Raw genomic sequence first — 228113 nt, 5'->3', positions numbered from 1 at the left:
CAGTGCGACGACCACTGGGGCCGCGCCAAGCAGCCGCAGAACACGGCCCAGGTCAGCGAGATGATCGCCCTGAATCCCGCCGCCGAGCGGGCGCTGTGGAACTACGTCTGCTCTATCGACTGGGTCACCACACTGCGCTCCGGACATCGCGCTCCGGACGACCTGTTGCCCCGACTGCTGCCCGACCCCCGGGCGGCCAAGGTCCACACCCACGCGGACTTCCTGTGGCTGCGGGTCCTCGATGTCGTACGGGCCCTAGAGGCGCGCACCTACGACGTATCGGCGACTCTGGTGCTGGAGATCCACGACGGGCTCGGTCTGGCGTCGGGGCGCTACCGGTTGGAGGTGTCCGAACAGGGCGCGCACTGTACGAGGACGACGGACTCCGCGGATCTGACTCTCGACGTACGGGAGTTGGGTGCGCTGTACCTCGGCGATGAATCGGCGCTGCGGCTGGTCGAGTTGGGGACGTTGGAGGAGCACCGGGAAGGCGCGGCGCGGGTGGCCGAGCGGGTGTTCCGCACACCGAAGCGGCCCTGGTGCCCGGACGTGTTCTAGGTACTCCAGTGAGCAGGGCGCTTCGGTGAGCAGGGCGTTTGAGTGAGCAGGGCGTATTGCTGAGCGGGGGCACTCCGGTGAGATGTGCCCGTCGTTCACACGGGCGCCCCGGGTGGATGGGGCGGCGGTCGGGTCCCGCCGCCCGCTCGGGGTGGATCAGCCGCCTGAGGAGATCAGCGGGGCCATCAGCAGCAGTCCGCCGATACCTGCGCAGGTGGCGTTCTCGGACTTCACGCCGACCGTGAGCAGGGCGAGCCCCAGGGCGGCCATGAAGCCGAACCGCACTTGTACGTACTGCTCGATCAAAAGGGTGATCACGGGCATGGCGTCCCTCCTCATGGTCGTCTGGCCGTGTGCGCCTGGCCGGCCAGCGCGGGTGCGCGGAGCCAGCGGTGCCGTGGGGGGTGTGGTTGGTGATGCGGTACGAGCCGCACAGCACCCCGTACGCCATCGGACGGGAAGCCGGGATGCGCCGAAGAGCGCATCAACTTGGCCAACTGTCGGCCAACTTCAATAAAGTTGTCCCCACTTGGTCGCGATCGATAAACAACTTGCAGCTCTCTCCCCTTAGATGGTCGGGAGTTGTAGCGTTCTGCTGTGAACTCCGAGCACGCGCAGCACATGGCAGATGGCCGTCACAAGCCCTCGCCGGCCGAGATGGCCGAGATCCTGACCGGGCGCATCCGCTCGGGCCTCCTCCAGCACGGGCAGCGCATGCCGACCCAGGAACAACTGGCCGACGAGTTCGGTGTGGAGCGCCGGGCGATTCGGCAGGCTCTGGACCTCCTGCGAAGGGCCGGCCTGCTGAGTGCGGCGGTCAAGGGCGCCCCCGCACGCATCACCCGCCCCAACGCCTCGGACGTGTCGGCCCAACGCCCCGAACAGACCGATGCCGGGCTCGGCCCCCGGCTTATGGCGGCCTTCCAGGAACCCCACGTCCGCATCGATGCCGTATCCCTGACCGCGGAGTCGCTCAACCTCGCCCTCGCCGAACCGCTGCGGCTGATGCGGACGGGCCAACTCAGCCCCGCGACCGTACGGGTCCGGCTGATGGTGCCCTCCCGGGACCTGGAACTCGCCTTCCCCCGGCCAGCCGGAGACATCGGCAAGGTGCGCCTGGTGCACGAGCGCTGGCTCGCGCTGCGCAACAGCCACGGCCAGGTGCTCCGCTCCAGCCTGCGCGCCCTGCGCACCACCAGGGACCTCGATGTGGAGGTGACCTTGCGGGCACTGCCCTTCACCCCGCCGGTGAAGCTCTACCTGCTGAACGGGGAGACGGCCCTGTTCGCCTTCTACACCGTCACCAAGCGCAAGGAGCAGATCGACGGAACGTCCACGGAGATCTACGACGCCCTGGGGAGCGAGTCGGTGCTCTTTCCCTTCGAGGGTGTGGGGCAGCCGCGCGACGAGGTGTTCGTGGCCCAGTCGCAGGCGTGGTTCGACGGTCTGTGGGGCACGCTGGCCAAGGAGATCACCCTCGGTTGACGACGTTGCCGCACCCCCGGGGCGGTGCCCGCCGCATCAGGCGCTTCGCCCGCCCACGACCCCGGCGGGCAGTATGGAGGCGACGGCGCCGGCCGAACGGTGCCACCCGCCTGGTCCCACGGACGGAGCGATGTGACCGACTCGCCCCCGGCTGCGATAGCCGCCCTCTTCTCCGCTGCCGGATGTGTGCTCTTCGACTTCGACGGCCCGGTCTGCCGTCTCTTCGGCCGTCATCCGGCCGCCTCCGTAGCCGCCGGGCTCAGGGAGTGGACCGAGCGGCGCATCCCGGGCGGGGTGTCGGTGGAACCCGGGGCCGAAGACGATCCGCTGGCGTTGCTCAGAGCGGTGGCCGACTCCCATCCGGGGGACCCCGTCGTGCAGGAGTTGGAGCGCCGGCTCACGGGGGAGGAGGTACGGGCTGCACGGAAGGCGGAACCCACCCCGGGCGCGGGGGCGTTGATCCGCGGACTGCACCGGGCCGGCTACCGGTTGGCCGTCACGACCAACAACTCCCCGGACGCGGCGCACCAGTACCTCGCCCGCGTCGGGCTGTCGGACTTCTTCGCCGGGCACGTCCACGGCCGGGCGCCGGAGGAGCCCAAGCTGATGAAGCCCGATCCGCACTGCTTGCGCAGGGCGCTCGACACCACGGGCTCGACTCCCGACGAGTCGCTGATGATCGGCGACTCCGTCGCCGACGGCGAGGCCGCGGCCCGGCTGGGCGTGCCCTTCCTCGGGTACGCGCGGGACGGCGCCAAGCGTTCCCTGCTTCTGGAGTCGGGAGCGGTGCACGTGGTCTCCTCGATGGTCGAACTGCTGCCGGTGCTCGACGGCGCGGACCGGGAGCGCCCCCGGGGGGATCGGCCAAGTGGGTCCAAACTGATCTGAGTTGCCCATGCGGTGGTCGTCGGGCGTCCCCTTTGCGTGAGACGGTGGGGCCCGAAGGGATTCCTCCCGAAAGTGCGGTCTGCCGCGGAGCGCATCCAGGGAAACCGCCACCGGATGGGGACCGGAGGAGTAGCTTCCTTACATCGCTTTCCGGTCACTCCTTCCTCCAGAACATCAGGAGTATCAGGAGCACCAGGGCCACCGAGTGTCAGAGATCCATGGACAACATGGAAGAGATGGAAGACGGGGAAGGCGGCAGTCGTACGGGTGGTGAACCACGGCGACGGCAGGGCGCGAGCCCGACGGGACCACCGGCACGGACACCCCACCCGCAGGCAAGAGCACCAAAGGCACCAGCGATGACAGACGAGACGGCTTCAGCAGCTCATCGACAGGCCGTCGAGCTGAGCAACGGCGATGGCGAGGTCTTCGGACCGCTCAAGGGCTACCACCACGAGACCTACGCGTTCTCGCTGCCCGAAGGCAATCCCCTGGGCAGACGCTTCCAGCGGGGAAAGCTACGAGCGCCCCGCCCCGGAGTGTTCTGGTACGACCGACGGTGCTTCGCATCCGAGGACCGGCTGCTCACCGCGCTGAAGGGCCGGGTCTCTCGCATTCCGGACACCGTGGAGGTGGCCGAGAACATCTTCCTCCAGGGATTCATCGAAGGGGCGCCGCCGAACGCCGGAGCGCTGCCAGGCCGTCCGTTGACCGCCCGGCACGAGCACCAACTTCTGCAACTCTTCCGCGAGTTGGTGGCGGTGAAGACCAGTGAGCTGGACGGTGTACCGCGCAGCTGTGAGCCCGATGGGCCCGGCGTCGACAGCGAGGACTCGCTCGGCTTCCTGCACCGGCTGATCTCCTTCACCGAGAACCGGGTGTACCGCGACGGGCTCGACGTCTACGGCGAGATCTTCGAGCGGTTGGGTGTGCGCGGCAGCGCCCTGGAAGCCCTCAAGGCCCCGCGGCGCCCCTTCACCGAACGCCCCTTCGCGCTCGTCCACGGCGATCTGCACCGACGGAACTTCATCGTCGACACCACGGGTGACCTCTGGACCATCGACTGGGAACTCGCCATGATCGGCGACCCGCTCTATGAACTGGCCACCCATCTCCATCTGATGCGCTACGCACGACGTGATGCCCAACGCATCGGTGCCATGTGGGCACAGGCGGTGGAGGGCGTGCTGCCGGGGAGTTCTCGCGGCTGGGAACGCGATCTGCCGCACCTCCTGACGTTCAAGCGCACCCAGTCGGTCTTCACCGACGTCATGCGTACGGCCAGGATGTTGAGCGACGGCACCGATCCGCACTGGCGCGGGCTGCCCGCAGCGGCCTGGAAGGTCCGACGGGCGCTGGTCGCGGCACAACGGCCGCTGGAGCTGCGGGGCGTACCGAACCTTCCCCAGGTGATGACGGTGTACACGGAGTGGTGGCGGGCGCAGGCCGGCTGATCGGACACCAGGGCGTCCCGCCGTGGCCGGTCCGACGCCGATGGCCGAGGACTCCCGGCCGTACTCGTCCAGGAAATTGGGGTCGGTGGGTCCTGCACACCGGCACGGCGCCGGCGGAGGACCCACCGATGACTCAGGGGGCAGGGCCGGCGATGCACGCGGCCCGGAGGCCCGGGTCCCATTCACCGGGGCCGCCCGACGAACTTCCTCCCGAGGAGAAGGCGATCGCCGGGACGACTGCCGTGGTGGGGGGTGTGCGCAGCGGCGCACGTGCGGTGTTCATCGTGTCCTCATTCCAAAGAGTGCGCCCGACAGGGCGACGGCGACGGTCAGGATGCCCGCGCACCAGGCGAGTGCCGTCCAGGGCGCGGTTCCCACGGGTTCGTTGAGCAGCAGACCGCGCAGTGACTCGATCAGCGAGGTCACCGGCTGGTGCCGGGCGAAGTCGTGCAGCCAGGTCGGCATGGAGTCGATGCGGACGAAGGCACTGCTGGGGTAGGGCAGGAAAGTCATCAGGAAGGTGAAGCCTCCGGCGGTCTCGGGGGTGCGGGCCAGCAGTCCGAAGGCCGCCGAGAGCCAGGAGATCGCCACCAGGAAGGCGACCAGCAGTCCGGTCGCCGCCAGTGCACCGGCGATCGTCGGTGTCGGTTCGAAGCCGATCAGCAGGGCAACTGCGAGCACTAGCACCGTGGAGGCGAGGTTGCGCACGGTGCTGGCTGCGACATGGCCGGCCAGGATCGCCGTGCCGCCGACGTCCAGCGAGCGGAACCGGTCGATGATCCCGCCCTTCATGTCCTCGCTGACCCCGACCGCGGTGGTGGCTCCGCCGAACGACGCACAGAGGATCAGGATGCCGGGAACGACGTAGGTCACATAGGCGGTGCCCGTGTCGATCGCCCCGCCGAACAGGTAGACGAAGACGAGCATCAACATCACCGGGAGCACTAGTGAAGTGATGAAGGCATCGGTGTTGCGCCCGCTGATGCGGATGCTGCGGCCGGCCATGGTCGTGGCGCGGCCCATGCCCCCCAGTACGTCAGACATGCTGGTGCTCCTTTCCGGTCAGTGCGAGGAAGACGTCGTCGAGCGTCGCTTGGTGGACCGAGAAGCGCAGAATGTCGCGGCGGTCCGGGTCCGCTTCGTCCAACAACGCGCGGACGCCGGCTGCCGATCCATCCGTGGGTAGGCCGATGGTGAGAGTCTCCGGGATGTGGTGCAGTCGGCGCGATTGCTTTTCCGTGCGCTCCACGATGCGCAGATACGCCGGAGGGTCGGCCGCGATCACATCGAGTCGATGGCCGGCGACCTGCGATTTCAACTCGTCCGCCGTGCCTTCGGCGACCAGTCGTCCACCGTCGACGAGGGCGATGCGGTCCGCGAGCCGATCGGCCTCTTCCAGATATTGCGTCGTCAGGAAGACGGTGGTGCCGCCGCGGCGCAACTCCCGTACAAGTTGCCACAACTCCTTTCTGCTGCGCGGGTCGAGACCGGTGGTCGGCTCGTCGAGGAAGACGATCTCGGGGTCGCCCAGCAGCCCCGCTGCGAGGTCGAGCCGGCGGCGCATCCCCCCGGAGTACGTTTCGATGCGGCGGTGCGCGGCGGCGGTGAGGTCGAAGCGCTCCAGCAGTTCGGCGGTGCGTTGGCGGGCTGCCGGACGCGACAGTCCCCGGAGCCTGCCCATCATGCGTAGGTTCTCCGCGCCGGACTGCTTGTCGTCGAGTGCGACGAACTGGCCGGTCAGGCTGATGGCACGGCGTACTCGCGAACGTTCGGCGAGCACGTCGTGCCCGGCGACGCGGGCGGTGCCGGCTGAGGGGCGGGTGAGTGTGGCCAGGAGTCGGACGGTGGTGGTCTTGCCCGCTCCGTTGGGCCCGAGCAGCGCGAACACGGCACCGCGTTCGACGCGTAGGTCGAGCCCGTCGAGGACGGTCGACTCCCCGTACTTCTTGGTGAGGCCGACGGTCTCGACGGGGGGAGTGTGCTGGATAGTCATCACGCCTCCTATTACTGCGTATGGGTTACGCTTTATTGCGTAAGGCTTACGCATTACTAGGATGGGAGTCAAGAGGGGCCGGACCGACGACGTGAGGCGACATCGATGACGCACAGCGGGGACGACAGCGATACGGGCCTGCCCGCGAGCCTCGCGGCGGCCTGGGGTCTGCGTGAGCGTCCTACGAAGGGCCCGAGGCCCGGCCTCACCCTGGAGCGGATCGTCGACGCGGCCGTCGCGCTCGCCGTACGGGAGGGGTTGGCCGCGGTCTCGATGGGGCGGGTCGCCAAGGAGTTGGGCGTGGCGACGATGTCCCTCTACCGGTACGTGGCGGCCAAGGACGAGCTCTACGTCCTGATGTTGGACGCCGCGGTCGGTCCTCCCGGACCGCCCCCGCCCGCGGACGCCGGCTGGCGCGAGGCACTGACCGCATGGGCCGAGGCGTACCGACAGGCGCTCCAGCGCAACCGCTGGTCCCTGCGCATCCCCGTCTCAGGTCCGCCCGTCACCCCCCACTCCTTCGCCTGGTGGGAGCGCGGCCTCACCGCCTTGGAGGCGACCGCGTTGGACGAGGGGGAGAAGCTCGCGATGATCGTGGTGATCACCGGCTTCGTCCGCAACGAGGTCCAGATGATGACGGAGATCGAGGAGGCCGTGGCCTCCAGCGGTGCGAGCCCGGAGGACGCCATGCGCCGCCATGAGCGCGTCCTTAGGCAACTGGCCGACCCGGCGCGGTATCCGGCTCTGGCCCGACTCCTGGACACGGGGGTGTTCACCGGGGCGAGCGACCCCGACGAGGACTTTGCCTTCGGCTTGGACACGGTCCTGGACGGTGTGGCCGTCCTGGTCGCGCGCAAGGAGGAGGAGCACGCGGTGGTTGCGGAGGCGGCGGCCCGGGAGCTCGTGGAGCGTCCGGCTGTCCGAACGCCCCACGGGCTGTGAGCAGGGTCAGGCGGGAGCGACCAACTGGGCCGTCGGGACCACGGCCTCGATGTTCGTGGCGCCGGCGCTCTCGGGAACCAGATCCCACCACCACGTGATGACGGGGATGTCGAGCGGCTCCTCACTGCTGTCGGTGGGGACGTCGCTGAAGGTGGTGGGGAGGTCGGCGGGGTCGTCGGGCGTGGTGTAGCGGTGGGAGCTGATGCCCCAGTCCTGCGCACCGCGGATGAAGTGGGTGATGCTGGCGAGGTACCGGTGCAACTGCGGACTCGCGCGAGGCGTCAGATCGCGCAGCAGACGCAAGTAGAGGCACATCACCCGGTCGCGCTGGGCCACCGCCACCGCCAGTGCCTCGTCCGGGTCGAGTTGGTGGTGGTGTTCCAGTACGCGCAGGACGTTGAGCCAGTAGCCGGGCGAACGACTCTCCTTGTGGTGGGAGAGGATGTCGTTGTCCCAGGTGATGATGAAGGACGCCATCTCGGCCGCGGCGCGGGTGGCGGGGTGGTCCCGTTCGTGCGGCTGGAGTTCATAGCCGTGCGCGATCTCCAGCAGGGGCAGCACGACCGTGGTCGCGCCGTCGTAGAGCCGCATCAACGTGTAGTCGTTGAGGTCGGGGACGGTCCCGGACTGACGGTGGTTCGCCTCCCAGATGACGGAGAAGAAGTACTCGCGCAGCGCGTCTATCCAGCGTGCCGCCTGTCCATGTGTGCCGTGGTGCGAGATCCGGGCCCGCAGGTCGCGCAGTCCGGTGGCGATCGGGTCGGATTCCAGCAGTGGGGTGTCGGGGTTCTGGGCGACACGCAACAGGCGGTGGAGTACGGCGGCCAGATCTCCCGGACGGTGGCCGAGATCGCTCTCTTCGCAGTAGCCGTCATCGACACCGAAGAGCCAGAGGACGAAGTCCGCCAGGATGCTGACGACCTCTTCCCGGCCTTCGGGGAGGATCATGGCGGAGAACGTACCAATGTCATGGCGGACGAGCCGGGCCCGAAGCTCCGGATTGCCGATGCTGAACGCCTCCGCCCATGCGGCCGTTCGGGCGTCGATGGCTGCATGGCGCGGATGGATGGCTGGGGGTATCGGCGAGAAGATCGGCGGAACGGTCAGTTCTGGCCCCACCTTCGGCCACCTCTCTGCACATGGTGTGTGGGTCGCCCGTTGCTGGTGCGTCGGGTGACGCCACGCGACTGATCAACTACGGCGCATAGTACTCACTGGTCAGGGGGCATCCAATGGAGCCTTCACGCCACCATGGAGAGCGTGTATGCGCCCGTTCTTCGCTCCGGCGCGCTTTAGTGGCGCAAAAAGGAGCCCCTTTTGCGCTCCCGGGTCGGTGCGCTTCGTGCCCGAGATCCCCTGATGACAGGGGGCTGTTGGCGATGGCTCGAATGCGACACGCCCAAGCGGCTATCGCGCCGTCGGTGCGGAGTTCGGGCGGGCGGAAGCGCGCGGAAGAGATCTGCGCCACATGTTCTATGGGCATTCAAGAAATGGTATAAAAATCGCAAAACGCAATATAAATAGCGCAGTTGCCCGGGGTGGTTGGCCCCAGGGCTCAGCGTGTCGGCCTCTTCGCCCGGGTTCGCGGGCCTTCAATCTGGCTGGAACGATACGCCCAATTGCCCTGTACTCGTGGTATTGCGGGACTCTGCACTGGTGGGACTACAGCAGATCAATCAAGCCAGATCAGCATCCCGTCGCCCGCTTGAGCCGCTGCCTGGAAGAACGGGACGAGCACCGCGAAGTACCCACGGACGTAGTCCAGGGATTCGCCCCGCTCCCAGATGATCCGGGGGTAGACGTCCGCACCGGCCAACTCCTGCGGGGAGACGTCCGCGACGAGTTCATCGGCGGTGAGTCCACCAAGCGCGTCGGCCGCGATCTGCACCCGGGCGGGCGTGAGATAGCGGGGCGGTCCGTACCCCCAGTCGTCGGCCCCGGGGATCGGCGCTTCGCCGTGGATGATGTCGACAGGGAAGTCCCGGCGGCGCAGGAGGAAGTCCAGGGCATCCCATGCCTTGTCCACGTCGAGGGAGCGAGCCCCCAAGGCGCGGGCCGCATCGGGGGTGGTGCTCGATGGATCCTCCTCGGGGGCCGCACCCCCTTCCCAGTCGGCCTCGATCAGTTCGTCGATGAGGTCCGACGCCCATTCGGGGTCCTTGATCGCCTGGTCGAGCTGCGCCGCCGTCACCCGCACGTACTCACCGATCATGCTCATGCCCAGATGGTAGAGCGGACCAGGGGCGCCGGGGCGGGGAGTGGGCGAAAGACCCCGCATTCCCCAACCGACTCACGCGTACGGATCGATACCGCCACCGTCGGCACCGCTGCGGTCCATGGCGCTGCGGGTGGGTTGACTCCCCGCGCCTCGGGGGCAGTCGGTGCGCCAGGGGTGGCGCACTGCTGTGCGGTCAGTCTCCTCGCGGCACGTCCAGAGCCGTCCCGTACAGACGCGTCACTCCGATACGTACGACCACGCGACGCTCCCTCACCAACTGCTGGAGGAAGGCGGCTTCCTCGCCGGTATCGGTGAATCCGGGCGTCATGGAGAGCAGTTCGCGCCCCACGGCATCACCGACTTCGGTGGACGGCTCCGACACCACCGCATCGCCCTCCACAACGGCGAACGACCACACGTCCGGACCGCTGACATGGAGGGCCGTGTGTGGATCGCGCCGCAACTGACGTGCCTTGAGGCGATCGACCGTGGTCGACACGCGCACGATGCGTTCCCGAGGGCTCCAGTGGAAGAGCACGGTGGTCAGATGGGGATGTCCGCTGCGCTTCACGCTCGCCAGCACTCCGAACTGCTGGGATCGAAGGAGCGCGTCCAACTCCTCTTCGCTCAGGGCGCGGGGGGCGGGACCGCCGCCGGGCGGGTCGTCGGTCATTCCGGGGCCAGTGGCAGAAGTGGACGGTGTGGGCACGGCAGTTCTCCTCTTCCGGGGAGCTTCCAGGGAGCAGTAAGATCGACCGTAGCAGATAGTTTTGTTGCAGACTATCTATCTCGGATGGTCTCTGCTGTGGAGTGCCGTTGTCGCCTTGGGGGGCTGGTGCCGTTCACTGCTCCCGCTGGCGCGCCCGCCGTGCGGGCCGTGGGCTTTCGCTGGGAGTGGCCAAATGTCCTGCGGCCAGTTGGTTCAGTGCCTGGAGCAGTGCCTGTCGATCGCCCTCGTCCAGTGTGTCGAGTGCACGCGCGTGGACGCGGTCGGCGATCCGCTGACTCTCCGCGGCGACCCTCGCGCCCTCGTCGGTGACGGTGATGATCCGGGCGCGACGGTCGTGCGGGGACGGGATGCGCTCGGCAAGGCCGGCCTTCTCCAGCGCGTCCACGGTCACGACCATTGTGGTCTTGTCCATGTCCCCGAGTTCGGCGAGCTGCGCTTGGGTGCGCTCCTGCTCCAGGGCGTGCACCAGGACGCAGTGCATCCGCGCGGTCAACCCGAGCTCGCCGAGGGCGGCGGCCATCTGGGTTCGCAGTACATGGCTGGTGTGATCCAGCAGGAACGAGAGATCGGGCTGGGTCCGGATGGGTGCCTGGGCGGTCATGTCCGCGAGGGTAGCAATTGGGACTGTGGCAGATTATCCGGAAGGGGACTTTCTCGTCTCCGTGCGTGTATGGACGGGGGGCTTGGCGCTGCCCTGCCCAGGAAGGCTGCCCGGCAGAGGCGTCGCGGCGTCGCGCTAGGCGCAACGACTGCCCATCGCGCTCAGGGTGCTGCCCGTCGGTCGCAGTCTCGGCGCCCCGCTCGATCTTGCCCCTCGGGTGCCTCCGGTGGGGCGGGGTGCAAGGGTCGGGGCGCGAGCTGTGACTTGCAGCGATAACTGTCACCGAGCGGGGGATCTGACCTGGTCGTCTCGGTCGAGTTCGCAGCGATAGTTGTCACCAGTTGCTCGGGCTAGTTGTCACAAGGTTCGTGTTCGCAGTCGGGTTGTCACCGATTTCGAAGTGTGATGGTGCTGGGCGCCGTGGTGGGCGTCTGCTTGAAGGCATGGCCGATGAGTACGGACTGCTGCCTGCGGCGGCACCCGAGGCGGGGGCGGTGTGGTCGCACCGCTGCCGCTGGGACGACCTGCTCGTACGTGCGTCGGTTGTCTCTGGACGTCAGGATCTGGATCTCTCGGATGGCTGGACTCGTTGCTGGGCGGTCACCTTGAACCTCGGAGGCGGCGAACTGATCGTGCCGGTCAGGGACCTTGCCCAGGTTCCGCTTCCCGGGGTCGGGCCGGTTCGCTGGTTCTCGTGGCATCGGCGGCAGCGCCACAGGCCCGGGCTTCAGTACATGCGAGGTGCTTAGTCCGTCGGCTGCGCCGGCTCGGCCACCTCGTCAGTCGATCCGGCCTGCTCGCCACCGAACACCTCATCGACGAGCCTCTCCATCGCCTTCAGAAACGCCCCGGCCAGGGACATTGCGGCGTCGTCCACATAGTTGAGCGAGGCAATAAGGGTCTTGCTGCCGTCGGGCGTGCTGTACATCAGCGCCGCGTGGCCCGCAGCGCCGCCGTTGTGGAAGAGGAGGGTGCCGCCGCTGGGGCCCGCGTCCTGCACACGCAGCCCCAGGCCGAAGCCGCTCTTGGGATGCGGCGTGCGCATCTCGGCCAGCAGCCCGGCCGGCAGGAGCTTGCCGCCCGCCAGCGCGGAGATGAATGTGTGGAGGTCCTGGGTGGTGGAGATCATGTCTCCGCCGGCGGAGATCCAGGAAGGGTTCTGGCGGGTGATGTCGACCGTCTTCTGCTGGCCGGCTTCCTCGTACCGGTAGTAGGCGTGGGCGTGCGGCTCGGGAATCTCCGGCGAGGTGTACGGCGTCACGGTGTCCGACATTCCGAGCGGACCCAGGATCCGCTCCTGCGTCTCCTCGGCGCACGAGCGGCCGGTGACCTTCTCGACTAGCAGCCTGGCCAGCACGTAGTTGGTGTTGGAGTAGCTCCAGTCCGTCCCCGGCTCGAACCGCGCCGGCTTGGACAACGCCAGCCGTACCAGCTCCTCCGGCGGGTAGGTCTTGAACCGGTTGTCCACCCACTCCTGGCCCGAGATGGTGCAGGGGATCCCCGCTACGACCGTCCCGTCCTCGAAGAGCTCGCCGGTGAAGTTGAACACCCCGCTGGTGTGCTGCAACAGCATCCGCACCGTTATCCGCCGGTCAAGGCCGAACTCGGGCAGGTAGTCGGCCGCCGGGGTGTCCAGTTCGATCTTGCCTTCGGCCACCAGTTGCAGCACCAGGGTCGCGGTGAAGGTCTTGGTGTTGCTGCCGATCCGGACGTACCCGTTGACCGGCGGCTTGGCGGCCTCGCCCAGCTCGGCCACCCCGGCGCTGCCGACCCACTCGCCCCGCTCATCGTTCACGCGCAGTGACACCCCGGCGAGACCGGAGTCGACGATCTCCTGGATGGCCTTCTGCAGCTCCGGGCGATCCTGTCCGGAAGTGGAGTTCTCTGTGGTGTGGAGGGACTCGCTCATGGTCAGTCCTCAATCTCGCGACAGTTGGCCCTGGCGGCTACCGGCCCCTTCGAGGCGGCCTTGCGATGAGCGTGCACCCTGACCCAAGGTCAAGGTCAACCTCCATCGCGACCATGGGCTGACCGGCACCGATCCTTGCGCGCTACCCTCGCCCCTGTGATCGCCCGCAACCCGCACCTCGCGACTGCGGCCGCCCACGATCTGGAGGTGTGCTGAGCCGATGGCGAACGGGCTCACGATCGGTCAGGCGGCGGCGTTCGTCGGCGTCACGATCAAGACGGTGCGGCACTATCACCGGCTCGGCCTGGTCGCCGAGCCGGAACGTGACGGTTCCGGCTACCGGCGGTACGGATCGGCCGACCTGCTTCGGCTGATCCAGGTCAGGACCCTGGCCGGGGCCGGCGTGCCGCTGGCCGAGATCGGCGACCTGCTCGACGCCGATCCCGAGCGGTTCGCCGCCGCCCTGGACGACGTCCATCGCCGCCTCACCGAACGGATCGAGGACCTGACCGCACGCCGCGACACGCTGCACCGGCTCGATCACAGCGACCGGGCCCTGCTGCCCGACCGGGCCTGCGCGATCTTGGACCGACTCACCGAGCTCGGCTTCAGCCCCGACTACGTGGCCGTGCAACGCGAGGGTCTGGTGCTGGCCCGGGCACTGATTCCGGAGATCTTCGACGGCTTCCTGACCCAGCTCGAACACTCGCTCGCCGACCCCGAGTTCATCGCGCTGACCAAACGCAGCTGGGACGCCAGATCCTGGGATCCCGACGACCCGCGGATCGACGGGCTCGCGTCCGCGGTGGCCGCCAATCTGCTGACCAACCGTGCGCTGCAGGCGGTGCCGACCGGGTTTCAGAACCAGTCAGACGCCGCCGCCCGGTACGGACTGGTCAACCACCACCGGGAAGACCAGGGACCCTCCATCGCCCGGTTGAACGCCCTGATCGAAGCGAACCTGCGCGCGGCCGGCATCCACATCCCGCATCAGTAACGCCCTCCCAGGAGAAGGCCGGGGCCGCAGACTGGACGTGGGCATCCGATGCTGTCGTGCAACGAGGATATTGGCGGGTCCCCGAAGACTGATCAACTCGCCGAACCCTTGCCTTACTTGTCTGCACCATGAGCAGGCCACTGACCAGCGAATGAGCTTGACAACCCTAGATAACCAGCGCCGTCGGCGGTGCCCGCACGGCTTCGGCGCCTACGGCGGCGCTATGTGCTGACCTCTCCCTTGTGGCGCCCGGCTGCAGGTCAGGTGTCCCATGACTGGGGAGATCCATCGAGCAGGCATGGGGTGACTCCCGATCGGCGGTGGCCGCTTTCGAAGAGCGCCATCACCGGTTCCAGCAAGCGTGACCAGGTTCCAGCTAGCCCGTCACCGCTCGACGGCTACGGACGGCTGGTGACAGAAACTCCTGCGAAGTGACAGCTAGCGCCGCGAGTCACACGAGTGTTCGCACTGTTGTTCGTAACACTATTGCAAGCACTTGCTTGCAATAGTTAGCAGACCTGTTGCACCATCGGTTCATGGCATCACTCAACGTCGGCAATCTTGGTGAGTACCTCCGCGAGCAGCGGCGAAACGCCCAGCTCTCGCTGAGGCAGCTCGCGGATGCCGCCGGGGTGTCCAATCCCTATCTGAGCCAGATCGAGCGCGGACTGCGCAAGCCGAGCGCGGAGGTGCTCCAGCAGGTCGCCAAGGCCCTGCGGATCTCCGCCGAGACGCTCTATGTGCGGGCCGGCATCCTCGACGAGCGGGACCGGGACGAGTTGGAGACGCGAGCAGTCATCATCGCGGACCCCTCCATAACCGAGCGGCAGAAGGCCGTACTGCTCCAGATCTACGAGTCCTTCCGCAAGGAGAACGGATTCGAGACCGCCGCTGGCTCGGACGATCCGGAAGCGGCGTATGCCGTCGAAGACGCCGATGCCGTGATCCCAGCCGGCGAGGGCACCCGTATGGACATAGCCCCGGACACCACTGCCGAAGGCCCGAGTGCGGGCGACGGCGGTGGACCCGACCGACCCTCACACTGAACCTGCGTCCAGGAGGACCACCCATGGCCATCACCGATGACCTGCGCAAGACCCTGTCCGACCCCAAGCCCCTCTACTTCTTCGCCGGCACCGCCGACCTCGCCGTTCAGGAGGCCCGGAAGGTGCCCGCGATCCTTGAGCAGCTCGCGGCCGAGGCGCCCGGGCGGATCGACGCCGTGCGCAACGCCGACCCCAAGGCCGTGCAGGAGAAGGTGACCGTCCAGGCCAAGGAGGCCCAGGTCACCGTGCAGACCAAGGTCAACGAGGTGCTCGGCGGCTTCGACGCCGACTTCAAGAAGCTCAGCGAGAGCGCCCAGGACCTGGCCCTGCGCAGTGTCGGGCTCGCCGCGGAGTACGCCGTCAGGGCGCGGGAGACCTACGAGCGGGTCGCCGAGCACGGTGAGCAGGCCGTGCGGACCTGGCGTGGCGAGGCGGCCGAGGAGATCACGGAGATCGCCGTGGCCGTCGAGCCCGAGCCGGCGAAGCCGCAGCCCGCGAAGGCCCAGCCGCCCAAGCCCCGGCAGGCCAGGACCGCCCAGCCGAAGACCTCGCCCGCCGCCAAGGCGGAGGCCAAGAGCGAGCCGAAGTCCGAGGCCAAGACCCAGCAGCCCAAGGTCGCCGCACGCCAGAGCACTGCGGCGTCTCGCAAGACGACCCCGGCCCGCAAGCCCGCTGCGAAGAAGACGCCCCCGCCCGCCGAGTAGGCATATGCGTACGGGCAGAATGGGCCGGGCACCTTTGGAGTGTCCGGCCCGTTCTCCAGGTACCTTTGCGGCGAGGTGCCCTCAGCAGACAAGGCGGTGCTCAACATGCTTCGCGCGAACTTCGACGCGACCCTCTCGCTCCTGCTCTTCCTGGTCTTTGCCGTGACATCCGTGACCGCGCTGGTCATGGCTGCCATGGCGCGGGGGGACGCCTACCGCGCCGCCGACAAGCAGACCAAGAACTTCTGGTTGATCATCCTCGGCATCACCGTCGTGGTGAACCTGCTCCTGAACATCCTGTTCCTGTCCATCGCAGGTCTGATCGCCACGATCGTCTTCTTCGTCGATGTGCGGCCCGCGCTGAAGGCGGTCACCGGTGGTGGGGGCGGCAAGCGTGGCGGCTCCAGCAGCGACGGCCCCTACGGCCCGTACAACGGCGGTAGGTGACCTGCACCACGGCGGTAGGTGCCCACACCCGCCCCGCACCATCCCGTTCGAACCGTGCTGAGCAGGGGTTCAGCCCCTGCTCAGCAGCAGTACCGCCACATCGTCGGTGAGCTCCCCGCCGTTGAGCTCCCGAACCTCGGTCACCGCGGCGTCCAGCAGTTCTTCGCCCTGTAGCCCGGCCGCGAGCTGCCGATTGATCATCTGGACCATGCCCTCGTCACCCAGGCGCTGAGTGGCGCCAGGCCCCGAGCGGCCCTCGATCAGCCCGTCGGTGTACATCATCAGGCTCCACGCTCCACCGAGCTCCACCTGGAGCCGCGGCCAACGCGCCCTGGGCAGCAGCCCGAGCGCCGGCCCTCCGCTCTCGTACGGGAGCATCTGCGCGGCCCGGCCGGCCCGGGTGATCAGTGGTGAGGGGTGGCCGGCCAGACAGAGCCCGGCGCGCCGTCCATCCGGTGCGATGTCCACGGTGCAGAGCGTCGCGAAGATCTCCTCGCTCTCCCGCTCGTGTTCCAGAACCTGTTGCATGGTCGAGAGCAGTTCGTCTCCGCACAGGCCCGCGAAGGTCAGGGCCCGCCAGGCGATCCGCAGTTCCACCCCGAGTGCGGCCTCGTCGGGGCCGTGTCCGCAGACATCGCCGATCATGGCGTGGACGGTTCCGTCGGGGGTGCGGACGGTGTCGTAGAAGTCCCCGCCGAGGAGGGCGCGGGAGCGGCCGGGACGGTAGCGCGCGGCGAACCTCAGGTTCGAGCCTTCGAGGAGCGGGGTTGGCAGGAGTCCGCGCTCCAGCCGTGCGTTCTCCTGGGCGCGTAGCCGGGACTCGGCCAGTTTGATCTGGGTGGTGTCGGCGCGCTTGCGCTCCACGGCGTACCGAACGGTCCGGCTCAGCAGCCGCCCGTCCAGCTCGTCCCGGAACACATGGTCCTGCGCTCCGACCCGTACCGCCTCCGTGGCCCGCTCCGTGTCGTCGGAGGTGGTCAGGGCGAGCACGGCATGTCGCGGCGCGATGCGCAGTACGTGCCTGAGCGCGGCGAGTCCGTCGTCACCCGGCACCGGCAGGGCGAGGTCCACCAGGACGCAATGGACGTCGTCGGTGAGGAGGCGCTCGGCCTCGGTGAGGTTGCGTGCACTGCGGATGCGTACCCGGGTGGCCGCGGTGGTGGGCAGTTCGGGTACCGAGAAGGGGCCCGTCGGGTCGTCCTCGATCACCAGCAGGGTGAGATCAGTGAGGTTGGTGCCACCGGTGGCGTCATGGGTGCCGGGGCCGGCGCCGTTGAGCTCCCGCGCAGCGGTGGCTTCGGTGTCGGGAGCTCCGCCACGGGGTGCGTCCACGGCTGTGGCGCCCTGTGCGGCCTCCGCGACGGGGACTCTCCGCTGTCGCGGTACAGGTGCTGGCATTGATCCGGATTCCTTCCCTCCCCCGAGGGCACGGCGGGACGACGATCGACAACCCGCCAGACGGGGACCATAGCGGTAGCCCCGCCGATAGTGGAATGGCGTCCGAGGAGCGGGTGGCGTCATCTCTACGCGGTCCACGGGCGGTTGGCGAGGCCCTCATGACGAACATCACGCCGTTGAACACGCCCGGTTACCGGGTGGCGACGGAGCCGGTTGGGCTGGTGATGGCGGTGCGGGAGTGGCGGTGGGGTTCTGTGGGGACGGGGCTCGGGATAGGGCGCCCGCGGAAGGCTCCGAAGCGCTCTTGCGGCAGGTCGCGCGGGCCGTTCGAGCGGCGTGAGCGCCCTTCGATGGCATTCTCCCCGGCGTTCGGGGTAGGCGTGTGGCCCCTGCGCTAGCCGGGGGCATCAAGCTCCCATAGATGCCATGAAGCATCACCAGCCACACTGGCCCCAATGTTCTTGTGGATATGGCGGGGTGAGTGTTGCGCATGTCTCATTTCTTACTCCCGACTAGGCGTGTTTTCGACGCTATAGCGGGGCATCGGTGGGCGGCTCCTGTCACCCCGGGTTCAGGTGCACCTCGGGTTCGGGTGCACTCCTAGTTCAGGTGCACTCCGGGTTCGGGACATGTGCTGGCGCCCATGGATAGGCCGGGGAGCCTCGGTGCGGCCGTGGGCCAACTCGTACTCCGGGCTCGCGCACACGCCGCACACGCACCCGGGCCGGAGCACACCTGAGGCCCGACCGAACCCAGTCCGGATTGACCCCAGTCCGGGACCTGAGCGCGACCGACGGGCACGTACGCCCGGAACTCGTACCCCAAGGGCGACCGGCAGGCACCTACGCCCGGACTTACGCGCAACCAAGGCCCGCCCACGGGCCTCAGGGGCGTACGACGCCGAGGATCCTCATCGAACCAGCGCCCGCGAGCGTCACATGCCGACCGGGCCGAGGCGAGTGAACGATCGTCCCGTCACCCACGTACATCCCCACATGGCTGGCATCCGCGTGATAGATGATCAGGTCGCCGGGCTGCAAGTCCGCCACCGCCACCTTGGGCAGTTGGCGCCACTGTTCCTGCGAGGTCCGGGGGATGGGGCGCCCGGCCGACGCCCACGCCTGCGAGGTCAGTCCCGAGCAGTCGTACGAACCGGGGCCCTCCGCCCCCCACACATACGGTTTGCCGATCTGTCCGGTCGCGAACTGCACCGCCGCAGCCCCCCGCGTGGTGGCCTTCGCGCCGCGCTTGAGCGGGGACGACCTCAGCCACTCCGACTGGGCCTTGTCCGCTGCGCGCCGCTCCAGGACCAGCATGCGCTTGAGCTCCTCCTTGTGCAGCCGCCCCTCCAGCGCCTCGGCCGCCGCGATCTTCGCGTCGATCTCCTTCTTCGCCTTGGCCTGCCGGACGCGATTGGCCTCCAACTTGCGCCACTGCGTGTTCGCGTCCAGGGAGTAGGACTCCAGATCGGCTTGCGTCTGTTCCAACTCTCGCAACAGGTCCCGGGTCGCCTTCATCCCGTCCTTCACCCTGCTGGCTCCGTCGAGGAAGAGTTGGGGGTCGTCGGTGAGGATGAGTTGGGCCTCGGGCGGTAGACCACCGCTTTGGTACTGGGCGCGGGCCGCCGCGCCCGCACGAAGCTTGAGATCGTCGATGCGGGTCTGGCCCTTGACGATCCGCTGGGCCAGTTCGGTGATCTCCTTGGACTGCTGTTTGGCCTGTTCCTCGGCGAGGTTATAGGTGTCCGTGGCGGACACGGCCTGGTGGTAGAGGCCCTCTATCTCCAAGCGGATCTCGTCGAGTGACTTCTCGGGCGCGGCCGGCGTACCGGCCGTGCCGCTCCGTGGAGGTGGTTCGGGGGCGTTGGGCAAAAGAGGGGTGCCGGGAGCCACGGCGGGCCTGGGTGAGACGGGGGAGGCGAAGGCGGTGCCCGGTACTGCCAAGGCGGTCAGTGCGCAGACCAGCGTGACCGCCGCGGTGGCGCAGTGGCGTCGAAGCACGGCTCCCCTCCCCAACCCAGCTGATTTACCGTCAGTAACGTGTGGGCGTTTCGGCGATGCTGCCACGGTGCGGCGCAAAGCGACAGGGTCCCTGAGCCATGTCGGCCGTGCGACCCTCCCCGAAGTCACAAGACGAACGACGTACCCGTGTCGTTCCCCATGGAGCGATTTCGTCCGGGCGTCCCTGCAGGTCGGCCGGATGCCCGCGGTTGGCCGTCGCCTCGCTCAGACGGATCGGGGCGCGAGCGCCGACCACTCCACGGTCACCTCGCCCTGCCGCCATCGCCTGTGGTCGTCCCGCAGCGGCCAGTCGGCGCCCAGGTCCCTGACCGCCCTGATCCAGCGCTGTCGGGCACTGAGCGCTGCGTACGGTGCGGCCGTCGCCCAGGCGCGGTCGAAGTCCCGTAGGAACGCATGGACCGGTTCGCCCGGGACATTGCGGTGGATCAGCGCCTTTGGTAGCCGTTCCGCCAGGTCGGAAGGCCGGTCGAGCGAACCCAACCTGGCCGCGAACGTCACGGTCCGCGGCCCTTCCGGGCCGATCGCCACCCATACGTGCCGTCGTCCGACCTCATCGCAGGTGCCCTCGACCAGCAGCCCTCCGGGGGCGAGCCGCGACCGCAGTCGGGCCCAGACGGCGTCGACTGCGCCTTCGTCGTACTGCCGCAGCACATTGGCCGCGCGGATGAGACTGACGGCGGGCTGCACGGGGATCTCGAAGCCGCCGTGTCGAAAACTCAGCCCCTCGCGCACGTAGGGTTCGGCAGCCGTGACGCGTGCCGGGTCGATCTCGATGCCGATCACTTCGCAGCGCGGGTCGGCGGTACGCAGTCGGCGCAGCAGTTCGAGCGTGGTCCAGGGTGCCGCGCCGTAGCCGAGGTCGACGGCCAGCGGGCGTTCGCTCCGGCGCAGTGCCGGGCCGTGGACGGCGGCGATCCAGCGGTCCATGCGACGCAGTCGATTGGGGTTGGTGGTCCCGCGGGTGGCGGTGCCTACGGGGCGTGTCATATGAGCGAGCGTATGTGGTGCCCGGTGTGCCCGGCCCTGGCGGCGACACTCTCCCAGAGCATTCGGAATGTGCAATTCCGAGGGAGTGTGGAGGCGTCCGGTCAACCGTGTCGGTTGCTGCCGACGACTTGCTGCCCGGCATTCCCCTGGCCGCCTCCGGCGTCGGAGAGTGGTTGGCAATAATTTGGTAAAGCGGACACACTCGGGAAATGGAAGGCGGCGGTCCGCTGTTGTGCGCGGGTGGAGGGCTGCTGGTGGCCGCAGCTTGCCGTGCCCCGAGCGAGGAGGACCTTCGACGTGAGCCAGTACGTCTCCCGCCTCTCCGGCAGCTTCTTGGCTCCCCGTATCAGATTTCCGGGCGGCCACCGCAAACCGCGCCGAATCGCGATGCTCAGCGTCCACACCTCCCCCCTCCACCAGCCGGGGACGGGCGACGCGGGCGGGATGAACGTCTACATCGTCGAACTCGCGAAGCGTCTCGCCGCCATCAACATCGAGGTGGAGATCTTCACCCGGGCCACCGCCGGCGGCCTCGCCCCCGTGGTCGAACTGGCCCCGGGAGTCCTCGTACGCCATGTGGACGCCGGCCCCTACGAGGGGCTGGCCAAGGAGGAGCTGCCCGGTCAGCTCTGTGCCTTTACCCACGGTGTGATGCAGGCGTGGGCCGGACACCGCCCCGGGCACTACGACCTCGTCCACTCCCACTACTGGCTCTCCGGCCATGTCGGCTGGCTCGCCGCGGAACGCTGGGGCGTCCCCCTGGTGCACGCCATGCACACCATGGCCAAGGTCAAGAACGCGGCGCTCGCCGACGGCGACACCCCCGAGCCCGCCTCGCGCGTCATCGGCGAGACCCAGATCGTCCACGCCGCCGACCGGTTGATCGCCAACACCGCCGAAGAGGCCGACGAGTTGGTCCGCTTCTACGACGCGGAGCCCGCGAAGGTGGCCGTCGTCCACCCCGGTGTGAACCTCGACCGCTTCCGTCCAGCCGACGGGCGGGCCGCCGCCCGAGCCCGCCTCGGGGTGCCTCAGGGTGCCTTCGTCCCTCTCTTCGCGGGACGCATCCAGCCGCTGAAGGCCCCCGACATCCTCCTGCGAGCCGTCGCGCAACTGCTGGTGCGGGAACCGGGGCTGCGTTCACGGATGTACGTCCCCGTAGTCGGCGGGCCCAGCGGCAGTGGGCTGGCCAGGCCCGAAGGGCTCCAGAAGCTGGCGGCGCGCCTCGGTATCGCTGACATCGTCCACTTCCATCCGCCGGTGGGGCAGGACGTGCTGGCGGACTGGTTCCGGGCCGCATCCACGCTGGTGATGCCCTCGTACAGCGAGTCCTTCGGGCTGGTCGCCATCGAGGCCCAGGCCGCGGGCACGCCGGTGGTCGCCGCAGCCGTGGGCGGACTGCCGGTCGCGGTGTCCGACGGTCATACGGGGATCCTCGTCGACGGCCATGACCCCGCCGACTACGCCACGGCGCTGCACCGACTGCTGCTCGATCCCGCTCTCGCCACCCGGATGGGCGTGGACGCGGCGCAGCACGCGGAACGCTTCGGCTGGGACACCGCAGCCGCCGCCACCGCGGACGTCTACACGGCAGCGATGTGGGAGCGGCGCCGCCGGGTACGCTCGCACCATGTCTGACGCACGGCAGCCGGCGCTGATCATCGAGAGCGCCCTGGAGGACGCCGGCCTGGAGTGGGAGAGCCCGGCCAGCGGTTCCTACGTGGTCACCCTCCCCGGCACCCGCAAGCTCTCCACGACCTGCTCGCTTCGCATCGGCAGGCACTCGCTGTCGGTGAACGCCTTCGTCATCCGTCACCCCGATGAGAACGACGCGGCCGTCCACCGCTGGCTACTGGAGCGCAACCTCAAGCTGTACGGGATCAGCTATGCGGTGGACCAACTGGGCGATGTTTACGTCACCGCGCGGCTGCCGCTCTCGGTGATCAACGCGGCTGAGCTCGACCGTCTGCTCGGGTCGGTGCTCGAAGCCTCCGACGGCGCGTTCAACACCCTGCTGGAGTTGGGGTTCGCGACCGCGATCCGCAAGGAGTACGCCTGGCGGGTGGCTCGCGGCGAGTCCACGAAGAACCTGGATGCGTTCACCGGACTGACCAGGGGCTCGACCGACTGACCAGGGATTAGCCGGTTGGCTGATTCGCCGGGGGATCAGGCACCGGTCCTGTGTCCTGCCCGGAGCGCGCACGCGCGGATGCCCGCCCCCGCGCCGGGGGCGTCAGGACACCACGCGGAACTGGTCCAGCGTGGCATGGGCTTCTGCCCGGTCCTCGGCGGAGAAGCAACGGCGGTTCTGTTTGATGAGATAGGCGTGGGTGCGCACGGTCTGGAGCCACGCGGTGCGTTCTGTCTCCACCGATTGCAGCGACTCGGCCTTGCGCTTCTTCTTTTTCGCCAGGTCGCGCAGTTCGCCGCAGTCGCCCTTCGACTTGTGGTGACCGTCCGACGGGAACGCCTGCCCGGTGAGGAAGCCGCCGAGCGCGAGCACGGTGGCCGCCAGCACGACGCTGGCGATCATCCAGGGATTCCGTCTTCGGCCCGGAGCCGGTTCGGGTGTGGGTGTGTGTGGTGCGAAATTCTCCATGATTCCCCCTTTGGTGATGATGGCGGTGGGATCATACAGCCGGTTTCCGGAACCTTTCTGCACAGCGAATCCCTGCTGACGGCCAGGATCGGGCTCCGCCGATCGCTCGTCCCTTGGTGCGGCCGTGAGAGCCGCGCGGCAGAATCTGCGCATGAGTGAAATGTCCGGAGAGTCGGGAATGGGGAGGTCGTCGCGCGGCCCCTCCGCACCCCGGGAGCCCGTCCCCAACGAGCGGCTCGCCCTCGCCGCCATGATGTTCGCCGTGGCGATGACCTTCATCGACCAGACGATCGTCGCCATCGCAGCCCCGGACATCACCCATGAACTGGGTCTCTCCTCGGCGGGAATGCGCTGGGTGGTCAATGCCTATCTGCTCTCACTCGCCGCGTTTTTCGCACTCGGCGGGCGCCTCGCTGACGTCTACGGCCACCGCAGGATCATGCTCATCGGGACCCTGGTCTTCGTCGTCTCGTCCATCCTGTGCGGTTGCGTACCGACCGGCGAAGTCGCACAGGCGTGGATGATCGTCTTCCGGGCGACTCAGGGGCTGGGGGCGGCGCTGATGTTCCCGGCCGCCCTCGCCGTGGTCGTCGCGGTCTTCCCGGTGGAACGCCGCGGTCGGGCACTGGCCCTCTTCTTCGGGGTCTCGGGCGGTCTCACCGCCCTGGGGCCCCTGCTCGGGGGCTGGCTCACCACCTGGACCTGGCGGGCGATCTTCTGGGTCAACGTCCCGGTCGCGGTGATCGCGATCGTCCTGACCGTGCTCGCCCGCATTCCCAACGTCGAACGCGAGGAACGGATCGACGTACCGGGTGCGGTCCTGGTCGCCCTGGGCATGGGGCTGAGCGTGCTGGGGCTGCAACAGGCATCCGAGTGGGGCTGGGACTCGGCGGCCACCTGGGTCTGCATCGTCGGCGGCCTCCTGGTCCTGGCGGCGTTCTGTCGCTATGAACTCCGTCTGTCGGAACACCCGCTGATCCAACTCAGGGTGTTCCGGGACCGGGCCTTCGCCGTCGACAACGCGGTTCTCTTCTTCGCGATGCTGGCCTTCGTCCCGCTGTTCTTCTTCGCCTCCGTGTACGCACAGGTCTCCCTCAGCGCCTCGCCCAACGAGGCCGCGCTCTATCTCCTCTACTTCTTCATCGGTTTCGCGATCACCTCCCAGATCGGCGGACGCATCCTGGACAAGCGCGGCGCCAGACCGGCCATGCTGCTGGGTACGGCGCTGGGCGCCGTCGGATTCGCCCTGTGGGCCGGAAAGCTCACCGACCTCTCCTTCAGCGCGCAATGGCCCTATGTGGTCCTGGCCGGAGCGGGCATCGGATTCCTGCTGGCGCCCGCGTCCACCGACGCGGTCAACCGCGCCATCGGCGCCTCCTACGGCGAGGTCACCGGCATCACCCAGACCATCCGCAACTACGCCGCAGCGGTGGGTCTCGCGGTGTACGGAACCGTCCTCGCCCACATCACGACCGAGCGGGTGGCCGGAACCCTGGAAGAGCGCGGGGTGCCGGCCGCACTGGCACGGCAGGCGGCACAGAAGGTGACCCAACAGGTCACCGGCCATGCGCAGGAGCGGGGGCCCGCGGGGGAAGGAGGGGTCGCGGTGTTGGTGAAGGAGGCGACACAACATCTGCGGATGGACTTCGCCGAGGCCAACCAGTGGGTGTTCTACGGCATGGCGATCGCGCTGGGCGTGGCCTTCCTCTGCGCCCTGGCCCACCCGGGCACCCGGGTGACGGACGACGGCTCCATCCGCGGCTGAGGGGTACGGCGCGCCACCCTCGCCCCTCCCGGACCGTCGCGCGATCGCCCCGAAGTGATGTGCGACACAGGGGTGTTGGCGCTGGTCAGTCCGGTTAGGAAGCGCGCTGTGGGAGCCGCACAGGCCACCCGCCCCCTTGCCGCCGATGGGACGCTTCCTCATCCGGGTGCCGTGCGCGTGAGCGTCGCCTCGCACCCTGTATGTCGTCGTTCGGCTTCGTTAAGTTGCCGGTCATCAAGTACGACGATCGGACTGGAACGGTGTCACCGCACCTCAGCGCAGACTCCCGTGCCGCACGGCACCCCCGACAATGGAAAAGGAGGGCCACGTGCCCCAGATCAGACGCCTCCTCCTGCCCCCGCTCCTTGCCGCACTCCTCGTGTCAGGCGCCGGTGCATTAGCCACCGCGAACTCCGGCCCGCCGTCGGGCGCTGCTGCCCCTCGCGCCGGATCGTTCGCGGGTGTGCCCGAATCCGGCGTGCTCGGTGATCACCATGCGCCGGCACCGCCCCGCCGGCCCTAGCTCTCCGGATCTTGCCGGGTGGGCGGGGCGACACCGCGACGGCGGCCGAGCCGTGACACGAGGTGGATCGCCCGCCCGGGAGGCGGTCAGTCGGACGGGGAGTCGGCGGCGATGGGCGACCTCGCCGCGCCGTCCGCCTTCGGCACGGTGACGGGTGCCGCATCCGCGATCTCGGAACCCGTGAGGGCCGGCGGGAGATTGCGCATCAGACCCCAGTAGCCCACCCCGGCCACCGTCCCCAGCGCCGCGCACGTGCCCCACAGCCAAGCGGCACCCAACCCGTCCATGATCGTGCCGGCGAGCACCGGCGCGACCAGCGAGGCAGCGGCCCAGGACAGGGTGTACATCCCCTGGTAGCGGCCCCGCCCGTGTACCGGCGAGAGCCTGACCACCAACCCCGTCTGGGTCGGTGCGTTCACCATTTCCGCCAGGGTCCAGATACAGACGGTCAGTGCGTACACGGCGATCGACCCGGCGAAGGCCGTCAGCCCGAACCCGTACCCCGCCAGCAGTGACGAGACGATCAGCAGTCGACGTGGATCGCGGTGCTCGATGTAGCGGGTGAGGGGGATCTGAAGGGCCACGATGAGCCCGCCGTTGAGGGCCATCACCAGGCCGAAGTCCGCGGCCGAGAAGCCGGCGGCGCCCATCGCCAGGGGCAGCCCGACGAATCCCTCCATAAAGATGAGCGAGATCAGGAACGACAGCCCGACCATGCCCATGAACCGGCCGTCGCGCAGCACCGTGCCCAGACTGACCCGTTCCTGCTCCTCCTGCGCCGAAGCGTCCGCAGTGCCTGGCCCGCCCTGCTCGGGCCGTGACTCCGGCAGCTTCACATAGATGAAGATCGCGCAGGCCAGCGTCATCACGGCCTCCCCGATGAAGCCCGCCAGATAGCTGTACTCGGCGATGAATCCCGCCGCTGCGGCGGATATGGCGAAGCCGAGGTTGATCGCCCAGTAGTTCAGCGAGAACGCCCGCACCCGGTCCTTCGGCGGCACGATGTCGGCCATCATCGCCTGTACCGCGGGCCGCGAGGCGTTGGTCGCCGCACCGACGACCGTCGCGACGACGGCGATGGCCACCGGGTGCTGTACGAAACCCAGTACGGCCACCGACACGGCCGACGAACTCTGGGCGATCAGCAGGGTGGGCCGACGTCCCAGCCGATCAGTCATGACTCCCGCACCGATGGACGAGATCACTCCGCCAAGTCCGTAGAGCGAGGCGACCAGCCCCGCATAGGAGGCCGAGTAGCCGCGATCCAGGGTGAGGTAGAGGGTCATGAAGGTTGCGACGAACGCCCCGAGGCGATTGACGAGGGTGCTGGTCCACAGCCACCAGAACTCGCGGGGCAGCCCGGACACGCTCTCCTTGAGCGCGCGTCGCGCACGGGCGATGGGCATAGGTCCCCCCAGCAGCCTCGATCAGGCCATGTAATAGCTCTTTCGGTATTGCGCACATTACATAGGTGGTCATCCGGCCGCCAGTGACTTGACGCCGGCCGCAGGCGAGGCGGCGAAGGCCGTCCACTAGGCTCGGAGGCATGGCCGACGCACCGTACAAGCTGATCCTCCTCCGCCACGGCGAGAGCGAGTGGAACGCGAAGAACCTGTTCACTGGCTGGGTGGACGTCAATCTCACCGAGAAGGGCGAGAAGGAGGCGGTCCGCGGCGGTGAGCTGCTGAAGGACGCCGGTCTGCTCCCCGACGTGCTGCACACCTCCCTCCAGAGGCGTGCCATCCGCACCGCCCAGCTCGCCCTGGAATCCGCCGACCGGCACTGGATTCCCGTGCACCGCTCCTGGCGCCTCAACGAACGCCACTACGGCGCGCTTCAGGGCAAGGACAAGGCGCAGACCCTCGCCGAGTTCGGCGAGGAGCAGTTCATGCTCTGGCGCCGTTCCTACGACACTCCGCCGCCCGCCCTTGAGGACGGCACCGAGTTCTCGCAGAGCGGCGACCCGCGCTACGCCACCATCCCGCCGGAGCTGCGCCCGCGCACCGAGTGCCTCAAGGACGTCGTCGTCCGGATGCTCCCGTACTGGTACGACGGCATCGTCCCGGACCTGCTGACCGGACGGACCGTCCTGGTCGCCGCGCACGGGAACTCGCTGCGCGCGCTGGTCAAGCACCTCGACGGCGTCTCCGACGAGGCCATCGCCGGGCTGAACATCCCGACGGGCATCCCGCTGGCCTATGAGCTGGACGCCGACTTCAAGCCCCTCAAGCCGGGCGGCACGTACCTCGACCCGGACGCGGCTGCGGCGGCGATCGAGGCGGTCAAGAACCAGGGCAAGAAGAAGTAAGCAGCAGCAGGCAGCAGTACCGTTCGAGCCCCCTGTCCACAGTCTTCCCGCAGACAGGGGGCTCGTTGCCGTTCCCGTGGCGCCGGCTGGTCGGAGCCTTTGGTGTTGCTCGGGTTGCCTCAGTGCTTCTCAGCGGTTCTCGGTGGTTCTCAGTGGGTCTCGGTGGTTCTCAGTGGGTCTCAGTGGGTCTTGGCTTCAGAAGGAGCCTTCGGCCGCTCCACCCGGCACCGTCAGCGGCTCGTGATGGTGCCAGATCAAATACCGGTCCTCGCGGCTGAGTTCCGCGGATCCCCATTCGAGCCTGATGACCCCTCGGCTCATGGAGCACGCGTACGCCACCAGGACCAGCCCCACGTCCGGCGGCAACTGGGCCAGGTCGGGGTGGACTTCGCCGTCCGTCCCTTCGTCGAGCCCCAGATCCAGTTCGCCCTGCCTGGGGTCGGGTCCGTGTTGGCGGATGAGGTCGGCGCGCAGTCCGGACGCCCTGCGCAGCCGGGCCGCGGTCACGGGCACGTCTGTCTTGGCATAGCGGATCGGGTAGATCACCTGACCCGAGACGATCATCACGGTACGGGCCTGGAGGCGTACGGCCGTTGCGCCCGGCAGGTGTTCGAGGCCGGCGGCCAGTTCTTCGTACTGCACCGCGTGCAACCCGTGCCCATAAGCCTCCAGGGTCTGGGTGTGGACGCCTTGGTGGCCGCTGCGCGCCCTGTCGTGAGCCCTGGCGAGACAGAGCGGAACGGCCAGAGCCAGTGGTCCGGCCAGATCACCGAAGGTCTTGCGGGCCCATGGTGTCGATGAGGTCATGTCTGTCGCCCTCCCCGTCAGCACAGTTGACCTCTTCGACCGTGACTCCTGACGGTGCATCACACAAGTGCGCATGGTCGGTGCCGGTGGCGTCCTGTGTGAGGGATTCGGAGGCCAACTCCCGAGCGATGTAGAGGTCGCGCCAGCGAATCTGATGCGGAAATTCCGCATCAGATTCGGATGAGGCATGTCAGTATGAGGGAATGCTCGGCGTGCAAGGCGTCGGCGTCTAGTGACGGAGGACCATGAGCGAGACGGCCACGGCAGTGCCGGAGTGGACGTTGGAGCCCGGGCAGCAGATCGAGCGCAAGTTGCTGCACAGCACCTACGGCGGGCGGACGCAGGGCGGCATCGGCCCCTCGGCCAAGAGCCCCAACGTCTTCGTCTTCACCGACCCGGTCGCCGGTGAGAAGCACGGCTACTACGACGACTGGATGCCCGACGGCCTCTTCCACTACAGCGGAGAAGGCCAGTACGGCGATCAGCGGATGCTCTCCGGCAACGCCAGCATCCTCAACCACCGGGCAGAGGGACGCGCCCTACGCGTCTTCGGCGGAGCCCGCGGCACCGTCACCTATCGCGGCGAGTTCGTCGTGGACCAGGAGTCACCCTGGTACGAGACCGATGCGCCGGAGACCGGCGACGGGCCGCTGCGCAAGGTCATCGTCTTCCGGCTCAAGCCGGTGGACACCGCGCCCCAGCCGCCGACCACGAGGCTGGGACGGCTGCTGGACCGCCGCCCTCACGAGGTCGACGAACTGCCCCTGGAGCGCAGCGAGACCGAGCGGACGTACGTCAATCCCAACCGCGAGGCGTACGAGGCCGAGCGCAGGGAGGTCCAGTTGGTCCTGGCGTTCGCCGACTACCTCACCGTGAAGGGGCACCAGTCGCACCGCCACCGGCTGTTGCCGCCGGGCGAGAGTCGTCCCCTGTTCACCGACCTCTACGCCCCGGGGCTCGGGCTGCTCGTCGAGGCCAAGGGCAGTGTGACCCGGGAGAACCTGCGGATGGCGATCGGTCAACTCGCGGACTACAGCAGGTTCGTCTCCCACCGTCACCGCGCGATCCTGCTCCCGTCCAAGCCGCGGGAAGACCTGCTGGCCCTCGCCGAGAGTCAGCGGTGCGTTGTCATCTGGCAGGAGGGCAAGGGCTATGCCAGCACCGATCCGAGCGCACTGCCGTAGGCGGTAGCGGCCACCACGATCCGACCCGATGCCGAAGGGCCCTTACACCCTTCGACGAACATGCCCCGCCCGATGACACCGGGCGGGGCATGTCCTTGTTGCCGTGTGGGTCAGCGGTCGGTCAGCCGCAGCCGCCGCCGCACTGGCAGGAGCCGCCCGACTGGCAGCCGCAACTGCATCCTGCGCCGCAACTGCATGCGCGGAGCAGTGCGAACCGCACCACCTCCGCCGCGATCTCCTGCGGAGTCGCTATCGCTGATTTAGGGGAATCGGTCATGAGTTCCTCCTGATGGCGTACGAGCCGTACAAGACGTACGAGATGGGTCGCCTCTCGCCATTCCATGCCCGCCGGGGCAGGCGCATCAACAGCGCGTTGAGGCATGGGCGCATGGCCCGACGTCGTCCCGCGATCCGGCGCAAACCGCGAAGTGCCGGCGGACGGCGGGTCTCCGCCGGGGGTGGCGGGCGGAGGCGTCGGTGAGCGCCCGACGGGCCAGGAGAGTCGCAGCGTGCCCGGGACGCATCGAACAGCCGCCCGGGCCCCTGCGAAGGCCCTACCCCGGCTCCCGGGCTGTGGTTCCCCGAGAGCCGGCGCGGGAGTGGGACGGGAAGGACGGAAGGGTGCAGCCCTCAGGTCCCGTCCACCGGGGTGAGTGGCTGGATCTCGTCGGCGTGCTCGCCCGTGACCAGATAGACGACCCGCTTGGCCACCGACACCGCATGGTCGGCGAAGCGCTCGTAGTAACGCCCGAGAAGCGTTACGTCCACTGCCGTCTCGATCCCGTGCTTCCAGCGGTCGTCCATCAGATGCTGGAAGAGGGTGCGGTGCAAAAGATCCATCTCGTCGTCGTCCGTCTCCAGCTGAAGTGCCAGATCGACGTCCTTGGTGATGATCACCTCGGCGGCCTTCGCCATCAGCCGCTGGGCGAGCTGGCCCATCTCCAGGATGGTCGCCTGGAGGTCCTGGGGCACCGCCGAATCGGGGAAACGCAGCCGGGCGAGCTTCGCCACGTGCTGTGCCAGATCCCCGGAACGCTCCAGGTCAGCGCTCATCCGCAGCGAAGTGACCACGATCCGAAGATCCGTGGCGACCGGCTGCTGCCGGGCCAGTAGGGCAATCGCCCGCGCCTCCAGGTCGTGCTGGAGGTCATCGACCTTCTGATCCGCGGCGATCACGGTTTCGGCCAGTTTCAGATCGGCGTCGAGCATGGCCGTGGTGGCGCGTCCAATCGCCGACCCCACCAGTCGGGCCATCTCGACAAGACCCTCGCCGATGGAATCCAGTTCCTCGTGGTACGCGTCCCGCATCGGGTTCCCTTTCTGCTGATGAACAGAGGTCCGGGTGGGGCACTCGGACCTCCACGCTCCCACGGTGCACGGATAACCCGTCCAGATCCTCCCGGCCAAATGAACCGGTCCCATCCCCTTGGTGAACTCTGGGCGACGAGTGTTCCCGCTGCCACCCGATTGGCTGTGAGCATGTCCGTGACCACGCATAACCTGGATGCATGGACGTGAACGCGGCAGTCGCCGCAGCAGCGGCGATCGCCGGTCTCCTGACCGGTGTGATCGCGATGCTGGCGTTCCGCTGGAGCGAGCGGGAACAGCGCAGACCCACCCGTAGCTCGTTGCACACGGATGCCGTGCTGCCACCCGGCGTCGACACGGTCCTGTCCGTGCTGCGCTCATCCGCCGTCGTCCTCGACGAGGGCGACTCCGTCGTCAAGGCCAGCTCCGCCGCGTACGCCCTCGGGCTGGTTCGTGGCGGAAAACTCACTGTTGACGCCATGCTTCAGATGGCCAGGGATACACGTCGAGACGGTGAGATACGCCAGGTGGAGCTGGATCTCCCGCGGCGCGGCACCGGTCGGGGCGAGGCCCTCGCCGTCTCCGCCCGGGTCGCGCCGCTCGGCTCCCGCCTGGTCCTCCTGCTGGTCGAGGACCTCACCGAGGCACGCAGGATAGACGCGGTGCGCAGGGACTTCGTCGCCAACGTCAGCCATGAGCTCAAAACCCCCGTCGGCGCGCTCTCGCTGCTCTCCGAAGCCGTCATGGACGCATCCGACGACCCCGAGGCGGTGACCCGGTTCGCCGGGCGGATGCAGATCGAGGCGACCCGGCTCACCAACCTCGTACAAGAACTCATCGACCTCTCCCGCGTCCAGAACGACGACCCGTTGGACGACGCCGAACCCGTACGGGTGGAGGAGCTGGTCGCCGAGGCCATCGACCGCTCCCGCCACCCCGCCTCCACCAAACAGATCACCATGGCTGCCGCTGGCGCCGAAGACCTGCGAATCTGGGGCAATCGCGGCCAGCTCGCCGCGGCACTGGGCAATCTCGTCGAGAACGCCGTCAACTACTCACCCGCCCGCACCCGCGTCGGCATCTCCGCACGCCGGATCTCCGACATGGGCACCGACCTGATCGAGATCGCCGTCACCGACCAGGGCATCGGCATCCCCGAGAAGGACCGCGAGCGGATCTTCGAACGCTTCTACCGCGTCGATCCGGCCCGCTCCCGCGCCACCGGGGGCACCGGGCTCGGACTGGCGATCGTCAAGCACGTGGCCGCCTCGCACGGCGGGGAGGTCAGCGTCTGGAGTACCGAGGGACAGGGCTCCACCTTCACCCTGCGACTGCCCGAAGCGGGCGCCGCCAGGGACCGCTCAGTCAACGGCCAGGGCCCGGCCAGCAGCCAGGCCCCCGCCACCCGTACGGACGCACCCGAAGGCGTCACCACGCCCGACGGCCGCCCCGCCACCGGCACGGATCGCCCCGCTGAGGACGACAACCGGCCCCACGACACCGATCCGAACACCGACACCCCTGCCCCGGAGGTCCTTCCGTGACCCGAGTGCTCGTCGTCGAGGATGAGGAATCCTTCAGCGACGCCCTGTCCTACATGCTCCGCAAGGAAGGCTTCGAAGTCGCCGTGGCGACCACGGGCCCCGAAGGACTCGACGAATTCGAGCGCAACGGCGCCGACCTCGTCCTCCTCGATCTGATGCTCCCCGGCCTACCCGGCACCGAAGTCTGCCGCCAACTGCGCGGTCGGTCCAATGTCCCGGTCATCATGGTGACCGCGAAGGACAGCGAGATCGACAAGGTTGTCGGGTTGGAAATAGGGGCGGACGACTACGTCACCAAGCCCTTCTCGTCCCGGGAACTGGTGGCGCGCATCCGCGCGGTACTGCGCCGCCGCGGCGAGCCGGAGGAGGTCACCCCCGCCGCCCTGGAGGCCGGCCCGGTCCGGATGGACGTGGACCGCCACGTCGTCACCGTCGGCGGCGGCAAGGTCGACCTGCCGCTCAAGGAGTTCGACCTCCTGGAGATGCTGCTCCGCAACGCGGGCCGCGTCCTCACCCGGATGCAACTCATCGACCGGGTGTGGGGAGCCGACTACGTGGGCGACACCAAGACCCTGGACGTCCATGTGAAGCGGCTGCGCGCCAAGATCGAACCGGACCCGGGTGCGCCGCGCTACCTGGTCACGGTCCGCGGTCTCGGCTACAAGTTCGAGCCCTAGCCGGTCCCGGTCCCTCGGGGCCGATAGGTGCCCGCTGACGAAGAGAACGCCCCACCGAAACCGGTGGGGCGTTCTCTTCGTGCTGTGGAGGCCGTCCGATCCAGAGCCCGGGCCTTCCGGCACCGGTGCTTCGGCGTTCAGACGGCCAGATGTTCAGACGGCCAGCCAGAAGTCTCAGACGTCAGCTGTGGGCGGAGTCGGAGGAATCGCCCTCGTGGTCGCCCTGGCCCTGCTCGCCGTCCTGGCCCTGCTCGCTCTGAGCCTGCTCATTCGCCTGGTCGCTCTGCTCGCCCTCGGCGCCCGGCTGGCCTTCCGTGCCCTGCTCGGTCGAGTTCTCCCCGTTGCCGGGGTTCTCAGCGTTGGCACCGTCGTCGGGGTTCGCAGCATTCTCTGCGTTCTCAGGGTTTCCCGAGGGGTCGCTGCCCGGCTCGCCCGCCGGCTCCGACGGCTTGGGCTTCGCGGGAGCGGGCTTCGGCGGCGCGGTGGGCCCGAAGTCCTTGAAGTCGCCCGTCGACGCCATCACGAACGCCTTCAGCTTCACATCACCGGTGTCGCTGAAGCGGAAGACCGTCTCCTGCACACCGCCGATGTTCTTCGTCAGATCCCGGCCGTTCTCGATGAACGCGGAGGCATTGCCCTTGCCGCCGATGATCACCGAACCCTCGGCGGGCACCGTGATGGGACCGGATCCCTTCGCGGGCTTCAACTGCACCCGACCCGCACCCGGCAGGGTGATCGAGTCGATCGTCTGGGCCTTGCGGCCGTTGTTGAAGACCGTCGCAGAGACGGCGGCCGGGCCCTCCGCGTCAGCCTTCGGCTGCGTGATGACGTTGGCGTTCTGAACGCTGATGGTGTCGACCGTCACTGCTGCCGTGTCCGGCTTGACGCCGAGGGACTGGGCGTTGTTGCCCGCGCCGCAGGCGGTGAGAGCGGCGGTCGACAGCACGGCAGCGGTCACGGCGAGGGCACCGCGTCGAAGGCTGCGGGTGCGGCCTCCCGACGGAGTGTGGTGGAGGCTCACGACGGCGGCATCTCCTTGGACGTACGGACTGCGGACTGGTCGGGCTGCCGCCTGCCGAACGACGGTGGGCGGGCCGGTTGAACCGGCGTAATACCGGCCGGGACCGCGACAGTTCGCGATACCGGCCGAGACCACTTCAGTTCGTCGACAGATTACAGAGCCGTCGCTTCCGTCCTGCACCCGACCCGCCCCTTCGCGTTGTGGCACCGCCTGGTAGCGAACGGCACGACGAACTACACAACCGACCTGGCGACGAACCGGACCCACAACAGCCGATCTTCCAGCTGACTTCCGACCACGACCACGGAAGCAGGATTCCCTTGGTGTTCCCCTTGGCGTTCGCAGGCGTTCGCATATCACCGGTGATCAATTCCCCGGGCTGCTCCGCATTCCTTCCGAATACCGTGCAGGTGAAAGCTTCGACACACGTCGACACACCTCAGATGATCAATTGCGGATTCCCCCGCCCATCAGGCCGAACGGGTGAACGACGGCCGAACGGAGTACGGGAAGTTCACCGTGAAGAACCCGGCATATCGGGACGTTCAGCCATGTCTAAGGGGTCGGTACGGGGGGTAACGTACGAGTTTCACTCGGCCCGTGCAGCCGCTCCGACCTGCGAATACCGTCTTCCGGAAGCCGTTCGCAGCACGTTCCTGTTGCTGTTGTCAAGCCCCGAGATATGCCCTGACCTGCGAAAACGCCATTCAGAAGAAGCTGTATCCGTGTTACCCTGGATAGCCACGGAAGGGGTACCTGTCACATGACGTTCAAGGTTGGCGACACCGTGGTCTATCCCCATCACGGGGCCGCGCTGATCGAGGCCATCGAAACTCGCCAGATCAAAGGCGTGGACAAGACCTACTTGGTGCTCAAGGTCGCTCAGGGTGACCTGACTGTTCGCGTGCCAGCGGACAATGCGGAGTTCGTCGGCGTACGCGATGTGGTCGGTCAGGACGGGCTCGACCGGGTCTTCGAGGTGCTCCGCGCACCGTATGCCGAAGAGCCGACTAACTGGTCCCGTCGGTACAAGGCAAATCTGGAGAAGCTTGCCTCCGGTGATGTCATCAAGGTCGCTGAAGTAGTGCGTGACCTGTGGCGTCGTGAGCGTGAGCGTGGACTTTCCGCAGGTGAGAAGCGCATGCTCGCCAAGGCTCGCCAGATCCTGGTGAGCGAGCTTGCCCTCGCGGAGAACACCAACGAAGACAAGGCCGAGGCTCTGCTCGACGAGGTCCTCGCGTCCTGACGCGTGACGCACCAATGCCGCGGTGCCCGATGACATGACATGATCACCATTGATCACGGTCCTGTCGCCGGGCGCTGCGGCATGTTTCGTGGTCCCGCCCGTATTGGTCGTGCTGGTACTGCTTCGGTGCCAACCGCAGGGACCGCACCACTGATCCCTGTGGTGTGCCGGGCCCGGGCGGCTGGCGCAGACCAGTAGTCACGGAAGGGTCCGTTAAGGCGTCGCGCCCGGCACGCTTGAGGCCATACCCATGTCGGCCGAGGAAACAAACCTGCCGGAGTGCAACCGATGTCAGACGTATCGCATCCGCCCCGCACCGCAGCGGTGATTCCGGCTGCCGGACGGGGGGTGAGGCTCGGACCCGGTGCCCCCAAGGCGCTGCGTACGCTCAACGGCACACCGATGCTCATCCACGCCGTACGCGCCATGGCCGCCTCTCGTGCGGTCACCCTCGTCGTGGTCGTCGCCCCTGCTGACGAGACGCAGGGGGTGAAGGCCCTCCTTGCGGACCTCGCGCTGCCGGACCGCACCGACATCGCCGTCGTCCCCGGCGGCGACACCCGTCAGGAGTCGGTACGCCTCGGTCTGGAAGCCATTCCCGAGGGGATCGACATCGTCCTGGTCCATGACGCTGCCCGCCCGCTCGTACCCGTCGACACGGTCGATTCCGTCATCGAGGCGGTACGGGACGGTGCCGTGGCCGTCGTGCCGGCCCTACCGCTCGCGGACACCGTCAAGGAGGTCGAGCCGGCACCCTCGGGAGGCCCCGAGCCCGTGGTCGCCACTCCCGAGCGGGCCCGACTGCGGGCCGTACAGACACCGCAGGGCTTCGACCGCGCCACGCTCGTCAACGCCCACGCCACCATGGCCGTCGCCGGTGGCGACGGTGCGACCGACTGCGCCGGCATGGTGGAGCGGCTGGGCGCCCCTGTGGTCGTGGTTCCCGGCCACGAGGAGGCGTTCAAGGTGACGCGCCCCCTCGATCTCGTCCTCGCCGAAGCAGTGCTCGCCCGCAGGAGGGCCAATGACGGCTTCTAACCTCCCCCTGGTCGGCATCGGCACCGATGTCCACGCCTTCGAGGCCGGCCGTGAGCTGTGGTGTGCCGGCCTGTTCTGGGAGGGCGAGACGGGTCTCGCCGGTCACTCCGACGCCGATGTCGCGGCGCACGCCGCGTGTGACGCGCTCTTCTCGGCCGCGGGCATCGGCGATCTCGGAGCCCACTTCGGCACCGACCGCCCCGAGTGGTCCGGCGCCTCAGGCGTCACCCTGCTCGCCGAGGCCGCCCGGCTGGTCCGTGCCGAGGGCATGGAGATCGGAAATGTCGCCATTCAGGTGATCGGGGTGCGCCCGAAGATCGGTAAGCGTCGCGCCGAGGCGCAGAAGGCGTTGGGCGCCGCGGTCGGGGCCCCGGTGTCCGTTTCGGGCACGACGACGGACGGCCTCGGCCTGACCGGTCGTGCCGAGGGCATCGCCGCCATCGCCACGGCACTGGTGTTCCGTACGGGTGAGTAGTTCGTCAGGCTGAAACGTTGGAAGGGTGTGACGGGCCGCCCGAGGCGGGTACTCGTACCAGGACTCGTCTCCATCGGACCGATGGAATCCGATACCGAGCCGGCTCCGGCGGGTTTCAGGTATCCACCGGGGGTGAACAGGTAGCGGGTTCACTGCGTCCCGTCAGCCCTGTTCCCCAGTCCGTCGTCCAGCCTTCACCCACCCGAAAGGCCGCGTACATGACCGCCGAACTCTCGGACCACTTGAGGGCGCTCCTCGACTCCCCCGTCTTCGTGAACATTGCGACGATCCAGCCCGACGGCAGCCCTCAGGTGTCCCCGGTGTGGGTGAAGCGGGACGGCGACGACGTCCTCATCTCGACGACCGTCGGCCGCCGCAAGGAGCAGAACCTGCGTCACGACCCCCGGGTGACGGTCCTGCTCCAGCCCTTCGACGCCCCGTACACCTACGCCGAGATCCGGGGAACCGCCTCGATCACCACCGAGGGCGGACAGGAGCTCATCGACGAGCTCTCCGTGAAGTACACCGGCAAGAAGTACGCGGAGTTCAATCCGACCTCCGCCCAGGACGCTCCCCGGGTGGTTGTCCGAATCACCCCGCGGAAGGTCGTCGGGCGTATCTGAACCCCACAAGACAGAGGTCACACAGGCCACGCGAGCAAAGTTTCGCCCCGCGTCCCCCACTGGGTCGCGGGGCACTGCCGTGCGCCCACTACCCTTGTTGCGTGACTATTCGCCTGTACGACACCAGCGCCCGGCAGATCCGTGACTTCAACCCGCTCAAGCCGGGCTGTGTCTCGATCTACCTCTGTGGCGCCACGGTGCAGGCCGCCCCTCACATCGGTCACATCCGCTCGGGACTGAACTTCGACATCATGCGCCGCTGGTTCGAGTACCGCGGTTACGACGTGACGTTCATCCGGAACGTGACTGACATCGATGACAAGATCATCCAGAAGTCGGCGGAACAGAACCGCCCCTGGTGGTCGATCGGCTACGAGAACGAGCGGGCCTTCAACGACGGTTACACCGCACTCGGCTGCCTCCCGCCCACCTACGAGCCCCGCGCCACCGGCCACATCACCGAGATGGTCGAGATGATGCGCGGGCTCATCGAGCGCGGGCACGCCTACGAGGCCGATGGCAACGTTTACTTCGACGTGCGCTCCTTCCCCGGCTACCTCCAGCTCTCCAACCAGGACATCGACGATCTGCGCCAGCCCTCCGGCGAGGGTGAGACCGGCAAGCGCGATCCGCGCGACTTCGCCATGTGGAAGGCCGTCAAGCCCGGCGAACCCAACTGGGAGACGCCCTGGGGGCGCGGCCGGCCGGGCTGGCACCTGGAGTGCTCGGCCATGGTGCACAAGTACCTGGGCACCAGCTTCGACATCCACGGCGGCGGGATCGACCTGGTCTTCCCGCACCACGAGAACGAGATCGCGCAGGCCAAGGCGTTCGGCGACGACTTCGCCCAGTACTGGGTGCACAACGCCTGGGTCACCATGAGCGGCGAGAAGATGTCCAAGTCGCTCGGCAACTCGGTGCTCGTCTCCGAGATGGTCAAGCACTGGAAGCCCATCGTCCTGCGCTACTACCTGGGAACTCCTCACTACCGGTCGATGATCGAGTACAGCGAGGAGGCCCTGCGCGAGGCGGAATCGGCCTTCGCCCGGATCGTCGGCTTCATGCAGCGCGTCTGCGAGAAGGCCGGCGACACTGTCGAGCCCGCCGCCGAGGTCCCCCTGGCCTTCGCCGAGGCGATGGACGACGACCTTGGGGTCCCGCAGGCCCTCGCCGTCATCCACACCACTGTCCGACAGGGGAACTCGGCCCTCGCCGCGGACGACAAGGAGAGCGCGGTAGCCCGTCTGGCCGAGGTTCGTGCCATGCTCGGGGTACTGGGTCTCGACCCGCTCGACCCGCACTGGGCGGGTGAGACCGAGAGCGGCGAGGACCTCCACGGCGCGGTCGACACCCTCGTACGGCTGGTGCTCCAGCAGCGCGAGGCCGCCCGCAGCCGCAAGGACTGGGCCACCGCCGACGCCATCCGCGACCAGCTCCAGCAGTCCGGTCTGGTCATCGAGGACAGCCCGGACGGACCGCGCTGGACGCTCGGACCGCGCTGACGCCCATCCGCGATGTGCCGCCCGGCTCTCCGGGCGGCACACTTTCATACATACGTACGTACGCCTTCGAGCTTTCAGGAAACAGGTAGTAGCCATGGCCGGGAACAGCCAGCGCAGGAACCGCCGCACGTCCAACAAGAAGGGCGCGCAGGTCGGCAGCGGTGGCAATCGGCGCCGCTCGCTTGAGGGCAAGGGCCCGACCCCACCCGCCTCCGCCCGCAAGGGGCACGTGAAGAACCGCGTCGCCAACGCCAAGGCGAAGCAGACCGCGCGCCGCCCCGTCGCCCGCCGCGGCGGCAAGGGCAGCTCCGAGATGGTCGTCGGCCGCAACCCCGTCTTCGAGGCGCTGCGCGACGGGGTGCCCGCGAGCACGCTCTACGTGCAGCAGTTCATCGACAACGACGAGCGCGTCCGCGAGGCCCTCCAGCTGGCGGCCCGGCGGGGCAACATCCATCTGATGGAGGCCCCCCGCCCCGAGCTGGACCGGATGACCGGTGGCCTCAACCACCAGGGCATGGTGCTCCAGGTCCCGCCGTACGAGTACGCGCACCCGGAGGACCTGGCCGCTGCCGCCTTCGACGAGGGCGAGGACCCGCTGATCGTCGCGCTCGACGGGGTGACCGACCCGCGCAACCTGGGCGCCGTGGTGCGTTCGGTCTCCGCCTTCGGCGGGCACGGCGTCGTGGTGCCCGAGCGCCGCGCGGCCGGTATGACCGCGGGCGCCTGGAAGACGTCCGCCGGCACCGCTGCCCGTACACCGGTGGCCCGGGCCACCAATCTGACCCGTGCCCTGGAGGGGTACCAGAAGGCGGGTCTGACCGTGGTCGGTCTCGCCGCCGACGGTGAGCACGAGGTCGGTGACCTCGCAGCCCTCGGCGGACCGCTGGTCATCGTCGTCGGCAGCGAGGGCAAGGGCCTGTCCAGGCTGGTCGGCGAGACATGTGACTTCCTCGTCCGCATTCCGATGCCGGGTGGCGCCGAGTCACTCAACGCCGGTGTCGCCGCGGGCGTCGTGCTGTACGAGGCGGCGAAGCGGCGCGCCTGACCCCAGCGTGGCGGGTTGACGTCGGCCCGCCACGCCCTTTGCGGGCCGCTCACCAGCCTTGACGGGTCTCGGACAGATAGGGCCGGTCGTGGCAGTGTCCTAACTCGTTGTCACTCGGTTAGATGAGTGTGGACACCAGAACGCCCCGGCCCGGGTTCGATGATCAGCCTGCGCTGAGCATGGTCAAGGTTGACTGCGACCCCGCGCAGGTCATCGTGAACCACGCCAGCTTCCGGGTGCGGCTCGCTCCGAGCTCGCGCCCCTCACGAGCCATGGCGGACACCACGCGCGTCCCCCTTACGGGTGCGGTGACCCGGCGGCGGGCTCCCGTCGTGTGGAGCGGTCGGTCCGCGCCCGGCGACGTGGGAGCGACCGGACTGCTCCAGGCCGTCCGCAACAACGCCACCACGGGGTACCAGGACGGACACGACCAGCGCTACGACGGCGGTTCGACCCAGGTGATCCCGCGGGTCGGTGTGGCAGGCGTCGAGGGGGAGCCGACCGAGCCGCACCCCGTGTATCCCGCAGTGCCCCACAGCCGCTCGGAGAGCCCGCTCCTGCCGCCGATGCGCCAGGCCGTCGGCGCCTACGACTCTCCCGACGGCTACGACGGCTATGACACCTCGGGCTCGTACGCCTCCTATGAACAGGAGCCCTACGACGACGAGTTGGACGACGTCGTGGGCGACACCGCCGGCCACCGGGCGGGTCAGGACGCGGTTCGGCACGGTTACTACCCCGGGCGCCGGATGAACCTCGGCGTGGTGCTGCTGCCGATGCGCGTCTTCCTCGGCTTCATCTCCATCTACGCCGGCATGGGCAAGCTCAGCGATCCCGTCTACTTCGACGGCGGCGAGCGCGGGTCCATGGTCAAGTGGCTGAACTCGCTGCACCCGTGGGCGCTGGCCGAACCCCTGCGTGACTTCGCCCTCTCCCACCCGGTGGGTGCCGGTCTCACGGTCGCCTTCCTCCAGATCGTCGTCGGCGTCCTGACCGTGCTGGGGCTGTGGCAGCGGGTCGCCGCCATCGTGGGCGCGCTGCTGTCGGCCGCGTTGATCCTCACGGTCAGCTGGCGGACCGTGCCTGTGTACGACGCTCCCGACATCATCTATCTCGCCGCCTGGTCCCCGCTGATCATCGCGGGCGCACCGGTCTACTCGGTGGACGGTCGGTTGGCGAGCGAGGCGTGGCGCAAACTCGGGCCGCGTTCCGAGCTCTGGCAGCTGCGCCAGCGGGTGCTGAGGCGGGGAGCGGTCGTGGCCACCGTGGTGGTGGGTCTCACCCTGCTGCTCGGCTCGATGCTGGGCGGGGCGGTGCGCTCCACGGACATGGTCACCGTGCCCGGGCCCAATCAGGATCCGACGAACCATCTGCCCGGGTCCGCACTACCGCAGGACGAACCGACGGGCGAGCGCAGTTCGTCCGGCCCCACCGGAGAGAAGTCCGAGCGGCCCAAGCCTTCGGTGAGCCGGGTGGACACGCCGAAGAAGGAACAGACGACGCCGTCCGGGGAGAAGGCCCGTGAGCCGGCCCGGGAGGCCCAGGAGAGGGCCAGCGAGCCGCGGGGTACGGGCGGTGGCGCCCAGGAGCCTCCGACCCGCTCGGAGCCCGCCCAGCAGGCACCGTCGGGCACTTCGGGGCCGTCGTCGTCCGGGGGTGGCAGCGGTGGCACCGGCGCCACGGACAGCAGTGCCGAGGACCCGGGGTCCACGAGCAGTTCCGGCTCGGGTTCCGGCGGCGGTTCGGGAAGCGGTGGCAGCGGCCGGGTGATCGGCGGTCTGCTGGGCTGAGCCCCCGCCCGCGAACAGCACGAAGGCGGCCATCGGAAGGCTCCGATGGCCGCCTTTCGCATGCCTGAGGGCGAGGGCTCAGGGTGCCTTCGTCGAGGTCCACCCGGGCATACGGGGGGCACGGAGCCATGGGGGACGGGTCAGCCACCAGGGCGTACCGAAGTGCTGGCGCGAGGCCGGTGCGGCAGGGGAGGCGAACGTACGAGTACGCGTTACGAGGACGGCCGCTGAGCGGCCAGTTCCTTCGCGGCCTCGGTCAGGTCCTTCGCCGTGTCGATCGCCCGCCAGTAGGCGCCCTGAGGCAGCGGGAAGCCGGCCAGCAGGCGCTCTCGGGCGAGTCCGGGGAACGTCGTACGCTCATGGTCGCCGCGATCCGGCAGCAGCTCGGTGAAGGTGGCGGAGAAGACGTACACGCCTGCGTTGATCAGGAAGGGCGACGGCGGGGATTCGATGAAGTCCGTGATGTGCCCGAACGCATCGGTTTCCACGGCTCCCCAGGGAATGCGGGGGCGGGCGAGGGCAAGGGTCGCCACGGCGTCCCGCTCGGCGTGGAAGGCGGCCATGTCACGCAGGGGGAACCGGGTCCAGATGTCGCCGTTGGTGGCGTACCAGGGCAGGTCGGGACGGGGCAGGCGGGCGGCGGCGTATTTGAGTCCACCGCCGCGGCCTAGCGGCTCGGGTTCGACGACCGTGGTGACCCGCAGCGGCAATTCGGTGTTCTCCAGCCAGTCCTGGAGCACTTCGGCGAGGTGGCCGCAGGAGACGACCGCGTCGGTCACGCCTTCGGCAGCGAGCCAGGAAAGCTGATGGCCGATGATCGGGGTCCCGGTTCCCGGGATCTCGACCATCGGCTTGGGGCGGTCGTCGGTGTACGGGCGCAGCCGTGACCCCTGGCCGCCCGCCAGGACCACGGCCTGCGTCGGATGCGTAGGCGTACTCATGCCGTGAACCATATGCGGCGCGGGCCGGGAGGCCCCGGCGGCTCAGCTGCCCTGGGTCTGAGCGGCGACACCGGTGGCGAAGGAGGTGTCGCAGACGGGCTTGGAGTAGGACTGGGCGCGAGTGGGGCCGAGGCGCTCGACGGCGGCGCGACCGAGGGCGCGTGCGATGGACATGCAGTGCTGCGCGAGTGAGGGACGGGCTTCCACCTCGCGCTGGAGGTGGGTGAGCGCGGTGCCCGGGTCCTTCTCCTGGAGTTCGGCTAGGAGGCGGTCGCGCAGGACGTCCTGGGGGGCCCGTGGCTTCGCGCGTACGGAGACGTCCTGGGAGGAGGCGGTGAGCATCTGGGACTGGCTCGGCTGGCCTGCCCACGGGACGCTGGTGACCGCGAGGGTTCCGGAGAGCACCAGGACGACGGGCAGAACGAGGGCGAGAGTGCGGCCGATTCGGCGTGCTGAGTGGGTCACGCGAGCGAGCGTAGCGGTCAGTGATGATTTGGCGACATTTAGTCACTCGCGCGGGGGACGGTTCGACGAGCCCTTTCGAATCCGGTGTTGACGGCGGGGACCGAAATGCCCGGAGCGGTGGGGCTTTTGGCGGGAAACGCGAAACGGCCCCGCAGGAACTGCGGGGCCGTCACTCTGTGTTGAGCCGTTCAGCTGACTCAGTTGGTGAGGCGCTCACCGGTCGAGGTCGCGAAGACGTGCAGCTCGTCCGGGCGCGGAACGACGTGCAGCTCAGCACCCTTGTCGGGCACGGAACGACCGCCGACGCGGACGACCAGGTCCTTGTACTCTCCGCCGACCTCGGCGGAGCCGTACACGAAACCGTCGGCGCCGAGCTCCTCGACGACGTTGACGGAGATCGCGAGACCGGCCGGCGCGTCCTGGGAGTCCTTGGAGAGCGAGCGGGCGGCGGCGCCGTTGTGCTCGACGACGTCGAAGTGCTCAGGACGGACGCCCACGGTGACCGTGGTGTCGCCGCGGTCGGCGGCGGCGCTCAGGGCTTCGCGGGAGACCGGCACCACGCTGTTGCCGAACTTCACGCCGCCGTCGGTGATCGGCACCTCGACCAGGTTCATGGCGGGGGAGCCGATGAAGCCGGCGACGAAGAGGTTGGCCGGGCGGTCGTACATGTTGCGCGGGGAGTCGACCTGCTGGAGCAGACCGTCCTTGAGGACCGCGACCCGGTCGCCCATGGTGAGGGCCTCGACCTGGTCGTGGGTGACGTACACGGTGGTGATGCCCAGGCGCCGCTGGAGCGAGGCGATCTGGGTACGGGTGGAGACGCGGAGCTTGGCGTCGAGGTTCGACAGCGGCTCGTCCATGAGGAAGACCTGCGGCTCACGGACGATGGCGCGGCCCATGGCCACACGCTGGCGCTGACCGCCGGAGAGCGCCTTCGGCTTGCGGTCGAGGTACGGGCTGAGGTCGAGGATCTTGGCAGCCTCTTCGACCTTCTTGCGGATCTCGCTCTTGTTGACGCCGGCGATCTTGAGCGCGAAGCCCATGTTGTCGGCGACGGACATGTGCGGGTAGAGCGCGTAGTTCTGGAACACCATGGCGATGTCCCGGTCCTTGGGCGGCAGATGCGTGACATCGCGGTCGCCGATGCGGATCGCTCCGCCGTTGACGTCCTCAAGTCCGGCGAGCATCCGGAGGGAAGTGGACTTGCCACAACCGGAAGGGCCGACGAGGACGAGGAACTCGCCGTCTTCGATCTCGATCTGGAGCTGGTCGACCGCAGGCTTGTCCCCGCCGGGGTAGATGCGGGTCGCCTTGTCGAACGTGACGCTGGCCATGCTGATGGTTCCCTTCACCGGCAGGAACGTGCCGGACGATCCGAGTAAAGGATTGGTGTAGTCCACCTGTGCGGACGTGGGGTGACGCTACCTGCCCTTTTCTGATCTGTCAGCTGCCGTAGGCAACCAGATTCCCGGTCGACCAGGGCGCACGGTTGGTTACACTGCTACGGCTGCCTCCTTAGCTCAGCTGGCCAGAGCAACGCACTTGTAATGCGTAGGTCGTCGGTTCGAATCCGACAGGGGGCTCTGGAAGTCTTCAGATGTGTCCCGGATCACTCTGACCCGGGACATATTTCTGTCCGAAGCGGGCTCTGGCATCAGGCGCCCCGGCTGTTTCTTCGGCCTCGTACTCCCGGCACGTCCGTAGGTGCCCCACTGCTCCCTGTGCGTTCCGCCGTGGTCCGTTGTCCGTCCGCTTGGGTCAGGGTGATGCCGGGCTCAGCTCGACCGTGATCGTGTTCGGGCCGCCCAGAGTGAGGACCGGGTGGGAGCGGGTGCTGACCAGGTCGTGCACGGCCACAAGGCCCGAGCCGTCCACATCGGCGTGCACCCGGACCGTGTAGCGGCGGGTGGGATTCGGCTCTGCCACCTCCAGCGACAACTGCCGGGGTTCGTTCAGCAGTACTCCACGGACGACCTCGCGAGCCACCACGCGTGCCGGAGCGTCCGCAGGACCCACTTCTTCCACCTGGGCGCGCAAGGTGATCGCCGCGCCGGGGGCGCTCGCTCCCGGCGCGAGGCGCACCGTGATTTCTACGGTCGGCATACGCTCGCGCACCCCCTTGTCGGCCCCCGCTGGCACTGATATTCCACAGTACGTTCCGCAAATCGATTTTGCGGTGTGCGCGGACAAGAAGCCGAATGGCAGGGGGAAATCATGTCCAACGCGGAAACCAGTGTTGCTGGAGAGGGCCACGGTGAATTCCGTTCCTCGGGGGAGGTTAAAACCGCACTGATCGACGGAGCAAGTTTTCAGGCCAAGCCCGTTCGTTACGTCGAAATCGACGGGCAGGCGATCTTCGAAGGAGACATCGTCCTGGGCGCGGCCGAGGCCGTCGAACGGCGTACGGCGCAACTGAAGGCGCAGGGCGATGCGAAGCCGCAGTCCGCGGTCAGCATCTCAGGGCGGGAATTTCGCTGGCCGGGCGCGCTGGTGCCGTTCGAGATCGATGCGGCGCTGCCCAATCAGCAGCGGGTCACCGACGCGATCGCCCACTGGCAGGGGCGCACCTCCATCCGGTTCGTTCGGAGAACCACGTCGAACGCGGCCCGCTTCCCGGACTTCGTGCGCTTCGTCCCGGGCGGTGGCTGCTCCTCCTTCGTCGGACGCCAGCGCGGCGGTCAGAACATCACGCTCGGCGCCGGCTGTACGACCGGGAACACGATCCACGAGATCGGCCATGCGGTGGGGCTCTGGCATGAGCAGAGCCGTGAGGACCGCGACCAGTTCGTCTCGATCGTCTGGGCCAACATCAGCCCGGGCTTCGAGCACAACTTCGACCAGCACATCGCCGACGGGGACGACGTGGGCCCGTACGACTACGGCTCGATCATGCACTACCCGCGCACGGCCTTCTCCCGCAATGGGCAGGACACCGTCGTGCCCACGCAGGCGGGGGCGGTCATCGGTCAGCGGACCGGGCTGAGCACCGATGACATCGCCGCCGTGCGGGCGCTGTATGGACCCTCGCCCTCTTCGGGGCCGGTCGTCTCCTGGGAGTCGGCCCGGCTCGACGCCTTCGGTATCGGCACCGACTCCGCCCTCTTCCACAAGTGGTGGGACGGGAACGCCTGGGGCCCCTCGGTGCCGGGCTGGGAATCGCTCGGTGGAATCTGCACCAGCCGCCCCACCGCGCTCTCCTGGGGCCACGATCGACTCGACGTCTTTGTGATCGGTACGGATTCGGCGTTGCATCACAAGTGGTGGGACGGGAGTGCGTGGGGTCCGTCCGTGCAGGGCTGGGAGTCGCTCGGTGGAATCTGTATGAGTCCGCCCGAGGCGATCTCCTGGGCGCCCGACCGGCTCGATCTCTTTGTGCGTGGCACGGATTCCGCGATCTTCCACAAGTGGTGGGACGGAAATGCGTGGGGCCCTTCGGTACAGGGTTGGGAATCGCTCGGCGGTATTTCCATGAGTGATCCCGTCGCGGTTTCCTGGGGCGCGGACCGGCTCGATCTCTTCAGTGTCGGAACCGACTCGGCGCTTTACCACAAGTGGTGGGACGGGAGTGCCTGGGGACCGTCGCCGACCGGCTGGGAATCATTGGGCGGAATCTGTATGGGAGCACCCGCCGCGGTCTCCTGGGGACCGAATCGGCTCGACCTCTTCGTCGTCGGTACGGATTCGGCGTTGCATCACAAGTGGTGGGACGGGAGTGCGTGGGGTCCGTCCGTGCAGGGTTGGGAGTCGCTGGGCGGGATCTGCAACGGCACGCCCGCTGCGGTCTCCTGGGGTCGCGACCGGCTTGATGTCTTTGTGATCGGTACGGATTCGGCGTTGCATCACAAGTGGTGGGACGGGAGTGCGTGGGGTCCGTCCGTGCAGGGCTGGGAGTCGCTGGGCGGGATCTGCACCAGCTCGCCCGAAGCGGTGGCCTGGGAGCCGGGCAGACTGGATCTGTTCGTGCGCGGTACGGATTCGGCGTTGCACCACAAGTGGTGGGACGGGAGTGCGTGGGGTCCGTCCGTGCAGGGTTGGGAACCCCTCGGCGGGATCCTGACCCGGTTCACCGACTGACCCGCCTCACCGGTCGATGCGTTGCCTCGCTGAGCTGCGTCACCGGTTGATGCGATCCATCGGCTGATCCGTGTTCCCGTGGGGCGCTTCCTGTGGGGGAGGACGTGACTCCCCACGGGAAGCACCGCATGGAAAGCACCCCACGGACGTTCAGTGACGGCCCGATACGCGGTCCGCGATCTGTGCCACCCGGTCCGTTCGTGCGCTGCGGGCCTGCGACTCGCGCCGGTCGGCGCCCCGGTAGGCCGCGTACATCGTCTGTACGCCCAGCCAGCGCAGCGGCTCCGGCTCCCACTTGCGGACCCGGTGGCCGACCCACGGCAGGGCGGTGAGGTCCGTCGCGCCCGCCTGTCCCGAGTCCTGTTGGATCAGATCGCGCAGGGTGCGGCCGGCGAGATTGGCGGTGGCGACGCCGGAGCCCACATAGCCGCCGGCCCAGCCGAGTCCCGTGGAGCGGTCCAGGGTGACCGTGGCGCACCAGTCGCGCGGCACTCCGAGCACGCCCGACCAGGCGTGGGCGATCCGTACACCTGCGGTGGTGGGGAAGAGGCGCACCAGCATCTCGCGCAGCGCCTCAACCGTCACCGACTGCGTACGGCCGTCGTGGTCGGTGCGGGAACCGAAGCGGTAGGGCACGCCCCGGCCGCCAAGTGCGATCCGGTCGTCGGCGGTGCGTTGGGCGTAGACGTAGGCGTGTGCCATGTCGCCGAGTGTTTCGCGTCCCTCCCAGCCGATGGTCGCCCACACCTCCGGCGGCAACGGCTCGGTGGCGATCATGGAGGAGTTCATGGGGAGCCAGGCCCGCCGCTGTCCCTTAAGTGCGGCGGTGAACCCCTCGGTGCAGCGCAGGATGTACGGGGCGCGGACCGTTCCGTAGGGGGTGACCGCGTGCCGGGGGCGGATCTCGGTCACGGGGGTGGACTCATGGATCGTCACGCCCAGCGCTTCCACCGCCGCGGCCAGCCCCTTGACCAGTTTCACTGGCTGCACGCGGGCGCCGTGCGGGGTCCACGAGGAGGCGATCGCGCCGTTGACCCGGATGCGTTCGGCGGTCTCCCGCGCGCCGAGCAGGACGCGTTCCTTCTCGCCGAAGGCGACTTCGGCCGCGTGGTACGCCCGTAGCCGGGCTGCCTGGGCCGGGGTGTGGGCGACCTCCAGCACTCCGCCGCGGTGGACGTCGGCGTCGATGCCCTCCTCGGCCGCTACCCGGATGACCTCGTCGACGGTGTCGTTCATGGCCCGCTGGAGCCGGACCGCCGAGTCCTGGCCGTGCAGCCGTGCGTAGCGATCACGCCCCGCGATGCCGTTGTAGAGCCAGCCGCCGTTGCGTCCCGAAGCCCCGTAGCCGCAGAACTTGCCTTCGAGGACCACGATGTTCAGGAAGGGGGCGGCCTTCTTGAGGTAGTAGGCCGTCCAGAGACCGGTGTATCCACCGCCGACGATGCACACATCGGCCGAGGCGTCCCCGGGCAGCGGTTCACGGGGAGTGGGCAGACCGTCCCGGGCGTACCAGAACGAGATTCCGCCGTTCGCGGTGGTGCTGGTCATGGTGTCCCTGCCGCTCTAACTCGCGCTGCGGTGATCCGATGGCCGTGAAGGTGCTGCTCGGGCCCGTTGTCTGCGGGCGACTGTACGCAACACAACGGCCGAGCGCCCTGGTGCGGGTGCCGGAAAATGGGGCGAGCGGGTCGGCACTGTGTCCATACGATCGCCTGCATGATCGAGGTACCGGAAGCACTGGCCAATTCACAGCGCAAGTACGGAGGGGAAGCGGGGCGTGCCTTCATCGAAGTACTGCCGCAACGGGCGGTCGAGTTCCTGGAGCGTTGGCAACTGCGGGTGACGGGGCCGGCCATGCACGGCATGGCCGCCCTGGTCCTGCCGGTGGAGCGGCCCGATGGCACGTCGGCCGCACTCAAGCTCCAGGCGCTCGACGAGGAGAGCGAGGGGGAGCCCGTCGCCCTGCGCATCTGGGACGGGGATGGGGCGGTACGACTCCTTGACCATGACGCGGACACCAATACGCTGCTGCTCGAACGGCTCGACTCCGGGCGCCCCCTGTCAGCGCTGGCGGACCAGCGTGAGGCGGTGCGCATCCTGGCGGAGTTGTTGGCCCGTCTGACGGCGGGGCCCGCACCCGAGGGGATGCGCACCCTCAAGGACATCGCCGCCGGGATGCTCGCTGATGTCCCCGACGCGGTGCAACCCCTCCGCGACGACAGGCGCCGGGTGTTGCTGGACTGCGCCGCCGCCGTGCGGGAGGTGGCGGATGAGAGCGGAGATCGGCTGCTGCACTGGGACCTGCACTACGACAACGTTCTCGGTGCCGAGCGGGAAGACTGGCTCGTCATCGATCCCAGGCCGTTGGCCGGGGACCCCGGCTTCGATCTGATGCCCGCGCTGGACAACCTCTTCGACCCCGCCGAGACGAAGTGGCGGTTCGATCTGCTCACCGAGACGCTGGATCTGGATCGCGAGCGGGCGCGGGCGTGGGTCCTGGGGCGCGTGCTCCAGAACAGCCTGTGGTCCATCGAGGACGGCGAGTCCGATCTGGAGGACGAACAGCTGTCCATCGCTCGGACACTGTTGGCTCGCTGATCAAAAAATAGGGCAGGCTCGGCCCTATGATTCGTACCGCTGTGCCCACAGATGTTCCCGAGATCCACCGCATGGTGTGTGAACTCGCCGAGTATGAGAGAGCCCTGGACGAGGTTCATGCCACGGAGGGCCAACTCCGTGAGGCACTGTTCGGCGAGAATCCCGCGGCCTATGCGCACATCGCGGTGAACGAGGCTGGTGAGACGGTCGGGTTCGCGCTCTGGTTCTTGAACTTCTCCACCTGGCGAGGGGTGCACGGGATCTATCTGGAAGACCTCTACGTCCGTCCGAACAGCCGTGGCGGCGGCCATGGGAAGGCTCTGTTGGCGGAGTTGGCCCGCCTCTGCGTGGCGCGCGGCTATGAGCGGCTTGAGTGGTCGGTCCTGGACTGGAACAAGCCGTCGATCGACTTCTATCGGTCGCTCGGCGCGGTGCCCATGGACGAGTGGACCGTGAACCGGCTGACGGACGACGCACTGCGGAAGCTCGGCAAGAAGGACTAGGCGCCGTTTCCGAGACGTCCGGGGAGGCTGCGGCCCCGGTCGTCGGGGCTTCCTTCGAGCCAGCCGGGTTCGCCGGGCGGGCCGGCAGCGCCCACGGTCGGCCCGGGGACCGTGATCAGGGGACGAGCACCACCTTGCCGACCGTGCCGCGGGTCTCCAACGCGCGGTGGGCGCCGGCCGCATCGGCGAGGGGGAAGCGCTGGACCGCGGGGCGCAGCCGCCCGGTCGCCGCCTCCGTGAGGGATCGCTCCTCCAGCGCGCGGATGTTCCCACCCGCCTTTTCGATCATTGCCGGTCCCACGACGGTCTCGGATGTGATGCCCCGCTCGATCAGTTCATCGGCGGTGAAGGTCACGTCGTCCCCGAAGCCGCCGTAGACGAGGTGCCGGCCCCCCTTGCCGAGCAGGTCGACGGCTTGCCGGGCGATGTCTCCGCCGACCGCGTCGAAGACGACGGTGGCCCGGGTGTCGCCCAGGTGGTCGCGCGCCTGCTCGACCCATTCGGGCCGTCGGTAGTCGAGTGCGAGGTCGGCGCCGTTCGCCAGTGCCCGGGCGGCCTTGGACGGGCCGCCAGCGAGGGCGATGACGGTGGCGCCGGCGTTCTTGGCGTACTGGACCAGGAGGGTGCCGATGCCGCCCGCCGCCGCTGAAACGATCACCACGTCGTCCGGGCCCAGCTCGGTGAACTGGACGATGCCCATGACCGTACGGCCGGTGCCGATCATGGCGACGGCTTCGGCGGCGTCGATCGTCGCCGGGACCTCATGGAGCCTGGTCGCATCGGTGACGGCGAGTTCCGCATAGCCGCCCGGGGCCATCCCCAGATGGGCCACCACCCGCTTGCCGAGCCAGTCGTGGTCGGTGCCATCGCCCACGGCGTCGACGGTTCCTGCGACCTCCCGGCCGGGGATGCTGGGCAGCGCGGCGGGTGCCGCCGGGTGTCCTTCGAGCCCGGTGCGCAGCAGGGTGTCGAGGTAGTGGACGCCCGCCGCTTCGACGGTGATCCGCACCTGGCCGGGACCGGGGCGCGGGTCCTCCACCTGCTCGTGGCGGAGGTTCTCGGCGGGGCCGAAGGCGTGGAGGCGTACGGCGTGCATGGTGGGCTCCCCTGGAGTGGTCGTTCCCTGGTCTGCCTCCAGCTTCCAACCTCAAGTTCGATTGAGGTCAACCCCCGTGGCGGGATGCCGGATGGCCAGGGACACCGCCGACAGGGCACTGGTGAACGACACCTCCGAGAGGACGCCGGGAGCCGCCACCTGATCGCCGACCAGAAACACACCGTCACCGCGGTCGATCGCCGGCCGGTCCCGCCAGGTCGTTCCCGGTGCGTCGAGTGCTCCGGTGCGGCCCTGGGACAGTGCGTCCCGTCGCCACACCGTCCGTTCGCGCCAGCCAGGGAAGCCCAGGTCCAAGAGGGATTCGGCGTGCAGGATGCCGTCCGCCTTCGACTCCTCAGGAGCAATGGGCAGTTGACCTTGGACGAGCGAATGTCCGGCCGGTGCCAGCGAGGGGTCCTGTGCGGTGAAGCGCTCCAGCCAGCCGGGTGCGTCCAGATCGGAGAGTACGAACGGGTCCTTGCGGTGGGTGCGCACCGCCAGGTCGATCAGGGTCGTACGTCCGCTCGGCCAGCGCAGCGCCTCGTCCTTCAGCAGCCCGCGCGCCGCATCGAGCGAGGTGGCGACGATCACCGGGCCGCGCTCGGGCAGTACGTCGACCCGGGCGCCGCTCTCGATCCGTACGCCCAACGTCGTGGCACGGGCGAGCATGCGGGCGATGACCTGGCCCCAGCCGCCGCGCGGATAGCTCGCCTCGGGCGGCAGCGAGGCCGCGCGCCGCAACCGCTCGTGGACGAACGCGGCCGAGAGCGAGCCGGGGTCGTGGTCGAAGAGCGCCACCCCCGTGTACCGGGCCGCGGCCCGCGCTCCCTCAAGGCCCACCCGGGAGCTCGCCCAACCGGTGAAGTCCTCGTCGACCGGTACGTGCCCGGGATCCCAGCAGGCCAGCTTGACCAGGGCTGCCGGAGGCGTCCGCCGCAGCCGTCCGCCACGACGGAACCGGAAGCGCGCCGCCTCCCGTGCCGGGATCGAGGCCAGCGGCCCGATGAGGTCCCGCTGCTTCAGCCAGCCCCAGTGGGGTCCACGGCGGTAGAAGGCGTGCGGGCCGTCATTCGTGCGGTAGGGCGCCTCGCTGGTGCGGGCCCGGCCGCCGAACGTCCGGTGCGCCTCGTACAGGCGGACCGTGGCCCCGGACTCGGCGGCGGCGATGGCCGCGGTCAGTCCGCCGAAGCCGCCGCCGATCACAGTGATCTCATGCATGAGGGCATCCCTTCCCTGCGTTGGTGAACGCTCTCGAAGGAAGGACGGTCCAGGGCCGCGCGATGTGACATCGCCGGCGGGCGCGACCTACAGCCGGGGGAATCGGGCCTGGAGGTCCCAGACCACCGGGTTGTCCGCGAGGCCCTCGTGCATGTCGAAGAGGTCGGCCAGCAGATCGTGGAGGAAGTCGCGGGCCTCGCGTCGTAGCTCGCGGTGGCTGAAGGTCAGGGCCGGTTCGTCGCTGGGCATCCAGTCGGCTTCCACATCGACCCAGCCGAAGCGCCGCTCGAAGACCATCCGGTCCGAGGACTCGGTGAAGTCCAACTCGGCGTACTGGGGAACGGAGGCCCTGTTGCCGCGCGGATCGCGGTCGACGCGCTCGACGATGTCGCACAGTGCCCAGGCGAAGTCGAGCACCGGGACCCATCCCCAGGCTGTGGACAGTTCGCGGTCGGCCTTGGTGTCGGCGAGGTAGACGTCGCCGCAGAACAGATCGTGGCGCAGTGACTGGGTGTCCGCGCGCCGGTAGTCGGTCTGCGGGGGGTCAGGGAAGCGCCGGGAGAGGGAGTAGCCGATATCGAGCACCGCCCGATGGTGTCACGCCCCGGGACGTGCCCCCGCCCCGGCCGTCCCGGCCATCGGCCGCCACCGGGCCCGGATGGAACAGGCCCGACCGAACCGGCCCGGGGGCTCAGGGCAGCAGCCGTCGCTCCTTGGCCACGGATACCGCGCCCGCGCGGGTGTCCACACCCAGCTTGGCGTAGATCCGGCCCAGATGGGTCTTCACCGTCGCCTCGCTGATGAACAGCGCCCTCGCGATCTCCCGGTTGCCGAGCCCCCTCCCCAGCTGGCCCAGGATGTCCCGCTCCCGCTCGGTCAGCTGTGGGCTTCCGGTGCCCCGCATCCGGTCCATGACCCGGCTCGCGACAGGCGCCGACAAGGTGGTGCGGCCCTGCGCCGCCGCACGGATCGCGGCGAACAGCTCCTCAGGGCGTTCCGCCTTCAATAGATATCCGGTCGCCCCCGCCCCGATCGCCCGGGTGATGTCCGCGTCGGTGTCGTACGTCGTCAGCACCAGGACGTGCACCGTGGGGGAGGCGATCAACCGGGTCGCCTCCACCCCGTCGATACCGGCTCCCAACTGGAGGTCCATCAGCACCACGTCCGGCTCCAGCTTGGCGGCCATGGCGACCGCCTCCTCACCGCTGCCGGCCTCGCCGACCACCTCGATGTCGGGCTCGCTGCCGAGCAGTGCCAGCAGTCCGGCCCGTACGACAGCGTGGTCGTCGCACAACAGGATTCGTACGGCGGTCATCGCTGCTCCCCGGGGATCGCGGCGGACACGACGGTGCCTTCGCCCGGTGTCGACTCGATGGTCAGCGTGCCGCCGAGTTGCTGTATGCGCGCCCGCATCGCGGCGAGGCCATGGCCGCGTACTCCCGGCGCCGGGTCCCCCGGGACGAACCCGGTCCCGTCGTCCGCGATGTCCAGCACCACCTGGTCGTCGAGATGGCTCAGGGTCAGCGCGGCCGAGCCGGCGCCCGAGTGTTCGCGGACGTTCGCCAGGGCGCCCTGCGCGATCCGCAACAGCGCGGACTGCACCCGGTCGGACAACTGCCGCGGAGGGCCGTCGAGGTGGAAGCGGACCGGGAGGGACGGAGTGGACTCCCGCTCGGCGAGCGTGCGCAGCGCCTGTTCCAGCCCGCCGCCCTCCGCGAGTTCCGCGGGCGCCAGATCGTGGACGAAGCGTCTGGCTTCGGCGAGGCTGCGTTCGGCGATCGACTCCGCGGTACGGACGTGGCCGCGCGCTGTCCCCGGGTCGCTCGCCCAGATGCGGTCGGCGGCCTGAAGGAGCATCTGTTGGCTGGACAGGCTCTGGGCGAGGGTGTCGTGGATTTCCATGGACAGGCGCTGCCGTTCCGCGAGTGTCCCTTCGCGCCGCTCGGTGGCGGCCAGTTCGCGACGGGTGCGGATCAGATCGTCGATCAGCGCCCGGAGCCGGTCGGCCTGCCGGCCCATGTGGAGGAAGACCGCGGTGGCCAGTACGGCCACGGCGGGTGGCACCAGGAAGAGATTGGGGTCGACACCGTCCCGCAGCCGCCATTCGGCGATCATGACCAGGGCGCACAGGACGGCCACCAGGGCGACGGCGGCGCGGGTCGGCAGGGACCGCAGACCGGTGTAGATCAGCGGTACGGCGCACCAGGCGAAGCTGGGGGCGAGCAGCACCACCACCGTCCAGCAGCCCACGATCAGCGCGAGTCGGACCAGGTCTCCGTGCCCATGGCGAGCGGTCAGCCGGTTTCCCGAGAGTTGGAGGACCGCGAGGGCGACGCTGAGACCGATCACCCAGGGCAGCGAGGGGCTGTCGGAGTGCCGGGTGAGGAAGCGCAGCAGGGCGCCGGCGAGCAGGGCGAGGAACGCGATGTTCATCACCGTCTCCAGCCAGCGGGTCTCCCGGTCCGCTCCCTGGGAGTCCCCCGATGCGTCGTACGCGCTCTCCCGCGCGGGCTCGCCCTCCCGGTGCCGGACCCGGCCGTACCGAGGTGCGGCCCAAGGTGTGGGGGGCATGGCCATCTCCTACGTACGTCTGATCCGGGCGCATCGGTCCGGCGGGACAGGGGGTCTTCCTCAGCATCGTGACCCCGGGGGAGCACGGCCGCATCAGCCGATCGGCTGACCCGCCCCTCCTCCATCATGCATGTGTGGGGCAGCCGGTACGCCGATGCTCACAGGCCCTGGTGAACCCCAAGATCGATGGCAGATGGTCCCGCTGACCACCGGAACTCAGCCCCCAGGAGCTAACGATCATGAAGAAGATGTCGTCGATCTCGGTCCGTACCCGCATTCTGACTGGGGCCGCCGTCGCCGCGGCCCTCGGCGTCGGGACGGTCGGTGCCGTCACGGCCAGCGCCGATGCGCCCGCGGCGGAGTCCCGTGCGGCGGTCAAGGCGGACACCTCCAACCGACACCTCCAGCAGACCACCCAGCTCACGGTCGACGCCGCGTCCCGGGCCGCGCAGGCCACGTTGGACGCCGCCGAGCGGGCCGGCCAGCGGATCACGGTCGCCGTGGTCGACCGCAACGGCAACACGCTCGTCACCCTGCGCGGCAACGGCGCGGGTCCGCAGTCGTACGAGTCCGCGCAGCAGAAGGCGTTCACGGCGGTCTCCTGGAACGCCCCCACCTCGGAGTTGGTCAAGCGTCTGGATTCCACCCCGAACCTGAAGGACATTCCCGGCACCCTCTTCCTGGGCGGCGGAGCCCCGGTGCAGGTCAAGGGTGCTCCGATCGCGGGAATCGGAGTGGCGGGCGCGCCGAGCGGCGCACAGGACGAGGAGTTCGCCCGAGCGGGTGTGGCGGCTCTGACCCGCTGACCCCGGCGGGCGCCCCCGAGACGTTGAAACGACGACTCGGGGGCGGCGTTGTGGGCTGCCCGCGGCGGTTTGGAACACGTTCAAGGGCGTTCAAGGGTGGTTCGGTCAGCATCCCGCCAGGCCATGTCACGGCTGTCGGACACCCTGCCCCAGCAGGGCTTTCCCCGGCATCGCAGCGCCTCGCCCCTAGGATCGCGACGTGCGTCCGCCCCTCTCCTCGCGCCCTTTCGCGCCCATCGTCGCCCTGGCTCTCATCGCGGCATGCGCGCTGACGGGGTGCAGCGCGAGCGGATCCGTACCGAAGGGCGTCCAAGGCACCCCGGGCGGGTCCGGAGTGCGCGATCCCCTCTTTCCGCGCCTGGGGAACGGTGGCTACGACGTCCAGCACTACGCCCTCACCCTGGACTACGAGCCGCGCACCGGACGGCTGACGGGCACCGCCGAGATCACCGCCCGCGCCACCGCTGACCTCAGCGCCTTCAACCTCGACCTCCACGCCCTGAGGGCCGACCGGGTCACCGTCGACGGGTTGGGGTCAGCCGCCAACCAGGCAGGCGACGAACTGACCGTGCGCCCCCGGAAGGACGTGGCCCGGGGCAAGACGTTCCGTACGGTCGTCCGCTACTCCGGCAACCCCCGGACCATCACCGACTCCGACGGCTCCGAGGAGGGCTGGCTGCGGACCGCGGACGGCGCACTCGCGGTCGGTGAACCCGCCGGCTCGATGGCCTGGTTCCCCGGGAACCACCATCCGAGCGACAAGGCCACCTACGCCGTCACCGCGACCGTCCCCGAAGGACTCGATGTGATCTCCAACGGAGAGTTGGCCGGTGAGACCACTCGGGCGGGTCGCACCACCTTCAGATGGAAGTCGGCCCGGCCGATGGCCAGCTATCTGGCGACGCTGGCGATCGGCGCGTACGACACCAAGACCTCGCGCACCCCGACGGGGTTGCCCGTCATCACCGCGGTGGATCCCTCGGTGGCCGACGACAGTGCGGCGCTGCTGGCCGAGATCCCGAAGGTCATGCAATGGTCCACGCGGCGGTTCGGCCCGTACCCGTACTCGTCGATCGGCGCGATCGTCGTCCCCGACGGAGAGGTCGGCTACGCCCTGGAGACCCAGAACCGCCCGGTCTTCCCCGCCGAGCACTTCCAACTCGACATCCTCGTCCACGAGATCGCGCACCACTGGTACGGAAACTCGGTCACCCCCGCCGACTGGCGCGACATGTGGTTGAACGAGGGCTTCGCCACCTACGCCGAATGGCTGTGGGCCGAGGACTTCGACGGTGTACCGGCCCAGCAGAACTACGAGAAGGCGTTCGAGGACGAGTCCAACTGGGAATTCCCACCGGCCGATCCGCCGTCACCGGCCAGGATCTCCAGCTCCCCGGTGTACGGGAGGGGCGCGATGGTCCTCCACAAGCTCCGGCAGGAAGTCGGCGACGAGACCTTCGACAAGATCCTGAAGGGCTGGCCCGCCGAACACCGGCACGGCAACGCCTCGACGAAGGACTTCACGGCCTACGCGGAGAAGACGGTGGGCCACCGACTCGACGACCTCTGGCGCATCTGGCTGTACGGCGAGGACCGCCCGGCAAGGGCGTGACGCCTGGGGCGAGACCGCCGGGCACTTGGGGGCTCGCCCGCGGTCTGTCGAACGCCATCATGGGCAAGGTGCACACGCAGCGGTCCGCGGCGACTCTGCGGCGGCCCGCAGAACGCGGCGCTGAATACGCTCGTGCGGCCTTGGGCGCACTGCCCCCGCTTCCGGTGGCCGGTGGGGCTCAGGAAGCCCGCTTGGCGGCCCGCCATTCCGGTGCCAGGACCGACCAGATCTCTTCGTCGTGGCGCTCGCCCCGGTAGAGGTAGCTCTCGCGCAGGACGCCTTCCTTGGTCATTCCGAGGCGGCGGGCGACCGCGATGCTCGGGGCGTTGCCCGCGGAGACCACCCACTCGACCCGGTGGATTCCCCGCTCCTCGACGGCCCAGTCGATGATGGTCCGTACCGCCCGGGTCACCAGGCCCCGGCCCACCGCGGACGGTTCCAGCCAACAGCCCGCTTCGGCTGTGCCCCGGGCGGCGTCCAGTTGGCGGAAGATGACCGCGCCGACCAGCGTGCCGTCCGTGCGGATGCCGTAGATGCGTCCGGTGTCGGCCGCGGTCTTCTCGGCGTACGCCTGGAGGAACGCCCGGCTCGACTCCAGATCCTTGATCACGTCCGGCAGGCCGTTGAACTGCCCGATGAACTCCCGCCCGCGGTCCACGTGGGCCAGGAACTCGGCCGCCTGCCAGGGTTCGAGCGGACGCAGCTCGGCGCCGTCATCACCTAGGGATATTGCGTACATCGTCACCTCTCACGGCTGGAATCGGCACGCTTGGCGCGAAGTGATCTTCTCATGTGAGCGCGATCAGAGGGGCTGGCGGGAGGGGCCTTGTGCCCTCTTCGGAGGCAACACGGGAGCGGACATGGCCGTGCCCCAGCTGGGATCGCTCCCTGCCGGGGCACGGCGCCCTGCGCTCGGCGCGGCTGTCGAGGCTCACGCCGAAAGCGGTACCTAGAGGTTCACACCGAAGTCGCGGGCGATGCCTTCCAGCCCGGCCGCGTACCCCTGGCCGACCGCGCGGAACTTCCACTCGGCGCCGTTGCGGTAGAGCTCGCCGAAGACCATCGCGGTCTCGACCGCCGCGTCCTCGCTCAGGTCGTAGCGGGCGATCTCGGCGCCACCGGCCTGGTTGAGGATGCGGATGTAGGCGTTGCGCACCTGGCCGAAGTTCTGGGCGCGGGTGACGGCGTCGTAGATCGAGACCGGGAAGACGATCTTGTCGACGTCGGCGGGCAGACCCGCGAGGTTCACATTGATCTGCTCGTCGTCGCCGCCGCCCTCACCGGTGCGGTTGTCACCGGTGTGCACGATGGTCTGGTCCGGCGTGGCCCGGTTGTTGAAGAAGATGAAGTGGGCGTCGGAGGCGACCTTGCCCGCGGGGTTCACACCGATCGCGGAGGCGTCGAGGTCGAAGTCCGTGCCCGTCGTGGTGCGGACGTCCCAGCCGAGGCCGACCGTAACGGCGGTCAGGCCCGGTGCCTCCTTGGTGAGCGAGACGTTGCCGCCCTTGGTCAGGCTAACTGCCATTGGGAAGTCCCCTTCGTGATCGAATCATCCGGCTTCTTGTCGTACGAAGCTACCGGTACCCGTCATAACGCAGGCAGGGGACTGCCAGGTTCCATGTGGTTGAGGGTTCTTCGCCGGGTTCGCGTCCGCTGCGGCAACCCACGCTCCCCGGCCGCCTGCGCCGGATGCCGTGGGCTGCCCGAACGGTGGGTGCCGGCCAAAGGTGAAGTGCGTGCTCATATGCGACGCGCTGGGAAAACTGGATGACGTGCGCTCCGTCGTCGCGGGATCATGGGGGCATGTCCGGGCCCTATGTCATCCGTGGCTCGGTCTCCTTGCCGGAGGCCGAGTTGATCTGGCGTTTCTCCAGGTCATCTGGGCCTGGTGGCCAGCACGTGAACACCACTGATTCACAGGTCGAGCTGCGCTTCGACCTCGGCAAGACGGATGCCCTGCCCAGGGTGTGGAAGGAACGCGCTCTGGAGCGGTTGGCCGGCCGTCTGGTCGGCGGAGTGATCGCCGTGCGCTCGTCCGAGCACCGCTCGCAGTGGCGCAATCGCGAGACGGCGGCCGTCCGGCTCGCCTCGCTCCTCGCGGATGCGACCGCCCCGCCGCCGAAGCCGCGCCGAGCCGTGCGGGTGCCGCGAGGGATCAACGAGAGGCGTCTGAAGGAGAAGAAGCAGCGCGCGGACGTCAAACGCGGTCGCTCAGGCCGTGACTGGCACTGAAGCGGCGACCGCGGCCGGATGGCTGGGGCTCTGAAGGCGCCGGATGTGCTCTGAAGGCATCGATCTGGCCGATGGGTCCGATGGGGTCGATGTGCCGCACCGGGATGCTTCGAGGATCAACAGCAGGATCAATAACAGGATCGAGCGCAGGTCAGCAGAAGGGTCGACAAAGGGACGCGGGCCGCGTCGACCGCTCGGTGCCCCACCCGGCACAGAGGGTTCGACGTGGTAGGGACTCATACATCGGCGATTGCTCTGATCAGCCCAGTTGGCGGTAGCGGCCCCTGAAGTACATCAGCGGTCCGCCCTCGGTGCTGTAGAGATCCGCTCCCAGCACCCGTCCGATCACCAGCGTGTGATCACCCGCGACGACCCGGTTCTCCGTGCGGCACTCCAAGGTCGCCAGCGCTCCACGCACCAGTAGCGCCCCGCTCACCTTCCCTCGTGCGTAGGGGATGTCCTCGAACAGCAGTCGGTCGCTGATCCGCCCCTTCATGGCGAACCTGCCCGCGATGTGCCGCTGGCTTTCGGAGAGTACGGAGATTCCCCACATTGGCTGTTCCGCGAGGAGGTCGTCCATGCGCGAGCCGTTGCGGAGGCTGACCATCACCAATGGGGGGTTGAGCGACACGGAGAGGAAGGCGGTTGCGGTCATGCCCACGTCCTCACCGCGTGGGCCGTCGTCCGCGTCGTGCGCGGTCACCAGGACCACCCCGGCGGCAAGCTGGGACATCGCGGCGCGGAACTCCTCATTTGTCACCCCCTCAGCATGGGGGACGCGGGGAGCGGAGTCCGGTTGGGCGGGACTCCGGGGTCCCGGTGGTCCCAAGGGGCGTGCGGGGCTCGGGGGAGTAACAGGCCAGGAGTGCGAAGTCGTATGCAACACACATGAGACGCTAACTGTCGTCACCCGGTGTGCGCATCGGCCACCAGACCCAGCGAAAGTCCTAGGACCTCTGTAGGGTCGGCGGCCCGAAGGACGCGCCATACCGTTTGAGGGGAGCGTCTGGGAGGCTCTTGTGAGGAGTGCGCCCGTACGGCGGAAACGGGCGGATTTGCGTTCGTAGAACACTGGTAGAGACCAAACGCACATCCATTCGGCCAGAGCCCGTCTTCATCAGATGATGTGACTTGAGTCACAGAGGGCGGTATTTGTTGACCCTGTGTACCGGGTGAAGTGCTCGCTGTGATTCAGTGGCCGGGAAACCGCAACGAGAAGGCCGAAGAGGAACCTGGAGTTTCTGAAGATTGCTGTCGAGGTCTCGGGGAGAGCGAGCATGGAGACCGAGTCGGAGCCGTACGTCCGTCTTGCTACCCTGCGGCAGCTGCACAAGGTGGTCGCGGACCTCAACACCGCCCGCAGCCTTGCTGACACCCTCCAGACCGTCGCCGACGGCATTGTGGCCGGGCTCGGTTACGAACTCGCCTGCGTCAACCTCGTCCGGGCCGACGGCGACTTGGTCGTCGCCGCATTCGCAGGTAGCGCCGCCGCGGAAGCCCTGATCACGGGGCGCGTCGGCTCCCGACCCTCCTGGGACCGTCGGCTGTCCATGGGCGAGGCATGGGGAGAACTGCGGTTCATACCCCACACCGAGGGCTGGGTGCTCATCGAGGACGACGTCCCGCAGTGGCACACCGAAGGACCCGACCCCCGGTTCGAAGACGAGTGGCACCCCCAGGACCGCCTCTACGCGCCCATGTACGCCTCGGGCGGCGGTCGCGAACTCCTCGGCGTCATCTCCGTCGATCGACCGCGCAACGGACGCCGTCCCGGCGCCTGGGGCCAAGAAGCGCTCCAGATGTACGCCTCCCAGGCCGCGATTGCGATCAGCAATGCCCGCCTCAGAGCAAACATGCAGCGCGCGCTGGTACGGCTGGAGCGCGAACAGCAGGCCCTCAGAGCGAGCGAGGAGTCCTTCCGGCAGGCATTCGAGTACGCCCCCAGCGGTATGGCCATCGCCGAAATGGGCGGCGATCAGCACGGCAGACTGCTGCGGACCAATGACGCGCTGTGCCGGCTCCTGGGCCGCCCCGCATCCGCCATGCGTCGCTACTCCTTCGCAGACCTGGTGCACCAGGACGACATTGGCACCCTCCTGCGTACCTCCGCCGAAGGCGGTCGCGCGGAATTGAGGCTGGGCCGGCGGGACGGCACCTATGTGTGGGTCTCCCTGCGGAACTCCGTCGTCGCCGACACCGCGGACGGCCCGCGCTTCCTCCTGACCCACATCGAGGACATAGAGGATCGCAAGCGCCATGAACTCCAACTGGCGCACCGGGCCTCCCACGACGCCCTCACCGGCCTTCCCAACAGCGCTGAGCTGCGCACCCGACTGAGTGCCAAGCTCTGCGAACGACCGCCGAGCAGCCATGAGGCCGAGCTGGAGCACCTGGGCGCGGGGTACGACCAGGACCCCGGAGCCCTGTTCGGCGACGGCTTCGACTTCGGCCCCACAGGCACCGCGTACGACCACCACGTCCACACCGTCGCGCCGGACGAGGAGGTCGACGACGGTACGAAGGGGCTCGCGGTCCTCTTCTGCGACCTGGACGGCTTCAAGTCGATCAACGACCGGTTCGGGCACCAGACCGGTGACGCCGTTCTGGTCGAGGTCGCCCGCCGGCTCACCACGGGCGTACGGGAAGGGGACACGGTGGCCCGTCTCGGCGGCGATGAGTTCGTGGTCCTCGCCGACGGTCTGGGCTCGGCCGATGCCGCCGATCTGGCGGCACGGCTGCGGAACGCGATCGTCCTGCCGATCCGGGTGGGAGGACGCGGCGTGCGCGTCGGGGCGAGCTTCGGCATCAGCTGGGCGAGCTGCGGCATGACCGTCGACGAGGTGCTGCAATCCGCAGATCAACGGATGTACGTCGAGAAGCGCTCGCGTTCGAAGGTGCACCGGCGCGCGGGTTGATCGTCGGGTCGGCCGGTTCTCCTCTTGTGTAGTGATTCTGTCCTGGTCTTGTGACGAGTGACCTATCGAGGTCAAGGCCATCCGTTGCGTTAATCCAAACCGGGTAGGCTCGCCGGGGTCGGCGTAGGGCTGACGAGGGTGAGGAGGTACCAGGCATGACGGCCGGGAACAACGGCGCGAATACGCCCGAGGACGACGATCCGTTCGGCTATCTGTATGAGGACGGACACGCAGCGGGCGCCACATCGCCCTCGGGCCGGGGCCGCGGCTACGGCTACCCCGGACCGGCCGCGCAGCCCGGTGTGCCCAGGACCTCCTACAACCACGTACGTGCGGTCGGCGAGCGTCAGGTCGGCCACAACCAGGGCCAGCCGGTCCCGCAGCAGGGATACCAGCAGCAGGGTTACGGCAGCCATCCGACAGCCCAGTACGCGGCGCCCGAGACCTACCCCGGAGGGGTGACACCGCGCGCAGCCCAGCAACCGTCCACGGGCGGTCGGGGCAGCGGACGCGGACCCAACACCAAGGGACTGCTGATCGGTGCGATCGCCGTGGTCGCGGTCGTCGTGATCGGCATCGCCGCCGCGCTGATGAATCCCGATGACACGGACGACAAGACCGGTGGTCAGGTCAAGCCGAGCAACGCCCCGAGCCCATCGCAGTCGCAGCAGCCCAATGAGCCCGACTCCGGTGAGGACAAGCCCGCTGACCTGCCAAAGCAAGACGCGGCGACGCTCAAGCTGGGTGCGCCGGCAGAGCTCGGTACGGAGATCAAGGGCGCGAAGGGCGCTGACGGCGCCTATGTGAAGTTCAACGGTGTCGGCGGTTCCGCGAGTTGGTCGGTGGACGTGCCCGCCGGCGGCCCGCACACGATGTACATCACCTACGGTGTGCCCGGCAAGGACGCCCACACCTCGCTGACGATCAACGACGGCACACCGCGCAAGATCAATATGTCGAACTTCGCCAAGGCCGCCGAGGGCGACTGGGAGAAGGGCTGGACGCGCACGTTCGTCTGGATCGATCTTGAAAAGGGCAAGAACGACCTCAAGATCTCCTGCGAGCAGGGCAACCAGTGCGAGGCCATACTCGACCAGGTCCGGCTGGAAGCCGGCAACAAGCGCTGACTCCCCACGGACCTCGGTGAGCTTGAGTCGACTCGCTCGCCGGGACCGTGAGAAGCCAAGAATCCGCCCCGTCGGCATGCCGACGGGGCGGATTTCATTCGGGAACTCCCCGTCGATCAACGCCCGGTGATTCCCGCGTGATCGTGAGCGTGATTCCGGTCCCTGCCATCGCTAGGCAGCGAGAAAGAGCCGCATGAAGGTCGCCACGGTGTTGGTCATGGCCGTGCGGCCCGGTCCCAGGTACTTCCGCGGGTCCACCACCTGGGGGTTCGCGCTCAGATGGTCGCGGACCGCTGCCGTGAGCGCGGTGTTCAGCGCCGTACCCACATTGATCTTGACCATTCCCGCGGCCACCGCGGCACGGATCTCGTCGTCCGGAACACCGGACGAGCCGTGCAGCACCAGCGGGACGGGAACCGCGTCCCTCAACCGCGCGATCAGCCCGTGGTCCAGGGTGGCGGTGCGCTCGGTCATCGCATGGGACGAGCCGACGGCGACCGCAAGGGCGTCCACCCCGGTCGCCGCCACATAGGCCGCGGCCTCCGCCGGGTCCGTACGCACTCCCGGGGTGTGGGCGTCGAGCGGGGCCTCCCCTTCCTTGCCGCCGACCTTGCCCAACTCGGCCTCGACCCAGATGCCCCGCTCGTGCCCCCAGCGGACCGCTTCCGCGGTGGCCTCGACGTTCTTCCCGTACGGCAACTTCGACGCATCGAACATCACCGAGCTGAAGCCCTCGCCGTCCGCGGTGCGCAACAGGTCGGGGGAGACCACATGGTCGAGGTGGAGGGCGAGGCGGGCGGACGACGAGCGGGCGGTGGCAGCCGCAGCCGCAGCTATGGCCGACAGCCGGCCACCGCGGAACCTGACGGCGTTCTCGGAGATCTGGAGGATCGCGGGGACACCGGTGCTCTCCGCCCCCGCCGCGATGGCTTCGGCGTGTTCCAGCGTGATGACGTTGAAGGCGGCTACGCCCCGGCCGTCGGCCACGGCGGCCGAGACGAGTTCACCGGTGCTGACGAGTGGCATGGTGCGGTCCCATTTCCCGGGCGAGGGCCCGTGGTGCGCGGGGGCGAGCCCCCGGTGGTGCGATGGTGCACGGTGCGAAGGAGCGAAGGCGTCCGAAGGGCGGGTACGAAGGGGTGTTTCCCGGCGGGGCTCATGCCGCTGCCTGGTGCTCGGTCACGGTGACCCGGGGCAGCAGCGTTGCGTACCCCGGGGAGTCGAACTCCCCCGCCGCGGGGGCCAGTACCGTCGCCGCCGACAGTGCCACCGCTCGGGCCAGCCGCTCCGGCCAGGGCACCTCATCGACCAGGCCGGCGAGGAGCGCCGCGACCACCGAGTCGCCGGCGCCGGTGGGGTTGCCGCGCACCGGCGCGGGCGGGGCGGCGTGCCAGATTCCCTCGGGAGTGGCGGCGAACAGCCCATCGGCACCGAGCGAGGAGACGACCGCCCGCGCACCGCGGCGGCGCGCTGCGCAGGTGGCGCGCAGCGGTTCACGGGAGCCGGTGAGCTGGGCCAGCTCATCGAGGTTGGGTTTGATGAGGTCGGGGCGGGCGGCGATGCCCCGGCGCAAGGGTTCCCCGCTGGTGTCCAGGAGTACGGGTACGCCCGCGGTCCGGGCGCGACGGATCAGCTCCGCATAGGCGCCGACGTGGATTCCCGGGGGGAGGCTGCCGCACAGCGCCACGGCGTCCGCATCGCGCAGCAGCGTCTCGTACGCACGGAGGAACGCGGTCCACTCCGCGGTGGTGATCGTGGGGCCGGGTTCGTTGAGCTGGGTGGTGTCCCCGCTGGCGCCGTCCACGACGGCGATCGTGCGGCGGGTGGACCCGGTGATGGGAACGAGCGCGTCCACTGGGGCCAAGGGGGCGAGCAGGTCCCGGAGCACCGCCCCGACCGGTCCGCCCGCAAAGCCGGTGACGACGCATTCCTGACCCAGGGCGGCAAGCACCCTGGCGACATTCAGCCCTTTGCCGCCTGGCCGCTCGACTACGTTGTCCACTCGGTGGCTGCCGTGCGGGGTCAGTGCGCTGACCTGGTAGGTGATGTCGAGCGCGGTGTTGAGCGTGACTGTGAGGATCACCGCGACACCCCCTGCTGAACCGGATTGCTGGCTGGTACTGATCATGCCAAACGGAAGGCGGTCGGCCCAGACCCCGGGCCAACCGCCTCGCCGTACCAGCAATGATGTGCCGGCCACCGTCCGGTCGCCCCTTGCGGGAGGACCTTGCCGGGCCCGGGTTACTGGGGTTCGATCACCCAGCTGCCTTGGCGCATAACACCCTTGAGGCGGAACTGATCGTCCAGTACCACCAGGTCGGCGTCCTTGCCGGGCTCCAGCGAGCCGACCCGGTCGTACGCGCCGAGCAGCTTCGCCGGGTTCACCGAGATCGCCTGGACGATGTCGGTGACGGGCAGCCGGTCCACGGTGGCGGCCCGTCTGAAGGCGGTGTCCAAGGTGAGGGTCGAGCCCGCGATGGAACCGCCTTCGGTGAGGCGGGCCACCCCGTCGATGACGTCGACGGCCAGCGGACCGAGTTGGTAGCGGCCGTCGCCGAAGCCCGCGGCGTCCATGGCGTCCGTGATGAAGGCGACCCGGCCCGCGCCCGCGCGGTGGAAGGCCAGCTCCAGTGCGGCGGGGTGGAGGTGCGTACCGTCGTTGATCAGTTCGACGGTGATCCGCTCGTCCTCCAGCAGTGCCACGATCGGGCCGGGGGAGCGGTGGCCCAGCGGAGGCATCGCGTTGAACAAGTGCGTCGCCACCGTGGCGCCGGCGTTGATGGCTTCCACGGTCTGCTCGTAGGTGGCGTCCGTGTGTCCGATCGCCGCGATGACGCCGTGCTCGGCGAGGAGCCGTACGGAGTCGATGCCACCGGGCAGTTCGGCGGCGAGCGTCACCATCTTCGCGGTGCCGCGCGCCGCGTCGATCAGCTTGCGCACCTCGGCCGGGTCGGGGTCGCGCAGCAGTTCTTCGCTGTGTGCGCCCTTGCGGCAGGGCGAGATGAAGGGGCCTTCGAAGTGGATGCCGGCGAGGTCGCCCTGTTCGACCAACTCGGAGAGGACTCCAGCCCGGTGGGCGAGGAAGTCGATCTCCGCGGTGACCATCGAGGCGACCAGCGTGGTCGTGCCGTGCTCCCGGTGCGTCCGGACGCCCTGGAGCACGTCCTCGGCACTGCCGCCGGTGAAGGAGCCGCCGCCACCGCCATGGTTGTGGATGTCGACGAAGCCGGGAACGATCCAGTGCCCGGTGAGATCACGGTGGGGTGCGGTGGCCGGTGCAGCACCGGTGATCTTCGTGCCCTCGATGCTCACCTGCCCGTTCTCGACAATCCCGGTGGGCAGCACGACCCGGGCTCCGGTGAGGATCGTGCTGTCGCCGGATGCCCCGTGTGCGGCGCGTGCGGCGCTATCAGCGAGTGCGGCGCGTGCGGCCATTAGGCGGTTACCTCCGAGTCGGTGGCGATCAGATCCCAGGCGAGCAGGCCCGCGCCCAGGCATCCAGCGGTGTCCCCGAGGGCTGCGGGGACGATCGAGGGCAGCTTCTGAAACGTGACCCTCGCTTCCACCGCTGCCCGTAGGGGTGTGAACAAGGTTTCCCTGGCCTCGGCCAGCCCGCCACCGATGATCAGGGTGCGCGGGTCCAGCAGAGTGATGGCGGTGACCAGGCCCGCGGCGAGGGCGTCGACAGCGTCCTGCCAGACGGCGATGGCTCTGGGGTCGCCGGACTCGACGGCCTTGGCGCAGTCGGCCGCGTCGGCGCCCGGGTCACCGCTGGCTTTGGCCCAGGCGCGGGTGACGGCCGCTGCGGAGGCGAGCGTCTCCAGACAGCCGCGCTGCCCACAGCCGCAGTGCGGTCCGTCGGGCCGCACGATGACATGGCCGATCTCGCCCGCGTACCCGTGGGCGCCGGCTTCTATGGTGCCGCCGATGCCGATGGCACCGGCGATGCCGGTGCCCAGGGGCACGAACAGGAAGCGATCGGCGCCCTGCCCGGCTCCGATACGGCCTTCGGCGAGCCCGCCGGTGCGGACGTCGTGGCCGAGGGCGACGGGGATGCCTGCGAGTCGGTCGCTCAGGATCGAACGCAGGGGTACGTCACGCCAGCCGAGGTTGGTTGCGTAGACGGCGACGCCGAGCTCGGAGTCGACGATTCCGGGGACGGCGACACCTGCGGCGAGTGCGGGTTCTCCCAACTGCTCCTTGCCATGGGTGCGAAGGTCGTCGGCGAAGTCGAGGATGGACTGGACGACGGCATCAGGCCCACGGTCTCGCTTCGTGGCGCGGCGGGCCTCATAGAGGAGGGTCCCGTCCACCCCGACGAGGGCGGCCTTCATGCCGGTGCCGCCCACATCCAGGGCGATGACGTGTCTCACGTGGACAGTCTGGCGCGAGAGACACCGAAAGGTCTAGTCCACTAGCTGTGATTGTTGCGGGCCCGTACAAAACCGAACGGATGGGGTTGGGTGGGGTGTGGGGTGGTTTGTCTTGATCGATTAACGCTGTTGTGGGTGGGGGTGGTGGGGTGTGGGGGGCGGGTGGGGTGAGGGGATTGTTTTAGGAGGGGCTTGGCTTGGTCCGGGTGGGGCCCGTGCCTGGGTTTCCGCCTTGGGGGGTGGGGTTCCGTCCTCAAGGGCCGGACGGGCTGGGGTGGGGCGGGGCTGCGGGTTTTGGCTGTTTCCGGGCGGAGCTCGTTCTGTGAGTTCAGCTCTGGGGGGTGCGGGGTTCCGTCCTCAAGCGCCGGACGGGCTGGGTGGGGCGGGTGGAGCCCTTGCTGTGGGGGCTGGTCTGGGGGGCTTGGCTTTGGGTGGTCCGGCTGGGGTTTGGGTGGGGTGCGGGTGGTGGGGGTGCTTTCGGGCGTGACTCCTCAGCGCCGGCGGCCAGCGGCTGGCCCGTTGGTGGCGGCTCTGAAGCCGCCGACGCTTCCGGGGACACCCCCTGCGCGCCCCCAGAACATCAACCAGGCATACCTGCGCCCAGCTCATTCACGGGTTGAGCTCAGGAGGGCGCTACTCAACACCGCAACCAGGTCTTGCTTGCCCCACGCTCGTCCATGAGTCGGGGAGTCGGGAAGTCGGGCTCAGGGCAGGTGCCCAGTGGCGCAACCAGGTCTGCCTGGCCCTGGCCCGGTCCATGGGGTGAGCTCAGGACGGGCGCTAGCCAATGCCGCGACCAGGTCTGCCTGCCCCTCTCAACCCATGGACAGGGCCACGGGCAAGCAGAGCGTCGCCGCCGCTGGGCGCCCGTCCTGAGCCCGGCCTATGGACGAGCGGCCGTGGATCAAGCTTCGACCCCGGGGGGAGGGGAGTTTGCGGGTCCAAGGGGGGCGGGGCACATTCGCGAGGCGGGCCCAGGGGGAGCGGTCGGCGGGGTGTGGATCGGGCTCGGGGCCCGGCTCTGCCTGGTGGGGGCAGAGCCGGGCGTGGGGTGGGTTAGGACTGGGGGAGGATCACGCTGCGGGTGAGGTTGCGGGGGCGATCGGGGTCGTAGCCCTTTGACTCCGCGAGCTCCACCGCCAGTCGCTGGGCGCGTACCAGGTCCGCCAAGGGGTCCACTCCCCGGTTCGCCACCAGGGTCCCCCCAACCCCGGCGACGTCCACCGAGAGGCCCTCCGGCAGCTCGCCGAAGACCCAGGCCACCCGTCCCGGTCCGGTGATGGCGATCGGTCCGTGGCGGTACTCCATTGCCGGATACGCCTCGGTCCAGGCCCCCGCCGCCTCACGCATCTTCAAGCCGGCCTCCAGAGCGAGACCGTAGGTCCACCCCCGGCCCAGGAAGGTCCACTGCTCCGCTCCCAGCACCCCGTCCGGCAGCGGTTCCGTCACGGCCAGTTCCGCGTCCACCGCGGCTTCGGCGATCGACTTCACTCCGGGAATCTCACCGAGGCCGGCCCGCAGGAAGGCCAGGGCCGTGGTTGCGAAACGGGTCTGGACCACTGATTCCTCGTCCGCCCAGTCCAGTACGGCCACCGTGTCCGCCGCCTCCATCACGGGCGTTGCGGGGTCGGCAGTGAGAGCCACCGTCGGGACATGTCCCTTGAGCCGCTGGAGGAGCTCCAGGACTTCGGTGGTGGTCCCGGACCGGGTGATGGCCACGACACGGTCATACGTCCGTCCCGACGGGAACTCCGATGACGCAAATGCATCGGTCTCGCCGAGCCCGGCTGCCTCGCGCAGAGCGGCGTAGGCGATGGCCATGAACCAGGATGTGCCGCACCCCGTCACGGCCACTCGTTCGCCCGACCGGGGGAGTCCATCGAAGGTTTTGGCGGTTTCTGCCGCGCGTCGCCAGCAATTGGGCTGGGTGGCTATCTCAGCTGCGGTACGGGACATCTGGCATGGCTCCTAGCGACGTACATGCTGTTCTCGGACCGGCACCCAGTCGTGATGGCGACGACGTGCCGATATGTGCTTAGCAGCCCACCACACACACGGGCAACGACCGCCACTTTAGGCACAGCTTTCTGAAAGGTTCCTTCGGAAGAGACGTTGCAAAAGTGAGATCAGAGGGCGTAGACCACTGAAGGTTTCATGGTGGAAAATCGCTGCTCATCTCTGGGGCCTCAATGAGGCCGCGAGGGGCGCCACGGGGGGCATAAACGGGGGCGCCACGGGGAGCGGACCGGAGTAAATCCAGCCATCAGTACCAATAGTGGGGGAAGAGCTGTGCAACGGCACTTCTTGAGACTGACCGCGGCTACGGCCGCACTAGGTATGGCGGTTGCCTTGGCGGGGTGCGGCGCATCGGGCGAAGCCGATGTGGTCACCCTGAAATTGATCGCCGCTGACTACGACGTCAACGGCGGTCACAGCAGCCGTGCTTACTGGGACGGCGTCGTTCACAAGTTCGAAGCAGCGCACTCCGACATCAATGTGGAAGTCCAGATCGAATCCTGGACCAATATCGATCGCAAGGTCGCCGAGCTGGTCAAAGCCGGTGAGGCTCCCGACATCGCCCAAATCGGTGCGTACGCCGACTACGCAGCCGGTGACAAGCTCTACACCGCCGATGAACTCCTCTCCATCCCCGTCCAGGCGAACTTCCTCGCCCCCCTCGTCGCAGCGGGCAAGCAGCGGCGCGTGCATTTCGGACTTCCGTTTACAGCCTCCACTCGAATGCTTTTCTACAACAAGGAGCACTTCAAGAAGGCGGGCATAGTCAAGCCCCCGCAGACCTGGGAGGAACTGGGCGCAGCGGCACAGCTCCTGAAGACCAACACCAAAGTCAGCTATCCCATTGCGCTCCCCCTCGGGCCGGAGGAGGCCCAGGCCGAGACCATGGTGTGGCTCCTCGGCGCAGGGAGCAACGGCTACGTCGACCCCAGTGGTGTCTACGACATCGACTCCGAGGACAACACCGCAGCCCTTGAGTGGCTGAAGTCCGACCTGGTCGACCAGAAGCTCACCGGCCCAGTGGCTCCCGGCAAGTTGAACCGCAAGGAGGCGTTCGCCGCCTTCACGCGGGGCGAAGTCGGCATGCTCAACGGCCATCCCTCCCTGATGAAGTCCGCCAGGGCCGCCGGCGTCGACGTCGGCATGGTGACCACGCCCAGCCGCGCCGGACGGTCGAGGTCGACCATGGGCGTGGCCGACTGGATCATGGGCTTCAAGCAGAACGGGCACCAGACCGAGATAGGCGACTTCCTCAACTTCCTCTTCACCGACGAGAACGTCCTCGACTTCGCCGCCCAGAACGCCCTGCTGCCCGTCACGGTCTCCGCGTCGGAAGCCATGGAAGCCGACCCGAAACACCAGGACCTGAAGCAGTTCCTCGACGAGCTGCCGGAGTCGGTGCTGCCCCCGGTCGACAAGACGTCTTGGGCGACCGTCAGCGAGGAGCTCAAGCAGAACATCGGCAACGCGGTGAAGCCCGGCGGCAGCCCCCGGCAGGTCCTGGAGCACATCGCCCAGAAGGCCCGCGAGGCGCAGCAACGGGAGTAGCCGAGCCTCCCCGACATCGCTCCTTCGGTCCTTCGCGCTGACCGAGCGGGCCGTCGACCCGGCGCAACCGGGTGAGGGGCGGGGGGAGGCATCCGCCGATAGGTTGGATCGTATGACCGACGATCAGGCCGCCTCCCCCGGTCCCACCGAGCTCTCCGAGCGCGATCGGGCGGTGCTCGCGATGGAGCGCCGTTCCTGGCCCGGGCCCGGCGCCAAGGAACGGGCCATCAGGGAGGACCTGGGGATCTCTCCGACCCGCTATTACCAGCTGCTCAACGCCCTCCTCGACGATCGGCGGGCACTCGCCCACGACCCGATCACCGTCAATCGCCTGCGCCGGATCAGAGACGCACAACGCGCCCGCCGATAGGGTCGGAGCATGGGCAGCTCTCCGCACGCGCACTCCCTGCCGTCGCCGTCGACGCCCGCGGGCCGTGAAGGTCTCGCCGCGCTTCTGGCCAGACCGCACAAGGCCGTCGTCGCTCTCGACTTCGACGGCACACTCGCCGAGATCGTTCCCGACCCCGAGCGCGCACGCGCCCACCCGGGCGCCGTACCCGCACTGGCGCAACTGGCGCCCAAGGTCGCCTCCGTCGCCGTGGTCACCGGCCGCCCCGCGGGTGTCGCCGTTCGCTACGGAGGCTTCGCCGGAGTGGCGGGCCTCGATCACCTCGTCGTCCTCGGACACTACGGATCAGAACGCTGGGACGCTGTTTCCGGCACCGTGAACACACCCGCACCACATCCGGGCGTCGCCGCCGTACGATCCGAACTGCCGGGGTTCCTCGACAGCATCGGTGCCTGGCAGGGCACCTGGATCGAGGAGAAGGGCCAGGCGGTGGCGGTCCACACCCGCCGTGCCAGCGATCCGCAGGGAGCCTTCGAGGCCCTGCGCGAACCACTGGCCACCCTTGCGGCCCGCCACGGTCTGATCCTGGAACCGGGCCGGATGGTGCTGGAGATCCGCCCACCTGGCATGGACAAGGGCGTCGCCCTCGCCGACTACGTACGCGAGGTCGACGCCGAAGCCGTCCTCTACGCCGGTGACGACCTGGGCGACCTGCCCGCGTTCGCGGCCGTGGAGAAGCTCCGCTCGGACGGTCTGCCCGGACTGCTCGTGTGCAGCGGCAGCGCGGAAGTCCCCGAACTGGCCGAACGGGCAGACCTCCTCCTTCCCGGTCCGGCCGCCGTCGTCGACTTCCTCGCCGCCCTGGCGGAGAGCCTTTAGCAGCGCCGATCAGCGCTGCTCGCGCAAGGCGTCCAACTGGTCGAGGAACCACCGCTGCGGCGGCAGCGCCGTCGCAGCGGCGGCCAGTCGGGCAGTGCGGCGGGAGCGCTCGGCGGCGGGCATGGTCAGCGCCTCGTGCAGGGCCTCCGCTGTGCCGGTCACGTCATAGGGATTGACCGTGATCGCGTCCTCGCCGAGCTCCTCATGGGCGCCCGCCTCCCGTGACAGCACCAGGGCGCAGCCCGCCTCCGACACCACCGGGATCTCCTTCGCGACCAGGTTCATGCCATCGCGAATGGGGTTGACCAGCGCCACGTCAGCCAAGCGGTACGCGGCCAGAGAACGCGCGAAGTCGTCCTTCACATGCAGGACGACCGGGCTCCAGCCGTCCGTTCCGAATTCGGCGTTGATCGCATCGGCGACCCGTTGGACCTCGGCCGTGTAGTCGCGGTAGACCGACAGGTCCTGACGGGAGGGGTACGCGAATGCCACGTGCACCACGCGCTCGCGCCATTCGCTCCTGGTGCTCAGCAGCTCCCGGTAGGCCAGGAGCCCGCGCACGATGTTCTTGGACAACTCGGTGCGGTCGACGCGCACGATGGTCCGACGGTCCGTCCCCTCCGGCCCGATCTGCTGCCGCAGGTCGGCCAGACGCTCGTCCACATCGGGCCGGTGCGCCCGCTCGCGCAGGAACTCCGCGTCCGCGCCGAGCCCGTGCACTCCGATGTCGATGCCCTTGAGCGCCTCTGCTCCCAGCAACTCCGTGCAGCAGTCGGTGAACGCATCTGCCCAGCGCCGGGTGAGGAAACAGGTTCGATCGGCGCCCAGCAGCCCGCGCAGCAGTTGGCGGGAGATGTCGTCGGGCAGCAACCGGAAGTAGTCCACCGGGGCCCAGGGGGTGTGCGAGAAGTGACCGATCTTGAGATCGGGCCGCAGCGCACGGAGCATCCCGGGGACGAGCGCCAGATGGTAGTCCTGCACCAGGACCGCGGCACCTTCGCCAGCACGGTCGGCGAGGGCCTGCGCAAAGGCGCGGTTGTACTGCTCGTACGCACCCCACTGCCGTCGGAACTCCAGGTCGAAGACCGGTTCCAGTGGGGTTTGGTAGAGCATGTGGTTGATGAACCAGAGCACGGAGTTGGCGATGCCGTTGTAGGCGTCGTGGTGGATGTCCGCGTCGATGTCGAGCATGAGGACGCCCTGCTCGCCGACACCGCGACGCACCGCCTCCCGGTCGCCGTCACCGAGGGCCGAGCACACCCACAGGGCGTCGGCTTCCGATCCGATGGCGGAGAGCCCGGAAACCAGACCACCGCCTCCGCGCCGCGAGTCGAGGGTCCCGTCATCCCGGACGGTGTAGGAGATGGGGCCGCGGTTCGACGCGACGAGGATCTGGGCAGCTGAGTGCTCGGAGACCATGTCGCGAACCTAGCCCGTCCCGCAAACCCCCAAACGTGCGTTCGCCCTCAAGAGTCCCCCCTCACCACAACTGGCTCAATCCCTCCCCCCACCCCTGGCCACCCCAAGGGCCAGTGCCAAGCAGACCTGTTTGCCCCCCTGGGCCCGCCTCGCAAATGCGCCTGCCCCCCTTGGACCCGCAAACTCCCTTCCCTGGGGCCGAAGCTTGATCCACGGCCGCTCGTCCATAGGTCGGGTAGGACGGGCACCCAGCGGCGGCGACGCTCTGCTTGCCCGTGGCCCTGTCCATGGGTTGAGAGGGGCAAGCAGACCTGGTCGCGGTATTGGGTAGCGCCGTCCTGAGCCCGATCTATGGATGGGCTGGGCGCAGGTAGACGTGGTTGCGCCACTGGGCACCTGGCCCTGAGCCCGACTTCCCGACTTCCCGACCCATGGACGAGCGTGGGGCAAGCAAGACCTGGTCGCGGTACTGGGTAGCGCCCTCCTGAGCTCGACTTGTGGATGGGCCGGGGGCAGGCAGAGCCAGTTGCGGTATTGGGGGCGCGCAGGGGGTGTCCCCGGAAGCGTCGGCGGCTTCAGAGCCGCCACCAACGGATCAGCCGCTGGCCGCCGGCGCTGAGGAGTCACGCCCGAAAGCACCCCCACCACCCGCACCCCACCCAAACCCCAGCCGGACCACCCAAGCCCCGCCCCCCAGACCAGCCCCCAACACACAAGCTCCGCCCGCCCCACCCAGCCCGTCCGGCGCTTGAGGACGGAACCCCGCACCCCCCAGAGCTGAACTCACAGAACGAGCTCCGCCCGGAAACAGCCAAAACCCGCAGCCCCGCCCCACCCCAGCCCGTCCGGCGTTTGAGGACGGAACCCCCCGCCACCCAAGGCGGAAACCCAGGCACAGCCCCACCCGGAAACAGCCAAGCCCACACCACCAGATCTCACCCCTTGCGCCGCCCCCGTGCCGCCGCCACCGCCACCACCCCCGCCGCCGTCAGGCTCAATGCCAGCCCGCCCAGTAGCCAGAGGCGTTCCGTGGCAGGGCTGCTCGCCGGGCTCGTGGGGGCGGCGGCACCCACGATGGCGGCGACGATGACGAAGATTCCGGTGCCTCTCAGTACATGACGTCCAAAGTTCATAAATAGGATAGTCATCACTGAAACGGTGCTAGTCATCACTATGCGGCGCGACGCGCCGCATACTCACCGATCTCGCGCATCGGCGGACGCTCCTCCGTGTCCACCGGATGGGTCCGCGGCACGAACCCCTTCTCGCCACGCTCGAACTGCGTTAGCGCCGGCCGTACCAAGTGACCTCGGGACAGTCGAAGTTGAGCTGTCCGGTAGATCGCCGCCGCCATCCGGCCGAGTGCCTGGCCGTCCTGGTGGCGGTGTTTGCGGGAGCCGACGTCCACCTGCGCCAGGCTATCGAGCCCGACCGTGTGCAGTGCGTCCACCAGAAGCCCCAGCTCCACCCCGTAACCAACGGGGAACGGGAGCCGCTCCAGCAGGGAGCGCCGTGCCGCGTACTCGCCGCCGAGCGGCTGGACGAACCCGGCCAGGGCCGGCCAGTGCAGATTCAGCAGCGGGCGGGCCACCAGTTCGGTCACCCGACCGCCCTGACCTGCGAGCTCACCCAGCGGGCGGTCGTACATCGCCTTGACGAAGTGCACCTCGGGCTCGGTGAGCAACGGCCCCACGATCCCGGACACGAAGTCCGCCGAGAACTCCCTGAGGTCCGCGTCCACGAAGCAGACGATGTCACCGTGCGTCACCATGAGGGAGCGCCAGAGCACCTCGCCCTTGCCGGCCACCGCAGGGATCCGGGGCAGGATCGTGTCCCGGTGCACCACGCGTGCCCCCGCCGCCGCCGCGACCTCGGCCGTACGGTCCGTGGAGCCCGAGTCGATCACCACCAGCTCGTCGACGAGCGGCAGCGCCTCCATCAGCTCACGTCGGATGACGGTCGCGATCTCGCCGACCGTCGCCTCTTCGTTCAGGGCGGGAAGGACCACACTGACGGTGGTTCCCGATGCGCGTTTCGCCGCCATCATCCGGGCCAGCGGGCGGTCGGCTGCTGACCAGGAACGCCTGGTCAGCCAGCGCTCCACCTCTTCCAGCACGTTCGCCACTCCTGCACTTTGTGATCCATCTCGCGGTTCGGACGACTATCTCAACAGTCCGGTCGTTCGGTTACAGTCTTGAGCAACGCTGAAGCCCGGCGCACGTCGGGGTGATGCGTACACCGGTGCGGAGCGATCACCGCCCCGCATGATCAACAATCGAATACCGCTCATCCAGAGGGGCAGAGGGATACGGCCCGTTGAAGCCCCGGCAACCCTCCAGCCGGTCTCCGTCGCATCAAGAGTCGCCGCCACCCGCAGACAGTTCCGTACGGAACTGTCCGTCGTGCGAGGCAGCCGATTCAGCGCCGCGAGGCTCCCGGCTCGGGAAGGTGCCAAATCCGTCTCATGGCGAAATGCGTCATGAGGAAGATGAGGAGAAAGGGCCTCGCCTCCATGGCTGTGCAGACTGTCGCAGACACCACCACGCTCGATCTCGGACCCGCCGCGGCGCTTTCCTGTCGCGAGTGCGGCGAGCGTTTCGAACTCGGTCCGATCTTCGCCTGTGCCTCGTGCTTCGGGCCGCTGGAAGTCGCCTACGACCTTCCGACGGGCGACCCCGAGGGGCTGCGTAAGCGGATCGAAGCGGGCCCGGAAAGCATCTGGCGGTACGCACCGCTGCTGCCCGTCCCCGCCGACGTGGCGGACAAGCCCAATCTCAACCCCGGCTTCACCAAGCTCGTGAAGGCTGACAACCTCGCCCGCGAACTCGGTGTGACCGGCTCGCTCCACATCAAGGACGACTCCGGCAACCCGACCCACTCCTTCAAGGACCGGGTCGTCGCCATCGCCGTGGAGGCCGCTCGCGCCTTCGGCTTCACCACGCTGTCCTGCTCCTCCACCGGCAACCTCGCGGGTGCGGTCGGCGCTGCGGCAGCCCGTGCCGGACTGCGCTCCTGCGTCTTCATCCCGCACGACCTGGAGCAGGGCAAGGTCGTCATGGCCGCGGTCTACGGCGGTGAGCTGGTCGGCATCGAGGGCAACTACGACGACGTCAACCGCTTCTGCTCCGAACTGATCGGTGACCCGCTCGGTGAGGGCTGGGGCTTCGTCAACGTCAACCTCCGCCCGTACTACGGCGAGGGCTCCAAGACCCTCGCGTACGAGATCTGCGAGCAGCTCGGCTGGCGGCTGCCCGACCAGATCGTGATCCCGATCGCCTCCGGCTCCCAGCTCACCAAGATCGACAAGGGGTTCCAGGAGCTGATCAAGCTCGGGCTCGTCGAGGACCGCCCGTACAAGATCTTCGGTGCACAGGCCGAGGGCTGCTCCCCGGTGTCCGCGGCCTTCAAGGCCGGGCACGACGTGGTGCGCCCGGTGAAGCCGGACACCATCGCCAAGTCCCTGGCGATCGGCAACCCCGCCGACGGCCCGTACGTCCTGGACATCGCCCGTCGCACGGGCGGTGCCGTCGAGGACGTCAACGACGAGCAGATCGTGGACGCGATCAAGCTGCTCGCCCGTACCGAGGGCATCTTCGCCGAGACCGCGGGCGGCGTGACCGTCGGAGTGACGCGCAAGCTCATCGACAGCGGCGTGCTCGACCCCTCGCTCACCACGGTCGTCCTCAACACCGGTGACGGCCTCAAGACCCTGGACGCCGTCGCCCCGACCACCGGCCCTTCGGCGACCATCCGCCCGAGCCTGGACGCCTTCCGCGCCGCCGGCCTGGCCAACTGACCAACGGATCACTGGGAGACCCGAAGATGAGCGTCAACGTCCGCATCCCGACCATTCTGCGCACCTACACGGGCGGCAAGTCCGAGGTCCCGGCCGAGGGGGCGACCCTCGCCGAGGTGATCGCGGACCTGGAGAAGAACCACGCGGGCATCGCTGCGCGCGTCCTGGACGACCAGGGCAAGCTGCGGCGCTTCGTCAACGTCTATGTGAACGATGACGACGTCCGCTTCGAGCAGGGCCTGGAGACGGCGACCCCGGACGGTGCGGGCATCTCCATCATCCCCGCCGTGGCCGGTGGCTAATTACGCAACGTCATTTCAATTGCCCCCTCCGTGAGAGAAACGGAGGGGGCAATTCTGCATGGTTGAGCGCGATACAGTTGGGGAAGGCCCCTGCGCTGCTCCCTCAGCCGAGCAACAGAATGCGCCCCAGCTCCGATAAGAAACAGCCAATGTGCTTCGGGGATTTGTCTCATAAGTCTTCTTTGTCGGGCCCGACTTGCCCCGGAATTTCTTGAATTCATATCAATTTCCCGTTAGCTGAGCCTGCGAATTGTCGTCCGATTGACCTGTTGCAGAGGGCAGTTGGGCAGATACATTCAGCCGCGGTCGACGCGTTCCGGCGCACGCCTATGAAGTCACCTCGCCACTCCGGCGAGGAAAACCGAATCAGGTGAGGTCTGACCCGGGTCCGCGAAGTGCGGTCCTGCGCAAGGGCCAGTAATAGGGGAGTTAGGCATGGCTCAGGGCACCGTCAAGTGGTTCAACGCGGAGAAGGGCTACGGCTTCATCGCGGTCGACGGTGGTGCGGATGTTTTCGTCCACTACAGCGCGATTCAGATGGACGGCTACCGCACCCTGGAGGAGGGGCAACGAGTCGAGTTCGAGATCTCGCAGGGGCAGAAGGGTCCGCAGGCGGACATGGTCAAGCTCGCGGTCTGACTCCGCGGCAACTGCGACGCGATCGGCCACCGACGCGCTCATCTATATGTACATGGGGTCCACATCCCGCCGGGGGGTGTGGACCCCATGTGCGTGCCCGTACACCGGCACCGTGGTGAACGGTCAGCCCGATGCGCGCGGGTGGACACGGCCGGGTGCCCCGCGCGCCGGTGGGCCCCGCTCGTCCCCCGTCGACCGGTCTTTGCATCCGCACCCCACCCCGGCCGGGAGCATCGAACCCCGCCGTCGCTAGCCCTCCGCCGCCCGCACCCAGGACGCTCACGGACCCGCTCCCTCGTGCCTTCACCGAGGACCGGCCGCGACCTCTCCGGGCCGTCCCTCAGGTCCGGCACGCCGACCTCCGCGGGCTCCCGATTTCGCCCGTGACGGTCAGGGAACGTGGTGCCCGGATGGTGCGGGGAACGGTCGAACGCCATCACGCCGACGTCATGGAACTCCCGTCCAAGATGGCTTCCGCACCTCCCGCGCTCCGCCGCGACACCCCGTACCACCAGGGCGCATGCATCGAAGGGCACCCCGTGCGCGGCGGATTTCGGGGGGGTAGCGCGGGGGGTGGTTCTCTCCAAGGCGCTTGCACTCGAAGGGGGCGAGTGCTAATCATTGGCGTTAGCACTCTCCGGGTGAGAGTGACAAAAAGAAGGACCGGGTCGGTGAGGCCCGCAAGCCGGACGGTACAGAAAACCATCCGGCTGGCAGGCCGTCCGTCGCGGGCGCCAGCGCGGTCCCCCAGAGCTTCCCACCCAGTCCGTGGAGGACACTTCACATGGCAAAGATCATCGCGTTCGACGAGGAGGCACGGCGCGGCCTTGAGCGCGGGATGAACCAGCTCGCCGACGCCGTCAAGGTCACCCTCGGTCCCAAGGGCCGTAACGTCGTCCTTGAGAAGAAGTGGGGCGCGCCCACGATCACCAACGATGGTGTGTCCATCGCCAAGGAGATCGAGCTGGAGGACCCGTACGAGAAGATCGGCGCCGAGCTGGTCAAGGAAGTCGCCAAGAAGACGGATGACGTCGCTGGCGACGGAACGACCACCGCCACCGTTCTGGCTCAGGCGCTTGTGCGCGAGGGTCTGCGCAATGTCGCGGCCGGTGCCAACCCGATGGCCCTCAAGCGCGGTATCGAGAAGGCCGTCGAGGCCGTCTCCGGTGCTCTCCTTGAGCAGGCCAAGGACGTGGAGACCAAGGAGCAGATCGCTTCGACCGCCTCCATCTCCGCCGCCGACACCCAGATCGGCGAGCTCATCGCCGAGGCCATGGACAAGGTCGGCAAGGAAGGCGTCATCACCGTCGAGGAGTCCCAGACTTTCGGTCTGGAGCTTGAGCTCACCGAAGGCATGCGCTTCGACAAGGGCTACATCTCGGCGTACTTCGCCACCGACATGGAGCGTATGGAGGCGTCGCTCGACGACCCGTACATCCTGATCGTCAACTCCAAGATCGCCAGCGTTAAGGACCTGCTGCCGCTCCTGGAGAAGGTCATGCAGTCCGGCAAGCCGCTGCTGATCATCGCCGAGGACGTCGAGGGCGAGGCCCTGTCCACGCTGCTCGTTAACAAGATCAAGGGCGTCTTCAAGTCCGTGGCCGTCAAGGCTCCGGGCTTCGGTGACCGCCGCAAGGCGATGCTGAACGACATCGCCATCCTCACCGGCGGCACGGTCATCTCGGAAGAGGTCGGCCTCAAGCTGGAGAACACCGGTCTCGACCTCCTGGGCAACGCCCGCAAGGTCGTCATCACCAAGGACGAGACCACCATCGTCGACGGTGCCGGTGACAGCGACCAGGTCGCCGGTCGGGTCAACCAGATCCGTGTCGAGATCGAGGGCTCCGACTCCGACTACGACCGCGAGAAGCTCCAGGAGCGCCTTGCGAAGCTGGCCGGCGGCGTGGCCGTCATCAAGGCCGGTGCCGCGACCGAGGTCGAGCTCAAGGAGCGCAAGCACCGCATCGAGGACGCCGTTCGCAACGCGAAGGCGGCCGTCGAGGAGGGCATCGTCGCCGGTGGCGGCGTGGCTCTGCTCCAGGCCACCTCGGTGTTCGACAAGCTGGACCTCGAAGGTGACGAGGCGACCGGCGCCAACGCGGTGCGGCTCGCCCTGGAGGCCCCGCTGAAGCAGATCGCCGTCAACGCCGGCCTTGAGGGTGGCGTCGTCGTCGAGAAGGTTCGCAACCTCACCCCGGGTCACGGTCTCAACGCCGCGACCGGTGAGTACGTGGACATGATCGCCGAGGGCATCCTCGACCCGGCGAAGGTGACCCGCTCGGCGCTTCAGAACGCCGCGTCGATCGCCGCGCTGTTCCTCACCACCGAGGCTGTCATCGCTGACAAGCCCGAGAAGGCGTCCGCCGGTGCTCCCGGTGGCATGCCCGGCGGTGACATGGACTTCTGATCCTTCTGAGGATCGGTAGCCCGGTACGTACGAAGGGCGGCACCCCAACTCCCAGGGGGTGCCGCCCTTCGGCATGTCTGCGTGTCTGCGTACCCCGCGTGTCTGCATACGCCGTGTGCCTGTGTGCCCGGGTGTCCGCATGGGGCCAGGTGTACCCGCTCAGGGAAATCTCGGCCGGCCGAGGGGACTTCTCCGGTTCCCTTTCAATTCCTCCCTCGGAACGGGCTGTTCCTTCTCTACAGCCGTAGGAGGAGAGCGTCGATCGGTTGTCCGACCACAGGTGGATTCAAAGCCATCTGAGCGATGGATTCCGCGGATCGTCCCGCACGGCAGTGTCGTCATGTCCCCTGCATATGCCGGAAGGAATCCCCACGTGCAAAGACGACGACTGGTGCCCCTGCTCGCCGTGAGCGTCATGGCGACACTCGCCCCCGGTCTCGCCGCAACACCCGCAGCCGCTCAGCCGCTGGCCCAGTACACCCAGCAGAAGCTCAAGTGGAAGCGGTGCGTTCCCGATCTTCCGGCCACCCTCCAGTGCGCCAAGATCAAGGTGCCCCTGGACTACAAGAAGCCGACCGGCAAGAAGACCGAGGTGGCGATATCCCGGATGAAGACCAGTACCGCGGCCAAGCGTCGCGGAGTGCTGTTCTTCAATCCGGGCGGCCCCGGTGGCTCCGGCCTCTACATGCCCTACGACATGATGCAGATGCTGCCCAAGTCGGTGCGCGACCGCTATGACCTGATCGGCTTCGATCCGCGGGGCGTGAACCACAGTTCGCCCGTCAGTTGCGGTCTCACCGACAAGGACTTGGAGTGGCCGCGCCCCTACAAGGCGACCACGTACAACAAGGACGTCTCCTGGGCGCGCGGGATCGCGGACAAGTGCCGCAAGAAGGTGGGCGACAAGCTCCCGCACTTCACCACGCGCAACACCGCCCGGGACATGGACGTCATCCGTGCCGCCCTCGGCGAGAAGAAGATCTCCTACCTGGGCTACTCGTACGGCACCTATCTGGGCGCCGTCTACAGCCAGATGTTCCCCAGCCGGGCGGACCGGTTCGTCCTCGACAGCGCGGTGGACCCGAAGCTGGCCTGGCGCGGGATGATCCAGGTGTGGGCAGAGGGTACGGAGCCGGCGTTCAAGCGGTGGACCGAGTGGGCGGCCAAGCGCCACACCACCTATCGGCTCGGCGACACCCCGGCCAAGGTCAGCAAGACCTTCTGGGACCTGGTGGCCAGGGCCGACAAGAAGCCCATCAAGATCGACAGTGAAGTCCTGAGCGGCGACGCCATCCGCGCCGGGCGCCATGTGTTCTTCTTCGTGGACACGGCCAGCAGGATGGTCTCGGACCTCAAGAAGGCCGCGGCGGGCAAGGCCACATCGGGCAAGCGCAGCATCGCGCCGACCGAGGCGCCCCGCTCGTTCGCGACGTCGGGCAACCTCGTTCCGTCGGGCAACCTCGTTCCGTCGGGCAACCCCGCTCTGTCGGGCAACCTCGCCGCCTCGGGCGACTTCGCCACCCTGGACAACCTCGATTCGGCGTTCTGGACGGTCGTGTGCAACGACAACTCCGCCGCCTGGCCCCGGGACACCGAGCAGTACCGCAAGGACGCGATCCGCGACAAGGCCCGCTATCCCCTGTTCGGAGACTTCGCCTCCAATATCAAGCCGTGCGCCTTCTGGAACAAGTCCGTCGAGCCGGCGACCGTGGTCGACAACAAGGTGCCCGCGCTGATCCTCCAGAACGAATGGGACCCGCAGACCCCGCTCTCCTCCGCTGTCGGTCTGCATAGGGCGTTGAAGGGCTCCAAGCTGCTCACGGTCAAGGGCGGCGAAGGACACGGCGTCTACGGGGGCCTCAACTTCTGTGCCGACAGCATGACCAACACCTACCTCAACACCGGCAAGCTGCCGACGAAGAACGTCAGTTGCCAGGCGAGCGGGTCGCAGCGCACCTCCGGTCCGCGCACCAGCCCGATCCCGCTGCCCCAACTGCCCAACCGCTTCTGAGGTCCTTCCCCCGGCGCTCGTGATCCGCAAGGCCGTGCGCCGGGGAGGGGGTTGGTTCGAGCGGCACCCTCAGCAGAGGGTTCGTTCGAGCGGCACCGTCAGCAGAGGTGTCGGGCAGGTGAAGGAACGGCACGGGTGGCCGTACCGGTGCTCGGCCCCGACCATCGGCGGCAAAGGTGTACGAAATCACACCGGCCCCGAGGGTGGGAAAGGTCACAGGCCCGTTTCGCCATCCGCTGCCGGGGGCCGGCAGAGCTCCTGACGGTCCGTCCGAACAGTGCGCGGTTTCCGGTAAAAGGCGTGGTCTGTCGGTGGAGTCGGATGCGTACGGGGGGAATCCGGTACCACCGTGGGGCGAGTCGGACAGCTCTTCGGAGCCCTGTGCATGCCGCTGGCACACACAAGTGGGGCTTTCCGTCGGACGGTCCGACACGGCAAAGTCATGCCAGCCCATTCGCCGGGCCGAGATCGGAAGGACTTTCCATGCGTGCACAGCGGCTGGTGCCACTGATCGCGGTCACCGTGCTTGCGACGCTCGCCCCTGCGCTCTACTCCGTGGAACCGGCCAGTGCGGCCAGCGCGCTGGACCGGTACATCCGCCAGACCCCGGTGTGGCAGTCCTGTGCCGACACCACTCCCGACTTCCAGTGCGCGACAATCGAAGTGCCGCTCGACTACCAGACGCCCGGCGGCAGGGCGATCGATCTGGAGATATCGCGGCTCACCGCGGGAGACCCGGTCAAGCGCCGTGGAGTGCTGCTGCTCAACCCCGGTGGGCCCGGTGCCGGTGGGTTGGGCATGCCGCTCGAGATGACGACCGCCATGCCCAAGTCGGTCACCGACCGGTATGACCTGATCGGCTTCGACCCGCGGGGCGTCGGCCAGAGTTCCCCCTTGAGCTGTCGCACCACCGAGGACGAGCGGAAGTGGCTCAGGCCCTTCCGCGAGAAGGCGTTCTCCCAGCAGGTGGCATGGGCGCGCACCATCGCGAGCAAGTGCCGCACCGAGTCCAGCGACCGGATGCGCTACACCACCACCCGCAACACCGCGCGGGACATGGACATCATCCGGGCCGTACTGGGCGAGCAGAAGATCTCCTACTTCGGCTACTCGTACGGCACCTATCTGGGCGCGGTCTACGGGCAGTTGTTCCCCCGGCGTACCGATCGGTTCGTCCTGGACAGCGCCATCGACCCCGAACTCATCTGGCGGGGCACCTTCCAGAAGTGGGCGTCGGAGGCCGAGCCCGCCTTCCAGCGGTGGGCGGAGTGGACCGCCGAGCGCCACACCACCTATCGGCTCGGGGACACCCGCGACGAGGTGATCAGGACCTTCTGGGGGCTGGTGGACCGGGCGGACCGCGAGCCCATCGTCTGGGGCGAGCACTCCCTGACCGGTGCGGACATCCGCGATCTGTTCCGCGGTACGTTCTTCTCGCCCCGCATTGGTGCGGGGTACATGGCCGATCTGAAGCGGGCTGCGGAGGGTGAACCCGTACCGGCGCTGCCCGAGTTGAAGCCGGTGTCGGACAATGCGGTGGCGGCCCTGTACGCCCTGTTGTGCGGGGACAGCCGCAGTTGGCCGCGCGACCCCCAGACCTATCGACGGGACGCGTACCACGACGCAGGTCGCTATCCGCTGTACGGGGACCACCCCTCCAATGTCTCCCCCTGTGCGTTCTGGACCAAGGCGATCGAGCCGGCCACCAAGATCAACCACGGGGGCAGTGCGCTGATCCTCCACAACGAGTGGGACTCCCAGACCCCCTTGTCGACGGGGATCGCCATGCACAAGGCGCTCAAGGGTTCGCGTCTGGTGACGGTCGACGAGGGTGAGGGGCACGGCGTGTACGACCTCAGCGGCAATGTCTGCGCCGAGACCGCGGCCAATGCCTATCTGGTGTCCGGCCGGCTGCCGGCGAGCAATCTGAACTGTCCCTCCCCGTCGGAGCCGGAGCGCACCGGAACGCTCCCGGGGCCCAGCAATCCGCTCACACCGGGGTTCTCCTGACGATCGGGTCCAGCGCACGTCAACGTGTGGCCCTGGCGGATCTGCGGGCCAGTTGGGCGTGGGCGTGCACCCGGGACGGTGGCAGGGCGGCGGGGTTCGTGGAGGGGGCGCGTTCTCCTCGGCAAGAGGCACAGGTGCCACCAGGCAGCGCCTGTGGGCGTCCGGGCGCGCCGCAGGTGTCGCACTCCAGGATGCGTAGGGCGGGCGGGGGTGCCGGGGTCGCCAGGGGGATCTTGTGCAGCAGTCGGTTGCGGGTGAGGGCCGCCGGGCTGTGGATCGGGTCGGGCAACCCCGTGGTCAGCGCCCGCAGCACCTCGGCTTCCGTGGCGCCACGGGTGAACCACTGGGACACCAGCGGCTCCAGGGAGGCGCACTCCGCCGCCGACAGGGAGAGCGCGGGAGCCGTACGGCCCAGGGCTGCCAGCAGGATCAGGGCCCGTGACCGGGTGGGCCGGGGCGGATCGTCCTCCCGAAGCTCCCCACCGGCGAAGGCGGTCCACCAACTGTCTTCCCGTGCGGTGCGCGAGAACCAGGTACGGGTGACCCAGCGGGCGCTGTTCGAGCCCTTGAGGTGTTCGCGACCACGGCGTAAGTGGCCCGCGCGGGCCAGGCGGTTGAGAGCCGTACGCAAGGCGCACTGCCCGTACGGGAGGACCTTGGCGAGGGTCTTGACGGAGATGTCCGAGCCGTCCGCCAGCCGGTCGATGTAGGCGGCGACGGCGGCCTCCCGACGGGGGAGGTGGGCGAACGTCTGCTTGGTGGGCGCTAGTTGGTTCGGCGCTGAGCGCTTTCCGTAGCCCGGATTGGCCATCGGGTGGGTGTGGGCGTGCACTTGGGACGGGCCAGCACTAAGCTTGGCGTCAGCCATCTGGATCACTCTTCTGGTCTTGTGATCTTGTTTGGTCAGACCCCCGCAGGTGTTGCTAGCGCCTGGCGGGGGTTGTTTCGTGCTGAGGGCACGGAAGTCGTGCCGCTGTGGGCACGCTAGAGCCTTATGACGCTCTGTGGCAAACCGGTAGCCCGGAGTCAACTGCTGGGGTGGGTGGGTGGGTTGAAGCCCTCCTCCCGTTCCTTGAAAAGAGGGCTTGCGGCTCGGGGCTCAAATCCCGGTGGGCCCGAGATCCGATGACTGGCTGCCCTGGCCCGACCGGCGCCAAACGCGATCTCCGTGACTCGAAGCTCAAGCTCCCAGCGTCGGGACCGGCTTCCGGCACACCCGCGTAGGCCGTCGTGAGCAGCCCTGGCCCGGCGCCGACTCGCCCGCCAAATAGTAGGACTATTAGGGCTGGATTGTCCTTGTTCAGGCGGGGCAGTTCTTGGACACGCTGTGTACGTAAGTCGCGACCACGGCGTGGAGGTGAAGGGCCTGTGACAACGCAATCGGCGGAGCGCCTACGGGCGGCCGAGGAGGTCATCGAACAGTTGAGGACCGAACTGAGGGAAATGGGAGTGACATTGCCGTCGCTTCGCGTCGACCCCATTTCGCTCGCCAGCGATGACCCCTACCCCCTGGTCGATCTGGGGCGGTGCAATCTGGATACGGCGATGAGACTCGCTGTCGTACTCCACCAGGTCAGGGGCTGATCGACCGCCGATATACGGAGGCGGACGCGGGGGCGAGCCGGGAGCGAAATCCCGGTGCGCCCCCTCCGCTTTTCGATGAGACTCGGACCATGACTGCACGCATCACCCGAATCAACCCTGACAATCTCCACCCGACCCCCGGCTACCACCACATCACCGTCGTCGAAGCGGGCCGGACCGCATATCTGGCCGGGCAATGCCCCCTGGATCCGGCCGGCGAACTGGTGGGAGAGGCCGACCTCAACGCCCAGATCGACCAGGTCGCGGCCAATGCCGTGGCTGCCCTCACCGCGGTGGACGCCACCCCGCAGGACGTCGTTCGATCGGTGATCTATGTGGCGAGTGCCGATGCGGAGGTGCTGGCGGCGGCCTGGTTCCGCCTCAACGACTCCGTGCTCGCCCCCGCCTTCACCACGGCGAGCACCCTTCTGGGCGTGGCCCAACTCGGCTACCCGGGACAGCTGATCGAGGTGGACCTGACGGCGTCCCTGGGTTGAGCCGGAGCACTGCGCGCTGAACCGGAGTACTGCGCGCCGAGCGGCCACCCCTGAGCGCCGAGCACCGGGCAGTTGAGCCGGAGCGCTGCGCACCGGGTGGACCCGCCCGGACATCCGCCCGCGGCCTGTGGAAACGGCCGCGGGCGGTGCACCTCGTACGAGAGCTTGGTCGGGTCTGCTGCTGCCGCTGCCTAGCGGACGTCGATGAAGTCCTCACGGCCGTTGTCCGCGTAGTGCGTGCTGGCCGTGTCCACGTACCGCACCTGCCAGGTGCCGTCCTGCACGGCCGAGAACTGCCTGCTGAAGTTGCCGCTCGACAGCGTCTTGACCGTCCCCAGCTGTCGCCATGCCCCGCCGCGGGTGGCCGGCTTGAAGTAGATACGGACGGTCTGACCCGCGTACGGCTTCCAGGTGGAGCCCGAGTACTGCACCAGACCCCCCTTGGCAGTGATCGTCGCCCCCTTGCGGACGCCCTCAGGGGTGAAGTCCTCGTTCCACACCATGGTGGACTTGCGGCCGAGCTTGTCCGGCTTGCTGGTCACCCCCGAGCGCGTGTGGTGCAGACGCCAATGACCGCTGCCGGTGGCCTTCTGCGGCGGGCTCTGGCGGAAGGCGCTCCCGTACGGGGCGGTGAAGGTCCCGGTGCTCTTCCAGGTACGCCCGTCCGTCGAGTGCTCCATGGTGATGGTCGCCGTCGTCCCCGCGGGGTACGAACCTTCCGTGACGCCCAGCTTTCCGCTGAACGTCACCTTGCGGTACTTGTCCACGCTGGCAGAGACCGGGCTGAACGTCGTGGTGTTCTTCGGCTTGGCCACCTCGGCGAAGGTCTGGTTCAGCGGGGTGAACCAGCCGTCGAGGGACGCCGTGACCCGGGCCGTCGTCTTCTGCGTCACGGAGAGCGCGCCCGCGAAGGACCCGTCCCTCTGGGTCTGGACGGTCTGCTGTCCGGCGATCGTGACCGCCGCGCCCTCCAGCGGCTTCTCACGGCCGTCATCGGCGATGCGCTTCACGGTGCCGCGCACCGGCACATCGCTTCCGTACGGCGCCGAGATCGTCCCGGTCTGCGTGGTCAGCGCGATCTTCAACGCCTGTTGCCGAAGTGGCAGGACGACCTGCTCGCTCGCGCTGTCGATGTAGTAGCTGAGGGTCATGTCGGTGGGGTGCGAGGCGTCGTACCGGGCGGTGAAACGACCGTTCTCATCCGTACGGATGCGCTTCGGGTCGCCGTGGAACTGCTGGCGGCTGCTGACGGTCGCCCCCGGGAACGGCTTGACCGCCAGGGTGTTCGGGTCCTTGGCGACCAGGCTGCCCGACACCTGCACGGTCCGGGTGTCGAAGGAGACCCAGGGGCGCTCGGGCTCGACGGTCAGCTTCGGGTCGAGGACGTAGTTGAAGACCCCGTTGTCACGGTCGACCAACTCGTTCTGCTGCCCTTCCCGGACGACCACGTCGAGCGTGTAGACGCCCATGTCCGGAAGGGTGACCGCCCCGGTGGAGAAGTGCATGTCCCAGCAGTCGTAGGTCACGGAGCAACTGTCCGTGTTCTGGAGCTTGAGACTCGACAGGACGTCCTCGCTGCCGTTCTTCCGGATGCGGATCGTCACGTCCTCCGGGCGGTACGTGGTGTCGTGCTGCTCGAAACCGACGTGCACCTTGCTGTCGGACTGGCTGCTCCAGGTGCTCGACTTCAGATCCACCTCGGCCGCCTGTGCGGTCGGCGCCGCTATCAGCGTGGTGGCGGAAATGGCGAGGGCTGTGCCGCACGCCGCGGTGATCCGTCTCAAGAGCTTCCCCATCAGATGTCGGGCTGGTGCCGGTCGATCATGTGTTGTCGCCCGTCTGACCTGGGAGAGGGTCATATGGTTGCCCTGCGCAGGGAAATGCGGGCACCCGCTTGCAGCCCGTGTCTGGACCCGTCGTCCTCGGGCCCTCCGATCGCCGCCCCGGCATGACATGGCCGGATTGCGCAACCCTCTTTGGGTGCTCTTTGGGCCGGTCCACCACGACCAATGAGAACGCCGGGGCTCCACCTCGCAGTCGATGCCATATGCACCCTCTTCGGGCATGGTGGGCCCATGACCAGCCACCCGGGCCAGAGCCCGACGCCGACCGTCGTCGAACCCGACTGGAGCACCGCCGGAGTCCTCGGCGCCGCCCGGGGCGCCCGTGACGACGAAGGTCCCATCGGTACGGAACAACTCCTGGCCGCCCTCACCGACGAGGGCTCCACCGCCAGGCGCGCGCTGGCCGACGCACGGGTCACCAAGACCGTCATGCTCAGTCTGCTGCGCGACCGGGCGGGCCGCGCCGACGCCTGGACGAGCACCGACGACATCGCCCGGAGCGTGGACATCCAGGTCGCGCTGGGCGAGCACGCGGCCAAGGGCGTCCAACTGACCGGTGCCGCCCGACGAGCTGTCGACACCGCCATGGCCACGGCCGTACAGCAACGTGCGAAGAAACTGACCACGATCATGCTCCTACGGGCCGTACTCCAGGACGAACAGAGCCGGGCCGCCGAGGCGCTGCGGATCTGCGGCACCACCCCCGCCGCCGTCATCGCCCTCCTCGACGGCGCGGAGCCCGACCCCGATGACGGCCTCGACCTGATGCTGTGGAAGACCCGCGACGGCCTGTTGGGGCACCGCGCCTATCGGAGCCTCGGGTTCTTCAAGCGGTGGCTGGTCATATCCGCCGGGGTCAACTGGTCCTCCACCCCGATCGCCTGGGTGAAGATGGAGGCCGAGGTACACGTCAAGTGGCTCGGCCACGATGAACAGCGCACCGAACACCTGCTGCTGGCCGTCCTCGCAACCCATGAAGTGGCCGTGCACTACCCGCATCTGGCGGCCGAGGGGCTGGCCGGCGCAAACCTCCTGGACACCCGGTACGCGGGCGGTCGACGACTCCATGAGATGGGTGTCGACTACGCCTCGGTGTGGTCGGCGATCGATCGTGACGAATCGGAGAGGTTCGCCCTCGGGGCGGAGGATTCCCGGGCCGTCGGGAAGTACCTCGACGCAGCCGCGTCCGACAGTGGAACCGGGCCCCTGGTGGAAGCCCTCTTGCGGGACGACACCCGCGCTCGCCGGCTCGTCGAGGCGCTGGACGCTGTCGGCGGCTGAGATACGGGCACGGTGGGGGTACTGCTGCGCGCTGTTCCCTCGGTGTGCGAGGAAGGCGGAGGGCGACCCTAGGGTGGTGCCGGGGCCTCGGGTGGGGCCGAGGGGCCAGGGGCACGACCGGTTTTCGGGCGCCGCGAATCCTTCCTGCACGAACGGTGTGTTCTCCGTGCTCTCCGTGTGCTCCGTGTGCTCCGTGCGCTCCGGTTCTCTGTGTCTGCCTTCGTGCACGGTGTTCTTCATGGCGCGGTGTTCTCTATGGGCCCGCGTGGTGGCTGCTTCAGCCGGTTCTTAGCCGGTTCTCAGCTGGTTCTCGTCCGGTTCTCGTCCGGTTTCTCAGGGGGCTAGCCGGTTGCTGACAGGGCCGCGCGGAGATGGCCGTGGGATTGGGTGAGCAGCCGGGTGGCCGTGGAGGCGTCCACCTTCCCCAGGATCGTCAGGATCGCGCTCTTGACCTCGCCGTCGGTGGCGACGAGCGCGGCTTCGACCTGTTCGTCGGATGCACCGGTGGCCAGGGAGACGATCCGCCGGGAACGGGCGTGCAGCTTCTCGTTGGAGGCACGCAGATCGACCATGAGGTTTCCGTAGGTCTTGCCGAGCCGGATCATGGTGATCGTCGAGATCATGTTGAGGACGAGCTTCTGTGCCGTGCCGGACTTCAACCGGGTGGAGCCCGTGAGCAGTTCCGGTCCGACGACGACCTCGATTCCGTGGTCGGCTGCGGCCGACAGCGCGCTGCCCGCGTTGCAGGACAGTCCGACCGTGAGCGCGCCCCGGGAACGGGCGTACTCGACGGCGCCCACGGCATACGGGGTGCGACCGGAGGCGGAGACGCCGATCACCGTGTCGTCCGGCGTCAGTGCCAGCCCGTCGAGATCGGCGGCGGCCAAGTCGGGATCGTCCTCCGCGCCCTCGACGGCTTCGGAGATCGCCTCCGTACCGCCGGCGATGAGGCCCACCACCTGCGTGGGGCCGGTGTTGAAGGTCGGGGGGCACTCGCTGGCGTCGAGGATGCCCATCCGGCCGGCCGTACCGGCGCCCGCGTAGACCAGCCGTCCGCCGCGGGCCATCCGTTCGGCGATGGCGTCGATCGCGGCGGCGATCCGGGGCAGTTGGGCGGCGACCGCGGCGGGGACGGTCTGGTCCTCCCCGTTCATGATCCGCGCGATGTCCAGGGTGGGCAGCTCGTCGATGTCGGCCAGCTCGGGGCGGAACGCCTCGGTGGTCAGGGAGTCGAGTTGGGCGCGCAGTTCGCGGTAGTGCGCGGAGGTTGCTGTGGAGGCCGATGCGGAGGTCGACGTCGATGCCGACGTGGAGGTCATGGAGCCCTGCTCTCTATCAGGTGGTCCGTCGCCGCTCTTCATCTCGGGTTGCGGTGGTTGTGGCGGTGGGCGAGCGCTTCGTAAGAGGCGGCGAGTGCGGGAGCCGCCGTGTCGTAGGTCCGCTGGGCGACACCTATGAACAGGCAGTCGACGACCAGCAGTTGCCCCGTACGGGAGGACATGGCGGCCGGCCGCAGTTCGCTCTCGCGGGCGGTGGACGTGGTCAGCACCTGGTCGGCGTACTGGGTGACCGGTCCATCCGGGCGGCCGGTGACCGCGATCGTGGTGGCGCCGCGGTCGAAGGCCACGCGCAGTGGCTCGATCACATCGCTGGTGCTGCCCGAGTGGGTGATGGCGAGGGCGACATCACCGGAGCGCAGTTGTACGGCGTTGGTGATGGCCAGGTGCGGATCGGCGTGGGCCTGGGCGACGAGGCCGATGCGGAGCAGTTTCTGGGCGAGGTCCATCCCCACGAGGCAGGATGCGCCGACGCCGTAGATGTCGATCCGACGGGCCGTGGCGAGAGCGGCCACGGACGCGGAGAGTTGGGCGATGTCGAGACCGGCCGCCGTGTCGGCGAGGGTCTGCTGTTCGTCGTACGCCAGCTTGGTGACCACCTCGCTGATCGGGTCGTCGACAGCGATGTCAGCCGTGACGCTGGGGGATCGACCCGACTGCTGGTGGGCGGCGAGACCGGCCAGTGCGAGGCGTAGATCGCGGTACCCGGGGTACCCCAGGATGCGCGCGGTGCGTACGACGGTGGCTTCGCTGGTGCCGGTCAGTTGTGCGAGTCCGGTGACGGTCAGGGCGGCGCAGCCGGCGGGGTCTTCGGCTACGGCTTCGGCGACCCGTTGCATGGAGCGGGTCATCGAAGGCGCGAGGGTGCGGACCTTCGCGGCCAGGGCGGCCGGGGCAGGGGGCGTATGCCCCCTTGACCCGGTAGGGGGAAGCGTGCTGAAAATATCCTTCACGGAATCACTCACATTATGAAAGATATTTTCAAAAATACCCTCACGTCAAGACCCTGTACGGTGCCGCGGTCGGTACTCCAAAGGGGTGACAATGGCTCCATGGACGACGCCGACCCTCTTGAGCAGGCCCTTCATCTGGCCCGGGCCCTCGTGCTTGCGGATCTCGCCGCTCGCGACGTGGCCGACGCGGCAGTCGTATCGCTGGTGGAAGACTCGGTGACCCATCGGCGCTGGTGGGTCGAGCAGTGGCCACAGGGCATTGAGTACATCACGGGCCTCGTCGCCCAAGACGTACAGGACGCCCTTTTGGAACGACATGGCCGCTGGCCGCTGTGCCCCGTGTGCGATCAGGGTGATCCACACGCCCTCGAAGTGGAACCGGAACTGGGGCCCGATCCCCAGTGGGTGTGCCATAAGGCAGGCGTGGTGGTGGCGCAGGTCGGCGGGCTGGCGTGACCGTGTACATCGACCCACCGACCTGGCCGGGCCACGGTCGGCTCTGGTCCCACCTCATCAGCGATCTGTCGTACGAGGAACTCCATGTGTTCGCCGCCTCGATCGGTTGTCCGCCGAGGGCGTTCGAACGCGATCACTACGACGTGCCGTCCCATCGGTACGCGGACGCGGTGGAGGCCGGTGCGGTGGAGGTGTCGAGCCGCGAAGTGGTGCGGCTGCTGGTGACGGCCGGCCTGCGGCGCCCCAAGGGCCGGGCCTGGTAGCCGCCTGCGGCGGGTCAGTGGGGAAAGGGCGCGGTGTCGAGCTTGAGGTCGAACGGCACCGGTAGCCGGACCTGCTGCCCGAAGGGCACCCGCTCGGCGTGTTGATAGGCGCCGTCGATGGTTTCCCCGGCCGTGGCCGTTTTGTCCTGCGTCCCACGGCCGGGTGAATCGTGCACCGGATCAGACGCGCTCGGGGCTCGGTGTCGCAGGTAGGACGGGGGAGTCGGAAGCCGGTGCGGAGGCCGCGACCAGGCGGGAGGTGCCGTGGAGTCGCAGTGAGACGGCCACCAGGGCCAGTGCCACGATCGTCATTCCCGCCCCGGCCCAGGCCGTCGCCGCGGGGCTGAACCCGCCGTCGATCACCTTGCCGCCGAGCCAAGGGCCGCCCGAGTTGCCCAGGTTGAAGGCGGCGGTCGTCGTCGCGCCCGCCAGGGTGGGGGCTGCGCCCGCCACGTTGAACATCCGGGCGTTGAGCGCCGGCGCGGTGTAGAACGCGGAGAGGCCGAGCAGGAACGCCAGCGCGATCGTCACTGCGGGCGTCGAGGCGAAGAGGGCGAGCGCCGCGAGGAAGACCGTCGATGCCGTGATGCCGGAGAGCAGCACTCCGAAGAGGTGCGCATCGGCGACCCGACCGCCGACCACCGTGCCCACCAGAGCGCCGAGGCCGAAGAGACCCAGCACCATCGGGACGGAACTCTTGTCCATGCCCGCCACATCGGTCAGCAGCGGGGCGAAGTAGGTGAACACCGCGAACACTCCGCCCGCCGCGAGCGCGGTCACGGCGATGGACAGCCAGACCTGTCGGTCGCGGTAGATCAGCAGTTCCCGCTTCAGCCTCGGCTTCTCGGCCGGGAGCGGGATGTGCGGGATCAGGGTGATCACGCCGACGAGCGCGACGGCCGATGCCAGACCCACGGCCCAGAACGCGGATCGCCAGCCGAGGTGGTCGCCCAGGAACGCCCCGGCCGGAACGCCGAGGACATTGGCTATGGAGAGCCCGCCGATCATCACGGCCATGGCTCGGGCCCGTGAGGTGACCGGAACCATGGCGATGGCGACCGCCGCGCCGACCGCCCAGAAGCCGGCGCACGCCAGTGCGCTGATCACCCGGGAGGCGAAGAGGATCTCGTACGTCGGTGCCACTGCGCCGGCCACCTGCCCGAGGCCGAAGACGGAGATCAGGGTGATGAGGGTGGTCTTGCGGGGGAGCCGGAGGGTGGCGACCGCCAGCAGGGGCGCTCCGATCACCATGCCGATGGCGAAGGCGGAGGTGAGCAGGCCGGCCTGCGGGATGGAGACGTCCATGTCGTCGGCGATGGGAGGGAGTAGCCCGGAGAGCATGAATTCGCTGGTGCCGAGGGCGAAGACGGAGAGGCCGAGGATGTAGACGGCGAGGGGCATGCGGGAGCGCTGGGTGGAGTCGGGCATAGCAGTGGCAACGGGACGCCTTGGGGTCTGCATTCCCGCCACAGTGAATTTCGGCCAGGAAATTCCGGTGATATGCCGGTGCGGTACGCGCCGGACTCCGGGCCCCAGTGCGCTTAGCCACGATCTAGGCGTATCGGCCCGCAGGATTGTTCACGCGGGTGAGGGGTGGGTGCCCGTCGAGTGCGGTGGGTCGGCGTCGAGTCGACCGATCTCGGCCGCCAGATTGGTGCGCGCGGCCTCCTCCCACTCCCGTACCGCCTGCGGGGTGTGGAACAGCGCGGGCAGTGCGAGGAGTTGGCGCAGGACCGCGGCCCGGCCGACGCGGAAGGCGTCGTCCGGGACGAATCCGTACTCCTCGCGCACGGCCGCCGCATAGGCCGCGTAGGCCGTCGGGGGTGCCGCGAGGATCGCGAGGTCCGCATCGCACAGGACCGCGCCGTTGGTGTCGGTCGGCTCGGGGGCGTGGGTGACGGTGAGCCGGACGAGTCGGGCGACCTCCGCGGTGGCGGAGTCGGGCAGCCCTGCCTCGCGCAGGGCGCGTTCGGCGAGCCGGGCCGAGCGCTCCTCGTTCTCCGAGCGGTCGGGGAGGTAGATCGCGTCGTGGAACCAGGCCGCCAGTCGTACGAGGTCGGCGTCCGCCGCGTGCGGCGCGAGCGCGTCGATGTGGTCCAGGACCGCGGCGAGGTGGGCGGTGGTGTGGTAGCGGCGCTGCGGCTCGTCCCAGCGGGCGAGGAGGGCATCGGCGTACGGCCGGGGGTCGGGGCCCGGGGCATCGGCGCGGGCGGCCAGCAGGGCGCGGGAGAAGCGCTCGACGAGCACCTGAGGTGACGGGGGTGCCTGGAGTGCGTGGTGTGCTCGGGGTTCCGGGAGGCCGGCGTCGGCGGGGCTCATGCGTCCGACTCTAGAGCGGCACGGTTCGCGGTGTCCGCATGGTCGTCTGCATCCCGTTCATGCAGGTCAGAGCGATCTTATTCCACCAGATCAGCCTAAAGCGTACAAAGAGGGCGATACTGGAGGGAAGAAGAGGTGCGTGCCACCCCGTACGGAAGGCAGACACCATGATCGCACTCATGCTCATCATCGGTATTTTCCTGGTGGCCCTGCTGACCGCGGCCATGTGGTGGGACTCGCGCCGCCGGGAGGAGTACGAGCCGCCGCGGCCCGATGAGCAGCCGCACAAACCGGCCCACCGGGAGCACATCGAAGAGGTCCGCGAGGAAGACGTCGACGACTTCCCGCACGGTGGGGAACGTCTGCTGCCGTACAACATGAAGGCGCACAGCTCCCACAGCACCGGCAAGGGGCGGGAAGCCAGGCCCATGCACGGGAAGAACGTCGGCGGCGGGGCATTCGGAAGCGGGAGCCTGGGCGGTTGACGCCCCGACTCCCGCTCATCCGGCCCTCTGCCTCGTCGGCTTTAAGGGCCGGTTCCTAGACGGCCGACTTAAAGCGGCGCAGTCGCAGACTGTTGCCCACGACGAACACCGAGGAGAAGGCCATCGCCGCACCCGCGATCATCGGGCTGAGGAGCCCCAGCGCGGCGAGCGGCAGGGCGGCCACGTTGTAGGCGAAGGCCCAGAACAGGTTCGAGCGGATCGTGCCCAGGGTGCGACGGGCGAGCCGGATGGCATCGGCCGCGGCCCTCAGGTCGCCCCGTACGAGGGTCAGATCGCTGGCCTCGATCGCCGCGTCCGTACCGGTGCCCATGGCGAGCCCCAGATCGGCCTGGGCGAGCGCCGCAGCGTCGTTCACGCCATCGCCGACCATGGCCACGCTCCGGCCCTCGGCCTGGAGCCGCTTGACCACGTCGACCTTGTCCTCCGGCATGACCTCGGCGATCACCTCGTCGATGCCGACCTCGGCGGCCACCGCTTCGGCCACCGCCCGGTTGTCACCGGTGAGCAGGATCGGGGTCAGTCCCAGGGCGCGCAGCCCCTTGATCGCCTCGGCGCTGGTGTCCTTCACCGCGTCGGCGACCTCCAGGACCGCACGGGCCTCGCCGTCCCAGGCCACCGCGATCGCGGTGCGGCCCGCGGCCTCGGCGTCCGCCTTGGCGCGCTCCAGCTCCACCGGGAGGTGGATCTCCCACTCGGCGAGCAGCTTCTGCCGGCCGACCAGGACCGCACGGCCCTCGACGATTCCCTGGACGCCGAGTCCGGGGATGTTGGCGAAGTCCTCGGGGGTCGGCAGGGCGCCGGTCTTCTCGATGGCGCCGGCGGCGACGGCCTGGGCGATGGGGTGCTCGGATGCGTTCTCCAGGGCGCCGGCGATCCGGAGCACCTCGGTCTCGTCGGTGGACTCGGCGGTGTGGACGGCGAGCAGGGTCATCTTGCCGGTGGTGACGGTTCCGGTCTTGTCCAGGACGACGGTGTCGACCTTGCGGGTGGTCTCCAGGACTTCGGGCCCCTTGATCAGGATGCCGAGCTGGGCTCCCCGGCCGGTGCCGACCATGAGGGCGGTCGGTGTGGCCAGGCCGAGCGCGCAGGGGCAGGCGATGATCAGTACGGCCACCGCAGCGGTGAAGGCAGCCGCCCAGCCCTCGCCGGTCGCCAGCCACACCGCGAGGGTGCCGAGGGCGAGCAGGATCACGATCGGGACGAAGACCGCGGAGATCTTGTCGGCCAGCCGCTGGGCGGACGCCTTGCCGTTCTGGGCGTCCTCGACGAGCTGTGCCATCCGGGCGAGCTGGGTGTCCGCGCCGACCCTGGTGGCCTCGACGACCAGTCGGCCGCCGGCGTTCAGGGTGGCACCGGTGACACCGTCACCGGGGGAGACCTCGACCGGCACGGACTCACCGGTCAGCATCGAGGCGTCCACGGCGGACGAGCCCTCGACGACCACGCCGTCCGTGGCGATCTTCTCTCCGGGGCGCACCAGGAAGTGGTCGCCGACCGCCAGTTCACCGGTGGGTACGCGGACCTCCTGGCCGTCCCGCAGGACCGTGACCTCCTTGGCGCCCAGGTGCATCAGCGCACGCAGGGCCGCGCCCGCCTTCCGCTTGGAGCGCGCCTCGAAGAACCGGCCGGCCAGGATGAACGCCGTGACGCCGGCCGCGGCCTCCAGGTAGATGTTCGACGCGCCGTCGCTGCGGGAGATCGTGAGCTCGAAGGGGTGGGTCATGCCGGGCATTCCGGCGTGGCCCCAGAACAGGGCGTACAGCGACCAGATGAACGCGGCCGATGTGCCCACCGAGACGAGGGTGTCCATGGTGGCCGAGCCGTGCCGCAGGTTCTTCCAGGCCGCGCGGTGGAAGGGCCAGCCGGCGTAGGTGACGACCGGAGCGGCGAGGGTGAGCGAGAGCCACTGCCAGTACTGGAACTGGAGGGCGGGGATCATCGCCATGGCGATGACCGGGATCGAGAGGGTGACGGCGGTGATCATGCGCTGGCGCAAGGTCACCAGTTCGCGGTCCTCGCCTTCGGTCTCCTGGTCGCCGTCGTCAGCTCCGCCCGTCGTACCGTGGGTGGGGGCCGGCTTGGGCTGCTTGGCGCTGTATCCGGTCGCCTCGACCGTGCCGATCAGGTCCTGGACGGAGATCTCGCCCGCGAAGGTGACCTTGGCCTTCTCGGTGGCGTAGTTGACGGTGGCCTCGACGCCTTCCATGCGGTTGAGCTTCTTCTCGATGCGGGCCGCGCAGGAGGCACACGTCATCCCGCCGATGGCGAGTTCTACCTCTTGGTGGGTGGCTGTGTGCGCCATGAGTCCTCCCTGTCCGGCGGCTGATACCCCTAGGGGGTATCTCTTCTGGGTCCATGTATACCCCCTGCCCGTATCTCATGCAAGTGTGGACCCATGGGGGTGCTGCTGCGGCTGCGCAGGCTGAGCACTAGTCTTGTTTATTGGACTAGACCTATTGGAGCGATAAGCCGTCTCCCTGGAGGAATGGGGTCACATGAGCAACCGTGCAGTCCTAGAGGTGATCGCTCTGGACGCCGAGGACGCGGTCGCGGCCCAGACCGGAGGCGCGGACCGGCTTGAGCTGGTCACGGACATCGCGGCGGACGGGCTGACCCCGTCCCGCGAGACCTTCGGCCGCATCCGGGCCGCCGTGGACATCCCGCTGCGCGTCATGCTGCGACTGACCGACGGATTCACGGCCGGGTCACCCCAGGACGTCGAGAACCTGGTGGAGGCCGCCGCCGGACTACGGGCCGAGGGCGCCGACGAATTCGTCCTCGGCTACCTGGACGCATCGGGCAACCCCGACCTGGTCACCGTCGAACGCATCCTGGTGGAGATCTCCGGCTGTGCCTGGACCTTCCACCGGGCCATCGACCGCGCCAAGGACCGGGACGCCCTGCGCACGCGACTGGCGGACGTGCCCGGCCTCGACACCTATCTGACCGCCGGATCCCCCACGGGCGTCGACGCAGGACTGCCGACACTCCTCGCGGAGGTGGCCCGCGCGGGCGAGCCCGGGTACGAGGCCCAGATCCTGGTCGGCGGCGGACTGCGCCTGGACCATGTATCAGTGCTGCTCTCGGCCGGCATCGAGGGCTTCCACATCGGTGGAGCGGCCCGCCCCGACGGCTGGACCGGGCCGGTGTCGGCATCGGCGGTACGCGAATGGCGGTCCGTGCTCGACGCCTGACCGGCTGCGAAACGGGCCAGACCGGGCCTGAGCGGCCAGACCGGGCCTGAGCGGGCCTGACGGGCCACCACCACCCCGTCGAGGTGGTGGTGGCCCCAAGGCCGTGAGCGGGCCGGGCTACCCCAACTGGGTCGGCAGTTCGTCCTCGTACAGCACGGTCAGCCCCGACACCGCACGCGTCAGCGTCACGTACAACCGCCGCAGCCCGGTGCGTTCATCGGGCTCGGACGCCACGATCGTCGCCGGATCGTCCAACACCACGTAGTCGTACTCCAGACCCTTCGCCAAGGACGCCGGAACCAGGGTCAGCCGGGAGTCCACGGTGGTCTCCTCGCCCGGCGCCAGAAAGGCGAGCCCGACCGCGGACAGAGCGGCACCCAGCGCCTCCACCCGGCCGTCCGCGGCGATCAGGGCGATCGACCCCTCATGGGCCAGCGCCTCGACGCAGGCCCCGACCACGGCCTCGTCGAGCGACCCGGGAGACTCCACCCGGCGCACGTCGAGCGACCCCGGGGACTCCCGCACCGAACGCACCTCCGCCAACCCCGGCGACATGTGCGGCAGCAGCCGGGAGGCGTACGCGATGACCTCCCGGGGCACGCGGAAGCCCGCGGTGAGCTCCTCCACGTGGGCGTCCGACTTGCCGAGGTGCGCCAGGGCCTCGCGCCAACTCCCGGTGGCCCACGGAGTGGTCCCCTGAGCGAGGTCACCGAGGACCGTGGCCGATCCGGTCGTACAGCGCCGACCCACCGCCCGGTACTGCATGGGGGACAGATCCTGCGCCTCGTCCAGCACCACATGGCCCAGCGACGGCGTGCGCTGCACCAGATCGGTGGCCTCGTCGATCAGTACGGCGTCCGCCGCCGACCACTTCGCGCTGCGCACGCTCCTCGCCGGTTTCGTCCACAGGATCGTGCGCTGCTCCTCGGCGGTGAGCACCCCTTCGGCGTGCTCCGCCAGGAAGTCGACGTCCGACAGCAGCCGCAGGACCAGTCTGGCCGGGTCCACCGGCGGCCAGATGGACTTGACCGCCGCCTTCACCGCGGGATTGCGGGCCACCGCGTCCTGCACCCGGTCGTCGGGTGCCTCGCCGGCCGCCTCCATCCGGATCAGCACCGCATGGGCGATGCGCTGCGGCAGGGCGTCACGGGCCGCGCCGTACCGGATGTCCCGGTCCAGCAGTTCCTGGACGATCTCCTCCAGTTCGTACGCGGGGATGCGCCAGCGCCGTGAACCCCGCACCACCATCACCGGCTCGGTGGGCAGGGTGACGTGGGAGCGCAGGGCGGTCCGCAGCACCCGGGCCAGCCGGGCGTCCCCCTTGACGACCGCCGCTGCCGCCTCGTCCACCCCGCGCACCTCGACCCGGGCCACCAGGTCGTTCACCGTCGCCTGCTTGACGTCCAGTTCACCGAGGGCGGGCAACACCTGCTCGATGTAGTGGAGGAAGGAGCGGTTCGGTCCGATCACCAGGGTGCCGGTGCGGGCCAGGCGCTCCCGATGGGCGTAGAGGAGGTAGGCGACCCGGTGCAGGCCCACGGCCGTCTTCCCGGTGCCCGGCCCGCCCTGCACGCACACCGTGCCGCCGAGCGAGGACCGGACGATCTCGTCCTGCTCGGGTTGGATCGTGGCGACGATGTCCCGCATGGGGCCCACTCGGGGACGTTCGATCTCCGCCTGGAGCAGTTTGCTCGCGTACGCGTCGCCCTCGGTGGGAACGGTGAGGTCCTCGTCCTCGTACGCGGTGAGTTCGCCGCCGGTGTAGCCGAACCTGCGGCGCAGCCGGACGTCGAGCGGGTCCTTGCGCGAGGCCCGGTAGAACGCCTGTGACACCGGGGCGCGCCAGTCCACCACCATGGGATCGCCGCTGCCGTCGTGCACATGGCGGCGGCCGATGTAGAAGCGCTGCCCCTCCTGCGTGGTGTGGAGGAAGTCGAGCCGGCCGAAGAAGAGAGGGGTGTGGGAGAGGTCGGCCAACTCCGCGATGCGCCCGTCGATCTGTGCCTGGAGGACGGCCGCGTTGACCCAGTTCGCGGTGACGTCCTTGATGTCCAGCGCCTGCACCTCCTCGCGCATGGCGCGCAGGGCGGTGCGCGACGCGCGCAGATGGGCACGCTCTCGCGCCAGCGGGTCGAGGGCGGCGGCAGGTACGGCTTCGGGGTCAGGGTCGGGGACAGCTGGGAGTGGGGCGTGCGCGGGCACGGGTCGCCTCCGGAGCAACAGCGATTCGGGCATGGCTGAGCCGTCCGGTTTCCGTCCGGACGGCGGCGCTCCACGAGTGGGAGGCGGGCAAGGCGCGGAGTCTAGTCCTGGGGGCGGGTCCCGGGCGACCGGGTTTCCCACCGGGCGGTGACACGGCGTGGTCGGTCCATCGTGTGGTGTGAGCCCCGCCGGGGGTGGAGGGCTCCACCCGCCCATCGGTTGCCTGCCACAGGGATGACTCGCCGCTCCTCCCCAGGTCCCGTGCCCGTAGGGGAACCCCTATGTCTGGAGTCGTAGGCGGGTGGGGACGCGGTTCAGTCCTTGGTTCGATGTGTTCGAACGGCCGGCCGACCACCATGGAGGTATGAGTACAGCAACCTTCACACCCAGCGCCCAGGTCCCTCGACCCCGCGCCCACCACGGTGCATCGGCGAGCGGCGCCCACCACTCACCCCACCGCGCGGGCAATGCGCTACGCGCGGTCAAGGTGTTCGTCGGCACCGTGTTCAGCGTCGCCGTCCTCGGCGAGTACGCGGAGGAGGCGGGTGTCCGGCGCCGCTGAATCCGCAGCACCCATACCCCGCCCCCGTACCTCGCACCGCGGGCGCCGAGGACGACCCGACTCCTGGCTCGCAGCCCACCGGGCGTCCCCACGGATACATCAGCTGAGCAGTTCGTCCGCGTCCATGATGCGGTAGGCGTATCCCTGCTCCGCCAGGAAGCGCTGACGGTGCGCCGCGAAGTCCTGGTCGATCGTGTCCCGCGCGACCACCGAGTAGAACCGCGCCTCATGGCCGTCCGCCTTGGGCCGCAGCACCCGGCCCAGCCGCTGGGCCTCCTCCTGTCGGGAACCGAAGGTGCCGGACACCTGGATGGCGACGGTCGCCTCCGGAAGGTCGATCGAGAAGTTGGCGACCTTCGAAACGACGAGCACAGAGATCTCGCCCTGCCGGAACGCCTCGAAGAGCTTCTCGCGCTGGGCGTTGGACGTCTCGCCCTTGATCACGGGCGCGTCCAGATGCTCGCCGAGCTCATCGAGTTGATCGATGTACTGCCCGATGACCAGGGTCTGCTCGCCCTGGTGCTTGGCGACGAGAGCCTCCGTCACCTTCCGCTTGGTGGCGGTCGTGGCGCAGAAGCGGTACTTCTCCTCGGTCTCCGCCGTGGCGTACGCGAGACGCTCGGCGTCGGTGAGGTTCACCCGCACCTCCACACAGTCCGCGGGCGCGATGTAGCCCTGCGCCTCGATCTCCTTCCACGGCGCGTCGAACCGCTTGGGACCGATCAGGGAGAACACGTCCGACTCGCGTCCGTCCTCCCGTACGAGCGTGGCGGTCAGCCCGAGGCGACGTCTGGCCTGGAGGTCGGCGGTGAACTTGAAGACGGGCGCGGGCAGCAGATGCACCTCGTCGTAGAGGATCAGCCCCCAGTCGCGCGAGTCGAACAGCTCCAGATGCGGATAGATGCCCTTCCGCTTGGTCGTCAGCACCTGGTAGGTGGCGATGGTGACCGGGCGGATCTCCTTCTTCGTGCCGCTGTACTCGCCGATCTCCTCCTCGGTCAGCGAAGTCCGCTTGATCAGTTCGTGCTTCCACTGGCGGGCGGAGACCGTGTTGGTGACCAGGATCAGCGTGGTCGCCTTCGCCTGTGCCATCGCACCCGCGCCGACCAGCGTCTTGCCCGCACCGCACGGCAGTACGACGACGCCCGAGCCGCCGTGCCAGAAGCCTTCGACGGCCTGCTTCTGGTAGGGGCGCAGTGCCCAGCCGTTCTCTTCGAGATCGATGCGGTGGGCCTCGCCGTCGACATATCCGGCGTGGTCCTCGGCGGGCCAGCCCAGCTTCAGCAGGGTCTGCTTGATCTGCCCGCGCTCGGAGGGGTGCACGGCGACCGAGTCGGCGTCGATGCGTTCCCCGATGAGCGGCTGCACCCGCTTGGAGCGCAGGATCTCCTCCAGCACCGGCCGGTCGGTGCTGGTGAGGACCAGACCGTGCGTGGGGTGCTTGGACAGTGTGAGCCGGCCATAGCGGGCCATGGTCTCGGCGACGTCGACGAGCAGGGCGTGGGGCACGGGGTAGCGGCTGTACTCGACGAGGGCGTCCACGACCTGCTCCGCGTCGTGCCCGGCCGCCCGGGCGTTCCACAGGCCGAGAGGGGTGATCCGGTAGGTGTGGATGTGCTCGGGCGCGCGCTCCAGTTCGGCGAAGGGAGCGATGACGCGGCGGCAGGCGTCGGCCAGCTCGTGGTCGACTTCGAGGAGGAGGGTCTTGTCGCTCTGAACGATGAGGGGGCCGTTCACACCTGTGCCCTTTCGGTGAGCCAAACCTCCAGTGTGCCGCATGGATGCCCCTGTGGGGTGTGACGCGGGCCGCCACGGCCGATCGACGGCGCCGAACACCCGGGCAGCATCTGTGTTCGACACGCCTGATCGCCGCCTTCGGGGGCATCCGCGAGATATGACCGGACCCAGGGGAACACAGAGCGAAGGGGGTACCCCGGCAGTCGCTGTCTCGGCGGACGCTTCGGGTGCTCCATGGCGTACGACGGCCCTGCGGCTGCTGATCATGGCGGTGGCTCTGGCGGCGCTGGTCGTGTTCTCGGTGGTGCTGGCCAGACTGACCCTCACCCCCTCGACGGCATCGGCCGACATCGCCGGAGCCAATCTCCAGCCCGGAAGGTCGCTGCGGCAGTACGCCGAGGAGTACACCTTCCTCGCCGCCTGCAAGCAGGTCGGCGGCAATCTGCTGCTCGGCGCCCCGTTCGGACTGCTCCTGCCGCTGCTCGTGCCCCGCAAACTGCGGATGCTCCGGGTCCTGGTGTTGACCGCGGTGGTGATGATCTTTGTGGAGCTGACGCAGGGAGCGCTGGTGGAGGGCCGTGCGTTCGACGTGGACGACGTCATCCTCAACACCAGCGGTGCCTTGATCGCCTATCTCCTCCTGGGGCGGCGGATCAGCCATCGCTTCCACACCCTGGCCGAGCCGACCCCGTCCCAGGTCGCCGCGGACCCGAGGGGCACCGAACCCGGCCGGGAGACGGACGACCGGCAGGGCGAACCGGTAGCGCCCGCCCCCTCGCTGAGCAAGCCGGCCCCACAGAGCAAGCCGGCAGCCCCCGGCGCCGGCCGGACCAAAGCACTGACCCGGCTCAGGCTCAGGTTCCGCGACGGATTCAGCTCGGATCGTCCGCGAGCTCCGCGACGCCCGTGATGCGGTGCAGCGGATAGGTGCGGACCTCGTCGGCCGTGTGGTCGTACGCGGTGACGAAGCCGCCCTCGACCCGCACCGGGGCGATCACCCGCTGGCTCGCCGATCCTTCCGCGTTCACATAGCCGATCCAGACCGCCGACCCCGTCATGGCAGCCGCCTGGACCGTGGCGAGGGTCTCGGCCGGGGTGGACCGGGGCAGTTCGCCCCCCTTCGGCTGGGGCGCGTCGGATGCCACCGGCTTCAGGGCCACCGTCGCCGCCAGATCGCCGGCCCGGATCGCCTTGACCGCCGCCCCGAGCAGGGTCGAGTCCGGCATCGGCGGACCGTCTGGCACCGGAGCGGGTGGGGTGCGCGGCGGGGTGCGGCGGGCATGGGCGCGGGCGATCATCACATCGCCGTCCGACGACTCGGCGGCGGGTGCGTACCCGAGGCCGCGCAGTGCGGTGAGCAGCCCCGCCGGGTCGGCCTGGGCGGCGAGCACGGTGGGGGCGATGCGCCGCAGGCCCAACGGCTGCGAGCGCCGGTCCGCGAGGATCTCATCCAACAGCGCCTCGTCGTCGCAGCGTACGTACGCGGAGGCCGAGCCGACCCGTAGGTGACCGTGGCGCCTGGCCATGTCGTCGATGAGATAGCTCAGCGGCTGGGGGACCGGGGTACGGGAGTGGGCGGCCAGGAAGGCGTGCAGATCGGATGCCGAGCGGCCGGCGTCCAGAGCGCGGCGCACCGAACCGGGCGTGAAGCGGTAGACGGTTGCACCGCCCTTGGACTCGACGTCCGCGAGAACCGCGAGGGTCTCCGCGAGGGGCCGCTCCAGCGGGCCCGGCGCGACGGCGGTCAGGTCGGCCTGGAGCAGGACATGGTCCAGCGGGTGGGGCAGCAGGGGGGTGAGGACGCTTGCGGCGGTCCGGGCCGGGTCGGCCACTCCCGGTGCGGGAGAACCTTCTCCCGCACCGGGAGTGGCCGACAGCAGCGCCCGGCCGTGGCTCGCCAGTGCGCCCCGACCGGTCACGCCCAGTGATTCCGCCTCCGCCAGGGTCCAGGACGCGATCTTGGAGCGCAGGTCGACCGGGCCGCTCGCACGGTCGGCGGGATGGCCGCTGGTGAGGGTGTTGCTCGGGGTCTGCGACCGCAGGGGGCGCTCCCAGTGCAACCGTGCCAGCAGGGTCTGCGGAACCGGCGCCGTGCCCTCGGGCAGTGCGGCCAGCAGCTCCAGCACCCGCCGGCGGGTCTCCACGGTCGCCGAACGATCCAGGTCGGGGCCGAGCACCGCATAGGTGCGGCCCTTGCCGTCCAAGCTGCCCACCAGGCCGGACGTACGCGTCGCCGTGAGCCATGCGCGCGCCAGCTCGGCCCAGCGTGCGGCGGGGGCGAGGGTGAGCCATTCGTCGTAGGCGGGCGTGGGGGCGTACCGCTCGTCCGTTTCACCGTCGGATGCGAGGAGCCCGGCCGCGTACGCCAACTCCAACCAGAAGGCGGCCATCGCCTCGGTGGTGTCGAGCGCGGTCGCGGTCCGCTTGAGGTCGCGCACCGACAGCCCACCGGCGCGCAGCACGGCAGGGCCGCCCTCGTGCCAGTCCTGGAGCAGGTCCTCGACGGTCGTCAGGGCGGTGAGCGCCTGACCTGCTGCCGTGGCGTCCACGAGCTGTGGACGGCCCTCGCCCAGCGCGGACACGGCCGGTTCGACCGCGGGCGGTACCGGCTCGGGAGTCCGGTGGGCCCGCCCCGCGCGCAGATGGAGCGCCACTTCGCGCGGCAGGACCATCGTCCGCGGCGAGGTGGGTAGCAGCAGTCCGCGATCGCGCAGCCAGCGCACCGGTGGTGTCGGACTGGACGTCACCTCGCCGTACGGGGGTCCCCAGACGAGTCGGTCCAACACGGTCAGTGCTTCGGAGGGGGCGGTGTCCAGCAGGGCGGCCATGCGCTCCCGGTCGGTGAACAGCGCCGTCAACCCGGCGACTGCCGACACCGGATCGTGGGTGGTCGGCAGGCCCGCCGCCGCGATGATCTCCTGGAGGCGCCCAGGCGACATCCCGGCCGTGGATTCCGCGACGGTCGGACCGAGCCCGGTGGGAGACGGTCGGCTGGGCGAGGGCGCGAGCAGTTCACGGGCGGTGCGGATCAGCCGCAGTCGGTCGTCACCACCCCACAGCAGCGCCTGGGTGCGCAGCAGCGTCACCGCCCGCGGCAGGGCGGCTGCCACCGCTTCGTTGCCGTCGTCGCCCGCCATCAGGGCCAGCAGTGTTGTGTACGACGCCTGATCGGGCGCCACGGCGACGGCTTCGGCGGTCTGGAGCGTGAACCTGTCGAGCCGTTCCAGCGCGCGCACCACCGAGGCCCTGGTGCCCGCCCGGGTCGCCAGCTGGGTGAGATCGCCGGGGACCGGGGACAACAGGTCGGGGCGTGCGCGCAGCAGGGCCGCGAGCTCCCCGTCGTCTCGGGAGCGCAGGGCCTCGGCCAGTGTGCGCGGGCTGCTTCCTTCGGGTGTGGTCCCCATCCGCCCCACGTTAGCCCCTGGAACGCTACGGTCTGGTGCAGGGCGGGCCGGTCCGGGGAAGACGGGGCGGCCCGGGGCAGGGAACGGCAGGGGAAAGCCCGTGGGGATCGAGAGCGATCAGCTCGTCTACGACTATCTGAGCCGGGTCGGGGATCTGGCGCAACAGCGGCAGCTGTCATCGGGCGCGCGCATGCAGTTGGTGACTTCGCTGCGCGGGGAGATCGATCGGCAGCGGGCCCGTGCGCTGGGTGACGGGCCCGCTTCGGTGCGGCGCATCCTGGGGCGGCTCGGTACCCCGGACGAGGTGGTGAACAGGGTCGGTTCGGGCGACCCGTCCCCGTCCGAGACGCCCGAGCCCTTGGCCCCGCAGCAAGCCGCTCCACCGCTGGAGGCCGAGGAGCCGCCCGCTGCGGCTGCTCCGGCGGCCTCGCCGATCGAGCCTGAGAAGCCGGCGCGCCGTCGGATTCCGCGCCCGCGGAATTGGCTGACCAAGTCCGACGTCGTCGCACCGGAACCGGTGCCGGATCCGCTGTTCCCCGATGGCGGGCTGCCCCCGTACGAGGCGGAGCCGGGCGAGTTCGGCTATGTGGACCCGGGCCCGGACGTGGACTGGTGGCGCATCGAGTCGACGCCGTTCGGGGTGGGCGAGCAGGTGCCCGGCTTCACGGGCGGGGTGGAGATCCCGGAAATACTGAAACCCCCGCCGGAGGAAGAGGAGGCCGGAGCCACCGAGGAGGATGAGGCCGCGGAAGCCGAGGCCCGGAAGGGCTGGTTGCGCTGGGTGCCCGTGCCACGGTCGCTGGCCAAGCTCCGGCGTCGCCCGGTCGCCGCCGTGGTCGAGCCCGCGGCTGGCGCGGCTGGCCTGGCTACCGGTCCGCGGTTCGGCAGTCCGCTGCTGTTGGTGGCCGCCGTCGCCCTGCTGGGGGGTGCCCTTGCGGGCTCATTGCTCGCACTCGGGCTCGGCTGGTTGCTGGTGTGGGCCTCGCGGAAGCTCACGACCGCCCAGAAGAAGGTCGCCGTCTTCGTTCTGCCCGGTGCCGCTTTGACGTCGGGGCTGGTCTGGCTCTGGGGTCGTTCGGCCGGCCGCTGGGGTGGAGCCGTTCCACCGGACGGGATGCGGGACGCGATGGTGGAGACCTGGCCCTGGATGTTGAAGGGGGCGGCGATCGCTTCGGCTCTGTATCTGGTGTGGCGGGCCCGCAAGGTCGTGGAGTGAGGTGCTTGCGCGCCGAATACGCAAGCTGCGCCAGATAATCAGGGGAGGGTGCTCCGAGGGAAGCGGCCGGACGCCGGGCGCTGCTGGGAGTTCCGACGGAAGGAATGACCGGGGCGGGGTCGACGTCGCGCGTGTCGTGCTCCCGCAGCGGCTGGCGAGGGGGGCCGCCGGGGCGAAAGGCGCGGATCAGCGATCGGGATGTGCGACCCCACCGGCACAATGGACCCCATGGCTCCAGATCCGTCGACTGCACCGCTCACCATCGGCTTCGACCTCGATATGACGCTCATCGATTCCCGGCCCGGTATTCACGCCGCTTTCACGGCGCTCTCCGCCGAGACCGGTGTCTGGATCGATGCCGATCTCGCGGTGAGCCGGCTCGGTCCGCCGTTGGACCAGGAACTGGCGCACTGGTTCCCGGAGAAGCGCATTCAAGCCATGGGCGATCGGTACCGCGAGATCTATCCCGACTATGCGATCGCCCCCACGAAGGCCCTTCCGGGGGCCCGTGAGGCGGTGGCCGCGGTGCAGGGCGTCGGGGGGCGGGCGATCGTCGTCACCGCCAAGCACGAGCCCAACGCCCGGCTTCACCTCGCCCACCTCGGCATCGCCCCGGACGCGGTGATCGGATGGCTGTGGGCGGAGGGCAAGGCGCTGGCGCTGCGCGAGTACGGGGCGAGTGTGTACGTGGGGGACCACCTCGGGGACATCAGGGGAGCGCGCACAGCGGGAGCCCTCGCCGTGGCGGTGCCCACCGGTCCGTGCAGCCGTGCCGAACTGCACGACGCCGGTGCCGATGTGGTGCTCGACGATCTCCTGGCCTTCCCCGACTGGCTGCGTGCATACGCCGCGGCAGCGGGTCGGGCGGGCTCCGACGCTGGTTCTGACTCCGGCTCCGACTCCGACTCGGGCTCCGGCTCCCACGGTGTGACGCCCGGTTTGTGATGCTCTTTCGGGGCGGCCTCGCCCCGTGTCCTGAGGCACGCTCACAGCGGGCGGCAACTTCGGAGCAGTACAGCCCGCAGCCGAACTAGGAGAGGGACCGTGCCGCCCGTCGCTGGGCCGCGATCGACCGCAGCACACCCGCCGCGGCGATCATGAAGCCGACGCCCATCAACATGCACACCGCGTACGCGACCGGCGGAAACGGCTCGGTTCCCAGGAAGAGCGGGGCGAAGGTGACCAAAGTGGCCACCGCGCCGACGATGAAGACGATGGCTCCGATGCGGACGAGACGGTCACCCGGGTCGGAAGGAGTAGCAGTCATCCGGCCAGGGTAGTTCCCGGCGTCGGGAAACCGTTCGGGGGCGTCGGATCGTCACCGCTGAGCCGCTGAGCCGCTGAGCCGCTGAGCCGCTGAGCCGCTGAGCCGGGCCGACCCTGGGCCGGGGCCGGCTCCAGGGCGTGGACCCGGTCGACCGTGCCGAGCGCTTCGAGCAGTTGCTGTGTGTCTGGTGCCCGGTATCCGACTCTCCGCTTCGAGGGCGTACCGGGAGTTCCGTACCCGGATCGTTCGCCCGCCGCCCGTACCGCCGCATTGCGGAAAACCGTATCGAGACACCCACGAGTACCGGTCGACTCCTCTCCGCCCCGGTGGCTCGATCGTCGGGGAAGCTCCTTTTCGCCCACTGCGCTCCGGGCCTTGATCGGCTCTCCCCGATTCGCCCGTCCCCTCTCGTTCTCGTGGTGTCGGCGGATGGTTTTCCGATGTCCGTACTCCCACCTGTCGAATCGCCCTCTCGCATTCACCACGGGAGGGGGATTCGCCGTATGCGCGAGGGGTATCCACTGTCCCGGTGTCACCGACATGTGCTGTGATGTGCGTGCCTTCTCGCCTCCGAGCGAGCTGCGATCAATGTCGGCCACCGCCAGTGGCCGGATGGGTGGAGCGGCTTGACGGGGGGTATCAAGCTGGGGAGGCTTCAAACGGCAGGCACGAGCAAGCGCTGGATAGCCTGACCCGCGGAAACAGTGGTTTGGCTGACTGGTGGAATGGGGTGCGTGCTTTGCCTACCGGCAAGGTCAAATGGTTCAACAGCGAGAAAGGCTTCGGCTTTCTCTCCCGCGACGACGGCGGCGACGTCTTCGTGCACTCGTCAGTGCTGCCCGACGGCATCGATTCGCTCAAGCCCGGTCAGCGGGTGGAATTCGGCGTCGTCGCCGGACAGCGTGGCGACCAGGCGCTGTCGGTCACGGTCCTCGACCCCACTCCTTCCGTTGCTGCCGCCCAACGGCGCAAGCCCGATGAACTGGCGTCGATCGTCCAGGACCTGACGACCCTGTTGGAGAACATCACGCCGATGTTGGAGCGCGGTCGCTACCCCGACAAGGTCCACGGCAAGAAGATCGCGGGTCTGCTCAGGGCGGTGGCGGATCAGCTCGACGTCTGATTCCCGTACGCCCGAATCCGATGCGCAGCCCCGGCCGGTGTCCGGCCGGGGCTTTCACACGAACGCGAGAGCACGCGGGCCGAGGGGCGGTACGAGTCCCTCGGCCGCTGCGCGAGTCAGCAGTCCGCGCACGGCCGCGTAGCCGTCCTCACCGAGGTCGGCGGTGAACTCGTTGACGTACAGGCCGATGTGCTGGTCGGCGACGGTCGGTGACATCTCCTGGGCGTGCGCCCGCACATAGGGCCGGGACGCTTCCGGATCATCCCAGGCCATCCGTACAGACGTACGGATCGTCGTGGTGAGTTGCAGGAGCTTGGCCTCACCCAGCGAACGCTTGGCGATGATGGCGCCCAGGGGGATGGGCAGGCTGGTGGTGGACTCCCAGTGCTCCCCGAGGTCGGCGAGGCGGTGCAGTCCGTAGTTCTGGTAGGTGAACCGTGCCTCGTGGATCACCAGGCCGGCGTCCACCTTCCCTTCCTGCACTGCTGGCATGATCTCGTGGAACGGCATCACGACGACCTGTCCCACCCCGCCGGGCACCAGGTCCGCGGCCCACAGCCGGAAGAGCAGATACGCCGTCGAGCGCTCGCTCGGGACGGCGACCGTCTTGCCCGTCAGATCCATCCCCGGAGTGCGGGTGAGCACCAACGGGCCGCAGCCGCGCCCCAGCGCGCCGCCGCAGGGCAGCAGGGCGTAGTCCTCCAGGACCCAGGGGAGCACCGCATAGGACACCTTGAGGACATCGAACTCACCGCGCTCGGCCATGCCGTTGGTGATGTCGATGTCGGCGAACGTCACATCGATAGCGGGCGCCGAGGGCACCCGGCCATGGGCCCAGGCATCGAAGACGAAGGTGTCATTGGGGCAGGGCGAGTACGCGATGCGCAAGGTCACGGCGACTCCTCCAGGAGCGGGCGAAGGGCGTGGAAGGCGCCCTCCAACGAGGAAAGGGCCTCTTTGATGCGCCAGGCCGAGCGGTCCCGCGGGCCCACCGCATTCGAGATCGCCCGGATCTCCAGTACTGGAACGTTCTGCGCGGCGGCTGCTTCGGCGACGCCGAAACCCTCCATCGCCTCGGCACCGGCGCCCGGATGACGGGAGCTCAGCTCGGCGGCGCGGGCGGCGGTACCGGTGACGGTCGAGACCGTGAGCACGGGTGCGTGGAGCGCACCGATCGCCTGCGCGGCGCGGGCGGCGAGGGCTGCGGGTGGGCGGTGGGTCGAGTGTCCGAAACCGAGCTCGACGACCGGGATGAAGCCGTCGGGGGTCTGGGCCCCGAGGTCGGCGGCGACGATGGCGTCGGCGACGACCAGCGAACCGACGGGAGCCTGGGGCTGGAAGCCTCCGCCGATGCCCGCCGAGACGACCAGGTCGTACGAGCCCTTGGCCAGGGCGGTCGCGGTGGCCGCCGCGGCGGCGCCGGGACCGACGCCACCCGCCAGGACTTCCACCCGGTGCTCCGGGTCATGGCGGTCCAGCAGGGACGCGGGCAGTGCGGCGGTGACGGAGTCCGCCTCCGCCGCCACCGCGGTCACGACGAGTACGCGCACGCTCGGCCTCCCGGCGTCAGGACTTCGTCACTTCTTCTCCAGCGTGAAGTGCCAGATGCCCAGGACCTTCTTGCCCTTCTGCTCCATGATGCTCACGTTCACCTTGTTGACCGGTTCCCCGGTCTGCGAGGCGAAGAAGGCGCTGGCGGGGATGGTCCGGTACGTGTTCTTGTACGGCTCCTCCTCGGCGCGCTGTCCTCCGAGGAAGAGCACCCAGCCGTTCTCCGCGATCTCGGTGTCGACACCGAAGCGGATCTTGTCGTCCAGCGCGACCTTGACGGTCTTTCCGCTGGACTTGGAGAGACAGCCCTGGACCTTGGACTCCGCGAGGGCCTTGCCGTCGTTGTAGCAGGCCGCCTCGGAGTTGACGGAGTCCGTCCCCACCGTGATGGTCGCCAGCGGCGTCGGCTTGTCGCAGGCGGAGAGGACGAGGAGCCCGGCGGAGACGGCACCGATGGTGGCAGCGGCCCGGCGGCGCTTGCCCGAGAAGAACGCAACGGTCATGGCCGAAAGGCTATCGGTCCCACCGCGCCTGGTTGTGTGGGGGTCCGGCGCGCCGCCCGCACGCCGTGCCGGACCGCCGCTTTTCAGGGACCGCCGACCGGGTGTCGCGGTGCTCCCGGCAGCGATGGACGGCCGTCTTGCCGCACCGGTTCCGTTCTCTGGTCGCGGTCTTGGCCGTCGGTGCCGGCTGCGCCGTCCGGGCTGTCGTTGCTGGCTGGCGGTTGGTGGTGCCTGGCGCTGCCTGGCGCCGGCTGGCGGTGTTCGTGCCGTTCCGCGCTATGCCACGCGTGGTCGGGCGTTGCCGCTGCCGCTGCCCCGGGCCGCCTCCAGCAGCCCCCGTACCGACGCGGTCGCTCCGGTGAAGACGATGGCGGCTGCCACGGACATGCCCAGCACCCCGTTCAACGGCAGCACGATGCCGATCGCCCCGCCCACCACCCATGACATCTGCAACAGGGTCTCCGACCGGGCGAAAGCGGACGTGCGGATCTCCTCTGGGACGTCCCGCTGGATCGTCGCGTCCAGTGAGAGCTTCGCCAGCGCTTGGCACAGACCCGCCGTCGCCCCCAGCACCGCCACCATTCCGGCACCGAAGAAGATCGCCGCCAGGATCGCCGCCGTCAGGACCAGGCCCTGCACCGTCGCGATGATCATTTCCGGGGCGCGGGCCTTGAGCCAGGCGCCCACCGTGGTCCCCAGCGCATTGCCCAGCCCTGCCGCGACACCCACTATCCCCAGGGACAGGGCGGCGCTCTGACCGTCCAGCGGGTGTTCGCGCAGCAGGAACGCAAGGAAGAAGATCAAGAAGCCGGAGAGCATCCGGAACCCTGCGTTCGCCTGGAGTCCGTGCACCACGGACGGGCCCACCGACCGCAGGCTCGGCCTCTTCTCGCCGTGGGCGAGGATGCGGACCTTGTGCTCCCCCTTGGCCGAGTCGACCTTGGGCGGCATCCGCAGGGCCCAGTAGGTGCCCAGGAGGAAGATCACGCACGCCCCGTATAGCGGCCACTGATGCCCCACCTGTTGTAGGCCGGCAGCGATGGGCGCGGCGGCGCCCGTGGCCAGCAGGCCCGCCAGGGTGACTCTGGAGTTCGCTTTCACCAGCGAGAACCCGGGTGGCAGCAGGCGCGGCACGACGGCGCTGCGGACCACTCCGTACGCCTTGGAAGCGACCAGTACCCCCAGTGCTGCCGGATACAGCTCCAGCCCTCCCGTCGCCACCAGTACCGACATCAGCACCGCCAGCACGGCTCGCGTCAGCATGGCCCCGGCCATCGCCGCGCGCCTGCCGTGGGGAATGCGGTCCAGCAGCGGTCCGATCACCGGTGCCAGCAGTGCGAAGGGCGCGAGGGTGATCGCGAGGTAGAGCGTGACCCGCCCGCGCGCCTCGTCCGTCGGTACGGAGAAGAAGACGGTGGACGCCAGGGCGACGGTGATCATGACGTCGCCGGCGCCGTTCACCGCGTGCAGTTCGATCAGTTTGCCGAGACCCGACTCGCCCGCGCCGTGCGCGTGGGTCGCCTTGCGGATGCCGCGCGCCGTGCCTGTGAACGGGAGGTGGAGCGCACGGCCGATCGCCCGGCCCGCTCGTGCGAACGGGCCGGACCTGTCAGACGAGCTCGCGGCTGCCACCTGGCCATAGTGCCCCAAGGGCGGGCCGTAGGAGGTCCGATGCGATGTTGTCCCGGTGGACGGGGCGATCATGTCTCCCCGTACGGACCGCCGGGCTCCGCGGCGTGAACAGTGGTTGCGCGGTGGCCGCGCGCAGGTCGGCGGCGGGGGCCTTCGGCGACTCGTTGATGTCTCGTTGATGTCTCAGGGACGTCTCAGTGGTCGCTGATCGGCTCTTGATCGGCCCCTTCTTGGAGCGCGCAGGTGGGCTCGGCGCTGTGGAGGGGGTAGCGTGCGTAGGGCGCCACCGGCGATTGTTCTCGGCCGCGCTCCTCTTCGGCATCCCGCAGAATGGATGACGGTAGGTGTGCCCGGGACGCTTTGGTTCGGGCGCGGACGTCGATGCGGCCCCCTGGTCCGCTCCGCCTGCGGCTCGAACCTCACGAATCGGTCGGCGCACCCGTGAGACGGCGTAGGAGAGAAGCGAGACCTGTGAGTGCTGCGACGACGCGAAGCCGTACCCCCGACCGCCTGTGCGCCGAGGCGGTAGACCTCGCCAGGGAGGCGGCCGAGGAGGCCGCGGCCCCGGGGGTGGTGGGTGAGCATGTGTCCCTGGTCTCCGAGGGGGACCGTGTCGTCACGCACTTCTTCGAGTCCAAGGAATTGGGCTATCGGGGGTGGCGCTGGGCGGTGACCGTGGCTCGGGCGTCGCGGGCCAAGCTCGTCACTGTTGATGAAACCGTCCTGCTGCCGGGCCCGGATGCGCTGCTGGCCCCCGAATGGGTGCCGTGGAGCGAGCGGCTGCGACCGGGTGACATGGGCCCCGGCGATCTGCTGCCCACCGAGGCGGAGGATCTGCGGCTGGAGCCGGGCTTCACCGGCGAGGACGCACCACCGCCGAATTCGATCATCGCCGAGACCTCCCACGACCTGGCCGAACGCGTCGAAGCGGAGGACGCGGAGCTCGTCGACCGGGCGCCCGCGGACACGGTCCTCAATGCGCGGGGCGAGCTTGCGGCCATCGCCGAGGAGCTCGGAATGCGCCGGGCGCGGGTGTTGTCCCGCTATGGCCTCCACATCGCCGCGGACCGCTGGGACGAGTCCTTCGGGCCGAAGACCCCCATGGCGCAGGCAGCTCCGGCGGCCTGTGTGACCTGCGGATTCCTCGTACCCCTCGCAGGATCGCTCCGGCAGGCGTTCGGGGTGTGCGCCAATGAGTTCTCACCTGCTGACGGTCGAGTGGTGTCCCTCGGCTATGGGTGTGGTGGACATTCGGAGGCCGCGGTGATGCCCAAGCCGCCGCAGCCCGCGCTACCGGTCTTCGACTCCATGGGGACGGATGAGTTCCGGCTCCACCCGGACCCGGAGGACGTTTCGGTGTCGTCGGCCACGCAGGGTGCCGAAGGCGAAGGCGAAGACGAAGACGAGGACCTGGGTCACTCCTGATCCGGGGCGGGCCCACTTCTGGTCCTGTGCCGGGCCGCTTCTGGTCCTGCGCCGGGCGACGGCGGCCCGGGCCCGGGGTTTCCTACCCTCGTCGCCGACGGCTAGAACACGGTCCGTGACCGTGCCGTAGGAGGATCGGCTACCGGAGTCCGTCGGCGCCCACTATCGGGTACGTCGGCTCCGACGCGGCCGTTTCGCGGTACGCCGGTCCCTGCGTCCGTATGCCCGTAGGCACCGGGAACCCGGCTGGTTCCGGCCATGTTCGAGCTGTGTTCAGGACGGACCGGGTGACACGACTGTTCGCCCGGACGGACGCTGGTACTCGCTGACGATTCCGCCACGACAGGCACCGCAGGCACGACCGCCACGACAGGCACCGCAGGCACGACAGGTGGTTCGCGCCCCCTCGAACCCGCCCGTGGCGCAGGCCCCATGACGTGGAGCCGGGTCCCGCCTCCTGGCGCCGACCAGCGGGGTCCGGGGTCCCGTCGTCCGGTGGGGAGCCCGGTCGGGGGTACGCGTGCGACGAGAAGTTTCCGCGCCCCGCCAGCCGAACCAGCCAACCGGCTCTGACCAGCGGGCACCTTCCCGCACCGGACCGACCGACACCGGCGCACGATAGCGTCACCTCCCTTGCCGGGAGCGATTCCCACGACCCAGGCAGTACCTTCGGCCCCAGTAGGGCCGAAGGCGACAGCGTTACCGGAAAGAGCGGAGTCACACCGTGAGCGTCACGACCACCGAGGGCGCCGACCCGTTCGAGACCGCACGGCTGCGACGTGGCGTGCTCGACGCCTGGCGCGCCAGCCCTGCCAGGTTCCGCGAGGACGCCAATGCGGAAGAGGACCTGGTCCTCGGCGGCTACCGTGACCGGCTCGTCGTCGAACTCGCCCAGAACGCCGCCGATGCCGCCGCCCGCACCGGCGAACTCGGCCGACTGCGGCTCACCCTCAAGCCCGCCGTGGGCGACACCCCCGCCGTCCTGGCCGCCGCCAACACCGGCGCACCCCTCGACGCGGTCGGTGTGGAATCCCTCAGCACCCTGCGCGCCTCCGCCAAACGTGATGCAGCGGACAGCAGCGTCGGCCGGTTCGGCGTCGGATTCGCCGCGGTGCTCGCCGTCAGCGACGAACCCGCGGTCGTCGGCCGGCACGGAGGAGTGCGCTGGTCGCTCGCCGAAGCACGCGATCTCGTCGACGAAGCAGCCGGCACCAGCCCCGGGCTCGGCGAGGAGCGCCGTCGGCGCGACGGCCATGTGCCCCTCCTGCGTCTCCCTCTGCCCGCTGAGGGCACCGCACCCGACGGCTATGACACCGTCGTCGTTCTTCCCCTGCGCGACGGTTCGGCGGCGGACCTCGTCGAACGCCTACTGGCCGACGTGGACGACGCCCTCCTGCTCACCCTCGCCGGACTCGCCGAAGTCGTGATCGAGACGCCCGATGGGGTGCGCACCTTGCGGCGCTCGGAGCAGGCGCCCCACATCCACATCGAGGACAGCGAACGCGGCGACCGACGCTGGCGGGTCGTCAGCCACAGCGGAGACATCGCTCCCGAACTGCTCGCCGACCGCCCGGTCGAGGAACGCCTTCGGCCGCACTGGACGCTCACCTGGGCCGTTCCCGTCGACGCCGAAGGCGCGCCCGACCGGCCGCGCACCGCACCCGTCGTCCATGCGCCCACGCCCACCGATGAGCCGCTGGGCGTGCCCGCCCTGCTCATCGCGTCACTGCCGCTGGACACCACCCGCCGGCACCCCGCGCCCGGTCCGCTCACCGACTTCCTCGTCGAACGGGCCGCCGACGCCTACGCCGAACTCCTCGGCAGCTGGCAACCGGTGACCCGCGCCACCATCGACCTGGTTCCCGGGCCGCTCGGCAAGGGCGGACTGGACGGTGCCCTGCGCGAGGCGATCCTGCGGCTCCTGCCGCGCACGGCGTTCCTGGAAGCCGCCGCACCCCGCGGAGAGGCCGACTACCCCGAGCCGACCGACACCGGGCTGCCGGACCGTCAGATCCCCGGTGCGCTGCGCCCGATCGAAGCGGAAGTTCTTGAAGGTGCCGGTGCGGAAACCGTCCAGGTGCTCTCCGAGGTGCTGCCGAGCCTGCTGCCCGCCGGGCTGGAGCGCCGGGTGGAGCTGCGCACGCTCGGGATCGCCCGCGTACCGCTGACCGAGGCCATCGACCGGCTCGCCGGACTCGAACGCGATACCGACTGGTGGCGGCGGCTGTACGACAGCCTGGCCGGCGTCGACCCCGACCGGCTCTCGGGACTGCCCGTACCGCTGGCCGACGGACGTACGGTCATTGGTCCCCGACAGACCCTGCTGCCGCTCGCCGACACCCCGCCGCGGCTCGCCCGACTCGGTCTCAAGGTCGTCCACCCGGACGCCGCACATCCGCTGCTTGAGAAGCTCGGTGCGTTGCCCGCGACCCCGCGCGCCGTACTGACGACGCCCCAGGTGCGGGCGGCCGTCGCCGGTTCCCTCGACGAGGGCGAGCTCTTCGACTTCGGCGACGAGGATGCCCCCGACGCGGAGGAGCTCGCCGACACCGTGCTCGCGCTGGTGCGGGACGCCGACCTCGAACCGGGCGACGAGCCCTGGCTCGGGGCGCTCGCCCTGCCCGACGAGGAGGGCGAACTCGCACCTGCCGGCGAACTGGTCTTTCCCGGGAGCCCGTTCGCGCTGGTCATGCGACGTGATGAGTTGGCCCTGTGCGACGGCGACCTGGCCGCCCGCTGGGGCGAGCAGCCGCTTGCCGCCTGTGGAGTGCTCGCCGACTTCGCCCTCGTACGGGCCACCGACGTGGTCCTCGACCCCGATGAGCTGGAGCCCCGCGAAGGCGACTACGCGGAACCCGATGACGCGGGGCTGCTCGACGCGGTCGACGTCTGGTGCGAGGACGTGCTCGACCGGCTTCCCGAAACCGCGGTGCCACCCGTCGCGACGGAGATCGTCGCCGTGCGGGACCTCGAACTGGTCGACGACGACTGTTGGCCCCAGGCACTCGCCCTGCTGGCCAGGCCGCCGCTGCGGGACGCGCTGACTCAACCCGTGCGCGTGCTCCTGCCGGACGGCACGACGCAGACCGTGCGTTCCCACACCGCATGGTGGCTGCGGGACCACCCCGTCCTCGACGGCCGGCGGCCGGCCGGTCTGCGGGCCGCGGGCGGCGATCCCCTGCTCGACGGACTGTACGAAGCCGTGGACGCGACGGGCTTCGACGATGTCCAGGTGCTGCGGGCACTGGGAGTGCGGACCTCGCTCGGCGCGCTCCTCGACGAGCCCGGTGGCGCGGCCGAACTCCTCGGCCGGTTGGCCGACCCCGATCTGCCGGTGCACCCCGCCCAACTGCACGGCCTCTACACGGCACTGGCCGACCTCGATCCGGAACAGGTCACCCTGCCCGATGACCTACGGGCCGTGGTGGACGGTGACGTCCAGGTCGTCGACGCCCGCGACGCGGTGGTCGCCGACACTCCCGACCTGCTGCCCCTCGCCGATGGGCTGCCCCTGCTGCCGGTGGCTCCCGAGCGCGCCGCGGATCTGGCGGAGCTGTTCCAGGTGCGCCGCCTCAGCGAGACCGTCACGGCGGAGGTCACGACGGACGGCGAGGAGCACGAGGTCCCCGAGTCGGTACGGGTGCTCCTGGGGCCGCTCGTGCCGCGCAGCTACATCGAGCACGAGGAGCTCATCGCCGGCGGGGTCGAGCTCCAGTGGCGACGCACCCCGGACGGGGTCCTGCACGCGGCGACGCTGGAGGGCGTGGCGGCGGGGCTGGCCTGGGCGGCTGGCCAGTGGCCGCGTCGCTTCGAGGTCGCCGCACTGTTGGAGGACCCGTCCCGTACGGCCGAACTGGGCCGCGACCGCTGGTTCGACCCCCTGCGCTGACCGCTTGCGCCCGGGGCCGGCTGGGTGGGGAGTGGCGGATGGGTCGCCCCCCGCTCGGCCGGATCATCCGGGGCCGCGAAAGGGATCGCCCCGGGCCTCAGGCGGATCGTCCTGGGTCTCAGGCGGATCATTCGGGGCCTCGGCTGGATCGTCCCGGGTCTCAGGCGGGGTGCTTGCGGTCCACCCAGCGCCAGCTGAACTCCAGCAGCACCGCCCCCGCCGTGGCCACCGCCACCGCGGTCCACGGCAACTGGACGCCCACCAGCTTCAGCGCGAAGAAGTCCTGGAGCCACGGCACGATCAGCACGATCACAAAACCAAGCGCCATCGCACCCACCAGGCACAGACGCCACCAGGTGTAGGGCCTGGCGATGATGGCGAGCACCCAGATCGAGACCAGGAACAGGGTCAGCGTCGCCGCGCTTGTCTCCGCTTCGAGCGAGCCCGGTCCGCTGTAGTGGGAGCGGGCGAGCAGATAGGTGCTGAAAGTGGCCGCCGCGGCGATCACCCCCGCGGGCACGGCGTACCGCATCACCCTGCTGACGAAGTGCGGCCGGGCGCGCTCCTTGTTGGGGGCGAGTGCCAGGAAGAACGCGGGCACCCCGATCGTCAGGGTGGACAGCAGGGTCAGATGCCGGGGCAAGAAGGGGTACTCCACCTGGCTGCACACGACGAGGACGGCGAGGAGGACCGAGTACACCGTCTTCGTCAGAAACAGCGTGGCGACACGGGTGATGTTGCCGATGACCCGTCGCCCCTCCGCCACCACGGACGGCAGGGTCGCGAAGCTGTTGTTGAGCAGCACGATCTGGGCGACGGCCCGGGTGGCCTCCGAGCCCGACCCCATCGCCACCCCGATGTCGGCGTCCTTGAGGGCGAGGACGTCATTGACGCCGTCGCCGGTCATCGCCACGGTGTGGCCGCGGGACTGGAGCGCCCCCACCATGTCCCGCTTCTGCTGCGGGGTGACCCGGCCGAAGACCGACCCCGCTTCGAGGTCGCTCGCCAGCGCATCCGCGTCGGTGGGCAGCCGGCGGGCGTCCACGGTGTGCTCGGCGCCGGGCAGTCCCAGCTTGGCGGCGACGGCGCCCACCGACACCGCGTTGTCCCCGGAGATCACCTTGGCTGCGACGTCCTGTTCGGCGAAGTACCGCAGCGTGTCGGAGGCGTCCGGCCGCAACCGCTGCTCCAGCACGACGAGCGCGACCGCTTCTGCATCGGTCGCGGCCCGCGGGGAGTCGAGTTCCGCCGTGGACCGGGCGAGCAGGAGAACCCGCAGGCCCTGCTGGTTGAGCTGCTCGGTGGCGGCGAGCGCCGGATCGTCCTCGGCCAGCAGCACATCGGGGGCTCCCAGCAGCCAGGTCGTCGTCCCCTCCCCGTCGTAGAGGCGGGCCCCGCTGTACTTGCGCGCCGACGAGAAGGGCAGCGACTGCACCGGCTTGAGGGTGCCGTCGTCCGGATGCGCGTCGATGACGGCGGCGAGCGAGGCGTTGGGGCGGGGGTCGGACGCGCCGATGGCGCCCAGCACCCGGCGTACGTACGCCGGGTCCGCGTCGTCGAGGGGGCGGAGTTCGGTGACGTCCATACCGCCCTCGGTGAGGGTGCCTGTCTTGTCGAGGCAGACCACGTCGACCCGGGCCAGCCCCTCGATCGCGGGTAGCTCCTGCACCAGGCACTGCTTGCGCCCCAGCCGTACGACGCCGATCGCGAAGGCCACCGAGGTCAACAGCACCAGACCCTCGGGGATCATCGGCACGATGCCGCCGACGGTCCGCGCGACGGAGTCCTTGAAGTCGTTGTCCTTGACGATGAGCTGGCTGATGATCAGCCCCGTCGCGGTGGGGACCATCATCCAGGTCACGTACTTGAGGATCGTGCTGATGCCGCTGCGCAGCTCGGAGTGGACGAGGGTGAAGCGGGACGCCTCCTCGGCGAGCTGCGCCGCGTACGCCTCACGACCCACCTTCGTCGCCTCGAAGGCCCCGCCGCCCGCGACCACGAAGCTCCCGGACATCACCGGGTCCCCGGGTTGTTTGACCACCGGGTCGGCCTCGCCCGTCAGCAGGGACTCGTCGATCTCCAGACCGTCGGCCTCGGCGACCACGCCGTCGACGACGACCTTGTCACCGGGACCGAGTTCGATGAGGTCGCCCAGGACGATCGCCGAGGTGGAGATCCCGCCGGCCCTTCCATCGCGTCGGACGGTCGGTTTGGCCTCTCCGATGACCGCGAGTCCGTCGAGCGTCCTCTTGGCCCGCAGCTCCTGGATGATGCCGATGCCGGTGTTGGCGATGATGACGAAGCCGAACAGGCTGTCCTGGATCGGCGCGACGAAGAACATGATCACCCAGAGGACGCCGATGATGGCGTTGAAGCGGGTGAAGACATTGCCCCGGACGATGTCCACGGTCGACCGGGAGGACCGTACGGGTACGTCGTTGACCTCGCCCCGGGCGATGCGCTCCTCGACCTCGGCGGAGGTCAGTCCGGTGGGCGGGGTCACATGCTCCCTGCGGGCCGCGGGCGGCTTCACGGGGTGGACGGGGTCGAGTTCGGCGCCCGCACTGATGGAGGGGCCGCCCGGCTCCGGGCCTTCCGTGTCGATCCTCGCCCGCTGACTCATGGTTCGTACGGTACGGCTGGTGGGACGGCTTCACCCGCCGTGGCGGGGCGGTCGGCCGGAACGGATCAGCGCGGCCATGGGCCGGTGGGCGGGTGCGGTACGCGGTTGGTCGAGATCGCGCCAACGTGGGGTTTTGGCGAGCCCGCGGATCCTGCCGACGAAGGCGCGCGATCGTGCCTGTCCACAACGGGAGAGGCGACCGTCACACGGGCGGCTGCTCCTCGGCCGCTGAACGCTTGATGGCCGCGTCCCGCTTGCGTACGTACCAGATGCCGATCAGCCCCAGTCCGGCACCGGCCAGACAGGTCCACACCCACCACATCAGATCGCGGTCGGCGAACCAGTTGTAGAAGGGGATCTGTACCAGGAAGAGGACGAACCAGACGATCGTGCCGCCGGTGATGGTGGCGACGACGGGCCCCTCCAGGGGCTCGGGTGCCTCGTGTCGGGGGGTCCACTTCGCCATGGGGACAGTGTAGGCGGCGGTGATCTAGACCATCGGGCGGCGCGGACGCCAGGAGCCACGGGTGTCTACGCGCGGAGATGGCTTTCTCTTCTTTATATGTTCATACTGAAACGGTTTGCTATTGACCGGATTCATTCGTATGAACCTACAAGAACCGCTCTGATGAGGACCGTATGAGCCCCTCGGCCCCCGCCGCCGCCCCCGAGAATCAGCCGAAGGGCACACTCAGCGGTCTGGATCGCTATTTCAAGATCTCCGAGCGCGGTTCCACCGTCGGCCGCGAGGTGCGGGGCGGATTCGCCACCTTCTTTGCGATGGCGTACATCATCGTGCTGAACCCGATCATCCTCGGCAGCGCCAAGGATATGTACGGGAACCAGCTCGACAGCGGTCAGCTCGTGACCGCGACGGTGCTCACCGCCGCCTTCTCCACCCTGTTGATGGGCGTCATCGGCAATGTTCCGATCGCGCTCGCGGCGGGCCTCGGAGTGAACACCGTCGTCGCCCTCCAACTGGCACCCCGCATGTCCTGGCCTGATGCGATGGGCATGGTCGTCCTCGCCGGATTCGTGGTGATGCTGCTGGTTGCGACCGGGCTGCGGGAACGCGTGATGAGCGCCGTACCGCGGAGTCTGCGCAAGGGCATCGCGATCGGCATCGGCCTCTTCATCATGCTGATCGGCCTGGTGGACTCCGGCTTTGTCTCCCGCATCCCCGACATCGCCCAGACCACCGTGCCGCTCCAACTCGGCCAGGGCGGCCACCTCGTCGGCTGGCCCATCCTGGTCTTCGCCGTCGGCACCCTGCTGACCCTCGCGCTGATCATCCGCAAGGTGCCGGGAGCCATCCTCATCTCCATCGTGGCGATGACGGTCGTGGCCATGGTCATCGAGGCCGTGGCGACGGTCCCCAGCTGGGGTCTGACCACCCCCAAGTGGCCCGGTAGCCCGGTGGACACCCCTGACTTCGGTCTGGTCGGCGAGGTCAGTCTGTTCGGCGGCTTCGAGAAGGTCGGCTATCTGACGGGTGTGCTGTTCGTCTTCACCGTGCTGCTGTCCTGCTTCTTCGACGCCATGGGCACCATCCTCGGCGTCGGCGACGAAGCCAAGCTGATCGACAAGGACGGCAACCTCCCCGGCATCAACAAGGTCCTCTTCGTCGACGGCATCGCCGTCGCCTCCGGAGGTGCGACCTCATCATCGGCGACGACCTGTTTCGTGGAGTCCACGGCGGGCGTCGGCGAAGGAGCCAGGACCGGACTGGCCTCGGTCATCACCGGCTCGCTGTTCACGGTGGCACTCTTCCTCACCCCGCTCGCCACGATGGTCCCCTCCCAGGCGGCGACCCCCGCCCTGCTGGCGGTCGGCTTCCTCATCCTGGCCGGTTCCGTCCGGGACATCGACTGGAGCGACTACACGCTCGCGGTCCCGGCCTTCCTGGCGATGGTGATGATGCCCTTCACCTACTCGATCACCAACGGCATCGGCATCGGCTTCATCTCCTTCTGCGTCCTGCGCCTGGCGGCCGGCCGTGGACGCGAGGTGCCGATCGCGATGTACGCGGTCTCGGCGGTCTTCGTCTTCTACTACGCGATGCCGGCCCTGGGCCTCACCTGACAGACCTGACAGACCCGACAGTGCGGGACGCCCTGCCGCAGATGAGCCGCCCACCGGCACTCATCTGGCGCAGGGCGTCTCCATGAGGCCGTCATCGACGCGATGCGATGCGGTGGGGTGTGGGCAGGGAGGGACCGGGCCGGCAGCGCCGGCGATCGACTGGAACACCCTTGGGGGCGCCCGGGGTTTACCCGGCTACCACCACGGACGAGGCGCTCTGGGCCCACAGTTCGTCGAAGTGTCGTGACAAGGTGGCTCCCGGCTCTCGATCCCGGGGCAGCTCCACGTATCCCCGGTCCTCCAGCTGATCGGGTTGGGCGGGTGAGAGGGTCCCGACGAAGCCCTGCATGACCAGGCCGTCCAGCCGGGCGAAGTGCATATTGGGCGTGATCACATACCCGCGGTACTCGAAGTTCCGGCGGGCCCGGTCAGGCCACGCGGCCACCACGTTCTTGACCCTCTCCTCGGACTCGGCCAGTTGGCGCCGCAGCGTCTCCGGTGGGACCTGAGGCCAGGGCAGCACCATCGACGCCTGTTCGAGGACGCTGTCGCTCGACGCCGACGAGATGGCGAGGATGCGGATGCTCACACCCCGCTTGGCCGCGCGTTCCATCGCCTGCAACATGTCGACGTTGGAGATCTGAAGGTTTCGGTACATCAAGAAATCGGCGTTGCTCTGGGCGTCATTGACCACCCGGCTGTAGAAGGCCGGTGTGTAATAGCCGCGTTCCACGAGCCGAATCATCCGCTGCTCTCCGGTGCCGCTTCCGCGCATGCGGTTCATCGAATCCAAGGCTCGGCTGATCCCTTCTATCTGGCCGCACATTCTGACTAATTCCTCGGCTAAGTTACGGGCGTCCTGCTCACCCTGCCTGAGGAAACCGGCCGCCGATCTCAGATGGCCCGCCAATGACTCAGTGCCGTAGAGCCTGCGCAGCAGTGCCCGTTCTTCCGACTGAGCCCGCTGTACGGACTGCACCTTCACCAAGGTGATGATCGTGATGATGAAGCCCACCACACCCAGTACCGTATTGGCGCGTTCGAGCCAGGACATCGCTGTGTTCCTTTTCCGTCGAGGGAACGAGGCGACTCAGCCCCGAAGCGCGGCGATCGTTCCGCGGACCGCGCTCTCCTGCATGGCTGCGAGCGATTCGACGGTGACACCCGCGATGTGTGGGCTCAGCAGGGCATGACCTCCCAGAGCGGCGGCCGTACCGTCGGCTGCCAGATCGAAGTCGTCCACCGCGAACCGCAGATCGGGCCGGTCTCGGACCACCGACGGAAGACGCGCAAGGTCGAAGATCTCCTTCCGTGCGGTGTTGACGACCATGGCCCCCTCCGGGAGGAGGGACAGGAGGTCAGTGCCCACGAGCCCTTTCGTCTCGCTGGTCAGCGGGAGGTGGATGCTCAGGATCTCGCTGTGCCGGAAGAGGTCCTCCAGAGGGCGGGTCGCCAGATCCGGATGGTTGTCCGGGGTACGGGTCCACACCTCGGGGTCGGTGCCGAACGCCCGCAGCAGGGGGAGCAGTGCGCGCGCCGTCGCCCCGGCCCCGAGCACCCCGGCGCGGCGTCCACGGAGTTCGACGGCGGGCGCGGGCATTCCCGCCCGGTCCTCTCCGCTGAGCGCGGCGGCGTGCCCTGCGACCGTCTGTTTCGCCAGCGCAAGGATCATCATCATCGCGTGCTCGGCGACCGATACCGCGTTGACCCCGGGCGTGGTGATGACCTCCACGCCGCGGTCCCGTAGGGCGGAGAGGTCCAGGTGGTTGCTGCCCGTCCCCACGGAACCGAGGGCGCGAAGGCCGGGCAGGGAGTCGAGGACACCGGCTGTGATGTGCTCCTTCACCCCCACGATGGCCGCCGAGACATCGGGGCCGATGGCGGACAGTTCGGTGAGGGCCCGCTCCCTGGTCCCGGCGACGCGGACATTGGAGAAGTTGGCCCGGAGTAGATCGAACGCCCGGGGGTTGTCCGGAAGGTCGGGCAGGGCCACGAACACCGTGCCCGGGATGGGGTCTGAAGAGGTCATGCGGCTTCCCCGATGAGGATTCTGCGCAGATGTCGACGTCGGTCGTCGAAGGCGGTCCTGGCATGGATCATGCGCCAGTTGTCCCAGATCAAAATGGCGCGCTCTTCCAGTCGAACGGCGATGTGGTGGGTGTGGAAGAACTCTTGGCCCCGGTCGATGTAGGCGGAGGTCAGTTCGCCGTCCCGGGTGAGGTCGCGGGTGCTGAAGCGCATCACGACCCTGCCGCGGTGCTGCACCAGCGCAGGGGTACGACAGGAGGCCGGGGCGATGCCCTCGGCCGACAGGGTCGGCCTGGAGCGCCAGTCGCGGTCTTCGCTGGAGAGTCGAAGTCTTTCGTCAGCCGTGAATCCGGCCAGGAATCGATATCCGTCTGCCAGTGTCGTTGCACCGCCGTCGGGCACGGCAGGTCGGACACACCACAGGGCCACATATCGAGGAGGCATTCCCGGGAACTCATAGAATTCCGTGTGCGGGGTGGCGGCCGATGTGCTTGCGGCGGAGTTGGCGCCTTCCGGTACGGCCGGGTTGGGCTGTACTTCGCGGATGAGGTCGCCCTGGTACTGCGCCACGAGCGGGCCGAGCGATGAGAGCGCGGATATGTAGTCGTAGGAATCGGGAACCTGCTTGATATGGCAGTAGCCCTGCTCTTCCAAGCTGCTCAGGACCTGTGCTAAATCAATTCCTGCAATATCCGCCACGGTAAGCCCCTCGACCTGTCGGCAGCAGCACCGAGGGGTATGTTACGGGGCTTCCGTGCAGGCCAACAAGGGTACTTTCGGGGCCCCTTGGGCGTCGTCGCATCCTGGTTCGCGGGGCCTGGGACCCGCCCTTGCGTGTGGTCGTCGGACCTGTGTCGCATGCGTCGGGTGCAGGGTGGCGTTGACTCTTTGAAGGGTCGCGGATCCCTTGAAGGGTCGCGTGGGCTTCGAAGCCCGACCTGGCGTCCCTCCGTAACCGATCTGACGAGTTGGTCCCGTGGGCCGGTCCCACAGGGCTGCCGAGGAGGGATGACCCTCCGGGCGCCCCGCGTTCGTTCGGTCAGTTCACCCCGTAGAACTTCTCCGTCTCGTCGACGGACGCCTCGAAGCGTTCGTCGAAATCATCACGGATGAGCGTCCGGAGCACATAGTCCTGGACGCTCATTCCGCGTTTGGCCGCCCGACGCCTGAGTCGGTCGAGCAGCTCACCGTCTATCCGCAGGCTGAGCACCGTCGATCCCATGCGGTCAGGGTTGCTGCCCGACCGCGCTGGATGTGTCGCTTTTCGCATTCGTGTCACTCGTTTGGGTGAGTGCTGCTGGTCAGCGGCTGGTGGGCGAGCGTCTGTGGGGTGCCGGTTGGAGTGGTGTGGAGGCGGTGTCGAGCGGGGTGGTTCATTGGCTGGTATTTAGGCAGAGTAATGAGTTATCCTAACGAACATGTCTGATCTGTCCCATGGCAGTGATGCCGACGTAGCCGCTGTGAACGCCCTCCGCTCCGCCGTCATGCGGCTCGGGCGGCGGCTGAAGCACCAGCGCGTCGACGAGTCGCTGAGTCCGACCGAGATGTCGGTGCTCGGAACCCTCGCCCGATGCGGCTCGGCCACCCCGGGTGAGCTGGCGCGCAAGGAGCATGTCCAGCCGCCGTCCATGACCCGAATCGTGGCGCTGCTGGAGGCCAAGGGTCTGGTCCGGCTGGAGCCACACCCCGACGACCGTCGACAGAAGGTCGTCAGCCAGACCGAGGAAGCCGAAGCGATGCTCGAAGAGAGCCGTCGCAAGCGGAACGCCTGGCTGACCGAGCTCGCCCAGGGACTCAACGAGGACGAATGGGCCAAGCTCCGTGCGGCAGCGCCCGTACTGGAGAAGCTCGCACATCTGTAATTGCTCAACCCGAAGGAGGCGACCACTTTTGCGTACGGGACCCGGAGCAGACTCCGCACCCGCGCCTTCCTCCCCCGCCGGTAAGGCGTCGGATGGAATCCCACCTACCACCATGTTCAGCTCGCTCAAGAACCGGAACTACCGCCTCTTCGCCGCCGGCCAAGTGGTCTCCAACACGGGTACGTGGATGCAGCGCATCGCGCAGGATTGGCTGGTCCTGACGCTGACCGGCTCGGCATCCGCAGTCGGCATCACCGTCGCCCTCCAGTTCCTCCCGATGCTGCTGTTCGGCCTGTACGGCGGAGTCCTCGCCGACCGGCTGCCCAAGCGACCCCTGCTGCTCGCGACCCAAGTAGCGATGGCCATCACCGGCCTCGCCCTGGCCGCGCTGACCCTCAGCGGTGAGGTCCAGGTCTGGCACGTCTATGTGACGGCCTTCGCCCTCGGGCTCGTCACCGTCATCGACAACCCCGCCCGGCAGACCTTCGTCGCCGACATGGTCGGCCCCGACCAACTCGCCAATGCGGTCAGTCTGAACTCGGCGAACTTCCAGTCGGCCCGACTCGTCGGCCCTGCCGTCGCCGGTGTGCTGATCACCGCGGTCGGCAGCGGGTACGCCTTCCTCTTCAACGGCCTCTCGTTCATCGCGCCGATCGTCGCACTGCTGCTGATGCGGACATCCGAGCTGCACCGGAGCATCCGCACCCCGCGCGGCAAGGGGCAGCTACGGGAAGGGCTGCGCTATGTCTCCGCCCACCCCGAGTTGATATGGCCCATAGTCCTGGTCGGATTCGTGGGCACCTTCGGCTTCAACTTCCCGATCTGGCTGTCCGCCTTCGTCGACGACGTCTATGACGCGGGCGCCAGCACGTACGGCCTGCTCAACACCCTCATGGCGGTCGGCTCCCTGGTGGGCGCACTCCTGGCGGCCCGCCGCGGTACGTCCCGGCTGCGCCTCCTGGTGGGAGCGGCGGTCATCTTCGGAATCCTCGAAGTCGTGGCGGCCTTCGCCCCCCACTTCTGGATCTTCGCCGCACTTCTGGTGCTGATCGGAATGTTCGGCCTCACGGTCAACGTCACGGCCAACTCCACCGTCCAGATGGCCAGCGACCCGGCCGTCCGAGGGCGGGTGATGAGCCTGTACATGATGGTCTTCGTCGGCGGCACGCCCCTGGGTGCGCCGGTCTTCGGCTGGATCACCGACGTGTACGGGCCACGGATCGGGTTCGCCGCCGGTGGTGTGCTGTCCTTCGCGGGCGCGCTGCTGGTCGGGCTGATGCTGGCCCGGGCGGGTGGTCTGCGGCTCAAGGTGGACATGCGGCGCGGACACAAGCATCTGGACTTCGTCCCCCGCCAGACGACCCGGGAGCCCGGATCGTCCCTGGAGGCCGAGCCCTCGGCGGAAGCCGGCGCACGGTTCGCGAAGGCCGGACCGGGCTAGGTGATCACGGAGACGTGTCGTCCACCCAAAGGGCGTTGCAGGCCAGACGGGGATCCACTCCTCCTGGCCTGGGGTCCTGAGCCGGTCGATCGGAGGTTCGCTGTCGGGCGCGGCGACCGTGGCCCCGACCGGGCCGTCCGGCCGGGGCCGATGACCGATCGCGCGACGGCGGTCGGCCAGACTCATCCGTATGAGAATCTTCGCCGCCGTGCTCCCGCCCGCCCGAGCCGTCGCCGAACTCGGTGCGGCCGTCGATCGGCTCAGGGCCCTGCCCGACGCCGATCGGCTGCGCTGGACGGATCGGGCGGGCTGGCACTTCACCCTGGCGTTCATGGCCGAGGTCGATGAGGCGCTCCTGCCCGATCTCCGGGCCCGCCTCGCCCGTGCCGCCCGGCGCAGCTCCCGCTTCCCCCTGCGCATCCACGGCGCAGGACACTTCGGCGACCGGGCCCTGTGGGCGGGTGCCGCGGGTGGCCTCGACGAGATGCGGCTGCTCGCCGAGCGGGCGGACGCGGCGGCCCGCAGGGCTGGAATCGCCATGGAGCAGCACCGCCGCTACACCCCGCACCTGACGATCGCCCGCAGCCGTACGGAGACGGAGCTGCGGGCGTACGCCGACGGTCTGGGCGACTTCGAAGGCGCCGTCTGGCAGGTGGAGAGTCTCGCCCTGGTGCGGAGCAATCTCCCGGTCAGCGGGGTGCCCGGGGAGCAGCCGCGGTACGAGACGGTCGGAATCTGGCCCCTGGGGGGCGGGGACGAGGAGCGGTCCGGTTAACCTCAAGGGGTGAAGACGAAGACCAGAAACCAGATCATGGCAGGCGTGCTCGTCCTGATGTTCGCGATCATCGCCGTGGCATCCGTGGCCGGTATGTGACCCTCGCCCGCTCCTAGACCCCGCTGGGCCCGCCTACCAGGCGAAGGCTTCCGGCGTTGCTCCGGGCCCCGGGAAGATCCCGTCGAGCGAGGCCAGTAGCTCTGCGTCCAGTTCCAGTTCCACTGCGCGCAGGGCGCCCTCAAGCTGCTCGGCGGTCCGCGGTCCGACGATGGGCCCGGTGATTCCCGGCTGGGTGAGCAGCCAGGCGAGCGCCACCTCGGCCGGGTCGAGCCCCTGCTTGGCGAGCAGGTCCTCGTACGCCTGGATCTGTTCGCGCGCCCCGGGTGCAGCGAGGCGGTCCGCCGTCAGACCGCCCGCGCGCCGGCCGCCCTCGGCCTCCTTGCGGATCATTCCGCCGAGCAGTCCACCGTGCAGCGGTGACCACGGAATCACGCCGAGGCCGTACTCGATCGCGGCCGGGATGATCTCCATCTCGGCGCGGCGCTCGAAGAGGTTGTACAGGCACTGCTCGCTGACCAGCCCGTACGAGCCCTTCTGGCGTGCCCGCTCATTGGTCTGGGCGATCTTCCAACCGGGGAAGTTGGATGAGCCCGCGTAGAGGATCTTGCCCTGTTGGACGAGGGTGTCGACGGCCTGCCAGATCTCCTCGACGGGGGTGGCCCGATCGATGTGGTGGAACTGGTAGATGTCCAGGTGGTCCGTTTGCAGCCGTTGGAGGCTGGCGTCCACGGAGCGCCGGATGTTGAGCGCGGAGAGCTTGGTGTGGTTGGGCCAGTCCTCGCGGCTGGGGTCCATGCTCCCGTACACCTTGGTCGCGAGGACGACCTTGTCCCGGCGGTCGCCGCCCTTCGCGAACCAGTTGCCGATGATCTCCTCGGTGCGACCGCGGGGGTCGCCGCCGTAGGTGTTGGCGGTGTCGAAGTAGTTGATGCCCGCATCCAGCGCCGCGTCCATGATGGCGTGGCTGTCCGCTTCGGTGGTGTGGGGCCCGAAGTTCATCGTCCCGAGGACGAGTCGGCTGACCTTGAGTCCTGTGCGTCCGAGTTGCGTGTACTCCATGGTCGACTAGCCAACGCCTTGGAGTGGACTCGAAGCAAGGACGTCCACAGTCAGCCGGCCGGCCGTGTTCCCCGGTCGGCCGGTGCGGTGCGACGGTACGCAAGGGACGCAGCCCAGGACCGCGTGAACCATTTCGGCCGGTGCGGTCAAGAAGCAGATGACACACCCTGCCGTCTTACCTTCTGGAGTCGCCGTGACCGGACCACCGGTCGTCCGTGATGACGCCGAGGTCGTCGCCCAGTCGTTGGAGCAACCGGAGCTCTTCGCCCTGCTCTACGACCGCCATGCGCCCGACATCCACCGCTATGCCGCGCGCCGCCTCAGGGAGGGCGCGGCCGAGGACATCATGGCGGAGACGTTCCTCATCGCCTTCCGCCGCCGTGGCCGGTACGACATGTCCCGGCCCAGCGCCCGGCCCTGGCTGTACGGGATCGCCGCCAAGCTCATCGGCGGGCACCGCCGCAGCGAGGAACGCGCTCTGCGCGCACTGGCCAGGACCGGTGACGACCCTCTCACCGAGTCCTGGAGTGAGCGTGGCGACGACCGGATCGCCGCACAGGCCCCGCTCGCGGGCGCACTCGCCGCCCTATCACCGGGTGATCGTCATGTACTGCTGCTGGTCGCTTGGGCCGACCTCAACTACCAGGAGGTCGCTGAGGCGCTGCGCATCCCGTTGGGCACGGTGCGCTGGCGACCATCCCGGGGATCGAGACCGTGGAAGTACGCCGCGGCCCGGGAAGCCGGGAGTTCATCGCCGTCGGGCTGAAGGACTCCCCGCATTCCGAACCGTCGCAGATCCTGCTCCATCAACGTGATTTCGGCTATGCCGGGTCATGGACGGTCGCACGCGAGGACCATGTGATCGAACCGGCAACCGGATCGAACGCCTCTAGGCAACGGATTCCGGCAGGAACCGTCTTGTATGACGAGATGCGCACTGCCGCGGTAGTAGTGGATAGGAAAGGCCAGACCGGCTGACCAACCGACTGGCCACGCCAAGGCAGCCGCACCTTCTCGGTTCACGCCCCTTTACCTGCGCACTATGGACCACAGATCACGGCCGGGGCGGTGAATGCACGGCAGGTCAAGCAGCGGCAAGACGACCGAGGAAAGCAGCGATGCCACAGATTTCACTTGTTGTTCCGTGCTTCAACGAGAGTGAGGTGATCGGGGCATTCCACGCCGAGTTGGTCAATGCCCTTGCGCCGACCGAGGCTGATTTCGAGATCTGTTACGTGGACGACGGCAGTGTGGACGACACCCTCGTACTGCTGAAGGGCCTTGCCGCCGAAGACAGCCGTACCCGGTTCACCTCCTTCAGCCGCAACTTCGGCAAGGAGTCGGCCATGTTGGCCGGGCTGCGGATGTCCCAAGGGGACGCGGTCATCATCCTGGACGCCGATCTCCAGCACCCGCCCCAGCTCATCCCGCAGATGATGGAACTTCACCGGCACGGCTACGACCAGGTCGTAGCGCAGCGCGACCGCACCGGCGAAGGTGCGGTGCGCACGGTGCTCAGCCAGGTGTACTACCGGCTGGTCCGAAGATTCATGGACGTTGAAATCATCGACGGTGCAGGTGATTTCCGATTGCTGTCCCGACGTGCCGTCAATGCGCTGCTGTCCCTGCCGGAGAGCAATAGGTTCTCCAAAGGGTTGTTCTCCTGGATCGGTTTTGACACTGTCAGCTTTACGTATCAGAACGTCCAGCGGGCGGCCGGTCAATCCAAATGGGGCGGGCGTCGACTGCTGAACTACGGAATCGACGGACTGCTGTCCTTCAACAGTCGGCCCTTGCGCATGGCGATTCACGGCGGTCTATGGCTCTTCCTCTCGGCGCTCGCCTACGCGCTGTGGATCGTCGCCAATGTTGTCGTGGACGGTGTCGAAACGCCCGGCTACGCCACCTTGATCACTGTCATCGTGGGCATGAGCGGCGTACAGATCGCGACGCTCGGCATCATCGGCGAGTACGTGGGTCGGATCTACCACGAGTCCAAGCACCGCCCGCACTACGTGGTGCGGGAGACCGACGAGACGGAACTGCCCCTCTCCGTACCGATGGTGCTGCGCGGCGGCGCCACGATGCGTCCCATGGCGCCGCAGGGCGAGAGGCGGTAGCGCACCCATGGCCCTCGACGTCTCCCGCTCGAACGAACACCGACAGCCGACCAGCGACGATGACCCGAAGCCGGGGCGCCTCGACTGGCGCGGTGGTTGGGCCGTCGCGCTCGCGATGCTGCCGCTGGGGCTGCTGACCCTCGCCTCGTGGTACGGCCGCCATGTCCGACCGTCCGCCGACGAGTGGTGCTTCCTGCCGCACGTGCGCGACCACGGCATCACCGGCCTGGTGGACAAGTTCTACTTCACCGACAACGGCCGGGTCGGCAACGGGCTGCTCGTCGGTCTGTACGCCAAGTTCCCGGTGGCGGGCCACCAGTGGTTCGGCCTGGTCAGCGGGGCGTTGATGCTGGTGCTGCTCTGGGCGCTGACGGTCCGGCTGCTGCGGCGGGCCCAGTTGGAAATGCCCCGCGGAGTGCCCCTGCTGGTCGCCGCGATGGTGGCGGCCGTGTTCCTCTTCGCCACCCCCAATACGTACAAGACGTTCTACTGGCCCGCCGCCTCCGTCTCCCACACCGTCGCTCCGGTGCTCGCGCTCGCGGCGGCGATCCCGCTCCTGGTGGCGCACGGGCGGCGGGGCCGCAATCTCGCGCTCGTGGCGGTCGCGGGAGCCGGTGCCTTCATGGGCACCCTCTCCGAAGAGGCGTCCGTCGTCGCCCTGGTGGTGCTCGGTGGGGTGGTGCTCTTCGCCCAGGTGATCTTCGTCCCCGGGGTGCGGCGGTTCGCCCGGGTCTGGTCCCTGGCCGGGATGGCGGGGGTCGCGCTCGGCACCCTGGTCCTGGTGACGTCGCCCGGCTCCCGCAACCGCCGCACCCGGTACGACGCCGAGAGCGTGTCGATGCTCGCCCCCGAATCGCTCCGGGGCGCACTGCGCGGCTATCTGGAGATCCTCGGGACGGTCTTCACCACCTGGCAGTACCTGGGGGCGATCGCCGCCGGGGTGCTGTTGGGCCTGGTCGCACGGCGCAGCGGCGAGCGGGAGACGGCCGTCCTGCTGCCCGCCCGCCCACCGGTGTTGATTGCCCTGGGCGCCGCCGCGTTCCTCGTCTCCGGGTATCTGTGCACGGTCATCACCTACCCCGTCTTCGGCGCGCGCGTGGTGACCACCGAACGCACCTGGAACGACTACCTCCTGGTGTACGTCCTGGTCCTGGTGGGCGGCGGTGCCCTGCTGGGACGGTGGCTGCGGGCGCGTACCACCGAGGCTCGCGGTGACGGAGTCCGCAGGATCGCACTGGCGGGGGCGGCGCTGGTCTGCGCGGTGACCGTCGCAGGACTCGCCCTGCCGCTCATGGACCTCGGACGCCAGATGGAGACCCGCGCCGAGCGGTGGGACCGTCAGGACGCTTTCCTACGGGAGGGTGCGGCCCGCGGGGAGACCGTACTGCCGTACACCCCCACGAAGGTGGGAAGGATGTTGGAGCCCTTCGGCGACCAGGGGCGCAAGAAGTGGCCGGTGCAGTGCGTGGCGGACTACTACCACCTGGATCGGCTGACCTACGCGGAGCGCATGCCGTAGGAGCGGCGACTCCCGGATCAGCGCACGACTGCGGTGGGCGCGGGGGCGATCTGCTCGGCAGCCGCGTACCGCCCGCCGATGCCCCACGCCCGGTGCATCGCCTCGGCGAACGCCGCCGCTATCTTGTGCTCGCCCGAGGGGCTCGGATGGGTGCCGTCGTAGGTGTCCGAGTCCAGCGCGTACGAGGGCGGACGGGCGGCCAGCAGGATCGGTGAGGCGGGCGCGTCCAGGTCGGCGACCGCAGCGGCCAGGAGTGTGTTGAACCGGTCGCACTCCGCGGCGAAGGGTGCATCGGTACGGGCCCGTACGTTCGGTATGACGGGCAGCAGCACCATCCGCACCGCCGGCGCGGCGACACGGGCCTCGGCGATGAACCGGCGGGTGTTCTCCGCGGTCTGACCGCTGTTGGTGTAGAAGCCGAGATCGATCAGGCCGAGCGAGACCAGCAGCACGTCAGGCCGGTGTTCGGCGATCGTCGGACCGATCACGGGGGCCATGTGCAACCAGCCCTCGCCCCAGCCGGCGAGATGCCGACGGGCCACGGCCGGGAAGTCGGGGTCGGCGTGGTCGGCGATGAACGCTCCCGGCTCCTCGGCCGTTTCCGGCACATAGAGCTCCGAGCGCGGGCCCACGATCTCGTACGCACCGTCGAAGGTTGCCTCCAGGTGCTGCCACATGCGGTAGCGCCAGGTGTGATCGCCGGCGCGCCCGATGGTCATGCTGTCGCCGACGAACAGAAAACGCATGGGCGCCATCATCGCCGATGGGCCCGCCCACCTGCGATGTGAGCCCTGCCACGGCCCGGCTCCTGGACCAACCGTCATGGCGCGGAGTCGAGGCGACCCGGCCGCCCGGAACGATGATCGGATCGATGCGCTCAACGGCCGGATGAGCCCGCCCGGGATGGCAGGCTGGGTGCATGCGCTCGCTCCCGTACGCCACCGGTGCCGCAGCCCTGCTGCTGCTCACGGTCCTCGCCGCCCCCGCCGCCGCCGAGGACAAGAGCTTCACGATCAAGGACACAAGGATCAAGGAGTCCAGTGGCCTCGCCGCCAGTCGGGCCCATCCGGGGGTGTACTGGACGCACAACGACCAGGACGAGCCGCGGGTCTTCGCGATCGACTCCAAGTCGGGGGAGACGCTCGCCACCGTCACGCTGCGCGGGGTGGGCAAGCCCCGGGACATGGAGGCGATCTCGATCGGCCCGGACGGAAACGTCTACGTGGGCGACATCGGCGACAACCTCAACGGCAGTTGGGCGCACGTCTGGATCTACACCTTCCCCGAGCCGAAAGCCCTGCGGGACATGACGGTGAGCGCGACGCAGTACACCGTGAAGTACGCGGACGGCGCCCGCAACGCCGAGGCGATGATGGTGCACCCCAGAACCGGACGGGTCTACATCGCCTCCAAGAACGAGGACGGCGGCGGACTGTACGAGGGCCCGGCGAAGCTGACCACCGCGGGGACCAACACCTTCCGACGGATCGGCGAGGTGCCCTGGGTGACGGACGGCGCGTTCTCCCCGGACGGCGATGAACTGGTGCTGCGCTCGTACTTCAGCGCCCGCGGCTATGCCTGGAAGGACGGACGCCTCGGTGCGGACCACCGGGTCAAGGCCCCCATCCAGGGCCAGTCGGAGTCGGTGTCCTACACGGTCGACGGCTCGGCACTGATGTTCGGCACCGAGGGGGAGCAGAGCGAGGTCGAGCGGGTCGGGCTCGACAGGAACGACAAGACCGGTGGCGGCTCTGCGGCCGGCTCGGGCAGTTCGGCGACGGGCGACGGTGACGGCGAGACGTCCACGACGACCTACGGGTTGATCGGGATCGCCGCAGTGGTGGCCCTGGTGATGGCGGTCAAGAGACTGCGGCGCAGCGGGAGCTGAATGGGGGCTCGGGAACGGGCGGTCGAGAACGGCTGCTCGGGAACGGCTGCGGAGCGGCACGGCGGGGAAGCGGCACGGGAGCGGTTTTGCGCGGCCTCAGTCCCGTGAACGCTCCCTGGCTTCGGCGCGCTCGCGGACCAGCACCTCAAGGCCGTCCAGCAGTCGACCCAGCCCGAATTCGAAGTGGTCGAAGTCCTCGCTGAAGGCGTCGTCCTCCAGGGCCGCCATCCGCGGGTAGTCCCCGCTGTGCATCGCTCGGGTCAAGAAGGGTTCCTGACTCTTCCAGAAGTCCTCGTGGCTCATGCCCGTGGCGTCCACAGCCTCTCGGGCCTCCGTCTCCATCCGAGCGATGCCCTGGACGAAGCTCTGGGTCGCGATGATCACCGAGATCAGTTCGGCATCGCGCAGACCCATGCCCGAGAGACAGGTGAGCGCGGCCTCCAGCGACCGCACGGCACTGGGGCCGAGGACGGTCCTGGCCTGGTTGACCTTGAGCAGCCAGGGATGGGCCCGGAAGAGGGCCAGATAGCGGCGGGCCAGTGAGTCGAAGGCGCTCCGCCAGTCCATCGGCTCGGTGGGGTCGGGCAGCGGGGCGGGGTCGGTGACCCGGTCCAGCATCAGGTCAAGGAGCTCGGCCTTGCCGGGGACGTACCGGTACAGGGTCATCGTCCCGGTGCCCAGTTCCGTGGACAGCCGGCGCATCGAGAGCGCGGACAGCCCTTCCGCGTCGGCGAGTTCGACGGCCGCCGCCACGATCCGATCGAGGGTGAGCCCCGGTTTGGGGCCGCGTGTGGGCCGTTCGCCCGTGCTCCAGAGGAGCTCCAGGGTCCGCGCCACATCGCCGGAGCCACTCGTTTCGATCGTCATGACCTCACTTTAAAGGGCCTGCTCCCTTGTGCTCATTTAAAACTGAGTACGGTGTACTCTCTTGTGGGTACGGCGTACGCGAATGATGTGCGCGGTACCTTCCCCTGCCTGCCGCCCCGACCGCCCGCTGTTGGAGGAACCCGTGACCGATCACGCCGTACACGCCCGAGGACTGGAGAAGAGATACGGCGAGAAGCGCGCACTCGCGGGCTTCGACCTCACCGTCCGCCGTGGAACCGTCCATGGACTCCTCGGTCCGAACGGCGCCGGCAAGACCACCGCCGTACGCGTCCTGTCCACCCTGCTGAAGGCCGACGGCGGACATGCCGAGGTCGCCGGCTTCGACGTGGCGAAGCAAGCCCGTCTGGTCCGCAGCCGCATCGGGCTCACCGGTCAGTACGCGGCCGTCGACGAGATGCTCTCGGGCCGGCAGAACCTGGAGATGTTCGGCCGGCTGTTCCACCTCGGCGGCAAGCGCGCACGCCTTCGGGCGGTCGAACTACTGGAGCAGTTCGACCTGGTCGAGGCGGCCGACAAGGGCGTCGACGGCTACAGCGGCGGTATGCGTCGCCGGCTCGACCTGGCCGCCTCCATGATCCTCGCGCCGGACGTGCTCTTCCTGGACGAGCCCACGACCGGGCTCGACCCGCGCGGTCGCGGCGAGGTGTGGGACGCCGTCCGGGAACTGGTGGCCCAGGGCACGACCGTCCTGCTGACCACCCAGTACCTGGAGGAGGCCGACAAGCTCGCCTCCCATATCACCGTCATCGACCAGGGCCGCGCCATAGCCGACGACACCCCGGACGGGTTGAAGAACACGGTCGGAGGCTCCCGCATCGAAGTCGTCGTCGAGGACATCGGCGAGATCGACGCCGCGGTGAAGGCCGTGGCTCGGGTCGCCGATGGCGTACCGGAGGTCGACCAGGCCGAACGCCGGGTCCACGCCGCCGTCACCGACCGGGTGGCTGCCCTCACCGACGTCGCCCGCACCCTCCAGGACCAGGGGGTCGGCGTCGAGGACATCGGACTGCGCAGACCGAGCCTCGACGATGTGTTCCTGCGCCTGACCGGACACCGCACGGACAAGGAAGAGGAGGCCGCGGCATGAGCCAGCTCACCGACACGGCTACCGCCACCGGCACGCCGCCAGAGACCCAGACCGCCGGAAAGGTGAGCCTCGAACTCGACCACACTCGGGAGCGCCGGCTGTACTGGGCGATCGCGGACTGCTGGACCGTGGTCCGCCGCGGGCTCCTCACCTACCGCCGCCACCCCTCCTACATCGCCTGGCAGCTCGGCTTCCCGATCGTGTCGGTGCTGCTGTACGGATATGTCTTCGGCGGTGCGATGAAGGCACCGGAAGGCGGCGACTACCGCGACTTCCTGATGCCGGGCATGTTCGTGATGACCATGGCCTTCGGCCTGATGAACACCGCGATCACCGTGGTCACCGACTCCAGCAAGGGGGTCATCGACCGGTTCCGCTCCATGCCGATGGCGCCCTCGGCCGTCGTCTCCGGGCGCGGGGTGAGCGACCTGCTGACCGCCGCCACGGAACTGACCATCCTGGCGCTCACCGCCCTGGCGATGGGCTGGCGCTCGGACGGCGGCGTACTGAAGACGCTGGCCGCGTTCGGACTGCTGTTGCTGCTGCGCTTCTGCCTGATCTGGATCGGCATCTTCCTGGGCCTGATCATCCCCAGCCCGGAGGCGGGCGGTGCCCTCTACGCGGTGATCTTCCCGCTGACGATGATCTCCAGCATCTTCGCCCCGCCTTCATCCATGCCCGACTGGCTGGGCACGCTCGCGGCCTGGAACCCGATCTCATCGACGGCGGGGGCCACCCGTGAGCTGTTCGGCAACCCGGTGGCGAGCGACGGCAGCTGGGTCCAGGAGAACGCCATCCTGATGGCCGTCGGTTGGCCGGTGTTGATCACCGCGATCTTCCTGCCCCTCGCGGTCCGTCGCTTCCAGCGGCTCAGCCGCTGACCTTCTGATCGGACGGGCCCAGGGATACGGGGGGTTCCTGGGCCCGTTCCCAGACGCTCACGCCTTGCGTTCAGCAGCCTTCAGCAGTTCCTCGACGTCGAGCTTGACCTCGGTGCCGATCGACTCGGGCAGGGTGATCTGCTCGCTGGGAGCGTGGATGCGGTGGTGTCCGTACTCGGTGCCGTCCGGATCCGTCAGCACGTGGAGGCGCTGGTGCTTGCGGTCGACGATCACGTACACCGGGATACCCGCCTGGGCGTAGGCGGCGACCTTGTTCCGAAGGTCGGCTTGGTAGTTGCTGGAGGTGACTTCGAGGACCAGGCGGAAGACGCCTGGGTCGTAGCAGTTGCGCTCGACGTGGTGTTCTTCGAAGTCTGCGTCGACGATGGCGAGGTCGGGGATCGCATAGTCGGAGGGCCCGCTGGGGAGCCACATGGCGACGGCCTGGAGAACATCCGCCCGAGTGCCATCGAAGCCCGCCATCAGGAAGGGGAGCATCGCCGTGGTGAGCGCCCTGGCATGGGCGAAGTCCGCAAGCGGGGAGACGGTGATGACACCACCGATGATCTCGACCCGGTGGCCCGGGTTGCGCTCGGCGAGGACATCGGCCTCGTCAAGGAGGGACCCCCGCTCGCCGTCACAGGGGTGCTCTGCCGCTGCGGCAGACATATGAGCCTCCTGGGAGGTCGGCACTGTCCAGAACACCCTGGTGGGCCGGTCCATCGAGTCAGGCCATGTCACCCCACTATCACCCCAATGAGTGAGCCCCGATGGGTTTGATCCCATCGGGGCTCACTCAAGACCGTCTCAGGACACCTCAGGGCGTCACAGGTTCTCGATCACGTAGTCCACGCAAGCCGTCAGCGCCTCGACGTCCGACGGCTCGACCGCCGGGAACATCGCCACGCGCAATTGGTTGCGGCCCAGCTTGCGGTACGGCTCGGTGTCCACGATCCCGTTCGCCCGCAGCGCCTTCGCGATCGCCGCGGCGTCGATCTCGTCCGCGAAGTCGATCGTGCCGATGACCTGGGACCGCTTCGCCGGGTCCACCACGAACGGGTTGGCGTGCTTCGACGCCTCGGCCCAGCCGTACAGCGCCTGCGACGAGGCCGCGGTGCGACCCACCGCCCAGTCCAGACCGCCCTGCGAGTTGATCCACTTCAGCTGCTCGTTGAGCAGGAAGAGGGTCGAGAGCGCGGGGGTGTTGTACGTCTGGTTCTTCAGCGAGTTGTCGATCGCGGTGGGCAGGCTGAAGAACTCGGGAACGTGCCGGCCCGAGCCGTGCACCCGTGCCGCACGCTCCAGGGCGGCGGGCGAGAACACGCCGATCCACAGGCCGCCGTCCGCAGCGAAGCACTTCTGCGGGGCGAAGTAGTAGACGTCCGTCTCGGTGATGTCGACCGGCAGACCGCCCGCGCCGGATGTGGCGTCCACCAGGACCAGCGCGCCCTCGTCGGCGCCCGCCACCCGCTTGATGGGTGCGGCGACACCGGTCGAGGTCTCGTTGTGGGTGAAGGCGTACACGTCGACGCCCTCTTCGGCCGCCGGCTCCGGGTGGGTGCCCGGGTCGGAGGAGATCACGGTCGGCTCGGCCAGCCAGGGCGCCAGCTTGGCGGCCTTGGCGAACTTGGAGGAGAACTCGCCGAACGAGAGGTGCTGGGACTTGTTCTCGATCAGGCCGTGGGTCGCGATGTCCCAGAAGGCGGTCGAGCCGCCGTTGCCGAGGATCACCTCGTAGCCCTCGGGGAGCTGGAAGAGGTCGCGTACGCCCGAGCGGACTTCGCCGACCAGGTTCTTGACCGGCGCTTGCCGGTGGGAGGTGCCCAGGAGGGAGGAGCCGGTGGCGGCGAGGGCGTCCAGCGCCTCCGTACGCACCTTGGAGGGGCCCGCGCCGAAACGGCCGTCGGCGGGCTTGATGTCAGCGGGAATCTGGATATCAGCCACGCACTGGAGCGTAACGGCTCCCGGATCGGCAGCGCCGGTGGGTCCGTCGGCTGAGACGGGCGGACGTCCGTGCTGATGAGGGGAGTGTTGGGGCGCCGCGGTGCCCCGATCGGAGGCGGTCGGGCCCCGGTCGAGGGCGGTCGGGCCCCGGTCGAGGGCGGTCGGGCCCCGGTCGCCGGCGCGCGGGAAGTCAGGCTTCCCGCGCGGAGTCAGCGCTTTTGGTGCACCGCCAGCGCGTGCAGATGCTCCACCAGGGCGATCAGGACGAACTTGCTGGACGAGTGGTCCCGGGCGTCGAACTCGACCATCGGCACTTCCGGGCCGAGCGCCAGCGCCCGGCGGATGTGGTCATCGCTGTGGAGGGGCCCGCCGAAGTCGTTCACCGCGACGATGAACGGCATCCCGTGGTGCTCCAGCCGGTCCAGCGCGTACCAGGCGTCGGTCAGTCGGCGGGTGTCCACCAGGACGACGACCCCCATGGTCCCGGAGAGCAGCCGCTCCCACAGGAACCAGAACCGCTCCTGCCCCGGGGCGCCGAAGAGGTACAGGGTGCTGCGGGTGTCGATGGTGATGCGACCGAAGTCGAACGCGACGGTGGTGGCGTTCTTCGAACTGACCCGGCTGGTGTCCTCCAGCTGTCGGCCCGCTCTGCTCATCACCTCTTCGGTGTGCAGCGGACGGATCTCGCTCACCGAGCGGACCATGGTCGTCTTGCCGACGCCGAAGCCGCCGACCACGACGATCTTCAGGGCGTTCTCGCTCACGCCGGGGAGCTCCGGATGGATTTCTGCGGGGTGGACCGCTCGCATGGCGCGGGTCATCGCTTTCGTGCGGTGCCGGTCATCGAGTGTTTGCCTTCCGAGGGGTGGCGGGGGCATAACTGGAGCCGCTGGTTCCTGATCAAGTGAAGGTCACTATAAGAGGGTTGACGATCACTTTGGTGTCTCCCCCTGGGCTTTGCCAAGAGTGCTACGGACGCAATGGTCTCAACCGGCATGTTTCCTAACCGTACGGCAGGAGCGGGCCGGGCATCCTGGGACCCATGGCCGAACAGCGACACCTGCGCCCTCCCTCGAACGCCACCGAACTGGCACGTGAACTTCGTGCGGCCGTCCGCGGCGAGGTGGACTTCACCCCCGCGGCCCGCGCCTTGATGACCATGGACGCCTCCAACTACCGTCGGGTTCCCGTCGGCGTGGTCAGCCCACGGGATGCGCAGGACGTGGCCACGGCCCTGGAGGTCTGCCGTCGTTTCCGCACCCCCGTGGTGCCGCGCGGAGGCGGTACGTCAATCGCCGGGCAGGCGACCGGCGTTGGTGTCGTGCTCGACTTCACCCGGCATATGAACGCCCTTCTGGACGTGGATGCGCGCAACCGTACGGCCGTGGTGCAGCCGGGACTCGTCCTGGACGCCCTGTGCGATGCCGTACGCCCCCTGGGGCTCACCTTCGGGCCCGACCCGTCCACCCACTCCCGCTGCACCCTCGGCGGCATGATCGGGAACAACTCCTGCGGCGCGCACTCGGTCGCCTGGGGGACGACCGCGGACAATGTCCGGGAACTGTCGGTGCTCGCCTACTCGGGGACCGTCCACCGCCTCACCCGGGACGGCAGCGACCTCCCCGCCGGCGTACGGGAACTGATCGACGAGAACCTCGCGCTCCTGCGCACCGGCTACCCCACCGACCTCCCTCGACGCATCTCCGGATATGCCCTGGACGCGCTGCTGCCCGAGAACGGATGCGACGGAGCCCGTGCGTTCTGCGGGAGCGAGGGCACGCTGGGCGTGCTCACACAGGCCACCGTACGACTGGTCCCGGCGCCCGCGGCCCGGGCACTGGCAGTCCTCGGCTACCCGGACGAGGGCGCGGCAGCGGAAGCCGCGGCCGGACTGCTGCCCCACGGCCCCCTAACCGTCGAAGGGATGGCGGACGACCTCGTCCCCGAAGGGCACGGCCTGCCGCGCGGTGCCGCCTGGCTCTTCGTCGAGGTCGGCGGCGCCACCCCCGCCGATGCGAGGTCCCGGGCCGCTGCGGTGCTGCGGGGCGCGGACGCCCTCGACGGGACGATCGTGGCGGACCCAGCCGGTATGCGGGCCCTGTGGCGCATCCGCGAGGACGCCGCCGGCACCGCAACGCGCACCCCCGACGGTGCGGAAGCCTGGCCGGGGTGGGAGGACTGTGCGGTGCCGCCCGCCCGACTCGGACCGTATCTGCGGGAGTTCCGTGCCCTGCTCAGCGCCCATGGACTGCGCGGCACCCCCTACGGCCACTTCGGTGAGGGCTGTGTCCATGTCCGGATCGACTTCGACCTGCTGAGCACCCGTGGAGTGGCCGCGTACCGCAGGTTCTCGCTGGAACTGGCCGACCTCGTCGTCGCCCATGGCGGCTCGCTCTCCGGCGAGCACGGTGACGGCCAGGCCCGAGCCGAACTGCTGCCCCGGATGTACGGGGACGAACTGGTCTCCCTCTTCACCCGGTTCAAGGACGCCTGGGACCCCGACGGCGGTATGAACCCGGGCATGCTGGTCCGCCCCGACCCGCTGGACGCCAATCTGCGGTTCGCCGTACTGCCCCGTACCCCGGCCGGTGGCGCAGGCAGTGCTGTTGGTGCAGGCCGTGCCGATGGCGCAGAGGGTGCCGGTGCTGCCGACAGGGCCCGCACCGTGTTCGCCTACCCCGCCGACGGCGGTGACTTCACGGGCGCCGTCCGCCGCTGCGTGGGCGTCGCCAAGTGCCGTACGCCCACGACCGCGGGGCCTTCGGTGATGTGCCCCTCCTTCAGGGCGACCGGCGAGGAGGCCCACTCCACCCGCGGTCGAGCCCGACTGCTGCACGAGATGCTGGCCGGCGATGTCATCCGCGATGGATGGCGCTCCCCCGAAGTGCGGGACGCCCTCGACCTCTGTCTGTCCTGCAAGGGCTGCCGCAGCGACTGCCCGGTGGGCGTCGACATGGCCACCTACAAGTCCGAGTTCCTCCACCATCACTACCAGGGGCGACTACGCCCGGCATCCCACTACGCGCTCGGTCGACTGCCCGAATGGCTGCGCATCGCCGCCCCCCTGGCCCGCCCCCTGAACGCCCTCGCCCAACTGCCTCCACTGGCCGCCGTCGCCAAACGGCTGGCGGGCGTCGCACCAGAACGCGATCTGCCGGCACTCGCCGTCGAACGCTTCGGCCGTGACGTGCCCGTGCCCGAGCGGCCCGGCACCCTGCTGTGGCCCGACACGTTCACCACGTATCTGCACCCCCCGGCGGGTCGTGCGGCCGTGCGCGTCCTCTCCGCGGCCGGACTCCCGCCGCTGGTGCCCCCAGGCCGGATCTGCTGCGGACTCACCTACGTCTCCACCGGACAACTCGACCGGGCCCGCCGAGTGATGGCCCGCACCCTGGACGCCATGGAGCCGCTGTACGCCGCCAAGGGGCTCGACCTCCCCGTGACCGTCCTGGAGCCGAGTTGCGCGGCGACACTCCGCACCGACCTGCCCGAACTGCTGCCGAACGACCCCCGGGCCGACCGGCTCGCGTCCGCGGTCCGCACCTTCGCCCAGACACTGGAGGAGAACGCCCCCCACTGGAGCCCCCCGGTGCTCGACCGTGCCGTCGCCGGGCAGACGCACTGCCACCAGCACGCGGTACTCGGGGACGCAGCCGAGCGTCGACTGCGTGAACGCGCAGGGCTGCGCGGTGAACTCAGCGGTGGCTGCTGCGGCCTGGCCGGCAACTTCGGATTCGAGAAGGGCCACCACGAGGTGTCGACGGCCTGTGCGGAAGAACAACTGCTCCCCTCGGTCCGCACGGCAGGACCGGACGCCGAACTGCTGGCGGACGGCTATTCCTGCCGTACGCAGCTGGCCCAACTCGCCGGAGTGCGAGCCAGGCATCTGGCGGAGGTCCTGGCCGACGGCCTGGAACCCGAGGAGAGCTGAGGGGACGCCGCGACTACCGGGACGGGGCGTACTCATCCGGGGCTGGCCCCGGGGTGAGCAGCGGCGCGCAATGGGGACAGGCGTACAGCAGTATCTCGCCCGCGTGCGTCCAACGGACGGGGACGGCGGCGGCGGTGGCGCGCCCGCACTCAGCGCACTCGGCGCAGAACACCGTCGGGGCGGGCGAGGTGAGGGCGTCGAGTGTCATACGGACGCTCCTCGGGCGGAGACGGGGAGGTCGAGCCCCATCGCGGCGTACAGCAGCCTTCGACGCGGTCGTACCGGTCGAAGCTCCAAGGTGTCGTCGGCGGGGGCGTAGGGCCGGACCAGCCGGGAGTCCTCGCCGCGCAACGGGCAGTGGCGCTCGATGACGTGGACCGGGGTCGGGGTGGCCCAGGGCTGCGTCCAGGGGTCGATGGGGGGCGGGGTGCAGTCGGGGATCAGTTCACCCCTGCCCCCTCCTAAGAGACGTGCTGCCCACTGCAGCAGGCGGGCGATCAGTTCACACATGTGGGGGTCAGCTCCTCAACTGCTACTCGTCGCTGTTGTCGGGCCCCGTCCATGGTCGCGTCGAGCGCGCATCGGGAACAGGGCGCCGGCGGCTGCTCTTGCCCGCGCGTACTCCGGGGTGTTCAGGAGCGCAGCCGTGTCCGGTGCGCGAAATGCCAAGCGGTGCTCGCCCCGGGGAGGGCGAACGGGTATGCGCGCTCCGTCGCCGGGGCAGGGGTTCCGGGGCGACGGGGCCGGTCCGGTCGTACGCGCACGGTCTTCGGCGGACGGCCGAAGGCCCGGGCGGCTCGCGCTTCCCGGCTCCTGGGAAGGTCGAGCTGCCGCACCAGGTCATAGTGCAGCCCTGCCGGGTGATCTTCCAGAGCGCATCCGAGAAATGCCCCGCGAGGAGTGCAACACCAGCCCTGGGGGAGCTGATCACCAGGAGAGCGGTGGAAATCATGGGTATGGCTGCTCGGGGACCGTACAAGTGTCGCCCGCCGTCGTGTGTGCGGTCGAGGCTTTAACTCCGCGCTGTGGATGGGTACTTGTGGGGCTGGGCCGCTGTCCGGGGTCAGGGCGTGCTGGTGGGTTCGGGCGATCGCCGGCGATGGCTGACGATCAACAGTGCTCGGCGCCCGGTACAACGGCCGGTGCCGAGTGCCGAGGGGCGAGCGCACCGGCGGGGGTCACATCGCGGGCTGACCTATGCGTCCCGGGTGAGTTCCCGTGCCAGCTCCCGCAGCGCCGGGAGCGCCGGGTGTCCCGGGCCGACCCGGTGGGCCAACAGGACCGGGACCGGTGGGGCGTCCGGCAGCGGACGGTAGGCGACCCCCGGGTGCGGGTGCATCTTCGCCGTCGACGCCACCGAGACCCCCGCACCCCGGCCCGCCGCGATCGCGGTGAGCCAGTCGTCCGTGTTGGTCACCGTCACCGTGGACACCGGGCGCCCGTCCTCCGGCCAGAGGTCGATCGTCGTGATCCCCGACACCAGATTGATCAGGACCGGTCCCGATGCGAGATCGGCGAGGGTCAGTTCATCGCGGGCCGCAAGCGGTCCGTCCGAGGTCACCGCGGCCACTCTCGGCTCCATGAACAACAGCTCCGTCACCAGACCTGGCGTGTCCACCTGCCCGCGCAGCACCGCCGCGTCCACTGCGCCGCGCGCCAGCCCCGCCGTGCGGTCGTCGATGCGGAGCAGTTCCAACGGGGTCCGGGGCTGCTCAAGCTCCCACCGGCGCAACAGGGGGGTCGTATGGGGGCCGAGCGCGGACCACGCGTGCCCCAGGCGCAACGGCCAGTGGCGCAGCCGGTTCGGATCCAGCGCCTCATCGAAGGCTGCCACGGCAGCCGCGGCCTTGTCGCGAAACACTCTGCCTTCGCCGGTCAGCGCCAGATGGTGGGTCGAGCGGTCCACCAACTTCGTACCGAGCCGCTTCTCCAGCGCGGCCAGTGCCCGGGAGACCGCCGGCTGCGTCAGATGGAGGCGAACGGCCGCCCTGGTCATGCTCCCCTCCTCGGCGATGGCGAGGAAGGCGCGCAGATGACGCAGCTCAATGCTCATGCGCCCGCAGCATAACCGCAGACCAGTCGGCATTTCACGGGATGCGCGGCAGGCCGTAGCGTGGTGTTCGGCCCGCTGTGGGCCGAAGGTGTGCATCTGTTAGCCGTGGAGGGCTCCAGTGGACGAGGTGCGAAGCGCAATCGCCGCAGAGGGGCCCGAGACCGCCGCGGCGCTCGATGCGGCACAACCCGCCGAGGGGCGATGGGCACGGCTGAGCGGCGGTTCGCTCGGGCCCGTCGGGCTGGTGGTCGGCGGTGCGCTGTCCGTCCAGTTCGGGGCCGCGGTCGCGGTTCTGCTGATGCCCGAGGCCGGCGCGTTCGGTGTGGTCACCCTGCGACTGGTGCTGGCCGCACTCGTCCTTCTGATCATCTGCCGGCCCCGGCTGCGCGGCCACTCCCGCTCGGACTGGGGCACGGTCGTCGCCTTCGGCAGCGCCATGGCCGGCATGAACATCCTCTTCTACCAGTCCATCGACCGGATTCCGCTGGGCGCGGCGGTCACCCTGGAGGTGCTCGGTCCACTGGCGCTCTCGGTCATCGTGTCGCGGAGGGCGATCAACTTCGTCTGGGCGGGACTGGCCCTGGTGGGCGTCGTCCTGCTCAGCGGCGGTGGACTCGACCGGTTGGACCCGGTCGGTGCGCTGCTCGCCATCGCCGCGGGCGGGATGTGGGCCGCGTACATCGTCTTCAGCGCACGCACCGGACGACGCTTCCCCCAGGCCGACGGTCTGGCCATGGCGCTGGCGTTCGGCGCACTGCTCAGCCTGCCGTTCGGACTGGTCGAGGCCGGCAGCAAGCTGATCGAGCCCTCGATCCTGCTGATGGGCCTCGGAGTCGCACTGCTGTCGTCGGTACTGCCGTACACGCTGGAACTGCTCGCACTGCGGCGGCTGCCGGCGCCCACCTTCGCGGTGATGATGAGTCTGGAGCCTGCGGTCGCGGCAACGGCCGGATTCCTGGTGCTCAACCAGGCGCTCGCGGTCACCGAAGCGCTGGCCATCAGCCTGGTCATCGTGGCCAGCATGGGAGCCGTCCGCACCCAGGTGCGCCGCAAGTAGTCGGGGCGGGGTCGGGTCGGATCGTCGCATTCGGCCGGATCTGATCCCTCCACACCCGTCTCACAGCATCCGGAGCCTCCCCAGGTCTCCCCAAGAGGGGGCACAACCGCGATTCTGGGCCTCCAGCCTTGTCTGCACGGCGATGCAACAGCGAGGGGGCTCCCGTGGTGTTCCGCAGCCAGTACGCAGACGTCCAGCCCGTCAGTGAACCCATCCACGAAGCGGTGCTCGCCCGGGCCGCCGACTTGGGCGCCGCGCCCGCCCTGATCGACGCGGTGCACGGCACCACCGTCAGCTATGCCGAGCTGGATCAGCAACACCGCCGGATCGCCGCGGCCCTCGCCGATGCGGGTGTGCGCAAGGGCGATGTGATCGCCCTGCACAGCCCCAACACCATCGGCTATCCGGGGCTCTTCTTCGGTGCGACCCGCGCGGGTGCGACCGTCACCACCGTCCATCCCCTGGCTACCGCCGAGGAGCTGGCCAGACAGCTGCGGGACTCGTGCGCCCGTTGGATCATCACCGTGCCTGCCCTGCTCGAAGTGGCCCGACGGTCGGCCGAGCTGGTGCCGGGGATCGCCGAGATCTTCGTCAGCGAGCACCCCGGAGGACGCCGGAGCGTGCGTGACCTCTTGCGCTCGATGGCACCCGAGCCGCACGTCGACATCGACCCGGCCGAGGACATTGCCGCCCTGCCGTACTCGTCCGGTACCACCGGTCTGCCCAAGGGGGTGCGGCTCAGCCACCGCTCACTCGCCACCAATCTCGCCCAACTCCATCCCCTGCTGCCGGTGGAACCGGGGGACCGCATCCTCGCGGTGCTGCCGTTCTTCCATGTGTACGGGCTGACCGCGCTGCTGACCGGGCCGTTGCGGCAGGGGGCGACCGTCGTCGTACTGCCCCGCTTCGAGCTCGACAGCTTCCTCGGGGCGATCGAACGGCACCGGGTGAGCCGGTTGTACGTGGCGCCGCCGATCGTGCTGGCGCTCGCCAAGCACCCGGCGGTCGACCGCTACGACCTCACCTCGTTGGAGCACATCGTCTGCTCGGCGGCACCCCTGGACGCCCGACTGGCCCTGGCCTGCTCCGCCCGGCTCGGACTGCCTCCCGTCCGGCAGGCGTACGGCATGACCGAGCTCTCGCCCGCCTGCCATGCCGTTCCCCTGGATGCCCAGGACCCACCATCGGGGACCGTCGGCCGACTTCTCCCGTCCACGGAGATGCGGATCGTCGACCTGGACGACCGGACGCGCACCGTCGGCCCGGGCGAGGAGGGCGAGATAGCGATCCGCGGCCCCCAGGTGATGCGGGGCTATCTGGGCCGTCCGGACGACACCGCCGCCATGATCGACAAGGACGGTTGGCTGTTCACCGGCGATGTCGGCCGGGTCGACGACGACGGCTGGCTGTTCGTGGTCGACCGGGTGAAGGAACTGATCAAGTACAAGGGCTACCAGGTCGCCCCGGCGGAGCTCGAAGCGGTGCTGCTCACCCATCCGTCGATAGCGGACGCGGCGGTGATCGGGGTGCGCGAGGAGGACGGTACGGAGGTTCCCGCCGCCTTCGTCGTCCGTCGCGTGGCCGCCGGGCAGCTGACTCCGGACGAGGTGATGGCCCATGTCGCCGCCCGGGTCGCCCCGTACAAGAAGGTCCGGCGCGTCACCTTCGTCACGACGGTTCCCCGGGCGCCTTCGGGGAAGATCCTGCGGCGCCAGCTCCGTGAACGCGAAGGCGGATAGGGCGTTCGCAGGGCAGCTGGGGAACGGGCTCTGGCACTGCGTGTCGCGGGGAGGGGGCGGTGGGGCAGGATGAGGCGGTGACCGATCACGCCGCTGCCCCGGACCCCGCCGCCAGGATGCGTACGTCGAGCGACCTGGAGCCCGTACCGGATCCCGCCGTCATGCGCGAGCAGTACCGTTCGACGCCCCTCCTGGAGTCGGACCTCGCGCCCACGCCCATGGACCAGTTCGCCCGCTGGTTCCGCGAGGCCACGGCGGCTGCCCTCCAGGAGCCGAATGCGATGGTCGTCGCCACAGCCACGCCCGACGGCCGTCCCTCGACGCGCACGGTGCTGCTCAAGCACTACGACGGTCGGGGCTTCGTCTTCTACACCAACTACACCTCGCGCAAGGGCCGGGAGATCACCGAGAACCGTTGGGTCTCGCTGTTGTTCCCCTGGCACCCGATCGCCCGCCAGATCATCGTCACCGGCTCCGCGACGCGCGTCAGTCGCGAGGAGACGGTGGCGTACTTCCGGACCCGTCCGCACGGCTCACAACTGGGCGCCTGGGCGAGCGAGCAGTCGTCGGTGATCGGCTCGCGACAGGAGCTGGTGGGCCGGTACGAGGAACTCGCGAACCGCTATCCGGAGGGGGAGCGGGTGCCAGCGCCACCTCAGTGGGGCGGGTTCCGCGTGGTGCCGGAGACGGCGGAGTTCTGGCAGGGGCACGAGAACCGGCTGCACGACCGGCTGCGATACGTACGGGCACCGGGCGAGGAGGGCCACGGCGAGGGGGCGTGGCGGGTCGAGCGGCTGTCCCCCTGAGAGCGCTTGCCCGCCCCGCGGGGCTCCACCGCGGGCCTCCTCGGCGGGCCCAGCCCGGTCGCTTCCCGGTGTCGGGCGGCGCCGACGGCGAGGCGCCGTCGGGTGCCGACGGCCCCCGTGGGAATGGTCCGAAGCCCTGGGGCCGTGGGAATCGCGGCCGTTTCCCCCGGCCGTTTCCCCGCAGTGGGTACGGACGAAATACGGCGACACGGAATCGGACCAGCCGGAACCGGGTCATTCAAAAAGCGCTAAAAATGGGCGTGCACATGACGAATTTCATCGTGTGGTGCGCCCACGCAGAAACCCGCGGGCTCGGGTCCCTCCTTGCGGAGGGGCCGGCCGGACGATACCGGCGAGCCCGCGGGTCGGTGACTGCTTGGATTGCGGCAGGAGGTCTGCCGACTGCACGAAGTGCGGCGGCAGGCCCTAGCCCGCAGCCACCTCACTCGTCCGGTATGCATACATCTTCCGAACCACCTCCTTTCTTGTGTGCCCACACCTTAGGAACCCCCGCTCGGCCCGTTCAACCGAATTAATGTGCACCGCTTTTTCGGAACCCCGTGTGTCCCCGGTCACGTTCGAGTTGAATGGTCTGACGTGCATCAACTCGCGCGGACGCGTCCTTCAGGGGGCCGGTATGAGTGCTTCGAAGAGTGAGACGAGTGAGGCGGCCGACTCGTCCTGGCCCCCGGGCCGTGGCGGAACGGCGCAGGACGACACGGTGAGCGAGCCGTGTTCGGAGTTGCTGGCCGCCCTCCTCGACGGGATGGACGCGGCACTCTGTGCCTTTGCCGCTGACGGCACGATCACCCACTGGAACCGCGAGGCCGAACGCATCCTCGGCTGGTCGCCCGACGAGGCCGTGGGCCGGCGCGGGTTCACCGGATGGGCCGTGCGCAGGGCCGACGCGGACGAGGTGGAGCGCCGGCTGATGGCGGTGATGGCCGCTCCAGGGCGCCAGGTCGACGAGTTCGCGCTGTTGCGCAAGGACGGCGGGCGGGTGCTCGTACGGATCCAGTCGGCGCGCGTCCTCGGCGCCGACGGCAACCCGGCCGGGGTCTACTGCGCCTTCAGCGAGGTCCATGCGCAGATCGACCTGGAGCGTTCCATCGCCCTGAGCGAGGCCCTGTTCGACGACGCCTCCTGGGGTGTGGTCCTGGTCGACGTCGATCTGCGACCCACCACGGTCAACGGCTATGCCGAGCGGGCCCTGGCGGCGGGCGGTGGATCACCCCTGGGCCGCCCCCTGGGCGAGATGCTCGTCGACGGGGTGGAGCAGTTGGAGTCCTCGCTCCACCACGTCCTGGCCGAGGGCGCCCAGGGCGGGTTGAGCGAGCTGTGGGTCACCCTGGCCGGCAGCGCCGAGGAACCGGCCCGCGCCGGGCCGGCTGTCGGCCGGCGCAGATGCTGGCGCAGCGGCTTTCTGAGACTGGGCTCCCCGCTGGCCGAGGAGCCGGTGCCGCTGGGCGTGGCCTGGCTGTTCCACGACATCACCGAATCGCGCCTGGCCGAACAGGAGGCCGACCGGCTGCGCTTTCGCGCGGGGCAACTGCATCGGGCGGGTCGGGCGGCGGCCGAGTGCGAGGACCCGACCGCGGCGGCCATGACCTATCTCGACTTCGCCCTCGCCGGGTTCGCCGATCACGTGGTGGTGGACTTATTCGAGCCGGTCGACGGTGGTCGGCTCATCCGCGCGGCGGCGACACCGGCCGGCGCGCCGGGCCCCTGCCTCCCCCTGACGGGGGGCGGTGCGCCGATCCCCTATCCGCCGGGGCACCCGGCACTCCAGGCGGCCGATCGCACCGGTTCGGTGCGGGCGAGCGCGCCCGGCACGGCATCCGGGGCCGAGTTCGCGAAGTGGTCCAAGGACCGGCGCTGGCCGCGGGACATGGCGCACGCGCTCTGCACGGTGCTCAGGAGCCGGGGGCGCACGCTCGGGGTCGTCACCTTTCTCCGCGGCGCCTCCCGACCTGCGTTCGAACGGCCGGACGCGGTGTATGCGGAGAGCATGTCGTCCCTGACGGCATCCTCCTTGGACATGGCCTCCCTGGTGGCCGGCTAGGACACGGCCTGGAGGCGCACAGCTCGCGCGCCCCGCCGGCTCGGCGCGCCGCGGAGGACGGGCGCCCGAGCCGGCGCCTCAGATGGGATTCAGCGGATACGGCTCAGCGCCGGTAGAAGATCCGGTCGCCGTACTCCGTCATCACCCGGCCGTTCCACTCGTGCCCGCCGTCCACGTTCCCCGACCTGAGCAGCGGCGGTTCGATGCCCCGCTCCACCAGCCGCTCCGCTGCGGTCGCCATCATCGCCTGCATGATCGCGCTGGTGACGACGGTCGACGCCGGGGCGAAGGGCGCCTCGATCCCCTCATGGGTGAGTTCGGCGTCCCCCACGGCGATCTTGGAGTCGAGGACGATGTCGCAGTGGTCCTTGAGGAAGGTGCCAGATGCGTTCCGGGCGCTGGTGGCGTCCGCGTAGGCCACCGATGTGACCCCGATGACCTTCATCCCCAGTGCCTGGGCGTTCAGCGCCATCTCGACCGGCAGGGTGTTGCGACCGGACAGGGAGATGATCACCAGCAGGTCACCGGCCTTCAGCGGGCTGGTGTCGAGCACCGCCGATGCCAGGCCCTCCACGCGTTCGAGCGCGGAGCCGAGCGTCGCCGGCATCACGTCGACGCCGACCACCCCCGGTACGGTGAGCAGATTCATCAGTGCGAAGCCGCCCGCGCGGTAGACGACGTCCTGTGCGGCGAGCGAGGAGTGGCCCGCGCCGAAGGCGAACAACCGGCCTCCGGAGGCTACGGTGTCCGCTATCGCCTCGCCCGCGGCGGCGATGTTCTCCGCCTCTTCGTCCCGTACGCGTTGCAGCAGACCGATCGAAGCGTCGAAGAACCGACCGGCCAGCTTGCTCTCGCTCATCGCCGAGCCCTTTCGGGGGTGTGTGGGAACGCTATGCGAAACACGCGTACCCGGGTACGAATGGAACATGGAGCGTGCCGGGAATATCCCGTGCCGCGGATCACGTTGAGGTCTGGACCACTGCACTGTCAATACGGCCTGAGCTACCGGCTTTCTCCGGCGCGACACAGTTGTCAGTGCGATGCGTAAGAATTGAGTCGGGGCCGCAGCGCACGATTTCATCGAGGGGCACGTATGTCCGGACTGATCGACACCACGGAGATGTATCTCCGCACCATCCTTGAGCTCGAAGAGGAAGGTGTGGTTCCCATGCGCGCGCGCATCGCGGAGCGGCTTGACCAGAGCGGCCCGACGGTCAGCCAGACCGTGGCCCGCATGGAGCGGGACGGTTTGGTGACGGTCGCGGGAGACCGTCATCTGGAGTTGACCGAGGAGGGCCGGCGCCTGGCCATCCGCGTGATGCGCAAGCACCGACTGGCCGAGTGCCTGCTGGTGGATGTCATCGGGCTGGAGTGGGAGCAGGTCCACGCCGAGGCGTGCCGCTGGGAGCACGTGATGAGTGAGGCCGTGGAGCGGCGGGTGTTGGAGCTGTTGCGCCACCCCACCGAGTCTCCTTACGGCAACCCGATTCCGGGACTGGAGGAGCTGGGCGAGAAGGCCGAGGCCGATCCCTTCCTGGACGACAGCATGGTCTCGCTCGCCGATCTCGACCCCGGGGTCGAAGGCAAGACGGTGGTGGTCCGTCGGATCGGGGAGCCGATCCAGACCGACGCCCAGTTGATGTACACGCTGCGTCGGGCCGGGGTTCAGCCTGGTTCCGTGGTGAGCGTGACGGAGTCGGCGGGCGGAGTGCTCGTCGGCAGCAGCGGTGAGGCGGCGGAGCTGGAGGCCGATGTGGCCTCGCACGTCTTCGTGGCCAAGCAGTAGAGCGCGGCGTTACGGGACCCTGCTGAGGGTCCCGCCCGCGTACTCCGGTGGGGAGACATGGGGCGTGCGCCCCGGTGCCCTCACCGGCATCTCTGAGAACGTTTTCCGCCCGGAATGGCAACGCCCGGGCGAATCGCGTGCCAGTCTGGGCCCGAGGCATATGACCCTAGGCCGGGGAGGGATCAGGGTAATGCGCCCGTCGTACGCCCCGCGTACCGAGCAGCGCAGTGCACAGGTCCTCAGCCCCCGGAATCTATCTACGCGTGTCCCACGGCCCATGGAGCGCCGTCGGGAGCCTCGGAGCAGTCATGGAGACTGCCCGCGCAAGGTCGCTGCCGCACTTCTCCCCCCTCGGGTTCGCGTCGCCTTCGAAGATCGACGAACCCCCTGCCTCGGCGGCGACCCGGTGGAGGAGGGCGGTGGTCATGGCTGCCGCGGCCTCTTGGTGCGCCCTGGGGCGTCCCTGGTGCAGTGGTGCCCCGGACGATCGTTCCCTGGCGCGAACCCGATGAGCCTGACGTATTCGATATGCCTGACGTGCCTGATGTATCCGACGAGATCGACGGAACGGGCGGGGCGGACGCGCAGTGCCGCAAGGGAGAGCCCCGGCGCCCAAGAGCGCCGGGGCCCGTCCTCCCCTGTGTTGACCCGGAGCCCCGAGCTCCCAGGGTCAATCCCCTCGGACCGTCTTCCCCGAGCGGCCCGCCTCCCGCTGAAGATCTCCCCCAGGCAGCGACGGTCAATCCTGGAAGGCGGTCACTCGAACGAGGGGTGTTGCACGTCAGAAGCGTGTTTTCGAATGTGAGTTCGATAAGCTGCGGGTGGGCAGCCGAACAGGTCAACAGGGGACAGAAGGGGGTGCCGGGCACATGGTGCGGCGCATCGACGTGACCGGAGCCGACGGCGTACGGCTGGCCGCTTGGGAGTACGCGGACCCGCCGAAGGGGGGCGGGGAGGAGCAGGTGGCCGACGAGCCCGCACATGCGCCCGGCGTCTTACTGCTGCACGGCCTGATGGGCCGGGCCTCCCATTGGGCGTCGACCGCCCGCTGGCTCGCCGAGAGGCATCGGGCCATCGCGCTCGACCAGCGGGGGCACGGCCGGAGCGACAAGCCGGCGGAGGGCCCGTACACCCGCGAGGCGTACGCGGCGGACGCCGAGGCCGCCATCGAGCAGTTGGGCGTCGCTCCGGTGGTGCTGATCGGCCATGCGATGGGCGCGCTGACGGCCTGGCAGGTCGCCACCAGACGCCCGGATCTGGTCAAGGCGCTGATCATCTGCGATATGCGGGCCTCCGCCCTGGGGGCGGCCTCGCAGCGTGAGTGGGACGAGTGGTTCCGTGCCTGGCCGGTGCCGTTCGCCACGCTGGCGGATGTGCGCAAGTGGTTCGGTGAGGACGATCCGACGATGGAACAGCCCAATGTGTCCCGGGGGGAGTTCTATGCGGAGGTGATGGCCGAGCGGGCGGACGGTTGGCGCCCGGTCTTCTCCCGGCGGCAGATGCTGAAGTCGCGTGAGGCGTGGGTCCACGACGCGCACTGGGAGGATCTGGCCCTGGTCGAGTGCCCCACGCTGGTGGTCCGCGGCGTGGACGGCAAATTGGGCCGGGCGGAGGCCCAGGAGATGGTCAGGGTGCTGCCGCGCGGGCAGTACGCGGAGGTGCCCGATGCGGGTCACCTCATCCACTACGACCAGCCGGAGGGGTGGCGGGCCGCCATCGAGCCCTTCCTCGAAGGCGTCCGCGGACAGGAGGAGTGACCACGGGCCACCGTCGCGTCCCTGGACGGCCCCGGGAGCACGGGCGATACGGTCCGTGCTCCCGAGGCTGCCTGCGCGCGAAGGGGGCCGTCCCTCCGGGGCGAGGCTCAGAAGGAGAAGACCGCGCCGCCGCCGAGGCTCGCCACCATCTCGCAGCCGTTGTTGTACGTTCCCGACCAGGTCAGGTGCCGGCCCCGCCACACGCCGTCAGCGGTCACCGTCACCGGGTCGAACTGGCGGGTGCAGGTCGTGTACGCGAGCGCGGACGGCAGCGCCGTGAACTCCCCGTCCACGCGGTCGAGTTCACCGCAGGCCGCGGCTGACGCCGGATGGCTGCCGCCGGCCGCCGGGGCGCAGTCCAGGGTCACGGCCCGCTCGACGGTGGTGGCGCCGGCCGGCGACTCCTTGCCGATGGTCAGCACGAGCGCGGAGGGTGCGTACAGGGCGCCCGTACGAGCGGGCTGTGCGGCTTCGGCCGCCGCGACGGCCGTTCCGCCCAGAACCAGGGCGGTGGTGATGGCGAGCACGCTGTGCGTACGACGCATGGGAGGAAGCTCCTTCGCGGCTGCGGGTGATTGCGCTCGGGAGTCTTGCGTACGCGGACGGTGAGAACGGCGCGGGTCGACGGCCCATCACCCGTTTCCAGCCGTACCCCCCTGGGCGGGATCACCCATCTGGCCTCAAGGACGGCTCGTCGCCGGCTCCATCGGGCCGGTTTCGCCGAGGTGCGTGCGCACCCCAACTGGACTTCTGCCCGCGGACGCCGCACCGCCGAGAACCATCAGCCGGCGATCAGCACAGGAGTGCGACCGTGCGGCCCTCTCCCTTCGACGCGAAACGATCGCTGCCACCGTGGACCGGATGTACGAAAACGGGCCCCGGGTCGAGCAACTGCTCGACCCGGGGCCCGTGTTCCTACAGGATCCACCCGACGGCACCTGCCAGGCGGGATTTGTCCAACACGCTTTAGCCCTTGCTGACCGCCGTCAGGATCTCCGGCAGGCGCCTCACCGTCCAGGGTGCGGCCAGCCGCACCCCGGCCCAACCGATCAGCATCCCGTACGCCGCGCCCCCCGGCAGCAACAGCCACAGCTGGTCGTGCCCGTCCGTGAGGTGCAGCCAGATCGTCGCCGTGATCACCGGAGCGCAGAGCAAGGTCGCGACGAGCATGCCGCCGAGGATCGACAGCCAGGCGATGGCGCCCTGCCCGGGGGCGGCGTTCTTGTAGGCGCTGTCCTGGGGGATCGAGTAGGGGAAGCGCGCCGACGCCAGAGCGCCCGTCGCCAGCATCGCGCCCAGGATGGCCAGGGAGAGACCCAGCGCCGACGGCAACGTCGTCCAGTCCCCGAGGACCGCGGCCACGATCACGGTGACCAGCACCGTGTACGGGAGCGTGATCACGAGCAGTGCCAGCGCCCGGGCCCGCAGCTCCTCGTAGGCGTCCCGGGTGGTGGAGATGGTCAGCGACACCATCCAGAAGGCCGAGGTGTCCTGACCGAACTGGTTGTACATCTGGACGCCCAGCATCCCCGCGGCGAAACAGGCGAAGTAGATCGATCCGACGCCCTGGAGCACATTGAACACGGGCACGAGCAGACCGATGGCCAGCCCGGACACCCAGGCGGCCTTGGTCTTGGGATCGCGCCACACATAGCGCAGGCTGCGCTGCATCACCGCGCCCGTACGTCCCTCGGGCAGCAGCCGGTGCATGCCGGTCGACGACCCCTCGCGGGTCGGGGCCGAGGACGCCGCCAGGGTGGAGCCGTCGGGCGTGGTCATCAGGGCGGTCAGGCTCCGCGCCCAGGACCACAGGAGCGCCTGGAGGGCGAGGGCGGTCAGAGCCAACTGGACGAGGGCCACGGCGTAAGAACCGTCGGCCGCGGAGTCGATGGCGCCGATCGCGGCAGCGGGCGGAAGCCACCGCAGGACCTCGGCCACCGGTTCCAGGGCCGACATCCCACCGGAGCGACTGAGCTGCTGGGCACCGAAGTTCACGACCTGGATCCCGACCGCGATCACCAGACCGCTGAGGACGGCCAGATCGCGGCCCTTGCGCGAGGTCAGCAGGCGGACGTTGCCGGCTGCCACCGTTCGGGCCAATGCCACGCACACCAGGAGCGTCAGCGGCACGGCGACCACGGAGATCACGGCAGCGAACGCGCCATGGGAGAGCGCCAGCGCCGCACCGAGCACCAGACAGAGCGAGAACAGCGGCCCGATGCCCGCCAGGGATGCGGTGAGCAGGGCGAAGACCAGCGGACGCGGACGCAGCGGCAGCATCACCAGCCGGGTCGGGTCCAGGGTCTCGTCACCGCTGGGAAAGAACAGCGGCAGCACCGCCCAGCCGAGGGCGAGCAGCGCGGTGAGCAGCACGGCCACCGTCATGGCCTGGTCGTTGCCCCGCAGCAGCACCAGACCCAGCAGTTGGCCCGCCGCGATCAGCAGGGCGAAGATCAATGAGATGACGAAGACGGCCGTGCGCGCCGAGGACTGGCGCAGTCCGTTGCGCAGCAGCGACAGCTTGAGCCGGACGAAGACTCCGGCCAACTGTCGGGCGCCCAGTTCGGTTCCCCGGGGTCCGCCGACGGGGGCCACTACTTCGGTCGGGGGTGCGGGCGTCGTTCGATTCTCCGCGGCGCTCACCGCGCACCGCCCCCGCCGAGCCAGTCCAGGGAGTCTCCCGCATCGCGTCCGCTCGCACCGACGAGCTCCAGGAACGCGTGCTGGAGGCTCGGGGCGTCGCCCCGGACCTCGGCGATCGGGCCTTGGGCGCGGATGTGGCCGCCGGCCATGACCGCGACCCAGTCGCAGAGCGACTCGACCAGCTCCATGACATGGCTGGAGAAGACGACGGTGGCGCCGGAGGCCGTGTACCGCTCCAGGACTCCGCGGATCGTCTGGGCCGACACCGGATCGACGCCTTCGAAGGGCTCGTCGAGGAAGAGCACTTCGGGGTTGTGCAGCAGGGCAGCGGCGAGACCGATCTTCTTGCGCATGCCGGTGGAGTAGTCGACGACCAGTTTGTGCTGTGCGCCGGCGAGGTCGAGGACGTCCAGGAGTTGGGTGGCGCGCTTGTCCACCTCGTCGCCCGGCAGTCCGCGCAGCCGTCCGCCGTAGGCCAGCAGCTCCCGGCCCGAGAGGCGTTCGAAGAGACGGAGTCCCTCGGGCAGGACACCGATCCGTGCCTTGACGGCGATGGGATCGCGCCACACGTCGTGTCCGGCGACCTCGACGCGTCCCTGATCGGGGCGGAGGAGTCCGGTGACCATCGACAACGTGGTGGTCTTTCCGGCGCCGTTGGGCCCGACCAAACCGATGAACTTGCCTGCGGGCAGGGTCAGATCGATGCCGGATACGGCAATCTGCTGGCCGAATCTCTTCCAGAGTCCCTCGACGCGAACAGCGGACGGTGCCGTGTTCGCTCCGTCCGCCTCCGCGGCTCCCATAGCCCGGTCATCCGGCATGGTGCCCGCCTTTCGGTGTTCCCGTTTTCTTCTACGCGTCGACAATGTGTTCGCGTCCGTACGGGTCCACCTTATGTAAGGGCCAGTTAAAGCCCGCGGGCGCGGGCCGCCACCGCCTCACGTCCACAGGCGTACGCCAGCGGGCTGATGAGCTCTTCCGCATCCGGCAGCCAGCGGTTCGCGGGCGTCGGACGACGAGCCCACTGCACCGCGCCCTGCGCTCCCACCCGGGTGGGCGGTGCCGCGATGTAGTGCCCCTCGCCCCGGCCGATCAGATCGATCGAGGTCGGCGCCCAGCCGAGACCGCGGACCAGGTCCGGCACCTTCTGCGCGCCGCCCGGCAGTACGAAGAACAGCATCCGTCGGTCAGGGGTGCAGGTCACCGGGCCGAGCGGGAGTTCCATCCGCTCCAGCCTGGCCAGTGCCAGGAAGCCCGCGGACTCCGGGAGGTCGAGCGCGTCGAAGGTGCGGCCGGTGGGGAGCAGGATCGATGCCTTGGGGTTTTTGCCCCACATACGGCGTGCGGCGGTGGCGCTTCCGGTGGCCTGGTTCGCCCAGTCCGAGCCGGTGGCGTGCGCACCCGGCGCAGCACAGTCGGACTGCTCGCAGGAGCAGCGCACCCTGCCGTCGTCCGACACCAGCCAGGTACCGGGGAAAACGTCCCAGTGCCGTTCCTCCGCGTACCGCACGGCATGATCCAGCAGCTGCTCACCTCTCTGCTGGGGGATCTGTGCGGCCTCTGCAACTCCCATGGTCTCTTCCACGCACCACTCAACTTCCGCTGTCACCTAGGGTTACGGGCGTCCTACGGGCCGCCCGGGGTCATGATCCCGCATATGGGGCGCATGGATGCACGGACGGGGGCGCGCGTGCGGACCGGCCACGGGGGCGGGTACCCACTGATACATAGGGGGGCGACACGCCGTCTCTGCCCGCGCCAGAAGCATAGTCGGCGTGATCCGGAAATCCGCCGGGACTTCTGGAAAAAACAGACCAAGCCGCGGAAGTCTGCATTCTCCGTAAATCAGCCGGGCAATGATCCCTCCGTGGATCGTGGCCTCAGGGGGTTACCAATGGCAGCCAGGTCTCTTGTCGCCCGACAGCCGAACGAACGGCTGCAGGCGCTCATTCAGGAAGCCGGATGTTCCAACGCAGGGCTCGCACGGCGCGTCAACATGGTCGGCGCGGAGCGCGGGCTCGACCTGCGCTACGACAAGACGTCGGTGGCCCGTTGGCTGCGGGGACAGCAACCGCGTGGACGTGCGCCCGGTGTCATCGCCGAGGCCCTCGGCCGAAAACTGGGCCGTACGGTCACCATCGACGAGATCGGCATGGCCAACGGGAAGAACCTCGCATCGGGGGTCGGCCTCCAGTTCTCGCCGACCGTGCTCGGCGCGATCGAGCAGGTGTGCGAGTTGTGGCGAAGTGACGTGGGCCGCCGCGACTTTCTGTCCGGGGCGACCGTCGCCGCTTCGGCGTTGGTGGAGCCCAGCAGGGACTGGTTGATCACCGGTGCGGACGGCCAGGTGGCGCGCACGGCGGGAGCGCGCGTCGGCGCCTCGGACGTCGAGGCGGTACGGGCGATGACCCGGGCCCTGACCGAACTCGACCATCGCTTCGGCAGCGGACATGTGCGTCCGGTCGTGGTGCACTATCTCAACTCCGTGGTGTCCGGCCTGCTTTCGGGCTCGTACCGGGACGCGATCGGCCGTGACCTGTTCGCGGCGGTGGCCCGACTCACGGAACTCGCCGGCTATATGGCGGTGGACACGGGCCAACCCGGGCTCGCACAGCGCTACTACATCCAGGCGCTCCGACTGGCGCAGGCCGCCGGGGACCGTGGATACGGCGGATACGTACTGGCCGCGTCGATGAGCCATCTCGCGGCGCAGTTGGGCAATCCGCGGGAGATCGCCCAACTGGCGCGCGCCGCGCAGGAAGGGGCCCGCGGGCGGATCACCCCTCGGGCCGAGGCCATGTTCTTCGCCGCGGAAGCGCGCGGGCACGCCCTGCTGGGCGATGCCCACACCTGCCACACCGTGGTCGGCAAGGCGCTGACCGCGCTGGAGCGGGCGGAGGCGCAGGGCGGGGACGACCCCGGCTGGATCGCCCACTTCGACCAGGCGTACCTCGCCGATGAACTCGCCCACTGCTACCGCGATCTGGGGCAGCCGGAAGCCGCCGCCCACCACGCCTCGCAATCGTTGGAGGGGCATCCGGAGTCCCGGGCGCGACGACGTGCGATCGGGCTTGTCCTGTTGGCCACCGCCCAGGTGCAGCAGCGCGAGGTCGAGCAGGCGTGCCACACGGGGACCCGCGCGGTGGAACTGCTGGGGCAGTTGCGTTCCAGCCGGGGCACGGAGTACCTGGAGGACTTCCAGTTGCGGCTGGAGCCGTACGGGGACGAGCCCGCGGTCCGGGAGTTCGGGGCGCGCGTCGAGATGCAGGCCGCGTAGGAGGGCGAGCCCGTCTCGTGGTGGCCTCGGAGACGGGCGGCAACGGCCCGGGAGTTGTGACTGCAGTCACAGATCAACGACCCTCGGGCCGTGTGTCCAGGGTCGTTGCCCCGCCCCCGCACATGTGTGCGCAGGGCGACGGAGGGCACCCGGTAGCGTGACCCGACGGTTCCGTAGGCCGATACGTAGGAGTCCTTGGTGACACACAGCGGACAGGGTGATGAGCGGCATCCCGATGCCCGGCCCGCCCGGGAAGGCGTCGTGCTGCCCGCCGACGGCTCCGGCCCCTGGGTGCCAGGGGAGCCGGCCGACCGGACCGCGCCCGCAGGCGGCCAGCCATGGGGCGAACCCTGGGGAACGCAGCAGCCGGTGACCGATCCGTCCGCGCAAGGCCCGTATGCGTCGCCCGAGTTGTCGCAGCCCTACGCACAGCACCCCGGGTACGGCCCGCCTGACGCGGACCCCTACGGATCACCTGGCGTCGGCGTCCCCACCGCTGCGTCCGGGCCACTGCCGGACGAGGTGGCCCCCGCAGCACCCCCGTACGACTCCTCGCACGGCCATGCGCCCCATCAACAGTTCCCCGGGGCTGCGGATGCGACCGCGTATCTGCCTCCGGTGCCGCCCGGATCGGCGGGTGGGATGGATGCGACGCAGGTGATTCCGCCCGTGTCCGTGTCATCGGATGGTCCCGGTGTCCCCGGGGCTGCGGATGCGACCGCCTATCTGCCTCCGGTGCCGCCCGGGCCGGCGGGTGGGATGGATGCGACGCAGGTGATTCCGCCCGTGTCCGTGTCATCGGATGGTCCCGGTGTCCCCGGAGCTGCCGACGCGACCGCCTATCTGCCTCCGGTCACACCGGGCGCCCTGCCTCCTGAGCGGCCGGCGCCCCCATCTCACCAGCGGTCGACCGGGTCGTACGGGCAGCAGCCCGTCCCCGACGCCCCGACCAGTGCTCCCTACGGCATCCGCCCCGGCGCCCCCGGCGACCGTCCGCCGCCCGCGGAGTTCGACAACCTCTTCCGTACCGGTGCCGCGCCGGACCCGACGCCTCCGACGGACGGATTCGCCGCGGCCTCGCACCCACAGCCGCCCGCCCCGCCCCGGAGCCGCCGTCGACAGGACGGGTCCGGGCCGCGCCGACGCTCCTCCGTGCCGATGGTCGGTGTGGCCGTCGTCGTCGGCTGTGCGGTGCTCGGGCTCGGTGTCAGCGCCGTGGTGTTCGGCGGCGACGACGAGCAGCCGGCTGATTCCGTCCCGGGGAACAACGTTGCCGCGGCCCCGTCCACCCCGAGTGCGGCCAACTCGCCGAAGGCCGCTGCCGCCGACCCCGTCGAGCAGCAGGCGCGGGCCCTGGACCGCTTGCTCGACGACAGCAACGACAGCCGTGCCGTGGTGATCCAGTCGGTCGCGAACATCAAGGAGTGCAAGGACCTGGACCAGGCGTCCAGGGATCTGCGGGGAGCGGCCGACCAGCGCCGCGGTCTGGTGGAGCGGCTGGAGAAGCTGGAGATCGACCGGCTGCCCGAGCACGGGGAACTGGCCGAGTCGCTCACCGATGCATGGAAGGCGTCCGCCGCTGCGGATGACCACTACGCGGTCTGGGCCAAGCAGGTCAAGAGCAAGAAGTGGTGTCGGGACGGCCGGGCGCGCACCAGCAAGAGGGCGTCCCAGGGCAATCGCGCCAGTGGTGAGGCGACTTCGGCCAAGCGGGAGGCCGCCGGGCTGTGGAACCCCATCGCGGCCCGCTACGACCTGACCGAACGGCGCAGCGACCAGCTCTAGACCCGGGTGCCACCAGGTTCGGGGTGCTGATGCATCAGGTTCGTCGGGGCGCCCGTAGCGTCGTGGTCACATCCACAAAGTCGGGTCGCTGTGCCACCAGTCGCCCCTTCCGTACCACTTGGAAGGTGACGCTTCGGTTGACCGCCCGGGAGGAGCTCCGGTCGTTCATGGTGTCCTCGTAGAGCCAGCGCAGCGGCGGGGTGAGCCCGCCGGTGGGCACCACGAGACCGCGATCGAGCGCCAGGGAGATCGCGTCCGAGGTGATCTCGTTCCGGTCGAGCGCCTCGATCACCGCCGCCAGTACGGTGTAGGCGATCCAGGTGGTCTGGACACCCGGGTCGGCCGGATCGATGCGGTCGTCGTCGAAGGCGTGGTCGTCGATCACCCGGCGCAGATCCGCCCAGCGCGCGTCGCCGGCGGGCGGGTACCAGCCGGTGAGGAAGGCGCCTTCGAAGATGCCCGACGGGCCGCCTGTGCGGTCGATGAGGGACTGGTCGACGCTGCCGAGGACCGACGAGACCCTGACCCCGTCCCGCTCGACTGGCAGCCGTCGGAAGGAGTCGAAGAAGGTCTCGGTCCGATCGCCGAGCACGGTGGTGACACAGCCCGGGCGCTCCCCTTCGGCGGCCCGCGCATGGGTACGGGCCCGCTGGGCGTACCGCGTGTAGTCCGTGGCGTCCTCGGGGGCGAGCACGGCGACGGTCTCCTGGCCCGACCGTGCGAGCCCCGAGTCCAACAGGGCGGGCAGCGAGTCGCCCGCCCGCGAGTCGGGCCGCACCAGCGCGACGCGTCCGCAGGCATCCGCGAGTTGGATGCCGTGCCCGGCGATCAGCGAGATCTGACCGCCGTTGACCGGGTACGAGTGGAAGCTGCTCATCTCGTCGTGCGAGATTCCGTATCCGCCGATGAAGGGGATGCCGGCGGACTGCAACGGAAGGAGGAAGGAGCGTCCGTACTGGCTGTAGGAGCCGACGACGGCGACCGCACCCTCATCGGCCGCCTGTCCGGCACAGTCGGCCGCCCCTCGTCTGGTGTTCTGCTCGTTGCAGGTGATGACCCGCAGGGTGTGCCCGTCGATGCCGCCCCGCGCGTTGACCCAGCGGGCGTATGCCGTCGCCATGGCCGGCATGCCCGGCATGTTGGTGGCATCGGTGCCCTCGGGGGCGAAGGTCATCACGGTGACGGTCCTGCGGGAGTCGTCGGCGGTGCCGGGGATGACTCCGCACCCGGTCGTCAGCACTGCGAAGGCCGCGCTCAGCACGGCGGCCGGACCTCCCGGAACTCGCCGGGGGCGGGGAACCACGGCGGGTCGGCGAAGGCGTCGGAGGTGCGGGAAGGGTGCGGGTCGCCAAGGGGTCATGGCGGATCAGGTTTCCGGCGCCCGTGGAACACCGGGTGGGGCGTGGGACAACGGTCGATGACAGCCCGATGAAGCGTTGAGGAGGAGGACGAGGAGGGGCCGTGCGCGTCCGGGCCGTGGGGACCGTACGATCGAACGCGTGCAGCAAGGTATCGACTTCTCTTCCCGTCGCGCCCGTCGCTCCTCCACCATGGGCGGTATGCCGCCCAACGACATGCCCTGGTGGCGCTGGCGCACGAACGTGCGCTCCGCGCTGCATATGCTCTCTGACCCCGTCTTCCACCGGGAGACCTGGCTGATAGGCCGTGAGGGGTACGGCGATGTGACCGATGCCGTCTACCGACTGGTCGAGGACACCTGGCTCGACAACTGGTCCGCCGACAAGTACATCGGGACGATCTTCCGTGATGCGAACGAGGCCGCTCTGGTCGACGCCGCCGTGTTGCGGGTGCTGCGGGTGATGCATCAGGTGGGTGCGGATGCCCATGTCTCCGCGTACATGGAGCACCAGGGCTGGCCGGAGGCGGTGCTCGCCTGTCGTGAGGCCCATGTGCAGTTGTCCGCTAACGACGGCGACGAGCCGGATGTGCCGCCGCGGTCACTGGACGTGCTGCGGATCATGACTCGTTCCGCGTAACGGACGGAATCCGGCACGGGCCCGCAGGTGTGGCACTCTACGAGGATGACCGACCAGTACGTCCTGACGCTCTCCTGCCCGGACAAAAAGGGCATTGTGCACGCCGTGTCGAGCTATCTCTTCATCACCGGCTGCAACATCGAGGACAGCCAGCAGTTCGGTGACCGGGACACGGGTCTGTTCTTCATGCGGGTGCACTTCTCCGCCGACGCCCCGGTGACCGTGGAGAAGCTGCGCGCCAGCTTCGCCGCCGTCGGCGACTCCTTCCAGATGGACTGGCAGATCCACCTCGCCGACGAGCCGATGCGGATCGTCCTTATGGTCAGCAAGTTCGGCCACTGCCTCAATGACCTGCTTTTCCGCTCCCGGATCGGCGCCCTACCGGTGGAGATCGCGGCGGTGGTGTCCAACCACCGTGAGTTCGCCGAGTTGGTCGGTTCGTACGGCATCCCCTTCCACCACATCCCGGTCACCAGGGAGAACAAGGCGGAGGCCGAGGCCCAGCTGCTGGAGTTGGTGGAGACCGAGAACGTCGAGCTGGTGGTGCTCGCGCGCTATATGCAGGTGCTCTCGGACGACCTCTGCAAGCAGCTCAGCGGCCGGATCATCAACATCCACCACTCCTTCCTCCCGAGCTTCAAGGGCGCGAAGCCCTATCACCAGGCCCATGAGCGCGGTGTGAAGCTGATCGGAGCCACGGCCCACTATGTGACCGCGGACCTCGACGAGGGCCCGATCATCGAGCAGGAGGTCGAGCGGGTGGGACACGGGGTGACCCCCGAGCAGTTGGTGGCCGTCGGTCGGGACGTGGAGTGCCAGGCGCTGGCCCGAGCGGTGAAGTGGCACGCCGAGCACCGCATCCTGCTGAACGGCCGCCGTACGGTCGTCTTCGCCTAGGAAACGGCTTCAGGGCTGCTGCTGGCGGGTGGGCCAGCCGTCGGTGTTGGAGAAGGACTCGTAGCTGTGGCGCGTGGCGCGATCCCACTCCTTGCCCGTGAGCTCGCGGTACGCCTCGTCGGGCACGTACAGCAGGGACTCGGCCCAGATCAGCTCCTCTGCGTACGGTCGGAACCGGGCGGGCTCGCGCAGGACGTCCTCGTACGTCTGCCGGCCCGCCGCCACGACGGCCGCACGGGCGTAGAGGAAGGCGTCGCCCGACAACTCGTCGCCGCAGTGCTCCTCGGTGTCCAGCAGGTACAGCGCCCGGGACAGCTGTTCCGCGAAGCCGATGACGTCCTCGACGGGGCCGGCCAGCAGCCGGGCCGTCAACGCGGGCGCGAGGAGCTCGGCCTCGGGATCGGGGTCAGGCGGGCTGCACACCTCAATGAGCTGCCAGAAGGTTGCTTCGTCCATGGAACAGAGCATGGCGCACCGCACTGACATCGGCCTTCGACCATCGATCGATCCATCGGATGACCATCGGCCTTCGGCCGTCCCTCGCGGCCGGTAGGGCCCCGCCTACAGCCGCCCCAGGGACGCCGCCGCCAGCAGTACCTCGTTGATCGCCTCGCGGTCACCGTCCTGGCCGGCCGCCGCGTCCCGGGGAGACACATGGCCGGCGACCAGCTTGCAGAACTCCACGCCCTCCAGGGCCACTTGCGCCACCGTGTGGTCGGGCGAACCCAGCGCGGCCGGTGAATCGAGCGCGATGTACCAGTTGCCGCCACCGGCGCCTTCCACCTCCAGCCGCAGCGAACGACCCGGCGCACCCGCCGTGACCAACTCCTTCGGCGGCGAGGCCAATCCCTGGCGACGACGGGCCGCCAGCGTCGCGGGCAACAGTCGCGCGGCCAGATCGATCATCCGGTTGAGGTGGGACCCGCGCGGCGGATCGTAGGGGTAGTCCACCGCGTCGGCGATGTCGTCCGCGTGCAGCCAACACTCGAAGGCGCGATCCAGCAGGGAGTCCCGCAGCGGGAGCGAGAAGTCTCCGTAGGACACAGAGAGTTCGGCGACGCCGCGGCCGGCGAACGACACCGTGCGCACCAGTGCATGACTCTGGTCCCGCCACGGCGAGTGCACCTCGTCCATGGACTGGTGGGCCTCGTTCCGCCAGAACTCCTCGGTGCGACGGGTCGGCGAGTGGGGAGCGCCCCGGCCGAGCGGATCGTCGAGCCCGAGCGCACCCGCCACCAGGCCGTCGACCGTCAGAAGGTGGCCGATGACTCCGCTCACGGTCGTCGTGCGGTGGGCGAGCCGCGTGCCGTTGAACCACTTCAGCTCCACCGGCGCCTTCCACTCGGATTCGCCGAAGTCACGCAGCAGGGCGTCGAGGCGGGCCGTCTCCGAGTCGTAGGGGCTCGCCCACTCCGGTACGGGAATGCGGGCGGGGCGACGGCCCAGGCAGTTCTCCAGCACCCGGAACCGCAGCAGTGGATCGAGATCGAGGTCACGGCCTGGATGCAGCAGCCCCACGGCGTCCCGCAGCCGTAGCGCCTCGTCGGCGCACGGGGCGCACTCGCCGAGGTGGACTTCCACGGCCGCCGTCTCCTCCGTGGAACAGGCGGCCAGTGCCCAGGCGCCGAGGAGGGACTTCAGGACGCTGTGGGACGGAGTCCCGGCGCCGCTGCCGGATTCTTGGGACATGTCGGCCTCGGGCGGGACGGTGGTTCGGTCGGTGTGCTCCGGCGCCCCGGGGCGTCCCGGGTGTGCCGGGCGATGCTCGGGTTCGGCGGGTTCGGCGGGTTCGGCGGGCTCCGCGGAATCGGGGGACTCTGCGGATTCGGCGAACTCGCGGGCCTCGGGACGGTCCACGCGCTCGGGTGGACCGTGCTGTTCGGGGCTGTGTATCGCCCCGTCCGACCCGAACGGCTCCGGCCGGGGCCGCGGCCCGTGGGACGAGGGCGGCGGATGGGGATGCCGAGGCAGCGGGTCGAGATCGTCCGCGGCCGGACGGGGTGCCGGGATGCGGGGAGCGTTCCGTATCCCATCCCGGTCCGCAGGGGGACCGGGCTCTTCGGGCCCGTTGTCGATCGGGCCGTTCACAGCGACCGCCCGTAGCCGGGCGGGGACGAGCCCTCCAGCGGTCGCGTGTGTGCCGTGGAGAGCAACTGGAGGCCGAGCCGCAGTCTGCGCCGCGCCTCGTCCTCCGTCACCCCGAGGTCGGCTGCCGTCTGGCGGTAGTCCCGGCGTTGGAAGTAGGCCAGTTCGAGTGCGGCGCGCAAGGGTGCCGGCATCGAGGTGACGATGTAGTCGGCGCGGGCTGCGGCGGCGGCCTTGCGCACCTTCTGTTCGAGTTCGTCCACGGAGCTCTCACCGGTCGCTATGGCCCGGGCCTCGGCTTGGCGCAGTCGGTGCAGGGCCTGACTGTTGGTGAGTTTGGCCACCCAGGAGCGCAGGGAGCCCTGTTTGGGGTCGTACGCGTCCGGGTTCTCCCAGATGTAGCCGAAGACCTCACGGGTCACCAGATCTGCCGCGTCCTCGTCGTCGAGCACGCGGTGGGCCAACATATGCACCAGCGAAGCGAACTTGTCGTACAGCTCGCCCAGGGCCGCGGCCTCACCCCGGGCCAGCCGCTGCTGCATCTTGCGGTCCCAGCGCGCTGGTGTGTCCTTTGCCATGCGGCCCCCAAAGCCTTCCCTGCGGTCTGCTCCTGTGCCGGTCAGCGTCGACGCGAGCGCGCCGGCGCCTGTCTGCGGCCGGTGTCGCCCCCTTTCGAATGTAATGCGGCCGTCCAGGACGCACGCCTGTTTGCGCTAAGTGCGCCCCTAAGGGAAGACGGAGATGGTAGTGAGCCTCCGGTCCTGCCTGAAACCTGCCACCAGTAAGGGGTTTCATGCCTGGCTGACAGGGAAGGCGGGCCAGAAGCGTGAATTCCGTTCCCGGTTCCGCATCAGGTTTCCCCTGCTGCGAATCGCAAACGGGTTCGCTCGTGGTTGTGCGGCACGGTCCGGATCGGGTTCGACAGGGGCACCAGGGCGCAAGCGGAGGTTTCAGGCAGTGACGCTGAAGGTGGACGAGACCCGGCGGGGCGCGTGGAACGTACTGTGCATCAGGGGCGAGTTGGACCTCGTGTCCTCGCCCCGGGTTCGTCAGCAGGTGCACGAGGCCGTCGCAGCGGGTCGCCGGAACGTGGTGCTCGACCTTTCGGAAGTGGTGTTCTGCGACTCCAGTGGGGTGGGCGTGTTGATCGCCGCCCGTCGGCTGTTGCACTCCTGCGGCGGACGACTCCGCTTGGTGCTGCCCGCTCGGGGGCCGGTGGGCTCCGCCGAACCGGCGCATGTCAACAGGGTGCTGGGCGCGCTCGGCGTGCGCCGACTGTTCGACGTCCATGACTCGACGCTCGCCGCGACCGCTTCCGGGACGGGACCGGCGACCTTTCCGGTCGCCGCGGCGGGCCGTGGTCAGGGGCGTTCGGCGGGCACCGCGCCCAACGGGGAAGCGGAGGCTCTCTCCGCCTGAGTCGGTCGCTGAGCTGCGGAAAATACCAGCTCGCAGATGAGCTCAGGTTAATTTGACGGGTACCTGCACCCTTCAGGGTTTCGGGGCCGTACTCTCCCCGCATGGACAGCGCAGAGTACGAGCGCAAGATCGCGTCTCGTTTCGCCGCCTTCGATCAGGACGGCAACGGCTTTATCGACCGCGAGGACTTCAGCGGGACAGCCGCCAGGCTGCTCGCCGAGTTCTCCACGACCGCACGCTCGGACAAGGGGCAGGCCCTCTACAACGGCGCGGAGGCGTTCTGGCAGGGCATGGCGGGAATCGCCGACGTGGACGGCGACCAGCGCGTGAGTCGACAGGAGTTCATCACGGGTGCGGTGAAGCGGCTGCGGGACAATCCGAAGCGGTTCGCCGAGATCGCCCGTCCCTTCCTCCACGCCGTGGTCGCGGTCGCCGATGAGGACGGCGGCGGCGTGACACGGTCGGCGGCCGAGCGGGTGCTGACGGTACTGGGTGTGGACGCCTCCCTCGCGGGGGAGGTGGCGCGCGGGTTGGACGCCGACGACGACGGTCGGATCACCGAGGAGGAGATCCTGGCCGCCTTCGCCGGGTACTACGTGACCCCTGAGCAGCCCTGACCTCAGGTATCCCGCCCTCGGGTCGATTCCCGAGGGCTTCGGCCGCACCGGCTCAGATCTACTGGGCCGGTGCGGGGAATCGACGTGCTCCACCCCACCGCCCATCCGCCGCCCACCCACCCGACCCGTGCGCGGTCCGGTGGTTCCCGGTGCGTTCGTACGGGACGGCGATGACGACGGCCGCGTCCCCTGCCCGCTGGCCCCCATGCCCGCCCGTCGTCCCACGAGCCCGTCGTCCCCCGAGCCCGCTGGTTCGATCTCGTACCGTCCCCGGTCGTGAACCGTCCGACCGGCAGCACGTTCCCCACCCGCCCGTCGCAACGGCTTCCCTGACGAGGAAGCCGCCCGAACATGCGCCCCCCTCCTCACTCCAAGGAGTGCCGTGCGGAGCTTCTGCCGGACGGGCGTAGCCCATCTCGCCCAGGCGCCACGCCAAGGGGTTTGAGCGATTCGGGTGGTCCGGTGCACGGTCCGGAACGTCAAGCGCACGTCTTCCAGGGGCTCGTACGACGGAACTCCAGGCCCTCGCCGTCGGTCTCGACACCGTGTGCAACCACCCTCGTGCGAGCTGTCGGACCGGTCGCTCCAGCGGGGCCGAAACCGTTCCGGCGCGCCGCCTCGACAGGAGGTCCACGGCCCTGACAGGCCCGGAACCCGGCGGATCGCGGCGAGGTCCGTGCAGCCCCGGGGCCCAGCGGGGCGTCGACCGGACGGCGGGGCCCTTGCGCCAGGAGCCGGTGACCGGATGCACACGGGAAGGGTGGGGAGAGGGGTCCCATCGTTGCTGGGGTGACGCAGCGTTGATATCGGGTTGTGTCCTTCGGTCTGCCGTCACTGCCCATGGGGAGGGCTCGCCTCCGGTACGCTCCGTGAGATGCGAGTCGGAATGATTCCCCTGGCCCACAAGGTCGCGAGCGTCTGTTCGACTCCCCGCAGCGCGCGTCGCACAGCATGCGGCATGGGTAATCCTTCACGCTGGAATATGCCCGAAGCGCTTGTTGCGGTGACTGTACGTCAACCATGCTGTCTCGCAAGGGAGTCACTTTCAGTGACCTGGTCGAGGTCGATGACCCAGTCGAGGCGCGAGGCGATGTGTCCGCCGGTTCGGATGGTGTGAGCGGTGCAGGTGCTCCAGGTTCAGTTGGAGGTCGGACCCGATCCCGCGGAGGTGGGACGAGCTCGGAGATGGGCCAGGTCGCGGCTCGTAGGCTCCGGGATAGGGCCTGACGAGCCGCTGGCCGACACCTTGATCCTGTTGATTTCGGAGCTGGTCACCAACGCCGTGGTCCACACGGGTTGCCCGGCCGTTCTCCGGATGCTCTTCGGGGCGGGCGTGGCCGAGGCGGGCACCGTCCGGGTCGAGGTGGCCGACAACTGCTCCAGACCGCCCCGTCAGCGCCACGCCGACGGTGATGACACCAATGGGCGCGGACTGGAGTTGGTGGACGGCCTCGCGGATCGATGGGGCTGGAAGCCGGAAGGCTCGGGCAAGTCGATCTGGTGCGAGGTCGATCGGGGCGTACCCGATGTCGCCTACGGGCGCGTGGTCGCCCGACGGCTCGCCACCGCTCGTCGCTGAGGCCGATGCCGGGCCCGCCATCGCTGCGGTTCGTTCCCCGACCGGCTGCTGCCGAAGGGGAACGACCGCACGGCGGGCCCGTGCCGGCGCGGTTGCCGTCGAAGCGATGCCGAAGTCCGGTCCCTACGCCCTAGCAGCGGGCTCCATTGCTCCGGAAGGTCCGCCGGTAGACCGTGGGAGCCACGCCCAGCGCCCCTTGGAAGTGCTGCCGCAGCGACTGGGCCGTACCGAAACCGCACTCCTGTGCCACGAGGTCGATCGACCGGTCGGTGGCCTCCAGGAGTTGGCGCGCCCGCTCCACCCGCTGTTGGGTGAGCCACTGCCCCGGGCTCACGCCCATCTCCGCACGGAACCGTCGGGTGAAGGAACGGACGCTCATCGACTCGCACTCGGCCAGGTCCCGCAACTGGAGCGAGTCGCCGAGGTGTCGCAGCGCCCATTCCCGTGCGGCGGCGGTGCTCGCCGACTCGGCTTCGGGGACCGGGCGCAGGATGTACTGCGCCTGGCCGCCGTCGCGGTGCGGCGGTACGACGCTCTTGCGGGCCGTGTCGTTGGCGACGGCCGCCCCGTGGTCACGACGGACCAGATGGATGCAGAGGTCGATGCCGGCCGCCACACCAGCGGAGGTCAGGATGTCTCCGTCGTCTACGTAAAGCACGTCCGCGTCCACGGAGACGGCGGGGAAGAGTCGCTTGAAGCGTTCCGTCCAGGCCCAGTGGGTGGTGGCCGGTCTGCCGTCGAGCAGACCGGCTGCGGCGAGGAAGAAGCTGCCGGTGCAGATCGATGCGATGCGCGCACCCGGCCGTATGCGGGCGAAGAGCGCGGCGAGGTCGTCCGGTAGCCGTCCCTCCTCGAAGAGGCCGGGGGGCCCGTAGCTGGCCGGAACGATCACGGTGTCCGCCCTCTCCAGCTCCTCGGGGCCGTTCGGCACATGGAGTTGGAAGTCCGCCTGGGTGGAGACGAGCCCGGGCTCCGGGGCGCAGGTGATGACCTCGTAGAGCTGTTCCCCCGCGGCCGAGTACGCCCGGCCGAAGATCCGGTGCGGGGTGCTCAGTTCGAACGGGATGGTCATGGGGAGTGCGAGGACCACCACGCGGTGGAGTGAGCCGGACAAGGAGCCTCCTTCGAACGCGGTACGACCGGTCACCGGTCTTGGGCTCGGGTCGCCGATCCGCCGGCCGGCAGCGCTGGCACCCATGTCGGCGCAGGCGTTGGCCCGATCCTAGCGAAGCCTGTCCTTCGGGCCACTCGCTGGGGCTGATCGCCGAACGGATGCTGAACGGGTGACCGCACCCCCGCTCAGAACCCCCCGTTTCCATCGCGCCTGGTCCGTTGCGGCCGTCGCCTTCGTCACGATCATCGGCGCCGCCGGCTTCGCCTCGCTGCCCGGGCTGCTGATCGACCCGCTGCACGAGGAGTTCGGTTGGTCGCGCGGCACGATCGGCTTCGCCGTATCGGTCAACCTCGCGCTCTACGGGCTGACCGCGCCCTTCGCCGCTGCGCTGATGGACCGCTTCGGGATCCGTCGGGTCGTCGCCGTCGCACTCGCGGTGATCGCCCTGGGGTCGGGGCTGACCGTCGTGATGACCACCGCCTGGCAACTGGTCATGTACTGGGGGGTGCTCGTCGGTCTGGGCAGCGGCTCCATGGCGCTTGCCTTTGCCGCGACCGTCACCAACCGCTGGTTCGTCCAGCGGCGCGGACTCGTCACCGGAATACTCACCGCGGCCGGCGCTTCGGGCCAACTGGTCTTCCTACCGCTGCTGTCCTGGCTGGTGGAGCAGCACGGCTGGCGACCGGCCGCCATCACCGTCGCCCTGTCCGCGCTCGCCGTCGTCCCCCTCGTCTGGCTGCTGCTGCGGGACCACCCTGCCGACGTGGGCACCAGCGCATACGGAGCCGAGGAGTTCACCCCCAAGCCCGACCCCGTACCCGGAGCCGCCAGCAGGGCGCTGAAGGTGTTGTTCCGAGCCGCCCGTACCGGACCCTTCTGGCTGCTCGCCGGGACCTTCGCCATCTGCGGCGCCTCCACCAACGGCCTGGTGAAGACTCATTTCGTACCGGCCGCCCACGACCATGGAATGCCGATCACCGCAGCCGCCTCGCTGCTCGCCGTCATCGGGGTGTTCGACGTGGTGGGCACGATCGCCTCGGGTTGGTTCACCGACCGCTACGCCGCTCGCCGACTGCTCGCGATCTACTACGCGCTACGGGGCATCAGCCTGCTCTTCCTGCCCATGCTGCTCGCCCCCTCGGTGCAACCGCCGATGATCTTCTTCATTGTGTTCTACGGGCTGGACTGGGTGGCGACCGTACCGCCGACGATCGCTCTCTGCCGTGAGCACTACGGCGACGACAGTGCTGTCGTCTTCGGGTGGGTGCTCGCCTCGCACCAGGTCGGCGCGGCGATCGTCGCCTTCGCCGGTGGGGTCGCCCGGGACGTCTTCGGCTCCTATGACGTGGTCTGGTACGGCGCCGGTGCCCTGTGCGCGGTGGCGGCCCTGATGTCGTTGGTGATCCGACGGCCGGGGCCGCGGGGGTCCGTGTCCGGGCAGAAGGGGGCCCAACGGCCCAAGGAGGTCCGGGCCGGCTGACGGCACCGTTTCGATGCCGTCAGCCCGGGTGACGTTGTGTCAGAAATGCCGGAAGGCAGTGGCTCAGCTCTCGCCGCGGGGATGGACGGTCATCAGGACGCGGTCCGGGTTCGCCATGGCGGCCAGCATCTCGCGCGGAGTGTTGCCTTCCACCGGGCTCAGCCGCCAACGTCGCAGGATCGCCGCCAGGGTGACCGTGGCCTGTGTCCAGGCGAACGCGTCCCCGATGCACTTGCGGTTGCCGGAACCGAAGGGGACCACGGCCTCCCGCGGCAACTCGGCTCGGCGCTCGGGCAGCCATCGGTCGGGATCGAAGACATCGGGTGCGGAGTAGATCGCGGGGTCTCGATGCAGGGCGTACAGGCTGAAGGCCACTTCCGTACCGGCCGGCAGTGTGTATCCGCCGATCTCCACCGGCTCCAGCGCGCGACGCATCAGGAGGACCACGCCGTGCAGCCGTAGGGACTCGTCGAGCACCCTTTGTATCAGCGAGAGTTGGGGCACCTCCGCGAAGCCCACGGGCCCACCGTCCGTGACCCGCTCGATCTCATCTGCCGCGGCCCGGGCTATCTCGGGGTGTTGTGAAAGGTGGTGGAGGGCCCAACTGAGGACCGACGCGGTGGTCTCGCTGCCGGCGAAGAGGATGGTGACCAGTTCATCGCGCACCTCCTCGTCGGTCAGTGCATCTCCGGTGTCGGCCTCCCGGGCTTCGAGCAGTACGGACAGGAGGTCGGGCTGGCCGGCCTGCTGCCCCGAGGCCCGGGTCTGCACCACCAGACGGTCGATGACCGACCGCATATTGGCGGTCGCCCGGTCGAAGGAGCGCCACAGTGGCAGTCCGTCGAGGAGTTGGGGCGATGCCGTGCGCATCAGCATGTTCTTCATGATGACCGGCAGTTCACGGCCGACCGTAGTCACCGCCTCTCGGCCGATCTCGGCGGAGAACAAGGTTTCGGCCAAGGTCCGGATGGTCAGCGAGGTCACCTCGTGGTTCACGTCGATGCGCTGGCCCGGCGTCCAGGACTCGGCCACCGCATCGGCGTGGCTTTCCATCACCTCCACATAGCCGGCTATCTGCTGCCGGTGGAACATCGGCTGCATCAGCCGGCGGCGCCGGCGGTGGGTGTCCCCGTCCGCGGTCGCCAGGCCATTGCCCACCAGGGGCCGCACGCGCTGGAACAACCGGCCCTTCTCGAAGCTGCGCGCCTTGCTGACCGTGACTTCGTGGACGAGGGAAGGGCTGGTGGCGAAGCAGACCGGGAGGGTGCCGATGTCCACTCGGACGAATTCGCCGCTCTCCCGCAGGGACCTCACGAAGGCGAGCGGTCCGCGCATCAGTTTGATGGTGTGACCGAGGAGGGGGATCGCGCCGGGTGCACGGGGAATGGCCGACAACTCAAGCGACACCGACATGTCCTTTCAGCGGGGCATGCGCGACTCCGGACCGCGGGGTGAGTGCAGTCCGGTACGGGGACGGTGTGGGGGAACGACGGCGGCGGTGATCAACTATCGCGCATAGTATCGATGGTTCTCGGCCATTCCAATGGGGCCTCAACTCCACCCGGCCGATGTGCCGCACAGCACGAAGCCCCCGCTTCCCCGCTGCCGATGGAGGGCATCGGCGGCATCGAGGGGAGACGGGGGCTTCGCGGTGTCCCTCCGGTGCGGCGGAGGGGCGTTCGGTCTACCGCCAGAAGAGCAGCGACTTCCACCAGGGTCCGTCGGTCGTTGCGGCGGGAGCGGGGACGGGCGTGCTCGCGGTGTGGGGAGCGGTCGCGGGCAGCGGTTGTGACACCGGAACGGCCGTGCTGATCGTGCCTTCATCGCCCGTGCGCCAGGGGGTGAACTGAACCGGAAGGGCTGCCACTCGACGGGTCAACCAGGCTCCATCCGTGGTGAGTTCACCTTCCGGCACGGCCAGTTGCACTCCCTTGAGCAGGGTCAGCAACCGGTCGATGCCGGTGTCCGCGATGGCGCGGCCGATGTCGCGCCCCGGGCACTCATGGGGTCCGCTGCTGAAGGCGAGGTGGGAGCGGTTGCCGTGGACCGGTGCCGACAGGTCGGGACGGATGGCCGGATCCGTATTGCCCGGTGCCAGGCCCAGTACCAGGAGGTCGCCCTCCTTGATCTGCTGGCCTCCGATCACGGTGTCACCGGTGGCCCAGCGGCCGGGCACCATGGCTATGGGCGGGGTGTCCCACATCACTTGCTCAAGGGCATCCGGCAGGGTCATCTGGCCACCGGAGAGGCTGGCGCGGAACCGTGGGTCGGTGAGAATCAGGCGCAGGGCGTTGGCGATGAGGTTCACGGTGCCCTCGTGGGCGGCGACCAGCACCAACCGCAGATGCTCCACGATCTCTTCGTCGGTCAGCTTCGACTCATGGGCGATGAGCCGTGACGCGAGGTCTCGGCCGGGCTTCCGCTTCTTGTTCTGCACCAGTTCGCGCAGGGTCTTGGTGACCACCTCATTGCTGGCCAGGGCCGTTTCGGTGCCCCGCATCAGATCGAGGGTCGGCTCCACCAGGTCGGGGCCGTCCTCGGTCGCCTGCATGCCCAGCAGTTGGGTCATCACCAGCATCGGCAGACGTTCGGCGTAGTCATGGACGAGGTCCATCCGGCCCGTCGCGGCGAACGCCTCCACCAACTGGTCTGTATGGCGCACCACATAGCGCCGTACTCCGTGACGGTCGAACTGGTCGAGCCCGTCGATGACCGCCTGTCGCAAGCGGGTGTGCTCGGCGCCGTCGGCGAAGACACAGAGCGGCTGCCAGCCCACCATCGGCATCAGTGGCGAGTCGGCGGCGATCTTCCCCTCCTGGAACGCCGTCCAGCGGCGGGAGTCCCGGGAGAACAGCGACGGCGTGCGCATCACTTCGAGGTTCTCGCGGTGACCGAGCACCACCCACGCCGGGATGTCGCCGTGCAGCAGGACGGGGGCGACCGGGCCGTGTTCGCGGCGCAACGCCTCGTACATCTGCGCGGGGTCGGTTTCCGCCTCGGGCCCGTAGAGCCGCCGCAGCCCGGCGGGGGCCAGACCGGAGCCCATGCCGTGGGCCGGGCAGCCCGGCGGAGGCGCGGGGTCCGAACCGTCGCTGAGGTGGTGGATGGTGGTCACGGGGCCTCCGGAACGAGGGTGGATACGGAAGTGGTGGAGCGAAGATGCGAGGTGGGACGGGACGAGGGGCTACGACAGCGCTGTCACCAACTGCCCGTACCGCCTGCCCGTCGTGGGCGGCTCAAAGAGGGGCGAGTCGATGGCGCTCGGACGAGGTCCGACATCGCGACGGCAGCATAGCTGCGTATGAAATCTCGGGAACAGGCATCCCTTGACTGTTTTCACCACACAAGCCCCGGATGATACGGGTCAGTTGGAGTTGGACGGCGCCAGGGGAGGCCATCGGGTGCCGGCGCACGAGATCCAAGGTGTGGTCTCCGGGGGCTCGCGGACGTCGTCGTCCGAGTGCCTGCACCGGGGCTGAAGTGCGACGGGACGGTGCAGCCGTAGGCCGACGGGGGAGCACACTCGCGAAATCGCGCCTTGCTGAGTGCCGGGACGGCAAGTCCGATGGGGAGCCAGAGCGCCCGGGCACCGATGGGCGGCCCGGGTTCTGACGGTCTTCCGAGCGGCCCGGCCCTTCGTACCGATGTGTGCGGTTAGGAGAGCGACTTCGCTATCTTGCGTGCGTCGATGGCCATCTCCCGGAGCATCCCGCTGATCGGGTTGGTGAAGCCGGTGAAGTACAACCCCGGAGCGTGCTTGGGGGTGCGTCCGCCGCGGGTGAGGGGTCTGCCGCGGGAGTCCAACACCTTGAGGTGGCCGACCAGCCCCTCCAAGGAGCGGCGGTACCCCGTCGCCGCGATCACCGCGTCCGGCGAAATGGTGCTGCCGTCCGCCAGCAGCACCTTGTCGCCCTCGAAGGAGTCGACTGCGGCGACCGGCTCTATGGACCCCTTGCGCACCGCCTGGATGAGACCCATGTCCTGAACCGGAATGGCGCCTTCACGTGCGCGTTTGAGCAGACCCTTGCCGGGCCGGGGCAGCCCGTGTGCGCTCAGATCAGGGACGGAAAGCCGGGACAGGACGCGTGCTGCCGGGTCCACGAGGAAGGCCGGCAGTCTGCGTACCAGTACTCCGGTGCGCTGGGTCGGCCAACCCAGGGTGGAGCGGCGGACGATGTGCGGGGGAGTGCGGACCGCGAGCCGCACTCGGGTCGCACCCCCGGCGACGAGGTCCACCGCTATCTCCGCACCCGTGTTGCCGACCCCGACGACCAGCACGTCCTTGCCCTCGAAGGGTCCGGGTGCACGGTAGTCGCCGGCGTGTAGCAGTTCACCGGTGTACGTCTCCTGGCCCTCCCACTCGGGCAGCGCCTGGGTGTGGTTGTAGCCGGTGGCTATGACCACGGCCCGCCCGGTCAGCCGCCGACCGCCCGTGGCGTGCAACAGCCAGTCAGAGCCGGCGGGCTCGATGTGGGAGACCTCGACGCCCGTCACGATCTCCAGTTCGTGGAACTCGGCGTACTTCTCCAGATAGCGCACCATGTCGTCGCGGGACACCCACCGTCCGAACGACCGGGGCATGGCGAGTCCGGGCAGGCCGGAGAGCCTTCGGGTGGTGTGCAGATGCAGCCGGTCGTAGTGGCGGCGCCAGGACGCGCCGACGGCGTCGGACTTCTCCAACACCACGGCCCGCACACCGCGTTCCCTCAGAGAAGCTGCGACGGCGAGCCCACCCGGGCCACCGCCGACGATGTAGACGGGGCGTTCGTCCGTGAGGTCGATGACCTTGCGCTTGCCCTTTTCATCGGCCATGAGTCGTGAGCGTAATCGCCACCTCACGTGCTGGGTCTCAGTCAAGATGGAAATCGGTTGCGAATTGATCACGCCGGTAAGTCTTCTGTGCGTTCTGCACCCGACTTTCCTACGTTTCCTGTTCACCTGTGCATGTCTGTTGTGCGGTTCGGTACATCCTCGGGAGATCCTGCCCCGGTGCACAGGGGATGCGGAACCGCCCCCACCCGACAGGACAGGGCGAGGGCGGTCGGGATCGGGTACGGGCCGCCGTCAGGGCCAGAGCAGTTCCCGCCGCCAGCCCCTCTCGGGTCCGCCCCGGTAGCGCAGCCGGACATGGCGCCGCTCCGCGTCGCCTTGGAAGAACTCCACCTCGTGCGGCTCCAGTACATAGCGCGTCCAACTGGATACTGGTGCGTCCGGTTCGGTACGTGCCCGGTCCCATGCGGCCCGTGAGGCCCGGTTCAACTCCGCGAGCGAATCGAGGACCTTGCTCTGTCGGCCGGTGAGGGCGGCGGCCAGGGCTCCGGTGGAGCGGGCGTGGAGATCCGCCAGGCTCTGCTGCGCGTCGCTCGCTGCGACCGTGCCGCGCACCCGGACCTGGCGCCCCTGTACGGCCCAGTAGAACCCGAGCGCGGCCTCGGGCACGGCGGCCAACTGACGCCCCTTCGCGCTGGTGGAGTGCGTGGCGAAGTGCCACCCGGCCGCGTCCGCGTCGTGCATCACCACGATGCGGACGTCCGGTCGCCCCTCTCCGTCGACCGTGGCGAGGCTCATGGTGTGCGGTTCCGGCTGTCGGGCCGCGCACGCCTCGGCGAACCAACGCTGGAACAGGGGCAGGGGGGCGTCGGGCGCATCGGCGGGATCGAAGGCCGGCAGTGTGGTGTCCCAGATCAACTGGGAGCGGAGGAGGTCGTGGAAGCCGGCGCCCGGGTCCTGGAGGTCCTTGTCCATGTCCATGGGATCAGTGAACACCACTGTGCCTATAGTGGTTAACCGGTCGTGCCGGAGCCCCGGCACGGCGGCGAAAGGGATCGATGCATGCGGCAGAACCTGGCCCGGCGCGCCGCTCTGGTCGACGGGGCCATCGAGGTCCTCGCCCGTGACGGCGCCCGAGGGCTCACCTTCCGGGCGGTCGACATCGAGGCCGACGTGCCCAAGGGCACCGCGTCCAACTACTTCGCCAACCGCGATGACCTCCTCAACCAGGTCGGCGACCGGATCTACGAGCGGATGCGGCCCGACGACGAGGCCCTCGCGCGGATGACGGACGGGCCCGCCACCCGTGAGCGCACCGCCGAGCTGGTGCGGGAGGTGGTGGAGCGGGTCACATCGTTCCGCACCGGCTACCTCGCCCTGTTGGAACTCCGGCTGGAGGCCACCCGGCGACCGCATTTGCGGGCCGTGCTGACGGAACGGGTGAGTGCCGATGTGCGGGCGAACGTCGATGGACATCTGTCATCGGGGCTGCCCGGCGATGCCGACGCCGTCCGGATGATCTATCTGGCAGCCAACTGGCTGGTGGTGGAACGGCTCACCCTGCCCGACGTCTTCCCACCGGAGCAGGCCGCCGATCTGATCACCTCGCTGGTGGAGCGGTTGATCCCACCGGATGCCGAGGGGTGATCACCACGGGGCGATGCCCCTCGCCGCAGCGACAGCACCGCGGACGGTCGGGCCGGACGGCGGAGGCGCGATGACGGAGGCACGATGACCGCGGCCGACGGTGTACGCAGGGGTGCCGGTGTGCGCTGGGTGCAGAGGGTGTCGTCCACCCCGCTCTTCGCCAAGATCGCTCCCAAGGCCCTGCCTGCGGTGGACCGCGCGATCCACCGGCTGACCCGCGGCCGGGTGCTGCCGAGCGCCTGGCTGCTGCCGGGAGTCGTCCTCACCGTGCCCGGGGCGCGTACGGGATCGCCCAGGAGCGTCCCGCTGGCCTGTATGCCGGAGGAATCGGGTTCCTGGATTCTCATCGGCTCCAACTTCGGTCGTACGGACCATCCCGCCTGGACCGTGAACCTCCTCCACCACCCGCAGGCGGTGGTGAACTGGTGTGGCGAGGACATTGCCGTGCGAGCCCGGCTGCTCGAAGGGGAGGAGCGCGAGGACGTCTGGGCGCGGGTGCTGGCCTTCTGGCCGCCGTACGCCACCTACCAGGCGCGGGTCTCCCGTACGATCCGCGTCTTTCGGCTGACCCGCTGCTGAGCTGCTGGCGATCCCCTGGCGATCTACGGCTGACCGCATGCCGGTCGAGGTGCCCCGCCGCGGATCGAGTTCGCGGACGTGCCCGGCATGACCGATGTGACCTGCCGGAATGCGGGCGGGCTTGGACGGCCGTCGTACCGGTAGCGGAAGGGGCTTCCGTACGGCGACCGCCGCTTTCGACGCTACGCCCGCGCTTTGCGGATCGCCACGGGAACCACCGGCCGGCCGGCACCACCCCATCACCAGCGGCCAGTCCCGGGGCACCCTCGTGCTCTGCTCAACCGGGTCGGAGGGCTTAGCGTCCACCCCGCCCGGTCGCCGTGCCCTTCACCGCGTCCAGTGCGTACACACAGCGGTCCTTGCTGCACGCGTACACCACACCGCCGCGGGCGACCGGTGAGCCGGTGATCTCGCCGCCCGTCGCCAACTTCCAGCGCAACTGCCCACCGCTCGCGTCCAGGGTGTACAGCACATGGTCCGCCGAGCCGAAGTGGACCCGCCCGTCCGCGACCACGGGAGAGCCGATGACCTCCCCGCCCGCGGCGAAGCGCCACATCGGGGTGCCGGTCACCGCGTCCAGCGTGTAGAGCGCGCTCCCGCTGCCGACATGGACGTTCCCACCGGTGACCAGCACGGGTTCGATCGACTGGCGCGGTTCGGTGGCGATGCGCCAACGGTCCTTGCCCGTCGCCGAGTCCAGTGCGTAGACCGTGCCGAGGTAGTCGGCGAGGTACACCCCGCCGCCCGTGACCGCGGCGCCCGGTGCGAAGGCGGGCGGACAGAGGAAGACCGCGGGTGCCTCGAAGTGCCAACGCACCCGACCGTCCGCGATGCCGATCGCCAGCGCCCTGGTGCCGGCCGAGACGTACACCTGCCCGTCGGGAGCCGGCTGGATCCGCACGGGTACGTTCCCGCAGGACGCCGAGTCCCCGATGGGGTACGACCAGCGCTCGATCCCCGTACGAGCCTCCAGGGCGCGCAGCCGGGCGTCCTGCCACACATAGACGGTGTCATCGAATATGGCCGGCCCGGCTTCAACGGTCTCGAACTCCGTCTGGGCTCCTGTCAGCTCCCACAGCTTCTCGCCGTTGGACGCCTCCCACGCCTGTACGCCGCCACCCCGGGTGCCGGTAAGCACCGTGCCCCGGTCCGCCTTGATCGAGTACACCCAGGCTTCGGTCTGGTGGCGCCAGCGCTCCTGGCCGTTCGCCGCGTCGAGGGCGTAGAGGGTCGGTCCGTCGGACGCATGGATCCTGCCGCCGTCGACTGTCATCGACCAGGCCACGTCACGGGTCTTGAACTGTCGGCGTCCCGTGCCCACATCGAGCGCGTGCACCTCGAACGAGGTGACGTACAGCAGATTGCCGTCCACCACCGGTGTGCCCCAGACGTCGTTGGACATCCGGAACCGCCAGGGGCGCCAGGCCGAAGGGCCGTCGGGCGGTGGTACGGGCGGGGCCGATTGCGAGGGCACCGGGCCGGTGCCGGGCATCGGCACGACAGCCGAGCCGTTGACACCTGCCGGGGGTCGGATCCAACCGGTCGCCGCCAGCAGATCGGGTGCCGGGCCGCGGCTGGTGTCCGCGACGCGCAGCCCCGGGCCGATGGGCGCCTTGGCCCCGGGCAACCGCACCGGTCCTGCGGCCCCGGTCCGAGGGTCGTCGACCCGGGAGCGCGGGGCGGCCCAGTCGTTGTGGGCGGGCTGCCGCGGCGGTGGACCGGGAGGCATCGGGGGCGGCTGCGGCGGGCGGGGCGCGGGTGGAATGCGCCCGCCTCCCCGGCGGCGCTCGATCATCGCCGTTGCGAGGTCTGGCAGCCAGGCGGAGGCAGTACCGCTGTCGTCGCTGCCGGAGAAGAGGTGCGGCGCCAACTGGGCCTGGAGGTCTTCGGGCGACGGCCGCCGCGTTGCCTCGCGCTGCATGCAGGATTCGATGAGCGGTCGAAGTTCATCGGGGAGACCGGCCAGGTCGGGGCCTTCGCGCAGCAGCATGAAGACGGTCTCGACCGGGTTCGCACCGTGGAAGGGGGCATGGCCCGTGGCCGCGAAGACCAGGGTCGAGCCCAGCGAGAACACATCGCTCGCACCCGTCACGCTGCGTGAGTCCCGGGCCTGCTCGGGGGACATGTACGCGGGCGTGCCGACCGCCACATTGGTCATCGTCAACCGGGTGTTGGAGACGCCGGAAGCGATGCCGAAGTCGATGACCCGCGGCCCGTCCTCGACCACGAGCACGTTCGACGGCTTGAGGTCGCGGTGCACCAGGCCCGCGCCGTGGATGGACTGGAGGGCCTCCGCGATGCCTGCGGCGAGCCAGCGCACGGCCTGCGCGGGCAGGGGGCCGCACTCGTTCACTATCTCCTCAAGGGAGGGCGCGGGTACGTATGCGGTGGCCAGCCAGGGAACCGCGGCCCGGGGGTCGGCGTCCACCACGGCCGCGGTGTAGAAGCCGCTGACGGCCCTGGCCGCCTCGACCTCGCGGGTGAAGCGGATTCGGAACAGCTGGTCCTCTGCGAGCTCGGTACGCACGGTCTTGATCGCCACTCGACGACCTGATGCCGAGCGGGCCAGGTACACCAGGCCCATGCCGCCGGCACCGAGCCGGCCCAGTACCTCGAACGGACCGATCCGTCTCGGATCGTGCTGCGTCAGCTGCTCCATTACCTGCCTGCCACCTCCCCGTACGGCCCCAGATCGAGCCGGGCCCGTCCATTACAGCGCCGTCCCGCGTCTCCGCTACTGAGACTCTCACCACTGAGACGCTCAGCGGCGGTGCCCAGCCTGATTCTTCCTGCCGAAAGCGTTGGTTGCGAACCCGGGGGCGGATCGGGGTGTCTCATCCGGATTCGGGCACGGAGGCCCGCTCCGGCCCGGTACGGTCCGCTCCCACGGCCTTTCGGCGGGCCGCGAAACGGCACGCACCACACCGACTTGGGCGACGTCGGGGGAGCGAACCGGGGACGACCCGGCCGCACGCTCGATCGGCTGTCGGGACCGGGCGCCCGGTGGGTCTCGCCCTTCCGTGCGGAAGGCGCGTGGCACTCGTCACACTCAACGTTCTGGGGCAATCCCGGGCACCCGCCGTCGGATAAATCGAACATGTGCTCACTAGTCCGCCGTCCGGTGTTCACAGGGGCACCACCCCATTTGCAGTCGGCCGAATCGCGCCCCGATCACCCCTCGGTAAGCTGACGGCATGACAGGACAAGTACGCACAGTCGACGGCCGTGTGGCCGGACGACGCGGCCAGGCGACGCGGCAGAAGCTGCTCGACTGCCTCAGCGAGATGCTCAGCTCCTCGCCGTACCGGGACGTCAAAGTCATCGACGTGGCCCGGAAAGCGGGCACTTCCCCCGCGACCTTCTACCAGTATTTCCCCGATGTCGAGGGCGCCGTCCTGGAGATCGCGGAAGAGACGGCGAAGGAGGGCACCGGGCTCACCGAACTGGTCGCCGGACGCTCCTGGGCCGGTAAGGCTGCCTGGCAGACGTCCGAGGATCTCGTCGAGGGCTTCCTCGACTTCTGGCGCCGCAATGACGCGATCCTGCGGGTCGTCGATCTGGGTGCAGCCGAGGGCGACAAGCGGTTCAACAAACTCCGGTTGAAGGTCCTGAACTCCGTCACCGGCTCCCTCACGGAAGCGGTGAAGGAGCTCCAGGCCAAGGGCCGGGTGGACAAGGACGTCAGCCCGGCGGCGGTGGCGGGTTCGCTCGTCGCGATGCTGTCTGCGGTGGCCTCGCACCAGAAGGGCTTCAGCACCTGGGGCGTCAAGCAGGCCGAGCTCAAGCCCAACCTCGCACTGCTGGTGCACCTCGGCATCACGGGTCGCAAGCCGACCAGGTAGGGGCCCGCCCCCGCGGGCCCCACCCAACAACAGTTCCACCGCACGTCTCCCCGGGTCGCTCTGACCCGCCGCTCAGACCCTTCTCCTCCTGAGCGCGAAGTGACCGTTCAGCCGTCCGTACCCGGCTTGGTCCCCCAGACATAGAGCTGGTCGTCGACGTCCAGCAGGTCCCACAGCTTCTCCGCGTCCGACAGGCGCAGATTCACGCATCCCGCAGAGCCCCCGCCGTCGTACAGATCGCCCGGACGGCCGTGCAGGGCCTGGCCCTCGTCGAAGAACTGGGCGTAGGGCATGGGGGCGTTGTCATAGATCGTCGACACATGGTCCTTGCTGCGCCAGTAGATGGTGTGCCAGCCGGGACGGGTCTCCTCGTCGTCGCGTCCGGTACGGATGGGGACGGGCGGGAAGACCACATCGGCGTTGCGCTGGACCCACAACAGTTGCCGATCGAGGTCGACACAGGTCACCCGGTGGTCGCGGACGGGACAGTCCCCCTTGGCGTTGGGGAACTCCCGGGCTTCGACGACGACCGTCATGCGGTAGGTCGCCAGTCCGGCGTAGCCGTCGGCCGGTTCGACGGCGTGCGTGATCTGGAAGGTGCGGACCGCTTCGCAGTCGGCCACCGACTGCACCCCGTCCACGGGCCGTTGCAGATGCTCTTCCAGGGGCCGCTGGTAGGGCCCGGTGCCGCTGGTGCAGGGCGTACCGTCCCGGCTGTTCGCCAGCGCGGCGGATTGCGGCACGGCCAGGGCGATGGCGAGCGCCGCCATCGCGGTCAAGGGTGCGGCGGTTGTGGACCGGCCGCCGGGTATCCGCCGTGGACGGTGTCGATCAGTGTGGTGCATGCCGTGCTCCGTCCTCGTACGCAGACGCGTACGACGTTGTCGCCCCCGGTGCTTGAACCCCCTGGTGCCACCCGGCCGGTCGGATTCGACGGTGACAGGGTCCCCAAGCCCACAGTTATCAGCGGATGGCGCCGGGCGCCGCAGGCCGCGGGCCAAACCGGTGAGGGCGCGTACCGGACCATCAGGTCCGGTACGCGCCCTCTCAGGAGTCGCAGGGGGTCAGATCAGCCCTGGTGGGGCTTGTCCTCGTCTCCCTTGCCCTTGCCGTGCTCACCACGCTTGTTGGTGATGGTCACGTCCACTCCCTCATCGACGTTCTCCGCGGTGAGGATGTACGGGCCGAAGACCGGGTTGCGCGGGAGCTCATAGCCCTCGGGCACGTCCGTCTCCAGCAGGTAGTACGTCCCCGTCGGCAGATCGTCGAAGACACAGGTGCCGGTGTCGTCGGTGGAGCAGGCGGCACCGGTCAGGGTGTCGGCCGGAATGCCGAGGGACCCTCTGATCTGGAGACCGGGCACGCCGTTGCTCTCGCGCCACAGCTGGAAGACCGCCCCGGCCAGGTCACGGCCGGTCTTGTGGTCGATCTTGTGGAGCGTGATCGTGCCGGTGTCCGTCGGGCTCGCGGTGTTCTGCGCGGTGACGGTGACTCCGTCTGCGGCGTTCTCATTGGTGAGGACGAGGGGTCCGAAGACGGGGTTGGCGGGGAGGTCGTAGCCGTCGGGGGCTGCGGTCTCCTGCCAGTAGTACGTACCGATCTCGACCGTGCGGGTGCAGTCGCCGTCGGCGCCGGTGGTGCAGGGGGTGCCCACCGTCGTGTCCGGGTTGATGCCGATGGTCTGGAGACCGGGAATGCCGTTGGTCTCCTCCCACAGTTGGAAGACGGCTCCGGCGAGCGGGTCACCGGTTTCGGCGTCTTCCTTGATGACGGTCACATCGCCGGTGACGGCCGCAGTTGCGGTGTTCTCGGCGGTGACGGTGACTCCGTCTGCGGCGTTCTCATTGGTGAGGACCAGCGGTCCGAAGACGGGGTTGGCCGGCAGGTCGTAGCCGGGCGGTGCCGCCGTCTCCTGCCAGTAGTACGTACCGGTTTCCACGGTCTGGCTGCATTCACCGTTGGCGCCCGTGGTGCAGGGGGAGCCAATGGTGGTGTCCGGGTTGGGCCCGGTGGTCTGGAGACCAGCTACACCGTTGGTCTCCTCCCAGAGCTGGAAGACGGCTCCGGCGAGCGGGTCACCGGTTTCAGCGTCTTCCTTGACGACCGTCACATCGCCCGTGACCGGGGCCGTCGCCGTGTTCTCCGCGGTGACGGTGACTCCGTCTGCGGCGTTCTCCGCAGTGAGGACGAGCGGTCCGAAGACGGGGCTGGCCGGCAGGTCATAGCCGGGCGGTGCCGCCGTTTCCTGCCAGTAGTAGGTGCCGATCTCGACCGTGCGGGTGCACTCGCCGTCGGCGCCGGTGACACAGGGGGTGCCCACCGTCGTGTCGGGGTCGGCTCCGGTGGTCTGGAGTCCGGGTACGCCGTTGGTCTCTTCCCAGAGCTGGAAGGTCGCTCCGGCCAGGGGGTCGCCCGTGCCCGAGTCTTCCTTGATGACGGTCACATCGCCGGTGACCACGACGGTTGCGGTGTTCTCGGCGGTGACGGTGACTCCGTCGGCTGCGTTCTCATTGGTGAGGACGAGCGGTCCGAAGACGGGGTTGGCGGGGAGGTCGTAGCCGTCGGGGGCTGCGGTCTCCTGCCAGTAGTACGTACCGGTTTCCACGGTCTGGCTGCATTCGCCATCAGCACCGGTGGTGCAGGGGGTGCCCACCGTCGTGTCCGGGTTGGGGCCCGTGGTCTGGAGACCGGGTACGCCGTTGGTCTCTTCCCAGAGCTGGAAGGTCGCTCCGGCGAGTGGGTCGCCCGTCTGGGCGTCTTCCTTGATGACCGTCACATCGCCCGTGACCGGGGCCGTCGCCGTGTTCTCCGCGAACACCGTGACACCGTCCGCGGCATTCGCGGCCGTGAGGACGAGCGGTCCGAAGACGGGGTTGGCCGGCAGGTCGTAGCCGGGCGGTGCCGCGGTCTCCTGCCAGTAGTACGTACCGGTTTCCACGGTCCGGGTGCAGTCGCCGTCGGCGCCGGTGACACAGGGAGTGCCGACGGTGGTGTCGGGGTCGGCTCCGGTGGTCTGGAGGCCGGGAATGCCGTTGGTCTCTTCCCAGAGCTGGAAGGTCGCCCCAGCGAGCGGGTCGCCCGTGCCCGAATCCGACTTGATGACCGTCACATCACCCGTGACCGGGACGGTCGCGGTGTTCTCGGCGGCCACGCTCACGCCGGTCGCCGCGTTCTCCGCGGTCAGTTCCAGCGGTCCGAAGACGGGGTTGGCGGGGAGGTCGTAGCCGGGCGGTGCCGCGGTCTCCTGCCAGTAGTACGTACCGAGCCCGACCGTATCGGCGCACTCACCGATCAGGCCCGTGGTGCACGGGTCACCGATCGTGGTGTCGGGGTCGGCTCCGGTGGTCTGGAGGCCGGGGATCCCGTTGGTCTCCTGCCACAGCTGGAAGACGGCACCCGAGAGCGGTTCTCCGTTCGCCGAGTCCGTCTTCTCGACCGACACCTCACCCGTCACCGGGGTCGTCGTGTTGTCGGCGTTGACACTCACACCGGCCGGCAGGTCGTCGGCCTCCAGCAGCACGGGGAAGACCGGGTTGGCCGGGAGGTCGTACCCAGGCGGTGGTGCCGTCTCCTGCCAGTAGTAGAGGCCCAGGTTGACCGTGCGGGAGCAGGTGCCGTCAGCGCCGGTGACGCAGGGGGTGCCGACAGTGCTGTCCGGGTTGGGCCCGGTGGTCTGGAGCCCGGCGGTGCCGTTGGTCTCCTCCCACAGTTGGAAGGTCGCTCCGGCGAGCGGTGCCTGGGTCTCGGAGTCCCTCTTGACGACCTGTACGGGGGCCATCGGGATCACGGAGCAGTCCGGCAGGTCACCGTTGAAGGGGTACGCGTGGAACTCCTGGCCGCCGCCGGCGCCCACCACACTGGTGTGGGTGACATTGCCGGTGGTGAAGAAGCGGCCGTTCACTCCGGGGAGCGTGACGGTGGCCGTCGACGCCTGGTTGCCGATGAGCACACTGCCCTGGAACTGTCCGGTGCCGCGCAGGCCCACGGTGGTCGCGTCGGGGAAGTTCCACAACAGCCGGTCCCGCAGCTGGTTCAGCGGGTCGGTGTCGAAGGGGCTGCCGCTGTAGGTGTTGATGATCCGGTTGGCGCCCGTGAGGTTGACCAGGACGGTGGCGTTCGCCGGGATATTGGCGAACACGATGCCCTGCTGGCCGCCGCCAGCGGTGGTCAGGTTGAAGTCGACGTTGAAGACCTGGAGGGCTGAGGTCCCGTCGCCCGTGAACAAGGTCTCGCCGCCGTTGTTGACGGCGGTTCCGGTGGCCGGGCGGGGCCCGGTCTCATTGCGGGCGTAGCACTGGCTCGATGTCGTCAGCTCATCGCGCAGCGCGGTGTACGGAGCTGCCGCGTTCGGGTCCTGGATGACGGTGCCCGTGATGGTGCCGGTGGCCGTACCCGCGTGGCGTACGACTCCACCGTCGGCGAGCAGCGATTCCCCGGGCGCGACGGTGACATTGCCACCGGTGGTGAGGAAGTCCGAACCGGCAGGAGGCGGCACGCGTGAGCCCACCCCGACGATGCCGATGTTGTAGATGGAGCTGGCTCCGGCCACCTTGTCCTGGTCGAAGTTCCCGAGGACGACGACCTTGCCCTCGGCTTCGGCCGCGCGTTCGCGGACCAGGAAGTTACCGCCGGCGAAGATGTTGATGTTGGCATCGCGGCCCATGATGGGCCCGTTGCTGATCGGGGGGAACGGATCGGGGCAGTCGCCCGGGATACAGGGACCGAGCCCACCCGGCAGGGGTGCGGCGGCCTTGGCCTGGACGGTTGTGGCTCGTTCTTTGCTGACCGGTACGGCACCGGCCAGCATGGTTGGCCCCAGAGCCAGCGCGGGCGCGGTGACGGCGAGGACCACACAGGCCAGGCCTGAGGTCCACGACCGTTGTCGCAGTCGCGCGAGGGTTGCTCTCATACGTCGACTTCTCCTGTGGGTCGCCTTGTCCGGCAATTCCCTGACAGGCTGAACAGCTGACCCAATGGGACACAGTCGACACTCCCGTGAGCGGGCAATACGGATCCGATAATCACTCGCGCGCACGATCTGTGCACTCTTCTGCCGCTGCGACCCTCCCTAACGGCCCAACAGCCGAGGTCACAGCGTTCATCGGACACACCGCCGCGGTCCATTCGGGCACGGCCCCGGCTCGATCGCTCGACTGCCCGACCGATCGATCAGAACCGTGGTGCGTCCCGCCCGGACACAACGGGCGGGACGCAGACGGGACGTCAGTTGCCGAGGGTCTCCCCGAAACCGGTCTCCGGCACGGCCCGCAGTCCGAGATCGGCAGGGCCGAACGTCTTCGAGCCCTGACCGGTCAGGCCCTGGGTGGTGCCGGGCAGGACCGAGTACCTTCCCACCGCCGGGTACTCACCGGGAGCCCCAGCCACCAGTTCCGCACGACCGTCGCGGTTCATGTCGATCAGCTTGACGACCCGTCCGAAGAGGTCGTTCGCCGCCATGTCCCCGGGCACGCCCGCCGTGTCCAGGTCGTGCACCTGGGCGCCCTGACCGGTGAGACCCGCGGGCCCACCGAAGAGGGTGGTCACCCGACCTGCGAGGGACTTGTCGCCGACGGTTTCGACGGGGGAGCCGGCGGCGACGTCCGCGTACCCGTCGCCGTTGATGTCACCGACCGAGATGGAGGAGCCGAAGTAGTCGTCGCGTTCGACCGTGCCCGGCACGCCTTCGGTGTCCTGCGTGAACACCTGCGGTTTCCGGTCGGTCGCCTGACCGTTCTTGCCCCCGTAGACCACGGTGAACCTGCCGGCGAACGGGATGTCGCCGTGATCCGCCCTCCAGTCGCCGAGCACGATGTCCCCGTACCCGTCCTTGTCGATGTCCCCGATGCCCAACTGCCGGTCGTCCGCGCCGAGGCTGACGAGGTCCTTGCCGGCGGCGTCCTTGAGCGTTCCCGCCTTGACCAGGCCCTTGCTCGTGCCGCGCAGGAGCTCGATGCGCTGATGGACCCCGGCGCGCCCCGGATAGACCTGGAGCACGAGGTCGCTGATGCCGTCCCCGGTCACATCGCCGGTGGTGAGCCCCGGGTGGACATAGGTCTGACCGTCCTTCATCCCGAGGGACGCGATGCTCTTGGGCTTGCCCTTGCGGGTGAAGGGGCCGTACAGCACATCGCCGCCGCGGCCGTTGCTGTAGTCACCGGCCGCCAGGTCGGCCGCACCGTCCCCGTTGAAGTCCCCGGCGGCCAGGGCCATGCCGCGGCGCACGTCGATCGAGGTGGGGGCGGACTGCTGCACGGTGCTCGCCCCGTGCTTGGCCAGTCCGTTCTTGCCGCCCCAGATGATCGTGTTCTGACCGGCGTTACGGCGGTAGGTGCCGTTGACGGTCAGGTCCTCGCCGACGGTGGAGACGGCGAGGTCGGTGAAGCCGTCCTTGTCGAAGTCGCCGGAAGCGGTCCGGTGGCCGAAGCGGTCATGACCCTCGGGGGTTCCGGGTATGCCCTCGGTGCTCGTACGGATGAGCTTCCGCTTGGTGGTGTCGACCCCTTGGCGCGAGCCGTACAGCACCATCACGGAGCCGCTCGCGTAGGCGCTCCCCGCCGCTGAGTCGGTGTTGCCCGAGAGATTGACCACCAGGTCCCGGTAGCCGTCCCCGTTGTAGTCCATCGGTTTCGCGGCCGGTGCCTTCGCGGCCCGAGCGCTCTTGCCGTCGACGGGCGCGGCAACGGCCACGGGAGCGAGAGCGCCCGCAGCCAGGCAGGCGGAGGTGACGGCGATCGCGGCGGCGAGGGTCCGTGTGCGCAAGGTGTGTTCCCCACAGGTCGAGACTGCTGGTCCCCCTGCCGCTTCAGCTGTGGTGATCAACAGGAGTCCCTTGGGAGACCCGCCCGACAAGAGAATGGTTGTACGCGGCACCTGGGGCGTTGTGGGCGCTATCCGGCTTGGCGAGCGAGGGCGGGCAGATGGCCGGCCCGAGCGGTGGCACGGTGCTCCGACGGCCGTACGCCCAGGGTCCGCTTGAAGGCCACGCTCAACGCGTACGCATTCGAGTAGCCGACCCGACGGGAGACGGCCTCCACGGTGTCATCGGTACGGGCCAGCAGATCGGCCGCCTGACAGATGCGCCACTCGGTCAGGTACGTCATCGGCGGCTGCCCCACCAACTCATTGAACCGCTGTGCGAACCGCGCCCGGGACACGCCCGCCTCCGACGCCAGCGAGGCGACCGTCCACGGCCGGGCCGGATCGCTGTGGATCAGCCGGAGCGCGCGCCCCACGGTGGGGTCGCCGTATGCCCGGTACCAGGCGGGCGCCTTCGCCTCGGGGCGGTCGAACCAGTCCCGCAGGGTGGTCACCAGCAGGAGATCGAGCAGCCGGTCGAGAACCACCTGCCGCCCCGGCACGTCCCGGTCTATCTCCTGCGAGATCATGCCCAGCGCCGGGCAGCCCTCCGGCGCGGCCGGCACCCGGGCGATGGGCGGCAGTGCGTCCAGCACACGTTGCGAGACGCTTCCCTCGACCTGGTAGGTGCCCTTCAACAGCACGGTGTCCCGGTGTTCCGGTGCACACATCGGCATCGTGCCGATGATCAGTCGGCCGTCCGGCGTCGTGCAGCGGTCGTCCTCGTGGACGAAGGCGAGCGGCGCCGTACCCGGCTCGTCGGAGACGGTGTACGGCTCGGGGCCGCGCACCAGCACCAGGTCACCGGGGCGCAACGGGACGGGCGCATCGCCGTCCACGCTCACCCACGCCGAACCGCCGAGCATGGTGAGCAGGGCGAGCGGGGTGCGTTCGAGGAACCGCATCGACCAGGGCGGATTGAGGGCCGACCGGTCGAAGAGGGCGCCCTGGGGCCGTACCTCGTGCAGCAGGCCGGACAGTGCGTCATCCATGTGCACCAGTGTAGGAGGGCAGCGGTGGGCCGATCGGTTCGACCGGTGCGGGCAGCCCGGACCGCGTACGACCGCGGCGCGAGACGATCAGACATCACAACGAGAGCGACAGCCATCCTCCGTACAGCCGCAACCCGCTTCACTGGTCCACATGACGAACTCTTCTGCTTCCGCTCCCTCTGTTCCTTCTGCTTCTTCGTCCCCTTCTTCGGTTCTGGTGACCGGCGGTACGGGCAAGACGGGCCGCAGGGTCGCCGATGTGCTCCAACGCCGCGGCTTCTCCCCCAAAGTGGCCTCCCGGTCGGGTGCGGTGCGCTTCGACTGGACGGACCGCACCACCTGGGCTCCCGCCCTGAGCGGCGTAGACGCGGTCTATGCCGTCACCTCCGAGGACCCGGGCGCGATCGACGACTTCAGGGACTTCGTGGCAGCGGCGACCGAAGGCGGTGTGCGCCGACTGGTGCTGCTCTCCGCCCGGGTGTGGGAAGAACTGGACGACGGCAGTGGCAGCGTCCTTGCGACCGAGCAGCTCGTGCGCGATTCGGGCCTGGAGTGGACGATCCTGCGCCCGACCTGGTTCGCCCAGAACTTCACCGAGTTCCCCTACCTCGTGGGGCCGCTCAGCAAGGGAGAGCTCCGCATCCCGGCCGGAGAGGGACGCGAACCCTTCGTCGACCTCGACGACCTGGCGGAGGTGGCGGTCGCCGCCCTCACCGAGGAGGGACACAACGGTCGTACGTACGCCCTGTCCGGCCCGCGGGCAATGACCTTCGGCGAGGCCGTTGCCGAGATCGCCCGCGCCTCGGGCCTCGACCTGCGCTATGTCCCGGTCACCGAGGAGGAATACCGTGCCGAGGCCATCGCGGCCGGAGAGCCGGAAGAGGTCGCCGAGATCTTCGTCGAACTGTTCCGGCACATCCGCGAGGGCAGGTCGGAAGCGCTCTCGAACGGGGTACGGGAGGCACTGGACCGCGACCCGGCCGACTTCAGCGCCTACACCGGGCGTACGGACTTCTCCGTACTGGGTTGATCGAGCGCACCGGCACGGGGCCGCTCGGCGACATTGCAGCGCAGGGTTCTGAGCTGCAACGTGGTCTCCACCAGCGCATAGGGCCGTACCAGCGCACAGTCCTCACCCCGGAGCGGTGCGAGTCGCGCCACCACATGCGGGGGAGTGGGGGTGGCCCATGCGGACCACCACGGCCGGAACGACATCCGCCCATGACGGGTGGGACCCGAGGGCGGGGAATGGCTGTGTCGTCCGTGCGATGGGAAGAACCGTTGCAGCACTCGCGTCAGAGCCCGTTGGACCATGCACATGGGTCGGGATCAGCTCCTTGGAGACAGCTTTCGGCCAAGCCGGGGCTGGCCTTGTCGTAGTCGTAGGGGGGATGGGTGGCCCCGGCCCTCGCGTGTTGGGGCACGGGCGGACCGGAGCCGTGAACCCCCCCGCGGGGTGCGGGCACCGCGAGCGGGAGATCTCAGCCGTGCCGCGGGGGTCGTCCGCCTCCCGGGGCGGGCCCTGCCGCACATTCCGCATGCGCATACGGATCGGGCCGCGCGCCACTCGCCGAGAAGCCCTCGCCGACCCTGATGGCGAAGCCCGCGATCGGCCGATCGCACAGGACGCAGTATTCGACGCCCTCGGTCTGCCGTAGGAGACCTTCCCCGCTTCCCACCGGGAGCCAGGGGCTTCGCTCGGCTGGTCCGGGATTCACCGAAGTGGGTTCCGGCTACGGGTATTCGCCTGGGAATTCAAGGCCCGCAACCGCTCATCCGAACTGAGCGGTCGGACGCATTCTGGTTCCACTTCCCATTCGGCCCCACCACGGATGGGCCGCAGTGCCCACGAAGAACCGGAAAGCCCCCGGAACTCACCCACCTTGTCCGTGGAACCGTCGTACATCAACTCACCCACGGCGGGCGGGTCATACTTGCCCCCACCTGCTTCTACGTCCATCCGCTGTGCACCTCACCCGGTCGCGTGCTTCTCGCCGAAACTGCACTCCCACTGTGTCCCGCCGGGCGTACGCTCGCTAGAGGAAACAGGGTTCCAACGCATCAGGAACATTGCGGAGTTGGGCGTATGAGCGAATACACCTCCAACGAGTTGAACGAACCACAGGACGGCGCCGCCTTTCTCGGTATGGAGGTCAAGTCGGCGCGTGAGTTCGTGGGCATGACACAGCAGCAATTGGCGGACGCGACGCATTACAAGCGCCCGTACGTCACCAAGGTCGAGGGCGGCACACTGCTCGCCTCGGAGAACTTCGCGGAGGCGTGCGACCGCATCTTCGAACGCCCGGGGTCGTTCGCCCGGCTACGGAGACGGGTGAGCGAGCGCGGTCACGCGGGCTGGTTCATCCCGTACGTGAAGCTGGAGCAGGAGGCGTTAGCGGTCACGGACTACAGCAACGCCTTCATCATGGGGATGTTGCAGACGCGGGAGTACGCGGAGGCTGTCTTCCGCTCGGCCTTCCCGCGCGAGACCGACGAACAGATCAATGGCCGGGTCATGGCACGACTGTGCCGACGCGAAGTGTTGGATCGCGAAGACCCGCCATTGCTCTGGGTGATCCTCCATGAGTCGGTACTCCACACAGTGGTTGGCGACCGGCGTGTCATGGCACATCAGTTGAGGCATCTGATGGCCGAGGTCGAGTCACCGCACATCACCATTCAGGTCCTGCCCTACGACGCGGGTGCCCCTGCGTCCAACCTTCCGTTTAACCTGCTCATGCAGGTGGACGGGGCAACTGTCGTCTACTCGGAGACGTTCGGGCGAGGCCAGGTGAACGATTCAACCGACGTTGTCACCAGGGCTCAGGCAACCTACGACCGTCTTCGTGCGGATGCCCTGTCGTCCGAGCGGTCAATGGCCTTGATTCACAAAATCATGGAGGAGCACCTCAAATGAAGATCACCTTTGACCGGAGTGCGCTCATCAGTTGGGATAAGTCCAGCTATAGCGGTGGTGAAGGGCAGTGCATCGAGTGGTCGCCCTCCTTCGCTGTGGCCCATGGCGTCGTCCCCGTCCGTGACAGCAAGGCGCCTGCCGGTCCCGTCCTGATGCTCTCCCCGCAGAGTTGGGCTGGGCTGGTTGCCATAGCCCGCTCATCGGGGGAGTAGCCAAGTGGCCGGTGTCGAGCGTCCGAGCATGAGTGCGTTGTGGGCCAAGTCCACCTACAGCGGTGGCGAAGGGGGCAACTGCATCGAGTGGTCGCCCTCCTTCGCTGTGGCCCATGGCGTCGTGCCCGTCCGTGACAGCAAGGTCCCTGCTGGTCCTGTCCTGATGGTTTCCCCGCAGAGTTGGGCCTCCCTCGTGGCCTTGGCGCGTACCGCAACCCACTGATCCATCCAGTTCCATCACCAAGCGGCCCCATCGCGTCCCCGATCCCGGCGGAGGCGGTGGGGCTTCGTTGTGGTGGGTTGGCATCGGCTCGTGGCGCTGCTCGTGTTGGCCTCAGCACTTCGCATGCCGAGCGCCAGTGGAACGTCCATTCCTATCGCGTGATGTTGCCCCCGACTGCGATAACCACTCGACGGCCGTCATCGACGCCGGTATCGTAGCCGCCTCATTTTTGGGCCTTCAGGAGATCTCGACGTGATAGCTCGAAGCTAGGGCGCGCTCTTGCTGGGCTTTTCTTCTCGCGACTGAGATCGATTTGAGTTCGATGGGATTCGACGTTTAAGGCGTCCCCTGGGGAAGGGTGCGTGATTCCACTATCCCGGCGTGCTATTGGGCGATTGGGTATCACGTGCTGAAGTCAAGGCGAGCCTTCGGTGGGCTGTTGTTCCAGGCCAGAGGCCCGCTGGGGAGCTTCGGGCCGTGAGCGCAGATCCATCCGACGGGTGGCTATCCGGCCGCTTGAGCATCTTTATCAAGTCATCCAAAACCGGAGTCCTTTCCTCAATAAGTCCTCGGCGGCATGGTTCCTTATGTCGCCGCATCGCATTCGATGTGGTGATCATTTTTCCCGCCCCTGCATCGATTGGGGTGCGTGATCAATGCCAGTGAGTCTCACAGTAGGGGAATTCGTGAAGCGTCGATTTGCAGCAATCGTTCCGGCAGTCGCCGCGGTAGCCTTTGCGCTCCCGCTCACCCTCTCCACCTCAGCGGTGGCGGCTGCGCCGTGCGGGACCACGGCCACTGACAAGGACAACAGTGCCTGGAACAACACCGCCAACGGGGCCAACCAGAGAAGTGGTTCGTACACCAGTTGTGCGATCCTCGGAATCGCTTACTCAAGCCACAACCTGGACTACCACTGCTACACCCGGATCGGTTCCTCCACCGAGACCTGGACCTACCTGAGGAATGACAGCGCCAGCCCCGACACCTACGGGTGGGTTCGCGATGACCTGCTGAGCGACGGCGGCAGCCTCGACCCCTGCTGACAACGCCTGAACGAGGCGGGTCGTCCCCGTTCTCAACGATGACTGGTCTGACCTCGGTGCGTGCCGGTGATTCCGGTGCGCACCGCGGTGCTTCCAGCCGTACTCACCAGCGGCTTTGGCTCAACGGCTGCCATTTCGATGGAACATTGCGCACCGGCGCATAGGCTCTCTGGGTACCTCGGGTTCTCACCCCAAAGGAGCCACGTTGTGAGCCCTCGCATCCTCGTAGCCGAGGACGACGTCAAACAGGCGCGGTTGATTCGCATCTATCTTGAGCGCGAGGGCAATGAGGTGCAGATCGTCGCCGACGGTCGTTCGGCGATCGACCGCGCACGGTCCACCCGACCCGATCTCATCGTGCTCGACGTGATGATGCCGCACGTGGACGGCCTGGACGTGTGCCGCATTCTGCGCGCCGAATCCCAGGTACCGATTCTGTTGCTCACCGCGCGCACCACTGAGGAAGACATGTTGCTCGGCCTGGATCTGGGGGCCGACGACTACATGACCAAGCCCTACAGCCCTCGGGAGTTGACCGCTCGGGTGCGGGCCCTGTTACGGCGGGCCAAAGCGGCAGGGCGTGCCGGACCCACCGTGTTCAGGGTCGGCGAACTGGAGGTGGACCCCGCACGCTTCGAAGTACGTATTGCGGGAGAGCCCGTGGTGCTCACCGGCAAGGAGTTCGCCATCCTGGGCGTTCTGGCAGAAGAGCCCGGCCGAGTCTTCACTCGGGCTCAGATCATCGACCGCGTCTTCGGTTTCGATCAGAACGTGATGGAACGCACCGTCGATGCGCATGTGATGAACCTGCGGCGGAAGCTGGAGAAGGGCCGGGGTCACCAGTACGTGGAGACCGTGTACGGACGTGGCTACCGGCTGACCGCGCCATCCGGTGCGGCCCGATGAGCTTTCGACTGCGGGCGATCGGCCTGTTGATGCTCGTCGCCCTGGTCGCCACCGCTGCGACCGCGTGGCTGACCTGGCGGCAGGCCACCGGACAGGTGAAGGACTCCGTCACCGCCGGGCAGCAAGAGGTCGCACGCATCACCACTGCATTGCGGGAGTACGGCTATGCCCACGGCACCTGGGACGGCGTTTCTCCCACGGTGAGCAAGCTTGCGAAGGACACCGACCAGCGCATTCGGGTCGCGACGGAGTCCGATGTGCTCCTTGCCGACTCTGACGTACTCGCCGGTCGTGAACCGCGGAGCGAGAGTCGACAGCCGCCCGTCCTCGTCGACCCCCGCCCGGAGATCCGTATTCCTCAAGGGCTCATGCCGCGGGCCGCGTGGAAGCACACCCTCGGTCTGATCGGCCAGTACCGGTCCACCGTGCGCTATGCGGCGTGCCTGACCGGCTCGGGCGCCGAGGTGAGCGTCCGCCGCGACGATTCCGGGCTTCCGCAGATCAGCTCCGCACACACCTCCACTCCGTGTGTGAAGTCGCAGGAGACGACCGACAAGGAGTCCGGAGGGGCCTATGAAGAGGTCTCGGCGTGCGAGGCCAAGCCGGATGTGCCCGCCTGTCTTCAACTGGCCTTCAACAACCACACCGCCGACGTCGCCCCGCCGCGACTCGAAGTCCAACTCGGCCATCAGGACGAGTCCCCGCCGACTCTCGCCGCAGCCCCGGCCTTCGGAGTGGCGGCGGGAGTGGCGCTCGCGGTCATCCTGGGTGCCCTGCTGCTGAGCCGGGCTGTTCTCCGTCCCGTCCAGGCTCTGACCATCGCCGCCCGCGGCCTTGGGGAAGGCGATCTGAGCCGACGGGTGCCCGCCGCCGGGAAGGACGAGATCGCCGAGCTCGGGCGGGCGTTCAACCGCATGGCCGGTTCCATCCAGGACGGGGAGCAGCGTCAGCGCCGGCTCACCGGAGACATCGCCCATGAACTGCGCACCCCGCTGGCCAATCTCCGCGGCTATCTGGAGGCGTTGCAGGACGGGTTCGTCGAGCCGACCCCTGATCTTCTCGACTCGCTGCACGAAGAAGTGATGTTGCAACAGCGGATCGTGGACGACCTCCAGGACTTGGCACTCGCGGAAGCCGGGGCACTCACCTATCACCGTGCCGACCTTGACCTGAGGGACCTCCTGGAGACCTGCCGTACGGCTCTTCGGGCGCAGGCCGAGACCGCGGGGGTCCTCCTGGTCGTGGAGGCGCCGTACTCCGTACACGTTCACGCAGACTCGGACCGGCTGCGTCAGGTCGTGGGCAATCTGGTGGGCAATGCGGTCAGGGCCACGGCACCTGGCGGGACCGTGACCCTGGCTCTGGTTCCTCAGGGGGAGTTGGTGGTCGTCGAGGTGAGGGACACGGGCAAGGGCATCCCCGCTGACGACCTACCCCATCTCTTCGACCGCTTCTGGCGGGCGGATGCCGCCCGTGGGCGGGCCACCGGAGGCAGTGGCCTCGGGCTCTCGATCGCCCGTCAGATCGTCGCCGACCACCGCGGGTCCATCGAGGTGCGCAGCACGGTGGGGGTGGGAACCACCTTCACCATCGTCCTGGCCACAACGGGGGCTCCCGCATAGCAACGTTGTTGCGCGGTCAGGTTCCGGCCAGCGCCTCGGTCGGTGCCAGCCGTCCTGCTCGTACCGCGGGATAGAGACCGGCGAGCGCGCCGATCAGCAGGGTGACGCCCATACCGGCGCCCGCGGCCCACATCGGGACCTCGGTGGGCCAGTCCCGTGCGTACGCGTATCCCGCGGTGATGACCGTTCCTAATGCCGTTCCACCGAGCCCGCCGAGCGCCGACAACAGCAGTGCCTCCGCCACGAACTGCCCGCGGATCTGGCCGCTCGTGGCGCCGAGGGATCTGCGCAGCCCGATCTCCGGGCGGCGCTCCAGCACCGAGATGACCATGGTGTTACCCACACCCACCCCGCCCACCAGCAGTGCGACCCCACCGAGCCCGAGGAGCAGCCCTGTCAGCGCGGACTCCGTCGCCTCCCGGGCGGCCAGCGCGTCCGACGGCCGGGACACGGACACCTCACTCGGGCGTTCCGGGTTAGCCGTGGCCGCCAGCACATCTCGTACCGTCGTCACACTGTCGTCACGGGCCCGGACGTACACCGTGGACGGATGGCCGTCGAAGGGCAGATACGTCTCGGCTGCCTGCCAGCCGACCAGGGCCGACTGGTCGATCTCCGGTGCGAGCGGCACCGGTTTCAACACCCCGACCAGGGAGAACCACTTACCGCCCAGCCAGAGCCGGGACCCGGGAGTGTGGACGTCCAGTCTGCGTGCGGCTTGCGCGCCCAGGACGACCGCCGGGTACTGCTCGGTCGCGTTCTGAAGCCAACGGCCGCTGTGGATCTTGCCACCGATCGTCTTCAGCAGGTCCGGCCCCGCCGCCGCCACCTCCACACTGCTCGTGCGACCCGAGGGGACGTGCTCATTGCGGTAGACGGCAGCCTTCTTGACCGTACCGGTCGCCGCCACCTGCTGTACGGGGCCGATGCGCTGGACCATGGGGACCGTGTCCCGCGGCAGCGGCTTCTTCTGGCCGTCCATCCCCTGACCGGGAGCGATGCGCAGCATATTGGTGCCCAGGCTGTCGAGTCTGCGATCGACCTCCGCCCTGCTGGAGCTGGAGATGCCCACCACGGCGACCATCGCCGCCACTCCGATGCCGATGCCCAGAGCTGACAGGAAGACCCTCAGAGGGCGGGTGCGCAGTCCAGTACCACCCAGCCGGACGAGGTCGGCGGGCCCCAACCGTGCGGGGCGCAGCACGGGCGCCCGACGGCGTCGGCTCATCGCAGCGCCTCCGAGCGGGTCGCAACGGGACCGCTGTCCGCGACGATCCGCCCGTCCCGCATCTCCACCCTCCGGTCCAACTGAGCCGCCATTTCCCGGTCGTGCGTGATGACCACCACCGTGGTCCCCGCGGTGTGCAACTCCCTCAGCAGAACGAGCACGGCGGCTCCGGACGCCGAGTCCAGATTGCCGGTGGGCTCATCGGCGAGCAGGACGGCCGGTTCGCCGATGACCGCCCGCGCCACCGCGGCGCGTTGCCGCTCGCCGCCCGACAGTTGATGGGGCAGATGGTCGATGCGATGGCTCAGACCGACCCGCGCGAGTGCTTTGGCCGCCCTGCGCCGCCGCTCCCGCAGGGGGACGCCCGCGTACAGCAGCCCGTCGGCGACGGTGTCGAGCACCGGCACTCCCACGGCGAGATGAAACTGTTGGAACACAAAGCCGATGCGTTGTGCCCGGAGCGCCGAGACCTCGCGATCGGTGAGTCGGTCGATCCGGTGGCCGTCGACGGTGACCTGACCCGAGGACGGTCTGTCGAGCGTGCCCATCAGATGGAGCATCGTCGACTTGCCCGACCCCGAGTGACCGACGACGGCGACGAGTTCCCCGTATCCGATGGCCAGGTCGACTTCGCTGACGGCGGTGACCTGACCGGCGTACGTCTTGGACACCCGGGCGAACTCGATGACCTTTGCGCCGGGCGTTGCCGCCCGGGTCTCCGGGACTGAGGCGGGGTTCGCTGTCGTCACTGGGGAATCCTCACCTTCGCGCCCTCGGTGAGATCCGGGCTCGTCACCTCGACCTTGCCACCGGCGAACAGACCGGTCGTGACGGGGATGAAGCGGTCTGCTGTGGAGCCATCGGAGGCCAGTTCCAGGCCGTGACCGCCCTCAGCGAGGGCGACGAGTGCGGCCACCGGAACCGTGAGCACCCCCTTGCGCTCCTTCACGAGGTACCGGACGGTGGCAGGGCCGCTCTCCAGTCGGCCCAGCGACTTCTGGTCGGTGAAGGTGATCACCACCGATACGGTCGCCCGTCCTTCCGGTGCTCCGGTGCCTCCGTCGCTCCCCTGGCCGCTTCCGGCTCCGGCAGCCGGTGCGGACGCGTCCGTTCCGACACTGCTCACCTTCCCCTTGACCGATCGCCCGTCCGGCAGCTCGACCGAGACCTCGGTGCCGCGCTGGGCCCAAGCGGTCTCGGAGGCCAATGCGCTCACGGTCACCATGCGGGAGGTGCTGGTGTAGCTGACGGGGTCGCCCGCCGATGAGGCGCCGATGCGCGTGTTGGTGGCCGCGATGCGGATCGGGCCCGGTCCGTAGACGATGTCTCCGGTGCCGACCCGCCCGGTCTGCGGGACGCCCAGGTCCCTCTGCCACTTCTTGACGGCCTGAGCGGTCAGCTCGGAGTACGACTCGTCCACGGTGAAGCCCGTGTATCCGAGGGCGCTCAGATTCGTCTCGAACTGTTTGACGTCCATGCCGCGCAGGGCGGTCGTCCGTGTTTGCGGAGCGCCGGCGGGCAGGCCCTCGGCGCCGCCTGCTTGTCCGCCACCGCCGGTCGAGGTGCTGCTTCCCGTACCGCCCGTACCGCCCTGCCCCGTACCGCCCTGACCCGGGGTGGCCGTCGTCCCCCCGGTACCGGCTGCCGGAGCGCCCTGCCCGTTGGTGTCCGCACCTTCCGTCGCAGGGTTCGCGGCAGAGGCCACCGCCAACTCGCGGTACATGGGCAGACTGCCGTACAGCAGCGTCACCGGGCGATCGTCGACCCTGAGCACAGGCTTTCCCCGGCGCACCACCGTGCCCCGCTCCGGCAGCCAGGTCACCGTGCCCTGCGCCTTGATGGGGAAGGGCACCTCGGGTCCATGGCCCAACTGTCCGTCGATCTCAGTCTGGTCGACCAGCGTGGCACGGGTGACCTGCACGGTCTTGCTGCTGCGGCCCGGAGCTCCGTCGGAGTCCTCACCATCACCGCCCAGTCCCAGGGCGCCGACCGCGCTCACCGCGGCGACCAGCACGATCGCCACCCCCACCAGTAGCGGGCCACGGCCTCGTCTGGCGGCGCCCCTACGGCCTCCCGTGTGCTGTTGCTCCACCACGGTCTCGCCCGTCCCGGGCTCGTCCTCGTTCGTCACGGCTGTCACGGCCCTCATCCCGTCAGCCCTGCGGCGTGACGGTGCCCTCCGGCGGGACACCGATGATCGAGCCGCACGCCCGCGCGGCGCGCTTGGCACCCGCGGAAGCCGAGTCCCAGGTGACTTCCTGCCAGAACCCGTCGGAGTCGGGGTCGGGGAAGTCGGGAGCGCCCTTCTCCTGCATGCACTTCGCGTACTTCTTCTTGGTCTCGATCTCCTTCTTGCTCAACTTGCCCTGCTGGACCCTCTCCACGCTCGTCGGAATCACAGGGTTCAGATCACTGCACCCCTCCACGGCCTTGCTCGCCTTCGGATCCTGCTTCATCTTGCCGGCGTCCCCGAGATTCACCTCACCCTTGGCATCCGGGTCGGGAGCGTCGAGGCCCTTGTCCCGCAGGCATTGGACCCACTTGCGCTTCGCTTCGATGTAGGTGGCCAGTTCACCCGTCGCCGCCTTGTCCTTCTTGGCGTCGGACTTCTCCTTGACCGAGGCGACCTCGTCCTTGCCGTCCTTGCTGTCTCCACCGCAACCGGTGAGCGTCAATGCCACTGCCGACGCCATTCCCACCAGCATCAGCCGGCCACCGAACCCTCGACGCGCACCCATCCCGGAACTCCCTCGTCATTCGTCGCCGTCCGACCACGGAGGTGTTCGGACGGCCCGAATCTAGGACCGGCATGTTGAAGAACCGATGAAGAAGCCATCAAGAACTCTTCCGGCCCCAGTCGGGTCCGCGGCCCTGGTGTCTGCGGTCATGGCGTCCGCCTATCGCGCCCGCTCATGAGTACGACTACTCAAGCGTCGCCAGCGGCCCCGCCGTACCGTTCTCGCCATGCGCAGCAGCGGGCAGAAGCACTGGTACGTCCTGGCGGGATTGCTCGTCATCGGCATAATCGCGGCCGTCACGGTCATCGTGCCGCGTGCGGCTGACCTGTGGAACGGCGAACCCCATCCGGTCGCCGACCCCGACACGGTCGCCGTGCGGGTCCAGGAACGCTCCCGGGACGTCTTCCTGGAACTCGGGCTGCCCGACCCGGTCGTGCCCGGGTACAACACCCTGCGTTCGTCACGCTGCAAGCAGACTTCGTTGATCAACTCGGGGCGCGTCGACCGCAAGGCGATCGGCGTGCGGCACAACTGGGCCGTGCGGCAGATCGACGAGCGCACCGCACGCGCCGCCATGGAGAAGGTCGCCGATCGGCTCTTCGGCGCCGGCTGGAAGGCGGGGTACGCCTATGACAACGAGGGCCCCGACTGGTTGGAGGTCGGCTCCCGCTTCGAGGACCCCACCACCGGTGACATCGTCTCCGTACAGTGGGGCAGCTCTCGTCTGATGCTCGTGGTGAACGTGGAGTCGCCCTGCGCGCGCATTCCCGGCGACCATGCGAAGTCAGCCGGCGGTTCATTCGAGTGGACGACTTCCACCCCGTTCACCGTGCCCCGTTGAGCCGTCGCCGCACCCGTTCCGGCTCCCGTCGCTCAGCGGGCTCCCGGTACATCGAGCGCACGGGGTGTGAAGCGGACGGGAAGTGCGGTGAGGCAGCGGTGGAACGGGCCGGGCCGCCAAGTCAGGTCGGGCCGTGCGGTGGTGAGGTCGAGGTCCGGTAGCCATTGGGTCAGCCGCTCGATGGCCTCGGTGGCGATGAGCAGCGTGTGGTGCTTGACCGGGCAGGCGTGCGGGCCCGCCGAGAAGGACAGGTGCGAGGCGTCATGCGGATGGTGCCCACCGGCCGGCCGCTGCTCCACCTCCGCGAAGTGGGCGAGAGCGCCGTACGAGATCACCACCGGCACCGCCTCGCGCACCCACACGCCGTGGAAGCTCACGGGCTGACGCGCGTAGTGGATGCCGTAGTTGGACATCGGGGTCTCATAGCGCAGCACCTCCATCACGGCATCCATGATGGGACGCGATCCGCTGGTGAGGGTGGTGTAGTACGCCGCATTGCCGAGGATGCGTGAGAGGGCGTTCGACACCAGGTTGGCGGTCGGTTCAAGGCCCGCCGCCAGGGTGAGGAAGACCTGCCAGGTCACCTCCTCGGGGGTGAGCTCCAGTGGGTGATCGAGCAGCCAACTGGTGAGGTCGTTGCCGCGTTTGGTGGTCTTGGCAGCGATCAGCTCCAGTACGTAGCGCCCGTACTCCTGCTCGCCCAGCGCCGCCTTCTCGCCGCCCTCCATCATCGCCCCGATGGAATCGCGGAGGCGGTCGCCCTCGCGGTCCGGCAGCCCGAAGAGACTGTTGAAGACCAGGGCCATCAGTGGCCTGGTGAAGTCCCGCACCAGATCCGCGCCGCCGTCCGGGCCGAACCCCGAGACGAGGACGTCCACCGCCCGGTGGACGAGTTCACGCAGGTCATGGGGTTCGATCAGGGCGAACGCGTCGACGAGGGTGCGTCGGTAGCGAAGGTGGTCCTGGCCGTCGGCGAACAGGGTGTTGGGCCGCCAGCGCATCATGCCCAGCACCGGCGAGTCCTCGGCGACGGTCACTTCCCACGGGCGCGGATCGCGGGACCAGGTCTCGGAGTCCTGGAGCAGGTCGAGAGCCGCCCGACGGTCGACGACGACGTACGCAGGCACCCCGGGCGCGAGTTCCGCCCAGCCGATCGGGCCCTGGGCCCTCAGTCGCTCGTAGTGGCCGTGGGGATCGGCGGCGAAACCGTCCTCCCACAGGCGCACCGGGGTGGCGAGGGAGAACGCTTCGGCGGAGGGGGCGAGATGGGCGGGATGCATCGTCAGCTGGGCTCCGGACTCGGGACATCGCGGGATATCAGGTGCTGGACCAGGGCGAGGAGGGCATCGATGGAGGCGTTCCGGTCCCGGGCGTCGCAGGCCACCATCGGGGTGTTCGGCTCCAGATCGAGGGAGGTGCGCAGTTGCTCGACCGTGTACTGCCGGGAGTCGGGGAAGGTGTTGAGCGCCACCGCGTACGGCAGGCCCGACTCCTCCACCAGCCCCAACACCTCGAAGGAGTCGTCGATGCGCCGGGTGTCCACGAGCACCAGGGCGCCGAGTGCCCCGTACGCGATGTCGCTCCACAGTGCACGGAAACGTTCCTGCCCAGGGGTGCCGAAGAGGTACAGCACGATTCCCCCGTCCAGGGAGATCCGGCCGAAGTCGATCGCGACCGTGGTGGTGGTCTTGTCCCGCACCCCGGCGAGGTCGTCGACCGACACGGAAGCCTCCGTCAACTGCTCCTCCGTGTGCAGCGGTCGGATCTCGGACACCGAGTCGATCAGCGTCGTCTTGCCGACCCCGAAGGGGCCGGCAACCACGATCTTCACCAGTTCACGGGCGCTGTCCGGCAAGTGCAGGCCGCTAGAGCCGTACGGGCCGCTGGCGCTCGGCGCGGCGCTAGAGCTTGAGGGCGCGGAGACCATCGGCGACTCTCTCCAACAGATCAGGGCGGGCCTGGGCGGCATGGGGGATCGGTGGGCGGGAGGCGACCAGCCCCCGGTCGATGAGCTGGGCCGCCAGTACACGCACGGCGGACACGGGCAGTTCCAGCAGGGCAGCCGTCTCGACCACGGTCAGCGATCCGCCGTCCAGGACCTCCAGCAGGCTGCGCTGGGCGGCGGTGAGATCGGCGGGCAGCGGCGGATTCGGCGGATGTGGACACGGCGGGCTGACGACGGCCGCGGGGGGCGGTATGGGACGAGCGGTGTCGTGCGCCGTCGCGAATCCCGGTGGGAGCGGCACGGCGTCATCGGCGTCGGGCGGTGTGCCCAGGGCCGGTGCCTCGGTCGCCCGGGTACGGGCGCCGCTCGCTGGGGGCCCGTACCCCTCGTGACCGTCCCCGCTGGGACCGCCCTGCGGCGAGGCCGGGTCCGTACCGCCGACCAGCCCGGTCAGTACCGAGAGACGCTCCAGGCTGTTGCGACTCGGCCGGGCCCGTCCTGCCGTGGACAGGTAAGCGGGGACCAGCGGCCGACCGCCCCGGCGTCCGGTCATGCGGTACCGGGGCCGTCGACTCCGCGGGGTGCCGCACTCATCGCCTTCTCGCCGAGCCGGGCCACCTGCGAGTGCACCCGGTGGGCCAACAGGTCCAACCGGACTTCCGGGTCGCCGAAAGCCGCGACACAGGTCCCGTGACGGGTGGGCGCGACCAGGATGTACCCGTGGTCCGACTCGACCACGACCTGCCGCACCTCCGCACTGTCCTCGTCCGCGAAGGCCGCAGCCGCCGTACGGCACGCGCCCTGCACGGTGCTGGTGATCGCGGCGACCCGCTCGGCGGACGGCCTGGACAGCCGATCGGAATAGCCGGAGACCAGACCGTCCCGCGTCAGCAGAACGGCGGCACGCACATGGGGAATCTCCAGGATCGGATCGAGTACCCATGCCGTGTCGCCTGTTTCGCGGGAGGTGCGGCTGGTCATCGGGGGTCGTTCCCTTCCCATTCGGCTGCGCTGCGCAGGGGTTCGGCCGCTGCGCGCGGAGTTTCGGCTTCGGTTCGTACGGGCTCGGCGTTGCGGGCGGCCAGGGTGCCCGCTTGCAGCGCCCCGAGGGCCGCCGCTGCCTGTTCGGGGGTGCGTACGGGGGCGTAGGGGCGGGCCCTGACGGATGCCCCGGTGGCGGAGTCGGGCCGGGTCCGACGACGACGGCGGGGCAGCGCATCGCTCTCGGCCCCCTGCGGCATGGAAGGCGCCGCTTCATGGGTGATCGGCTCCTCCAGCGGCGACCTGGCACCGCCGCCGCCCGGCGGGGCCGGTGACGGCTGGACCACCGCAGGCTCCGGAGCGGTCGCACCGCGCTCTGCGGGCACGGCGGCCGGTGTCGATGACGCTGCGGGACTCTCGTCGGTCGGCTGCCCCTGGGGTCCGGGGGAGTTCCTGGTGGAGTGCGGCGCGGCGGCGGACGGCGGATGCACCGTGGGATCGAGGTGGCTCAGCAGATGGTTCTTGACCAGCAGCACCGCCCGTACCCCGCCGTAGGGGGAGGGAGACGAGAGATCGACGGAAAGATCGAACTGCCTGGTCAGTTGGCCGATCGCGGCCAGTCCCATCCGCGGCGGATCGCCCAACTCCGACAGCAGGATGGGGTCGTTGCCCGCGACCATGCGCTGTGCGTAGGTGCGTTCGTCAGGCGCCATGCCCACGCCCGCGTCATCCATGGTGATGGTGACACCGTGGTGGGCGCGCTCCAGATTCACGGTGACCACCGTGTCCGGGGACGAGTGGCGCAGCGCGTTGTCGAGCAGTTCGGCGACGATGATGGCGACGGGCTCGACGGCATGGGAGACCAGTGCCGTGCCGTCCTCAAGATGGTTGCTGATCCGAATGCGCTGATAGCCGGCGAGCCGTGACTGGCCACCGGTCACCGCGTCCACGAGATGGGATTCCTCGCGGGCGAGTCCCACCCAGGCACCACAGACCACGGCGGCGACCTGGGCACGGCGCAGTGACTGTTCGTTCTCGTGGTCGAGCGCGAAGAGGGTCTCGGCCAGTTCGGGTTCGTCGTAGCGCTGTTGGAGTCCGCGCAGGACGTCCTGGAGCCGGTACAGCCCGGCTTGGATCTCCCGGGTGGTGCCGCGCATGCCCGCGCGGGCGGCTGCGTCGACGCGCTTGCGCTCCTGCGTCACCGCGGACAGCAGCCCTTCGAGCACCTGGTTGAGGCCGGCGCCCAAGGCGCTGCCGGTCAGGAGGTCGGGGCGGAGCGGTCCGGGAACCTTGATATGGGAATGCACGGATTGGGTCGCAGCGGCCGGGAGCCGGCGTTGGGCGAGGTGCACCACTTCGGCAGTGATCGCCCTTGAGGTGCGGCCGACTTCTTCGCGGGCCGATTCCAGATCCGCGCGGAGGGACGCGATCTCGTCATGCTGACGCGCGTGTTGACGACGTGACCGCAGCAGTCCGCCGCCCATGACGAACGCTGACAGGGTCCCTACGGCCAGGCCGATGGCGGCCAGGTCCGGTATCTCGATCATCGAATAGACCTCGGGAAGGGTGCTGGTCAGGGCCGCCTGGGGATTGACCTGGCCCAGTAGACACTGTTCCCGAGCGATCTCGGTAGATCTTGCCGCAAGAAATTGTGAAGTTGTGTTGCAGAAAGGGAACTTGTGATCGGGCCGGGCTGATCACCTGTCAGGGAAGGCGCATGGTGAGCGCACATTTTCGGCCAGCTAGTCCTGGGTGTAGCGGATCACGGAGTTCTCGGTACCCGGCCTGGTTTCGGACTACGTCCCGGTCTATGTCTCGGCCTCGGTCTCGTTGCCGGGTGCCGGGTGCGCGCATGGCTCGGCCGCGACGGCTTTTCCCCCGCGCCGCCGCGGCCGACATCGTGAGCAGTCCTGCATGAGCCATGAATGAGTCGTGCATGGGTCATGCAGTCGTGCGGTCAGTTCATGCAGTCATGGGCTCGCACGCCCATCCCCGTGTTCGTCCCTGGATCCGTGTGTGGATCCGTGTGGATCAGAACCTCGGCGCTGCGGGCGTGTGGTGGTCGCCCTGCGTCGTCGGCCCGCCGTCCTTGGGCGGGTTGGGGGTGTGGTGATCCAGCGGAGTGGTGATGATCCCGTCCCGCGGAGGTGTGGGCGTGTGGTGGTCCAGCGGAGTGCTGGCGACCCCGTCCCGAGGAGGCGCCGGCGTGTGGTGGTCCCGCGCCACCGCGTCCCGCGGCGGGGTCGGGGTGTGGTGGTCGCCCAGTGTGGTGACGACTGCGTCGATGGGCGGTACGGGCGTATGACGGTCTTCCTGCGGCGTGAGGGCGCCGGCCTTGGGCGGGGTGGGGGTGTGGTGGTCCCCCATGGTGGTGATCCCGTCCCGCGGCGGGTTGGGCGTGTGGTGGTCGCCCAAGGTGGTGATGTCGTCTGGGGCCTTGTCGTTCATGTCGCTCATCTTGTCCCCCATGAGTTTGCCTTTCGATGAACCAGAAAGAGCCTTCCGCCCGGAGACTCCCCCGAGGGTCGCCGGACGGAAGGCCATAGGACACTCACTCTCCCCCCGGAGAGGTGAGGGCCCTGTGCGATCCGTCTGCCCCCCGACGCGACGGATCGACTGGATAGGAGCATGTCGGACGGGCATAAACATTCGATGAACGTCCTGGCAGAAAGCTGTCACAGAGGGGCGGACGGCCGGATTTGTCCACAGGAGCGGACATGGGCGAACGCACACGCTCCGGGTAGCGGGCCCGGACGAACCGGGAGCGGCGCGGCGCCGGGAAATCACTCGACCGGTGGACCGGTGACGCACCACGGGCGCATATCCGGCGCCCCTCGCACCGCCCGGCACTCACCGGAAGCCGTTCAGCAGCCACCGGTGCGCTGCTCGCACGACGGCCCCGCACGCCGCTTTCCTTTGGCGGGGCACCACCACACCCCGAGCGGGCATTCGATCAGATGGCCGAGAGGTCATCATTCCGAGAGAGGGGCCGGACCGGCAACCATCATCGGGAATGGGGCGTCCGGTTACTGACCCGGTCGTCAGGCCGCGCTGAGCGGAGCCAGCAACTCCCGTACCTCATCGGCCTCCACCGCGCCCGATGCCTCGTGCAGCGCCAACGCCTCCAGCCAGCAGGCCCGCGCCCGGTCCGCCTGGCCGAGCGCCGCCAGCGCCCTCCCGAGCGTGATCAGCACATTCGCCCGGGTGCGGTCCCCGCCGATGCAACCGATCGCCAGGGCCTGTTCGGCATGTTGGGCGGCCCGTGCCGTACGTCGTGCCGAGTAGTGGGCCTGGGCGATACGGAAGTGGGTCGTCCCCTCCCACAGCCGCTGTCGACTTGTCTCAAAGCGGTCCAACGCCTCCGAGAGCTGCTCCAGCGCTTCGGTCGGCCGCCCCGCCTGGGTCAGTGCCACCCCCAGTGCATAGCGGGCGTTCGCCAGCCGCAGGGTGTGCCCGATGCGGTCGTAGATCTCCACCCCCTGCTCGGCCAGCGCGATCGCCTGGGCCACCCGTCCCGTGGACAGGTGGATGCGGGAGAGGTTGCACAGGGCGCTCGCCTCTCCGGGCAGATTGCCGTCGGCGCGTGAGCCCTCCGTGGCGCGGCGCAGATGCTCCTCGGCCTCCTTGAAGCGGCCCTGGTTGAAGGCGATGATGCCGCGGTCGTTGTCGGACCAGTAGACGGGCGCCGGATCGGCAACCGCTTCCGCGAGCGCCGCGGCCTCCTTGGCTTCCTCGTCCGCGTGCTCGTAGCGGCCCGCCACGAGGTGGACATTGGTCATCGACGTACGGGCCCGTGCCTCGGTGCGCGGGTCGCCCGAGGTGCGGGCGGCATCGCCGACGGCAGTCGCAGCGATCTCGTACAACTTGGAGTTGGCGCCGGATTCGGCGAGGTCCTGGGCGGCCCACAGCAGGTCGACGGCCAGCCTGAGCCGGTGCCCGTCCGTCGCCTGTCGGGCCGCGGCCAGCAGGCAGTTGGCCTCCGAGTACAGCCAGTCCTGGGCCTCGCGCTGATCGTCGAAGGCCAGCCCGTCGTGCACGGTCGGCCCGACGTGGTCGACGAGCCGGTCGCCGGGGCGCTCCATCCCATACACCCGTGCCGCCGTCGCCAGATAGAAGTCCAGCAGCCGCGACAGTGCCGCCTCGGCCTCCTGCGGTGTCTCGTCGCGCTCGGAGCAGGAGCGGGCGTAGAGGCGTACCAGATCGTGGTATCGGTAGCGGCCTGGCGCCGCCGACTCCAACAGGGAGGTGTCGACGAGGGCTTCCAACAGGTCCTCGGACTCGTGCAGGGGCAGCCCCAGGACGGCGGCTGCGGCCGTCAACGAGATGTCCGGGCCGTCGGCGAGGCCCAGCAGCCGAAAGGCGCGGGCCTGGGTGGGCTCCAACTGGCCGTACCCCAACTCGAAGGTGGCCTTCACCGCCAGGTCGCCGGCCTGGAGTTCATCGAGCCGGCGGCGCCCGTCGGCGAGCTTGGCCGCGAGCACGGAGACCGTCCACGTGCGCCGGGCCGCCAGCCGCGAGGCCGCGATGCGGATCGCCAGGGGAAGGAAGCCGCAGGCAGCGACCACGTCGAGGGCGGACTCACGTTCCGCGCCCACCCGCTCCTCACCCACTATCCGCATGAACAGCTGGAGGGCCTCGTCCGGCGACATCACATCCAGGTCCACCAGATGTGCCCCGGCCAGATCGACCATCCTGACCCGGCTGGTGACCAGGGCCGCACATCCGGCCGTACCGGGCAGCAGGGGCCGGATCTGGGCGGCGTCCCGAGCGTTGTCGAGGAGCACCAGGACCCGACGGCCGGCGAGCGTCGAGCGGTAGAGCCCGGCGCGTTCCGCCAGCGAGTCGGGGATCGAGGTGTCGGGCACGCCCAGCGCCCGCAGGAACGCCCCCAGCACCGCGACCGGTTCGGCGGCACGGCTGCCCGCGCCCTGGAGGTCGATGTAGAGCTGCCCGTCCGGGAAGTGCGGCCTGGCCTCGTGGGCGACGTGGACCGCCAGCGTGGTCTTGCCGACGCCACCGATGCCGGCGAGTGCCGAGACCGCCATGACGGAACCCTCGGCGGTGGCGAGCTTGCCGCCCAACTCGCGCACGAAGGAGGCCCGCCCGGTGAAGTCGGGGACCGTGGCCGGCAGCTGGGCGGGCTGGGCGATCTGGGGCGCGGGCGCCTGCTCATCGTTCGGTCGGGCCAGTTCGGCGTCCGCCTGGAGGATGCGCTGCTGGAGCCGGGAGAGTTCGGCACGGGGGTCGACGCCCAACTCCTCGGCGAGCAGCCGTCGGGTGTCCGCGTACACGGCGAGTGCCTCCGCCTGCCGTCCGCTGCGGTAGAGCGCCAGCATCAGCAGTTCCCGCAGCCGCTCCCGCAGTGGGTGTGTCGCGGTGAGCGCGGTCAACTCCGATACGGCCTCCGCGTGGCAGCCCGATTCCAGATCGAGCTCCAGTCGGGTTTCCAGGAGTTGCAGACGCCATTCGTCCAGTCGTACCCGCTGGCTCTCGGCGTACGGGCCCGGAACATTGGCCAGCGCCTCGCCGTCCCAGAGGCCGAGGGACTTGTTCAGCAGGGCCCTGGCATGGTTGCGGTCACCCGTCGCACGCGCCTTCTCCGCCTCGACGGCCAGTTCCTGGGCGGTGGAGAGGTCGAGGCAGTCACGCCGTATCCGGATGGCGTAGCCGCCTGATTCGCTGACCAGAGCGTTGACCGAGAGGACCTTGCGCAGCCGGGACGCGTACGTCCGGACGGCTGCAAGCGCTTGCGAAGGCGGGTCGTCGCCCCAGATGGCGTCGATCAACTCGGCTGCGGTCGCCGTGCGCCCGTCCCGCAGTAGCAGCGCGGCCAGCAGCGCCCGCTGTTGGGGTGATCCTGAGGGCAGGGGATCCCCACCGCGCCAGGCCCGTACCGGCCCCAACACGCTGAAACGCAGGTCAATGACGTCACTGGGCGCTGGAATGCGCTGCTCCGGTACGCGTGGCCCGCGGTCACGGTCCATAGCTGCCCCCTGCCCGAACTGCCGATTCGCACCCGACAGTCTGCCCTGAACCGGGCGGCCCCGTCAGCAACGAAGCGCTTCCTCATCGTGCTTTTGCACGTGCGGGTGCGGGTGCACGGGTGTGGTCGGACCGTTTGAGGGGGGCCGGGCGGGTCCCGGGGCAGGCATTACGGGCGGTAAACCTCACCGGGGTTGGCCTTGGCGGGCGCCAACAGTTGGGACACGGTGACGAACGTATAACCGCGGTCCTTCAGCTTCGCGATGATGCCCGGGACAGCGGGGACCGTCCCGTCGTAGATGTCGTGCAGCAGGATGATGCCGTCCCGCCCGGCCTGCTTCAGGATGCGCTTCTCGATGAGGGCGGAGTCATTGGTGGAGTAGTCCTTGGCGGTGGCGCTCCACAGGATCTGGGCGAGCCCGAGTTCCTTGCTGACCGCGGTGACCTCGTCATCGATCCGTCCCTGCGGCGGGCGCATCAAGGTCGGCTCGGTGCCGGTGATCTTCGATATCGCCTGCTGGGTGAGCTCCAACTCCTCGCGTATCTCGTTGCGGTTGAGCTGGTCGAGCCTGCGGTGGGTCCAGGTGTGGTTGGCGACCTCGTGCCCCTCATCGGAGATACGTTTCACCACCTTCGGGTACTTCACCACGTGGTGCTTGCCCAGCAGGAAAAAGGTCGCCGGGACCCGCTCCTTCATCAGCGTGTCGAGCAGTTGAGGGGTGTCCTTACCCGGGCCGGCGTCGAAGGTGAGCGCGATGCACTTGGCCTTCTCGCAGTCCACCGGCGCTTCGGGCGTGACCGTGGTCGCCCGGACCGTCTTCGTGGCGCCCTTGAGGGACTTGCCGTCGGACCGGGCGTCGGACCGGGCGTCCGCAGGAGCGGTGGTGTCCATGGAGCAGCCGGCGAGCGTCAGTGTCAGCGCGGCGACAGCCGCCGCAGTGACGGTCCTCGTCCTGGAGATGGGCATGGCGGAACTTCCCCCGAGAGGTCGATGGGTACGGGTGCGCAGAGGGCCGCGCACCTGGTCGGGGGCGCAGTGCCTCCGGAACTATACACACGGCGTATACGCGCAATGCATAGTCCCCCATGGAGACGGAGATCCGGTCGTATGGGTTGCCTCGGGAGATGAAGTCTTTGCAGGTGGACCGGGGTGAGGGTGTCGGCGATGGAGTCCTGGCCCACGGGTTCCCCCGCACCCGGTGCGGACCTCGTTCGTACACTCCCGCTCATGACGACCATCGACGATCTGACCCGTCTGGTGCCGCCGCCGCGCTCACCCGTCGCCGCACGAGGCGACTGGGCGCAGGTGGAGAGCGCGTTGGGCCTAGCGCTGCCCGCCGATTTCATGGCGCTCGTCGAGCGCTATGGAACGGGCCAGTTCGTCGACTTCGTCACCCCGCTCAACCCCTTCGGAGACGGCAGCCCGCTGCTCCAGTGGTCCCGGCGCATCCTGGCGGAGGAGTCGGAGTCCCGGGAGGAGTACCCGGAGGAGCACCCCCACCCCTACTACCCCGAGCCCGGTGGGCTGCTGATGTGGGCGGGCACCGACAACGGGGATCGGCTCTGCTGGCTCACCCAGGGCGCACCGCACACCTGGCGGACGGTGGCGTGGAATCCGCGGGGCCACGGCTGGTCCGTCCATCCGTTCGGGGCGGTCGCGTTCCTGCATCACTGGCTGAGCGGAGAGACGGCGGTGCAGGGGCTGCTGCCCGCGCCGGAGACCGCACAGCCGTGGTTCGACCCCTTCGTCGAGCGGGTCCACGTGAACATCAGGCTCGTCGGTCCGCCACGGGACGACCCTGACTATCCCGAGCGGTTGCGGATCCTGCGTGCGGCGCTGGCGCCGACCGTCGATCGGGGCGGCGTCGATGACGGCGACGGCATCCGACAGGACCACTTCGACGTGCCCGAACGAAGGTGGAAACTCACCTACGAGACGGCGTACGGGCATCAGATCCGGCTTGGCCATCCACCGGCCGACGAGGAGCACGCCCGGACCGCACTGCTCGCCGCCGTCCGGGCGATGGGGTGCACGGTGGAGCGGGTCACCACCCGGCTGGGAGAGCCGGCCTGGCGCTGACCGCTCGATCGGCGCCGGTGCGATGGGCGCGGCGGCACTGTCAGTGGGGGCGTGTTCAATCGGATGCATGGCCATCCGACGTGAGCGTGCGCATCCCGACCCCGCCTCTCCCGAGGCTTCCGCCCCCGCCGAGAGCGTGGTCGTCGGGGATGAGGACTGGTACGGAAGGGATCTGTCGGACCAGCGGTACACCCGGCACACCTTCTACGACACCGACTGGACGGAGGTGGTGAACGAGGGCGGCATCTTCGACGAGTGCACCTTCTCCGGGGTGCGGTTCAACGCCTCGCGGCACAGCAGCGCCGCCTTCACCAACTGCACCTTCAGACGGTGCACCTTTTTCGACACCGTTTTCGAACAGTGCAAATTCGTCGGTAGCCAGTTCCATAACTGCACCTTCAACATCCTCCGGGTGACCGGAGGGGACTGGTCCTTCGTCGCCCTGCCGAAGGCGGATCTGCGGGGCGCCGCCTTCGACGGGGTGCGGATGCGGGAGTCCGACCTCACAGGCGCGCGGCTGGAGGGGGCATCGCTGGTGGTGACGGACCTCTCCGGCACCACCTTTCTCGGCGCCAACCTCTCCGGCGCTGATCTACGGGGGAGTGATCTGTCCTCGCTGAACCCGCTGGCTGTCCAAGTGTCCGGAGCGAAGATCGATCTGGAGCAGGCGGCCGTCATCGCCGGCGCGCTGGGGCTGGAGGTCACCTGAGGTCACCTGGCCGGTATCCGGGCCGTGGGCGGGGGTCTTCCAGGGGCTTTCCCGCCTCGGGGGACTGCGTCTAGGGGCGACGGGCGGCGGGCGCCCTTGGCGCTGCTGCGGGCGGCGGCGCGGAGCCGTCGGCGGTGGTGACTGATCTTCGGGGTTCTCGGTGGCCTTCGGGGGCTCGTGCCTCAGGGCAAAGATCATCTCGAGGGGCGCACTCCGCGAGGCGATTCCGCAGGGCGATCATGGGCGACGGGCGAGCGCGGGAAAATTTCAAAAGGTGCAAAACGGGCGGTGCTGCGGTTCTCGTACTTGCGAGTAGGGTCCGAATTCCTTGCAACCCGTGCCCTGCGTCCTTGGTCGATCTTCCATCTTTAGGTGATCTGTCGAAATCACCCGCGAAAACCAAGGTTCGATATCCAGACGGTATGCCTCCGCATGTGGAAACCGCACCCGTTAACGTCCTGTTCATGAGTCAGTTGGACGCGCGGCCCCTGGCCGGAGACACGGTAGGGGGTGCCCCGGACGGCGGCGCGTCCCGAAGCGGCGTACGCACCAAGGGGCTCGGTGGCAATTCCGTCGGCCTCACCGGCAGTGCCGTCATCGGCATCTCCACCGTCGCCCCCGTCTACTGCCTCACCTCGACGCTTGGCTCCACCACCGGTGAGGTGGGGCTCCAGATGCCCGCCGTCTTCCTCGCGGGCTTCCTGCCCATGCTGCTGGTGGCCTTCGCCTACCGAGAGCTGAACCGTGTGATGCCGGACTGCGGCACCTCCTTCACCTGGACCGTGAAGGCGTTCGGCCCCCGCCTCGGCTGGATGTGCGGCTGGGGCCTGGTGATCGCCACGATCATCGTGCTCTCCAATCTGGCAGGCGTCGCCACGTCCTTCTTCTGGCTCCTCGCCGGCGAGATCACCGGTAGTGAGTCCATCGCCGCACTCGACGACAACAAGGCCGTCCACATCACCACCGTCCTGATCCTGATCGCCGTCGCCACCGCGATCAGCTACCGGGGCATGACGGCCACCAAGGGCGTCCAGTACGCCCTGGTCGGACTGCAACTGCTGGTGCTCGGCCTGTTCGTGGCGATGGCGCTGAGCAAGGCCGGCTCCTTCGACACCTCGCTGTCCTTCTCGATGGAGTGGCTGAACCCCTTCGCCGTCCAGTCCTTCGCCGCCTTCACCGCCGGACTCTCGCTGTCGATCTTCATGTACTGGGGCTGGGACGCCTGCCTCACCGCCAACGAAGAGACCACGGGCAGCGACAGGACCCCGGGGCGGGCCGCACTGATCGCCATGGTCATCCTCGTCGCCTCCTACCTCGCCACCGCGGTGGCGGCGCAGATGGCCGTCGGGTCCGGTGACAAGGGCCTTGGGCTCGCCAACGCCGAGACCTCCGACAATGTCTTCGCCGCCCTCGCCGGCCCGATCATGGGCCCCGGCCTCGGTGTTCTGCTCTTCGTGGCCGTGCTCGCCTCGGCCGCGGCCAGCCTCCAGACGACCTTCATCCCGGTCGCCCGAACCGTCCTTGCCATGTCGACGTACGAGGCCCTGCCCGCCTCGTACTCGCGGGTCAACCCCCGCTTCAAGACCCCGGGCCGCGCCACGGTCGTCGCCGGTATCGCCACCGGTGCCTTCTATGCCGTGATGACCCTCGTCAGCGAGAACGTACTGATCGACACGATCTACGCCCTCGGCCTGATGATCTGCTTCTACTACTCGCTGACGGCGTTCGCCTGCGCCTGGTACTTCCGCAAGGAACTCCTGCGCTCCGGCCGGGACCTGGTCTTCAAGGGCATCTTCCCCCTCCTCGGCGGTGCACTGCTGGCGGCGGTCTTCGGCAAGACCCTGTACGACATGTGGGACCCGGCGTACGGAAGCGGCTCCGCGGTCTTCGGTGTCGGCTCGGTCTTCGTCATCGGCGTCGGGCTGCTGCTCGTCGGCGTGGTCATCATGCTGGTGATGCAGCGCAAGAGCCCGGCGTTCTTCCGCGGCGAGGTGCTCACCCGTGAGACACCGTCCCTGGTCGTTCCGGACTGACCCCGTCCGAGCGCGCTCATCTCATATAGGCCAGCACCGCACCCACCGAGACGAGTTGCGCCGCCCAGTGCAGCAACGTCACCGACGGCCTGGCCCGCTGGCTCCGGTAGAAGCGCTGGGGTGCGAACGAGGCGAACAGCCCTGCTGACGCGCTGATTCCGAAGGCCCACCAGGCGATGTACGACAGCTCAGATTGGGCGGCACAGTCGTTCGGGATGCAGTGGTTCAGCATCACGATCACCGCCGCGGCGAAGGCGGGCGCGAGCGTCGCCAGCCCGATCCGGGCGGCCAGCCGCCACTGTTGATCGGCCGTACGACCGGCGGTGCGGGCGGTCGTACGGGACTCCGGACGAGACGGGAACGAGTCAGCCATGGGGCCATTGCGCCACGCCCGGCAGCCCGATGGAATCCGCCCCGCTACTCAGGTCCGTACCCCCGTTCCGCTGCCGTACATGACGGTCTGATGAACGGGAACGGTCGCCACAGCCGGTGCCGCAGACGGCGGCACACCCGCCCACCGGCACCTCACCCCGTGGTGCTCGCCCACGCGCACGCCCCCGGCACACCCTGACTCGGTCAGTGCGCCCACCGGCCCCTTTACCGCCCCCGATCAGCTCGTATGCTCGATTCATGACGGATCACGAGCCCGCACGCCCCACCGAGAACTCCATGCGCCGCGCCCTCAAGCGAGCCAGGGACGGGGTCGCCCTCGACGTTGCCGAGACCACCGTCCTCCTCCAGGCCCGCGGCCGTGATCTGGACGACCTCTGCGCCTCCGCGGCGCGTGTACGGGACGCCGGGCTCGAAGCCGCCGGACGGCCGGGAATCATCACCTACTCCAAGAGCGTCTTCATTCCCCTCACCCGCCTCTGCCGCGACAAGTGCCACTACTGCACCTTCGTCACCGTGCCGGGCAAGCTGAGGCGCGCCGGCCACGGCATGTTCATGTCCCCCGACGAGGTGCTCGCCATCGCCCGCCGTGGCGCCGAACTGGGCTGCAAGGAAGCCCTGATCACCCTTGGCGACAAACCCGAGGACCGCTGGCCCGAGGCCCGCGCCTGGCTGGAGGCCGAGGGGTACGACGACACCATCGCCTACGTCCGGGCCATCTCCATCCGCATCCTGGAGGAGACCGGGCTGCTGCCCCACCTCAATCCGGGCGTGATGACGTGGACCGACTTCCAGCGGCTCAAGCCCGTCGCACCCTCCATGGGCATGATGTTGGAGACCACCGCCACCCGTCTGTGGAGCGAGCCGGGCGGCCCGCACTACGGCTCGCCCGACAAGGAACCGGCCGTACGGCTGCGGGTCCTCGAAGACGCCGGCCGTAGCTCGGTGCCCTTCACCAGCGGCCTCCTCATCGGCATCGGGGAGACTTACGAGGAGCGAGCGGAGTCCCTCTTCGCGCTGCGCCGCGTCTCCCGCTCGTACCACGGCATCCAGGAACTCATCCTCCAGAACTTCCGTGCCAAGCCCGACACGGCCATGCGCGGCATGCCCGATGCCGAACTGGACGAACTGGTCGCCACCGTGGCCGTCGCCCGGCTGCTCCTCGGGCCGTCCGCCTGCCTCCAGGCCCCGCCGAACCTGGTCGACGCCGAGTACGCCCGATTGATCGGCGCCGGCATCGACGACTGGGGCGGGGTGTCCCCGCTGACCCCCGACCATGTGAACCCCGAGCGCCCCTGGCCCCAGATCGACGAGCTCGCCCGACAGTCGGCCGCCGTCGGCTTCACCCTCGCCGAGCGGCTGTGCGTGTACCCCGAGTTCGTGCAGCGCGGAGAACCGTGGCTGGACCCGCGGGTGCTTCCCCACGTACGCGCGCTGTCCGATCCGCAGACCGGACTGGCCCGCCCGGACGCCATCCCCGTCGGACTGCCCTGGCAGGAACCCGACGAGGGCTTCACCGCCACCGGGCGCACCGACCTCCACCACACGATCGACACCGAGGGACGCACCCACGACCGCAGGGCCGACTTCGACGCCGTCTACGGCGATTGGGGCGCGCTCCGGGAGGCTGCCGCCCCCGGCATGGTCCCCTCACGGATCGACGCCGACGTGCGCCAGGCGCTGCGCACCGCGGCCGACGACCCGACCCGGCTCACCGACGACGAGGCACTGGCCCTTCTCCACGCCGACGGACCGGCCCTGGACGCCCTGACCGCCATCGCGGACGAACTGCGCCGCTCCGTGGTGGGTGACGAGGTGACGTACGTCGTCACGCGCAACATCAACTTCACGAACGTCTGCTACACCGGCTGCCGGTTCTGCGCCTTCGCCCAGCGCCGCACCGACGCCGACGCCTACACCCTCTCGCTGTCCCAGGTGGCCGACCGCGCCGAACAGGCATGGGACGTGGGGGCCATCGAGGTCTGTATGCAGGGCGGCATCCATCCCGACCTCCCGGGCACCGCGTACTTCGACATCGCCCGGGCCGTCAAGGAACGCGTGCCCGGCATGCACGTGCACGCCTTCTCCCCGATGGAGATCGTCAACGGTGCCTCACGCACCGGACTGTCCGTACGGGAGTGGCTGACCGCGGCGAAGGAAGCGGGACTCGACTCCATCCCCGGTACCGCGGCCGAGATCCTGGACGACGAGGTCCGCTGGGTCCTCACCAAGGGCAAGCTGCCCGCGGCGACCTGGATCGAGGTCGTCAGCACCGCGCACGAACTCGGCATCCGCTCCTCGTCGACCATGATGTACGGGCACGTCGACCAGCCCAGGCACTGGCTCGGCCACTTCCGTACGCTCGCCCGCATCCAGCAGGAGACGGGAGGCTTCACGGAGTTCGTGACCCTGCCGTTCATCCATACGAACGCGCCGGTCTACCTCGCCGGGATCGCCAGGCCGGGGCCCACGGACCGTGACAACCGGGCGGTGACCGCGATGGCGCGGCTGCTGCTCCACCCGCATATCACCAACATCCAGACCAGTTGGGTGAAGTTGGGCGCCGAAGGAGCGGCGGAGATGCTGCGCTCGGGCGCCAACGACCTGGGCGGCACCCTGATGGAGGAGACCATCTCCCGCATGGCCGGGTCCCGGTACGGCTCGTACCGCTCCATCAAGGGGCTGGTGGAGATCGCCGATCTGGCGGGGCGCCCGGCGCGGGCACGGACCACGCTGTACGGGGAGGTGCCCGAGGAGCGGCAGCGCACGGCGACCGAGGCGGACGGGCAACTGCCGGCCCTGCTGCCGTTGGTGTCGGAGTAACCCGCCCAACGCTGTACCTACCGCGCTTCGTAGCGGAGTTGCGCGCTCCGAAGCGGGGTAGGTCCGCTGCGTTCCACCCCTGCGCGGGCCTGGTCCCGGAGGTTATCCACAGGGGCTGACGGCCGGTGGGCGCAGCGGTCAGACTGATCACATGGTTCGGTCGATGCAGGACTTGTTGAAGCAGCGCAGGCTCGCCGGTTTTGTGGGCAGGCGGGCCGAGTTGGCGCTGTTCGAGGGCAATCTGTCGACATCGCTGGAGGACCCGGAGCACCACTTCGCCTTCCATGTCCACGGCAATGCAGGGGTGGGCAAGTCCTTCCTGGTGCGCCGGCTCGTCCACACCGCCAAGGAGGCGGGAGCGCTGACGGCCGCCGTCGACGAATCGGCGGCGAGCGTGCCCGAGGTCCTGGAAGCGGTCTGCGCACAGTTCGCCGCCCAGGGGTTCCCGCTGAAACCGCTGGAGAAGCTGCTGGCCACCTACCGCCAGCGCCGACACGAGGTGGAAGCCGCCGTCAGCGCTCCCGCCGCTGCACCCGATGCGGACCCGACGACCGGTGCCCCGGCGCCCACCACGGGCTCCCTCGTGGTCGCCCAGGCCGGGCTGATCGCGATGGGTCTTGTCCCCGGCGCCGGAGCCCTCACCGGGGCCATCGACCCCAACCGCATCGCCCACGCCACCGACAACGCACGGGCGGCCCTCAGCCGTCACTTCGGCAAACAGGAGGACGTGGCGCTCGTCCTCGACCCGGTGAAGGCCCTCACACCGGTCTTCCTGGCCGAGTTGGAGCGCATCGCCGACCGGATTCCCTGGATCGCGTTCTTCTTCGACACGTACGAGCGCACCAGCGCCTTCCTCGATCCATGGCTGTGCGACCTCCTGGCGAGCCGGCACGGCCCGCTGCCGGGGAACTGCCTCATCACCACCTCCGGACAACGCCCGCTCAACCCTCATGTCTGGTCGGACCACGCCGGACTGATCACCGAGATCCCGCTGTCGCCCTTCACCGAGTCGGAGGCACGCCAACTCCTCGCGGACAAGAAGGTCCATGACGAACGGGTCGTCAGGGACGTCCTGAGGCTCTCCGGCTGCCTCCCGGTCCTGGTCTCCACCCTCGCGGAGAACGCGGGCAGCACAGGCGCCGTCGACGACCCCAGCGCCACCGCTGTGGAGCGGTTCCTCAAATGGGAGGTCGATCCTGTGCGGCGTGCCGCCGCACAGGACGGAGCACTGCCCCGACGGCTCAACGAGGACGTGTTCCGGGCGGCCGTCGGCACCGACCAGGCCCCGGACCTCTTCGCCTGGCTCCGGTCGATGCCCTTCGTCATCGACCGAGGAGGCCGCGCGCAGTATCACGACGTCGTCCGGGAACCGATGCTGCGGCTGCGCCGCAACAGCTCCCCCGAGCGCTGGAGCGCAGGTCACGATCGCTTGGCCGCCGCGTTCGCGGGCTGGTGCGCGAAGGCCGGAGAAGGGCTCCGGCCCGCTGAGCGCTGGGCGCAGGACAGCTGGCGCGAACTGCGTCTGGAGGAGCTGTACCACCGGCTCTGCGCACAGCCGCGCGCAGCGCTGCCCGCCGCCCTTCGGGACGGCATCGACGCCTGCGACGCAGGGATGCCACGAGCCCGGCAATGGGCGCAGATCCTCATCGACGCCGGCATCGACGCCAACAGCGACGTCCTCGGCTCGCTGGGGCGGGAATCGCTGGGCGCCCTGGGGGACGACGGACGCAGATGCATCGAGCTGCTCGGTCTGATCCTCAGCCGGGCCGAACTGGAACCTGCGGCCAAGGTGACCGCCCTGGTCGTCCGGGGGCGCGACCGACGCAATCTCGGTGATCACGCCGAGGCGATGCGGGACTACCAGCGGGCCATCGCCCTGGACGACGCGTGCCAGCGGGCGCACTTCGGCCTCGGTGAGACCCATCGGCTGCTGCATGAGCACAGCGCCTCGCTCGAACACTTCGACCGGGCCCTGGAGCTCGATGCGGCGGACAGTTGGGCGCTCTCCAGCCGGGCCCAGAGCAAACACGCGCTCGGGCGCAGCGCGGAAGCCCTCCTTGATCTCGATGACGCCCTGGAGTCCAACCCCGGTCATGTGTGGGCACGGGTGCGTCGCGCCCAGGTCAGACGTGGGCTGGGAGATGGCGAAGGGTCCCTCCGTGACATCCGGCGCGCCCGCGAGCTCGACGCGGACAACCCCTGGATCGTCGGCGAGTACGGCGAGATCCTGCGCCACCTCGGGCGCAATGAGGAGGCGATCGCCCTCTATGACCGGGCGCTCGTCCTCGACCCCTCCTACGCCTGGGCGCTGGGCAGCAGGGCCATGGCGAAGAAGGCGCTGGCCCGCATCGACGACGCCCTGGCGGATCTGACGGCATCGCTGGAGATCGAGCCGGGCTATCTATGGGCGGTGTTGCGCCGGGCGGAGATCCATCGGGAGCAGGGCGACACCACGGCGGAGTTCGCCGACCTCGATCGGGTGGTGGAGACCTCCAGGGCCAAGGAGTGGGCCCACGCCCAGCGCGGCCATGCGCACCTGCGCGCCGGACGCCATGAGCAGGCGATCGCGGACTTCGATGCCTCGCTGGCCCACGACCCGTCCTACGCATATGCGCGAGTGGCCAGAGGCCGTGCCCGAGCGGGCCTCCAGCGGTATCCAGAAGCGCTGTCCGACCTCGACCGGGTGTTGGAGTCCGCGCCGGGCTCCACGGCGGCGCTGGAGGCGCGTGCCGCGGTGCACCGCGCACTCGGTGACCACGCAAGCGAACTCACCGATCTCGAAGCAGCGGTGGCCGCGGCGCCGCAGAACCCCGCGTACCGCGTGCTGCGCGGAGACGCGCATCGACGAGAGGGCCGGCACGACCGGGCGATCGACGACTACGACCGGGCGATAGCCCTCGCCCCGGACGACGGATGGTCGAGAGGGCGCCGAGGGCAGTCGCTGCATGCGCTAGGTCGCTGGGAGGAAGCCCTCGGGGACCTGACGCGAGCGGCGGAACTCCACCCGGACGAACCATGGATCGCGGCAGGGCGCGGGAGGACCCTCTTCGCTCTGGGCCGGCTGACGCAGGCCCGGGAGGAGTTGGGCCGCGCGATAGCCCTCGCACCGGACGATGCCCGCCCCTATCGGGTCCGCGCCCGTGTGCACCTGGCACAGGGCAGCCCCGCGCTCGCTCTGCTGGACGTCAGAGTGCTGCTGTCGCTGGGAGAGGGGGCGAGCGCCCGGGAGTTGCTGGAGGATCCTGCGCTCAGCGACGAACAAGAAGCCGACGAGCTTCGCCGCCAATGCGCCGGGTGACCCTCGTCGAGAGCGGGCCGACGCCTCAGCTGGGGCTCGGTGGGGCTGGGCGCCGCCGCTGGGCCGCGAGCCGGTGCAGCGGACCGACGCCGTACGGGGGGAGAACTGGCCGGCCCCTCGTTCGGAGTTCGGAGTTCGGAGTTCGGAGCAGGGCGAGGGCGGGCGCCCCGCTTGGGCAAGGCAGTCCTCCGTGCGCCGCGGGCCTCCGTCAAGGGCGGGCCAGGGACGGACCGGGGTGCCGAGCCGCTCCGGGCCAGCCCGCCGAACCCGGCCGAAGCCCGGTCGGCGTATGGCCTCGGCCAGGGGGCCAACCCCCGGACGGGCCGAGGGGCCGAGCCGCTCCGGGCCAGCGGACAGGCCCTCGCCGGGGTGGGGGAGCGGAGCCCACCACTCCAAGCCGCAGCCGCCCCAGCAGCTGCGCCCTCCCCCAGTCGAACCGGCCGAAGCCCGAGATATGAAGGGAGCCTTCACCCCACAAGCCGCCCCGTCAGCGCCGTAGCGATTACAGTGCTGCCCCGGCTTACGTTCCCACTACGTTCGCTGTAGTTCGCACTACGTTCCACGTCCAGGGAGGGCGCGCGGTGACCCCAGCAGCCACAGCCGTCTGGGGGCGTGCCGAACAGCAGGA

Annotated in this window: 197 protein-coding genes, 1 tRNA gene, 2 pseudogenes and 1 riboswitch (2 of these 201 only partly in view); of the genes and pseudogenes, 97 read left to right on the top strand and 103 right to left on the bottom strand. The window is 69.1% G+C overall.

Going from position 1 to position 228113, the window contains the following annotated elements:
- On the top strand, positions 1 to 558 hold the end of the coding sequence (locus OID54_RS17655) for a GNAT family N-acetyltransferase (RefSeq protein ID WP_329020742.1). 687 nt of this gene lie to the left of the window's left edge; the window shows 558 of its 1245 coding nt (coding positions 688–1245); its start codon lies beyond the left edge, outside the window; the stop codon is at positions 556 to 558.
- A 156-nt stretch (positions 559 to 714) separates the two neighbouring features.
- Here OID54_RS17655 and OID54_RS17650 read toward each other — a convergent pair whose 3' ends face one another.
- On the bottom strand, positions 715 to 882 hold the full coding sequence (locus OID54_RS17650; protein ID WP_329020740.1) for a hypothetical protein: 168 nt from the start codon (positions 880 to 882) through the stop codon (positions 715 to 717).
- Positions 883 to 1155: 273 nt separating this feature from the next.
- On the opposite strand from OID54_RS17650, the gene OID54_RS17645 reads away from it, so the two are divergent.
- The 3 genes from OID54_RS17645 to OID54_RS17635 all read left to right on the top strand — a co-directional run bounded on the left by OID54_RS17645 (position 1156) and on the right by OID54_RS17635 (position 4385).
- Positions 1156 to 2043: a GntR family transcriptional regulator gene (locus tag OID54_RS17645; protein ID WP_329020738.1), complete on the top strand. Its 888-nt coding sequence runs from the start codon at positions 1156 to 1158 to the stop codon at positions 2041 to 2043.
- Positions 2044 to 2175: 132 nt separating this feature from the next.
- Complete coding sequence (locus OID54_RS17640; RefSeq protein WP_329020735.1) at positions 2176 to 2931, top strand: HAD family hydrolase; 756 nt, start codon at positions 2176 to 2178, stop codon at positions 2929 to 2931.
- 359 nt (positions 2932 to 3290) lie between these two features.
- Complete coding sequence (locus OID54_RS17635) at positions 3291 to 4385, top strand: phosphotransferase (RefSeq protein WP_329020733.1); 1095 nt, start codon at positions 3291 to 3293, stop codon at positions 4383 to 4385.
- A 133-nt stretch (positions 4386 to 4518) separates the two neighbouring features.
- On the opposite strand, the gene OID54_RS17630 is transcribed toward OID54_RS17635, so the two are convergent.
- The 3 genes from OID54_RS17630 to OID54_RS17620 are packed head-to-tail and all read right to left on the bottom strand — an operon-like array spanning position 4519 to position 6378.
- Entirely contained in the window at positions 4519 to 4668 is a 150-nt protein-coding gene (locus tag OID54_RS17630) for a hypothetical protein (protein ID WP_329020731.1), read from the bottom strand.
- Entirely contained in the window at positions 4665 to 5429 is a 765-nt protein-coding gene (locus OID54_RS17625) for an ABC transporter permease (protein ID WP_329020729.1), read from the bottom strand. Before OID54_RS17625 ends, OID54_RS17630 begins: the two co-directional genes overlap by 4 nt.
- Positions 5422 to 6378, bottom strand: a complete 957-nt coding sequence (locus OID54_RS17620; RefSeq protein ID WP_329020727.1) for an ATP-binding cassette domain-containing protein — start codon at positions 6376 to 6378, stop codon at positions 5422 to 5424. Before OID54_RS17620 ends, OID54_RS17625 begins: the two co-directional genes overlap by 8 nt.
- Positions 6379 to 6483: 105 nt before the next feature.
- Between OID54_RS17620 and OID54_RS17615 the strand changes: the two genes are divergently transcribed.
- On the top strand, positions 6484 to 7320 hold the full coding sequence (locus OID54_RS17615) for a TetR/AcrR family transcriptional regulator (RefSeq protein ID WP_329020725.1): 837 nt from the start codon (positions 6484 to 6486) through the stop codon (positions 7318 to 7320).
- A gap of 6 nt (positions 7321 to 7326) precedes the next feature.
- Here OID54_RS17615 and OID54_RS17610 read toward each other — a convergent pair whose 3' ends face one another.
- From OID54_RS17610 to OID54_RS17590, 5 genes are all read right to left on the bottom strand, one after another.
- Positions 7327 to 8439 carry a selina-4(15),7(11)-diene synthase gene (locus tag OID54_RS17610; RefSeq protein WP_329020723.1) on the bottom strand — a complete coding sequence of 371 codons (1113 nt, stop codon included), beginning with the start codon at positions 8437 to 8439 and terminating at the stop codon, positions 7327 to 7329.
- A 553-nt stretch (positions 8440 to 8992) separates the two neighbouring features.
- Positions 8993 to 9538, bottom strand: coding sequence for a YfbM family protein (locus OID54_RS17605; RefSeq protein ID WP_329020721.1), 546 nt, complete (start codon positions 9536 to 9538; stop codon positions 8993 to 8995).
- 193 nt (positions 9539 to 9731) lie between these two features.
- Positions 9732 to 10211, bottom strand: coding sequence for a pyridoxamine 5'-phosphate oxidase family protein (locus OID54_RS17600; protein WP_329027602.1), 480 nt, complete (start codon positions 10209 to 10211; stop codon positions 9732 to 9734).
- Between the two features lie 169 nt (positions 10212 to 10380).
- The gene (locus tag OID54_RS17595; protein ID WP_329020719.1) at positions 10381 to 10869 is read right to left on the bottom strand and encodes a MarR family winged helix-turn-helix transcriptional regulator; all 489 of its coding nucleotides are present in this window, start codon (positions 10867 to 10869) and stop codon (positions 10381 to 10383) included.
- A gap of 745 nt (positions 10870 to 11614) precedes the next feature.
- Entirely contained in the window at positions 11615 to 12778 is a 1164-nt protein-coding gene (locus OID54_RS17590) for a serine hydrolase domain-containing protein (protein WP_329020717.1), read from the bottom strand.
- 220 nt (positions 12779 to 12998) lie between these two features.
- Here OID54_RS17590 and OID54_RS17585 point away from each other — a divergent pair, with 220 nt between their 5' ends.
- From OID54_RS17585 to OID54_RS17570, 4 genes are all read left to right on the top strand, one after another.
- The gene (locus tag OID54_RS17585) at positions 12999 to 13775 is read left to right on the top strand and encodes a MerR family transcriptional regulator (RefSeq protein ID WP_329020715.1); all 777 of its coding nucleotides are present in this window, start codon (positions 12999 to 13001) and stop codon (positions 13773 to 13775) included.
- Between the two features lie 536 nt (positions 13776 to 14311).
- Entirely contained in the window at positions 14312 to 14821 is a 510-nt protein-coding gene (locus OID54_RS17580) for a helix-turn-helix domain-containing protein (protein ID WP_329020712.1), read from the top strand.
- A 23-nt stretch (positions 14822 to 14844) separates the two neighbouring features.
- Positions 14845 to 15525 (top strand): hypothetical protein, encoded by a 681-nt coding sequence (locus tag OID54_RS17575; protein ID WP_329020710.1) that lies wholly within the window; start codon positions 14845 to 14847, stop codon positions 15523 to 15525.
- Between the two features lie 105 nt (positions 15526 to 15630).
- Entirely contained in the window at positions 15631 to 15972 is a 342-nt protein-coding gene (locus OID54_RS17570) for a DUF2516 family protein (protein WP_329027600.1), read from the top strand.
- Between the two features lie 69 nt (positions 15973 to 16041).
- On the opposite strand, the gene OID54_RS17565 is transcribed toward OID54_RS17570, so the two are convergent.
- The 3 genes from OID54_RS17565 to OID54_RS17555 form a co-directional block, all read right to left on the bottom strand.
- On the bottom strand, positions 16042 to 17370 hold the full coding sequence (locus OID54_RS17565) for a PP2C family protein-serine/threonine phosphatase (RefSeq protein WP_329020708.1): 1329 nt from the start codon (positions 17368 to 17370) through the stop codon (positions 16042 to 16044).
- Positions 17371 to 18254: 884 nt separating this feature from the next.
- Positions 18255 to 19370, bottom strand: a complete 1116-nt coding sequence (locus OID54_RS17560) for an NlpC/P60 family protein (RefSeq protein WP_329020706.1) — start codon at positions 19368 to 19370, stop codon at positions 18255 to 18257.
- Between the two features lie 225 nt (positions 19371 to 19595).
- Positions 19596 to 20378 carry a class I SAM-dependent methyltransferase gene (locus tag OID54_RS17555; protein WP_329020704.1) on the bottom strand — a complete coding sequence of 261 codons (783 nt, stop codon included), beginning with the start codon at positions 20376 to 20378 and terminating at the stop codon, positions 19596 to 19598.
- Positions 20379 to 20675: 297 nt separating this feature from the next.
- Between OID54_RS17555 and mshA the strand changes: the two genes are divergently transcribed.
- Positions 20676 to 22016, top strand: a complete 1341-nt coding sequence (mshA, locus tag OID54_RS17550; RefSeq protein ID WP_329020702.1) for a D-inositol-3-phosphate glycosyltransferase — start codon at positions 20676 to 20678, stop codon at positions 22014 to 22016.
- A complete protein-coding gene (locus tag OID54_RS17545) occupies positions 22009 to 22509 on the top strand; it encodes a YbjN domain-containing protein (protein ID WP_329020700.1) in 501 nt (166 codons plus the stop codon). Before mshA ends, OID54_RS17545 begins: the two co-directional genes overlap by 8 nt.
- 102 nt (positions 22510 to 22611) lie before the next feature.
- Here OID54_RS17545 and OID54_RS17540 read toward each other — a convergent pair whose 3' ends face one another.
- Positions 22612 to 22911, bottom strand: coding sequence for a hypothetical protein (locus tag OID54_RS17540; protein WP_329020698.1), 300 nt, complete (start codon positions 22909 to 22911; stop codon positions 22612 to 22614).
- 244 nt (positions 22912 to 23155) lie between these two features.
- Between OID54_RS17540 and OID54_RS17535 the strand changes: the two genes are divergently transcribed.
- The gene (locus OID54_RS17535; RefSeq protein WP_329027599.1) at positions 23156 to 24742 is read left to right on the top strand and encodes an MFS transporter; all 1587 of its coding nucleotides are present in this window, start codon (positions 23156 to 23158) and stop codon (positions 24740 to 24742) included.
- A 609-nt stretch (positions 24743 to 25351) separates the two neighbouring features.
- Here OID54_RS17535 and OID54_RS17530 read toward each other — a convergent pair.
- Positions 25352 to 26671: an MDR family MFS transporter gene (locus OID54_RS17530; RefSeq protein WP_329020696.1), complete on the bottom strand. Its 1320-nt coding sequence runs from the start codon at positions 26669 to 26671 to the stop codon at positions 25352 to 25354.
- A 140-nt stretch (positions 26672 to 26811) separates the two neighbouring features.
- Here OID54_RS17530 and OID54_RS17525 point away from each other — a divergent pair, with 140 nt between their 5' ends.
- Complete coding sequence (locus tag OID54_RS17525) at positions 26812 to 27573, top strand: phosphoglyceromutase (protein ID WP_329020694.1); 762 nt, start codon at positions 26812 to 26814, stop codon at positions 27571 to 27573.
- Positions 27574 to 27768: 195 nt separating this feature from the next.
- Here OID54_RS17525 and OID54_RS17520 read toward each other — a convergent pair whose 3' ends face one another.
- The gene (locus OID54_RS17520) at positions 27769 to 28380 is read right to left on the bottom strand and encodes a hypothetical protein (RefSeq protein ID WP_329020692.1); all 612 of its coding nucleotides are present in this window, start codon (positions 28378 to 28380) and stop codon (positions 27769 to 27771) included.
- Positions 28381 to 28625: 245 nt separating this feature from the next.
- On the opposite strand from OID54_RS17520, the gene OID54_RS17515 reads away from it, so the two are divergent.
- Entirely contained in the window at positions 28626 to 29564 is a 939-nt protein-coding gene (locus OID54_RS17515) for a restriction endonuclease (protein ID WP_329020690.1), read from the top strand.
- A 630-nt stretch (positions 29565 to 30194) separates the two neighbouring features.
- Here the strand turns inward: OID54_RS17515 and phoU are convergent.
- Positions 30195 to 30872, bottom strand: a complete 678-nt coding sequence (gene phoU, locus OID54_RS17510; RefSeq protein WP_329020689.1) for a phosphate signaling complex protein PhoU — start codon at positions 30870 to 30872, stop codon at positions 30195 to 30197.
- Between the two features lie 200 nt (positions 30873 to 31072).
- Between phoU and OID54_RS17505 the strand changes: the two genes are divergently transcribed.
- Positions 31073 to 32416 carry a sensor histidine kinase gene (locus OID54_RS17505; RefSeq protein WP_329020687.1) on the top strand — a complete coding sequence of 448 codons (1344 nt, stop codon included), beginning with the start codon at positions 31073 to 31075 and terminating at the stop codon, positions 32414 to 32416.
- On the top strand, positions 32413 to 33093 hold the full coding sequence (locus OID54_RS17500; RefSeq protein WP_065961092.1) for a response regulator transcription factor: 681 nt from the start codon (positions 32413 to 32415) through the stop codon (positions 33091 to 33093). Before OID54_RS17505 ends, OID54_RS17500 begins: the two co-directional genes overlap by 4 nt.
- 181 nt (positions 33094 to 33274) lie before the next feature.
- Here OID54_RS17500 and OID54_RS17495 read toward each other — a convergent pair whose 3' ends face one another.
- Positions 33275 to 34114, bottom strand: coding sequence for a DUF461 domain-containing protein (locus OID54_RS17495; RefSeq protein WP_329020685.1), 840 nt, complete (start codon positions 34112 to 34114; stop codon positions 33275 to 33277).
- Between the two features lie 763 nt (positions 34115 to 34877).
- Between OID54_RS17495 and OID54_RS17490 the strand changes: the two genes are divergently transcribed.
- From OID54_RS17490 to OID54_RS17460, 7 genes are all read left to right on the top strand, one after another.
- Complete coding sequence (locus OID54_RS17490) at positions 34878 to 35360, top strand: CarD family transcriptional regulator (RefSeq protein ID WP_003953493.1); 483 nt, start codon at positions 34878 to 34880, stop codon at positions 35358 to 35360.
- A gap of 288 nt (positions 35361 to 35648) precedes the next feature.
- A complete protein-coding gene (ispD, locus tag OID54_RS17485; RefSeq protein ID WP_329020683.1) occupies positions 35649 to 36398 on the top strand; it encodes a 2-C-methyl-D-erythritol 4-phosphate cytidylyltransferase in 750 nt (249 codons plus the stop codon).
- The gene (ispF, locus tag OID54_RS17480; protein WP_329020681.1) at positions 36385 to 36873 is read left to right on the top strand and encodes a 2-C-methyl-D-erythritol 2,4-cyclodiphosphate synthase; all 489 of its coding nucleotides are present in this window, start codon (positions 36385 to 36387) and stop codon (positions 36871 to 36873) included. The genes ispD and ispF overlap by 14 nt, the downstream gene beginning before the upstream one ends.
- Positions 36874 to 37091: 218 nt before the next feature.
- Complete coding sequence (locus tag OID54_RS17475) at positions 37092 to 37496, top strand: PPOX class F420-dependent oxidoreductase (RefSeq protein ID WP_329020679.1); 405 nt, start codon at positions 37092 to 37094, stop codon at positions 37494 to 37496.
- 101 nt (positions 37497 to 37597) lie between these two features.
- Positions 37598 to 38998 (top strand): cysteine--tRNA ligase, encoded by a 1401-nt coding sequence (gene cysS, locus OID54_RS17470; protein ID WP_329020677.1) that lies wholly within the window; start codon positions 37598 to 37600, stop codon positions 38996 to 38998.
- A 94-nt stretch (positions 38999 to 39092) separates the two neighbouring features.
- Positions 39093 to 40043, top strand: coding sequence for a 23S rRNA (guanosine(2251)-2'-O)-methyltransferase RlmB (gene rlmB / locus OID54_RS17465; RefSeq protein ID WP_329020675.1), 951 nt, complete (start codon positions 39093 to 39095; stop codon positions 40041 to 40043).
- 122 nt (positions 40044 to 40165) lie between these two features.
- Entirely contained in the window at positions 40166 to 41833 is a 1668-nt protein-coding gene (locus OID54_RS17460) for a DoxX family protein (protein ID WP_329020673.1), read from the top strand.
- 212 nt (positions 41834 to 42045) lie between these two features.
- On the opposite strand, the gene OID54_RS17455 is transcribed toward OID54_RS17460, so the two are convergent.
- From OID54_RS17455 to OID54_RS17445, 3 genes are all read right to left on the bottom strand, one after another.
- Positions 42046 to 42774 carry a nucleotidyltransferase family protein gene (locus tag OID54_RS17455; protein WP_329020671.1) on the bottom strand — a complete coding sequence of 243 codons (729 nt, stop codon included), beginning with the start codon at positions 42772 to 42774 and terminating at the stop codon, positions 42046 to 42048.
- 42 nt (positions 42775 to 42816) lie between these two features.
- Positions 42817 to 43239, bottom strand: a complete 423-nt coding sequence (locus OID54_RS17450; protein ID WP_329020668.1) for a hypothetical protein — start codon at positions 43237 to 43239, stop codon at positions 42817 to 42819.
- Positions 43240 to 43436: 197 nt separating this feature from the next.
- The gene (locus tag OID54_RS17445; protein ID WP_329020666.1) at positions 43437 to 44573 is read right to left on the bottom strand and encodes an ABC transporter ATP-binding protein; all 1137 of its coding nucleotides are present in this window, start codon (positions 44571 to 44573) and stop codon (positions 43437 to 43439) included.
- Between the two features lie 175 nt (positions 44574 to 44748).
- Between OID54_RS17445 and OID54_RS17440 the strand changes: the two genes are divergently transcribed.
- Positions 44749 to 44822, top strand: a tRNA-Thr gene (locus OID54_RS17440).
- Positions 44823 to 44997: 175 nt separating this feature from the next.
- Here the strand turns inward: OID54_RS17440 and OID54_RS17435 are convergent.
- Positions 44998 to 45342, bottom strand: coding sequence for a YbaY family lipoprotein (locus tag OID54_RS17435; protein ID WP_329020664.1), 345 nt, complete (start codon positions 45340 to 45342; stop codon positions 44998 to 45000).
- 111 nt (positions 45343 to 45453) lie between these two features.
- Between OID54_RS17435 and legP the strand changes: the two genes are divergently transcribed.
- Complete coding sequence (gene legP / locus OID54_RS17430; protein ID WP_329020662.1) at positions 45454 to 47313, top strand: Dot/Icm T4SS effector Zinc-dependent metalloprotease LegP; 1860 nt, start codon at positions 45454 to 45456, stop codon at positions 47311 to 47313.
- 150 nt (positions 47314 to 47463) lie between these two features.
- Here the strand turns inward: legP and OID54_RS17425 are convergent, their stop codons facing one another.
- Positions 47464 to 48861: an NAD(P)/FAD-dependent oxidoreductase gene (locus tag OID54_RS17425; protein ID WP_329020660.1), complete on the bottom strand. Its 1398-nt coding sequence runs from the start codon at positions 48859 to 48861 to the stop codon at positions 47464 to 47466.
- Positions 48862 to 49029: 168 nt separating this feature from the next.
- Here OID54_RS17425 and OID54_RS17420 point away from each other — a divergent pair, with 168 nt between their 5' ends.
- Complete coding sequence (locus OID54_RS17420) at positions 49030 to 49911, top strand: aminoglycoside phosphotransferase family protein (protein ID WP_329020658.1); 882 nt, start codon at positions 49030 to 49032, stop codon at positions 49909 to 49911.
- A 26-nt stretch (positions 49912 to 49937) separates the two neighbouring features.
- Positions 49938 to 50414, top strand: a complete 477-nt coding sequence (locus tag OID54_RS17415) for a GNAT family N-acetyltransferase (RefSeq protein WP_329020656.1) — start codon at positions 49938 to 49940, stop codon at positions 50412 to 50414.
- A 115-nt stretch (positions 50415 to 50529) separates the two neighbouring features.
- Here OID54_RS17415 and OID54_RS17410 read toward each other — a convergent pair whose 3' ends face one another.
- The 5 genes from OID54_RS17410 to OID54_RS17390 form a co-directional block, all read right to left on the bottom strand.
- Positions 50530 to 51510 (bottom strand): zinc-binding dehydrogenase, encoded by a 981-nt coding sequence (locus tag OID54_RS17410; protein WP_329020654.1) that lies wholly within the window; start codon positions 51508 to 51510, stop codon positions 50530 to 50532.
- A 51-nt stretch (positions 51511 to 51561) separates the two neighbouring features.
- Positions 51562 to 52728, bottom strand: coding sequence for an NAD(P)-binding protein (locus OID54_RS17405; protein ID WP_329020652.1), 1167 nt, complete (start codon positions 52726 to 52728; stop codon positions 51562 to 51564).
- A gap of 87 nt (positions 52729 to 52815) precedes the next feature.
- Entirely contained in the window at positions 52816 to 53313 is a 498-nt protein-coding gene (locus tag OID54_RS17400; RefSeq protein ID WP_329020650.1) for a hypothetical protein, read from the bottom strand.
- Between the two features lie 106 nt (positions 53314 to 53419).
- Positions 53420 to 54043, bottom strand: a complete 624-nt coding sequence (locus OID54_RS17395) for a response regulator transcription factor (protein ID WP_329020648.1) — start codon at positions 54041 to 54043, stop codon at positions 53420 to 53422.
- On the bottom strand, positions 54040 to 55299 hold the full coding sequence (locus OID54_RS17390) for a sensor histidine kinase (protein WP_443055612.1): 1260 nt from the start codon (positions 55297 to 55299) through the stop codon (positions 54040 to 54042). Before OID54_RS17390 ends, OID54_RS17395 begins: the two co-directional genes overlap by 4 nt.
- Before the next feature lie 248 nt (positions 55300 to 55547).
- Here OID54_RS17390 and OID54_RS17385 point away from each other — a divergent pair, with 248 nt between their 5' ends.
- Together OID54_RS17385 and OID54_RS17380 are read left to right on the top strand one after the other, a co-directional pair.
- A complete protein-coding gene (locus tag OID54_RS17385) occupies positions 55548 to 56105 on the top strand; it encodes a GlcG/HbpS family heme-binding protein (protein ID WP_329027597.1) in 558 nt (185 codons plus the stop codon).
- 199 nt (positions 56106 to 56304) lie between these two features.
- Positions 56305 to 57717: a M1 family metallopeptidase gene (locus OID54_RS17380; RefSeq protein ID WP_329020646.1), complete on the top strand. Its 1413-nt coding sequence runs from the start codon at positions 56305 to 56307 to the stop codon at positions 57715 to 57717.
- A gap of 178 nt (positions 57718 to 57895) precedes the next feature.
- Here OID54_RS17380 and OID54_RS17375 read toward each other — a convergent pair whose 3' ends face one another.
- A complete protein-coding gene (locus OID54_RS17375; RefSeq protein WP_329020644.1) occupies positions 57896 to 58456 on the bottom strand; it encodes a GNAT family N-acetyltransferase in 561 nt (186 codons plus the stop codon).
- A gap of 210 nt (positions 58457 to 58666) precedes the next feature.
- Complete coding sequence (locus OID54_RS17370) at positions 58667 to 59242, bottom strand: TerD family protein (protein WP_329020642.1); 576 nt, start codon at positions 59240 to 59242, stop codon at positions 58667 to 58669.
- Between the two features lie 278 nt (positions 59243 to 59520).
- Between OID54_RS17370 and arfB the strand changes: the two genes are divergently transcribed.
- On the top strand, positions 59521 to 59949 hold the full coding sequence (arfB, locus tag OID54_RS17365; RefSeq protein ID WP_329020641.1) for an alternative ribosome rescue aminoacyl-tRNA hydrolase ArfB: 429 nt from the start codon (positions 59521 to 59523) through the stop codon (positions 59947 to 59949).
- A 259-nt stretch (positions 59950 to 60208) separates the two neighbouring features.
- Here the strand turns inward: arfB and OID54_RS17360 are convergent, their stop codons facing one another.
- On the bottom strand, positions 60209 to 60682 hold the full coding sequence (locus OID54_RS17360) for a flavin reductase family protein (protein WP_384642144.1): 474 nt from the start codon (positions 60680 to 60682) through the stop codon (positions 60209 to 60211).
- Positions 60683 to 61226: 544 nt separating this feature from the next.
- On the opposite strand from OID54_RS17360, the gene cdgB reads away from it, so the two are divergent.
- On the top strand, positions 61227 to 62864 hold the full coding sequence (cdgB, locus tag OID54_RS17355) for a diguanylate cyclase CdgB (protein WP_329020636.1): 1638 nt from the start codon (positions 61227 to 61229) through the stop codon (positions 62862 to 62864).
- 155 nt (positions 62865 to 63019) lie between these two features.
- A complete protein-coding gene (locus tag OID54_RS17350) occupies positions 63020 to 63991 on the top strand; it encodes a carbohydrate-binding protein (protein ID WP_329020634.1) in 972 nt (323 codons plus the stop codon).
- Positions 63992 to 64162: 171 nt separating this feature from the next.
- Here OID54_RS17350 and OID54_RS17345 read toward each other — a convergent pair whose 3' ends face one another.
- The 5 genes from OID54_RS17345 to OID54_RS17325 all read right to left on the bottom strand — a co-directional run bounded on the left by OID54_RS17345 (position 64163) and on the right by OID54_RS17325 (position 70320).
- Entirely contained in the window at positions 64163 to 65017 is an 855-nt protein-coding gene (locus tag OID54_RS17345) for a class II fructose-bisphosphate aldolase (RefSeq protein ID WP_329020633.1), read from the bottom strand.
- Between the two features lie 130 nt (positions 65018 to 65147).
- Complete coding sequence (locus OID54_RS17340; RefSeq protein ID WP_329020630.1) at positions 65148 to 66074, bottom strand: 1-phosphofructokinase family hexose kinase; 927 nt, start codon at positions 66072 to 66074, stop codon at positions 65148 to 65150.
- A gap of 158 nt (positions 66075 to 66232) precedes the next feature.
- Complete coding sequence (nagA, locus tag OID54_RS17335) at positions 66233 to 67426, bottom strand: N-acetylglucosamine-6-phosphate deacetylase (protein ID WP_329020628.1); 1194 nt, start codon at positions 67424 to 67426, stop codon at positions 66233 to 66235.
- Positions 67426 to 68364 (bottom strand): ROK family protein, encoded by a 939-nt coding sequence (locus tag OID54_RS17330; protein WP_329020625.1) that lies wholly within the window; start codon positions 68362 to 68364, stop codon positions 67426 to 67428. The genes nagA and OID54_RS17330 overlap by 1 nt, the downstream gene beginning before the upstream one ends.
- 1056 nt (positions 68365 to 69420) lie before the next feature.
- A complete protein-coding gene (locus OID54_RS17325) occupies positions 69421 to 70320 on the bottom strand; it encodes an SIS domain-containing protein (RefSeq protein WP_329020623.1) in 900 nt (299 codons plus the stop codon).
- A gap of 381 nt (positions 70321 to 70701) precedes the next feature.
- On the opposite strand from OID54_RS17325, the gene OID54_RS17320 reads away from it, so the two are divergent.
- From OID54_RS17320 to otsB, 3 genes are all read left to right on the top strand, one after another.
- Positions 70702 to 71928 (top strand): extracellular solute-binding protein, encoded by a 1227-nt coding sequence (locus OID54_RS17320; protein ID WP_329020621.1) that lies wholly within the window; start codon positions 70702 to 70704, stop codon positions 71926 to 71928.
- Between the two features lie 112 nt (positions 71929 to 72040).
- The gene (locus OID54_RS17315; RefSeq protein WP_329020619.1) at positions 72041 to 72298 is read left to right on the top strand and encodes a DUF3263 domain-containing protein; all 258 of its coding nucleotides are present in this window, start codon (positions 72041 to 72043) and stop codon (positions 72296 to 72298) included.
- Between the two features lie 9 nt (positions 72299 to 72307).
- The gene (otsB, locus tag OID54_RS17310) at positions 72308 to 73156 is read left to right on the top strand and encodes a trehalose-phosphatase (protein WP_329020617.1); all 849 of its coding nucleotides are present in this window, start codon (positions 72308 to 72310) and stop codon (positions 73154 to 73156) included.
- A 9-nt stretch (positions 73157 to 73165) separates the two neighbouring features.
- On the opposite strand, the gene OID54_RS17305 is transcribed toward otsB, so the two are convergent.
- The 3 genes from OID54_RS17305 to OID54_RS17295 form a co-directional block, all read right to left on the bottom strand.
- On the bottom strand, positions 73166 to 74575 hold the full coding sequence (locus OID54_RS17305) for an alpha,alpha-trehalose-phosphate synthase (UDP-forming) (RefSeq protein WP_329020615.1): 1410 nt from the start codon (positions 74573 to 74575) through the stop codon (positions 73166 to 73168).
- A gap of 935 nt (positions 74576 to 75510) precedes the next feature.
- A complete protein-coding gene (locus OID54_RS17300) occupies positions 75511 to 75723 on the bottom strand; it encodes a hypothetical protein (protein WP_329020613.1) in 213 nt (70 codons plus the stop codon).
- Positions 75724 to 75746: 23 nt separating this feature from the next.
- Positions 75747 to 76691 carry a glucosyl-3-phosphoglycerate synthase gene (locus OID54_RS17295; protein WP_329027594.1) on the bottom strand — a complete coding sequence of 315 codons (945 nt, stop codon included), beginning with the start codon at positions 76689 to 76691 and terminating at the stop codon, positions 75747 to 75749.
- 167 nt (positions 76692 to 76858) lie between these two features.
- Positions 76859 to 77070: riboswitch (SAM riboswitch) on the top strand.
- Positions 77071 to 77087: 17 nt separating this feature from the next.
- On the opposite strand from OID54_RS17295, the gene thrC reads away from it, so the two are divergent.
- From thrC to OID54_RS17265, 6 genes are all read left to right on the top strand, one after another.
- Positions 77088 to 78371 (top strand): threonine synthase, encoded by a 1284-nt coding sequence (gene thrC, locus OID54_RS17290; protein WP_329020611.1) that lies wholly within the window; start codon positions 77088 to 77090, stop codon positions 78369 to 78371.
- A gap of 26 nt (positions 78372 to 78397) precedes the next feature.
- Positions 78398 to 78673 carry a MoaD/ThiS family protein gene (locus OID54_RS17285; protein WP_329020609.1) on the top strand — a complete coding sequence of 92 codons (276 nt, stop codon included), beginning with the start codon at positions 78398 to 78400 and terminating at the stop codon, positions 78671 to 78673.
- Between the two features lie 435 nt (positions 78674 to 79108).
- Entirely contained in the window at positions 79109 to 79312 is a 204-nt protein-coding gene (locus tag OID54_RS17280) for a cold-shock protein (RefSeq protein WP_005315736.1), read from the top strand.
- A 784-nt stretch (positions 79313 to 80096) separates the two neighbouring features.
- On the top strand, positions 80097 to 81719 hold the full coding sequence (gene groL, locus OID54_RS17275) for a chaperonin GroEL (protein ID WP_329020607.1): 1623 nt from the start codon (positions 80097 to 80099) through the stop codon (positions 81717 to 81719).
- 373 nt (positions 81720 to 82092) lie between these two features.
- Positions 82093 to 83730, top strand: a complete 1638-nt coding sequence (locus tag OID54_RS17270; protein WP_443055611.1) for an alpha/beta fold hydrolase — start codon at positions 82093 to 82095, stop codon at positions 83728 to 83730.
- A gap of 483 nt (positions 83731 to 84213) precedes the next feature.
- Entirely contained in the window at positions 84214 to 85740 is a 1527-nt protein-coding gene (locus OID54_RS17265) for an alpha/beta fold hydrolase (protein WP_329020605.1), read from the top strand.
- Between the two features lie 19 nt (positions 85741 to 85759).
- On the opposite strand, the gene OID54_RS17260 is transcribed toward OID54_RS17265, so the two are convergent.
- The gene (locus OID54_RS17260; protein ID WP_329020603.1) at positions 85760 to 86608 is read right to left on the bottom strand and encodes a hypothetical protein; all 849 of its coding nucleotides are present in this window, start codon (positions 86606 to 86608) and stop codon (positions 85760 to 85762) included.
- A 500-nt stretch (positions 86609 to 87108) separates the two neighbouring features.
- Between OID54_RS17260 and OID54_RS17255 the strand changes: the two genes are divergently transcribed.
- Positions 87109 to 87324, top strand: coding sequence for a hypothetical protein (locus OID54_RS17255; protein WP_329020601.1), 216 nt, complete (start codon positions 87109 to 87111; stop codon positions 87322 to 87324).
- Positions 87325 to 87413: 89 nt separating this feature from the next.
- The gene (locus tag OID54_RS17250) at positions 87414 to 87821 is read left to right on the top strand and encodes a RidA family protein (RefSeq protein WP_329020599.1); all 408 of its coding nucleotides are present in this window, start codon (positions 87414 to 87416) and stop codon (positions 87819 to 87821) included.
- Between the two features lie 191 nt (positions 87822 to 88012).
- On the opposite strand, the gene OID54_RS17245 is transcribed toward OID54_RS17250, so the two are convergent.
- Entirely contained in the window at positions 88013 to 89617 is a 1605-nt protein-coding gene (locus OID54_RS17245) for a hypothetical protein (protein ID WP_329020597.1), read from the bottom strand.
- 279 nt (positions 89618 to 89896) lie between these two features.
- Between OID54_RS17245 and OID54_RS17240 the strand changes: the two genes are divergently transcribed.
- Positions 89897 to 90946 carry a Clp protease N-terminal domain-containing protein gene (locus OID54_RS17240; RefSeq protein WP_329020595.1) on the top strand — a complete coding sequence of 350 codons (1050 nt, stop codon included), beginning with the start codon at positions 89897 to 89899 and terminating at the stop codon, positions 90944 to 90946.
- Positions 90947 to 91287: 341 nt separating this feature from the next.
- On the opposite strand, the gene murQ is transcribed toward OID54_RS17240, so the two are convergent.
- Together murQ and OID54_RS17230 are read right to left on the bottom strand one after the other, a co-directional pair.
- Positions 91288 to 92265 (bottom strand): N-acetylmuramic acid 6-phosphate etherase, encoded by a 978-nt coding sequence (murQ, locus tag OID54_RS17235; protein WP_329020593.1) that lies wholly within the window; start codon positions 92263 to 92265, stop codon positions 91288 to 91290.
- 38 nt (positions 92266 to 92303) lie between these two features.
- A complete protein-coding gene (locus OID54_RS17230) occupies positions 92304 to 93236 on the bottom strand; it encodes a MurR/RpiR family transcriptional regulator (protein ID WP_329027591.1) in 933 nt (310 codons plus the stop codon).
- Between the two features lie 99 nt (positions 93237 to 93335).
- Between OID54_RS17230 and OID54_RS17225 the strand changes: the two genes are divergently transcribed.
- Together OID54_RS17225 and OID54_RS17220 are read left to right on the top strand one after the other, a co-directional pair.
- Positions 93336 to 93692: a hypothetical protein gene (locus OID54_RS17225; RefSeq protein WP_329020591.1), complete on the top strand. Its 357-nt coding sequence runs from the start codon at positions 93336 to 93338 to the stop codon at positions 93690 to 93692.
- Positions 93689 to 93955 (top strand): DUF4031 domain-containing protein, encoded by a 267-nt coding sequence (locus tag OID54_RS17220; protein WP_329020589.1) that lies wholly within the window; start codon positions 93689 to 93691, stop codon positions 93953 to 93955. The genes OID54_RS17225 and OID54_RS17220 overlap by 4 nt, the downstream gene beginning before the upstream one ends.
- A 14-nt stretch (positions 93956 to 93969) precedes the next feature.
- Here OID54_RS17220 and OID54_RS17215 read toward each other — a convergent pair whose 3' ends face one another.
- The 3 genes from OID54_RS17215 to OID54_RS17205 form a co-directional block, all read right to left on the bottom strand.
- On the bottom strand, positions 93970 to 94131 hold the full coding sequence (locus OID54_RS17215) for a hypothetical protein (protein WP_329020587.1): 162 nt from the start codon (positions 94129 to 94131) through the stop codon (positions 93970 to 93972).
- Positions 94132 to 94135: 4 nt separating this feature from the next.
- Entirely contained in the window at positions 94136 to 95356 is a 1221-nt protein-coding gene (locus OID54_RS17210) for a Cmx/CmrA family chloramphenicol efflux MFS transporter (RefSeq protein WP_329027589.1), read from the bottom strand.
- 177 nt (positions 95357 to 95533) lie between these two features.
- Positions 95534 to 96274 carry an HD domain-containing protein gene (locus tag OID54_RS17205; RefSeq protein WP_329020585.1) on the bottom strand — a complete coding sequence of 247 codons (741 nt, stop codon included), beginning with the start codon at positions 96272 to 96274 and terminating at the stop codon, positions 95534 to 95536.
- A 167-nt stretch (positions 96275 to 96441) separates the two neighbouring features.
- Between OID54_RS17205 and OID54_RS17200 the strand changes: the two genes are divergently transcribed.
- Positions 96442 to 96759, top strand: a complete 318-nt coding sequence (locus OID54_RS17200) for a DUF6479 family protein (RefSeq protein ID WP_329020583.1) — start codon at positions 96442 to 96444, stop codon at positions 96757 to 96759.
- A 55-nt stretch (positions 96760 to 96814) separates the two neighbouring features.
- On the opposite strand, the gene OID54_RS17195 is transcribed toward OID54_RS17200, so the two are convergent.
- Positions 96815 to 99082, bottom strand: a complete 2268-nt coding sequence (locus OID54_RS17195; protein WP_329020580.1) for a heavy metal translocating P-type ATPase — start codon at positions 99080 to 99082, stop codon at positions 96815 to 96817.
- A gap of 193 nt (positions 99083 to 99275) precedes the next feature.
- On the opposite strand from OID54_RS17195, the gene OID54_RS17190 reads away from it, so the two are divergent.
- Complete coding sequence (locus OID54_RS17190) at positions 99276 to 99974, top strand: copper homeostasis protein CutC (RefSeq protein ID WP_329020577.1); 699 nt, start codon at positions 99276 to 99278, stop codon at positions 99972 to 99974.
- Between the two features lie 117 nt (positions 99975 to 100091).
- Here the strand turns inward: OID54_RS17190 and OID54_RS17185 are convergent, their stop codons facing one another.
- Positions 100092 to 102176 (bottom strand): HelD family protein, encoded by a 2085-nt coding sequence (locus OID54_RS17185; RefSeq protein ID WP_443055610.1) that lies wholly within the window; start codon positions 102174 to 102176, stop codon positions 100092 to 100094.
- A gap of 364 nt (positions 102177 to 102540) precedes the next feature.
- Here OID54_RS17185 and OID54_RS17180 point away from each other — a divergent pair, with 364 nt between their 5' ends.
- Positions 102541 to 102738: a hypothetical protein gene (locus OID54_RS17180; RefSeq protein WP_329020575.1), complete on the top strand. Its 198-nt coding sequence runs from the start codon at positions 102541 to 102543 to the stop codon at positions 102736 to 102738.
- Between the two features lie 99 nt (positions 102739 to 102837).
- Here OID54_RS17180 and OID54_RS17175 read toward each other — a convergent pair whose 3' ends face one another.
- The gene (locus tag OID54_RS17175) at positions 102838 to 104475 is read right to left on the bottom strand and encodes a DNA repair helicase XPB (protein ID WP_329020573.1); all 1638 of its coding nucleotides are present in this window, start codon (positions 104473 to 104475) and stop codon (positions 102838 to 102840) included.
- Between the two features lie 265 nt (positions 104476 to 104740).
- Between OID54_RS17175 and OID54_RS17170 the strand changes: the two genes are divergently transcribed.
- The gene (locus tag OID54_RS17170) at positions 104741 to 105385 is read left to right on the top strand and encodes a VanZ family protein (protein ID WP_329027585.1); all 645 of its coding nucleotides are present in this window, start codon (positions 104741 to 104743) and stop codon (positions 105383 to 105385) included.
- On the opposite strand, the gene OID54_RS17165 is transcribed toward OID54_RS17170, so the two are convergent.
- Positions 105348 to 107879, bottom strand: coding sequence for a helicase C-terminal domain-containing protein (locus OID54_RS17165; RefSeq protein ID WP_329020571.1), 2532 nt, complete (start codon positions 107877 to 107879; stop codon positions 105348 to 105350). The two genes, OID54_RS17170 and OID54_RS17165, sit on opposite strands and share 38 nt — an antisense overlap.
- Positions 107880 to 107979: 100 nt before the next feature.
- Here OID54_RS17165 and OID54_RS17160 point away from each other — a divergent pair, with 100 nt between their 5' ends.
- Together OID54_RS17160 and OID54_RS17155 are read left to right on the top strand one after the other, a co-directional pair.
- Complete coding sequence (locus OID54_RS17160) at positions 107980 to 109095, top strand: hypothetical protein (RefSeq protein WP_329020568.1); 1116 nt, start codon at positions 107980 to 107982, stop codon at positions 109093 to 109095.
- A gap of 228 nt (positions 109096 to 109323) precedes the next feature.
- The gene (locus tag OID54_RS17155) at positions 109324 to 110040 is read left to right on the top strand and encodes an HAD family hydrolase (RefSeq protein ID WP_329020566.1); all 717 of its coding nucleotides are present in this window, start codon (positions 109324 to 109326) and stop codon (positions 110038 to 110040) included.
- An 85-nt stretch (positions 110041 to 110125) separates the two neighbouring features.
- On the opposite strand, the gene OID54_RS17150 is transcribed toward OID54_RS17155, so the two are convergent.
- The gene (locus OID54_RS17150; protein WP_329020563.1) at positions 110126 to 110362 is read right to left on the bottom strand and encodes a hypothetical protein; all 237 of its coding nucleotides are present in this window, start codon (positions 110360 to 110362) and stop codon (positions 110126 to 110128) included.
- A gap of 739 nt (positions 110363 to 111101) precedes the next feature.
- Here OID54_RS17150 and OID54_RS17145 point away from each other — a divergent pair.
- On the top strand, positions 111102 to 111485 hold the full coding sequence (locus tag OID54_RS17145) for a cold-shock protein (protein WP_329027583.1): 384 nt from the start codon (positions 111102 to 111104) through the stop codon (positions 111483 to 111485).
- A 54-nt stretch (positions 111486 to 111539) separates the two neighbouring features.
- Here the strand turns inward: OID54_RS17145 and OID54_RS17140 are convergent, their stop codons facing one another.
- From OID54_RS17140 to OID54_RS17125, 4 genes are all read right to left on the bottom strand, one after another.
- Positions 111540 to 112379 (bottom strand): 1,4-dihydroxy-6-naphthoate synthase, encoded by an 840-nt coding sequence (locus tag OID54_RS17140; protein ID WP_329020560.1) that lies wholly within the window; start codon positions 112377 to 112379, stop codon positions 111540 to 111542.
- Entirely contained in the window at positions 112376 to 113035 is a 660-nt protein-coding gene (locus OID54_RS17135; RefSeq protein ID WP_329020558.1) for a futalosine hydrolase, read from the bottom strand. The genes OID54_RS17140 and OID54_RS17135 overlap by 4 nt, the downstream gene beginning before the upstream one ends.
- Positions 113036 to 113062: 27 nt before the next feature.
- Positions 113063 to 113539, bottom strand: coding sequence for a DUF2771 domain-containing protein (locus OID54_RS17130; protein WP_329020556.1), 477 nt, complete (start codon positions 113537 to 113539; stop codon positions 113063 to 113065).
- Positions 113540 to 113815: 276 nt separating this feature from the next.
- Positions 113816 to 115171 (bottom strand): MFS transporter, encoded by a 1356-nt coding sequence (locus OID54_RS17125; RefSeq protein ID WP_329020554.1) that lies wholly within the window; start codon positions 115169 to 115171, stop codon positions 113816 to 113818.
- Positions 115172 to 115642: 471 nt separating this feature from the next.
- On the opposite strand from OID54_RS17125, the gene OID54_RS17120 reads away from it, so the two are divergent.
- Positions 115643 to 116596 (top strand): DUF3027 domain-containing protein, encoded by a 954-nt coding sequence (locus OID54_RS17120; protein ID WP_329020552.1) that lies wholly within the window; start codon positions 115643 to 115645, stop codon positions 116594 to 116596.
- Between the two features lie 724 nt (positions 116597 to 117320).
- Complete coding sequence (locus tag OID54_RS17115) at positions 117321 to 120485, top strand: sacsin N-terminal ATP-binding-like domain-containing protein (protein ID WP_329020549.1); 3165 nt, start codon at positions 117321 to 117323, stop codon at positions 120483 to 120485.
- A 160-nt stretch (positions 120486 to 120645) separates the two neighbouring features.
- Here the strand turns inward: OID54_RS17115 and OID54_RS17110 are convergent, their stop codons facing one another.
- Together OID54_RS17110 and OID54_RS17105 are read right to left on the bottom strand one after the other, a co-directional pair.
- On the bottom strand, positions 120646 to 123108 hold the full coding sequence (locus OID54_RS17110; RefSeq protein WP_329020547.1) for an HAD-IC family P-type ATPase: 2463 nt from the start codon (positions 123106 to 123108) through the stop codon (positions 120646 to 120648).
- A 202-nt stretch (positions 123109 to 123310) separates the two neighbouring features.
- A complete protein-coding gene (locus OID54_RS17105) occupies positions 123311 to 123574 on the bottom strand; it encodes a DUF2530 domain-containing protein (RefSeq protein ID WP_329020545.1) in 264 nt (87 codons plus the stop codon).
- A 173-nt stretch (positions 123575 to 123747) separates the two neighbouring features.
- Here OID54_RS17105 and OID54_RS17100 point away from each other — a divergent pair, with 173 nt between their 5' ends.
- Complete coding sequence (locus tag OID54_RS17100; RefSeq protein ID WP_329020543.1) at positions 123748 to 125190, top strand: NCS2 family permease; 1443 nt, start codon at positions 123748 to 123750, stop codon at positions 125188 to 125190.
- 187 nt (positions 125191 to 125377) lie between these two features.
- Here OID54_RS17100 and OID54_RS17095 read toward each other — a convergent pair whose 3' ends face one another.
- The 4 genes from OID54_RS17095 to OID54_RS17080 all read right to left on the bottom strand — a co-directional run bounded on the left by OID54_RS17095 (position 125378) and on the right by OID54_RS17080 (position 128440).
- Positions 125378 to 126244 carry a hypothetical protein gene (locus tag OID54_RS17095; protein ID WP_329020541.1) on the bottom strand — a complete coding sequence of 289 codons (867 nt, stop codon included), beginning with the start codon at positions 126242 to 126244 and terminating at the stop codon, positions 125378 to 125380.
- A 36-nt stretch (positions 126245 to 126280) separates the two neighbouring features.
- A complete protein-coding gene (locus OID54_RS17090) occupies positions 126281 to 127219 on the bottom strand; it encodes an NAD(P)-dependent oxidoreductase (RefSeq protein WP_329020539.1) in 939 nt (312 codons plus the stop codon).
- Entirely contained in the window at positions 127216 to 127917 is a 702-nt protein-coding gene (locus OID54_RS17085) for a TauD/TfdA family dioxygenase (protein WP_329020537.1), read from the bottom strand. The genes OID54_RS17090 and OID54_RS17085 overlap by 4 nt, the downstream gene beginning before the upstream one ends.
- A 340-nt stretch (positions 127918 to 128257) precedes the next feature.
- A complete protein-coding gene (locus OID54_RS17080; protein ID WP_329020534.1) occupies positions 128258 to 128440 on the bottom strand; it encodes a ribbon-helix-helix protein, CopG family in 183 nt (60 codons plus the stop codon).
- Positions 128441 to 128636: 196 nt separating this feature from the next.
- Between OID54_RS17080 and OID54_RS17075 the strand changes: the two genes are divergently transcribed.
- The 3 genes from OID54_RS17075 (at position 128637) to thpR (ending at position 131296) form a co-directional block, all read left to right on the top strand.
- Positions 128637 to 129080, top strand: a complete 444-nt coding sequence (locus OID54_RS17075; protein WP_329020532.1) for a MarR family winged helix-turn-helix transcriptional regulator — start codon at positions 128637 to 128639, stop codon at positions 129078 to 129080.
- Positions 129081 to 129108: 28 nt separating this feature from the next.
- A complete protein-coding gene (locus OID54_RS17070; protein ID WP_329020530.1) occupies positions 129109 to 130521 on the top strand; it encodes an MFS transporter in 1413 nt (470 codons plus the stop codon).
- Positions 130522 to 130711: 190 nt separating this feature from the next.
- The gene (gene thpR / locus OID54_RS17065) at positions 130712 to 131296 is read left to right on the top strand and encodes an RNA 2',3'-cyclic phosphodiesterase (RefSeq protein WP_329020527.1); all 585 of its coding nucleotides are present in this window, start codon (positions 130712 to 130714) and stop codon (positions 131294 to 131296) included.
- Positions 131297 to 131428: 132 nt separating this feature from the next.
- Here the strand turns inward: thpR and OID54_RS17060 are convergent, their stop codons facing one another.
- Positions 131429 to 132415 (bottom strand): aldo/keto reductase, encoded by a 987-nt coding sequence (locus tag OID54_RS17060; RefSeq protein WP_329020525.1) that lies wholly within the window; start codon positions 132413 to 132415, stop codon positions 131429 to 131431.
- A gap of 193 nt (positions 132416 to 132608) precedes the next feature.
- On the opposite strand from OID54_RS17060, the gene OID54_RS17055 reads away from it, so the two are divergent.
- From OID54_RS17055 to OID54_RS17045, 3 genes are all read left to right on the top strand, one after another.
- A complete protein-coding gene (locus OID54_RS17055) occupies positions 132609 to 133181 on the top strand; it encodes an RNA polymerase sigma factor (protein WP_443055608.1) in 573 nt (190 codons plus the stop codon).
- Positions 133182 to 133533: 352 nt separating this feature from the next.
- Positions 133534 to 134535, top strand: coding sequence for a glycosyltransferase family 2 protein (locus OID54_RS17050; protein WP_329020521.1), 1002 nt, complete (start codon positions 133534 to 133536; stop codon positions 134533 to 134535).
- A gap of 7 nt (positions 134536 to 134542) precedes the next feature.
- Entirely contained in the window at positions 134543 to 136054 is a 1512-nt protein-coding gene (locus tag OID54_RS17045) for a DUF6056 family protein (protein ID WP_329020519.1), read from the top strand.
- Between the two features lie 17 nt (positions 136055 to 136071).
- On the opposite strand, the gene OID54_RS17040 is transcribed toward OID54_RS17045, so the two are convergent.
- Positions 136072 to 136800 carry a GDSL-type esterase/lipase family protein gene (locus tag OID54_RS17040; protein ID WP_329020517.1) on the bottom strand — a complete coding sequence of 243 codons (729 nt, stop codon included), beginning with the start codon at positions 136798 to 136800 and terminating at the stop codon, positions 136072 to 136074.
- Between the two features lie 173 nt (positions 136801 to 136973).
- Between OID54_RS17040 and OID54_RS17035 the strand changes: the two genes are divergently transcribed.
- Complete coding sequence (locus tag OID54_RS17035; RefSeq protein ID WP_329020515.1) at positions 136974 to 137942, top strand: WD40 repeat domain-containing protein; 969 nt, start codon at positions 136974 to 136976, stop codon at positions 137940 to 137942.
- A 96-nt stretch (positions 137943 to 138038) separates the two neighbouring features.
- On the opposite strand, the gene OID54_RS17030 is transcribed toward OID54_RS17035, so the two are convergent.
- Positions 138039 to 138809 (bottom strand): TetR/AcrR family transcriptional regulator, encoded by a 771-nt coding sequence (locus OID54_RS17030; protein ID WP_329020513.1) that lies wholly within the window; start codon positions 138807 to 138809, stop codon positions 138039 to 138041.
- Between the two features lie 142 nt (positions 138810 to 138951).
- Here OID54_RS17030 and OID54_RS17025 point away from each other — a divergent pair, with 142 nt between their 5' ends.
- Together OID54_RS17025 and OID54_RS17020 are read left to right on the top strand one after the other, a co-directional pair.
- Positions 138952 to 139917, top strand: a complete 966-nt coding sequence (locus tag OID54_RS17025; protein ID WP_329020511.1) for an ATP-binding cassette domain-containing protein — start codon at positions 138952 to 138954, stop codon at positions 139915 to 139917.
- Entirely contained in the window at positions 139914 to 140798 is an 885-nt protein-coding gene (locus OID54_RS17020; RefSeq protein WP_329020509.1) for an ABC transporter permease, read from the top strand. The genes OID54_RS17025 and OID54_RS17020 overlap by 4 nt, the downstream gene beginning before the upstream one ends.
- A 57-nt stretch (positions 140799 to 140855) precedes the next feature.
- Here the strand turns inward: OID54_RS17020 and OID54_RS17015 are convergent, their stop codons facing one another.
- From OID54_RS17015 to OID54_RS17005, 3 genes are all read right to left on the bottom strand, one after another.
- The gene (locus OID54_RS17015; protein ID WP_329020507.1) at positions 140856 to 141467 is read right to left on the bottom strand and encodes a Uma2 family endonuclease; all 612 of its coding nucleotides are present in this window, start codon (positions 141465 to 141467) and stop codon (positions 140856 to 140858) included.
- Between the two features lie 156 nt (positions 141468 to 141623).
- Positions 141624 to 142742 carry a phosphoserine transaminase gene (gene serC, locus OID54_RS17010; protein ID WP_329020504.1) on the bottom strand — a complete coding sequence of 373 codons (1119 nt, stop codon included), beginning with the start codon at positions 142740 to 142742 and terminating at the stop codon, positions 141624 to 141626.
- A gap of 209 nt (positions 142743 to 142951) precedes the next feature.
- Complete coding sequence (locus tag OID54_RS17005) at positions 142952 to 143551, bottom strand: GTP-binding protein (RefSeq protein WP_329020502.1); 600 nt, start codon at positions 143549 to 143551, stop codon at positions 142952 to 142954.
- A gap of 233 nt (positions 143552 to 143784) precedes the next feature.
- Between OID54_RS17005 and OID54_RS17000 the strand changes: the two genes are divergently transcribed.
- Entirely contained in the window at positions 143785 to 146673 is a 2889-nt protein-coding gene (locus tag OID54_RS17000) for an FAD-binding and (Fe-S)-binding domain-containing protein (RefSeq protein WP_329020500.1), read from the top strand.
- A gap of 13 nt (positions 146674 to 146686) precedes the next feature.
- Here the strand turns inward: OID54_RS17000 and OID54_RS16995 are convergent, their stop codons facing one another.
- From OID54_RS16995 to OID54_RS16985, 3 genes are all read right to left on the bottom strand, one after another.
- Positions 146687 to 146881, bottom strand: a complete 195-nt coding sequence (locus OID54_RS16995; RefSeq protein WP_329020498.1) for a hypothetical protein — start codon at positions 146879 to 146881, stop codon at positions 146687 to 146689.
- Positions 146878 to 147183, bottom strand: coding sequence for a hypothetical protein (locus tag OID54_RS16990; RefSeq protein ID WP_329020495.1), 306 nt, complete (start codon positions 147181 to 147183; stop codon positions 146878 to 146880). Before OID54_RS16990 ends, OID54_RS16995 begins: the two co-directional genes overlap by 4 nt.
- Before the next feature lie 685 nt (positions 147184 to 147868).
- A complete protein-coding gene (locus OID54_RS16985; RefSeq protein WP_329020492.1) occupies positions 147869 to 148726 on the bottom strand; it encodes a LysR family transcriptional regulator in 858 nt (285 codons plus the stop codon).
- A 211-nt stretch (positions 148727 to 148937) separates the two neighbouring features.
- Here OID54_RS16985 and OID54_RS16980 point away from each other — a divergent pair, with 211 nt between their 5' ends.
- From OID54_RS16980 to OID54_RS16965, 4 genes are all read left to right on the top strand, one after another.
- Positions 148938 to 149783 (top strand): EamA family transporter, encoded by an 846-nt coding sequence (locus OID54_RS16980; protein WP_329027581.1) that lies wholly within the window; start codon positions 148938 to 148940, stop codon positions 149781 to 149783.
- A 167-nt stretch (positions 149784 to 149950) separates the two neighbouring features.
- Entirely contained in the window at positions 149951 to 151522 is a 1572-nt protein-coding gene (locus OID54_RS16975) for a 4-coumarate--CoA ligase family protein (RefSeq protein ID WP_329027580.1), read from the top strand.
- A 116-nt stretch (positions 151523 to 151638) separates the two neighbouring features.
- The gene (gene pdxH / locus OID54_RS16970) at positions 151639 to 152328 is read left to right on the top strand and encodes a pyridoxamine 5'-phosphate oxidase (RefSeq protein WP_329027577.1); all 690 of its coding nucleotides are present in this window, start codon (positions 151639 to 151641) and stop codon (positions 152326 to 152328) included.
- Positions 152329 to 152965: 637 nt separating this feature from the next.
- Entirely contained in the window at positions 152966 to 154390 is a 1425-nt protein-coding gene (locus OID54_RS16965; protein ID WP_329020490.1) for a PAS domain-containing protein, read from the top strand.
- A 103-nt stretch (positions 154391 to 154493) separates the two neighbouring features.
- Here the strand turns inward: OID54_RS16965 and OID54_RS16960 are convergent, their stop codons facing one another.
- Positions 154494 to 155249: an SIS domain-containing protein gene (locus tag OID54_RS16960; protein ID WP_329020487.1), complete on the bottom strand. Its 756-nt coding sequence runs from the start codon at positions 155247 to 155249 to the stop codon at positions 154494 to 154496.
- 234 nt (positions 155250 to 155483) lie between these two features.
- Between OID54_RS16960 and OID54_RS16955 the strand changes: the two genes are divergently transcribed.
- Both OID54_RS16955 and OID54_RS16950 read left to right on the top strand, forming a co-directional pair.
- On the top strand, positions 155484 to 156176 hold the full coding sequence (locus tag OID54_RS16955; protein ID WP_329020485.1) for a metal-dependent transcriptional regulator: 693 nt from the start codon (positions 155484 to 155486) through the stop codon (positions 156174 to 156176).
- A gap of 869 nt (positions 156177 to 157045) precedes the next feature.
- Positions 157046 to 157933, top strand: coding sequence for an alpha/beta fold hydrolase (locus OID54_RS16950; RefSeq protein WP_329020483.1), 888 nt, complete (start codon positions 157046 to 157048; stop codon positions 157931 to 157933).
- A gap of 107 nt (positions 157934 to 158040) precedes the next feature.
- Here the strand turns inward: OID54_RS16950 and OID54_RS16945 are convergent, their stop codons facing one another.
- The 4 genes from OID54_RS16945 to OID54_RS16930 all read right to left on the bottom strand — a co-directional run bounded on the left by OID54_RS16945 (position 158041) and on the right by OID54_RS16930 (position 162149).
- The gene (locus OID54_RS16945) at positions 158041 to 158478 is read right to left on the bottom strand and encodes a subtilase-type protease inhibitor (RefSeq protein ID WP_329020481.1); all 438 of its coding nucleotides are present in this window, start codon (positions 158476 to 158478) and stop codon (positions 158041 to 158043) included.
- A 421-nt stretch (positions 158479 to 158899) separates the two neighbouring features.
- A complete protein-coding gene (locus OID54_RS16940; protein ID WP_329027575.1) occupies positions 158900 to 160528 on the bottom strand; it encodes a transporter in 1629 nt (542 codons plus the stop codon).
- 44 nt (positions 160529 to 160572) lie between these two features.
- The gene (locus tag OID54_RS16935) at positions 160573 to 161397 is read right to left on the bottom strand and encodes an ABC transporter ATP-binding protein (RefSeq protein ID WP_329020480.1); all 825 of its coding nucleotides are present in this window, start codon (positions 161395 to 161397) and stop codon (positions 160573 to 160575) included.
- Between the two features lie 86 nt (positions 161398 to 161483).
- Complete coding sequence (locus OID54_RS16930) at positions 161484 to 162149, bottom strand: bifunctional DNA primase/polymerase (protein WP_329020478.1); 666 nt, start codon at positions 162147 to 162149, stop codon at positions 161484 to 161486.
- Positions 162150 to 162470: 321 nt separating this feature from the next.
- Between OID54_RS16930 and OID54_RS16925 the strand changes: the two genes are divergently transcribed.
- Both OID54_RS16925 and OID54_RS16920 read left to right on the top strand, forming a co-directional pair.
- A complete protein-coding gene (locus tag OID54_RS16925) occupies positions 162471 to 163853 on the top strand; it encodes a transcriptional regulator (RefSeq protein ID WP_329020476.1) in 1383 nt (460 codons plus the stop codon).
- A 198-nt stretch (positions 163854 to 164051) separates the two neighbouring features.
- Positions 164052 to 165638, top strand: coding sequence for a hypothetical protein (locus OID54_RS16920; RefSeq protein WP_329020474.1), 1587 nt, complete (start codon positions 164052 to 164054; stop codon positions 165636 to 165638).
- A gap of 34 nt (positions 165639 to 165672) precedes the next feature.
- On the opposite strand, the gene OID54_RS16915 is transcribed toward OID54_RS16920, so the two are convergent.
- A complete protein-coding gene (locus OID54_RS16915) occupies positions 165673 to 166899 on the bottom strand; it encodes an ABC transporter substrate-binding protein (RefSeq protein WP_329020472.1) in 1227 nt (408 codons plus the stop codon).
- A gap of 289 nt (positions 166900 to 167188) precedes the next feature.
- On the opposite strand from OID54_RS16915, the gene OID54_RS16910 reads away from it, so the two are divergent.
- A complete protein-coding gene (locus OID54_RS16910; RefSeq protein WP_329027573.1) occupies positions 167189 to 167635 on the top strand; it encodes an SCO4402 family protein in 447 nt (148 codons plus the stop codon).
- Positions 167636 to 167680: 45 nt separating this feature from the next.
- Complete coding sequence (purU, locus tag OID54_RS16905; RefSeq protein ID WP_329020470.1) at positions 167681 to 168532, top strand: formyltetrahydrofolate deformylase; 852 nt, start codon at positions 167681 to 167683, stop codon at positions 168530 to 168532.
- A 9-nt stretch (positions 168533 to 168541) separates the two neighbouring features.
- On the opposite strand, the gene OID54_RS16900 is transcribed toward purU, so the two are convergent.
- The 3 genes from OID54_RS16900 to OID54_RS16890 all read right to left on the bottom strand — a co-directional run bounded on the left by OID54_RS16900 (position 168542) and on the right by OID54_RS16890 (position 171195).
- Positions 168542 to 168988, bottom strand: coding sequence for a DUF4240 domain-containing protein (locus OID54_RS16900; RefSeq protein WP_329020468.1), 447 nt, complete (start codon positions 168986 to 168988; stop codon positions 168542 to 168544).
- Positions 168989 to 169093: 105 nt separating this feature from the next.
- The gene (locus OID54_RS16895; protein WP_443055607.1) at positions 169094 to 170620 is read right to left on the bottom strand and encodes a zf-HC2 domain-containing protein; all 1527 of its coding nucleotides are present in this window, start codon (positions 170618 to 170620) and stop codon (positions 169094 to 169096) included.
- Complete coding sequence (locus OID54_RS16890; RefSeq protein ID WP_329020463.1) at positions 170617 to 171195, bottom strand: sigma-70 family RNA polymerase sigma factor; 579 nt, start codon at positions 171193 to 171195, stop codon at positions 170617 to 170619. The genes OID54_RS16895 and OID54_RS16890 overlap by 4 nt, the downstream gene beginning before the upstream one ends.
- A 379-nt stretch (positions 171196 to 171574) precedes the next feature.
- Here OID54_RS16890 and OID54_RS16885 point away from each other — a divergent pair.
- The 3 genes and pseudogenes from OID54_RS16885 to OID54_RS16875 all read left to right on the top strand — a co-directional run.
- A pseudogene (locus OID54_RS16885) lies at positions 171575 to 171946 on the top strand (STAS domain-containing protein); the annotation flags it as partial.
- Positions 171947 to 172137: 191 nt separating this feature from the next.
- A complete protein-coding gene (locus OID54_RS16880) occupies positions 172138 to 172653 on the top strand; it encodes an EF-hand domain-containing protein (RefSeq protein ID WP_329020461.1) in 516 nt (171 codons plus the stop codon).
- Positions 172654 to 173773: 1120 nt separating this feature from the next.
- Positions 173774 to 174232, top strand: a complete 459-nt coding sequence (locus OID54_RS16875; RefSeq protein WP_329020459.1) for an ATP-binding protein — start codon at positions 173774 to 173776, stop codon at positions 174230 to 174232.
- 130 nt (positions 174233 to 174362) lie between these two features.
- Here OID54_RS16875 and OID54_RS16870 read toward each other — a convergent pair whose 3' ends face one another.
- Positions 174363 to 175304, bottom strand: a complete 942-nt coding sequence (locus tag OID54_RS16870; RefSeq protein ID WP_443055781.1) for a GlxA family transcriptional regulator — start codon at positions 175302 to 175304, stop codon at positions 174363 to 174365.
- A gap of 211 nt (positions 175305 to 175515) precedes the next feature.
- On the opposite strand from OID54_RS16870, the gene OID54_RS16865 reads away from it, so the two are divergent.
- On the top strand, positions 175516 to 176826 hold the full coding sequence (locus OID54_RS16865; RefSeq protein ID WP_329020455.1) for an MFS transporter: 1311 nt from the start codon (positions 175516 to 175518) through the stop codon (positions 176824 to 176826).
- 63 nt (positions 176827 to 176889) lie between these two features.
- Here the strand turns inward: OID54_RS16865 and OID54_RS16860 are convergent, their stop codons facing one another.
- The 4 genes from OID54_RS16860 to OID54_RS16845 all read right to left on the bottom strand — a co-directional run bounded on the left by OID54_RS16860 (position 176890) and on the right by OID54_RS16845 (position 182571).
- The gene (locus OID54_RS16860; RefSeq protein ID WP_329020453.1) at positions 176890 to 178233 is read right to left on the bottom strand and encodes a cytochrome P450; all 1344 of its coding nucleotides are present in this window, start codon (positions 178231 to 178233) and stop codon (positions 176890 to 176892) included.
- A gap of 277 nt (positions 178234 to 178510) precedes the next feature.
- A complete protein-coding gene (locus OID54_RS16855; protein WP_329027571.1) occupies positions 178511 to 179872 on the bottom strand; it encodes a cytochrome P450 in 1362 nt (453 codons plus the stop codon).
- A 608-nt stretch (positions 179873 to 180480) separates the two neighbouring features.
- Complete coding sequence (locus OID54_RS16850) at positions 180481 to 181638, bottom strand: flavin-containing monooxygenase (RefSeq protein WP_329020450.1); 1158 nt, start codon at positions 181636 to 181638, stop codon at positions 180481 to 180483.
- Between the two features lie 252 nt (positions 181639 to 181890).
- Positions 181891 to 182571: a pyridoxine/pyridoxamine 5'-phosphate oxidase gene (locus OID54_RS16845; RefSeq protein WP_329027570.1), complete on the bottom strand. Its 681-nt coding sequence runs from the start codon at positions 182569 to 182571 to the stop codon at positions 181891 to 181893.
- 87 nt (positions 182572 to 182658) lie between these two features.
- On the opposite strand from OID54_RS16845, the gene OID54_RS16840 reads away from it, so the two are divergent.
- Both OID54_RS16840 and OID54_RS16835 read left to right on the top strand, forming a co-directional pair.
- On the top strand, positions 182659 to 183243 hold the full coding sequence (locus OID54_RS16840) for a TetR/AcrR family transcriptional regulator (RefSeq protein WP_329020448.1): 585 nt from the start codon (positions 182659 to 182661) through the stop codon (positions 183241 to 183243).
- A gap of 84 nt (positions 183244 to 183327) precedes the next feature.
- Positions 183328 to 183822: a nitroreductase family deazaflavin-dependent oxidoreductase gene (locus OID54_RS16835; protein WP_329020446.1), complete on the top strand. Its 495-nt coding sequence runs from the start codon at positions 183328 to 183330 to the stop codon at positions 183820 to 183822.
- A gap of 295 nt (positions 183823 to 184117) precedes the next feature.
- Here the strand turns inward: OID54_RS16835 and OID54_RS16830 are convergent, their stop codons facing one another.
- Positions 184118 to 186481 (bottom strand): outer membrane protein assembly factor BamB family protein, encoded by a 2364-nt coding sequence (locus tag OID54_RS16830; protein ID WP_329020444.1) that lies wholly within the window; start codon positions 186479 to 186481, stop codon positions 184118 to 184120.
- Positions 186482 to 187016: 535 nt separating this feature from the next.
- On the opposite strand from OID54_RS16830, the gene OID54_RS16825 reads away from it, so the two are divergent.
- Positions 187017 to 187664 carry a TetR family transcriptional regulator gene (locus OID54_RS16825; RefSeq protein WP_329020442.1) on the top strand — a complete coding sequence of 216 codons (648 nt, stop codon included), beginning with the start codon at positions 187017 to 187019 and terminating at the stop codon, positions 187662 to 187664.
- 107 nt (positions 187665 to 187771) lie between these two features.
- On the opposite strand, the gene OID54_RS16820 is transcribed toward OID54_RS16825, so the two are convergent.
- From OID54_RS16820 to OID54_RS16805, 4 genes are all read right to left on the bottom strand, one after another.
- On the bottom strand, positions 187772 to 188434 hold the full coding sequence (locus OID54_RS16820; RefSeq protein WP_329027568.1) for a L,D-transpeptidase: 663 nt from the start codon (positions 188432 to 188434) through the stop codon (positions 187772 to 187774).
- A 299-nt stretch (positions 188435 to 188733) separates the two neighbouring features.
- Positions 188734 to 192573 (bottom strand): SpaA isopeptide-forming pilin-related protein, encoded by a 3840-nt coding sequence (locus OID54_RS16815; protein ID WP_329020440.1) that lies wholly within the window; start codon positions 192571 to 192573, stop codon positions 188734 to 188736.
- 314 nt (positions 192574 to 192887) lie between these two features.
- On the bottom strand, positions 192888 to 194423 hold the full coding sequence (locus OID54_RS16810) for an FG-GAP and VCBS repeat-containing protein (protein WP_329020438.1): 1536 nt from the start codon (positions 194421 to 194423) through the stop codon (positions 192888 to 192890).
- Between the two features lie 128 nt (positions 194424 to 194551).
- On the bottom strand, positions 194552 to 195511 hold the full coding sequence (locus OID54_RS16805; RefSeq protein ID WP_329020436.1) for an AraC family transcriptional regulator: 960 nt from the start codon (positions 195509 to 195511) through the stop codon (positions 194552 to 194554).
- Between the two features lie 151 nt (positions 195512 to 195662).
- Between OID54_RS16805 and OID54_RS16800 the strand changes: the two genes are divergently transcribed.
- Positions 195663 to 196541: an NAD(P)H-binding protein gene (locus OID54_RS16800; protein ID WP_329020434.1), complete on the top strand. Its 879-nt coding sequence runs from the start codon at positions 195663 to 195665 to the stop codon at positions 196539 to 196541.
- Here OID54_RS16800 and OID54_RS16795 read toward each other — a convergent pair.
- Positions 196505 to 196726 (bottom strand): hypothetical protein, encoded by a 222-nt coding sequence (locus OID54_RS16795; RefSeq protein WP_329020432.1) that lies wholly within the window; start codon positions 196724 to 196726, stop codon positions 196505 to 196507. The two genes, OID54_RS16800 and OID54_RS16795, sit on opposite strands and share 37 nt — an antisense overlap.
- An 871-nt stretch (positions 196727 to 197597) precedes the next feature.
- On the opposite strand from OID54_RS16795, the gene OID54_RS16785 reads away from it, so the two are divergent.
- From OID54_RS16785 to OID54_RS16760, 6 genes are all read left to right on the top strand, one after another.
- Complete coding sequence (locus tag OID54_RS16785; protein ID WP_329020428.1) at positions 197598 to 198428, top strand: helix-turn-helix domain-containing protein; 831 nt, start codon at positions 197598 to 197600, stop codon at positions 198426 to 198428.
- Complete coding sequence (locus tag OID54_RS16780; protein ID WP_329020426.1) at positions 198425 to 198640, top strand: DUF397 domain-containing protein; 216 nt, start codon at positions 198425 to 198427, stop codon at positions 198638 to 198640. Before OID54_RS16785 ends, OID54_RS16780 begins: the two co-directional genes overlap by 4 nt.
- Before the next feature lie 28 nt (positions 198641 to 198668).
- Complete coding sequence (locus OID54_RS16775; protein WP_329020424.1) at positions 198669 to 198863, top strand: DUF397 domain-containing protein; 195 nt, start codon at positions 198669 to 198671, stop codon at positions 198861 to 198863.
- Between the two features lie 686 nt (positions 198864 to 199549).
- Positions 199550 to 199909 (top strand): SH3 domain-containing protein, encoded by a 360-nt coding sequence (locus OID54_RS16770; RefSeq protein WP_329020422.1) that lies wholly within the window; start codon positions 199550 to 199552, stop codon positions 199907 to 199909.
- A gap of 207 nt (positions 199910 to 200116) precedes the next feature.
- On the top strand, positions 200117 to 200815 hold the full coding sequence (locus tag OID54_RS16765) for a response regulator transcription factor (RefSeq protein WP_329020420.1): 699 nt from the start codon (positions 200117 to 200119) through the stop codon (positions 200813 to 200815).
- Positions 200812 to 202437 (top strand): sensor histidine kinase, encoded by a 1626-nt coding sequence (locus OID54_RS16760; protein WP_329020418.1) that lies wholly within the window; start codon positions 200812 to 200814, stop codon positions 202435 to 202437. Before OID54_RS16765 ends, OID54_RS16760 begins: the two co-directional genes overlap by 4 nt.
- A 16-nt stretch (positions 202438 to 202453) precedes the next feature.
- Here OID54_RS16760 and OID54_RS16755 read toward each other — a convergent pair whose 3' ends face one another.
- From OID54_RS16755 to OID54_RS16740, 4 genes are read right to left on the bottom strand one after another with little or no spacing between them, the layout of a single operon-like run.
- Positions 202454 to 203665, bottom strand: a complete 1212-nt coding sequence (locus OID54_RS16755; RefSeq protein WP_329020415.1) for an ABC transporter permease — start codon at positions 203663 to 203665, stop codon at positions 202454 to 202456.
- The gene (locus OID54_RS16750) at positions 203662 to 204414 is read right to left on the bottom strand and encodes an ABC transporter ATP-binding protein (protein ID WP_329020413.1); all 753 of its coding nucleotides are present in this window, start codon (positions 204412 to 204414) and stop codon (positions 203662 to 203664) included. Before OID54_RS16750 ends, OID54_RS16755 begins: the two co-directional genes overlap by 4 nt.
- Entirely contained in the window at positions 204411 to 205814 is a 1404-nt protein-coding gene (locus tag OID54_RS16745) for a peptidoglycan-binding protein (RefSeq protein WP_443055606.1), read from the bottom strand. The genes OID54_RS16750 and OID54_RS16745 overlap by 4 nt, the downstream gene beginning before the upstream one ends.
- A gap of 4 nt (positions 205815 to 205818) precedes the next feature.
- Entirely contained in the window at positions 205819 to 206403 is a 585-nt protein-coding gene (locus tag OID54_RS16740) for a hypothetical protein (RefSeq protein WP_329020409.1), read from the bottom strand.
- 226 nt (positions 206404 to 206629) lie between these two features.
- Here OID54_RS16740 and OID54_RS16735 point away from each other — a divergent pair, with 226 nt between their 5' ends.
- Positions 206630 to 207244 carry a hypothetical protein gene (locus OID54_RS16735; RefSeq protein WP_329020406.1) on the top strand — a complete coding sequence of 205 codons (615 nt, stop codon included), beginning with the start codon at positions 206630 to 206632 and terminating at the stop codon, positions 207242 to 207244.
- A gap of 32 nt (positions 207245 to 207276) precedes the next feature.
- On the opposite strand, the gene OID54_RS16730 is transcribed toward OID54_RS16735, so the two are convergent.
- The 9 genes and pseudogenes from OID54_RS16730 to OID54_RS16695 all read right to left on the bottom strand — a co-directional run bounded on the left by OID54_RS16730 (position 207277) and on the right by OID54_RS16695 (position 217119).
- Complete coding sequence (locus OID54_RS16730) at positions 207277 to 208524, bottom strand: cytochrome P450 (protein ID WP_329020404.1); 1248 nt, start codon at positions 208522 to 208524, stop codon at positions 207277 to 207279.
- 2 nt (positions 208525 to 208526) lie between these two features.
- The gene (locus tag OID54_RS16725; protein ID WP_329020402.1) at positions 208527 to 209171 is read right to left on the bottom strand and encodes a GTP-binding protein; all 645 of its coding nucleotides are present in this window, start codon (positions 209169 to 209171) and stop codon (positions 208527 to 208529) included.
- Positions 209146 to 209490 carry a DUF742 domain-containing protein gene (locus tag OID54_RS16720; protein ID WP_329027566.1) on the bottom strand — a complete coding sequence of 115 codons (345 nt, stop codon included), beginning with the start codon at positions 209488 to 209490 and terminating at the stop codon, positions 209146 to 209148. Before OID54_RS16720 ends, OID54_RS16725 begins: the two co-directional genes overlap by 26 nt.
- A gap of 93 nt (positions 209491 to 209583) precedes the next feature.
- Positions 209584 to 209742, bottom strand: a pseudogene (locus OID54_RS39210) (DUF742 domain-containing protein); the annotation flags it as partial.
- Positions 209739 to 210170: a roadblock/LC7 domain-containing protein gene (locus OID54_RS16715; protein WP_329020400.1), complete on the bottom strand. Its 432-nt coding sequence runs from the start codon at positions 210168 to 210170 to the stop codon at positions 209739 to 209741. The gene OID54_RS16715 and the pseudogene OID54_RS39210, both read right to left, overlap by 4 nt.
- A complete protein-coding gene (locus OID54_RS16710) occupies positions 210167 to 211717 on the bottom strand; it encodes an ATP-binding protein (protein ID WP_329020398.1) in 1551 nt (516 codons plus the stop codon). The genes OID54_RS16715 and OID54_RS16710 overlap by 4 nt, the downstream gene beginning before the upstream one ends.
- A gap of 484 nt (positions 211718 to 212201) precedes the next feature.
- Positions 212202 to 212627, bottom strand: a complete 426-nt coding sequence (locus OID54_RS16705; protein ID WP_329020396.1) for a hypothetical protein — start codon at positions 212625 to 212627, stop codon at positions 212202 to 212204.
- Positions 212628 to 213211: 584 nt separating this feature from the next.
- The gene (locus OID54_RS16700) at positions 213212 to 216154 is read right to left on the bottom strand and encodes an AfsR/SARP family transcriptional regulator (RefSeq protein WP_329020394.1); all 2943 of its coding nucleotides are present in this window, start codon (positions 216152 to 216154) and stop codon (positions 213212 to 213214) included.
- 167 nt (positions 216155 to 216321) lie between these two features.
- Complete coding sequence (locus OID54_RS16695; RefSeq protein WP_329020392.1) at positions 216322 to 217119, bottom strand: polysaccharide deacetylase family protein; 798 nt, start codon at positions 217117 to 217119, stop codon at positions 216322 to 216324.
- A 261-nt stretch (positions 217120 to 217380) separates the two neighbouring features.
- Between OID54_RS16695 and OID54_RS16690 the strand changes: the two genes are divergently transcribed.
- The 3 genes from OID54_RS16690 to OID54_RS16680 all read left to right on the top strand — a co-directional run bounded on the left by OID54_RS16690 (position 217381) and on the right by OID54_RS16680 (position 220974).
- On the top strand, positions 217381 to 218232 hold the full coding sequence (locus tag OID54_RS16690) for an SMI1/KNR4 family protein (protein ID WP_329020390.1): 852 nt from the start codon (positions 217381 to 217383) through the stop codon (positions 218230 to 218232).
- A 67-nt stretch (positions 218233 to 218299) separates the two neighbouring features.
- Positions 218300 to 218941, top strand: a complete 642-nt coding sequence (locus tag OID54_RS16685; protein WP_329020388.1) for a pentapeptide repeat-containing protein — start codon at positions 218300 to 218302, stop codon at positions 218939 to 218941.
- Between the two features lie 464 nt (positions 218942 to 219405).
- The gene (locus OID54_RS16680) at positions 219406 to 220974 is read left to right on the top strand and encodes an APC family permease (protein ID WP_329020385.1); all 1569 of its coding nucleotides are present in this window, start codon (positions 219406 to 219408) and stop codon (positions 220972 to 220974) included.
- 16 nt (positions 220975 to 220990) lie between these two features.
- Here OID54_RS16680 and OID54_RS16675 read toward each other — a convergent pair whose 3' ends face one another.
- Complete coding sequence (locus OID54_RS16675) at positions 220991 to 221347, bottom strand: hypothetical protein (protein WP_329020383.1); 357 nt, start codon at positions 221345 to 221347, stop codon at positions 220991 to 220993.
- Positions 221348 to 221604: 257 nt separating this feature from the next.
- Here OID54_RS16675 and OID54_RS16670 point away from each other — a divergent pair, with 257 nt between their 5' ends.
- The 3 genes from OID54_RS16670 to OID54_RS16660 all read left to right on the top strand — a co-directional run.
- Positions 221605 to 224187, top strand: a complete 2583-nt coding sequence (locus OID54_RS16670) for a bifunctional FO biosynthesis protein CofGH (protein ID WP_329020382.1) — start codon at positions 221605 to 221607, stop codon at positions 224185 to 224187.
- Positions 224188 to 224350: 163 nt separating this feature from the next.
- On the top strand, positions 224351 to 227485 hold the full coding sequence (locus tag OID54_RS16665; RefSeq protein ID WP_329020380.1) for a tetratricopeptide repeat protein: 3135 nt from the start codon (positions 224351 to 224353) through the stop codon (positions 227483 to 227485).
- A 581-nt stretch (positions 227486 to 228066) separates the two neighbouring features.
- On the top strand, positions 228067 to 228113 hold the 5' portion of the coding sequence (locus OID54_RS16660) for an ADP-ribosylglycohydrolase family protein (RefSeq protein WP_329020377.1). 1069 nt of this gene lie beyond the right edge of the window; the window shows 47 of its 1116 coding nt (coding positions 1–47); the start codon lies at positions 228067 to 228069; its stop codon lies beyond the right edge, outside the window.

Origin of the sequence: Streptomyces sp. NBC_00690 (assembly GCF_036226685.1) — a bacterium.
Classification (GTDB): domain Bacteria; phylum Actinomycetota; class Actinomycetes; order Streptomycetales; family Streptomycetaceae; genus Streptomyces.
The sequence above is the reverse complement of the archived record's forward strand: the minus strand, read 5'-3'. Positions and strand labels throughout refer to the sequence as shown.

Bases quoted from the DNA above. Each gene is read 5' to 3' on its own strand.
- OID54_RS17650 (WP_329020740.1), bottom strand. From the start codon at position 882: ATGCCCGTGATCACCCTTTTGATCGAGCAGTACGTACAAGTGCGGTTC.
- OID54_RS17635 (WP_329020733.1), top strand. From the start codon at position 3,291: ATGACAGACGAGACGGCTTCAGCAGCTCATCGACAGGCCGTCGAGCTG.
- OID54_RS17630 (WP_329020731.1), bottom strand. From the start codon at position 4,668: ATGAACACCGCACGTGCGCCGCTGCGCACACCCCCCACCACGGCAGTC.
- OID54_RS17625 (WP_329020729.1), bottom strand. From the start codon at position 5,429: ATGTCTGACGTACTGGGGGGCATGGGCCGCGCCACGACCATGGCCGGC.
- OID54_RS17620 (WP_329020727.1), bottom strand. From the start codon at position 6,378: ATGACTATCCAGCACACTCCCCCCGTCGAGACCGTCGGCCTCACCAAG.
- OID54_RS17615 (WP_329020725.1), top strand. From the start codon at position 6,484: ATGACGCACAGCGGGGACGACAGCGATACGGGCCTGCCCGCGAGCCTC.
- OID54_RS17605 (WP_329020721.1), bottom strand. From the start codon at position 9,538: ATGAGCATGATCGGTGAGTACGTGCGGGTGACGGCGGCGCAGCTCGAC.
- OID54_RS17600 (WP_329027602.1), bottom strand. From the start codon at position 10,211: ATGACCGACGACCCGCCCGGCGGCGGTCCCGCCCCCCGCGCCCTGAGC.
- OID54_RS17595 (WP_329020719.1), bottom strand. From the start codon at position 10,869: ATGACCGCCCAGGCACCCATCCGGACCCAGCCCGATCTCTCGTTCCTG.
- OID54_RS17590 (WP_329020717.1), bottom strand. From the start codon at position 12,778: ATGAGCGAGTCCCTCCACACCACAGAGAACTCCACTTCCGGACAGGAT.
- OID54_RS17585 (WP_329020715.1), top strand. From the start codon at position 12,999: ATGGCGAACGGGCTCACGATCGGTCAGGCGGCGGCGTTCGTCGGCGTC.
- OID54_RS17580 (WP_329020712.1), top strand. From the start codon at position 14,312: ATGGCATCACTCAACGTCGGCAATCTTGGTGAGTACCTCCGCGAGCAG.
- OID54_RS17575 (WP_329020710.1), top strand. From the start codon at position 14,845: ATGGCCATCACCGATGACCTGCGCAAGACCCTGTCCGACCCCAAGCCC.
- OID54_RS17570 (WP_329027600.1), top strand. From the start codon at position 15,631: ATGCTTCGCGCGAACTTCGACGCGACCCTCTCGCTCCTGCTCTTCCTG.
- OID54_RS17565 (WP_329020708.1), bottom strand. From the start codon at position 17,370: ATGCCAGCACCTGTACCGCGACAGCGGAGAGTCCCCGTCGCGGAGGCC.
- OID54_RS17555 (WP_329020704.1), bottom strand. From the start codon at position 20,378: ATGACACGCCCCGTAGGCACCGCCACCCGCGGGACCACCAACCCCAAT.
- OID54_RS17545 (WP_329020700.1), top strand. From the start codon at position 22,009: ATGTCTGACGCACGGCAGCCGGCGCTGATCATCGAGAGCGCCCTGGAG.
- OID54_RS17540 (WP_329020698.1), bottom strand. From the start codon at position 22,911: ATGATCGCCAGCGTCGTGCTGGCGGCCACCGTGCTCGCGCTCGGCGGC.
- OID54_RS17535 (WP_329027599.1), top strand. From the start codon at position 23,156: ATGGGGAGGTCGTCGCGCGGCCCCTCCGCACCCCGGGAGCCCGTCCCC.
- OID54_RS17530 (WP_329020696.1), bottom strand. From the start codon at position 26,671: ATGCCCATCGCCCGTGCGCGACGCGCGCTCAAGGAGAGCGTGTCCGGG.
- OID54_RS17525 (WP_329020694.1), top strand. From the start codon at position 26,812: ATGGCCGACGCACCGTACAAGCTGATCCTCCTCCGCCACGGCGAGAGC.
- OID54_RS17520 (WP_329020692.1), bottom strand. From the start codon at position 28,380: ATGACCTCATCGACACCATGGGCCCGCAAGACCTTCGGTGATCTGGCC.
- OID54_RS17515 (WP_329020690.1), top strand. From the start codon at position 28,626: ATGAGCGAGACGGCCACGGCAGTGCCGGAGTGGACGTTGGAGCCCGGG.
- phoU (WP_329020689.1), bottom strand. From the start codon at position 30,872: ATGCGGGACGCGTACCACGAGGAACTGGATTCCATCGGCGAGGGTCTT.
- OID54_RS17505 (WP_329020687.1), top strand. From the start codon at position 31,073: ATGGACGTGAACGCGGCAGTCGCCGCAGCAGCGGCGATCGCCGGTCTC.
- OID54_RS17490 (WP_003953493.1), top strand. From the start codon at position 34,878: ATGACGTTCAAGGTTGGCGACACCGTGGTCTATCCCCATCACGGGGCC.
- ispD (WP_329020683.1), top strand. From the start codon at position 35,649: ATGTCAGACGTATCGCATCCGCCCCGCACCGCAGCGGTGATTCCGGCT.
- ispF (WP_329020681.1), top strand. From the start codon at position 36,385: ATGACGGCTTCTAACCTCCCCCTGGTCGGCATCGGCACCGATGTCCAC.
- OID54_RS17475 (WP_329020679.1), top strand. From the start codon at position 37,092: ATGACCGCCGAACTCTCGGACCACTTGAGGGCGCTCCTCGACTCCCCC.
- rlmB (WP_329020675.1), top strand. From the start codon at position 39,093: ATGGCCGGGAACAGCCAGCGCAGGAACCGCCGCACGTCCAACAAGAAG.
- OID54_RS17460 (WP_329020673.1), top strand. From the start codon at position 40,166: ATGAGTGTGGACACCAGAACGCCCCGGCCCGGGTTCGATGATCAGCCT.
- OID54_RS17455 (WP_329020671.1), bottom strand. From the start codon at position 42,774: ATGAGTACGCCTACGCATCCGACGCAGGCCGTGGTCCTGGCGGGCGGC.
- OID54_RS17445 (WP_329020666.1), bottom strand. From the start codon at position 44,573: ATGGCCAGCGTCACGTTCGACAAGGCGACCCGCATCTACCCCGGCGGG.
- OID54_RS17435 (WP_329020664.1), bottom strand. From the start codon at position 45,342: ATGCCGACCGTAGAAATCACGGTGCGCCTCGCGCCGGGAGCGAGCGCC.
- legP (WP_329020662.1), top strand. From the start codon at position 45,454: ATGTCCAACGCGGAAACCAGTGTTGCTGGAGAGGGCCACGGTGAATTC.
- OID54_RS17425 (WP_329020660.1), bottom strand. From the start codon at position 48,861: ATGACCAGCACCACCGCGAACGGCGGAATCTCGTTCTGGTACGCCCGG.
- OID54_RS17420 (WP_329020658.1), top strand. From the start codon at position 49,030: ATGATCGAGGTACCGGAAGCACTGGCCAATTCACAGCGCAAGTACGGA.
- OID54_RS17415 (WP_329020656.1), top strand. From the start codon at position 49,938: ATGATTCGTACCGCTGTGCCCACAGATGTTCCCGAGATCCACCGCATG.
- OID54_RS17410 (WP_329020654.1), bottom strand. From the start codon at position 51,510: ATGCACGCCGTACGCCTCCACGCCTTCGGCCCCGCCGAGAACCTCCGC.
- OID54_RS17405 (WP_329020652.1), bottom strand. From the start codon at position 52,728: ATGCATGAGATCACTGTGATCGGCGGCGGCTTCGGCGGACTGACCGCG.
- OID54_RS17395 (WP_329020648.1), bottom strand. From the start codon at position 54,043: ATGACCGCCGTACGAATCCTGTTGTGCGACGACCACGCTGTCGTACGG.
- OID54_RS17390 (WP_443055612.1), bottom strand. From the start codon at position 55,299: ATGCCCCCCACACCTTGGGCCGCACCTCGGTACGGCCGGGTCCGGCAC.
- OID54_RS17385 (WP_329027597.1), top strand. From the start codon at position 55,548: ATGTCGTCGATCTCGGTCCGTACCCGCATTCTGACTGGGGCCGCCGTC.
- OID54_RS17375 (WP_329020644.1), bottom strand. From the start codon at position 58,456: ATGTACGCAATATCCCTAGGTGATGACGGCGCCGAGCTGCGTCCGCTC.
- OID54_RS17370 (WP_329020642.1), bottom strand. From the start codon at position 59,242: ATGGCAGTTAGCCTGACCAAGGGCGGCAACGTCTCGCTCACCAAGGAG.
- arfB (WP_329020641.1), top strand. From the start codon at position 59,521: ATGTCCGGGCCCTATGTCATCCGTGGCTCGGTCTCCTTGCCGGAGGCC.
- OID54_RS17360 (WP_384642144.1), bottom strand. From the start codon at position 60,682: ATGTCCCAGCTTGCCGCCGGGGTGGTCCTGGTGACCGCGCACGACGCG.
- cdgB (WP_329020636.1), top strand. From the start codon at position 61,227: ATGGAGACCGAGTCGGAGCCGTACGTCCGTCTTGCTACCCTGCGGCAG.
- OID54_RS17350 (WP_329020634.1), top strand. From the start codon at position 63,020: ATGACGGCCGGGAACAACGGCGCGAATACGCCCGAGGACGACGATCCG.
- OID54_RS17345 (WP_329020633.1), bottom strand. From the start codon at position 65,017: ATGCCACTCGTCAGCACCGGTGAACTCGTCTCGGCCGCCGTGGCCGAC.
- nagA (WP_329020628.1), bottom strand. From the start codon at position 67,426: ATGGCCGCACGCGCCGCACTCGCTGATAGCGCCGCACGCGCCGCACAC.
- OID54_RS17325 (WP_329020623.1), bottom strand. From the start codon at position 70,320: ATGTCCCGTACCGCAGCTGAGATAGCCACCCAGCCCAATTGCTGGCGA.
- OID54_RS17320 (WP_329020621.1), top strand. From the start codon at position 70,702: ATGGCGGTTGCCTTGGCGGGGTGCGGCGCATCGGGCGAAGCCGATGTG.
- OID54_RS17315 (WP_329020619.1), top strand. From the start codon at position 72,041: ATGACCGACGATCAGGCCGCCTCCCCCGGTCCCACCGAGCTCTCCGAG.
- otsB (WP_329020617.1), top strand. From the start codon at position 72,308: ATGGGCAGCTCTCCGCACGCGCACTCCCTGCCGTCGCCGTCGACGCCC.
- OID54_RS17305 (WP_329020615.1), bottom strand. From the start codon at position 74,575: ATGGTCTCCGAGCACTCAGCTGCCCAGATCCTCGTCGCGTCGAACCGC.
- OID54_RS17300 (WP_329020613.1), bottom strand. From the start codon at position 75,723: ATGACTATCCTATTTATGAACTTTGGACGTCATGTACTGAGAGGCACC.
- thrC (WP_329020611.1), top strand. From the start codon at position 77,088: ATGGCTGTGCAGACTGTCGCAGACACCACCACGCTCGATCTCGGACCC.
- OID54_RS17285 (WP_329020609.1), top strand. From the start codon at position 78,398: ATGAGCGTCAACGTCCGCATCCCGACCATTCTGCGCACCTACACGGGC.
- OID54_RS17280 (WP_005315736.1), top strand. From the start codon at position 79,109: ATGGCTCAGGGCACCGTCAAGTGGTTCAACGCGGAGAAGGGCTACGGC.
- groL (WP_329020607.1), top strand. From the start codon at position 80,097: ATGGCAAAGATCATCGCGTTCGACGAGGAGGCACGGCGCGGCCTTGAG.
- OID54_RS17265 (WP_329020605.1), top strand. From the start codon at position 84,214: ATGCGTGCACAGCGGCTGGTGCCACTGATCGCGGTCACCGTGCTTGCG.
- OID54_RS17260 (WP_329020603.1), bottom strand. From the start codon at position 86,608: ATGGCTGACGCCAAGCTTAGTGCTGGCCCGTCCCAAGTGCACGCCCAC.
- OID54_RS17250 (WP_329020599.1), top strand. From the start codon at position 87,414: ATGACTGCACGCATCACCCGAATCAACCCTGACAATCTCCACCCGACC.
- OID54_RS17245 (WP_329020597.1), bottom strand. From the start codon at position 89,617: ATGGGGAAGCTCTTGAGACGGATCACCGCGGCGTGCGGCACAGCCCTC.
- OID54_RS17240 (WP_329020595.1), top strand. From the start codon at position 89,897: ATGACCAGCCACCCGGGCCAGAGCCCGACGCCGACCGTCGTCGAACCC.
- murQ (WP_329020593.1), bottom strand. From the start codon at position 92,265: ATGACCTCCACGTCGGCATCGACGTCGACCTCCGCATCGGCCTCCACA.
- OID54_RS17225 (WP_329020591.1), top strand. From the start codon at position 93,336: ATGGACGACGCCGACCCTCTTGAGCAGGCCCTTCATCTGGCCCGGGCC.
- OID54_RS17210 (WP_329027589.1), bottom strand. From the start codon at position 95,356: ATGCCCCTCGCCGTCTACATCCTCGGCCTCTCCGTCTTCGCCCTCGGC.
- OID54_RS17205 (WP_329020585.1), bottom strand. From the start codon at position 96,274: ATGAGCCCCGCCGACGCCGGCCTCCCGGAACCCCGAGCACACCACGCA.
- OID54_RS17200 (WP_329020583.1), top strand. From the start codon at position 96,442: ATGATCGCACTCATGCTCATCATCGGTATTTTCCTGGTGGCCCTGCTG.
- OID54_RS17195 (WP_329020580.1), bottom strand. From the start codon at position 99,082: ATGGCGCACACAGCCACCCACCAAGAGGTAGAACTCGCCATCGGCGGG.
- OID54_RS17190 (WP_329020577.1), top strand. From the start codon at position 99,276: ATGAGCAACCGTGCAGTCCTAGAGGTGATCGCTCTGGACGCCGAGGAC.
- OID54_RS17180 (WP_329020575.1), top strand. From the start codon at position 102,541: ATGAGTACAGCAACCTTCACACCCAGCGCCCAGGTCCCTCGACCCCGC.
- OID54_RS17170 (WP_329027585.1), top strand. From the start codon at position 104,741: ATGGCGGTGGCTCTGGCGGCGCTGGTCGTGTTCTCGGTGGTGCTGGCC.
- OID54_RS17165 (WP_329020571.1), bottom strand. From the start codon at position 107,879: ATGGGGACCACACCCGAAGGAAGCAGCCCGCGCACACTGGCCGAGGCC.
- OID54_RS17155 (WP_329020566.1), top strand. From the start codon at position 109,324: ATGGCTCCAGATCCGTCGACTGCACCGCTCACCATCGGCTTCGACCTC.
- OID54_RS17150 (WP_329020563.1), bottom strand. From the start codon at position 110,362: ATGACTGCTACTCCTTCCGACCCGGGTGACCGTCTCGTCCGCATCGGA.
- OID54_RS17130 (WP_329020556.1), bottom strand. From the start codon at position 113,539: ATGACCGTTGCGTTCTTCTCGGGCAAGCGCCGCCGGGCCGCTGCCACC.
- OID54_RS17110 (WP_329020547.1), bottom strand. From the start codon at position 123,108: ATGAGTCAGCGGGCGAGGATCGACACGGAAGGCCCGGAGCCGGGCGGC.
- OID54_RS17105 (WP_329020545.1), bottom strand. From the start codon at position 123,574: ATGGCGAAGTGGACCCCCCGACACGAGGCACCCGAGCCCCTGGAGGGG.
- OID54_RS17100 (WP_329020543.1), top strand. From the start codon at position 123,748: ATGAGCCCCTCGGCCCCCGCCGCCGCCCCCGAGAATCAGCCGAAGGGC.
- OID54_RS17095 (WP_329020541.1), bottom strand. From the start codon at position 126,244: ATGTCCTGGCTCGAACGCGCCAATACGGTACTGGGTGTGGTGGGCTTC.
- OID54_RS17090 (WP_329020539.1), bottom strand. From the start codon at position 127,219: ATGACCTCTTCAGACCCCATCCCGGGCACGGTGTTCGTGGCCCTGCCC.
- OID54_RS17080 (WP_329020534.1), bottom strand. From the start codon at position 128,440: ATGGGATCGACGGTGCTCAGCCTGCGGATAGACGGTGAGCTGCTCGAC.
- OID54_RS17075 (WP_329020532.1), top strand. From the start codon at position 128,637: ATGTCTGATCTGTCCCATGGCAGTGATGCCGACGTAGCCGCTGTGAAC.
- thpR (WP_329020527.1), top strand. From the start codon at position 130,712: ATGAGAATCTTCGCCGCCGTGCTCCCGCCCGCCCGAGCCGTCGCCGAA.
- OID54_RS17060 (WP_329020525.1), bottom strand. From the start codon at position 132,415: ATGGAGTACACGCAACTCGGACGCACAGGACTCAAGGTCAGCCGACTC.
- OID54_RS17050 (WP_329020521.1), top strand. From the start codon at position 133,534: ATGCCACAGATTTCACTTGTTGTTCCGTGCTTCAACGAGAGTGAGGTG.
- OID54_RS17045 (WP_329020519.1), top strand. From the start codon at position 134,543: ATGGCCCTCGACGTCTCCCGCTCGAACGAACACCGACAGCCGACCAGC.
- OID54_RS17040 (WP_329020517.1), bottom strand. From the start codon at position 136,800: ATGCGTTTTCTGTTCGTCGGCGACAGCATGACCATCGGGCGCGCCGGC.
- OID54_RS17035 (WP_329020515.1), top strand. From the start codon at position 136,974: ATGCGCTCGCTCCCGTACGCCACCGGTGCCGCAGCCCTGCTGCTGCTC.
- OID54_RS17030 (WP_329020513.1), bottom strand. From the start codon at position 138,809: ATGACGATCGAAACGAGTGGCTCCGGCGATGTGGCGCGGACCCTGGAG.
- OID54_RS17020 (WP_329020509.1), top strand. From the start codon at position 139,914: ATGAGCCAGCTCACCGACACGGCTACCGCCACCGGCACGCCGCCAGAG.
- OID54_RS17015 (WP_329020507.1), bottom strand. From the start codon at position 141,467: ATGTCTGCCGCAGCGGCAGAGCACCCCTGTGACGGCGAGCGGGGGTCC.
- OID54_RS17005 (WP_329020502.1), bottom strand. From the start codon at position 143,551: ATGCGAGCGGTCCACCCCGCAGAAATCCATCCGGAGCTCCCCGGCGTG.
- OID54_RS17000 (WP_329020500.1), top strand. From the start codon at position 143,785: ATGGCCGAACAGCGACACCTGCGCCCTCCCTCGAACGCCACCGAACTG.
- OID54_RS16995 (WP_329020498.1), bottom strand. From the start codon at position 146,881: ATGACACTCGACGCCCTCACCTCGCCCGCCCCGACGGTGTTCTGCGCC.
- OID54_RS16990 (WP_329020495.1), bottom strand. From the start codon at position 147,183: ATGTGTGAACTGATCGCCCGCCTGCTGCAGTGGGCAGCACGTCTCTTA.
- OID54_RS16985 (WP_329020492.1), bottom strand. From the start codon at position 148,726: ATGAGCATTGAGCTGCGTCATCTGCGCGCCTTCCTCGCCATCGCCGAG.
- pdxH (WP_329027577.1), top strand. From the start codon at position 151,639: ATGCGTACGTCGAGCGACCTGGAGCCCGTACCGGATCCCGCCGTCATG.
- OID54_RS16965 (WP_329020490.1), top strand. From the start codon at position 152,966: ATGAGTGCTTCGAAGAGTGAGACGAGTGAGGCGGCCGACTCGTCCTGG.
- OID54_RS16960 (WP_329020487.1), bottom strand. From the start codon at position 155,249: ATGAGCGAGAGCAAGCTGGCCGGTCGGTTCTTCGACGCTTCGATCGGT.
- OID54_RS16955 (WP_329020485.1), top strand. From the start codon at position 155,484: ATGTCCGGACTGATCGACACCACGGAGATGTATCTCCGCACCATCCTT.
- OID54_RS16950 (WP_329020483.1), top strand. From the start codon at position 157,046: ATGGTGCGGCGCATCGACGTGACCGGAGCCGACGGCGTACGGCTGGCC.
- OID54_RS16945 (WP_329020481.1), bottom strand. From the start codon at position 158,478: ATGCGTCGTACGCACAGCGTGCTCGCCATCACCACCGCCCTGGTTCTG.
- OID54_RS16935 (WP_329020480.1), bottom strand. From the start codon at position 161,397: ATGCCGGATGACCGGGCTATGGGAGCCGCGGAGGCGGACGGAGCGAAC.
- OID54_RS16930 (WP_329020478.1), bottom strand. From the start codon at position 162,149: ATGGGAGTTGCAGAGGCCGCACAGATCCCCCAGCAGAGAGGTGAGCAG.
- OID54_RS16925 (WP_329020476.1), top strand. From the start codon at position 162,471: ATGGCAGCCAGGTCTCTTGTCGCCCGACAGCCGAACGAACGGCTGCAG.
- OID54_RS16910 (WP_329027573.1), top strand. From the start codon at position 167,189: ATGGGCGGTATGCCGCCCAACGACATGCCCTGGTGGCGCTGGCGCACG.
- purU (WP_329020470.1), top strand. From the start codon at position 167,681: ATGACCGACCAGTACGTCCTGACGCTCTCCTGCCCGGACAAAAAGGGC.
- OID54_RS16900 (WP_329020468.1), bottom strand. From the start codon at position 168,988: ATGGACGAAGCAACCTTCTGGCAGCTCATTGAGGTGTGCAGCCCGCCT.
- OID54_RS16890 (WP_329020463.1), bottom strand. From the start codon at position 171,195: ATGGCAAAGGACACACCAGCGCGCTGGGACCGCAAGATGCAGCAGCGG.
- OID54_RS16880 (WP_329020461.1), top strand. From the start codon at position 172,138: ATGGACAGCGCAGAGTACGAGCGCAAGATCGCGTCTCGTTTCGCCGCC.
- OID54_RS16870 (WP_443055781.1), bottom strand. From the start codon at position 175,304: ATGACCATCCCGTTCGAACTGAGCACCCCGCACCGGATCTTCGGCCGG.
- OID54_RS16855 (WP_329027571.1), bottom strand. From the start codon at position 179,872: ATGGGCTCCGGTCTGGCCCCCGCCGGGCTGCGGCGGCTCTACGGGCCC.
- OID54_RS16850 (WP_329020450.1), bottom strand. From the start codon at position 181,638: ATGGCCGATGAAAAGGGCAAGCGCAAGGTCATCGACCTCACGGACGAA.
- OID54_RS16845 (WP_329027570.1), bottom strand. From the start codon at position 182,571: ATGGACAAGGACCTCCAGGACCCGGGCGCCGGCTTCCACGACCTCCTC.
- OID54_RS16840 (WP_329020448.1), top strand. From the start codon at position 182,659: ATGCGGCAGAACCTGGCCCGGCGCGCCGCTCTGGTCGACGGGGCCATC.
- OID54_RS16835 (WP_329020446.1), top strand. From the start codon at position 183,328: ATGACCGCGGCCGACGGTGTACGCAGGGGTGCCGGTGTGCGCTGGGTG.
- OID54_RS16830 (WP_329020444.1), bottom strand. From the start codon at position 186,481: ATGGAGCAGCTGACGCAGCACGATCCGAGACGGATCGGTCCGTTCGAG.
- OID54_RS16825 (WP_329020442.1), top strand. From the start codon at position 187,017: ATGACAGGACAAGTACGCACAGTCGACGGCCGTGTGGCCGGACGACGC.
- OID54_RS16820 (WP_329027568.1), bottom strand. From the start codon at position 188,434: ATGGCGGCGCTCGCCATCGCCCTGGCCGTGCCGCAATCCGCCGCGCTG.
- OID54_RS16815 (WP_329020440.1), bottom strand. From the start codon at position 192,573: ATGAGAGCAACCCTCGCGCGACTGCGACAACGGTCGTGGACCTCAGGC.
- OID54_RS16805 (WP_329020436.1), bottom strand. From the start codon at position 195,511: ATGGATGACGCACTGTCCGGCCTGCTGCACGAGGTACGGCCCCAGGGC.
- OID54_RS16800 (WP_329020434.1), top strand. From the start codon at position 195,663: ATGACGAACTCTTCTGCTTCCGCTCCCTCTGTTCCTTCTGCTTCTTCG.
- OID54_RS16795 (WP_329020432.1), bottom strand. From the start codon at position 196,726: ATGTCGTTCCGGCCGTGGTGGTCCGCATGGGCCACCCCCACTCCCCCG.
- OID54_RS16785 (WP_329020428.1), top strand. From the start codon at position 197,598: ATGAGCGAATACACCTCCAACGAGTTGAACGAACCACAGGACGGCGCC.
- OID54_RS16780 (WP_329020426.1), top strand. From the start codon at position 198,425: ATGAAGATCACCTTTGACCGGAGTGCGCTCATCAGTTGGGATAAGTCC.
- OID54_RS16775 (WP_329020424.1), top strand. From the start codon at position 198,669: ATGAGTGCGTTGTGGGCCAAGTCCACCTACAGCGGTGGCGAAGGGGGC.
- OID54_RS16760 (WP_329020418.1), top strand. From the start codon at position 200,812: ATGAGCTTTCGACTGCGGGCGATCGGCCTGTTGATGCTCGTCGCCCTG.
- OID54_RS16755 (WP_329020415.1), bottom strand. From the start codon at position 203,665: ATGAGCCGACGCCGTCGGGCGCCCGTGCTGCGCCCCGCACGGTTGGGG.
- OID54_RS16745 (WP_443055606.1), bottom strand. From the start codon at position 205,814: ATGAGGGCCGTGACAGCCGTGACGAACGAGGACGAGCCCGGGACGGGC.
- OID54_RS16740 (WP_329020409.1), bottom strand. From the start codon at position 206,403: ATGGGTGCGCGTCGAGGGTTCGGTGGCCGGCTGATGCTGGTGGGAATG.
- OID54_RS16735 (WP_329020406.1), top strand. From the start codon at position 206,630: ATGCGCAGCAGCGGGCAGAAGCACTGGTACGTCCTGGCGGGATTGCTC.
- OID54_RS16730 (WP_329020404.1), bottom strand. From the start codon at position 208,524: ATGCATCCCGCCCATCTCGCCCCCTCCGCCGAAGCGTTCTCCCTCGCC.
- OID54_RS16725 (WP_329020402.1), bottom strand. From the start codon at position 209,171: ATGGTCTCCGCGCCCTCAAGCTCTAGCGCCGCGCCGAGCGCCAGCGGC.
- OID54_RS16715 (WP_329020400.1), bottom strand. From the start codon at position 210,170: ATGACCAGCCGCACCTCCCGCGAAACAGGCGACACGGCATGGGTACTC.
- OID54_RS16710 (WP_329020398.1), bottom strand. From the start codon at position 211,717: ATGATCGAGATACCGGACCTGGCCGCCATCGGCCTGGCCGTAGGGACC.
- OID54_RS16705 (WP_329020396.1), bottom strand. From the start codon at position 212,627: ATGAGCGACATGAACGACAAGGCCCCAGACGACATCACCACCTTGGGC.
- OID54_RS16700 (WP_329020394.1), bottom strand. From the start codon at position 216,154: ATGGACCGTGACCGCGGGCCACGCGTACCGGAGCAGCGCATTCCAGCG.
- OID54_RS16695 (WP_329020392.1), bottom strand. From the start codon at position 217,119: ATGCCCATCTCCAGGACGAGGACCGTCACTGCGGCGGCTGTCGCCGCG.
- OID54_RS16690 (WP_329020390.1), top strand. From the start codon at position 217,381: ATGACGACCATCGACGATCTGACCCGTCTGGTGCCGCCGCCGCGCTCA.
- OID54_RS16685 (WP_329020388.1), top strand. From the start codon at position 218,300: ATGGCCATCCGACGTGAGCGTGCGCATCCCGACCCCGCCTCTCCCGAG.
- OID54_RS16680 (WP_329020385.1), top strand. From the start codon at position 219,406: ATGAGTCAGTTGGACGCGCGGCCCCTGGCCGGAGACACGGTAGGGGGT.
- OID54_RS16675 (WP_329020383.1), bottom strand. From the start codon at position 221,347: ATGGCTGACTCGTTCCCGTCTCGTCCGGAGTCCCGTACGACCGCCCGC.
- OID54_RS16670 (WP_329020382.1), top strand. From the start codon at position 221,605: ATGACGGATCACGAGCCCGCACGCCCCACCGAGAACTCCATGCGCCGC.
- OID54_RS16665 (WP_329020380.1), top strand. From the start codon at position 224,351: ATGCAGGACTTGTTGAAGCAGCGCAGGCTCGCCGGTTTTGTGGGCAGG.